The following is a 230,686-nucleotide window of genomic DNA, read 5'->3' on the forward strand; positions in this document are numbered from 1 at the left end:
GGTCGGCGCACGACCCTGACTGGCGTCCTATGGAAGCGTGCGGCGCTAGCGCTGCATCTGCATGATCTGGTCCATCGGCATCATGTTCTGATTGAGGTTCGCCATGATCCATAGCGAGCCGCCGATCACCAGGAAAACGATGAGCACGCCGAAGGCGAGCGCCATCACGTTATTCGTGTTGTCTGGTCCGGTCGTGATGTGAAGGAAGAAGACGAGATGCACGCCCATCTGGGCGATCGCCAGCACGATGATGGCGACAGGAATGCTCGGCTGCCAGACGAGGTCAGTGCCGGCAACAAAGAACGAGGTCGCCGTCAGCAGGAGCGCAAGGCCGAGGCCGGTGACATAGCCCAGTACGCGCAGGCCGACGCCGCCGTCGCCTTCGTCGCCCGGGGCGAGATCGATGCGGTGCTGTTCCGAAACCTGATCGCTCATGGCTTGCTCCCGAGCAGATACACCACCGAAAAAACCGCGACCCAGATGATGTCGAGCGCGTGCCAGAACAGCGCAAAGCACATGATCCGCCGCCCAATGTCGGCGCGAAAGCCCTTTGCAAACACCTGCGCCATCATCGTGAGCAGCCAGAGGATACCGGCGGAAACGTGCAGGCCGTGGCAGCCAACCAGGCTGAAGAAGGCGGTCAGAAATGCGCTGCGTGTCGGCCCCGCGCCGCGTGCGACCAGGTCCGCAAACTCGCGCCCCTCAAGGTACAGGAAAGCCAGGCCGAGAACGCAAGTCGCTGCCATGCCCACCTGGAACCAGAGCTTGTTTCGGACGTCGGCCGCGATGTTGGCGAGCCCGCAGGTGAAGCTCGACAGCAACAGGAAGACGGTCTCGATGGCGACCCTTCTGAGATCGAACAGTTCGGACCCCTTCGGTCCCCCTGCGGTCTGGTCAAGCAGGACCGCATAGGCCGCGAAGAAGCACGAGAACATGACGATGTCGCTGAGGAGGAATATCCAGAAGCCGAAACCGGTGACGATCCGCTTCGGCGCCGGCCCCTCATGCGCGACTGCGGCATGCGGGATGCCGCGCAGACGATGCGGATCGGCATGGGCATATGCCATCGTGGTGTCCGCCATGGCTTACGCCCCCGCCAGGCTGGTCAGGGCGCGCCGCTCTTCGATATTGGCGCGATCGATGCGCGCTACCTCCTTCGCCGGGATGACGTATTCGTCATGGTCACGCCATGCGAATGCGACGAAGGTGGCAAAGGCGCCGATCGCGCCGGCCGCGACCATCCACCAGATGTGCCAGATCAGCGCAAAGCCCATGATGGTCGCGAAGAAGGCGCACACGAAGCCGGTCGGCGAATTGCGCGGCATCTCGATGTCCCTGTAGTCCGGCTCGCGCTTCTCGAGGTCCTGCCGCTTGGCATGCGCCTTCAGCGACCAGTAGGCATCCTCCCCGGTCACGTCAGGTGGAATCGCGAAGTTGAACACCGGCGGCGGCGACGCGGTTGCCCATTCCAGCGAGCGACCGTCCCAGGGATCACCAGTGCGGTCGCGCAGCTCCTCGCGATGCCGAACGCTGACGACGAGCTGCATGATCTGGAAGATGATTCCGATCAGGATGATGACGGCGCCGGCCGCCGCGATCAGGAGCCATGGGCGCCATTCCGGGACGTCGTAATGTTGCATTCGCCGCGTCATGCCGAGAAAGCCGACCGCATAGAGCGGCATGAAGGCGACGTAGAACCCGATCAGCCAGCACCAGAACGCCGCCTTGCCGAGGCCCTCATGCAGGCGGAAGCCGAACGCCTTCGGAAACCAGTAGGCATAGCCGGCGAAAGCGCCGAACAGCACACCGCCGATGATCACATTGTGAAAGTGCGCGACCAGGAACAGGCTGTTGTGAAGCAGGAAGTCCGCCGGCGGCACGGCGACCAGCACGCCAGTGAGGCCACCGAGGATGAACGTCACCATGAAGCCGATCGCCCACAGCATCGGCGTGTTGAAGCGGACCCGCCCGCCATACATCGTGAACAGCCAATTGTAGATCTTCACACCGGTCGGCACCGCGATGATCATGCTGGCGATCCCGAAGATTGCGTTGACGTAGGGACCGGCGCCCATGGTGAAGAAATGGTGCAGCCACACCATGAAGGAGATGACGCAGATCGCCATGGTGGCGAGCACCATCGACCGATAGCCAAACAGCGGCTTGCCCGAAAACGTCGAGACCACTTCCGAGAAGATTCCGAACGCAGGCAACACGAGGATGTAGACCTCCGGATGCCCCCACGCCCAGATCAGGTTCATGAACATCATCACGTTGCCGCCGGCCTCATTGGTGAAGAAATGGAAGCCGAAATAGCGATCGAGGATCAGCATCGCCAGCGTTGCTGTCAGGATCGGAAACGCCGCCACGATCAGGAGATTTGAGGCTAGTGTGGTCCAGCAGAACATCGGCATGCGCAAATATGTCATGCCCCTGGTGCGCAGCTTCAGGACGGTGGTGACGAGATTGATGCCGGCAACCAATGTGCCCACGCCGGAGATCTGGAGCGACCAGAGATAATAGTCGACGCCGACACCCGGCGAATAAGTGAGTTCCGACAGCGGCGGATAAGGCAGCCACCCGGTGCGCGCGAACTCGCCGATTACGAGCGAGATGTTGACCAGCAGCGCCCCTGTTGCCGTGAGCCAGAAGCCCACGGAATTCAGGGTCGGAAACGCGACGTCGCGCACGCCGAGTTGCAGCGGCACCACCAGGTTCATCAACCCGATCACGAACGGCATAGCCACGAAGAAAATCATGATGGTGCCGTGCGCGGAGAAGATCTGGTTGTAGTGCTCCGGCGGCAGATAGCCTTGCGACTGGAAGGCAACCGCCTGCTGCGATCGCATCATCAGCGCATCGGAAAATCCACGCAGCAGCATGACCATGGCCAGCAAGGTGTACATGACACCGATCCGCTTGTGGTCGACGCTGGTGATCCATTCGCGCCATAGATATGGAAGATGGCCGGCAAGGACGACCCAGGCGAGGACGCCGAGGATGACGAGCGCGACCACGCCCGAGGCGACCATCGGAATCGGCTGATCGATCGGAATGGCGGACCAATTCAGCTTACCGAACATCTTGGCCTCCGATATACGACTGCGCGCTTTCTGACGTCAGCTTCGGCCCCGGGCCCGGGGGTATCTGCTGGGTCACGATGGCGTGGAACAGCCGCGGATCCTCGAGCCGATAGGTCGATGTCACGGTCTCGACCGATTGCTGGGCGAGCCTTCTATAGCTCTCCGCGTTCAAGATACGATCGGTCCGGGCCGTGCGCGCAACCCAATCAGGAAACTCGAGCTGCGGTACGACCTGGACATCGAACTTCATGTCGGGAAAGCCATCCCCGCTGAAATGAGATGACAGGCCCTGAAGGGTGCCCTGATTGTCGGCACGCAGCTTCAACCGCGTCACCATGCCGTTCATCGTGTAGATCATGCTGCCAAGCTGCGGGATAAAGAACGCATTCATCACGCTGCCGGAGGTCAATTCAAGATCAAGGGGAGAACCAACAGGCACCGTCAGCGTGTTGACCGTCGCGATCCCCTGGTCCGGATAGATGAAGAGCCACTTCCAATCGAGCGACACGACCTGGATGCGGACCGGCGCGCCAGTCCCATCAATCGGCCGGGCAGGATCCAGTTGATGCGATCCGATCCATGCGACGCCGCCGAGCAGGATGATCGTCAGCGTTGGGATCGACCACACGACGAGCTCGAGGCGACCGGAATACGCCCAATGAGGTTGATAGGTCGCCCGCGGATTGGACTCGCGAAACCAGAAGGCAAAGGCAAAGATTGCCGCGATCGTCGGCAGGACGATCGCCAGCATGATCCCGATCGAGTCGATCAGAATCGTCTTCTCGGCAGCAGCGATCGGACCTTGCGGATCGAGAATATTCATCGCGAAGCCGTGACGGTGTTGTTGCTACAGCGGGGGCGCGTTGGAACGATTCTTCAGGCGGACAAGGATCAGCTTGGCCGGAAACCGGGCAACGGCGCCGAGGTCCCGACAGAAAGGCTGTCACCTTAGAGGTTCATCCGGCGATTGTCCGATCAAATTTCACCCGCCTGGACGCGATCCGCAGGCTCGATCGTTCATTTTTGAAAAAAGCAGTCCGGTTTCTGATGGCGCAATATCCAGGCTCGTTCCGAGTCCGCTTTACCTTCGATCTCAATGAATGAAAATGCGAATGGTCCGGAACGAGCATCCCATGAACCCAATATGCTCCAGCTCCCTCACACCCGCTCGATGATGATCGCGGGCGCCATGCCGCCGGCGGCGCACATGGTCACGAGACCGCGCTTGAGATCACGCCGCTCCAGCTCGTCCAGCATCGTGCCGATCAGGATCGAGCCGGTCGCGCCGATAGGATGACCGAGCGCGATCGCGCCGCCATTGACGTTGACCTTCGCGCGATCGAGCTTGAGGTCACGGATGAATTTCTCCGCGACCACGGCAAAGGCTTCGTTGATCTCGAACAGGTCGATGTCGTCCAGCGTCAGCCCGGCCTTCGCCAGCACCTTGCGCGCCGCCGGCACCGGCGCGTTCAGCATCAGGGTCGGCGAGTCCCCCATATTGGCCATCGCGACCACGCGTGCCCGCGGCTTCAGGCCGTGCTTCCTGGCGTAGTCGGGCGAGGCTAGCAGGATCGCGGCGGAGCCGTCGACCACGCCGGACGAATTTCCCGCGTGATGGACAAAGTCGATGTCGAGATCGGGGTATTTTTCCAGGATCAGCTTGCGATAGGTCGTGCCCTTGTCATCGAGTGCGTAGTCGGCGATCGCGGGGAAGGCCGGCTTCAGCGCCGCAAGCCCCTCCAGCGTGGTCTGCGGCCGCGGATACTCCTCCTTGTCGAGCGCGAGCGTGCCATCCTCGCGATAGACCGGGACCAGGCTTTTGTCGAAATGGCCGCCCTTGATCGCGCCCGCCGCGCGCTTCTGGCTTTCCAGCCCAAGCGCATCGACATCCTGCCGCGTGATGCCCTCGAGCGTCGCCACCGCGTCGGCGCAAACGCCCTGGTGCGATTGCGGATGCCTTGCGCGCAGGCGGAGATTGCCGGCGTCCATCATGAATGGCCCCTCACCGCGCCGTCCTTCCATCGACATCACCTCGGTGCCGCCGGCGATCACGAGATCCTCGGAGCCCGACATGATCGAAGCCGCCGCCATGTTGACACTGGTGATGCCGGAACCGCAGAAGCGATCGAGCGTCACGCCGCTCGCCTTCACGTCATAGCCGGCATCCAGCGCCGACATTCGGCCGAGATCGCCGCTCTGCGGGCCGCGCTGGGAACTGGTGCCCCAGATGATGTCGTCGACATCTGCGGTATCGATGCCGGTGCGGTCGGCCAGCGCGCGCAGCACGGTGGCGCCGAGCTGCTGCGGATGAATGCCTGACAGCGCGCCCTTGCCCGCCTTGCCAATGCCTCGCGGCGTCCTGCATGCATCGATGATCAGCGCGTCAACCATGGTCTGTTCCTCACGATATTGGTTGGGCGCATTTGCAGCCGATCCATTCGCAAAGTCAATTCGCGCCCGCGCAAGCCGCGCTTTCCGGTTGTGGCGCTTTGCAGCCTCAGCTTGCGCGCCGTTCTTGACGATCAATTTCGTTTATGCGCAGCTACTTCCAACAACAACACGTCCCAGGGAGGAAATATGGTCGCGATCGGGCGGACCCTTGTCGGCTGCGCATTTTTGGCTGCGTCGACAGTGCTGACGCAAGCCGCCGAACCGCTTCACCTGCGGGTGGCGGATTCCTTTCCGAAGGGCCACTACCTCGTCAAGCTCGTCCTTGAGCCATGGATGGAGGAGGTCAAGAAGCGCACCAACAACGCCGTAACCTTCGACCACTATCCGGCGCAGCAGCTCGGCAAGGCCGCCGACATGCTGAAGCTGACGCAGACCGGTGTTGCCGATATCGGCTATGTCGCGCCCGCCTATGTCTCCGACAAGATGCCAGTGTCGGAGGTCGCGATGCTGCCGGGCGCCTTCGAGCATTCCTGCCAGGGGACGCTGGCCTATTGGAAGCTCGCGCGGAACGGCGTCATTGCGCAGCAGGATTATACCTCCAACAATATCCGCCTGCTGCTCGCGGTCAGCCTGCCGCAATATCGCATCTTCACCGTCAAGCAGCCGGTCAAGGATGTCGGCGATGTCGCCGGCCTGAAGCTGCGTTCCACTGGCGGCGCGCAGGATCTTACGCTGCGCGCCATCGGCGCAGTGCCGGTGCGCATGGCAGCGCCTGATGCCTATGAATCGCTGTCGCGCGGAACCATGGACGGGCTGTTGTTCCCGCTCGAAAGCGTGGTCGCCTATGGCGCCGACAAGCTCGTGAAATACTCGACCGACGGATTGGGCTTTGCCAGTTTCATCGTCGCCTATTCGATCAGCGATACCGCCTGGAAGAAGCTTTCGCCCGAGGTGCAGAAGGCGATGATCGATGTCGCCGAGGAGATCGTTCCCTCCGCCTGCCAGCAGGTCCAGAAATCGGACGACGAAACCAAGAAATCGATGGAAGCCACGGGCGTCAAGTTCGAGACGCTGTCGCCCGACGCCAGCGCGAAATTCAAGGACCTGATGAAGGGCGTCGCCAAGACCTGGTCGGAAGGTCTCGACGCGCGCGGCAAGCGCGGCGGCGAGGCGCTGAAGGAGTTTGACGCGGCGGTGGCGGCCATTCCGGTCAAGTAACTCGGGGGAGCTAATTTTGCTCGACGGAATATTGAAGGCGCTGGCGACGATCGAGAAGATCGCCTCCACCGTGGCGGCCGTATTCATGTTCGCGATCATGGTCATCGTGTTTAGCGATGTCATCATGCGCTACGCGTTCAACAAGCCCTTCTCCTGGGCCTATGACCTGATCTCGCTTTATCTGATGGCGGGCATCTTCTTCCTGGTGCTGTCGGAAGCCTATACCAGCCATGCCCATGTCAGCGTCGACATCCTGCAGCAAAAATTTTCGCCGGCGATGATCCGCGTCTCCGAGATCATCACCTGCATTGTCGGCATCATCGTGTTTTCGCTGATCGCCTATCTCGGCTTCCTGCGCGCGGTCGACAGTTTTCGCTCCGCCGACGTCATGGCGGGCGCCATCCCGTGGCCGATGTGGCCGTCGATTGCGCTCGTTCCCTTCGGCGCCGGGCTGATCACGTTGCGCCTGGCGCTGCATCTGATCGGTCACCTTCTCTCGCTGGTCACCGGCCGCGCCCTGATTGCGCTGCCGTCGTCGCACACCACGGGGGAGACCTTCGAATGATCTTGACGCTTGCGATGGTCGTGCTGTTCGTGCTGCTCGCGATCGGCACCCCGGTTGGCTTCGCCATGGCCGGCTCGGGCGTGCTCGGCCTGTATCTGATCGGCGGCATGCCGATGCTGTCGGGCATCCTGCAGACCGCGCCGCTGTCGGCGGTGACGTCCTACGAGCTCATCACCATCCCGATGTTCCTGCTGATGGCGGAGTTCGTGCTGGTCAGCGGCATCGCCGACGACCTGTTCAAGGCGACCGCGGCTTGGGTCGGACGCATCCCGGGCGGGCTCGGCATGGCGACCGCGCTCGCCGGCGCCGGCTTCGGCGCGATCTGCGGCACCAGCACAGCATCCGCCGCGACGCTGTCGGCGACGAGTTTGCCGGCCATGCTGAAGCAGGGATACGAGCCGAAGATGGCTGCCGGCGTGGTCGCGATCTCGGGCACACTCGCCATGCTGATCCCGCCATCGGTCGCGCTCGTGATCTACGGCCTGCTCGCGGAAGTGAATATCGGCGCGCTCCTGATCGGCGGCGTCATTCCGGGCATCCTCGTCACCTTCACCATCATGGCGACGGTGTGGTTCCTGGCCTGGCAGGATCCGTCGCGCGCACCGTCAGCGCCGTCGGTGTCGCGCGCGGAAAAATTCCGCGTGCTCCGGGTGGTCGGCCCCATGCTGCTCTTGTTCGGCATGGTAACCGGCGTGATCTATACCGGCGTCGCCACACCGACCGAAGCCTCCGCGCTCGGCGCCTTCGGCGCGTTCGTTCTCGCGCTCTGGAAGGGCAAGATCAACCGGAAGAGCCTGCGGGCCGCGCTGCTGCGTTCGGCGCACGGCACCTGCATGATCGCGATGATCCTGTTTGGCGCCTCGATCTTCGGCTACTTCTTCACGCTGACGCAGGTGACGCAGAGCCTGGTCGCCTGGGTCGGCGGCCTGCAGGTGCCGCCATGGCTGGTCCTCACCATCATCCTGTTCGGCTACATCGTGCTCGGCTCCTTCATGGACCAGATCGCGATCCTGGTGCTGACGGTGCCGATCGTGCTGCCGCTGATCAAGTCGCTCGGCTACGATCCGCTCTGGTTCGGCGTCATCAAGATCGTCACCGCCGAGGTCGGCATGATCACGCCGCCGGTGGGGCTGAACTGCTTCGTGGTGGCCCGCTATTCGGGACGCCCGGTCGGCGAGGTGTTTCACGGCGTCTTTCCGCATTTCATCGCCCATCTGATCGCGATCGCGATCCTGGTGATCTGGCCGATGATCATCCTGTGGCTGCCGATCAAGATGGGCTACTGACACAAAGAAAGGGAGAGGAAACAAAATGAACGTTTGTCTGCAGAGACGCTTCATCCTTGCTGCACTGACGATTGCCGCTGCGACGTCTCCAAGCGCCGCCCAAGAAAAAATCACGTTGCGCCTCGCCGACAGCCTGCCCAACGGCCACGTCATCCACGAGCTCGTCGGCAAACCGTTCTCCGAGCTCGTGACCAAGATGACCAACGGCCAGGTGACGTTCCAGCACTTCCCGGCCGAGCAGCTCGGCAAGGCCAAGGACATGGCGCAGCTCACCGTCGCCGGCGTCGCCGACGTGTCCTATGTGGTGCCGTCCTATTCATCGGACAAATACCCGCTGACCGCGGTCGCGGAACTGCCCGGCATCTTCGAGACGGAATGCCAGGGGTCGCTCGCGTTCTACAAGATCTCGCATAACGGCGGCATCCTCGAAACCAAGGAGTTCGCGCCGAACCAGCTCCGCCCGCTGGTGACGATTGCGCTGCCTGCCTATCAGATCCAGCTCGCCAACAGCCGCGAGATCAAGAATGCAAAGGACCTGGAAGGCCTGAAGATCCGCACCACCGGTGGCGCGATGGACCTGATGACACGCTCGATCGGCGCTGTGCCGGTGCGGATGGCGGCGCCCGAAATCTATGAATCGCTCACCCGCGGCACACTCGACGGCTTGATCTTCTCCTACCAGAGCTCGGTTTCCTACGATTTTGGCAAGATCCTGAAATCCGGCACCGAAGGGCTCAACTTCGGTACCGCGATCTTCACCTATTCGATGGGTGAAGCGAAGTTCCGCTCGTTGCCCGAGAACGTACGCAAGGCGCTGGTCGCGGCCGGCGAACAGACCACGCGCGAAGGCTGCAAGCGTTTCGAGGATGGCGAAAAGGCCGCAACCGAGAAGATCAAGTCGCAGGGGATGAAGGTCATCAATTTCAGCGCTGACGACAAGAAGCAGTTCGACACCGCCTTCAAGGCTGTCGCCGAGGACTGGGTGAAGGACATCAACAAGCGCGGCAAGCCGGGCACTGAGGTGTTCAAGGCCTTCACCGAAGCTTTGGCTGCAGGCCGTTGACCACGCACGCTCAAGACAATTCGCCGAAGCCGGCGGGGCCCCTCGCCGGCGTCAAGGTGATCGACGTCACCAGCGTCATGATGGGGCCATACGCGACCATGATCCTCGGCGACTATGGTGCCGACGTGATCAAGGTCGAGAGTCCCGACGGCGACGTCATGCGGTATGCCGCGCCGATGCGCCATCCCGGGATGGGCGCGATGTACCTGCAGGGCAACCGCAACAAGCGCTCCATCGTGCTCGATCTGAAGAAGGCGGGTGGCCGCGAGGCATTGTTGCGGCTCGCGTCCTCGGCCGACGTCTTCGTTCACAATGTCCGGCCGGCCGCGATGGCACGGCTCAAGCTCGGTGCCGATGACCTGCTCGCGATCAATCCGCGGCTGGTCTATGCAAGCCTGCATGGCTTCGGCGAGACTGGCCCTTATGCAGGGCGGCCGGCCTATGACGATCTGATCCAGGGATTGACGGCGCTGCCGGCGCTCACGGGCAAGATCACCGGCGAGCCGCGCTATTCACCGGCCACCATGGCCGACCGCATCGTCGGCCTCAATGCCACGCACGCAATTCTTGCCGCCTTGATCCATCGCGACCGCACCGGCGAGGGTCAGGCGATCGAAATCCCGATGTTCGAGACCATGGCGCAGTTCGTGCTCGGCGACCACATGGCCGGCCGCAGCTTCGAGCCGCCGATCGGCCCGCCCGGCTATTCGCGATTGCTGTCGCCGGACCGCCGTCCCTACCAGACCAGCGACGGCTATATCTGCGCGCTGGTCTATTCCGACAAGCAGTGGAACGCCTTCTTCCGCAAGATCGGCCTGGAGAACGAGGCCGACCGCGATCCCCGCCTGAACGGCATTTCGGCGCGCACACGCAACTATGATTTCGTCTACGACTGGTTTTCAGGGGTGATGAAGACCCGCAGCACCGCCGAATGGATGAACCTGTTCGAGGAGGCCGACATTCCGCACGCCCCGCTGCACGATCTCGACAGCCTGATCGACGATCCCCATCTCGCCGCGGTCGGACTCATCCAGTCCATCGAGCATCCGACCCAAGGAACGCTCCGTGTCGCCGGCCCCGCCGCGACCTGGAGCAAGACGCCACCTTCGATCCGCCACCATCCGCCGCAGCTCGGCGAGCACGGCGAGGAAATCCTGCGCGAAGCGGGATTTACGGAGGACGAGATAGCTCGGCTCGGCGCTGAGGGAGCGCTGATCAACCCAGATTTGTAGGGTGGGCAAAGCGAAGCGTGCCCACCATGTCTTGCACCGACCTCAAAATGGTGGGCACGCTTCGCTTTGCCCACCCTACGCTAGCTCCGCCGCAGCGCCAGAATCTTCTCTGCGGCGCGCAGGTGTGGTTTGTCCAGCATCTTGCCGTCCATCTTCACCACACCGGACGGATTTCCCGCGAACGCGGCGACGACACGCTCGGACCACGCGATCTCCTCGTCGGTCGGCATGAAGGCGGCATTGACGACGTCGACATGCTTTGGATGGATCACCGCCTTTGCCAGGAAACCATCCTGCCGCGCCGTGATGCATTCCTCCCGCAGCGCCTCGAGATCATTGATGTCGGTCGCGATCGTATCGATCGCCACAACACCGGCCGCAGCCGCGCTGATCAGGCAGAGATCGCGCGCCAGCCAGAACGGGCTGTGAAAACGATTACCGGTGCGGTTGCGTGACGCTCCAAGCGAGGCGGCGAGGTCTTCGGCGCCCCACATCATGCCCCATAGCCGCGGGCTCATATTCTCGAAGTCGAGCAGTTTCAGCACCGCCCGCGCCGTCTCGGTCGCAACCGTCACGATGCGCGTGGAATCTTGTGCGATGCCGGCTGCCGCCTCGAACGCATCGAGGTAAAGCGCGAGCTTGTTGACGTCGGCGGCTCCAGCACATTTCGGCAGGACGATGCCGTCGGGCTTCCCTGGCATGACAGCCGCGAGATCGCCCAGCGTCATGTCGGTGTCGAGCGCGTTGACGCGGACATACATCTTCTGATCCGGATTGCGCGAATTCAGCATCTCGCGCGTGATGCCTCGCGCCGCCACTTTTTGCTCCGGCGCAATGGAATCCTCCAGATCGAGGATCAGGGCATCCGCGGCTGTTTTCTTGGCGCTTTCGAATTTCCGGACGCTGTCGCCGGGAACGAACAGGAACGATCGCATCGCCTCAGGCCTTCGGTTTGCAGAGCATCAGTCCGGTACGGCGGCAGCTTGCCACCACCTCGCCGCGCTGGTTGGTCATGGTGTGCTCGAATTCCACGAGCCCTTGGGTCGGCCGCGACTTGCTCGGGCGCTTCGAGACGATCTTGGTATGCGCCCGCAACGTATCGCCGTGAAATACCGGCTTCGGAAACTTCACATCCGTCATGCCCAAATTGCCGACGGTGGTGCCGAGCGTCGTATCGTAGACGCTCATGCCGATCATGATGCCGAGCGTATAGAGGCTGTTGAACAGCCGCTGGCCATATTCGGTCTTCTCGGCGAAATGAGCATCGAGATGCAACGGCTGCGGGTTCATGGTCAACAGACTGAACATCGTATTGTCCATCTCGGTTACGGTCCGGCTGAATTCATGATGGAATTCTCGCCCGACCTCGAACTCCTCGAAATATAACCCTGCCATCGGCTTCTCCCCTCGTTTGGCGCGCTCGCGGCGACCAGCTCAATTTGAGCGGGACTGGCGAACCGCGCCCGCGTTGATCAATTCATCGATGGCCGCACGGTCGAAGCCAGCCTCTGTCAGGACCTCGACGCTGTCCTGTCCGATATCCGGCGCGGGGCGCAAATCGTCCTCTGAAAGGCTCGCTATCCCCGGTGTCCGCGGCGTGTAGACTGGACCGACGCCAGGCGTGTCCTGGCAAACCGCCGCTTTGGTTGCCTCGACGTGGGCATTCCTCAGCCATGCACCGGGATTGAGGATCCGCTCCGCGATGATATCGGCCGCATGCAGGCGCGTCAGCCACGCTTCGGCCGATTGGTTCAAAAAGACTTCCCGTAGCTGCGGGATCAGTGTGTCCGCCGAATCCGCACGCCTGGCGAAATCGGCAAAGCGCGGATCGGTGGCGAGATCTTCGCGCCCGATCGCCGTACACAGGCGCTTGTACTGCGCTTCGTTCACCAGCGTGACCATCATCCAGCCGTCCTTGGCCTGGTAGGTGCCGGCCGGCACGTTGAGCGCGCGCGGTGCACCGCCCTCGAGAATGAACTCCGCGACCTTGTGGCCCAGCAGCGCCGCCGTCGACTGGCAGAGATTGACGTCGATCCAGCGGCCCGTGCCCACGGTCGCACGCGCGAACAGCGTGGTGGCGATGGCCTGGAAGGCATAGACGCCGGTGACGACGTCGGAGAGTGTCGTACCGACCCGGTGTGGTACCCCATCGGCACCGGCATTGACCGAGACCAGACCCGAAAATGCCTGCGCCACGGAATCCGATCCGGGGCGCTTCGCATAAGGCCCGCTTTGTCCGAAGCCGCTGACCGAGAGATAGATCAGACCGCGATTGTCGCGCGACAGCGATTCATAGCCAAGCCCGAGCCGCGCGGCCACGCCGGGCCGGAAGCCTTCGATCAGGATGTCGGCCTCCCTCGCGAGACGCCGGGCAATCGCGATTCCATCCTTGTGCTTCAGGTCGAGGCACAGGCTGCGCTTGCCGCGGTTATAGACCGCCGACAGCGTGGTGTGATTGCCATAGGTCGTCCCGAGATAGCGCGACCAGTCGCCCTCGGGCGGCTCGACCTTGATGACATCGGCGCCGTAGACGCCGAGCAGCATCGCGCAATAGGGCGAGGCAATGCCCTGTCCGAAGTCGAGCACGCGAAGGCCGCGATAGGGCGCCTCGTGCGTTGGCGCCAGCCTGCTCTCAACCGCCATTTGTCCTCCCCATCGGCCGAAGGCTACAGCGCAAGATAGCGCTGCCGAATGTTGTCGTTGGCCTTCAGCTCTTCGATGGGGGATGTGTAGACGATTTGGCCCTTGTCGATAACCGTCGCGTGGCTCGCAAGGCCAAGGCAAAAATGCATGTTTTGCTCGGCGATCAGCACCGTGGCGCCGGTCGCGCGAAGCTGCCGCAACAGCTCGCCGATCCGCTGCACGATGATCGGCGCCAGCCCCTCGCTCGGCTCGTCCAAGAGCAGCAGGGCAGGATTGCCCATCAGCGTCCGCGCGATGGCCAGCATCTGCTGCTCGCCGCCGGACAGCCGTCCCGCGATCCGGTAACGCAACGGCTCCAGCAGCGGGAAGACGTCATAGATGCGCCGGATCGACCATTCGTCCTCGCCGTTCGGACCTTTCTTCTGGCCGATGACGAGATTGTCCTCCACGGTGTGCTCCGGAAAGATCTGGCGGTCCTCCGGGACAAAGCCGAGCCCGGCACGGGCGATGCGATGCGGCCTCATGCCCGAGACGGTCCTGCCGTTCAGCGTCACCCTGCCGCGGCGCGCCGGCGCGAGCCCCATGATCGCCTTCATGGTGGTGGACTTGCCGGCGCCATTGCGGCCAAGCAGCGCCATGGTCTCGCCCTGCCGCACCGACAAGCCGACGCCGAACAGGATCTGGCTGGTGCCGTAGTAGACGTCGAGGTCTTCGACCTGCACGACCGGCAAAGCGCTCATGTCACGGCCCCGGCATGTTCCTCGGTGCCGAGATAGGCCTCGATCACCGCTTCGTTTCGTCTGATGGCATCAGGCGTGCCAGTCGCAAGGATACGGCCGTAGCAGAGCACGACGATCCTGGGCGCGATCTTGAACACGATGTCCATGTCATGCTCGATGAAGACGACCGTGATCTTCTGCGTCTCCCAGAGCTCCCGGACCTTGTCGATCATCCGCCAGCGCTCTTCGGTGCCCATGCCGGCGGTCGGCTCGTCCAGCAGCAGCACCTTTGGGTCGAGCACCAGCGCGAGTGCGATATCCAGCAGTTTCTGGTCGCCATGCGATAGCGTCGCGGCGGTGCGGTGGCGCTTGTTGGCAAGGCCAAGCAATTCCATCGCCTGCTCGGCGCGGTCCCGAGTCTCTGCGAGCGGGAAACGCCGATGCAGCACGGTCGAGCGGCGCTGATCCGCACAGACGGCGGCGAGCATCGTCTCCTGCACGGTAAGCGACGGAAAGATGCTGGCGACCTGGAACGCGCGCCCGATGCCGTGCCGTACGATATCGGCTGGCGACTTGCCGGCGAGATCGACGCCATCGAGCAGGACCTGGCCGGAATCCGGCCTGAGCGCGCCGGTAATCAGGTTGAAGAACGTGCTCTTGCCGGCACCGTTCGGACCGATGACGGCCGTCAGCGAGCCATCGGCGAAATCCAGCGAAACGTTATCCGTCGCTTTCACGCCGCCGAACGACTTCGAGAGCCCGCGAATATCCAGCATGGCTAGCCGCGCCCCCCTGGCCCGTCGCGACGCTGCGCATGCCACTCGAGCACATAGTCCATCAGGCCTTTGCGAAGGCCGATGGCGAAGAACAGGATCACGACGCCGAGCACGATGCCATGATATTCCGTGAAGCGGGTGACGGTGTCGTTGAGGATCAGCAGCAGCACCGTGCCGACCATCGGTCCCAGGAACGTGGTGACGCCGCCAAGCATGTTGATGAAGATGCCCTCGCCCGAAATCGTCCAGTAGGCGAATTCGGGATAGGCGCCGGAGACGAACAGCGCCATGACCATGCCGCCGGTGGACGCAAACACCGCCGCCAGCACGAAGATCGTCAGCTTGGCGCGCCAGACGTCGATGCCGATAAAGCTCGCGCGCCGCGCATTGTCGCGTATCATGCGGAGCGTATAGCCGAACGGCGATTGCGCGATCTGGCGCATCAAGAGCAGGCCGAGCACGAGGAGCGCGCAGCTTGTGATGTAGAGATGCACATGATTGGCAAGATCGATGCCCAGGAACGGCGGGCGCGGTATGCCGCCGCGCAAGCCCTGATCGCCGCCGGTCAGCGACGCCCAGGTCAGGATCGTCGAGTGGATCAGCATCTGGAATGCCAGCGTGACGAACGCGAAATAGATCTCCTTCAGCCGGACGCAGATCGCTCCGATGACCGCAGCGACGACGGCGGTGATCGCGAGCGTCGCCACAAATGCCACCGGTATCGATACGCCGGTGCGCTGCATCAGCAGGCCGAGGCCATAGGCACCGAGCCCGAAGAACATGCCGTGCCCGAACGAGATCATCCCGGTGTAGCCGACGAGGAGGTTGAGCGAGGTCGCGAACAGACCGAACGCCGAGCAGCGGATCACGAAATCGAGCAGCGCCTTGCTGCCGAAGAACAGCGGCAGCGCTGCCAGTACCGCAAAGGCCACCAGCGCGATCAGAACGTCGAGAAAACGCGAGCGGAACGGGCGCGCTTCGATGCGCGGCGCGCTCAAGGTCTCCGACGCGCGCTCAGCCTGCAGCTCGGTCATGCGACCTCCTTGCCGAACAGGCCAGTCGGCCGCGACACCAGGACGATCACCATGAACAGGTACATCAGGCCTTCGGTGAACAGGGGAAAGCCGAGCGAGCCGAACGAGCGGATCAGGCCGATGAGTAGCGCCCCGATCAACGCACCCAGGATCGAGCCCATGCCGCCGATCACGGTGACGATGAAGGATTCGATCAGCACCGAAAATCCCATTCCCGGCGTCAGCGAGCGCACCGGCGCGGCAAGCGCCCCGGCAAGCCCGGCGAGCATGCCGCCGAGCGCGAACACGCCGCCATAGATCAGCCCGGTATTGATGCCGAGCGCCGATACCATGCCGGGATTATGGGCGGCCGCGCGGATCACCTTGCCGATCCGGGTGCGGGCCAGCCCAAGGCCGAGCACCATGGCGGCTGCCAACGCAACTCCGATCAGCAGCAGATAATAGGGCGGCACGACGCCACCGGCGATGAACAGCGGCGGCACCTGGAATGCCGACGGCATGCCCATCGACTTGAATTCGGGTCCCCAGACCATGCGCACCACGTCGTCGAAGATCAGCACGAAGGCGTAGCAGACCAGCAATTGCATCAGCACGTCGGCGCCATAGACGCGGCTCATGAACACGCGCTCGAAGATCAGGCCGAGCATCGCCGTGCCTGCCGCGCCGCACAGCATCGCAAGCGCAAAGCTGTCGGAAATCTGGTAGGCCGTCATCGCGAAATAGGCGCCGAACATATAGAAGGCGCCGTGGCTGAAATTGACGACCTTGAGCACGCCGAAGATCAGCGTCAGCCCGACGGCGACGAGAAACAGCAGCATGCCGATGATGAGGCCGCTGGTGGTTTGGGTCACCAGACAGGCCGGGCTGGCGAGGCAGCCAGCGAGCGCGTCTATATCCAATGCAGCATTTCCATCCCGGCGCGCCGAGACCGCCGGCGCGCAAACTCAGCGAAGCATGAGTGGAAGCGGCCCGTCCGCCTCCACTCAGACCGTCAGGTGTAGCCTTTGCTCTTCTTCCACTCGGCTTCGAGCTCGAAGATGGTCTTCCAATCGCCGGCCTTGACTTCCGGCACGTAGGGTTCCTGCGGGATCGTGGTGCCCCAGCCGATGGCGTAGCCAACCAGGGTGTTGTCCTCCGCGCGCATCGTCACGGTGCCGTCGGCGCCGAACGGGCACTTGATCGTCAGCCCGCGCAGCGCTTCCGCGACCTTCTTGCCGTCCGTGGAATTGGCCTTCTTCACCGCTTCGGTGAGCAGCATCACCGCAGTCGCATTCTGCCACGACCAGTTGGTGGGATACTCGTTGTACTTCGCCCGATAGGCATCGCCCCACGCGGCATTCTCCGGCGTCTTCGGGAACGTCTTGATGTAGCGGTTGCCGGAGTGAATGCCCTTCGGCAGGTTCTTCACCACCGTGAGCGCCGTGTAGTCAGCCATGTTGACGGCAAAGACCTCCATCTGCGTGAACAGCGCGTAGATGTTGGCCTGGTCGATATACGACGTCAGATCGCCACCCCAGAGGCAGGAATAGAGCGCCTGCGGCTTGGCCTGCAGGATCTTCGTCACCACCTCGGTGTAGTCAGGCTGGAACAGCTTTGGCCAGGACTCGCTGACGATCTCGACGTCGGGCGCAAAGCGCTTGAGGTAGAGCGCGAATTCGCCGGTGGTATCGCGGCCATAGGCATAGTCCGGCGAACAGGTCGCCCATTTCTTCAGGCTCTTGGCTTTCGCGACCGCAGCCGCGTAGCTGCCGCCGACGATGGAATCGTGGATGCCCTGCCGGACGCAGCGGAACGCGTTGGGAATATGCTGTTTCGGATCGGCGGTCAGCGACGAGGCTTCCGAGCAGGTATGGATGCAGAGCACGCCGAGGTCGCGCGCCACCTCGTGAACCGCGAACGATCCGGACGAGGCCTCGCCATCGAACAGCATCTCGCAGCCGTCGGTGTTGACGAGTTCGCGCGCGACGCGGGCTGCTTCCTGGGGCTGGCCCTTGGAGTCGCGGATCACCATCTCGATCTGCCGCCCGGCCAGGCCGCCCGCGGCGTTGACCTTCTCGACCTCCAGCAGCACGGCATTGCGCGAGGATGTGCCAAGCTGCGCAACGCGGCCCGATAAGATCGTCGGCATGCCGATCTTGATGGTCTTGGCCTGCGCGCGCGCCACCCAGGGCGCAGCAATCGTCACCGCACCGGCGCCCATCAGCGCCAGAGTTGCACGGCGGCTGATGCCCGGTTGACGGGTTCTCTTCATTTACCCCTCCCAGTCGGGTTGTCGTTCCCTATTCCCTTGCCGGAGATCATCTCGTCTCCGTGGACACGAGGATTTCAGAGCAAGGGGGGTGACGTCAAGCCAAAGATGAATTACGAGTCATAGTTCATCAGGGAAGGAAACGAGGCCGAAACGGCCCCTTTGAGCGGCAGATGATCAACCTTTCGAGCTTCATCGCCTTTCACGCCCGGCGGACGCCTGATCGGTGTGCGCTGAAATATCGCGGCGAGGACATTTCCTACGGCAGTTTCGACGGCCGCATCCGCCGCGTGGCCGGCTGGCTCGCCTCCCGCGGCATCGGTCCTGGCGACATCGTCGCGGTGCTGATGAAGAACAGCGCCGCCTTTCTCGAACTGGTCTTTGCGACCAGCCATATCGGCGCGGTGTTCCTGCCCATCAACTATCGGCTCTCCGCTGACGAGGTCGGCTACATCGTCGGCAATTCCGGCGCGCGCATCCTGATCGCGGACGAAGAACTCGCCGCGATCACGGCCGGCAGTGCGCCAATCGTGCTGCTCGATGAAGCCGCGCAATCGAGCGCCACGCAGCTCGCGCCCGATATCGCGCCTGCGCCGATGCATGCCCGCCGACCGCGGGACCTGATGCGGCTGATGTACACATCAGGCACGACCGATCGGCCCAAGGGCGTGATGCTGAGTTATGAGAACATGTACTGGAAGTCAGCCGACCAGACACTGGTGCTCGGCCTCAATGCGGATACGCGCCTCCTTGTCGTCGGCCCGCTCTATCACGTCGGCGCTCTTGATCTGCCTGGCATCGCGGTGCTCTGGCACGGCGGAATGCTCTCGGTCCATCGCGACTTCAGGCCCGACCGGGCGCTCGCTGCGATCGAGACTGAGAAGCTGAACGCAGCGTGGTTCGCCCCTGTGATGACCACGGCGATCCTCACCTGTCCCACCCGCGACCGCTACGATGTCTCCAGTCTGCAATGGGCGATCGGCGGCGGCGAGAAGACGCCGGAGCTACGCATCCGCGCCTTCTCCGACTATTTCAAGAATGCCCGCTACATCGACGCCTATGGTCTGACCGAGAGCGTCGGCGGTGACACCTTCATGGAGCCGGGCCGCGAGATCGAGAAGATCGGCTCGACCGGCCGTGCCATCGCCCATGTCGAGCTCGAGATCCGAGATGACCAAGGCAATCGGCTTCCGCCCGGCGAGAACGGCGAGATCTGCCTTCGCGGGCCGAAGGTCACGAAAGGATACTGGCGCGATCCCGAGAAGACCGCGGCCGCCTTCTTCGGCGACTGGTTCCGTACCGGCGATGTCGGTTATCTCGACGAGGAGGGCTTCCTTTATCTCACCGACCGCAAGAAGGACATGATCATCTCCGGCGGCGAGAACATCGCCTCCTCCGAGGTCGAGCGCGTCATCTACGAAATGCCTGAAGTTCGCGAGGTCGCCATCATCGGCCTGCGCGATGAACGCTGGGGCGAGAGGCCGGTCGCGATCGTCGTGCTGGCGGAAGGCGCCACGCTGGATCTGCCTGCACTGACCGACTACTGCCGCACGCGGCTCGCCACCTTCAAAGTGCCGAAACAACTGATCATCCGCGACAGCCTGCCGCGCAACCCTTCCGGCAAAGTGCTGAAACGTGTGCTGCGCGCTGAACTGGAGGCCACTGCATGACCCAAGCCGCTCCTGCCAAAGTCACCAAGCTGAACCGGGTCGAGCGCAACGCCTGGACCAAGCAAAAGATCTTCGATGCCGCGACCAAGATGGTCGGCAAATATGGCTACGCCGAAGCCTCCGTCGCTCGCATCACCGAGGAAGCCGGCGTCGCGCAGGGCACCTTCTACAATCATTTTGAGAATCGCCAGGAACTGCTGGAGCAGCTCTTGCCGAAGATTGGACTGGACATGGTGCGCTTCATCCACGCTCGCACCGGCACCGCACAAACGGCGCGAGAGGAGATCGAGCGCTTTTCCGCCTTCTTCGATTTCATCCTCGAAGTGCCGGAGTTCCTGCGCATCCTCAACGAGGCCGAATTCTTTGCGCCGATCGGCTACCAGAAGCATTTCGACAATATCTCGACCGCCTATGCGCGCATCCTCCGCCGCGCGCGGCAGGCCGGCGAGATCATTGATTTCAGCGACGAGGAGTTCGAGGCCATCGTGCAGATGCTGATGGGCGCGCGCGGCTATCTCAGCCGCCGCTATTCCTACGCCGGCGGCAAGGTCACCGCCCCGCCCGATCATGTGATCTCCGCTTATCGCAAGCTTGTGACCCGCGGGCTGTTCAACGCAATAGATGAGGATAACGGTCATGAGCGCTGACGGCCTCGTTCTCGTCACTGGCGGCAGTCGCGGCATCGGTGCAGCCACCGCTACCCTGCTCGCCGACCAGGGCCAGCGCGTCATCATCGTCGATATCGCGCCGGAGCCGCTGGTCGGGACAAATGCGATCCTCTGGCCCGCACCCTTCGATGTCGCGAGCGAAGCGACGGTCACCGCGGGCGTTGCCGACATCGAGGCCGCGCACGGGCCGATCACAGGCCTCGTCAATGCCGCCGGCGTGTTCGGCAAGATGCATCGGATCGAGCGCGTGCGGATGGAGCAATGGGACCGCGAGGTCAATATCGACCTGCGCGGCACCTTTCTGGTCGCGCGCAGCGTCGGCGTGCGGATGGCCGAGCGGCGAAACGGCGCCATCGTCAATGTCGCCTCGGTCGCCGGCATGACCTCCGGCCCGATCCATGCCTACACCGCCGCCAAGGCCGGCGTCATCCAGATCACGCAGACGCTAGCGGCCGAGTGGGGCCGGGTCGGCGTGCGGGTCAACGCGGTATCGCCGGGCTTTACCCGCACGGCGATGCTGGAAGCCGGCATCGCCTCAGGCGCGCTCGACAAGGAACTGCTGTCGCGGCCATCAGCCATGAACCGGCTGGTCGAGCCGTTCGAAGTGGCGCAGGCGATCGCCTGGCTGCTTTCGCCGAAAAGCAGCGGCGTCACCGGCATCAACCTGCCGGTCGATGCCGGCTTTATCGCGGGCTCTACATGGGCCGCCTATGGCGGACTGCCGGAAGCGTGAGGACAACAGCATGAACATCGAAATGCCGCGCAAGAAACTCGACTTGGCTTCCGCCATCGCCGAAGGTGATATCCGCGTGCTGCTGATGGTGCTGGTGCACATGACCGGCGACGAGCGCTGGCTGGAGCCACCGTACAAGCCCAAGCGCGACGTGCGCCTGATCCCCGATCCGGACGCCGGCGTGCCGAAGGAGATCCAGCACGAAATCCGCGCCGCGGTCCTGAAGCTCTACAAGGACGGCGAGCCCAGACCTGTCATCACGGATCCCGGCAACGAGCTGATGCTGAGGATGATGAGCGCGACGCTCGGCGAGAACGTCGCGCCGGAATATGCGCCACTGATGCGCGAGGAAATGGGTTTCATTCCGCGCGATGCGCGCTGGACCAAACGTCCATCGGACGAGAAGCTCGCCGAGCAGCACGTCCTGATCGTCGGCGCCGGCGTCTGCGCGATTGCGCTTGGCGTCGCGCTGGACCGGCTCGGAATCGCCTACACCATCGTCGAGAAAGAAGACGAGATCGGCGGCACCTGGTACGTCAACCGCTATCCCGGCTGCGGCGTCGATACGCCGAACCACTCCTATTCCTTCTCCTTCGGCGAGCGGAACCAGTGGACGCGTTATTTCGCGCCGCGCCAGGAACTGCTCGACTACCTCTTGAAAGTCGTGCGCGAACACGGCATCCGACGCCATGTCCGGCTCAATACCGAGCTGACCTCGTCACGCTGGGACGAGAACAAGCGGCTTTGGATTTCGACTCTCAAGACCGAGAACGGTGAAGAAACTTTCGAATCGACCGCGCTGGTCAGCGCCATCGGCCAGCTCAATGACCCCGCCCCGGCACACTTCAAAGGCGAGGAAGATTTCCAGGGCCTCGCCGTGCATTCGGCGCTGTGGTCCGAAGACATCAATTTCGACGGCAAGCGCGTCGCCGTGATCGGCACCGGCGCCACCGCAATGCAGCTCGTGCCCGCCATCGCTGACCGCGTGTCGTCCGTCACGGTCTATCAGCGCACGGCGCAATGGGCGCGGCCGGTCAAGGGCTACTCCGACCCGATCACCGAAGGCGCGCGATGGCTGCTCGCGCACCTGCCCTTCTATGTGCAGTGGTATCGCTTCAACATGTTCTGGCGCTATGGCGACGGCCTGCTGCCGTTCCTGCGCAAGGATCCGAACTGGCCGCATCCGGCGCGCGCCGTCAACAAGGGCAACGATCGGCACCGGCAGGAGCTGACGGATTTCATCCTGTCGGAGCTCAAGGATCGCCCCGACCTGATCGAAAAATGCGTGCCGACCTATCCGCCCTATGGCAAGCGCATCCTGCTCGACAACAATTGGTTCAAGACGCTGACCAAGTCGAATGTCGAGCTGGTCACCGAACCAATCGACCATTTTGCACGCCACGGCATCGTCACGGCGGATGGCAGGCAGCGTGCGCACGACATCATCGTCATCTCCACCGGTTTCAGGGTTTCGGAGATGGCGGCGCGGCTCAACATCACCGGGCGCGGCGGCAGGAATCTGCGCGACGTCTGGGCCAACGACAACCCGACCGCCTATCTCGGTTTGACCGTGCCAAACTTTCCAAACCTGTTCCTGATGCTGGGTCCGAACTCAGGACCTGCCCATGGCGGCAGCGTGATTTTCCAGTCCGAATGCCAGAGCCGGTACATCTCGGCTTGCCTCGTCGAGATGATCGAGAAAGGCATCGCCGCCATCGATGTCAGTCAGGAAGCGCATGATCAATATGTCCGCAAGGTCGACGCCGAACATGAGCACTTGATCTGGACCCACCCGGGCATGACGACCTATTACCGCAACAGCCAGGGCCGCGTGTTCTCGGCCATGCCCTGGCGTTTCGTCGACTATTGGGCGATGACCCACGATCCCGATCTGAGCCAGTATCGGCAAACGAAACATGCAGACGCCTGAGAGCCACCACGATCAGGGAAGAGGGATGGAAAGGCCGCGCGTACGCATCTACACCGATTACAAGAGCCCTTACGCTTTCGTCGCCAACAAGCGCCTGTTCGAGCTGGAAGAGCAGCACGGCATCGAGCTGGAGTGGCTGCCCTATACGCTGCGGGTCGCGGAATTCATGGGGACAGTGGAAGAGCGCACCCCGCATTTCTGGCGCAAGGTCCGTTACGCCTACATGGACGCGCGGCGTTTCGCCAACGCCCAGGGCCTGACGATGAAGGGACCGCGGCGGATTTACGACGCGTTCTATTCCAGCGCCGGCATGCTGTTCGCCCAACGCCACGGCCTGTTCCGGCCGTACCACGAGACGGTCTTTCGCCGCTTCTGGAACCATGATCTGGAGATCGACGAACTATCTAATATCGCTGGCGTGATCGCCTCGATCGGAGGCTCGGCGAAGGATTTCGAGGAATATGTTCATGGGCCTGCGCGAGCGGAACATGATCGGATCATCGAGGAAGCGGAAGCGCTCGGCGTGTTCGGCGTTCCGACGATGGTGTTCAACGGCGAGCTGTTCTGGGGCGGCGATCGCATCGACATCCTGATCGAACGCATCAAGGATCCCGCCTCCATCGCAGCAGCGCTTGGCAGCCGACATAGGAATTGATCCTGCGCCGCCATGGTTCCCTCGACTCGTCAGGGAACCGCGACTTCACTTGACAGTCTCCAATATCTGCCGCAGCATTTTGTGGACTGCACCTGTTGGGGTGCTGGAGCAATTGGCTCCCCGCCTTGCAGGAATTGCCGACCGATCATGTGGTCGGGCGGCAGGCAGAGGATACGGACGGATGTCCGTCGGGCCACTCTTGGAGAGGAGCATGACGCCACCGGGCCAGTCCAGTGACCTTGCTCAGCAAGGTCTCGGCGCGCGTTGAGGCGAACCGCAGCTGCTAGCCACGTTGCGCCGGCGACAAATCTGAACATACCCGTAGGATTGGAGCGCAAAGGCCACGCGCTTTTCGATCCGGAGTCATACTGGTGTCTACCAGAATCCTTCGCTAAAACGAAGATGCAGGGCCCCGCGATGCTCCAATGCACCGGGGCCCATCAATTTGCGGGGTGAGGCGTCGAGGCCTGCTATCCCGATCCGGAACCGAACTCCTCTTCGCGCGCTAACTTCTCTCGAACCGAGGGAGGTCACGAATGAAACGCTATCTCATTTGCCTCGGCCTGGTTGCGTCGCTTGCAGCTGTCTCCCATAGTGCTGCCCTCGCGCAGAGCACGAGAACGGGTCCGGCATTTTATGTCGTGCTGAACTCGCTGACCAAGAGTTGCTCGGTCGTCGACAAGACGCCCAAGACGGACACGCCGAACATCACCGTCGCAAGCGACACGGTTTACAAGAGCCGCGCGGAGGCGGAGGAAGCCATCAAGACGTTGCCATCCTGCTCGCGATAGGCGGGTTTGCCTATTGCAGCGAAGCGGATCAGTTGGCGGCGAGATGCACCCAGCACCCCGTGCGCTCGAGCAACGGTTGCAGGGCCGCGCGTTCTGCCGCATTCAGTGCTGCAAACTTCGCGCGTAGCTGTTGCAGGCACTTGACCTGGTATTTGAACGGCGCGAGCGCATAAGGCAGGCCCCAGACGGTGATCTCGAGCCGCTCCAACCCCTTCGCAAAGGCCTCCTCGTTGGCGACCAGGAACGGCAGATAGAGCTCGCCGGCGATTTTCAACAGCGCCTCGGCCCATCCATCCAGCGCCTGCTCGCGCGGATACCACGCGCCATCGACACCCGAGGCATCGTCGAGCCGCCGCACCCAGTGATCGGTGAACGGCGCCACAGCGCGCATGATGCGCATCGGCGTCGGATCGGTTGCCATTTCGCTGAGCTGACCAAACCAGGCGAGATCCGCCAACGACGGCCGGCTGCCGAACAGATATCTGGTCATCCCGACATGCGGCTCGAACGCCGCCAGGATGCGCCGATAGGTTTGTTCGAGCAGCGGCTTGTTTTCTGCGGTCGCGCCGAGGATTGCCATCCGCGAGAGCTGCCGCTGCCGAAACTCCTCGATCTCCTCTGCGCTGCCGGTCTCGGCGTGCGACGTCGACCATTCCTCTCCGGCCCAGCGCGAAACGTAGGCTTGATCTTCCACATCCCACCAGCGGTAGAGGAACAATGGCTTCACCGCCCATTCGTCGGCGAGGTCTTCCAGGAGATCGCAAATGAAAGCCACAGCCTTGTCCTTGGGGATCACCGACCGGCCGAGATGCCGCGTCTCGAGATCGTAGGCCAGCATCGTGGTCTCGCCACGATAGCTGCCGTCGGGATATTGCAGCACCGGGATCAGCATCGGCCGCAGATGCGCCGTCGCCTGCCGCAGTTCCTTGGTCATGATCACCCAGTCGTGCGGAATCCGGCGATAGCGCAGCAACGCGCGCAGCTTGAGAGCGTAAGGCGACGCGGTGGATCCGATCAGACGATAGCGTCCCTCGGTCATGACTCGCTCTCTCGCAATGGCCGGAAAAACTCGCGCACCTCGCGCACGAACAATTCGGGCTGCTCAAAGGCGGCGAAGTGACCGCCCTTTGGCATCTCGCTCCAATGGCGGATGTTGGTGTAGCTCACCTCCATCCACTTTCGAACCGGCGTGACGATCTCCTTGGGAAAGACGGTAACGCCGGTCGGCACGGTGACCTTGTGCGCGGATCGCCGCTTCGGTCCAAAACTTTCCCAATAGAGCCGCGCCGAGGAGGCTGCAGTGGCCGGCACCCAATACAGCATGACGTTGTCGAGCAGTTCGTCGCGGGACAGGACGTTCTCGGGATGCCCGTCGCAATCGGTCCAGGCCCAGAACTTCTCCAGGATCCATGCGGCCTGGCCGCTCGGCGAATCCGTGAGCCCATAGCCGAGCGTTTGCGGCCGGGTCGACTGCTGCTTGGAATAGCCGGAATCCCAGTCGGCGTAGTATTGAATGCCGTTCAGCGCCCGCGCCTCCTGCGGCGTCGGCTGTCCCTCGACATTGGGCCGCGTCGCCATCGCGAGCGTAACGTGAATGCCGGCGCAATGCGCAGCGTCCTGCGCGCCGAGCGCCGTCGTCACCGCCGAGCCCCAGTCACCGCCTTGCGCGCCGTATCGCGCATAGCCAAGGCGCTCCATCAGCACGGCCCAGGCCGAGGCGATACGATCGACGCCCCAGCCGGTTGTACGCGGCTTGGCGGAGAAGCCGAAGCCCGGCAATGACGGACAGACCACATGAAAGGCGTCGGCCGCACGGCCACCGTGAGCGGTCGGGTCAGTGAGCGGCTCAATCACCTTGTGGAATTCGACCACCGATCCCGGCCAGCCGTGGGTAACGATCAGCGGCAATGCGTTCGCATGCGGCGAACGAACGTGCAGGAAATGGATGCCAAGCCCGTCGATCTCGGTCGTGAACTGCGCAAAGCGATTGAGGCGCGCTTCGCGGCTACGCCAGTCATACTCCTCGGCCCAATAACGGCAGACCTCCTGAATCCACTTCAGCGGAGCGCCCTGGCTCCAGTCTTCGACCAGCTCGGCCTCGGGCCATCGCGTACGGCGCAACCTTGACTTGAGATCCTCCAGCACATCGTCACCGACCGAGATACGATAGGGATGTATCGCTGTGCTCATGGCCTGCTCCTCCAAACGACACGCTTAATATCGGAGAAAAAGCAGGTTATGCGCAAGTCGCTCGGACAGGCCGCAGCGCTTCCCCCTCGACGATTTGCGCAAATGTTACGCTTCGGGATCCGGGCAGGTGATCTCGACGCGGCATCCCGCGCCCGGATGGATCGTCAGCCGGAAGCCGTGCAGCTTGACGATCGCGGCTACCAGATTGAGGCCGAGGCCGACGCCCGGCGTGTTGCGCATCTTGTCGGACCGATAGAACCGCCGCAGTACCGCGTCGCGCTCCTCTTCCGTGATCCCGCTGCCGGTATCGATCACGCGGATCACCGTTTCATTCCGGTTGCGCTGCAGCTCGATGTCGACCTTGCCGCCCTCCGGAGTGAACTTGATGGCGTTGTCGACGATGTTGGTGACGGCTTCGATCAACAGGTCCCGGTCGCCGCGCACGTTCAGCGGATGCTCGGCGTGGACATTCAGCGCGATATTCTTGTTCTCCGCGATCGGCTCATAGATGTCGCAGACCTCCCGCAACATCTCGTGCAGCGGCACGATGCCGAAGCCGGCCGACCGCCGGCTGTTTTCGATCTCGGCAAGCCGCAACAACGCGGTGATGATCGTCAGCGACTGATCGATCCCGGTGATCGCCTTATCGGCGACCGTCTGAAGCTGCTCAAGCGACGTTGCATGGGTGCGGCCGCGCTCGAGCGCCAGTCTCGCGCGCGTCAGCGGCGTCCTGAGATCGTGCGCGATATCGTTGCCGACGCCGGCCAGCGCGTTGATCATCGTCTCCATCTCGTCGAGCATGCCGTTGACGATGACCGCAAGCTTCGAGAACGGCTCGCTGCCATCGCGATATGGCAGCCGTTCTCGCAGATCTCCCGCGATAATGCGCTGGACGCGCTGGTTGACCTCCTCGACCTGCCGCTGCGCCCGCACGCTCAGCCAGGCGCCGGCCAGAAGACAGATGATGAATGCCGGCAACAGTCCGAACGCGAGCGCTTCGCCGACGACATGAGAGATCTCCTTGGTCTCATCGACATTGCGTGCAATCACCAGGAGATTGCCGTTTGGCATGCGTTTGCCGATGGCCCGAACTGAGTGATCGTGATCCGGCTGGTCTACCCTCGCCGCGGTGACGCTCTGCGCTACGGCGTCGATCTTGAGACCGATCGGAAGACGCTCCATGTTGCCGGCCAGTCTCCGCCCGTCCGAACCAAACAGCCCTGCAAATTGAACGCCCCGCGAATCCTGCCGCAAATGATCTTCGATCGCATTGAGCTGGCGCTCCATCGGCAGCGTCGTCATGAAGGAGATCTGACGGGCGAGCATGCGGTCGGTCCGATCGATCAGATAATTGTCGATCTTCACGTAGATGAAGCCGAACAGCGCGATCATGAAGACGGCAAGGACGCCGGCCACCGCAAGTGCCCAGCGAAAGCTGTTCGACCGAATGAATTGCCACTGGCCCATCGAGTTCGGATGTCTCTGCATGACGTCGGCGGCCATCGATCGGAACCAGCGCAATATCTCAGGAGGCCGCACGAAGAATGAAGCCGGCACCGCGGACATTTTGGATCATCGGAGTCTCCCCCGGCCCGTCCACCTTGTGACGCAAGCGGCCCATATGCACATCAACCAGATTTGTCGCCGGGACGAATTTGTAGTTCCAGACTTCTTCAAGCAGCATGGCGCGCGTCAGCAACTGGTCGCTGCGCCGCATCATGTATTCGAGCAGGCGAAATTCGCGCGGCAGGAGATCGATCACCCGGTCGCCACGCCTGGCGCTGCGCTCGATCAGGTCGAGTTCGAGCTGCCCCACGCGCAGCAGGGTCTCGCGCGATTCCCACCGGCCGGCGCAGCAGCGCCTCTATCCGGGCGATCAGTTCCACGACGGCGAAAGGCTTGGTGAGATAGTCGTCACCGCCCATGCGCAGGCCCCGCACACGGTCGTCCACCGCGCCGAGCGCACTCAACACCAGCACCGGCGTGCGAACCTGCTCCTTCCGCAAGGTCTCGATCACGCTGAGCCCATCCATTCCGGGCAACAGGCGGTCGACGATCATGGCGTCAGGCTTCAGGCTGCGCGCCTTGTCCAGGCCCTCTCGACCATTGGCCGACCATTCGACCTCGAAGCCGCGTTCGGCGAGTTCGGCCGTAATCTCCTCGGCGGTCTCGCCGTCATCCTCGATCAAGAGCACCTTTGTCATCAACCCGTTCTCGACAACCATCATTCCGGAGGCCCAACTGCCACCGGGCCGCCAGGACCCACGGCGCCGCCAGCCTGCACTTCAGGTCAAGGATGCGCCCGCCTAACGGCCGCCTGGTCACCGCCTCGGGAGGGCAAGCGCGGTGAGGCCGCTCTTCAACCAAGATAGGCCCGGCAGCGGAACCACGCCATTAAATTGCATTTTAGGGAGGGATTTTACTGCCGATCCTGGCGAACCGGCGGAGAGGCATCAGGAAACGGCCTGGGTCCTCAAGGTCACACGGCTGCCGTCGGCGAGGTCGACAGACGGATTGAGGATCACCTTGTCGCCCGCCTTGACACCGCTATTGATCTCCACTTGCTGGCCGAGGTCACGCACGACGTTGACCTTGCGCAAGTGCACCACCCCGTTCTCGACCACGGCGACCTGCAGGCCGCCTTGATTGAAGATCATCGCATCCGCGGACACCTTGAAGCTCGGCGTCTTGCGTGGAATGCGCAGTTCAATCGTGCAGTAGATGCCTGGGGTAAGCGCGCCGTCCGGATTGGGGATATCGATCTCGGTCAACAGCGTTCGTGAGCCTGGCTGCAGCGCGTCGGCGATCCGCGTCACCTTGCCGGGGAAGGCGCGGTCGGGCAGTCGGTTCCGGAACATGCACGATGGCATCGATCCCCGGACGTACTCCGAACGCCGCATCCTGCGGAACAAACACCTGGGTGCGGATGACATTGCTCTGCATGATCGTGAACATGAACGTGCCGCTGGTTGCATCCGCCTGCACCAGGCTGCCGACGTCAATATTGCGCTGGGTGATCACGCCGTCAAAAGGCGCAACGACGTGCTGATAGATTTTCTGCTGATGCAACACTTGTAGCTGCGCTTCCTCGGCGACCACATTGGCCTGCGCGACCGAGACCGCGGCCTCCTGCGCCTTGAGCGTCTGGGAATCGATCGTTCCCTGCTGCGCGGTGAGCCAGCCCTTCTCCACCAGCGGCCTGTCGCGGTCCCAGGTCACCTTGGCCAGTTCCCTGTTGGCCTCCGCTTGCTGTAGGGCCGACCTGAGCTGACCGAGCGTCGCCTCGGCCTGCGCGATTTGGTGGTCGAGCTCCGGCGCAACAATCTCCGCCAGCAATTGCCCTTCCTTGACATGGTCACCGATATCAACCTCGCGCTTGGCGATATAGCCGCTGGCGCGCGCAAAGACGTTGGCCGCGGCAAAGGCGGAGGTGGTTGCCGGCAGATTCACGACGTCGATTCCGTCGCTGGGCTCGACAGTCGCCACACGAACATCCGGGACGAGATCGCGACGCTGCTCGGCGGTTGCCATGGTCTGGCGATATTGTGCGTAGTGGCTCCAGGCCCCAGACGCCAGCGCACCCGTTCCGATCAACCCCAGGGCAACGCCCGCAGTCCAGCCAATCCACCGCCTCGAACGGCCATGCCGCACCGGCGCCGGATCGCTCTTACGATCCTCGGGCGTCGGTTCGATCTTCAAAGGCCGATTGAAATTCATTCCAGCACCTCGTCGAATACCCCGTGATGTTTTTCGCCGTCGTTGCCCTTGCGCAGCATGGCAAACAGATAGGGCACCACCAGCAATGTCGTCGGCGTCGCAAACAGCAAGCCGCCGATCACCGCGCGCGCAAGCGCGGCATTCTGCTCTTCGCCGGCGGCCCCGATCGCCATTGGGATCATGCCCACGATCATTGCGGCTGCGGTCATCAGCACCGGACGGATCCTGGTGTGCCCCGCCTCGATCGCAGCTTCGAAGGCGGTCTTGCCGGCAAGCTGCTGCTCGCGGGCAAAAGTCACCAGCAGGATCGAGTTGGCCGATGCGACGCCCACCGCCATGATCGCTCCCATCAGCGACGGCACGTTAAGGGTCGTGCCGGTCACGAACAGCATGGTCAGGATGCCGCATAGCGTCGCAGGCAAGGCCAGGATGACGACGAATGGATCGCCGAAATTCTGATAGTTCACCACCATCAACATGTAGACAAAGACCGCGGCAAACAGCAGGCCGATGCCGAGATTGAGGAATGAGCTGTTCATGCTGTCGATCTGCCCGATCACCTGGATCGAGTTGCCTGGCTTGAGCTGCTTCTGCAGGTCAGCGACGCTATGGCTGATCTGGCTCGCGACGCCGCCGAGGTCACGGCCTTGGGTGCTGGCATAGATCTCGTAGACCGGCTGAATGTTGGCCTGGTTGGCGTTGGTCGGGACGCTGCCGCGCCTGAACGTGGCGACGTTGCTGAGCAGGCCGGGCACGGGCGTGTCTGTCATCGACGCCAGCGTCGTCGAAACCGGCGTATCGCCGAGATTGTTGACGGACGAAATCCTGCTCTCAGGCGTTTGCACCGCGATGTAATACGGAATGCCGGATTTGGGATCGGTCCAGAAATTCGGCTGCACCTGTTCGGACGAGCTCAGGCTGACATTGAGATTGGTGGCGATCGTGTTGGCGTTCAGGCCGAGCTGGGCCGCGCGGGTGCGGTCGATATCGACATAGAACGCGGGCGCGTTCACTTCCTGCTGCAGATGTGCATCCACCACGCCGGGAATCGCCGCGATGCGTTTCCGCAGTTCCTGTGCGACGCGCAGATTGTTGTCTTTGTCGTAGCCGACTGTTCGCACGTCGATCTGCGCCGGCAGCCCGAAATTGAGGATCTGCGTCACGATATCCGCCGCCTGGAAGTAGAACGTGTCCTCCGGGAAGGCCTTAGGCAGCTCCTCGCGCAGCTTGCGAACGTAGTTGGCGGTCGGTGCGTGACCTTCTTTGAGTGCCACCAGGATCACGCCGTCATTGACGCCGATGGTCGAGCCGTCGCTGAAGGCCAGATTATACGGCCGTGCCGGCAGTCCGATATTGTCGACGATCAGCTCGCGTTGATCGGCCGGGATGACTTCGCGGATCTTGTTCTCGACCTGCTGAAAGATACGCTCCGTCGCCTCGATCCTGGTCCCGGCCGGCGCGCGAACGTGAAGCTGGATCTGTCCGCCGTCGATCGCCGGGAAGAAGTCACGGCCGACCATCGGAAACATCACGCCACCCAGCAGCAGCACGAGCCCCATGCCGATCGGGATGATGAAGCGATGTCTCAGGAGTTCGGTGAGCCAGCGCGAATAGGCATGGCGTATGGCTTCAAAACCTCGTTCGAACGCCGCATGGAAACGGGCGAACAAGCCGGCCGCGGCGGCTCCCGGCGTGCCGTGATGCTCACCCTTGAGCAGAAGGCCGATCACGATCGGCGTCAGCGTTCGAGAGAGACCGTAGGAAGCCAGCATCGCAAACACGACGGCAAGGCCGAGCGGCGTGAACAGGTATTTTGCCGGTCCATCCAGGAACACCACGGAGGTGAAGACGCAGCTTATCGCGAGCGTCGAGACCAAGGTCGGCACGGCAATGCCGGCGGCGCCGTGCAGCGTCGCCTGCGGCAGCGGCATCCCCTCCTCGGTAAGCAGCCGATGAGTGTTCTCGATGGTGACCGTGGAGTCGTCGACGAGAATGCCGACCGCGAGCGCCAGCCCGCCGAGCGTCATCGTGTTCAACGTCTCGCCGAGGAAATAGAGCACGATCAGCGAAGCCAGGATCGAGAGCGGGATCGAGATCATGACCACCACCGTCGAGCGCCATGATCCCAGGAACAAGAGGATCATCAGCGCCGTCAGCGCCGCGGCGATCGCGCCCTCGCGCAACACGCCCGTGACCGAATCCTTCACGAACACCGACTGATCGAACAGTTCGTTGATCTGCATGCCCGGCGGCGCTGCAGCGCGCGCCGTCTGCAACGCCTGATGCACGGCATTGACCACGGAGAGCGTGGAAGCATTGCCGTTCTTGATGATGCTGAGCAGGACCGAGCGCCGGCCGTTCTGCCGCACGACATTCTGCTGCACCAGCCAGCCGTCATGCACCTGCCCGACATCCTTGACGAACACGGTCGCGCCGTTCACCACCTTGATCGGGATATTGTTGAGGTCGTCGATGCTCGGCGGCGTCGCATTGGTGCGGACGGCGTATTGCGTCTTGCCGAACTTCGCCGTGCCCGCGGGCAATGTCAGGTTTTGGGTATTGACGGCATTCACCACGTCGAGCGGCGTCAATCCCTTGGCGAGCAGCTTCTCCGGATCGATATCGACCATGATCTGGCGGTACTTGCCGCCCGCGGGCGTCGGCAGCGTGATGCCGGGGATCGGTGCCAGTTGCTGGCGGATCCGGTAGATGCCGTAGTCATAGAGCTGCTGCTCGCTCAACGTGTCGGAGCTCAAGCTGATCTGCAGCACCGGAACGCTTGAGGCATTGAATTGCACCACCACCGGCGGCTGGATCCCCGCCGGCATCAGCGCGCGGATCGAGTTGGTGGCGGAGACGATCTGGGCGATGGCGAGGTCGAGATTGACGTCAGGCTGGAAGTAGATCTTCTGCACCGAGAGCCCCGCCATCGTCTGGGCTTCGATGTTCCTGATGCCGTTGACGTTGGAGCTGATCGAATACTGGCTGTAGGTGGTGACACGCTGCTCCATCTCGGGCGTGCTGAGCCCGGTGTAGCTCCAGATCACCGTCACCACGGGGATGTTGATTTCCGGAAAGATGTCCGTCGGCATCTTGTAGCTGGCGACGGCACCCAGAAACAGGATCAGCGCGGCGACCACATAGAATGTATGTGGAAACCGCAGAGCGAAGCGAACGATACCCATAGTCAGTCCTTAACCGCGCGCCGCCCTGCTGGTCCTCACACAACCCGGCGGCGCGCCTATCTCAATTGCACCTGCACAACGTGGTCAGGATCGGATGTCGCCCCGGGGCGCCTGGCCCGCCCAGGCTGCACTCGCTCCGCCAAGGCGTGCGCCGGCGAGCAGCGCGAGAGCCGATAGCCTGATTGTTTCCGCCCCTATTGCATATGCATCGTATGATGAGACATCGCGTCCGGTGAATGTGGCCGCCGTCGCGAATGAGATCACGCGTTTGCGAGCGAAAGAACGTGAGAGCACAATCACACATGCCTCCAAGCAAAAACTGCCGCTGCGTGGAGCGATCCACGGCCCGACCTCTTCCGTTTCCGAATACCTGGTGGATGGTCCGCCCGAACAAGCCAAAAGACGTCGTGTCGCCGACGCCATCCTAGGTGGCGGTCGAACATCCCATTCTCAATTAAAAAACGATTTAAGCTTCGACGGTGCCGATTGAATGTCGGATCGATGTGTTTAGGCATCAACAAACTGCTACGGTCAGCCAACATTCGGTGATGACGCGGATCGCGGCGCTCAAGATCCGGTGAGCCGGCCAGGACTTTCTCCTCACGCGATGACACCGCGTCGAGAATCGCGCGGGCCGACTCTCAATCAAGCTATGCGCAGGAGGCCGATCTGTTCATTCGATTGTGACTGTGGACCTTCGCGCCTGTGATTGCGAGCGCCCGTCTTCCTATGCGGCAGAACAGGCTGGCCGGACGATCGCACATCGCAGCGCTTGTTGTTTTGGGCTATCCGTGGCCACAGATTGGTTGCGCTGATTTCAACGAGGTCAGAGAAAAGACGACGCCAGAGCCGGGCTCTCGGCGAGCGCGTGCGCGGTATATTCCAGCGCGCTCCTGACCTGCTGTCGACTGACGGGACCGCCGAGACATATTCTCACTGCCTCCGGCGGCGATCCGTTGACGACGAATGCATCGCTCGCGACGACACCGATGCCGGTCGATCGCATGTGCTCGACAAATGCCGTGCGCGTCCACGGCGCGGGCAGTGGGACCCAGATGTTGAAGCTGAGCGGATCCCCGCGATAGGAGCCCTTCGGCAATATCTCCGCCGCCAACCGCTGCCGCGCCGACGTCTCCGTGCGGATGAACCGCAAGATCGTGTCCGCGGTGCCGTCCTCGATCCAGCGCGTCACCAGCGACACCGTGAGCGGCGAGGCCATCACCGTTGCTGCACGAAGCGCGGAGGCGAACGGCCAGGCCGAACGCGTATCGGGGACCACGACATAGGCCGCGCGCAATCCGGCGCCGATACATTTCGCGAGGCCCGCGACATGCCAGGTGAGATCGGGCGCAATCGCAGCAAACGGCGCGTGGCCGTGACCATGTTCGGGGATGAAGCCATAGGCATCGTCCTCGACGATCGGCAACTTGTAGCGCCGTGCGATCGTCGTGACGATCTCGCGCCGCCGCGGATCGGGAATCGTCAGCGTCGTCGGATTTTGCAGCGTCGGATTGAGATAGATCGCCTTCGGCTTCAACTTTTTGCAAGCGTCGGTCAAGGCCTGCGGCTCGATGCCGTCATCGTCCATCGGCAGGCCCACCAGCGTGATGCCAAGCTGCGCGGCGATCGATCGTATGCCGGGATAGGTGATGGCTTCGCACAGCACGACCTCGCCCGGCTTCGCGAGGATGGAGAGGATGCCAAGCAGCGCCGGGTGCGCGCCAGGCGACACGAAGATGCGGCTCTGCGCCGGCACCAGCGCGCGCCGGCCGAGCCAGCTCGACGCCGCATCCTTGTCTGCCTGGGTGCCGCCGAATCCCTGGTAGCGCAACAGCGAGACGACATCGCGCATGATGTAGTCCGCCCCCGCCTGCATCCGCGCGATCAAGTCGGGGTCATCGGGCTCGGGCGGCAGATTCATCGAGAGGTCGACCGGCCGCGGCGGGAAGGCCTGCACTGAGCGTCGCGGCCGCGGCTTATCGCGCACGAAAGTTCCCTGCCCGACTTTGGATTCGATCAGCCCGCGTTTCTGCGCTTCAACATAGCCGCGCGCCACCGTCGTGAAGTCGATGTCGAGGCGTTTGGCCAGTTTGCGCTGCGGCGGCAATCGGTCGCCGATGACAAGTTTCCCGGCGGCGATATCATCGGCGATGGCGTCGGCAATCGCGAGATAGCGCGGCTTGTCACTATTGGAGAGGTCGGGTCGCCAGTCGGTCATTTGCGGGATCTAGCTAAGTGAACGCAAATTGACCGTACATTGTTGCATGGCGTCTCGCAATTAGGTTCGACGTACTGTCATTCTTTCTGCGACGCACGACGAAAGGGCCTGCATAACAATCGAGCGTGCTGCATAGCGCTGCGAGGCAGCTTTTTCTGAAGGCAGAGGAACAATCCCTACGGTCCCGTCGGATATCCAGTCAATATTGATTGGATATATGACTGCATATTGAATGCGCTGATGATTTATCGTGCAAAAGGCGTTTGGCACATTGATTGCAAATCCTGAAATCGAATCCGGGAGGCCGGACGAGAGCAGGAGGTGCACAAATGCCCGCAGTAACGATGCCCGCACGACAGAAAGGCGATTTTCTTGTCGATTATGAGGAGAAGGTTTTCGAGGACGTCAAAGCCAAGCCCGGCGAGAAGGCGCTGGTGACGTTCCACACCGTCGCGTTCGAGGGCTCGATCGGTCTCGTGAATATCCTTCAGGCGCTTCGGCTCAAGCGAAAGGGTTTTGACACCTCGATCCTGCTCTACGGTCCGGGCGTCACGCTCGGCGTCCAGCGCGGTTTCCCCAAGATCGGCGACGAGGCCTTCCCCGGCGCGCAGAACTTCAACAACCAACTCGCAAAATTCATGGACGAAGGCGGCAACGTCTACGCCTGTCGCTTCGCCCTGCAGGCGCTGTACGGTCATGGCGAGCCGTCGCTGATCCCCGGCATCCGGCCGATCAACCCGCTCGATGTGCTGGACCTGATCCTGATCCACCGCAACGACAACGCCTTCATGCTCCACACCTGGACGCTCTGAGTCAGCCCGAGCGAGCGGACGAGGGAGGAGACCGTGACAGCGAAACGCATCGTCAAGGCTGCGGCGATCCAGATCGCGCCTGATCTGGAGACGCCGAGTGGAACCGTCGATCGGATCCTGGCTGCCATCGCGGAAGCGGCCGGCAAGGGTGTCCAGTTCGCCGTGTTTCCGGAAACGCTGGTTCCCTGGTATCCGTATTTTTCCTTCGTCCGCGCGCCGGTCCTGAGCGGCGCCGAGCATATCCAGCTCTACAACAACGCCGTCGTGGTGCCGGGCCCTGTGACCGACGCCATCGCACAAGCCGCCAAGCGTCATGCCATGGTGATCGTGCTCGGCGTCAACGAGCGCGATCACGGCTCCCTCTATAATGCGCAACTGATATTCGACGCGAACGGCGCGATCGCGCTGAAGCGTCGCAAGATCACGCCGACCTTCCACGAGCGCATGATCTGGGGCCAGGGCGACGGCGCCGGATTGAAGGTGGTCGATACCGCCGTCGGCCGCGTCGGCGCGCTCGCCTGCTGGGAGCACTACAATCCCCTCGCCCGCTACGCGCTGATGGCGCAGCACGAGGAGATTCACGCGGCGCAATTTCCGGGCTCGCTGGTCGGGCAGATCTTTGCCGACCAGATCGAGGTGACGATCCGCCACCACGCGCTCGAAAGCGGATGCTTCGTCGTCAACGCCACCGGCTGGCTGAGCGAAGAGCAGATCGCGAAGATCTCGCCGGACGAAGGCCTGCGCAAGGGCCTGCGCGGCGGCTGCATGACCGCGATCATCTCGCCGGAAGGCAATCACCTCGTCCCGCCGCTCACCAGCGGCGAAGGAATCCTGATCGCCGATCTCGACATGGCTCTGATCACCAAGCGCAAGCGGATGATGGACTCGGTCGGCCACTACGCCAGGCCAGAACTGCTCTCGCTCGTGCTCAACGACCAGCCGGCGCGTCCGATGCACGGCCTTCACCCCAATCGCCTCATGCCCAATCCGGGAGATGTCTCCGATGACACAGCAGACGCCGCACGAACACCTCAAGGCGATGCCGACCGAGCAGCTGATCAACGAGTTGCAGTCCTTCGGAGTACGCCTCGCTGATCCCAGGAACGGCGGCGTCAGCCGCCGCGGCGGCGCCGGCCCGTCCGACCACACGCCGTTCACCATCGATGGCTCCACGGTGATGGTGCCGGTCCATAACGCGCCGGCCTTCGAGAGCCCCTATCTGGTCGAGCGGCCCGATGCCGCCGGCCGCAGCCGCATCGCGCGCGACGGCATCGTGCTGGCCGATGTCTCGTTCCCGCTGCGGCCGAAATTCTACGAGCTCTCTACCGCCGACGGCATTCCCTATTCCAAGATCGCGACGCTGCATGGGCGCGACGTGCTCGCCACCACAGTGCTGCAGACCTGCATCCGCTATCAGAGCCGCACCAAGACCTGCCAGTTCTGCGCGATCGGCCAGTCGCTCGCGGCCGGACGCACGGTCGAGCGCAAGACGCCGGCGCAGCTTGCCGAGGTCGCCAAGGCCGCTGTCGAACTCGACGGTATCAGCCACATGGTGATGACCACAGGCACGCCGCCTACCCCCGATCGCGGCGCCGCGATCCTTGCCGACAGCGCCACTGCGGTCAAAGCCGCGGTCGACCTGCCGATCCAGGCGCAGTGCGAACCGCCGGATGACTTCGCCTGGTTCGGCCGCATGAAGGATGCCGGCGTCGACGCGCTCGGCATGCATCTGGAAGTCATCGGCACCGACGTGCGGCAACGGATCATGCCAGGCAAAGCCCAGGTCTCCATCGACGACTATTTCGAAGCCTTTGCGGCGGCGGTGCCGGTGTTCGGCCGCGGCCAGGTCTCGACCTACATCCTCGCCGGCCTCGGCGACAGCCCGGCGGAGATTCTCGCCACCTCGCAGCGACTGATCGACATCGGCGTCTATCCCTTCGTTGTTCCGTTCGTGCCGATCGCCGGCACGCCGCTGGAGAGTCATCCAACCCCTCCTCCTTCTTTCATGCACGAGATCCTGCGGCCGCTGGCGGACATGCTGCGGGACGGGGGCTTGCGCGCTTCCGACATCAAGGCGGGCTGCGGCAAGTGCGGCGCCTGCTCGGCGCTCTCGACCTACGAGCGGAGGGCGATCGCATGATCTTCGAGTCCTTCAAGCCGTTCATTGCGCCGGAATTCCAGGTGAAGTTCGCCACCGAATCCTGGGAGAAGGTCGCCGCGGCATCGTTGCGCCGGAAGGTGTTTTGCGAGGAGCAGCACATCTTTACTGCTGACGATCGTGACGCGACCGACGACTTCGCCATTCCGCTGGTGGCGGTATCGCTGCTCGGCGTAGCGGAAGATGACGTTGTCGGCACCGTGCGTATTCACCCTGATGACCATGAGCCAGACGTCTGGTGGGGATCGCGGCTGGCGGTTGCGACGAGCTATCGCCGGCTGAGCGCGGTCGGCGCCGGCCTGATCCGGCTGGCGGTGTCGTCGGCGCACGCGCGCGGCTGCCGGCGCTTCCTCGCCAATGTGCAGAGCCAGAATGCGCTGCTGTTCCAGCACATGCACTGGCGCTCGCTCGGCGAGCTCGAATTGCACGGCCGGCCGCATCACCGCATGGAGGCCGACCTCGATCATTATCCGCCATTCCGGACTCCTGAGACAGGCTTCCTGTCGCTGGCGAAACTGGCGGCCTGATCATGCTCTCCGGCGTCGCCATCGATCAGCTTGCGGAACGGCTGCGGCAGAGCCGCGGCATCGCCGCCAAGGGCGACATCGCCGCGGTGGCCGCCGCGCTCGACCTGTCGTGCGATCAAATGATCCCGGTGGGCGACGACTGCGCGGCGATCCCCGATGGTGACGGCTACCTCCTGTTTGCCATCGAAGGCTTCATGAACGAGTTCGTCGCCGCCGATCCATGGTTCGCCGGCTGGTGCGGCGCGATGGTCAACATCTCCGATGTCGCGGCGATGGGCGGCCGGCCCACCGCTATCGTCAACGCGATCTGGTCCAACGGCGCGGATGCCGCCGCGCCGATCCTCGCCGGCTTGAAGGCGGCGGCGAAGGCGTTCGGCGTGCCCGTTATCGGCGGCCACACCAATGTCCGCAGCACCCAGAGCCAGTTCGCGGTCGCGATCCTCGGCCGCGCCAGGCGGCTGCTGACGAGCTTCGATGCGAGGCCGGGCGACAAGCTCGTAGCCGCGATCGATCTGCGCGGCCGCTACCGCGAGCCGTTCGCGAACTGGGAAGCCGCAACCGACGCGCCGCCAGGACGGTTGCGCGGCGACATCGAGATCCTGCCGTCGCTCGCCGAGTCCGGGCTTGCGTGCGCAGCCAAGGACATCAGCCAGGGCGGCATCGTCGGCACCGCCGCGATGCTCGCCGAGTGCTCGCAGGTGGCGCTCGCGCTCGATCTCGACACGATACCGATTCCGGACGGCGTTACGCTCGAACGCTGGCTGCAGACCTTTCCGAGCTTCGGCTATCTGCTGTCGGTCAAGCCCGAGCATGTCGACGAAACCCTGGCGCGCTTCCGCCGGCGCGGCATCGCCGCTGCGTCCGTCGGCGACGTGATGGCCGGGACCACGGTCGACATTCGTGCCGGCTCCGACCGCGCGACAGTGTGGGATTTCGCACAGCGGGCCTTGATCGGCTGCGGCCCCGCCCAGCGGAGCGTCGCATGACCGCTTCATCGCCACGCCTCCGCATCGCCATCCTGACCCACTCGACCAACGCGCGCGGCGGTGTCGTGCACGCACTCGAACTTGCCGACGCCTTGACGAGGCTCGGTCATGTCGCCGTCGTGCATGCGCCCGATCGCACCGGCAAGGGCTTCTTCCGTTCCAGCATCGCACCGACCGTATCGGTGCCGGCCTCGGCGGCCTCGGGCGACGTCACGTCGATGGTGGAAACGCGCATCGCGGACTATGTGCGGCATTTCGAGAATCCCGCGCATCGGCAGTTCGACGTCTACCATGCCCAGGACGGCATCTCCGGCAACGCGCTGGCGACGCTGAAGCAGCGCGGGCTGATCCAGAGTTACGTCCGCACCGTGCATCATGTCGACGATTTCAGCGACGCGCGGCTGCGGCAGCTCGACCAGCGCTCGATCGTTCTCGCCGATCAGCTCTTCGTCGTCAGCCGGATGTGGCAGGAGCGGCTGAGGATCGAACTCTCCTGCACGTCGACGCTGGTCGGCAACGGCGTCGACACCAGCCGCTATTCGCCGGTCGCCACTGCCGCCGACAGCACATTGCGCGCCCGTCTCGGGCTTCGCGAGGGGCCGGTGCTGCTTTCGATCGGAGGCGTCGAGCAGCGCAAGAACACCCACGCCATCCTCGATGCGTTCTGCCAGATTCACGCCGTCCACCGCTCCGCGCAGCTCGTGATCGCCGGCGGCGCCTCGCTGCTCGACCATGACGCTTATCAGCAGCAATTCCGGCTGCGACTTCAGGATGCCGGCCTGCCGACAGGCGCGGTGATCGAAACCGGGCCGCTTGCCGACGCCGAGATGCCATCGCTCTATCGGCTTTCGGACGCGCTGGTCTTTCCATCGCTGCGCGAAGGCTTTGGCCTCGTCGTGCTCGAAGCGATGGCGAGCGGCGTCCCCGTGATCGTCTCGCACATCCCGCCCTTCACCGAATATCTCGGCGATGACGACGTCGCCTGGTGCGATCCGCATCATGCCGGCTCGATCGCCAATGCCGTCATTAGCGCGCTGTCCGAACCGCTTCGCTCCCGCCTCGCCGCGAACGGACGCATGATCGCCGAACGCCACGATTGGAGCCGCACTGCAGAGGCGCACCTTCCGACCTATCACGGCATGAGCGAGGTGCATTATGCCTGAAATGCGCTTCCTTGTGCGCTGGCCGGATGAAAGCATCGAAGCCTGCTACTCGCCTTCGCTCGTGATCAAGGACCATCTCGCCGTCGGCGTGACCTACCCGCTCGCCGATTTCAAGGAACGCAGCCGCACCGCGCTGACGATTGCAGCGGAGCGGGTCCGCGAGAAATACGGCTTCCGCTGCACGCGCGCGCTCGGTCAGCTCGCCCGGATCGAGGAAACCGCTGGCCGGTTCGAAGCCACGCCAGGGGCCTCCGTCACCATTGTTTCGTTCGAAGAATAACAGGAGCTCATGATGTCTGATCTCGACTCTTACTACCCGGTCGTCGTGATCGGCGGCGGACAGGCCGGCCTTGCGATGAGCGCGCAGCTCAGCCGGCACGATATCAACCACGTTGTGCTGGAGAAGAACAGCATCGCCCATTCCTGGAAGACGCAGCGCTGGGACGCGTTCTGCCTGGTGACGCCGAACTGGCAGTGCCAGCTCCCCGGCTTTCCTTATGCCGGCAACGATCCACACGGCTTCATGCCGCGCGAGGAGATCGTCGCCTATATCGAGGACTATGCGAGGCACATCAAAGCTCCGGTCCGTGAAGGCGTTGCGGTCGTCAGGCTGAAACAGGCAGGCGGAAGGTTCCTGCTCGAGACGACCGCGGGCGAGATCGCTGCTGATAGCGTCGTGCTTGCGGTCAGCGGATATCACGTTCCGAGGATTCCCGAGTTTGCGGAGCGGCTGGACCCGGCCATCACGCAGATCCATTCGTCCGCCTATCGTAATCCGGCGCAGTTGCCGGCGGGCGAGATCTTCGTCGTCGGCAGCGGCCAATCCGGCTGCCAGATCGCCGAGGATCTGCATCTCGCCGGTCGCAAGGTTCATCTCGCGGTGGGAAGTGCGCCGCGCTGTCCCCGCTTCTATCGCGGACGCGACGCCGTCGACTGGCTGGATGATCTCGGGCAGTATGATCTGCCGGTCGATCAGCATCCGCTGCGGGAAAGGGTTCGCAGGAATGCCAACCACTATCTCACCGGTCGCGACGGCGGCCGCGACGTCGACCTGCGCAAGTTCGCGCTCGAAGGCATGAAGCTCTATGGGCGCCTGAAGGATGTGCGTGGCACCACCTTGGCTCTTGGTGATGATCTGCAGACCAATCTCGACAATGCCGATCGGGTCTACAACGGCATCTGCAGCCTGATCGACGATCACATCACCAGGAACAAGATCGATGCGCCGCTGACGCCGCACTACGCGCCCGTGTGGTCGCCCTCCACTATTCCGACGGAGCTCGACCTTGCGGCTGCCGGCATCACCGGCATCATCTGGACCACCGGCTTTCGTTCGGACTGGTCGTGGGTGGATTTGCCGATGTTCGACGGCGCGGGTTACCCCACGCACAAGCGCGGCATCACCTCGGTCGATGGCGCCTATGTGATCGGCCTGCCCTGGCTTTACACCTGGGGCTCCGGCCGGTTCGTCGGCATCGGACGCGACACGGAGTTCGTGGCGGATCACATCGTGGGGCGACGGAACGCGGTGCGGGAGAATGCGGTTCGCGAACGGGCGCATGCTTGCGCTTGACGCGGCGGGTTAGAGGAAGCCTGTTTTCTGCCGTCGTCATTGCGAGCGCAGCGAAGCAATCCACGATCCACAAGCGGCGCGATGGATTGCTTCGCTGCGCTCGCAATGACGTGGGGAGAGGTTCTGATTCAATTGTCAAACAGCTCTCCGCTGTCATCGTCCGCGAAAGCGGACGATCCAGTATTCCAGAGGCGGCAGTGCGTGAGCCGAGAGGCCGCCGGATACTGGATGCCCCGCCTGCGCGGGGCATGACGGTGTGGTGAGGAGATGTGAGCTCGCGTTCTCGCGGCGCGTTGCGCCCGAGCTTTGCGTCACTTTCCGCCCTCTCATCAATCAGAGGGCGCAGGGAAAGCCGGGTGCCGGTTGCACCCGTGGGCCCCGTGCAACAAAAAGCACGGGGGTAGGACCACAGGTCAACCGAAGCAACTCCGGCTTTCCCTGCGCGATGGTTTACGGCTTACTTCGTGCTCTTCCCGGTGACCGGGCTTTCTTGCCACCGTCATCTCTTGCGTGAATTTGTTCACGCAAAAAACTTAGCGCCAGCGTCGGGGCGCCAGAACCACACGACTTCGCCGTCCGCGAGTGCCACGCTCGTCAGTCGTGACACTCTCGTCCACCGCATCCCACCGCAACGTTCGTGACGATCGCGAGCCGCCCCTCATTCGGGTGAGACGCGCGGAGTTAAATCACTGATTTGCCCGACGACGGAAGCGGAATGTTTTTTGTGCGAGGGCTGGACAGACTTTTGGCTGATTTGCCCGTCGGGTTGAAATGTCGCACCCAAAGCAGCCACATCGTCGTTGCGAGCGCAGCGAAGCAATCCATCTCCCCGCTTGCTGCGGCATGGATTGCTTCGCTGCGCTCGCAATGACGGCGGGCTCGGACCGCCACACTCTCGGCAAAGGGGCTTTTCGACGACGATCATTCGTGTACTAATAAACAATCCGACTTGATCGAAGCGTCGAGCCGCGGGCACAATGCGCGGCGACGGCATTGAGCGAAAAGGACAGAGCATGGCCCACGATGCACCCCAGGCGACCGGACCGAGCAAGCTGGTGATCCGCAATATCGGGCTGTTGCTCTCGGGCGCGCTGGAGAGGCCGATCCTCGATGCCGACACCATCGTGGCCGAGAACGGCAAGATCACAGCCATCGGCCGCGCCAAGGATGTCGACACCGAAGGCGCCACCACCATCGTGGATGCCAACGGCACGACGGTGGCGCCCGGGCTGATCGACAGCCACGTCCACCCCGTGGCAGGCGACTGGACGCCGCGGCAGAACCAGATCAACTGGATCGACAGCTATCTGCATGGCGGCGTCACCACCATGATCTCCGCGGGCGAGGTGCACATGCCGGGCCGGCCGCGCGATGTCGTGGGCCTGAAGGCGATGGCGGTGTTCGCGCAGCGCGCATTCTGGACGCTCAGGCCCGGCGGCGTGAAGGTTCACGCCGGGGCGCCGGTGATCGAATGCGAGATGGTGGAAGAGGACTTCAAGGAGATGGCCGCCGCCGGCGTCAAGCTGCTCGGCGAGGTTGGCCTTGGCGGCGTGAAGGACGGCCCGACCGCTCGGAAGATGGTGGGATGGGCGCGCAAATACGGCATCCAGAGCACGATCCACACCGGCGGACCTTCAATTCCGGGTTCTGGACTGATCGACAAGGATGTCGTGCTGGAGGCCGACACCGACGTGGTCGGCCATATCAATGGCGGCCACACCGCCCTGCCCGACGACCAGATCCGCTGCATCTGCGAGGGCTGCAAGCGCGGCCTCGAACTGGTTCACAACGGCAATGAGCGCTCGGCGCTATACACGCTGCGCACCGCGCGCGAGATGGGCGATCTTCACCGCGTCATCCTCGGCACCGACGCGCCCGCCGGCTCCGGCGTACAGCCGCTCGGGATCCTGCGCATGGTCTCGATGCTGTCCTCGCTCGGCGAACTCCCGGCAGAGATCGCTTTCTGCCTCGCCACCGGCAATACGGCGCGGATGCGGGAGCTGGATTGCGGGCTCATCGAAGTCGGACGCGCGGCCGACTTCGTGCTGATGGACAAGGCGCAGCATTCGCCGGGCAAGAACATCCTGGAAAGCGTGCAGCTTGGCGATTTGCCGGGCGTCGGCATGACCATCATCGACGGCATCGTCCGCACCCAGCGCAGCCGGAATACGCCGCCGGCAGGCAAGGTGCCGGAGATCGTGGGACGGTAATCTATCGCCGTCATTGCGAGGAGCGAAGCGACGAAGCAATCCATGCCTCCGCACGAGTGGAGAGATGGATTGCTTCGCTTCGCTCGCAATGACGGGACAGATGGCCAGTGCCGTAGGGTGGGCAAAGCGGAGCGTGCCCACCATCACGAGTGGAACGCTGGATGGTGGGCACGGCGCTGCGCGCCTTTGCCCACCCTACGGGTTCGCTCGCACCATCAGTCGATCACCTGCACGATCTTCTGCTGCTGCGGATCGACCAGCACGATCTGGTCGCCGACGGCGAGATAGCGATAGTTGCCGAGATCGGGATTGTTGCGCACCATTTCCTCCGGCACGGGCTGCAGCGACAGGCAGTTCGACGCCGACATTCCGCCCGAGGGCGTCGTCGAGCCGACCGTGGTCGAAGAACCTCGCGCCAACGTCCTGAACCTCGTGCGCATGTCGTCGCTGATGACGATACGCTCGCGGCCATAGGCTGCGGCGCCACCATAGCCCGGCCCTTCGTCAAGGATGTCGACGACTTCGCGCCGCCGCGGATCAACGATGACGACCCGGTCGTCGACGAGCGTGTAATCGTAATCGCGATATTGCGGAGCGATCCGCACGATGTCGGCCGGCAGCCGGTGGGGCTGGATGCTCGGCGGCAGCCGCTGGCCGATATTGACGCTCACATTGGAGGTCCGGGTCGCCGTTCGCTCGCTCCGTAGCTGATTCACGATCTGCTTGCGCTGGTCGTCATTGATACCAGCGGCGCGCTGACCGGTCTGTCCGGGCGCCTGGCCGGTCTTGGTGCCCTGGTCCTGGGTGGTGTCGCTCGGCCGTGACGTCTGCTGCTGCGTGGACGTGCCAGGGGGCTGGGCCGCCTGATCGCGCTGATCCCTGCGGTCGCGGTCCATCTGCTGCTGACTCTGCTGTTTGGTATCGGCAGGCTGCCTGGTGTCCTGCGCGCGGTCGCGTCTGGTCCGGTCCTCGCGACCTCGCTGCTGTTCGGTGGCCTGATCGGAATCACGGCTGCGCTGCTCGTCCCTGCTCTGCTGCTTCGTGCTCGCCGCCGGACGATCGCGACGATCCTGATCCTGACTTTGCCGGGTGGGCTCCCTGCTCTCACGCCCTTGCGGCTCCTGCGCCTGCTTACTCCGTTCAGCCGGCGACGGACCCTCGCCGCGTTGCATGTCCTTGGCGCCGCCCTTCTGCTCGGATTGGGCGCGCCCCTTCGCGCGATCGGCCGCGCCGGGGCGCTCGGTCTCCCTGGACTGGGCGCCCGAACGATCCATGTCTTTCGACTGGGCCGCCGGCGTCTGTGCGCGCGGGCTCTCCTCGCGCTTCTGCGATTGATCGGGCGCCTGCGCGATGGCCGCTCCGGCACCGATCGTCAAGGCAATTGCCGTTGTGTAAAGCCAATTGATCCTCATTGGGGGAACTCCTGTTGGTTCCCCCTGCCCGCCTCTTGATTGTTGCAATGTGGGCCGCCGGGTTTTGTTCCGCCGACAATCAAGCGTGGCGCGGGACGGTTCAGCGCAGCTTGCTGAGCAGCGCGATCAATAGCTCCCGCTCCTTGCCATCGAGTGGCGCCAGCGTTTCCCTGGTGATCGCCAGCGCGTTCGGCGCGGCTTTTTCGACCGTCTGCTGGCCGGCGCGGGTCAGGCTGACGAGGAGGCGACGGCCGTCCTCGGGATCAGCACTGGTCTCGGTCAGGCCGCGCGCGGTGAGGCGGTCGATCACGCCCTTGATGGTGGCGACATCCATCGCCGTCAGCCGGCCGAGCTGGTTCTGCGAGCACGCCCCGGTCTCAGCGAGCTTCGACAGCGCCGCCCATTGCGGCGAAGTCAGGTCGACGCCGATCTCGCGGGCGAAGATGGTGGCGTGGCGCTGCCAGACCTGGCGCAGCAGGAAGCCGATCTGCTCGTCCAGAATGTAGGTCGTCTTCTGTGGCTTCGGATTGCGTTTTGCGACCCCATTTCTGGCCATTGCACTCCCCTCCCTGCCGCCGGTCACAGCGACAGATGCGCGTCGCCGATATCGGGCCGCGCATTGAGCTCGGCCATGGTGCCGCCGAAGCAGATGCGGCCGCGCTCGATGATATAGGCGCGATCCGAGATCAGGCGGGCGAAATGCAGGTTCTGCTCGGAGACGACGATGCTCACGCCTTCCTTCTTCATGGCAAGGATTGCATCGACCATCTGCTCGACGATCTTCGGCGACAGGCCCTCGGAGGGCTCATCGAGCAGCACCAGCGACGGATTGCCCATCAAGGTGCGCGCAATGGTCAGCATCTGCTGCTCACCGCCGCTCATGCGCCCGCCCGCACGTCCGCGCATCTCGCCGAGATTCGGAAACAGCGTGAACAGTTTTTCGCGCGTCCAGTATGGTGCGTTGTCGCGTTTCGGCTGGCGGCCGACTTCGAGATTCTCCTCGACCGTCAGGTCGGTGAAGATGCGCCGCTCCTCCGGCACATAGCCGAGCCCGCCGCGCACGATCGCGTGCGTCGGCTCGCGCGAAACATCCCTGCCCTCGAAGACGATGCGCCCCGAGCGGCTCTCGACCAGGCCGACGATGGAGCGGAAGGTCGTCGACTTGCCGGCGCCGTTGCGCCCTAAGAGCGCGACCACCTCGCCCTCGCCGACATCGAGCGCAATGTCGAACAGGATATGCGCCGGGCCATAGAAGCTGTTGAGATCCTTCACCTGCAGCTTCATGCGTGCGCTCCATCGCGGTGGCGCGCATCATAGACCAGGCCTTCGCCGAGATAGATGGCGCGGACCTGCGCATTGCCGCGGACTTCCTCGGGCGATCCCTCGGCAATCAGGCTGCCGCGGTTGAGCACCAGGATGCGATCGGCATGTTCGAACACGACATCCATGTCGTGCTCGGTGAAGAGCACGCCGATCGACTGCTCGCGCGCGATGGTGGCGGTGAGCCGCATCAAGTCGATGCGCTCACGCGGCGCCATGCCGGCGGTCGGCTCGTCCATCAAGAGCAGCTTCGGCTGGTTGGCGAGCGCCACCGCGAGCTCGAGCCGCTTGAGGTCGCCATAGGCGAGCTCGCCGCAGGGGCGCTCGGCATAGGCGCCCATGCCGACGAGATCAAGCAGCCGGCCGGCCTCCTCGCGCGCGAAATTTGGCGTCGAGCCCCAGAGATTGAAGAGCTGGTAGCGATGCGAGACCAGCGCGACCTGCACGTTCTCGCGCACGGTCATGGTCGGAAAGGTCGCGGTGATCTGGAAGGTGCGCCCCACCCCAAGCCGCCAGATCGCGCGCGGCTTCTTGCCGACGGTTTCCTCGCCCAGGATGGTGATGCGGCCGGAATCCGGGATGTTCTGGCCGTTGAGCATGTCGAAGCAGGTGCTCTTGCCCGCACCGTTGGGACCGATCAGCGCCAGGATCTCGCCGGCGCGCAGTTCGAAGGAGACCCCGCGCACGGCGTGCACGCCGCCATAGGACTTGGTCAGGCCTTCGACCGACAGCAATGTGGGGACCATGCTCATTCGGCGGTCTCGATGCGCGAGGTGAGAAGCGGCGAGTTCGACGATGGCGATTTGCGGCGGCGATTGAGAATCGACTCGAGCGTGCCGACGATGCCCTTCGGGAAGGCGACCACGATCAGCACGATGAAGGCGCCAAGCACCAGTTTCGACCAGTCGGTCTGGCTAACCAGCCAGATGTTCAGCGCCTTGTAGACGATGGCGCCGACCACTGCGCCGGATACCGTCTCGACGCCGCCCAGCAGCACCATGACCAGTGCATCGACCGAGAGCGAGATGCCCATGTTGTCGGGGAAGACGCTGCCCTTCAGATACGCGAACAGCGCGCCGGCAAGGCCGGCCACGGTCCCCGCGATCACGAACGCGGTCCACTGGATGCGCTTGCCGTTGATGCCGATCGCCTCGCTGCGCAGCGGTGAATCCCGCGTCGCGCGCAATGCGAAGCCGAAGGGCGAGAACACGATGATGCGGAGGATCAGAACCGCTAGTGCCGCGATGCCGAGCGAGAGCCAGTAGAAATGCGACGGGCTCGCCGCCCATTTCTCCGGCCAGACGCCGAGGATGCCGTTGTCGCCGCCGGTGACGGCAACCCATTGGAACGCGATCGACCACACGATCTGTGCAAACGCGAGCGTCAGCATCGCGAAATAGACGCCGGAGAGCTGCACGGCGAAGAAGCCGAACACGGCCGCGCCAAGCAATCCCAACAGCGGGCCGAGCGCGAGACACGCGATCATCGGCAGCCCCGCGAGCTTGGCGAGGAAGGCGACGCCATAGGCACCCAGGCCGAAATAGGCGGCATGGCCGAACGAGGCGAGCCCGCCGACCGACATCAGGAAATGCAGGCTGACGGCAAAGATCACGAAGATCGCGATCTCCGAGCCGACGGTGAGCGCGTAATTGCCGCCGAAGAACGGCAGCGCGGCGGCCACGATCAGCGCACCGACCGCGGCCAAGCGCTCGTTCGAAGTCCAGGGACGCCAGGGATTGACGGTGAGGCCCGGCGTGCGGCGCGCCGGCGCCTCCGGCTTGCCGAACAGGCCCCATGGCCGCACGATCAGGACCACCGCCATCACCAGGAAGACCAGGATGATGGAGATCTTCGGGAAGATCAGGATGCCGAAGGCGTTGAGCTCGGAGACCAGCACCGCGGCGACGAAGGCGCCGATGATGCTGCCGAGACCGCCGATCACGACGACGACGAAGACTTCGACGATGATGCGCAGATCCATCGCGTGATGGACGGCATCGCGCGGGATCTGCAGCGCGCCGCCGAGGGCTGCGAGGAAGACGCCGACCGCAAACACGCTGGTGAACAGCCATTTCTGGTTGACGCCGAGCGCTGCGACCATGTCGCGGTCCTGCGTCGCCGCACGCACCAGGATGCCCCAGCGCGTGCGCTGGAACAGCAGCCAGAGGATGCCGAGCACGACGGGACCGAGCACGATCAGGAACAGGTCATAGCTCGGGATGTTCTGGCCGAAGAAATCGACCGCGCCCTTGAAGCCCGGCGCGCGGCGGCCGACGAGGTCGCTCGGGCCCCAGATCAGCACGACGATATCCTGGACCATGAGCGTCAGGCCGAAGGTCGCGAGCAACTGGAACAGTTCGGGCGAATGGTAGATGCGCCGCAGCAGCACCATTTCGACGAGCACGCCGACCACGGCCACGATCAGCGCCGCGGCGACGATGCCGCCCCAGAAGCCGAGCGCGCCTTCGAGGCGCTCGGTCAGCGTGAAGGCGATATAAGCGCCGAGCATGTAGAAGGCGCCATGCGCGAAATTCACGATCCGCGTCACGCCAAAGATGATCGACAGCCCCGAGGCGACCAGGAACAGCGAGGCGGCGCTGGCAAGTCCGGTCAGGAACTGAACGACATAAAAGGCCATCGGTGGTCCGCGTTGGAGTGGTTAACAACTACGTTCTGAGTGCGTGGCCCATCCTTCGAGACGGCCGCTGCGCGGCCTCCTCAGGATGAGGGCTGAATTCCGGGCGGCCCCAGAGCCCCGGGGACGAGGTCCGAGACCCTCGCGAAGATCGGAGGTCCTGAGCTGCCAGACCCTCATGGTGAGGAGGCGCGAAGCGCCGTCTCGAACCATGAGGCCCCCGATTCAATCCGTTCATCAATCCTTCGGCCGGAGCTTTTCGACTTCCGCATCGCTGGGCAGATAGTCGGAGCCCTTCTTGTAGGAGGACTCCACCATCACCCCCTTGCCGTCCTTCAGCGCGGTCTTGCCGACGAAAGCACCCAGCGTCGACTGGTGGTCGATCTTGCGGAAGGTGATCTCGCCGAATGGCGAGGACACCGACAGGCCTTCGGTCGCCGCGATCAGCTTCTCCGGATCGGTCGAGTTTGCCTTGGTCAGGATCGCCGCCGCCGACTTGATGGTCTGGTAGCCGACGATCGAGCCGAGCCGCGGATAATCCTTGAACTTGGCCTGATAGGCTTTCAGGAACGCCTCATGCTCCGGCGTCTTGATCGCGTACCAGGGATAGCCGGTGACGATCCAGCCCTCCGGGGTCTCGTCCTTCAGCGGATCAAGATATTCCGGCTCGCCGGTGAGGAAGCTCACCACTGCGCGGTCCTTGAACAGGCCGCGGGTATTGCCTTCGCGCACGAGCTTGACCAGGTCGGCGCCGAAGGTGACGTTGAGGATGGCTTCCGGATTGGCGGCGGCAACCGCCTGCACCACCGGGCCGGCGTCGATCTTGCCCTGCGGCGGCCACTGCTCGTCGACCCACTGGATGTCAGGACGCTTCTCCGACATCAGCTTCTTGAACACGGCGACCGCCGACTGGCCGTATTCATAGTTCGGCGCGATCGTCGCCCAGCGCTTGGCCGGAAGCTTCGCCGCGGCTTCCACCAGCATCGCCGCCTGCATGTAATTCGAGGGACGCAGGCGGAAGGTATAGCGGTTGCCCTTCGACCAGGTGATGGCGTCGGTCAGGGGTTCTGCGGCGAGGAAGAATACCTTCTTCTGGTTGGCGAAGTCGCTGACGGCAAGGCCGATGTTGGAGAGGAAGGTGCCGGCGAGCATCGCGACATTCTCGCTGGAGACCAGCTCGTTTGCCGCGGTCTGCGCGTCCGCCGGCTTGCCGCCGTCATCCTTGGAGATGACAACCAGCTTCTTGCCGTTGATGCCGCCGGCCGCGTTGATCTCTTCCACCGCGAGCTGCCAGCCCTTGCGATAGGGCTCGGTGAAGGCGGGCAACAGCGAATAGCTGTTGATCTCGCCGATCTTGATCTCGCTCTGGGCGATGGCGGCATCAGCCATGCCCGCAACCAGGACTGCGAGCCCTGCCCCAATCAAATAATTCCGCATCCCTTACCCTCCGATATCAGACAAAATTATCTCAAACCGTCTTCGCCCTTGATCTCCGCGACCGTCAGCCCGCCGACCCGCGGCAACGGCCGGCCAGAATCGGTGACCGCGACCGCGACCATGATCTCGTTCGCCCGCGGCGCGTCGTTGATCTGCACCTCCATGCCATCGAAATGGCTGCGCACGAAAGCCGCATCCTTGTGCCCCAGCGGGATATCCAGCGTCGTGCCAGGACCAGAACGCTTTTTCGAGGACGGAATCAATGCGGCTCCTTTACCCAGGACCTTGCGGACGGGCGCTCCCATCTTGGGATGCAAGATCGCGGCCGCATGCTCGAGTTCGCCGTTTTCGCCGACGGCGGCGGCCTTTCCATAGGAATGCGCTTTCGAGCCCTCGATGCCGAGCGCGGCCACCGCCCGTTTCGACAGCAACTCGCCGAGTTCCTCGCCAATCGCAATCAGGGGCGAAAGGTCCTCGACATAGCGGCCGGCAAAGGGGTTCTCGATCACCGCGATCGCCGCCGCCCGCCGGGTCGGCGGGGCGATGGTCTTGCCCATCTCGATGTGGGTCTCCTCAACCACCGTGACGATCTTGCGAATGATGGCACTCATCGGTTTCCGCCCTGTTGTTTTCGGCCCTGTTTCTGATCAGGTCCGCGTAGTCTCTATCGCGCATTGATGAACGAGTTGCGATTCCGGCATCTTGAGCGCACGCGCCCTCACGATTGCCGTCTCGCCGAAAAGGCGCAGCGCCGCGCCCTCGATCAATCCTGCCCGGAGGCATTCTCGCGCGCAAACCGCGCCCGCTTCAAGGGCATCAGTGATCTCGCGAGCGGGTAATGTGCCGACCTCCCGTGTCACAAGGCGCGGGCCGAGGTCGCTGTCGGGCTGCAATTCATTTGCCGGGCGGCGGACAATCGCCGGATGTCCGGGCAGGTCGACGGCATTGGCGATGACGGTCGCGGCCGCATCGGCTTCGGAGGCGGTCCGCGCCAGCACGGTGACGGCATCGGCGATGCCGAAGGAGAAGCTGCGGCCGTGGCGGCCGCTGGTGGCGATGCCGCGGATGGGATCGTCGGCGTGGATCACCATGGTCTGCAGCAGGCCGCGATGATCGGGACGGTCGATCAGGCCGACGGTGAATTGCTCGTCGCCGGCAAGATGCAAGGCGATGTCGCCGCCATTGTTGACATAGGCGCGATCGAGCGATGCAGCCTCCAGCATCGCGCCGAGGATCTCTTGCGCCACGCTGCCCGCGACCGCAGCCATCGGCGTGATGAAGCGATCGGCGGCAAATGGTGCCACCGCCGCATGCATGCGCCGCGCGATCACGCCTTCAAGGGCGCAGTGCATCGGATGGGCCGCCTTGCGCAATTCGCCGAGCTCCATGCAGAGCCCATCCAGCAGGCCCGTGAAGCGGCACACCGCAGCATCATAGGCGGCTCGTATGTCGGGCTCGCTTCCCGTCGCCTCCACGATCAGATCGATCGGTCCGTCCTGCAAATGCAGCCGCTTGCCGTCGGGAAGAAGCGCGATTTGCGGACGTCTCGTCATGGTCGCCTCCCCGAAGTGAAGAGCATCGGCCGGATCTCGGCGCTGTCCCGCAGCAAGGACAGCGGTCGCACATAATCCATGTGGCCGCCGAGCGCCGCATAGTCGGAGAGCTTCATCGTGAATTCGATCGGCGCGACCAGCGCCGGGGTGGGCACGTAGCCGAACGCGCCTACCGGCATCTGCGTGACATCGACCATGAAGGTGATGCCGCCGCCCGGCCAGACATAAACAGGCGCGCCGCCGCTGGTGACGCGGGTCAGCGCGTCCTTCACCGAGCGCGTCAGCCGCACCGGATTGTCGGTGACGCCGGCGCGCAGCGAGCCGCCGGCGCCGGCCATGAACAGCACAGTGCACAGCGCCGGCTCGCAATTCTCCTGGATGCGCTCGACCGAGAATTTCAGGTCGGGCGGCATCTCCTGCTCGATCGGCAGCAGCGCCTCGTCGAGCACGTAATAGGCCGCGTGCTCGCCGGTGGTCGAGACCATCAGCATGGTCAGCCCCGGTCGCGCTTCCTTCGGATCGAACGGGCCGAGCACGGAGAGCGGATCGGAGATTCTAGTCCCGCCCCAGCCCGTGCCGGGCTCGGCAACCTGGAAATAGCGGCCGGGCGTCGAGCGGCGCCCTTTCATCTTGATGCCGGTGTCGGCGATATCCAAGAGCTTGCCGGCCTGGTGCTCCGAGAGCACGCCGGTGATGTGGTCGTCGACCACGACGACCTCGTCGACCTTGCCGTGCCACTGCTTGGCGAACATGCCGATGGTGGCCGAGCCGCAGCCGACGCGCATGCGCTCTTCCTGCACGTCGTTGACAACAGGCGCCCGGCCCGCCTGCACCACGACGGTGGCGCCGCCGTCGATCGCAAGCTCCACGGGCTTGCAGTTGGACAGATCCATCAGCGTGTCACAGGTGACGCGCCCCTCTTTCTTGGAGCCGCCGGTCAGATGATGCACGCCGCCGAGCGACAGCATCTGCGAGCCGTATTCGCTGGTGGTGACATGCCCGACCACCTCGCCCTGCGCGCGCACGGCGGCGGTCTCCGGGCCGAGATAGCGGTCGGTGTCGATCTTCACCTTGACGCCGCAATAGGAGAAGATGCCTTCGGTCACGACGGTGACCATGTCGACGCCGTCGATTTCCGACGACACGATGAAGGGTGCCGGCTTGTAGTCGGGATAGGTGGTGCCGGCACCGATCGCGGTGACGAAGATGTCGCCCTGCTGGACGATCTTGCCGTCCCAGTCGCCGCTCGCCTGGAACGGCACCACGCGCCCGCCATGCTCGAGCGCGCGTGACAGCACGATGTGCGGATCGACGCGCACCAGCTTTCCGTCCTGATTGGCGTAGCGGTCGCAGGCGCCCGCCGCGCCCGGCTTGATGTAGCACATCACCGGGCAGGCATCGCAGCGGATCTTGTCAGAAGCGGCAACGTCGGCCATCGCGAACAAGCCTGGTGTTGGGAGGCGGCGTCATCTCATCCCGGGTTCAATCGCCGGGCACATCATTCGTATACGAACGATCCTGCGCGCAGGTGGTAAGCCTGTCAAGCGGAAGCAATCGCGAAAAACCGCGGCTGCCGAATAAAACCTCATTTGCCTCCCCGCTTTGTCCAGAAAGCGGGCAGCGCAGTGCAGCAATAAGCGGCGGCTTGCACGTTTGTACACAAACGTTATCCTCCGATGCCATCGATCGCTGATTTTGCGATCGCCGTTTTTGCAACGCAATCATCGAAACTCTCAATCGAAGCCTTACTCTTAATCGAAGCCTTGGGGACCACAAGCACGATGCGCCTGACCGTCAACGGCAGGATTTTCGATGTCGACGCCGCTCCGGACACCGCACTGCTTTACGTGCTGCGCAACGATCTCGAACTGAACGGACCGAAATATGGTTGCGGACTCGGCGAATGCGGCGCCTGCGCGGTGCTGATCGACGGCGTCGCGGCGCGGTCCTGCGTGATCCCGATCGAGGGCTGCGTCGGGCGCGACATCGTGACGCTCGAAGGGCTCGGCACGCGCGAGCGTCCCGATGTCGTGCAGCAAGCCTTCATCGCCGAGCAGGCCGCGCAATGCGGCTATTGCCTCAACGGCATGATCATCACGACCAAGGCGCTGCTGACGCGTAATCCGCGCCCGACCGAGAACGAGGTGCTGGAAGCGCTGCGCTACAATCTCTGCCGCTGCGGCGCACATATCGAGATCATCCGCGCCGCAATGCGCGCAGCCGGCCAGGAACTCGAGGCGCGCGATTGATGGCGTCGCAGGAGAATCCCGGGCGAGCGCAAGGATCGCTATCCGTCGTTCGGCAATCGGATGCGAACGGCGCGTTCGAGACCTTCATCAAGATCACGGCGGATGGTTTTGTCACCGCCTATAACGGCCATGTCGATCTCGGCACCGGCATCCGCACCGCGCTCGGGCAGGTCGTCGCCGAGGAACTGGACGTATCCTTTGCGCGCGTCGTCGTGGTGCTCGGCGACACCTCGCGGACACCCAACCAGGGTCCGACGATCGCCAGCGAAACCATGCAGATATCGGCGGTGCCGCTCCGCAAGGCGGCGGCGCAGGCGCGGTACTTTTTGGTCGCGCGCGCGGCGGAACGGCTGGAGCTGTCACCCGAGGAACTCACGATCGAGGATGGCCTTGTCCGCGGCAAGGACAACCGCAGCATCACCTATGGCGAATTGATCGCGGACGAGACGATCCGGCTCGAACTCGCCGACGACGTGCCGGTGAAGACCGTTGACGCCTACTCAGTGGTCGGCCGGTCGGTGCCGCGTGTCGATCTGCCGGCCAAGGCGACCGGCGAACTGGTCTATGTCCACGATGTGCGCGTGCCCGGCATGCTGCATGGCCGCGTGGTGCGTCCCCCCTATGCCGGCGTCGATGCCGGGCCGTTCGTCGGCACCAGCCTGATTGCAGTCGACGAAAATTCGGTGCGCAACATTCCGGGCCTCGTCGCGGTGGTGCGGATCGGCGACTTCGTCGGCGTCATCGCCGAGCGCGAGGAGAATGCGATCAGGGCGGCGGCGCAGCTCAAGGTCACATGGAAGCCGGGACCGACGCTCACGGATCTCGAGAACGTCGAGCAGGCGCTGCGCGCCAATCCATCGACGCCGCGCACGCTGCTCGACAAAGGCGATGTCGACAATGCGATCAAGGCCGCCGCGAAGCCGATGCCGCGGACCTATCTGTGGCCGTATCAGATGCACGGCTCGATCGGGCCATCTTGCGCGGTGGCGGACTATCGAGACGGTGCGATCCGAGTCTGGTCAGGCACGCAGAACCCACACATCCTGCGCGGCGACCTCGCGCTCCTGATCGAGCGGCCGGAGGCCGAGATCGAGGTGATCAGGATGGAGGCGGCCGGCTGCTATGGCCGCAACTGCGCCGACGACGTCACGGCAGATGCATTGCTTCTCTCACGTGCCGTCGGCCGCCCCGTGCGCGTGCAATTGACCCGCGAGCAGGAACATGCCTGGGAGCCGAAGGGCACCGCGCAGTTGATGGACGTCAATGGCGGCCTCAACGCGGACGGCAGCGTCGCGGCCTACGACTTTGCCACCCGCTATCCCTCGAACGGCGCGCCGACGCTGGCGCTCCTGCTCACCGGCCGGATCGCGCCAAATCCTGCCGTGTTCGAGATGGGCGACCGCACTGCGATCCCGCCTTACGATTACGAGCATATGCGCGTGGTCGCCAACGACACGCCGCCGATCGTGCGCGCCTCCTGGTTTCGCGGCGTCTCGGCGCTGCCGAACACCTTTGCGCATGAATCCTATATCGACGAGCTCGCGACCGAGGCCGGCGTCGATCCGATCGAATACCGGCTGCGCTACCTGAAGGACAAGCGCGCCATCGATCTCGTCAACGCCGTCGCCGAACGCGCCGGCTGGAAGCCGCGGCCGGTGCGCGAGGAGAAGGTCGCGGAGGGCGACATCGTGCGCGGGCGTGGCTTCGCCTATGCGCTCTACGTCCACAGCAAGTTTCCGGGTTACGGCGCCGCATGGTCGGCATGGATCGCCGATGTCGCCGTCAACAAGGCGACCGGCGACGTCAGCGTGACGCGCGTGGTGGCGGGGCAGGATTCCGGCTTGATGATCAACCCGGACGGCGTGCGCCACCAGATCGAGGGCAACGTCATCCAGTCGACCAGCCGCTCGCTGATGGAGGAAGTGTCGTTCGAGCGCGGCGCGGTGACGGCGCGCGAATGGGGCGCCTACCCCATCATCAAATTCCCCGAGCTTCCCAAGATCGACGTGCTGATGCTGCCGCGGCAGGATCAGCCGCCGCTCGGCGTCGGCGAATCCGCGTCCGTGCCAAGCGCGGCCGCGATCGCGAACGCGATCTATGACGCGACCGGCGTTCGTTTTCGTGAGCTGCCGTTCACGCCGGAGCGCATCCTGAAGGGATTGCACGGTGAGCAACCGAGTGCTGCGCCCACGCTGGCGCCACCGCCGGCTGCTGCATCAGACAAATGGCAGAAGCCGTTCGCGAAACGCACCGGCGTGCTTGCCGGGATCGCCGCACTATGTGCGGCCGTCGTCGGCATCGGTGCAGCCGCGCTGCCGTGGCGGGCGATCGCGCCGATCGCGCGGCCCGACGCATCGGTCTATTCGGCCGCGACCATTGCCCGCGGCAAGGAGCTGGCGGCGCTCGGCGCCTGCGCCGTGTGCCATACCGAAGCGGGCGGAAAGTTCAACGCCGGTGGGCGACCACTGGAGACACCGTTCGGCATCATCTACTCAACCAACATCACGCCTGACGTCGAGACCGGCATCGGCGCGTGGTCGTATCCCGCCTTCGAGCGCGCGATGCGCGAAGGCATCCATCGCGACGGCCGGCATCTCTATCCGGCTTTCCCCTATACCCATTTTGCCAAGGCCGATGATGCCGACCTGCAGGCGCTCTATGCCTACCTGATGGCGCAGGCGCCGGTGCGCACCGCGACGCCGGAACACGAACTGAAGTTTCCGTTCAACCTGCGCCCGCTGATCGCCGGATGGAACGCGCTGTTCCACGATGCAAAATCATTCCAGCCCGATCCGACCAAGTCGGAGATGTGGAATCGCGGCGCCTATCTGGTCGAAGGTCTCGGCCATTGCAGCGCCTGCCATTCGCCGCGCAACGCGCTCGGCGCCGAACTCAAGAATGCCTATCTCGCCGGCGGCTTTGCCGAGGGCTGGGAAGCGCCGGCGCTGACGTCGCTGTCGAAAGCGCCGATCCCCTGGAGCGAGGACGAGCTTTACGCTTACTTGCGCACCGGCGAATCCCGCTTCCACGGCGTGGCGGCCGGGCCGATGGCGCCGGTCGTGAAGGAATTGGCCGCACTGTCCGACCAGGACATCCGTGCCATGGCCGTCTATCTCGGCTCCCTCAATGACACGGCCACCGACGGTCCGGCGCAGGAAGCGCTCGCCGTGAAGCTCGAACATGCGACGGCCACCAGCGCGGTTGTGCCGGCTTCCCTCGGCGCCCGCCTCTACCAGGGCGCCTGCGCGGTCTGTCACGAGGTCGGCGGTCCGCCTCTGTTCGGCAACCGGCCCTCATTGTCCCTCAACAGCAATCTGCACAGCGCGGTGCCGGACAATCTGATCCAGGTGATCCTCCACGGCATCCGCGAACCTGTGACCAGCGACCTCGGTTATATGCCCGGATTCAAGGACAGCATGACCGATGGCCAGGTCGCCGAGCTGGTTTCGTACCTCCGCCGACAGTTCGCCCCGGGCAAACCGGCCTGGACCGATGTGGAGACTGCCGTTGGCAGGATCAGACAGGGAACACGCTGAGCTGCCCTGCTTTGGCTCCCGGCAAATCCCACTGGTTGGGCAGCTTTTGGCAGGCTAAGGTTCCGCCATGACGTTTACGGATATTGCAACCCGGACCTACAACCATGGCTGGCGGCTCGACCCGATCGTGCGCAGCCTGCTCGACACCGATTTCTACTAAGCTGTTGATGCTGCAGATGATCCGGGAATTCTACCCGGACACGCGCACGACCTTTTCGGTGATCAACCGCACCAGCCGGGTCCGGCTTGCCGAGGTGATCGACGAGGGCGAGCTGCGCGCCCAGCTCGACCACGCCCGCACCATCCGCTTCAGCAAGAAGGAACTGATCTGGCTCGCCGGTAACACGTTCTATGGCAAGACCCAGATGTTCTCGCCGGATTTCATCAACTGGCTTTCGAATTTCCGCCTGCCCGAATATGAACTGCACAAGGTCGATGGCCAGTATGAACTCGATTTCCACGGGCCGTGGACCCACACCACCATGTGGGAGATCCCGGCGCTCGCGATCCTGAACGAATTGCGCTCGCGCGCGGCGATGAAGGGACAGGGTCGCTTCGCGCTCGACGTGCTCTATGCCCGCGCCAAGGCCAAGCTGTGGGCCAAGGTCGAGCGGCTCCGCAAACTCGACGGCTTGAAGCTTTCGGACTTCGGCACCCGCGCCGCCGGCATGGTTTCCTGTGGCAGCGCTGGTGCGTCGAGGCCGTGAAAGAAGGGCTCGGGCCATCCTTCACCGGCACCTCGAACGTGCTGCTGGCGATGGACAACGACCTCGAAGCGATCGGGACCAACGCCCATGAGCTGCCGATGGTGGCGGCGGCGCTCGCCAATTCGGACGAAGAGCTGCGCTGGGCGCCCTACGCCATCCTCGACCAGTGGCGCCATACCTATGGCGGAAACCTGCTGGTCGCCCTGCCCGACGCCTTCGGCACCAGGGTGTTCCTGCGCGACGCGCCGGATTGGGTCGCCGACTGGACCGGCTTTCGCCCGGACAGCGCGCCGCCGATCGCCGCTGGCGAAGAGATCATCAGATGGTGGAAGCAGAAGGGCCGCGAGCCCAGGGAGAAGCTGCTGGTCTTCTCCGACGCCATGGATGTCGATTCGATCGAGGAAACCTACAAGCATTTCGCCGGCCGCGTCCGCATCAGCTTCGGCTGGGGCACCAACCTCACCAATGATTTCGTCGGCTGCGCGCCTGATGGTTCCGCCGATCTCGACCCGATCTCGATCGTCTGCAAGGTGACCTCGGTCGATGGCAGGCCGGCGGTCAAACTCTCCGACAATCCGGAGAAGGCGACCGGCATCCCGTCCGAGGTCGAGCGTTACGTGCGCGTATTCGGCAACGCCGGCCGTGTGCGCGCCGCCGTGCACGTCTGATATAAACGCGCTCCATTCCAGCCCCACCTCGCGAGTTTCAGCATGCCCGCACCCAAGCCGCCTGCATTCGAAACCCTAAGCCTGCATGCCGGGCAGCGTCCCGATCCCGTGACGGGATCGCGCGCGGTGCCGATCTATCAGACGACATCCTACGTCTTCCAGGACGCCGACCATGCGGCGGCGCTGTTCAACCTGGAGCGCGCCGGCCACATCTACACGCGGATTTCCAATCCGACGACCGCGGTGCTGGAGGAACGGATCGCGGCGCTCGAAGGCGGCGTCGGCGCGATCTGCACCGCAAGCGGCATGGCCGCGATGCATCTGGCGATCGCCACGCTGCTCAATGCCGGCGACCACATCGTCGCCTCGGCTTCGCTCTATGGCGGTACCATCAATCTTTTGGCTCACACGCTGCCGCGCTTCGGCATCACGACGACCTTTGTGAAGCCGCGGGCGCTCGACGAATTCCGCGCCGCGATCAAGCCGAACACGCGCCTGGTGATCGCCGAGACCATCGGCAATCCCGGGCTTGAAGTGCTCGATATCCCCGCAGTGGCGCAGATTGCGCATGACGCAAGAATTCCGCTGTTGATCGACAACACCTTTGCGACGCCCTATCTCAGCCGGCCGATCGAGCTCGGCGCCGACATCGTGATGAACTCGGCGACGAAATGGCTCGGCGGGCATGGCATTGCGATCGGCGGCGTCATCGTCGATGGCGGCGGCTTCGACTGGCATGCGTCGGGCAAATTCCCGCAGCTCACCGAACCCTATGCCGGCTATCACGGCATCATCTTCGACGAGCAGTTCGGCAAGGCCGCGTTCATCATGCGCGCCCGCACCGAGGGCCTGCGCGACTTCGGCGCCTGCCTGTCGCCGACCAACGCGTTCCAGCTCCTGCAGGGCATCGAGACCCTCGGCGTGCGGATGGATCGCCACATGAGCAATACGCTTGCGGTGCTGGAATTCCTAACTGCGAACAAGGCGGTCGACTGGGTGCTGCATCCGGCGCTGGAACACCACCCGGATTACGAGCTGGCGAAGAAGCTGCTGCCGCGCGGCGCCGGCTCGATCGTCAGCTTCGGCATCAAGGGCGGACGCGCGGCGGGCAAGAAGTTCATTGAGTCTTTGAAGCTGATCAGCCACCTCGCCAATGTCGGCGATGCCAAGACGCTGGTGATTCATCCCGCCTCGACCACCCATCAGCAAATGGACGCCGACCAGCTCAAGGCTGCCGGCATCGGCGAAGAGCTGGTACGGCTGTCGGTCGGCATCGAGACCGCGCAGGACATCATCGACGATCTCGGCCAGGCGCTTCGCGCGTCGCAGAGGGTTTGAGCCATGCAGCTTTCGGTGAACGGGATTGAGACCTTCGTTGCGACCGGCGGCAAGCCGTTCGATCCGTCGCTGCCCGCGGTGGTGACGATCCACGGCGCGGGCTTTGACAGCTCCACCTGGGCGCTGCACAGCCGCTGGTTCGCGCATCACGGCTATTCGGTGCTGGCGCCCGACCTGCCCGGCCACGGCCGCTCGTCCGGCAAGCCGTTGCCGACGATTGCGGCCATGGCGGACTGGATCGCGGCGCTGTTGCAGGCGGCCGGTGCTTCGAAAGCGAAGCTGATCGGCCATTCCATGGGCTCGCTGATCGCGCTGGAGACCGCGGCGCGGCATCCGGAGAAGGTATCGGCACTGTGCCTGATCGGAACGGCGGCGACGATGACCGTTGGGCCTGATCTGTTGAAGGCGGCGGAGGCGAACGATCCGGCTGCGATCGACATGGTCTCGATCTGGGGCCTCGGCTTCAAGGCCGAGCTCGGCGGCTCGCTCGCGCCGGGATTGTGGATGCACCACGGGGCGCAGCGCGTGCTGCAGCGCGCGCGGCCGGGCGTGCTCTATAATGATTTGAACGCCTGCAATTCATATCAGAATGCGCTCGCCGCGGCGGCGCAGATCAAGGTGCCCACGACTTTCATCCTCGGCGAACGCGACCTGATGACCCCTGCGAAAGCCGGCAAGACGCTGGCGGCCGCAACGCCAAACGCGCGCACCGTCGTGCTCGCCGGCGCGGGGCACATGATGATGGTCGAGCAGCCCGACGAATTACTAGCCGCGCTGCGGGCGTAGCGTTGAAGCAGCCGGGCCTCATGGTTCGCGCTCCTCACCATGAGGCGAGAGAGCCCGTAGGGTGGGCAAAGCGCAGCGTGCCCACCATCGGCACTCCACACGTAATGGTGGGCACGCTTCGCTTTGCCCACCCTACGCCGCTGCTTCTCTGCAGCCAGCGCCGCTGTTTCCCCTCATCCTGAGGAGCCGCGAAGCGGCGTCTCGAAGGATGAGGCTACCGGCGGGAGCCGCTATTACCTCGCCGGCTTGCGCTCGATCGGGTGGATGTCGATCGCGCGCAGGCGGCCGAGGCGCAGCACATCCATAGCCAGCGTGCGGTCGATGCGGTCACGGTCGAGCGCGCGGATCAGGTCGTCGACGCCGTGGATGTCGACGCCGTCGAGCTTGATCACGACGTCGCCAGGCAGAAGCCCCGCCTTCGCCGCCGGGCTGTCCGACTCGATCTGTGCGAGCAGTGCGCCCATCTTGTTCTCGACGCCGGCGAGCACGGCATGGCGCCGCGGGATCGGCGCGGTCTGGCCGGCGACGCCGATGAAGGCACGGCGGACATAGCCGTGGCGGATGATCTCCGACAGCACGAACTGCGCCGTGTTGCTCGCGACCGCAAAGCAGATGCCCTGCGCGCCGTTGATGATCGCGGTGTTGATGCCGATCACCTGCGAATTCGACGACACCAGCGGGCCGCCGGAATTGCCGGGGTTGAGCGCGGCATCGGTCTGGATCACGTCCTCGATGGTGCGTCCGCTGACCGAGCGGATCGAGCGGCCCAGCGCCGACACCACGCCGGCGGTGACCGTGGATTCGAAGCCGAGCGGATTGCCGATCGCGACCACGAGCTGGCCGCGCCGGAGTTGCTTGGAGTCGCCGAGCGAGGCGTAGGGAAGATCGCGCGCGCCATCGGCCCTCAGCAATGCGAGGTCGGTGTCGGGATCGACGCCGAGCACATGGGCGTCGGTGACGAAGCCCTCGGTGTCGCGCAGGCGGATCTCTTTCGACGATCCGACCACGTGGCTGTTGGTCAGCACGAGGCCATCGGGCGAGATGACGATGCCGGAACCGAGCCCGCCGCGCTCGCGCGGCGTTCGCACTTTCGGTCCGGTCTCGACACGCACCACGGCGGGGCCGACGCGTTCGGTCACGTCGATCACGGCGTTGGAATAGGCGTCGAGCAGCGCCCGGTCATTGCCCGGGGCAGCTTCGGTCGTTCGCGGCGACAGCGCGTCACCGGCGTTATTTGAGGCAAAATCCAACATGGTGAGATTCCTTCGGCCCATTCAAATGGGGGCCGGGTTCCACCTGCGCAAGTGGTTCGTGTCGCGCGCAAACCTGGCCAAGTGGCTAGGGTCTCGCAGACTCATCACTCGCGAGGCGGCTTCACCTCTCCCGCTTGCGGGAGAGGTCGGCGCGTACGCGCCGGGTGAGGGCTCTCTCCCCACGGATGGTCCCATCGTGGAGACACCCTCACCCCAGCCCTCTCCCGCAAGCGGGAGAGGGGGCGCGGTGCCGCTCGTGGAGACGGCTCGATCCAATCTCGCCGACCGCTAGGCGCGCCGCAAGCTCCCTCCGCGCGTTTTCACCGGCTCTAACAGCGACCAGTCGCCCTGCTCCAGCGTGTGGCCCTTCGGGAAGGGCGCGCGCAGCTCGTGGCCGAGCGAACGCAGCACGCGGTCGTCGCGGTAGTAGCATTGCAGGATAACGCGGACGAGTGTGGCCGCGGCGGCTCCGCCGGTTGCACGGAATTCTCGTGCGACCTGCTCGCACTGCGCGGCGTCGAGCTCGGCGAGCGGCTTGCCGGCCAGACGCGCGAGATGGTCGAGCGCGGCGCGCACCGGCTCGGTGTCGCGGCCGAGCGTTGCGAGGATGTCGGCCTGGATGGCCCGATCGTCGGCGCCGGGCACCTTGTACTCGGCACTCTCGGGAATGATCATCGCTGCGATGGTTTTCAGGTCGTCGCGCTGGGTGTTGGTAAGCGTTTCGGCTGACATCGCATCCTCAGTCAAAGAGATTGGCAAGGCGCTGTTTCATCTGGTCGGCAACGTAGAGCGCGATCGCCTGGATGGTCGAGGTCGGGTTGACGCCGCCGGAGGTGACGAACACGCTGCCGTCGACGATGAAGAGGTTCTTCACGTCGTGCGACCGGCCCCACTCGTTGACCACGGAGCGCGCAGGGTCCGTGCCCATCCGTGCGGTGCCGAGCAGATGCCAGCCGCCCCAGGGGATCGGACTATTGGTGCAAATATCGGTCGCACCGGCGGCTTCGAGAATCTCGCGGCCGCGCGCCAGCCCATGCTCCATCATCTTCCGGCTGTTCTCGCTGATCGTGTAGTCGATCTTCGGGGCGGGAATGCCGTGGCTGTCCTTCAATACGGGATCGAGCGTGACGCGGTTGTGCTCCTCCGGGAGATCCTCGCAGATCGCAGAGACCGCGAGCCGATGGCCGTTGAGCCTGCGGAAAACGCGGTGATGATCCGCACCCCACGGCAGAATGCCCTTCTGCTCGCTGGCGACGGCCTCGAACACCCGCCCCGCGCCGCGTCCGAACTGGATGCCGTAGCCGCGGACGAAGCCGCGCGAGAGGTCGGTGTCGTAGAACTGCTTGCTCCACAGGCAGGTCGGCGGCGCGCGGTTGCTGTCGGTCGGCTCCTTCACGAAACCGTAGATCTGCGCATAGGGATGGAACATCAGGTTCTTGCCGACCAGGCCTGATGAATTGGCGAGGCCATTCGGAAAGCGGCCGGAGACCGAGTTCAGCAAGAGCCGCGGCGTGCCGACGCCGTTGCAGGCGATGATGACGACCTCGGCTGGCTGAAACTGCTCGATGCCGTCCTCGTCGTAATAGACGACACCGGAGGCCATGCCGTGCTCGTTGGTCAGGATCTCGCGCACGCGACAATGCGTCTTGAGTTCGACGCCGGCGCGGATCGCGTGCGGCCAATAGGTGATGTCGGTCGAGGCTTTGGCGCCCTGCGCGCAGGCCGGCGTGCAATGGCCGAGATTGATGCAGCGCGCCCTGCCCTCATAGTCGGTGGTGGCAACCGTGGTGTCCGACGGCCACCAGTGCCAGCCAAGCTTGTTCATGGCCTTGCCGATCAGCGGACCGGAGAGTCCGAGCGGCTGCGGCGGCATCGGCGGATGCGTCAGTGGCGAAAGCGGATCGCCTGACAAGCCCGATACGCCCATCATCCGGTCGTTCTCTTCGAAGAATGGGGTGAGAGTATCGTAGTCGATCGGCCAGTCGTCGGCGACGCCGTCGAGCGTCCTCACCTTGAAATCGGACGGATGCAATCGCGGCCAATGCGCCGTGTACATCACGGTCGAGCCGCCGACGGCGTTGAAGTTGACGACCTTGATCGGCGAGTTGTCGTCGTTAACAGGATAGTCTTCGGGGCGACCGCGGACGTTCGGGCTGGTCGACCAGTCGCCATAGAACTTGGCCTCCCAGTCCCGCCCGGTGCTCGGATATTCCGCCGGATTCATCCAGCCGCCCTGCTCCAGGCAGAGGATGTGCATTTTGGTTTCGGCCAGCGACCACGCCACCGCAGCGCCGGACGCGCCGGCGCCGATGATCAGGACGTCAACGGGATCCCGGTGCAAGAGTGCCTCCCCAATTCCATCGCCGCGCGAAGCGCGATCGTTGTTCTTGTCGGGAGACGATAGGGGAAAACCGGATGCGGAGTAAAGCGGCGGCAGCGACTACGGCCTGCGCGGAACGATCATGACGTCGAGGCCACGGATTTCGTCCGGCGTTGCGGCGCGCGTCATCGCGCCCGGCGCTTCTATCAGCACTTGCAGCCGCAGCCGCTTGTTGACCACGTTCCTCGATTGAACAGGAAAGGTCTCCGAACGGGTGTCGTTCGGACCTGGCATGCCATAAGAGGTAATCGAACCGATCACGTCGCCCTGCTCGGTCTTCACGACGAGGCGAGCACCGAACGGCAATGGACCGGTTACGACCTTGACCCGGACCGCCTCATTCGGGCCGGGATCGCGCGGCGCGATCAACTCGGTCATCTTCCGGCCCTGTGCCGAGGCCGTGCCGGCGACGGCGAGGCTTGCTAGAAGCAGGGTAATAACGAATCCATGTCGCATGTCGAGGCCTCGGCAGGATGACGGAAGCTCGGATTGTCATCCCACTCGGGCCTTTTGTTGGCGGCTCCTTGCTCACCACGCATCGATGCATGGGCGCTTGCGGTGGGTGCGCGGCGCGGGCTTCGGCACCGAACGCAGGCCTGACATGATCCAGTGGCGGGTTTGCGCGGGATCGATCACCTCGTCGATCTCGAGCACGGAAGCGATCGAGACCGCCTTGCCGTTGGCGTAGAGCTCGGCGACCTTGGCCTGGTAATATTTTTCGCGTTCGGCCGGATCCTCGATCGCTTCCATCTCCTTGCGGAAGCCGAGCCGCACATAGCCTTCCAGCCCCATGCCGCCGAACTCGCCGGTCGGCCACGCCACCGTGAAGAAGGAGGCATGGAAGCCGCCGCCGATCATCGATTGCGCTCCCAGGCCATAGCCCTTGCGCAGCACGATGCCGAACAGCGGCACGGTGAGGCTCGCGCCGGTGACGAACATGCGCGAGACGTGACGCACGATCGCGGTCTTCTCCGCTTCGGGTCCCACCATGAAGCCGGGGGTGTCGCAGAGCGAGATGATCGGGATGTCGAAGGCGTCACAGAGCTGCATGAAGCGCGCGGCCTTGTCGCCGGCGGGCGCATCGATCGCGCCGCCAAGATGTTTCGGATTGTTCGCGATCAGGCCGAACGGCTTGCCCTCGATGCGGATGAAGGCGGTGATCATGCCAACGCCGAAGTCGCGGCGGATTTCGAGCACCGAGCCCTCGTCGGCGAGGAGATCGATCACCTTGCGGATATCGTAGACGCGCAACCGATTCTCCGGGATCGCGCGGCGCAGCAGCCGCTGGTCCGGCGCTTTCCAGTCGCCGGTTGCGCCCTGGAAGTAGGACAGGTATTTTTGCGCGGCGACCGTCGCTTCAGCCTCATCTTCCACGAGGATGTCGACGACGCCGTTCGGTGCCTGGAACGACACAGGGCCGACTTCAGCCGGATGATAGACGCCGAGCCCGCCGCCTTCGATCATCGCGGGGCCGCCCATGCCGATGGACGCATTTCTGGTGGCGATGATGACGTCGCAGCAGCCGAGCATCGCGGCGTTGCCGGCAAAGCAATAGCCGGAGACGACGCCGATCACCGGCACGAGGCCGGAGAGCCGGGCGAACTGCACGAAGGACGGGCCGTCGAGCCCGGTCATGCCGAGCCGGTCGGTATCGCCCGGACGCCCGCCACCGCCTTCGGCGTAGAACACCAGCGGCAACCGCCACTGCTCGGTCAGCGTCAGCATGCGGTCGATCTTCTTGTGGTTCATATGGCCCTGCGTGCCCGCGAGCACGGTGTAGTCGTAGGCGATCACCATGCAGCGCGCGGCGTCCGCGCCGAACTTGTCGGCGTTCACGGTGGCGACGCCGGTGATCAGGCCGTCGGCCGGCGTGTTGCGGATGAGGTCGTCGAGCTTGCGCCGGCGGCGTTGGGCCGCGATCGCGAGCGAGCCGTATTCGATGAAGGAGCCTTCGTCGACGAGATGCGCGACGTTCTCGCGCGCGGTGCGCTGGTTAGTCTTGCGGCGGCGCTCGACGGAAGCCGGCCGGTTCTCATCGAGCGTGATGGCGTGGCGCGCGATCACTTCGGCGAGATCTGGACGGATGTAGTCGAGATCGATCGCAGCTTCCTCGGCGACATGATGACCATCGACCTCGGCGGGCTCGAGGAACAGGATCGCCTCGCCATGCATCAGCGTGACGCCGACGCCGCCCGCGATCTTCGTCACCCTGCCGCCATGCGGCGCGGTGACGAGATGCTCCATCTTCATGGATTCGAGCACCGCGATCTGCTGCCCTGGGCGAACGAGTTCGCCCTCGGGGACATCGATCGCGACAATGGTGCCCTGCAGCGGCGCCGGGACGGCGACAGAGCCTTCCGGGCCAGAGTCGCTCGTCGATGGTCCGGCGAGCGAACCGCCGCCGTTCACCTCGACCAGCACCGGTTCATCGGCTTCCTTCGCCGCGGCGACCAGCGAGCCGGCGTGCGCATCAATGAAATTGGTGCTGACGTGGTTGGCGGCAAACTCCGGATGCGCGAGGATCGCACCGAGGAACGGGATATTGGTTGCGACGCCGCCGATGCGAAACTCGCGTAGAGCGCGCGCGGCCTTCTGCACGACATCGGCCCAGTTCGCGCTTGGCGAATGCACGATGACTTTGGCGAGCAGGGAATCGAAGGCCGCGCTGGTCTTGTAGCCCGTGTAGCCGAAAGTATCGACCCGCACACCCGGGCCCGACGGCAGGTCGAACACCGACAGCGTCCCGCCGGTCGGCTTGGTCTCGCCCTTCTCGTTCATCACCTCCATGTTGACACGGAGCTGCATCGCGTAGCCACACGGCGAGGGAACCGCTGCCTGCGCCAGGCCGAGCGAGGCCAGCGTCGCGCCCGAGGCGACGGCGAGCTGCGCCTTCACGAGATCGATGCCGAGCACTTCCTCGGTGACGGTATGCTCGACCTGCAATCGCGGATTGGCCTCGATGAAGGCGAAAGCGCCCTCGCCTTCACGGGCTTCGTCGTCGACAAGGAATTCGAAGGTGCCGAGATTCTCGTAGCGCGCGGCGGCCGCGAGCTTTTTCGCGGCTTCGATGATGCGCGAGCGCTGGGCCTCGCTCAGCGACGGGCTTGGCGCCACCTCGATCAGTTTCTGGTTGCGCCGCTGGATCGTGCATTCGCGCTCCCACAAATGGCTGATCTGGCGAGTGTGGTCGCCGATGATCTGCACCTCGATATGACGCGCTTTTCGGATCAGTCGCTCGACATAGACGCCATCGTTGCCGAAGGCAGCTTTGGCCTCGGACTGGCAGCGCGCATAGGCCTGTTCCAGCTTGGCAGCGTCATCGACGATGCGCATGCCGCGCCCACCACCGCCCGCGATCGCCTTGACCATGACGGCTGCGCCGGCTCCGAGCGAGGCGAAGAATGCCTTGGCCTCCTCCAGGCTGGTCGGGCCGCTGGTGCCTGATATGATCGGCACGCCGCAGCTCTTCGCCAACGCCTTGGCCTTCGCCTTGTCGCCGAACAGGTCCAGCGCCTCCGGCGACGGGCCGACGAACGTGATCCCCACCTCCGCGCAGCGACGCGCCAGCGCCGCGTTCTCGCTGAGAAAGCCGTAGCCGGGATGCAGCGCGTCGCACCCCGTCGCCGTGGCTGCGCTGATGACGGCTCCGATATCGAGATAGGCACGCGCGCCGCGGCCCGGAATTTCGTGCGCTTCATCGGCCGCGCGAACGTGCCGCGACGTCGCATCATCGGCCGGATAGATCGCGACGGTGGCAAGCCCGCTTTCGCCTGCGGCGCGGGCGATACGGATGGCAATCTCGCCCCGATTGGCGATCAGCAATTTCTTGAAAGGCATGAACGTTTCCGTCGACAAAAGAACTAGCGATCCTTCATGGTCGGATCGAGCACGATGCGCAAGGACTCTCCGAGCGCGTTGAAGGCCAGGGAGACGACCAGAATGGCGAGCCCGGGCGCGTACATCTGCTCGGGCGCGATCTCCATATATTGGTAGGCGCGCGCCAGCATCGCGCCCCAGCTCGGGTTCGGCGGCTGGATGCCGAGGCCGAGGAAGCTGAGACTTGCTTCCGCCAGCAGCGCCGCGGCGAGCAGCAGCGTCACCTGCACGATGACCGGCTGCAGCGTGTTCGGCAGCACATGCCGCCACAGGATATGCCAGGCCGGTGCGCCAAAGCATCGGCTCGCATCCACATAAAGCTCCTGCCGCACCACCAGCGTCCGCGCGCGGACGATGCGGGCGAGCGCCGGAAACATCACGATGCCGACCGCGATCATGCCGTTGGTGAGCCCGATGCCGAGCGCGCCGGTCACAGCGATCGCCAATACGATCGCCGGGAACGACAGGAAGGTGTCGATGATGCGGCTGATGATGTCGTCAGTCCAGCCGCCAAAGAAGCCGGCGACCAGCCCGACCGGTAAGCCAATCGCAACTGCGACACACACAGCCAACAGACTGGCATAGACGGTTGCCGGCGCGCCGTAGATCAGGCGGCTGAAGATGTCGCGACCGAGATCGTCGGTTCCGAGCAGATGCGCCGGGCCCGGCGGCGCCAGCATGTTGTTGACGTCCTGCGCGGTCGGAGAATAGGGCGCGATCCAGGGCGCGCCGATGGCGACGACGACGAGCGCCAGCAGCACGAGGATCGCGAGCGCGGCACGGAGATCGCCGGCAAGCCAGCGGAGGAAGCGGCGCAGCCGTGTCGGCTTGGCAGGTAGTCGCGGAGAGGCCAGCGCGAGATCGGTCATTGCTCGATCCTCGGATCAACCGCGGCGCAGAGCAGATCGGTGATCAGGTTGACCAGGATCACCACGATCACCATCGTGAACACGACGCCCTGCACGATCGGGAAATCGCGCTGGATCGCGCCGCGCACGATCAGGCTGCCGAGGCCGGGAATGGCGAACACCGCCTCGATCACGACGGTCGCGGCCAGCATGCGGTTCACCAGCAGGCTGATGATGGTGAAGAGGTTGACGCTGACATTCTTCAGCCCGTGCTGCCAGAGGATGCGGCTCATCGACAATCCCTTGGCGTGCAGCGTCCGCACATATTGCGACGACAGCACTTCCAGAAGCGAGCCGCGGAGCTGGCGCGCCACCTCGGCCATGCCGTAGGCCGCGATGGCGATACCTGGCAACAACGCGTGCCTGACAGCCTCGATCGGAGAGGCGGCGAAGGACTTTGCGCCCGTCGCCGGCAGCCAGTTCAGCCTGAGCGAGATTTCGGCGACCAGAATCATCGCCAGCCAGAAGCCGGGAATCGCGACGCCGAGCGAGGCGATCATGCTGACGGCCTTGTCGATCCAGCCGTTTGGCTTGATCGCCGCGATCACGCCCATGGGGATGCCCGACAGCAGCGCGAGGATCAGCGCGATGACCACGATCAGAAGCGTGTTCGGAAAGGCGCGGCCGATCGAGGTCGCGACCTGCTCTCCAGTCAGGAGCGATTGCGAGAGATCGCCCTGGACGACCTTGCCGAGCCAGACGCCGTATTGCACCAGGAACGGCCGATCGAGCCCGTAGATGCTGCGGATCTCGGCGATGCGCGCGTCGGAGGCGTTGTCGCCGGCGAGCGTCACCGCGATGTCGCCCGGCACGAGCTTCAAAAGCGCGAACACCATGAAAGTCGCGAGCACGATCACGGGCAGCGCCTGCAACAGGCGGCTGCCGGCAACCTTGACCGGACTGCGTCGGGCCATGGTTCTTTATACCGTGATAGGATTTGATCGAGTCGGCTTGCGCGCGCGTTCACCTCTCCCGCTTGCGGGGAAGGTCGGCGCGTAAGCGCCGGGTGGGGGCTCTCTCCACTCAAAGAGTGTCAATCGCGGAGACACCCCCACCCCAGCCCTCCCCCGCAAGCGGGAGAGGGGGCGGAGCAGCCATCGCGGGTACATTTGACCTAGTCCCATCATGCTTCAGCTCTCCAGCCAGACGTCGTCGTATTTCGGCTTGCCGAGAAGGTTCGGCCGATAGCCCTGCACCTTCTTGTTCATCGCGACCAATTCGTACTGGAAGGCGAGCGGCGCCACGAAGGCGTTTTCCATCACCAGCCGCTGCACGGTCGCAAAGGCTTTGCGACGCAATTCGATATCTTCCGAAGCCCGCGAGTCCTTGATCGCGGCTTCCAGTTCCGGTGGCACCGGCGCGCGGCCGGCATTGAAATAGGCGTCCTTGGTGAACATCAGCGAGTAGGTCAGGCTCGGATCCGGGCGTCCGGTCCACGCTGCTAGCAGGCCCGAGCCGCGCTTCTCGCTGGCGAAGAAGGCGGCGGAAGCTTCCGCGATCGGTGCGTTGGCGAAGCGGACGTTCATGCCCGCTTTGCGGAGCTGTTCGATCAGGATTTCCTGGCGCTGCACCGAGTCCTGATCGGGATAACCAACGAGATCGATCGCAAGGCCATCCTTGAAACCGGCTTCCGCGAGCAGCTTGCGCGCCTTGTCGGGATCGTAAGGGTAAAGTCCTGCGACGGATTTGTCGTAGGCCCAATGCGCCTTCGGCAGGTTCATGTAGGCCGGCTCGGCGAGGCCAGCGAGCGCCGCCTTCACGAAGGCTTCGCGGTCGATCGCAAAGTTGAAGGCTTGGCGAACCTTTGGATTGTCGAAGGGCGGCTTGGCCCAGTTCAGGAAGATCTGGATGACATAAAGCGTCGGACCGTTGACGACCTTGACGCTGCTGACGCGATCGAGGATCGCCTTCTGGCGCGGCGGCAATTGATAGATGAGATCGTTCTGCCCGGCGGTGACCGAACGCGCGCCCGTGGTCAGTTCCGGGATGATTGCGAACTCGATACCATCTGGAAGCGGACGGTTCGGCTTCCAGTATTTCTCGTTGCGCTTGACGACGATGCGCTCGCCATCCGCCCAGCTAATGAACGCATAGGCGCCGGCGCCGACCGGCTTGCGCGCGACAGTACCGCCTTCGGCCGCTTTCAGCGCGGTGGGCGAAACCATCATGCCAGCGCGGTCTGACAGGATGAGCGGCAGCGCGGTGTCGGGTGTATTCAGCTTCAGCGTGACCTGCATCGGTCCGGAAACCTCAACCGAAGCCACCGACACCAGATCGGCCTTGATGTTGGACTTCTGGTCGGTCTTGTTGCGCTCAAGGTTGAACTTCACGGCTTCAGCATCGAGCGGCGTGCCATCATGGAAGGTGACGCCAGCACGGATGTTGAGCACCAAGGTGTTCGGATCGGTGAACTTCCAGCTCTCGGCAAGGCCGGGCTTCGGCGCCAGCGTCTCGAAATCCCATTCGATCAGCGTGTCGTACATCGTGAACAGGAAGGCGTGGTCTGAGCCAGCGCCGCCGGTGGCCGGATCGAGGCTCGACGGATTGGCGGGTGCCGAGATGCGCAAGATGCCACCGCGCTTCGGGCTGACATCCGCCCATGCCCGCCCGCCGAGCGTCACGCCGGCAATCGCGGCAGATGTCAGCGCGATGGCCTCGCGTCGCGTCATCTCTGTCATGTCATCTCCTCCCGGCAATTCTTGTCAGTTTGGTGCAAAGTTCGGATGTTCGGCGAAATGGCAGGCGACCCAATGGTCCGGTTGAAGCTCGCGCCAGTCCGGCGTCTTCTCGGCGCAGAGCGGCTGCGCGTAGGGGCAGCGGGTGCGGAAACGGCAGCCGGAGGGCGGATCGATCGGGCTCGGGATTTCGCCCTGCAGCGTGATGCGGCTGCCCTCACGCAAGTGTGACGGCAATGGCCGCGGCTCGGCCGACAGCAGCGCCCGGGTATAGGGATGCAGCGGATGCTCGGACACGCGCTCGGTCGGCCCAAGCTCGACGAAGCGGCCGAGATACATCACGGCGATGCGCTCGCTGATATGGGAAACCACGGCGAGGTCGTGGGTGATGAAGACATAGGTGAGGCCGAGCTCGCGCTGCAGATCGGCGAAGAGATTGAGCACGTCGCCGCGAATGGACATATCCAGCGCGGCCACCACCTCGTCGCAGACGATCAACTTCGGTTTGAGCGTCAGCGCGCGGGCGATCACCACGCGCTGCTTCTGCCCGCCGGAAAGCTGGTGCGGGTAGCGCTCGCCGACGTCCTGCGGCAGGCCGACGCGGTCGAGTGCTTCCCTCGCCTGCCGCTCCCGCTCGGCGCCGGTAGCGGCGCGCGCGAGCTCGAGCGGCTCCAGCACCGACGAGAGGATGGTCATGCGCGGATTGAGCGCCGCATTCGGATCCTGGAAGATGATCTGGTAATCGCGGCGATGGCTCTGAAATCGCTTCCGCGGCAGCGCCAGCGGATCGATCCCGTCATGCCGGATGGCGCCCGCGCTGGGTTTCAGCAAAAACACCAGCGCACGACCGATCGTGGTCTTGCCCGATCCGGATTCGCCAATGATGCCGAAGGTCTCGCCGCGGCGAACATCGAAATTGACGCCATCAACCGCCTTCACCGTGGCGCGGCGATCGCTGGTCTGAAAGCGCACTTCGAGGTCACGCACCGAGACGATGGTGTCCTGCGTGATATCGGGGGCAATTGGCATCATGGCGTCCCGGCCATCGCGGCGATCGGCGCGGATGCCGCGTGCTGCAGCGCGCCCGGCAGATCGAGCTCGCGGAAACGCCAGCAGCGCACCTTGCGGCCGCCTCCCGCATCGAGCAGTTCCTGCTCGGCCTCGCAGCCCTGAGCGGCATGGGCGCAGCGCGCGCGAAAGCGGCAGCCGTTTGGCATGTCGACGATCGAGGGCACCCGGCCCGGAATCGACGGCAGCCGGCCGTGGCGCGGGCTTAAGTGCGGCAGCGAACGCAAGAGCCCGGAGGTGTATGGATGCAGCGGCCGCACGAGCGCGTCGTCGACCGGAGCATCTTCGATCACCTCGCCCGCATACATCGTGATCATCCTCGTGCAGGTCTCGGCGACAACGCCGAGATCGTGGGTGATCAGCATCAGCGCCGTATTCGAGATCTCGCTGAGCTCTCGCAACAGTTCGAGGATCTGCGCCTGCACGGTGACGTCGAGCGCTGTCGTCGGCTCGTCCGCGATCAGAAGCTGCGGGCCGCAGATCAGGGCGGCCGCGATCATCACGCGCTGGCGCATGCCGCCGGAAAGCTGGTGCGGGTAGTCGTCGATCCGCCGCTCGGGAGAGGCGATCCCGACCCGGCGCAACATCTCGAGCGTCTTCGCCCTCGCCTCCTCCTTGCCGACGCCGGTATGCACGCGCAGCGTCTCGGAGATCTGATGGCCAACGGTGAAGACCGGATCGAGCGCGCTCATCGGTTCCTGGAAGATCATGGCAATCTGACGTCCGCGGATCGCGCGCATTGCCCGTGCGCTGCAGGAGACCAGATCCGTGCCATCGAACAGGATCGAGCCGTCGAGGCCGGCGAGATTGCCGGGCAAGAGCCGCAGGATCGAAAGGCCGGTGATGGTCTTGCCGCAGCCGCTCTCGCCGACGATGCCGACACGCTCGCCGGGCGCAATATCGAAATCGATCTTGCGCGTCGCCTGCCAGACGCCGAGCGAGGTCTTGAAGCGGATGCCGAGGCCGCGCACCGACATCAGCGGCGGCGCAGTGCCGGCCGCGGTCTCCGATCGGCATTTTTTTGGTGCAGCCGCCGGCATCAACCCGCCGCCTGCTTCTTCTTCACGAGTTCTTCTTCCATCAGCATCTCGGTTCCGATGATGCCGTCGCGGGCAAGTTGCTCGATCTCGGCGTCCGACAGGCCGAGCATGCCGGAGAGGATCTCGTAATTGTGCTCGCCGAGTGTCGGCGGTATCCGCCGGATCGGGAACGGGTGTGCGCTTTCACGGAACGGCATCGACGGCTGCGGATGCTTTCCGATGAAAGCGCGGTTGACTTCCTGGATGAAGCCGCGCGCCTGCAGTTGCGGATCGCGCAGGAGTTCGATCGGCAGCCGCGCGACACCGGCGGCAACGCCCTCCGCCTGCAGCAGATTCATCACCTGTTCCGCATCGCGCCCGGCGGCCCAGGCTGCGATCGCCGCTTCGATCTCGCTTTCGATCCGTCGCCGGCCGGCGGCGGTCTTCAGCGTCTCGTCACTGGCCCAGTCGGTTCGTCCGAGCAGGTTTGCGAGCTTCGGCCACATCGCGTCGCTCGACGCCGCGATCACGATCCAGTTGTCCTCGCCGGCGCAGCGGAAGCAGCCATGCGGGACGAAATCCGGATGGCGGTTGCCATACTTGGTCGGCGGTTTGCCATCGATCGACTGCGCAATGATCCAGGGCGCGGCGAACGGCACCATGCATTCGATCTGCGCGAGATCGATGAACTGACCCTTGCCGGTCAACTTCGCATGGATCAATGCGGTGAGCACGGCGGCGCAACCGTTGAGGCCGCCGACGGCGTCGCCAAAAGCGGTGTGACTCATGACCGGCGGTCCGCCGGCATCGCCGACGACGCTCGGCAGCCCCGAGCCTTGCTCCAGGGTCGAGCCATAGGCGCGGCAATCGCGATAGACGCTGTCCGCCCCGAAGGCCGACATCGACATCATCACGAGCTTCGGGTTCAGCTTGCTCAGCACGTCATAGCCGAGTCCGAGTTTCGGCAGCACCTCGACCGAATAATTGTCGACGACGAGATCGGCGTCCGCCAGCAGGCGCTTCGCAAGAACGAGCCCCAGCGGCCGCGTCAGGTCGAGCGTGATGGCGCGCTTGTTGCGGTTCATGATGCAATAGCGCACCGATTTCTCGTACATCTTCTCCAGCACATAGGCCGGCCGCCGGTCGACGCCGCGCCACCAGTCCGGATACTGGATCGCCTCGATCTTGATGACGTCGGCGCCGAGATCGGCGAGCGTGCGCGTGCAGATCGGGCCGGCCCAGCCCATCGAGAAATCGATCACGCGGATGCCTTCGAGCGGCAGGCGGCTCGATCCGCTCCGCTCCGGCAGCGGCGCACGCGGCGGCGTCTCAGCCTGCTGCTGCTCCCCGATGGCGGGAACCTTGCCGCCACGGCGTGCCGGCGTGCCGGTCAATCGCTGCATGCAGCCGGCGGAGAAGCCGCTCTCCTCGCCGATAGTCACGGGCACGATCGCACCGCGCGCCTGCTTCTCCTCATCGGCGATCAGCTCGGCGATTTCGGGCACCGGCACGATCGGGATCTTGCGCTTCAGCCCTTCGGCAAACCATTCCTGCGCGGTGCGCAGCTTCAGGCGCGGCAGGATTTTGGCTTCGATCGCCTCGACATGCTGCAGCCGGTCGACGCCAAGAAACAGCTTCGGATCGTCGCGCAGCTCGGGCAGTCCCAGCATCTCACAGAACGAGCGCCATTGCGCAGGCGTCACCGTGGTGACGCCGAGCCAGCCCCGCTTGGTCTCATAGATGCCCACGGGAAAGGTCGGCCAGAACCGGTTGACGCCGATCCGCCGCATGACGTCGCCGCGGGAGAACGACTCGAACATGATGTATTCGGTGACGGCGATGGTGGATTCGAAGATGCTCAGGCGGCTCGCGCGCCCGCGCCCATTCTGCATGCGGCCCAGCACCGAGGATGACGCAGCGATGAAGCCCCAGAGCCCGGCCAGAATGCCGGTCTGGAAATCCGGCGCGTGCATTGGTGGCCCCTCGATCGGGCCGACCAGCTTTATCAACCCAGTCAGCGCGCGAATGGTCGAGTCGGTTGCGGCAAAGCTGGCGTAAGGGCCGACATCGCCGAACCAGTCAGCCTCGAGATGGATCAGGCCGGGATGCTTCTCCTTGATGGCGGCGAGATCCAGGGGCGGACAATCCGCCGCATCGATGTCGCGGCCGTCGAGCAGGATGTCGCAACTCTCGATCAGTTCCGTCAGGCGGGCGGATGCGCTGGCATCCCAGCGATCGAGCGCAATGCTCGACTTGTTGAAGTTGAGGAACGCGAACCAGGCGCTCTCTCCTTTCGGCGTCAGCGGCGCAGCGCGGCGAAGCGGATCGCCCGCCGGCGGCTCGATCTTCCGCACGGTGGCGCCGAAATCGGCGAACAGACGCGCGCAATAGCTGATCGCCGCCGCGCTCCCGATCTCGACAATCCGCAGATGCGACAACGCGCCCATCACGTTTCCTTAAGACCCCGCGTGGCCAGCGCGAACGACGCACCGGCTCAGTTTTTTGTTGCGACCATGAAACCTTGCGCGCGCGATGATGCAAGCGGAAAATTCTCCCGCGTTGCGGAATTCGCTTTGATGTACTTGCGTTTAGCGACAGTCGAATTGCGCTTCGAACCAGTTTTCGAGCGAAGCCGAAAGCGGCTGCCATGCGCGCTGGAAATCCGAGAGTTTTGCAGCGCCGCTGCGATAGATCGCGCGCAACTCCTGCTCAATCGCGGGAAGATCGACGCCAATGACACGGCCTTCGCTGACGATCGTGCGTCCGTCGACCACCACATCCTTGACCAGCGACGCATTGCCGCGCGCGAACAAGAGATCGAGCGGATCAACCGGCAGGATCTGATCGCGATCGAGGCGATCGAGATCAAGCGTGACGAAATCGGCCGGCGCACCCGGCTCAAGCTCGCCGCTTCCCGGCGCGCCGGTCGCGCGGCGGCCGTTGCAGATGGCGAGCGCGAAGAACTCGGCCGGCGTCCAGGTTCGCTTGAAGCCAAGGCCGCCGTGCACCATCTGCACCAGCCGCATCTCACGCAGCACGTCGTCGTCCTCGTCGAGCGCGAGCCCATCCACGCCAACCGCAACAGCGCAGCCGCATTTGTGCGCGGCGGCGATCGGCGCCAGGCCGGAGCGGAGATGCATGTTGGAACTGAAATTGGTGACAATGCGCGCGCCGGTCGCGGCGATCATGTCCAGCTCGTCAGGTCGCGCATGGATGCAATGCGCCAGCGTCAGACGCTCGGAGAGCAAGCCGATGTCGCGGAGATAGCGGACGATGCCATCAGGAAAATTCTGGTCCGCCCAGGCGCGCTGGTAGATGGTTTCCAACAGATGCATGTGAACGCGGCGGCCGGTCAGCGCGGAATTCTCGGCGACGGCCTCCAGCAGCGGCCTGGTGCACCACTGCACGCCGGCCGGTCCAAGCTGCACGTCGATCTTCGGGCCGGCAATCGCCGCGGCGATCGCATCAGTCAGCTCGATGTAAGCTTTCGGCGACATCGGCGCGCGGACGAACAGTTCCTCGATCGTCTTGCGATCGTCGCCGGACAGATTTGAGAGCACCGGTTCGGCGTCGCCATAGACGACCGGATTCTGGTCACGTACGGCGATCGCAAAGGCGACGCGGATGCCGACGTCGGACGCTGCACGCGCGATCTCCTTTGCTTCCTCCACCAGCGGCATGGTTCCGCTCGGGCGGGTGTAGTGCACCATCATCGCGGCGCAGCCGGCGCGCACCGAGCGCGCCAGCGCGGAGGCCGCCGCGAGATAGGGATCGACCGGCGTGCCCAATGCGGAGCGGAGCAGCCAGCTCTCCAGAGGCATGCCGAGCGCGCCGAAGGACGACGCGGTCGGCCGCGCATGATCATGGGCGTTGACGAAGGCTGGAAGCACGAACGAGCGCTGCCCCGAAGGCTGCGCTCCCTCATCGATGGAGGTGATGACGCCGTTGTCGTGCCGGAGCACGACATCATCAAGCACGCCGCGGTCAGGACCGGCGAATAGGCTATATGCCGGGACTTCGTTCGCCATGACCGCAGATTACTTCAGTTCGTGATGTAGACCAACTCCCGCTCGGCCCGCGGCGGCAGGAACTCGCGGGTGAAGATTTCGGACGGCGTCGGCGTGCGGGTGAGCTGATAGCCTTCGACGATGATGCCGATGGCGCGGGCCATACGGTCATCCTTGATGTCGCCGACGCCGATCTCCTTCATCTCCGGCGAGACGATCAGCTTATCGAATGAATATTGCAGGCGGCGCTTCTCGACGTCGACATTGATCAGGTTGTCGAAATTCGTCGCCGCCTTCATGCCGGCGTTCTGGTCTTTTGCCACTGCGATCAAGCCCTTGTTGACGGCGCGAACCAGGCCGGCGACGGCCTTCGGATTGGACGCGAGCAATTTGCGCGAGACCATCACGCCATTGGAATAGAGATCCATGCCGTAGTCGCCGAACGAGAACCATTTGAAGTCCTTGTCGGGATCCTGGCGGTTGAGGACGAGGTTGAAGTAGCTGGTGATGTTGAAGACGAGCGCGGCGTCGATGTCGCCCTTGATCAGCATCGGCTCCTGCAGGTTCGGCGCCATGTTGGAGATCTTGATCTTCTCGCCATCGAGCCCGTTCTTGTGCACGAACACCGGCAGCAGCCGCGTGGTCGGCGTGCCCTGCGCGCCGCCGAGCGTGTGGCCCTCGAAATCCTTGATGGTCTTGATGCCGCTCGAATTCTTCGCGACGATGGCGAACGGCGGCTGGTTCCAGATCATGTAGACCATCACAGGCGCGTCCTGCGGCTTGGTCGCGGCATTCTGGATGATGGCGTTGACGTCGCCGAAGCCGGCGTCATAGGCGCCGGACATGATCCGCGTCACGGTCGCGCCAGAGCCTTCGCCCTGGTCGATGACCACGTTGAGGCCTTCCTCTTTGAAGAAGCCATGATCCTTGGCGTAGAAGAAGGCGGCATCCGAGCCCTGCGTTTTCCAGCCGAGCGTGAACTTGATCGTGGTTTCCTCGGCCGCCGCGGTCCCTGCGAACAGGGCCAATCCCAACAGCGCGACGCTCACTTTCTTCAGCATGACGACCTCATGAACGGTGGTTGATGAAACTTCTCAAGTGGCAATCACGTCGCTCTTGCGCGTGGCCCAGCCGGTGACCTGGCCTTCGATCAGCGAGAACACGACGTAGAGCGCGACGCCGAGGCCCGCGAGCACGAAAAGGCCGGCGAACACCAGCGGCACGTTGAAATTCGATGACGCGGTCATCATCACATTGCCGATGCCGCGGTTGGAGGCCACGGTCTCCGACAGCACCGCGCCGACAAAGGCGTAGGAGATCGCGACTTTCAGCGAGGCGAAGAAGAACGGCATGGTGCGGGGCAGACCGACGTTCCAGAGGATGTCGAACTTGCTGGCGCCCAGCGCCTTCAACACGTCCTCGAGCTCGGGCTCGGTGGTGGCAAGCCCGGTCGCGATGTTGACGACGATCGGGAAGAAGCAGATCGAGAGCGCGGTGAGAACCGCCGGCACCGTGCCGGAGCCAAACCACAGCACGAAGATCGGCACCACCGCGACCTTCGGGATTGAGGAGAAGCCGATCAACAGCGGATAGGCGGTGTCGTAAGCCGTCTTCGAGACGCCAATGAAAGCACCGAGCACAACGCCGAGCGCGACGCCGAGCACGAAGCCGAACATCGTGGTCGCGAGCGTCTGGATGATGTGCGGCCACAGCACCGGAAAACGCTCAACCAGCGTCACCAGGATCTGCGATGGGCGCGGCAGCACCAGGTCGGACATGCCGGTCATCAGGCAGAACAGTTCCCAGGCGACGAAGAACAGCACGATCAGCGCCGCCGACCACGCCTTCTGCCTGATATCGAGTGCGAACATGTCAAGCCGCTCCTTCCTGCGTCGCACTGCGCGCGTCGACGATCATCGCGCGCAGCTTCTGGTTCAACGCGACGAAATCAGGCTCGAAGGTCATCGCGACGGTGCGCGGGCGGGCAAAGCCGACATGGCTGTCGTCGAGGATGCGGCCGGGCCGCGCGCTCATCACGCAGATGCGGCTGGCGAGGAAGCCGGCCTCGCGCAGATCGTGGGTGACCAGCAGCACCGTCGGCTTGTGCGTCATCCAAAGCCCCTGCAGGATCGACCACAATTCCTCGCGCGTGAACTGGTCCAATGCGCCGAACGGCTCGTCGAGCAGCAGCAGGCGCGGCTCGTGGATCAGCGCACGGCAGAGATTGGCGCGCTGGAGCATGCCGCCGGAGAGCTGCCAGGGGAAGCGGCCGCCAAAGCCCTTGAGACCGACCTGCTCCAACAGCGCGTTGGCCTTGTCACGGAATTCGCTCTTGCGCAGTCTCCGGAACTGCGAGCGGAACGGCTCGACGATCTTGAGCGGCAGCATGATGTTCCGCTCGATCGTCATCCACGGCAGCATGGTCGGATTCTGGAACGCCATGCCGACTCGCATCGCCCGCGCCGCCACTTCGCGGCCGCCGACAATGACGACGCCCGTGGTCGGCTGCACCAGGCCGCTGACCAATCGCAGGATCGTCGACTTGCCACAGCCGGACGGACCGACCAGCGCCACGAACTCGCCCTCAGCGATCCGCAGCGTTGTCGTGGATAGCGCCGGCACCGCGCGGGCGCCGCGGCCGAACGTCACCGAGGCGTCGGATAGTTCAATGGCAATCGGCGCGCTGCCGGAGGGAACCGGTTCGCCCGAGAACTGGAAATTTGCTTGCATGCGCATCACGGCAGAAAGTGCATGCAAGCCAGATGCCAGCGCGAATTTTCTGCGAAATCAGAGCCCGTCGTGACGATGTCACCCGATCGAACGGCTTCAATTTAGGCAATCAGGCAGGAAAAGTGCATGCAATTCGTGCGCACAATTTTTGCGCGCCTGTGCTAACAATTCGCTTGCAAGCACTTCCTACGAGACTCGCCAATGGCGCCGCGCGCGGCCAGCAAGACTGCTGAATCGTCCGACAAGGTCAGCGTGATCTGCCGTGCGCTTCGCCGCGCCATCATCGAACAGGCGCTGGAGCCGGGTGCAAAGCTGCCGGAGGATTCGCTCGGCGAGCGGTTCGGCGTCAGCCGCACCATTGCGCGCCATGCGCTCGGGCAACTGGCGGCCGAGGGGCTGGTCGAACTGCGCCGCAATCGCATCGCGGTGGTGGCGACGCCGAGCTGGCAGGATGCGCGCGACGCCTTCGATGTCCGCATTCAGCTCGAGCGCCTCGTGGTGCGCCAGCTCGCCGGCAAGCTCACGAAAGCACAGGTCGCGGAATTGAATGCGCATGTCGATGCCGAGGACCGCGCCCGCGGCGGCTCGGACCCGGTCTCGATCCGGCTCGCGACCGAATTCCACATCCTGCTCGCGCACATGACGAACAGCCCGATCCTGATCCGTTATGTCAGCGAGATCGCCTATCGCTGCTGCCTGACGCTGTCGCTGTTCAGCCGGCCGCATTCCTCGGAATGCGCCATCAACGAGCACCGCGCGATCATCGCGGCGCTGGTCAGGGGCGACGAGGAGAAGGTGATGAGCCTGATGCACAGCCATCTGGACTCGGTGGCAGGCCGCGCGCTGGTCACTCCGGTTCCGCAGCGCGGCCGCGACCTGCTCGACATCCTCGCGCCCTATGCCGAAGAGGCGGAGGGTGGCCGCGTCGTGAAACTGCCGAAGGCTGTGCGCGGACGCTAGCGACGATGCGAACCGCCTTCGATCTCGTTTTCCGCAACGCGCGCACCCGAAATGCGAGCACACCGGTCGATATCGGCATCGCCGGCGGCCGAATCGCCGCGATCGAACCCCGTCTCGCCTGCGAGACGGCGGAAATCGACGTCGGCGGCAGACTGCTGCTACCGGGCTTCGTCGACACCCACATCCATCTCGACAAGGCCTGCCTGCTCGGCCGCTGCGCCCATGACCACGGCAGCGTCAGCGAAGCCATCCGCGCGGTGGCTGCGATGAAGCGCGACTTCACGCCTGAGGACATCCATGCCCGCGGCGCGCGCGTGATCGAGCGCGCGATCACGTTCGGCACAACGCGGATGCGTACGCATGTGGAGATCGATCCGCGCATCGGCCTGCGCGGCTTCGAGGCGATCAAGGCGCTGAAGCGCGATTATGCCTGGGCGATCGATATTTCCCCGTGCGTGTTCCCGCAGGAGGGGCTGACCAACGATCCCGGCGCGGACGAACTGCTGATCGCGGCGCTGCGCGACGGCGGCGAGGCGATCGGCGGCTGCCCTTATATGGACACTGACCCGAACGCGCATCTCGAGAGGATCTTCGATCTGGCGCAGGAGTTCGACGTCGACGTCGACCTGCATCTCGACTTCGACCTCGATCCGTCATGGTGGCACATGGAAGAAGTGTGCCGCCAGACCGAGCGCCGAAATTATCAGGGACGCGTAGCCATCGGCCATGCGACCAAACTGTCGGCGCTGCCGCCGGATCGGCTGAAGGCGGCAACCGAACGGCTGGCAGGGGCTGGCGTCGCGGTGACCGTGCTACCGGCGACCGACCTCTATCTGCTGGGGCGGGACGCGACGCATAACGCGCCGCGCGGGCTCACGGTGGCGCACAAGCTTGTCGAAGGCGGCGTGCTCTGCTCGGTCGCCACCAACAACGTGCAAAATCCGTTCACGCCGTTCGGCGATGCTTCGCTGCTGCGGATGGCCAATTTCTACGCCAACATCGCCCATGCCGCCGTCAACGAGTTCGACGCCTGCCTCGATCTGGTGACGGACCTCCCTGCCCGCCTGATGAAGCTGCGCGACTACGGCATCAGCGTCGGCAATCCCGCCGACATCGTCGTGCTCGATACCGACAGCGGCCGCGGCGCGATCGCGGAATTGCCCGACGTGCTCATGGGCTTCAAGAACGGGCGCCAGACCTTCGAGCGGCAGCGGCCGGTGCTGTTTCCACCAAAGAGCTAATCGCAACCTGCCGATCTGGATTGCCGCTGATACGATTGACGCGCCGGTCGTTCCATTGTTGTTATCGGGTCAACGAAACAACAGCCGGGCAGGAAACCATGGGCAAGTCGTCCAACATCAGAAACATTGAAACGCTCGCCTGCGATGCCGGCTGGCGGAATTATCACTTCGTCAAGGTGATGACCGAAGACGGCATCGTCGGCTGGAGCGAGTTCGATGAAGGTTTTGGCGCGCCCGGCGTCACCGCCGCGATCGAGCGGCTGGCCACGCGGATCATCGGCAAGAACGCGCTGCAGCATGAACGCATCTATGCCGAATTGTTCGCCGCGACCCGGCCTGCCGCCGGCGGCGTGGTGGCGCTGGCGCTCGGCGCGATCGAGAATGCGCTGCTCGACGTCAAGGCAAAGGCGCTCGGCGTGCCCTGCTATGAGCTGCTCGGCGGCAAGATCCGCGACCGCATCCGGGTCTACTGGTCGCATTGCGCGACCTGGCGCATCAACCATCCCGACTGGTACAAGCCCGCGATCACCGATCTCGATGGGGTGAAGGCGATCGGCCGCGAGGTGCGCGAGAAGCGCTTCACTGCGCTGAAGACCAACATATTTGTCTATACAGACGGCAAGCCGCAGGGCTGGCGGCCGGGCTTCGGCTCGCCGTTCGAGCCCGAGATCAATGTCGACCGCAAGGTGCTGCGCAATCTCTGCATGCACCTGGAGGCGATCCGCGACGGCGCGGGGCCTGATGTCGATCTCCTGCTTGACCTCAACTTCAATGCCAAGACCGAAGGCTATCTGAAGATCCTGCGCGCGATCGAGAAGATGGACATGTTCTGGGTCGAGATCGACACATTCAACCCGCAGGCGCTCGGCTACATACGTCGCCAGAGCCCGCATCCGATCTCGTCCTGCGAGACGCTACTCGGCCTGCGCGAATTCCTGCCCTACTTCACCGAACAGGCGATGGACGTCGCGATCATCGACACACCCTGGAACGGCGTCTGGCAATCGATGAAGATCGCGAACGCCGCCGAACATTTCGAGGTCAACGTCGCCCCGCACAATTTCTACGGCCATCTCTGCACGATGATGAACGCGCACTTCTCCGCGGCGGTGCCGAATTTGCGGATCATGGAAACCGACATCGACCGGCTCGCCTGGGACCATGAGTTGTTCACGCATGTCCCTGACATCGTCGATGGTCACCTCGTGATTCCGGATCGGCCGGGCTGGGGCACCGAGCCGAACGAGGAAGGCCTGCGGGCGCATCCGCCGAAGAGCAAGGGTGGGCTGCTGAATTATGGGCAGGCAAAAAAGTAGCTCTATCCCTGCGTCGTCCCGGGCTTGAGCCGGGACCCATAACCACAGGCGCTAGTAATGCGTTCGGCCGCAACCAATCGCTCGCGCCACAACAACTGCCTGTGGTTATGGGTCCCGGCTCAAGGCCGGGACGACAGTGAGTGCGCGGCCCCGCCCATCCACAATCACTTATCCCCCGGCGCGTTCACGAATGCGCTTTCGATCACATCGCCGATCGGTTGCCAGACATTGCCGTCGAACTGCACCAGACGCATCTGCTTGATCGGGCGGAAGTCGGCCGGGCCGGTGTTGATCGCGATGCCCGGCAGCACGACGGGATTCAGATAGTTCTTTAGCGACGCGGCCTGGCGCATGATGTTTTCGCGCGACAGATCGTCGCCGCACTGGGTCAGCACCTGGACCATGGTCTCGGCCGCCGCGTAGCCGAAGATGGCGTAGCCATCCTCCTTGTCGCCGTCAGGGTAATATTTGTCCATGAAGGCCGACCATGCCTTGATCGGCTCGTCATCCTTCCATGCGGCGTCGCCAGCGTCCTTGAGGAAGGATGTCGAGATCACGCCGAGCGCATTCTGCAGCCCCGCCGGCCGCAACGCGCTGGCGATCGACGCCGAGGCATTGTCGAGGATGAAGACCGGATGCCAATCCAGATCGGCGGCGATGCGGATGGCGCGGGCGGCGATCGCCGGCGCCCCGTTGAACACCAATATGTCGGCGCCGGAATCCTTCAATATCTCGATCTGCACCTCGATCGAGGTATCGGACGCATCAAAGGCGAGATCGGCGACGATCATGCCGGCGGTATCGCCGAGCCCTTCCTGCAATCCCCTGAACAGATCGCGCCCGAACTGATCGTTCTGCCAGAGCACGGCGATCTTGCTGTCCGGATAGGATGCCTGGATGTAGTTCGCATAGATCTGGCCCTCGGCGCGGAACGTCGGCTGCCAGCCCATGGTCCACGGATACTTCTTCGGCTGCGCCCACTCCTGGTCGCCGGAAGCGACGAATAATTGCGGGACCTTCTTGTCGTTGAGGTAGGCCCGGGTCGCGAGATTGCTCGGTGTGCCGAATGAGCCGAACATCAGCAGCACGTTCTCCTTCTCGACCAGTTCGCGCGTTTGCTGAAGCGCCGTCCGCGGATTGGAGCTGTCGTCGACAGAGATGAACTTGATCTTTCGTCCGTTGATGCCTCCGCGCTCGTTGACCATGTCGAAATAGGCGGCCTCGGCCCTGCCGATGGTCGCAAAGGCCGCCAGCGGCCCGGTATAGGGCATGACGTTGCCGATGCGGATCTCGTTGTCCGCAGCGCCGGCCTCGGATGCCTGCTGGGCGCTGGACGGCGTCCATGCGAGAAGCGCCGCGGCGACGAGGGAGAGCGACAGTCTTGCTTTTCTTCGTTGCGTCAACATCGCTTCAAACCTGCTCGAACAGCAGCTTGCTGGGTTTTCCCGGTCCACAACAATAGCGCGCAAATATGGGCAGAGAAATGAAATGTAGCGCTGCGACAATCAGGCGGCCATCGACGGTCAGCGCAATGTGATGTCCAGCCAGCCCAAGGCGTTGACGGACACGCGGTCGCCAGTGTCGACCAGCACCGTCGTGGTCTCGGCCTCGATGATCGCGGGACCGGTGAGCGACTGGCCGGGACGGAGATCGTCGAGTCCATAGACAGGCACCTCGCGCCATCCGCCGAACCAGGCCTGGCGTCGGCTCCGGGGCGAACATGGCTCGACAGAGACCGCGGCCTTCGGTCCCTCGCCGCGCTGCGCCACCTCGCCTATTGCCGCGACGCGGGCGTTGACGAACACGACCTCCTGACCGGGCGAGGCATAGGTGTAGAGCTCTTCATGGCGGCGATGAAAGCGCTGCTCGATCTGCTCGACGACGTCATTCGCGTCCAGATCGAGATTGCCGAGCGGCACGTCGATCTCGAACACCTGCTCGCCATAGCGCATCTCGGCGGAGCGCTCGATGCTGACGGGACCTTTGAACCAGGAGCGGAGCCGGCCGGCGGCCTGTTGCTCGAGTTGGGAATACAGCTCGCGCACCTCGCTGGCGGAGATGCGCGCACCCGCGCCATAATGCGTGCGGCTCACTTCATAACGAAGATCGCTGGTCAGCATGCCCCACGCGGACAACACCGACGCCACCGTCGGCACGATGATGCGCCTGATCTCGAGTTCGCGCGCGACTTCCGCAGCGTGCAGGCCGGCCGCTCCGCCAAAACTCAGCAGCGCAAATTTCCGCGGATCGACGCCGCGGCGCAGCGTCATCAGCCGGATGCCGTCCGCCATCTTCAGGTTGATCATCTTGTAGATGCCGGCCGCGGCCTCCAGCCGCGACAGTTCCAACGCCGCTGCGATCCGGTCGATCGCCGCTTCCGAGGCCGCGCGATCGAGCGGACGCTTGCCGCCCATGAAGGCGCTGGCATCGAGATAACCGAGCACGACATTGGCATCCGTGACGGTGGCCGCGGTGCCGCCATTGCCGTAACAGGCGGGCCCCGGCACCGAGCCGGCGCTTTCCGGCCCTACCCGCAAGGTGCGGCTGCCATCGACGCTCGCGATCGAGCCGCCGCCGGCAGCAATGCTTGCGATGTCGAGGCTGCGCAGCGCGATGCGCTGGCCGGCCAGCATGCCGTCGGCCGAGAGCGCAGCCTGCCCGCCCGAGATCAGCGAGATATCGGTGCTGGTGCCGCCCATGTCGAACGGCACCAGGTCGGGAATTCCCAGGAGGTCCGCGCAGCGCCGGCTGCCGGAAATGCCGCCGGCCGGCCCCGACAGCACGGTGCCCGCCGCAAGCCGCGAGGCTTCCTCGACCGGCGCCATGCCGCCGTGCGACAGCACCACGAACAGCGTGCCCCTAAAGCCGGCTTCGGTGAGCCGCTGCTCGAGATTGGTCAGATAGCGCCGCACGATCGGCTCGACATAGGCGTTCACGATCGTGGTCGAGACGCGCTCATATTCCTTGATCTGCGGCAGCACGTCGCTCGAGCGCGAGATATTGATCCCGGGCAATTCCTTACCGAGCCGCTCGACGGCGGCAAGCTCGTGCGCAGGGTTGAGATAGGAATGCAGGAAGCAGACCGCGACGGACGTCGCGCCTGAGTTCTTCACTGCGGCGATCGCGTTGCCGAGCGATCCGGCATCGAGCGGGATCAACGCGCTGCCATCCGCCTTCAACCGCTCACGCACACCGAGGCGGCGCTCGCGCGGGACCAGCGGCTCCGGCGGCGGCGTGCGCAAATCGTAGCGATCGGGCTTCAAGCCTTCGCGCATCTCGACGACGTCGCGATGGCCTTCGGTGGTGAGCAGCGCCACCTTGGCGCCCTTGCGCTCCAAGAGCGCGTTGGTCGCGACCGTCGTGCCGTGAACCAGGCGATCGGTATTCGCCAGCATGTCCGTGCGCGTGACGTTCAGGCGGCGCGCCAGCTCTTCCAGTCCGGCCATCACGCCGATCGATTGATCCGATGGCGTGGATGGCGACTTCGCAAACACCGTGCGCCCCGCTTCATCCGTGGCGACCAGGTCGGTGTAGGTGCCGCCGACGTCAACTCCGATCGTGAACATGGTTATAGCGTGACGTGACTTGGTTGGCCGGGATGCGAGTTGACTTCACCTCTCCCGCTTGCGGGAAAGGTCGGCGCGCAGCGCCGGGTGAGGGCTCTCTCCCCACGCTCGGACAAAGTGAATCGCGGAGATACTCCCACCCCGGCCCTCCCCCGCAAGCGGGAGAGGGAGCACAGCTTCATCTTGGTTGCCATGCGATCCAATTTCATCATGTGCTAGCTCCGCTGCTCCACGGGAACGTCGACCAGGCCCTGCTCGATATCGCGCCGGCGCGCTTCCGCCGATCGCTTTGCCGGCGGTCCCCAGCCGCCGCCACCGGAGGAGCGGATCTCCAGGCAATCGCCGGGACGAAGCTCGATACCGACCTCCTTGGTCTTGAGCACACGCGGTTCGCGGCCCTCGGACAGCAGGCGATAGAGATGCGGCTTGCCGTCCTCGCCGCCGAGCATCCCGCAGGGGCCGTGGCGCACGCCCTCTCCGGCGGTGTTGCCCTTTGCGGGCTTTTCGGTTTCCAGCACCATGTCCAGCGAAACGCCGAGGCCGCCGCGAAACTGGCCGTCGCCGGCCGAACCCGGGCGGAATTCGTGATGGCGGAAATGGAGCGGGAAGCGCACTTCTGCGACTTCGATACTGCCGAATTTGAGGCCGCCGACGGTGTGCCACTCGCCGATCGACGACCAGCCGTCGCCGCCGGACGAAGCGCCGCCACCCGGGCGCGCTTGAAACATGTGCCAGATGAAGTTGCGTCCATTGCGAGGGTCCTCGCCCTGGATCGCGATCCGGAAGCGGCGGCCCCAACCGGCCATCGCGCGCTCCGGACAGGAGGCCGACAGCGCCTTGATGATCGCCTCGACGATCTCGTTGGAGGGATGGCTGGTGCATAGCGTCACCGGCCGGCCCGGATCGGCCCAGACCACGGTGCCTTGCCTGGCGATCACCTTCAACGGTCGCAATGCGCCGGTGTTTTTCGGAATGTCGGCGTCGATCAGATAGGCAAAGGCCATCGCCACCGCGGCCTGCATATTGGCATGTGACGAGTTAACGAAGCTCGTCGACTGCGGATCGGAATCGGACAGGTCGACCTCGATGTCGCTGCCCTTCTTGGTCACCTTCGCCGCGATGCGGATGTCGCTGCGGCCGTGGCCATCATCGTCGAGGAACGCTTCGCCATGGAAAACGCCATCCTTCCAGGTGGCAACGACGGCGCGGGTCTGCTGCTCGGTGGCATCGAGGATCGCTTCGATTGCGGCTTCCACCACGGGCGCGCCGAATTCGCCGAACAGTCGCACGACGCGGCGCTCGCCGAGATGGGCGGCGCCCAGCATCGCCGCAAGGTCGCCGCGGAATTCCCTGGGGTTGCGGATGTTGAGGGCGAGCAGATCAAGCAGGTCCTCGCGCAGCTTGCCGGCTTCGCAGAGCTTGATCGGAGGGATACGCAACCCTTCCTGAAAGATCTCGGTGGCATCAGGATTGTATGCGCCATGAGTGGCGCCGCCGATGTCGCTCTGATGGGCGCGGACGATGGTCCAGAGCAGGCGCTTGCCGCCATCGAAGACCGGCACGAAGGCGGTGAGATCGGGCAGATGGCTGCCGCCATGATAGGGATCGTTCAGCAGGATGACGTCGCCCGGCTCGACGTCCTTGAAGCGCTCTTCCACCGCAAGCGTCGCCCAGGGCAACGCGCCGACATGAACCGGGATGTGATCGGCCTGCGCGATCAGCCGCCCGCGCGTGTCGCAGATCGCCAGCGAAAAATCACGGCTGGAATTGAGGATCTGTGAATAGGACGTGCGAAGCATGGCTTCGCCCATTTCCCTGACAATGGAACTCAGCCGATGCTGAACGACGGAACGGGTGATGGGATCGATCTTGGCGGACATGCCGCCTACTTTATCTCGGCAACCGACGACGTATAGATCAAAAACACCACCGTTCCGGCCAGCAGGGCGGCGGCCATGAACATCATCACGGCCGCCAATCCGTAGAGCGCCGCAACCGCGCCGGTTATGGACTGCATCAATGCCGCACCGAGGAAGAACGAAAGATTGATCGCCGAAAGCGCCTTGCCGGCGCTCTGGGCGTCAACGAGTTGCCTGGTCATGCCATAGAGCAGCGGCTGCGCCGAGACGGCCAAGCCGATCAGAACGAACAGGACGAGATCATATTGCGGCGGCATGACGGCGACGCCGAACAGGCCCGACACCGGGTAACCCGGAGCTCCCAGGGCCATCAGGAGCAGCAGCAGCGCCGATGCGAAATGCGTCGCCGCAACCACGGTGCGCCGGTGACCGAACCTGCGATCGACCATGCCGATGCAGACCGGGCCTATGATCAGCGCCAACGTGAACAGTCCGAGTTGGTTGCCGGCTTCGATGCGGGTGAGCCCCTTGACCTCCATCAGCCACGGCCCGCCCCACAAACCCCTTAGTACCAGCGACGCCGCCAAGGAGACCAGCGACAAGGCGACCAGGCCTCGGAGCGGGCGAGACAGGCCGAGGCGCAAGACTTCCATCATTTGCGAAAGCGGCGACGAATCGTCCTTGTGTTCGGCCGGCTGTTTCGGCACCAGCACGAACACCGCGAGCGCCACCGCGACGCCGCCAATCGCCGATATCCAGAACCCCGCCCGCCAGCCAAGACGGTCGACCACGAAGGCCAATGGGCTCGACGACAACAGCATGCCGATATTGCCGATCGACAGGATGGCGCCCGACCACAGGCCAAACTGCGCCGGAGCGAGCTGCTTGGCGGCGAGCGTCATCGGACACATCAGCATGCCCGATGTCGCGATCCCCAGCACGAGCTGGCCAATGAGGAAGCTCTCCGGTCCGGTCGCAAACGCGGATGCCATCGCACCGAAGATGGTTCCGACGAGCAGGCTGAGCGAGACCGGGCGGACGCCGAAACGGTCCATGGCGGCGCCGACGGGGACCTGCGATGCGGCAAACGCGAAATGGTAGATCGAGGTCAGGCTCGCGAGCGTCTGCGGCGGCGTCGCGAAATCGGCAGCCATCAGGTCGAGGCTGATGGCCGGGATCGTCCGCAGCAGGGTCGATAGCATATGGCCGCAAGCCAGGGCCAAGAGTGCAAAAATCAGCGTGCGGGTACTCGAGCCCGCATCATTTTTGGCAACGCCGTCCACGAATCATCTCGTTCCCGAGGAATTTCGGGACGGCGTATCACCAATGGGCTGCTAAAGCCAATCTGTGCCTAGGTATTGGGCAGGTCAGTGCTTGTGGAACACCAGCGTCCGCACTTCGATGCTCTCGCGAGGCTCGGCATCGGCCGGCGTCGTGGGATCGATGAAGGCGGTATGCGGCGCGAAGCGCGTGCGGCCGTCGGTTGCGGAATCGTAGCACTTGAGCAGCAGCGCCTCGTCCGGCGTCATCTCCGGGAAATAGAACCAGCGATGCTTCGCGTTGTATTTGACGGAATAGGTCTCGCCGCGACGATTCGGATAGATCAGGTCGGACGCGATCAGATCACCCGGCTCCACCGACTGGCCATCGCACATCGCCAGCGGGGCATCGCGCAGCGGACCACGGATCGGCCGCCAGAGGTTGATCACCTGAGCGCGACCTTTGAGCAGTTCGTTGGCTTCCTCGGGCAAATGTTCGAAAACGCGGTTGCGGCCCGACAGATCAGTCTGGTCGACATGGACCCGCGTCGCCGGCTGGCGTGGGGTGCCGTCACGCACATCAGGTGCGCCCTCGACGCGCTTGCGCACGGTGTGATCGAAGATGACGACACGATCGGCCTTCAACGTCGCCTTCAGGAAGGCTTCGACGGCGGGATAGTAGACGCGCCTGATCTCGTTATCGTCGTAATAGTTCTTCACCACGGTCGGATGCTTGACCAGAGCAAAGCCTTCGCGATCGAGCGAGAATTGATCGGCGATCAGGCGGCCGTCGAAGATCGGAATATCGTGGGGTTCGGGCAGCGCCGTCGACTTGGCTTCGCCGGCCGGCGGATCAAAGGCGTAGGTGCGGGGCTTGCCCGCTACCGGGGCAAGATAGTTGAGCTCGGCGGTGACGAAGGGAAGCGACTCGATCTTGGTTTCATGCAGGCCCATGGTGGTCTCCCGGACTCCCTATTGTTCGTTCTGTATCATTTTGGCCGGGTGAGCTGCCCCGGCAAGGGAGCGCAATAAATAGCAACGTTGACATTCTTGCGAGCGTGAAACGTGGAAAATCCTTTCGGCGCTTCCGACTCGCCAAGCGGATTATTTCTGCCGATCACGCCTCTGAGAGGTGCGCTCCCTCGCCCGCTTGCGGGAGAGGGTCGGGGTGAGGGTGCTTCCGCGCCGAACGCTGTTCGTGCGGAGAGAGCCCCCACCCGCTGCGCTGAAGCGCAGCGACCTCCCCCGCAAGCGGGAGAGGTGAACGAGTTCGCGGATTGATCCACTCAACCAAGTTGTACAGCACGGCCTCACAAGCCCGTGCCCTTGCCGATCGCAGTCGCAAACGAGCGGTCCACGATCTCGGCGGCATTGAGCTTCTCCTTGATCAAACCCCAGCGGTGATAGAGATCGATGGTCTTCTGCTCGTCGCTCACGACGCCGTCGTCGATCGGCGTGATCTGGATCTTGGCCCGCGCCAGCCAGTTCAGCGGCACCGCGGTCGGGATGTTCATCAGCTTGCCCCAGGTCTCGGCATAGCCGGCCACACATTGTTCTGCGACCACGTCCGCGCCGCGGCGAGACGGCGGACGAAATCCTGCAGTTGCTCGTGCTTGTCCTTGATCGCGTTGGGCGTTGCGACCTGAAAGCCGAGGCCGGGCGTGATGCCCTCCGCCGTGATCACGCGGCGCGACTTGAACAGCACCTCTTCCTGGCTGACATAGGGTTCCCAGGTCGACCAGGCCTCGACCGATCCTTGCGTGTAGGCGACCTTGGCATCCGACGGGGCGAGGAAGACGATCTGAACCTCGCTCGCCTGCCAGCCCCTGGATTCGAGCGCAGCCAGGATCAACTGGTGACCGATCGAGCCGCGACCGGTCGCGATCTTCTTGCCGCGCAAATCGTCAAAGCTTTTGATCGCGGATTTTTCGGGCACCACGATTGCGAGCCCTTCGCGCGACTGCCGCACGGCGGCGATCGCCTTCACCGGCACGCCCGCCGCAGCGGCAAAGGTGAACGGCGCATCGCCGACGAGCCCGGTGTCGATCGCGCCGGCGCTGAGCGCTTCCAACAGCGGCGCGGCCGCCGCGAACTCCTTCCACTCTATCTTGTAGGGCACGTCCTTGAGCACGCCGGCGGCTTCCATCACCGCCTGCGAATTGCCCTTCTGGTCGCCGACGCGCAGCGTCGTTTGTGCGGCGGCGGCGCCCACGCCGCCGAGTGCGAGAACAATCGCGAGAACGAACCGGATCATTCGGCGGCAATCCCACGCCTGGCGTCGCGCTCGGCAATCAGCCTGCGCGTCAGCGGGATCAGCTCACGGCCATAGTCGATCGCATCGATCAGGGGATCGAAGCCGCGGATCAGGAAGTGACTGACGCCGAGATCGTAGTAGTCGCCCAACACCTCGGCGACCTGCTCTGGCGTCCCGACCAGCGCAGTGGTGTTGCTGTTGGCGCCGGTCAGCTTGGCAATCTCGGTCCACAACCGCTTGTCGATGCGGGCGCCCTGGTCGGCAAGCGCGAGCAGCCGCCTCGCACCGGCGGTAGCATGGCCGTCCGCCGGCTTGCGATAGCCGGTCCGATCCTGCAATTCGGTGGCGCGCTCGAGGATCGCCTGCGCCTTGGCCCATGCCTTCTCCTCGGTATCGGCGAGGATCGGCCGCACCGAGAGGCTGAAGCGCGGCGCCGGGCGGCCGTGCCTGGCGGCAGCAGTGCGCACGCGCGCGGTGACGTCGCGCACCTGCGCATAAGATTCGCCCCACAGCGCGAAGGTGTCGGCGTGCTTGCCCGCGACCTCGATCGCGGCATCGGAGCCGCCGCCGACGAAGGTGTAGATGCCGCCCTTCTGATGTGGCTTGACCTGCGAAAAGCCGCGTTCGACCTGGTAATACTTGCCACGATAGTCGAACGGCTTTTCGCTGGTCCATTCCAGGCGAACGATGTCGAGAAATTCGCCGGTGCGCGCGTAGCGCTCGTCCTTGTCGTCGAGCGTGTTGCCGTCCTGGCGCAGCTCGGTGGCGTTGCCGCCGGTGATGACGTGCAGCGAGACCCGGTCGGGGTGGAACTGGTCGAGCGTGGCGAGTTGGCGCGCCAGCAGCGTCGGCGCGGTGAAGCCCGGCCGCTGCGCGATCATCACTTTCAACTTCCTGGTGATGCCGAGCACGTGCTGGGCGACCTGCAACGCATCCGGCGTCGTCGAATGAAATGCGAGCAGCGCACGATCGAAGCCGGCAAGCTCATGTGCCTTGGCCACCGTCTCGATATAGGGCGGATCGAGCACGGGACCGGAGCGGACAATGGTCTCCGAGGAATTGTTGTTGGTGATGAAACCGATGAACTCGACGGACATGGGGAAGCTCCGATCTTGTTGGCTGTTGTTCAGATGCCCAGCGCCAGGCGTCCGACGGCGATGCGGGTGGAGTCATCCTGCGGGGTGTGGACGCGGCCGCACAGCACGTCGCGAAAATGCCGTTCCAGCGGATTGTGTCGCGACAGGCCGTGATTGCTGGCAAGTGACAGCGCGTCCTCCACCACGGCGACGGCGTTGTTGGTCACCGTCAGCTTGACGATATTGGACTCGGTCGCACTGAGCACAAGGCCGGCATCGAACTCGCCGGCGAAACTGTCGATCAGCCGGGCATTGACCGCAAGCCGCGCCTCGATGCCGCCAAGAATTTCCTGGGCGCGCGGCAATGTCGCGAGCGGGGCACCGAGATTGGCCGGGACGCGTTCGCGCAGGAACTTGATCAGCCAGTCGCGCGCGGCGCGGGCGACTCCATCATAGATCGCAGCCACGAAGATGGCGTGGATCGTCGCCTGGGTGACGTCAGGCGCGGTCCATTCCTCCGGCTTGCGGACATCGACTTCGTAGTCGAGCGGGAATACGACGTCCTCGAAGATGACGTCGTGACTGCCGCTCGCACGCAGGCCGAGATGGTTCCAGCTCTCCTCGATCCTCATTCCGGGCAAACCCGCGGGGACCAGGAACTGGCCGACGCGTGTTTCCGGCTCGTCGGTCCTGGCCCACACCAGATACCATTTCAGGATCGGCGCGCCGGTCGAATAGATCTTGCGGCCGCTCAGCCGCCAGCCGGTCTCGGTGCGGCGCGCAATCGTCGCCGGCAGGCCGCCGCGCGCCGGCGATCCGAGTTCGGGCTCGACACGCAGCGCATTGATCAGCGCGACACCTTCGACTGTCTCCTTGGCGAGCTTGCGCGACAGGCGCGCGGGCCAGCGCGGGCTGCGCGCCATCACGAGATGATTGATGTAATGCATCGACAGCACGAGCGCGGTCGACGGATCGGCCTTGCCGATGATGGTAAGGATGCGCGTAGTGTCGCGCGCGCCCGCCCCTGCTCCGCCGAGTGCGGCGGGAACGGTCAGCGCGAGGAGATCGGCTTTCGCGAGGTCGTCGAAATTCTCAAAGGGAAAACTGGCGTCGCGGTCGTGTGCCGCGGCCCGCTCGGCGACGACCTCGGCGAGCTTTGATGCGCGCGCAACATGGTCCAGCGCTTCCCACGATAGCCGCTCCTTCGCCGCCGTCGTCACCATGTCGCGTCCAGCCCGAGCAGGCCGAGAATCTGCCGGCGCAGATCGGCGAGATAGGGATCGCCACGATGACGCGGATACGGCCGATCCACCTTGATATCGGCCTTGACGCGCGCCGGGCGGTCGCTGAGCACGATGACACGGTTGGCGAGGAACAGCGCCTCCTCCGCGTCGTGCGTGACGAGCAAGGTCGTAAAGCCCTTGCGCTGCCAGAGTGAGACGATCTCGGCCTGCATCGTGATCCGCGTCAGCGAATCCAATTTGCCGAGCGGCTCGTCGAGGACGAGCACCTTCGGATCGTTGACCAGCGCCCGCGCCAGTGCGACGCGCTGCGCCATGCCGCCGGAGAGCTGATGCGGATAGGCTTTCCTGAAGGCGGAGAGGCCGACCAGATCGATCGCCGCATCGACCCGCTGGCGTTGGCTTTTCAGGATGCCCTGCGCCTCCAGCCCGAGCGCGACATTGTCCCAGACAGAGCGCCAGGGAAACAGCGTCGGATCCTGGAACACGACCACGCGCGACGGGTGCGGTCCCGCGATGCGGATGTCGTCCTCGCGCAAGATGCCGCTGCGCGGTTTCTCCAGTCCCGCGACCAGCCGCAGCAGCGTGGACTTGCCGCAGCCGGACGGGCCAAGCAGCGCGACGAACTCGCCGGGCTCGATCGCGAGGGTGACGTCGTCCAGCACCGGCAGCACTGCGCCATCGATATCGAAGGCATGATTGACATGCTCAACATCGAGCGCGGCGCCGACCGCGGGAGTGGTGACGGCTTGGGCCAAGGCAGGCGCTACCATTTGACGACACCCTTCTGCCAGACCAGCAGGCGGTCGCGCGTCTTGAACAGCAGCGTGATCGCACCGGAGCAGAGCAGCGACATCACGATCAGCGCGGCATACATGTTGGCGTAGGCCGCCCAGCCTTGCGCCCACTGCAGGTACCAGCCAAGGCCGGCCTTGACGCCGATCATCTCGGCGACAACCAGCACGGCGAACGAGGCCCCGAGCCCCATAAAGAGGCCGACGAAGACATGCGGCAGCGCTGCGGGGATCGCCACCTTCAGCACCAGGAAGGACGGCTTTGCGCCCAGCGTGCGCGCGACGTCGTAATAGGCGTTCGGCACGCTCGCAACGCCGGACCAGGTCAGGACCGTCACCGGGAAACCGGTGGCAAGCGCGATCAGGAATGTGCTCGCGCTCCAGCTCGAGGGGAAGGTGAAGAAGGCGAAGGGCAGCCAGGCGGTCGCCGGCAATGGGCCGATGAAGCGCAGCACCGGATGTACCCAGTAGCCGACCTTCTGCGACCAGCCGATCGATACGCCGGTCAGAAAGCCGATGGCGGCGCCGATGATATAGCCACCGAGTTGCAGTTTCACGGACGCAATGATGCTGTCGAACAGCTTCGGCAGGTCGTCGGTATAGACCTCCAGGATCGCCTGCGGCGGCGGGAAGAACGGCAGCGGCAGCCAGCCGAACTTTGCGGTGGCGACTTCCCACAGCGTAAAGAAGGCCCCGAGCGCCAGCAGCCACGGCGCGCGCCGGCGCAGCGCAACCCCTGCGCCGCCGAGGAAGTCGGCGCCAAGCGTGCCGAGCACCGCAAAGGCCGCGATGACGAATGCGCCGATGCCGAGCGACTGAGTCCGCGACCAATCGCCGAGATCTTCCCAATAGAGGCAGGATGCACCGAATGCCAGCCACGCCAGCGTCGCGCCGATGCCGGCGCCATAGCCGCTGTCGCGGAACTTCCCAATCCAGCCCGGGCTGACACCCGCCGCAGACTGTCCGGCCGCTGCGATATCAGACACTGAATACGTCGACATAAATCCGTTCCGCGAATTTCGCCGTGTCGGTGCTCTGCTTGAACACGGACACGGTCTTCAGGTCATCGGCGTACCCCTTCAGCTCGCGCTTCAGGACTTCGCCGACGGGGTGATGGTGATGGGTGTGGTAGCGCGCCATCGCTTCGAGATCGGCCAGCGTCGCAGTCTTCGGCGCATAGGGCTGGAACGACTTCGCCGCCTTGTCCGGGTTCTGCGAGGTGAACATCGCCGCATCGAGCAGCGCCTGGGTGATCGCGCGCGCGACATGCGGCTCGTTACGCACGAGAGAGCCGCGGAGGCCGACGATACAGCAGGTCTTGTCGCGATATTCGTCGTCGAGATTGGAGGCGACTTCCTTGTATTGGCTATCCTTCAGCCAGAGATAGGCGAGCGGATCGGAGGCCAGGAACGCCTGCACCTCGCGCTTCTCGACCGCGACGTTGAGGAGGTTGCCGGGATAGGCGCGCCAGTCGACGTCCTTGTTCGGATCGATGCCCTGCTTGGCAAGCTGGATCGAGAAGAAGTTCTTGTCTGGCCCCGCGAGATCGCCGACCGCGACGATCTTGCCCTTGAGATCGGCGAGCTTGTCGACGCCGGAGCCAGCGCGCGTCAGCACGCGCATGCAGCCGCCATGGGTGCCGGCGGCGATCTTGACGTCAAAGCCCTGCTCCAGCGGCTTGAGCCAGCGCAAGGCCATGCCGAGCCCCGCGTCGCTCTTGCCAGTGGCGATCGCCTCCAGCAACTGGTCGGTCGAGCCGCTGTAGTTGACGAGCTCGATGTCGAGGTTCTGCTTCTGGAAGAAGCCGTAGTCGATCGCGACCGGCAGCGGCGCGAGGCACACCGCGCCTGCGTTCCACGACAGCTTCAATTTGCGCGGCGCACCGGTCAGCGGCGGCGCGTCGGATGCCGTTTTGCAGATGGGAAATTCGGAGAAGTCGATCGCTGGTATCGCACCGCGCGCCGAGAATGCCTGCGCGCCGAAGGCCCCGATCGGCGCGGCAAAGGCTGCAGCAGCACCGGCCCGTAACAGCGTGCGCCGATCCATCGACAATCTATTCTTCTCTTCAATCGACATGTTCACCCCTATGTTCGACATGGCTCCGCCATCCGCGCGAACGGCCCAGCCCGCGCACATCTCATTCAGAGCTATTGTTGTAAAAAGGCGGATTTCTCCGGCGCTGTTCGCACTCAAAGCAACGCACAAATGATGCGGTGCGATCGTATCATCGTCAATGAAATGGAATTTCGAATGTCGAGCGCACGAAAGGGATTATCTCCACGATCACAGCGGTGGACGATGAAACGATTTCGTCGTAGCGCGATCGTCGGCAGCTTACGTACTGCCGCCAATGGCGCAGGCATTTGACCGTCTCGTAACGCTGCACGTAGCGCCTTCTCCGCAGAGGATACCAACGAGACGTTCTTTGTCGCTCGCGTCGCGAATACAGATTTCCGTTTCGTTGACTGCGAGGGCTTCGCCCATAGACTTGATGGAGCGCCCTACATGCTCACGACACAATGGGCGCACCAAATCAGAAAAGAGATGGACATGCGCAGACTCACTCGCCTTCACGCCGTCACGCGCAAGCTGGCGACAGCATTCGTCGCAACCGCAATTGCCCTTTCCTCAGTCCTCGCAGCGCTTGCCGACGACACGATCGTGCTGCGCGTCGGCGACCAGAAGGGCGGCAACCGTTCGCTGCTCGACATCTCAGGTTTCGGAAGGGACCTGCCCTACAAGATCGAGTGGTCGGAATTTCCCGCCGCAGCACCAATCCTCGAAGCGTTGAACGCGGGCGCGCTCGACGTCGGCTATACCGGCGACCTCTCTTTTCTTTCGGTCTATGCGGCGGGCGCGCCGATCAAGGCGATCGGCGGCACGCGCTCCGACGCCAGGACGCAAGCCATCCTGGTGCGCCAGGATTCGCCGATCAAGACCGCGGCTGATCTCAGGGGCAAGCGCCTCGCCGGCACGCGTGGCGGCTGGGGGCAATTCCTGATCGACGCGACGCTAGAGAAGTCCGGCTACAAACTCGAGGACGCGACCTTCGCGCCGCTCGGACCCGTCGACGCCAAGATCGCGCTGCTCGCGGGTTCGATCGATGCCTGGGCGGTGTGGGAACCCTATATTTCGTTTGCGACGCTGAAGGACAAAGCGCGCATCGTTGCCGACGGCCAGGGCCTGACGCCGACCATCACCTTCATCGTCGCCTCAGACAGCGCCATCGCCACCAAGCGCGCCGCGGTCCGGGACCTGCTGCAGCGGCTGAACAAGGCACGGCTGTGGTCGCTCGATCATCTCGCCGAATATGCGAAGAACACCGCCGAGCTGACCAAACTTCCCGAAGACGTGCTGCTGAGCGCCTATACCGCGCAGAAGACCAGCCCGATCGCAATCGATGAGAACGTGGTCAAGGAAGTGCAGGCAGCCTCCGACCGCGCCACACGCTACGGCATCCTGTCGAAGACGCTCGACGTCAGCAAAGCTGTCGATCGCAGCTTCACAAGCGCGGCGAGTCTCAACTAGCTGTTTGGCGGCTGTGGACGAGCGGGCCTCATGGTTCGAGACGCGCCGCAAGCGGCGCTCCTCACCATGAGGGTCTAAGATTCTGCCGCGAAATCAGACCTCATCCTGAGGAGCGCGCTCGCGCGCGTCTCAAAGGATGGGCCGCGAAGAGACCGCCCACCAAGTTCTATTTCACATGTGATAGCCCTCCCCCTTTCAGGGGGAGGGAATTAAGCGAGGAGACATGCGGTGCCCGGTCCTCTTCATCTCGCGCTCATCGCCACGGGCCACTTGGCCTGCATGGCCTTGCTCGTGACGCTTTCGCTCTGATGGCTTGTTCGCGCGAGCGCTGACAGCCGCGCCCCGCGTGCGGAGGGATAGAGAGTCAAGCGTGACTCGGACGCCGGGCGCGTTTCACAGCAAAAAGGCCCCCGCTTCCGGAGGCCTCTTGCCTTAGACCGCGTCCTTGGCAGCCTTGACCGGGCGAGCCCGGACGACCTTGCGGGCCGGCTTGGCCTTGAACACCGTCTCTTCGCCGGTGAAGGGGTTGATGCCCTTGCGCGCCTTGGTCGCGGGCTTCTTGATCACCACGAACTTCGCGAAGCCGGGGACGAGGAACACGCCGTTCTTCTTCAGCTCCTTATGACCGACGTCCGTGAGGGTATCCATCACGTTCTTGACGTCGCGCTTGGAGAGTTCGGTGGTGGTCGCGATCTTCTCGATCAGTTGCGACTTCGACAATTGGGTAGCCATGGTTGCTCCATTGATTCTGGAAACGGCACGTTATGGCGGAAACTGGCTAAAAAAACAGGGTTTTCAGCATTCTTCACAGCTATATCGCCGCTGATACACCGAAATCCTGCGTTTTTCCCGGGTTTTTTCGCTGGTCGAGGCCTAGCCAGCCCTTCTATACGCCCTCGAACCAGCCATCCGACACCCCGTTGACCCCTATTTTTCCGCTGCAGATTCGCAATCGGTGATTCGCGAAAGCCCGTTTCATCCAACCGCAGCCAATATAGTGTCGGGCGCGAAGCCCGGAGAATGATCGTTCAGATTGTGCGCAATTAAAGAAAATGACCCGGGTTCCCCTCCCATCATAACATCGGCTAAAGACGGCCCGCGGCCCATGCCGCGCGCTGCCCGACGCTACCCGACGCGCCCTTTGGAGACCTTGTATGGATTTGACCCGCCTCGAGATCAACCGCCGCACCGCGCTTCTGACGTCCGCCGCCATCGCCGCCAACGTCATCAACCCGATGCGGGCATTTGCGCAGGAGACCCCGCGCAAGGGCGGCGTGTTCAACGTCCATTACGGCGCCGAGCAGCGCCAGCTCAATCCCAGCCTGCAGGCCTCGACCGGCGTCTACATCATCGGCGGCAAGATCCAGGAGAACCTGGTCGACCTCGACGCCGACGGCAAGCCGGTCGGCGTGCTTGCCGAGAGCTGGGAAGCCGCCCCCGACGGCAAGACCGTCACCTTCAAATTGCGCAAGGGCATCACCTGGCACGACGGCAAGCCGTTCACCTCCGATGACGTCGCGTTCACCGCGATGAACATGTGGAAGAAGATCCTGAACTACGGCTCGACGCTGCAGCTCTTCCTGACCGCCGTCGATACGCCGGATCCGCAGACCGCGATCTTCCGCTACGAGCGGCCGATGCCGCTCAACCTCCTGCTGCGCGCCCTGCCCGACCTCGGCTACGTCTCCGCCAAGCACCTCTACGAGAATGGCGACATCCGCCAGAACCCGACCAACCTGGCGCCGGTCGGCACCGGCCCGTTCAAGTTCGTCAAATATGAGCGTGGGCAATACATCATCGCCGACCGCAATCCCGACTACTGGCGGACGAACGCGCCCTATCTCGACCGCATCGTCTGGAAGGTGATCACCGATCGCGCCGCCGCGGCCGCGCAGATGGAAGCCGGCGAATTGCACTATAGCCCGTTCTCCGGACTCACGATCTCGGACATGGCGCGGCTTTCCAAGGACAAGCGCTTTGTGGTCTCCACAAAGGGCAACGAAGGCAACGCGCGCACCAATACGATCGAGTTCAACTTCCGCCGCAAGGAACTTTCCGACATCCGCGTCCGCCGCGCGATCGCGCATGCGATCAACGTGCCGTTCTTCATCGACAACTTCCTCGGCGACTTCGCCAAGCTCGGCACCGGCCCGATCCCCTCGACCTCGACCGACTTCTATTCGGGCGCCAACACGCCGCAATATCCTTACGACAAGGCCAAGGCGGTCGCGCTGCTCACTGAAGCCGGCTACAAGCCGGGCGCCGGCGGCACGCGCTTCTCGCTCCGGCTGCTGCCCGCGCCGTGGGGCGAGGACATCTCGCTGTGGTCGACCTTCGTCCAGCAATCGCTGCAGGAAGTCGGCATCCCCGTCGAGATCGTGCGCAATGACGGCGGCGGGTTCTTAAAGCAGGTCTACGACGAGCACGCCTTCGATCTCGCCACCGGCTGGCACCAGTACCGCAACGATCCCGCGGTCTCGACCACGGTCTGGTATCGTTCCGGCCAGCCCAAGGGCGCGCCCTGGACCAACCAATGGGGCTGGGAGGACAAGACCGTCGACAAGACCATCGACGATGCGGCCACCGAAGTCGATCCGGTCAAGCGCAAGGCGCTCTATGCCGAGTTCGTCAAGGAGGTGAACACGGAACTGCCGGTCTGGATGCCGATCGAGCAGATCTTCGTCACCGTCATCACGGCGAAAGCCCGCAACCACTCGAACACCCCACGCTGGGGCTCGACGAGCTGGCACGATCTTTGGCTTTCCGCCTGATCCCATATCGGTCAAGATGAGAGCATGCGCATCTTGAGCCTTGCGGGGCGGCGACTCGCCGCCTCGATCCCCACCCTGTTCCTGATTTTGATCGGCGTTTTCCTGCTGCTGCAGATGGCGCCGGGCGACACCGTTGACGCGCTGATGGCGCAGATGGGCGGCGGCGACGCCGCTACCGCGCGCGAATTGCGTCAGTTTTACGGGCTCGATGTGTCAGTCCCGATGCAGCTCGCCAACTATCTCTGGCGACTGGTGCGGCTCGATCTCGGCTTCTCCTCGATCTACGGCAAGCCGGTGGCTTCCGTGATCCTGGAGCGGCTGCCGCCGACCATCCTCCTGATGACGGCGTCGCTGTCCTTTGCGTTCTTCTTCGGGCTGGTGTTCGGCGTGATCGCCGCGCGCGGCGTCAACCGCTGGCCGGATACGCTGATCTCGACGCTCGGATTGATCTTCTATGCGACGCCGTCGTTCTGGTTCGGCCTGATGGCGATCGTGGTGTTCTCGGTCTATCTGCAATGGCTGCCGCCCGGCGGGTTCGAAGATATCGGCATCGTGCAGACCGGCATCTGGCGCGTGCTCGATATCGCTGGCCATCTGGTGCTGCCGACGCTGACGCTCGGGCTGATCTTCCTTGCCATTTACCTGCGCATCATGCGGGCCTCGATGCTGGAGGTGCTCAATCTCGATTTCGTCCGCACCGCACGCGCCAAGGGCCTGGACGAGACCCATGTCGTGACGCGGCATGTGCTGCGCAATGCGCTGCTGCCGATGGTGACGCTGATCGGGCTGCAGGCCGGCACCATGCTCGGCGGCTCGGTCGTGGTCGAAAGCGTGTTCTCGCTGCCGGGCCTCGGGCGGCTGGCCTACGAATCCGTGGTGCAGCGCGACCTCAACACGCTGCTCGGCATCGTGTTCGTCTCGGCCCTGCTCGTGATCGTGGTCAACTTCGTGGTCGATCTTCTCTATGCGCGGCTCGATCCGCGCATACAGGCGGATGGCTGACATGGACGCGCTGAAACGCTATTTCCGCAGCCCGGCCGCGGTGATCGGCCTGATCCTGCTGCTCGTCGTGATCGCGATGGCGATCAGCGCCGGCTGGCTCTATCCGCGCGATCCACTGTCGCTGGCAGGACGGCCGCTGATCTGGCCGTTCTCCAATCCGCGTTTCCTGCTGGGCACCGACAATTCCGGACGCGACATCGCCGCCCAGATCTTCTATGGCGCGCGGATTTCGCTGTTGATCGGCGGCGTCGCAACCGCAATCGCAATCCTGATCGGAATCCTGGTCGGCGCCTTCGCCGGCTATTATGGCGGCTGGGTCGACAATGTCCTGATGCGGATCACGGAGGCATTCCAGACCCTGCCGAATTTCGTGCTGCTGCTGGTGCTGGTCGCCGTCTTCGGCTCGACGCTCACCACCGTCACCATCGCGGTCGGCGTCGTCTCATGGCCGGCACCGGCGCGATTGACCCGCGCCGAGTTCCTCTCGCTGCGCAACCGCGAATTCGTCCAGGCCGGCAAGACGCTGGGGATGCGGGACATCAAGATCATCCTGGGCGAGATCCTGCCAAATGCGCTGCCGCCGGTGATCGTCTATGCCAGCGTGGTGATGGCGGTCGCGATCCTGCTGGAAAGCGCGCTCGCCTTCCTTAGGCTGTCTGATCCCAACGTCGCCTCCTGGGGCAATCTGATCGGGCTCGGCCGCGACGTGCTGCGGGTGCAATGGTACGTCTCGGCGATCCCCGGGATCGCCATTCTCGTCACCGTGCTTGCGGTATCGCTGGTCGGCCAAGGCCTCAACGACGCGCTCAATCCGAGGCTGAAGAGCCGATGAGCGACGCCATCCTTTCGCTCGAAAGCCTGAGCGTGCGCTTGCCGGAAGGCGCCGACCGACCCCATGCGCTATCGGACGTCTCGCTTTCGATCGCCTCGAACGAGATCCTCTGCGTGGTCGGCGAATCCGGTTCCGGCAAGTCGATGATGGCGAACGCCATCATGCGGCTGTTGCCGAACGAGGTCAAAATCGAGAACGGCCGGATGCTGTTCGAGGGTCGGGATCTCTGCGCTGCTGACATCGCCGAGATGCGGGAAGTCCGCGGCGCCGGCATCGCCATGATCTTCCAGGAGCCGATGACAGCGCTCAATCCGCTGCGCACCATCGGCGACCAGATTGGCGAGATGTTCTCGATCCACACGGAACTATCGAAAGCGGAGATCAACGCCCGCGTGCTGGCGCTGCTCGCCGACGTCCGCATTCCCGATCCCAAACTGGCCGCGAAGGCCTATCCGCATGAGCTCTCCGGCGGCCAGCGCCAGCGCGCCATGATCGCGATGGCGCTGGCGCTCGACCCGAAACTCCTGATCGCGGACGAGCCGACCACCGCACTCGACGTCACCACGCAGGCGCAGATCTTGAAGCTGATCCGTGACCTGCAGCAACGGAAGAAGACGGCGGTGCTGTTCATCACCCACGATTTCGGCGTCGTCGCCGAGATCGCCGATCGTGTCGTGGTGATGCAGCACGGCAGGATCGTCGAACACGGCACGGCTGACGAGGTGCTGAACCATCCGGCGCACCCTTACACCCGGCAGCTCATTGCCGCCGTGCCGCCGCTGAAAGCACCGCCGCCACGGCCGCTATCGGGGGAGAACATCCTGACGATTTCCAACGTCTCAAAGACCTATCGCACCGGCGGCTTCCTCGGACGTGGCGCGCGAGTAACGGCCGCGGTCAAGGAAGCCTCGCTTGATCTGCCGAAGGGCGCAACGCTCGGCATCGTCGGCGAATCCGGCTCGGGCAAGTCAACCTTGGCGCGCTGCATCGTGCGCCTGATCGATCCCGACTCCGGATCGATCGTGCTCGACGGCAGGGACTGGGCAAAACTGTCACGCGAGGAAGTCCGCCGCCAGACCCGACATATCCAGATGGTGTTCCAGGATCCGTTTGCCTCGCTCAACCCACGCCGCAAGGCCGCGGAGCTGGTGGCGCAAGGCCCCATCGTGCACGGCACGCCGCGCGCGACGGCAATTGCCGAAGCCAGGAAACTGTTCGAGCTGGTCGGCCTCGATCCGTCCGCCGGCGACCGCTATCCGCACGAATTCTCCGGCGGCCAGCGCCAGCGCATCGGGCTCGCGCGTGCACTGGCGCTGAAGCCGGACGTGTTGATCGCGGACGAGCCTGTGTCTGCGCTCGACGTGTCGGTGCAGGCGCAGGTGCTAAAACTGCTGGCCGGACTGCGGCAGCGGCTCGGCCTGTCCATCATCTTCATCACCCACGACCTGCGCGTCGCCGCGCAGATCTGCGACCTCGTCGCGGTCATGAAGGATGGTGCGGTCGTCGAGCACGGACCGGCCGCCGAGGTATTCGGCGATCCCAAACATCCCTATACCCAGGCGCTGCTGGACTCGATTCCCGGCGGCGAGTTTGCGCGCGAGCACGAAACAGTGAGCATGTAGCGTTCGATCTGGCCGCAATCCAGACAGGGCGGCTGAGGGACTCAGCCGCCCTTGTCTGCGACGCCAAGACGGCGGAACGCCCGACCGACTACAGCATGATGAGATCAGGTCGAACTGTATCCGCGACGGATGCTGCGCTCCCTCTCCCGCTTGCGGGAGAGGGCTGGGTTGAGGGCTTTCTCCGCGATTCAAACTGTTCGACCGTGAGGAGAGAGCCCCCACCCGGCGCTATGCGCCGACCTCGCCCGCAAGCGGGAGAGGTCAACCGAACCCGCCGCGCGATTTAACCAAATGCCATCACACTCTAGGCAGCCCGCCGTTCGATAGTTTGAGCCATGCGCTTTGCGGTATCGTCCGCCGCCTTGAGCGACATGTCGGCCATTCGTCGGCCGCTTTCCACGGCATTCTCCATGGTTTCTCGCACAAAGTCACTTTGGACGGCGACAACGTCCTGCGGAGTTCGGCACCGCCACAATTCGTTCATGTGGCTTATACTGCTCTCGATTTGGCGCCGGACGAACGCGAGGTACTCTTGCGACATCCCACTCATCCCTTTGGCAATTGCGGTTGTGGAATGAAGGACACTAGCGGCGCTGTGGGCCGACTTTTCGGCTGCACGTTGCGCTTCATCCGATAGTCCTAGTACACGACCGAGTTGATCGGTAGAGCGACCCATGGCTGCTGTCGTCATGTCCAGGCCGAACCGCAGGGCGCTTTGTGCCGCCTCGGCATTTTGCCGCAGCAGATCGGCGCCGGCCCGAGCCATCTCTTGACTAGCCTCGGCCGTCGTTTCCCCGATCCGTCTGGTCTGCTCAGCGGTTCTCTCGCTTACGCGCCGAACTGCATCTTCAGCAGCCTGAGTGGACTTATCCTCTGGGCGTGGATTTGCCATCTTTGTTGCCTCCTCGTTATTGATTATAGTTGGATGATTGTAGTCGGGATTCCCGTGCGACTAGCGCGCTAGACAGAGGTGGAATCCTTCGCAACCAAACGCAGTGCGTTTAGAACCGTTCCGGCATTTCTTGAGCTTTCGGGATGCTCTGCAGACGCCGGCTCCAAACTCCGATTTATGCGGCCTGGAACTTGGGGCAACAGCTTACCCGTCAAGCCGGTGGCAAGCCGCTTGAGACTTTCGACAGACCCTGCGCGACATTGGACCATATCCGGTCTAAGTCAGGGATACTCTCTTAACAGATATCGCGCCCGGCACCGCTTGGTAATCCTTGACGACTGATCTTTACTGAACCGATCTCCAATTTGCGCTGCGCGGCACTAGATCTCGCGCGCGTCGCGCTGCCGGTAGACCAATAGCATCAACGGCGCGAGCTTTCGCAGCAGTCCATGCGCAGCGATCGGCTGCGGTTCAGTGAATGGCAGCGCCAGTTCCTCCAGCGGGACGCCGCGCACCGCCTTTGCAAACTCGGCGCCGATCGCGATCGTCAGCGCAACAGCGCGGCCATTGCAGCCGGTCCAGCCATAGGCGTCGGGACCGAGCTGGTGAAAGCGCGGCAGAAAATCCGTGGTCATGCCGACATAGCCGTTCCAGACGTGGTCGAAGGAGAGTTCGCCGATCTGCGGCCAGAGCCGCTGCAGCCGCTCGGTCACCCTCTCCTTCAGCCGCGCGGCCTTGTCGCCCGGACCGATCACGGCGCCGCCGGTGACGAGCCGGTGGCGCGCGTCGTAGCGCGCGAAATAGAGCTCGCCATGGGTATCCGACATCGCCTGCCGTCCCGGGATGATGGACTTGCGCACATTGTCCGACAATGGCTGCGTCGCCATCTGCCAGGACAGCACCGGCATCACTTCGGTCGCAATCTCCGGCACCAACGACCTCACGATCTCCCCGCTATAGGCGTTGGTCGCCACCACCAGCGCGCGGCCGCTGATCTCGCCGCTTTCGGTCTTCACCACCCATTTGTCGTTGCGCCGTTCAAAGCGCACCACCGGCGAGCGCGCATAGATGCGGCCGTCTTGATGAAGCACTGCGCGCGCGAGCCCCCGTGCCAGCGCCAGCGGATTGACGTGGCCGCCGCTCCTGTTCCAGAAACCGCCGTACCACGCATCCGAGCCCAGCATGCCGCGGACCTGATCGCGCGACAGCAACTCGACAGGCGCGCCGAATTTCGACCATTGCCGCACCCGCCGCTCCGCGATCCTGATGCGGCCTTGCGAGTGCACCGGCTGCACCCACCCAGCCTGTTCCTGCTCGGCCTGGATATTGTAGCGCTGCGCGACGTCGAACAACGTCGCAGCGCTGTCGCGCAACAGACCAACGAACCGCTCGCCGGCGGCGCCATGCTTGGCGATGATGTCTTCGGGATCGGGTCGCGACAAGGTCGGAATCACCTGGCCGTTGTTGCGCCCCGAAGCGCCCCAGCCCGGCTCCATCGCCTCGACGATCGCAACATCGACGCGGGCTTCGCGCAAATGCAGTGCGGTCGACAGCCCAGTGAAACCGCCGCCGATCACGACCACGTCGGCCTGCTGGGCGCCGGTCAATTCAGGCAGGCCGGGACCGGGCGGGGTCACCGCCGCCCACAGCGAGTCGGGCCAGCGGACATCAGGTCTTTCCATCATCAATCTCTTCGCGATCGATTGCTGAGCGGCACCGCACGGATGTGAACTTGCGGGCACCGGATCGATCTGTTTAGTGTAGTACGCTACCTATCCATGCCGGGGAAACAACAGAGTGTCACTCAAGAACGTCATCGGACTAGATCACGCCGTGATCATGGTGAAGGACCTCGATAAAGCCGCGGAGAACTGGAACCGGCTGGGCTTCACGGTTTCGCCGCGCGGCACCCATAGCGCACATATGGGATCCGGCAACTACACCATCATGCTCGACCCCGACTATATCGAACTGCTGGGCGTGCTCACCCCAACGGAGCACAACGCGCCGGCGCGGGCATTCCTGGAGAAACGCGGCGAAGGCATCGAGCGCATCGCCTTCACCGCGGTCGATTCGGCTGCGGGCGCCGAGGAGATTCGCGCGCGTGGTTATGCGCCGATCGGCCCGACCGATTTCGAGCGGCCGGTGACCATGCCTGATGGCACGCTGTCGGCAGCGAAATTCCGTACCTTCCAATGGCCGACCGAGGAGGCGCCGGGCGGTGTGCGCATCTTCGCGTGCCAGCACAAGACGCGCGAGACGGTATGGATTCCCGAATTGATGACGCACGCCAACGGTGCGAAACGCCTGAGGCAGGTGCTGATCGTGACGCCCGAGCCGGCCAAGGATGCTGCGCATCTGTCCAAAATGATCGATGTCGCGGCAAGGAACGAAGCCGACGGCGCCGTGGCCGTGCCCTCCGGCTCGGACCGCGCCGACTTCGTATTCGCAACCACGGATCAACTCGGCAACCGCTATCCCGGCGTGTCGCTGGCCGCCCTGCCCGAGCGCGGCGGCGCCGGCCTGGTGATCGCAGCCGATCTTGCCGCCGCAGAGAAGGTGCTGGGATCGACCGGCGTGCACAGCGCCGGTGCGATCTGCGTACCGCCGGCGGCGGGCAACGGGACGTTGCTTGCCTTCGTCAAGGCATAAACGATCACCAGCACACGCGACAATTGTAGTGCATTGTCGCGCACATTAGGGCTAGGCAGAGGCCGCGCAGACGCTAGTATCTCTCCCAAACAAAAAGACCAGGGAGAGAAACATGACGGATCACCAGATCTCGCGCCGGCAGCTTTTGGCCGGCACGGCTGCAGCCGGTGCGCTCGGCCTCACCGGATTTCCGGCGCACGCCGACATTGACTGGAAGAAATATAACGGCACCAAGCTCGAGGTGATCCTCGCCAAGGGCCCGCGCGGCGACAACCTGCAAAAATACATCAAGGAATTCACAGCGCTCACCGGCATCCAGGTCGAGTCCGAGCAGATCCCCGAGCAGCAGCAACGCCAGAAATGCGTCATCGAGCTCGCCTCGGGCAAACCAAGCTTCGACGTCGTGCATCTGAGCTATCACGTTCAGAAGCGGCAGTTCGAGAAGGCCGGCTGGCTCGCCGATATCTCCGGCTATCTCAAGGACCCCCATCTCACCCCGACCGACCTGGTCGAAAGCGACTTCTCCGCCGCCGGACAGCAATACGCCAAGAACGACAAAGGCCAGATGCTGTCGCTGCCGTGGTCGGTCGACTACTTCATCCTCTATTACAACAAGGAGCTATTCCAGAAGAAAGGCGTCGAGGTGCCGAAGACGCTGGACGAGATGGTGGTGGCTGCCGAGAAGCTCACCGACCCCAAGGAAGGCATCTTCGGCTTTGTCGGCCGTGGCCTGCGCAACGCCAACATGGCGATGTGGACCAACTTCTATCTGAACTATGGCGGCGAATTCCTTGACAGCAAGGGCAACATCCTGACCGACGGGCCCGAGGCGATCGAAGCGACCAAGCTGTACCAGCGGCTCTTGACCAAATCGGCGCCCCCCGGCGTTGCCGGCTTCAACTGGATGGAGTCGATGGCCTCGTTCACGCAGGGCAGATCCGCAATGTGGATCGACGCCGACGGCTGGGCGCCGCCGCTGGAAGACCCGACCGCCTCGCGCGTCGTCGGCAAGGTCGGCTACACCCTCGTGCCCGCCGGCCCCAAGGGCGCGTTTTCCTCGACCTATGGCGACGGCGTCGGCATCGCCGCAGCCAGCAAGAACAAGGAAGCCGCTTATCTCCTGTGCCAATGGGTCGTCTCCCGGACGCAAGCCGCGCGATTGCTGCAGGCCGGCGGCGGCGTGCCATTCCGCAATTCGATCGTGAACGACCCCGAAGTCGCCAAGGGCGTGAAGACCCAGGAGTGGCTGAAGTCGGTCGTCGATTCCGCCAAGATCAGCAAGCTCGGACTGCCCGTCATCATTCCCGTCGCCGAATTCCGTGACATCGTCGGCGCGGCGCTCACAGCGACGCTTTCAGGCGCCGATCCCGCGACGGAGTTGAAGAAGGCGCACGAGCAGTTTCGACCCATCCTGGAACGCAGCGAAAAAGCGTGAGCACGATAGCGGAAACGACTCCGGCCGCGGCGGAGACCTCCGCCGCGCCGGAGCAACAATGGCATCGCCCCACCTATTGGCCTTTCGTGCTGCCGGCGCTGATCGTCGTGCTGGCCGTGATCGTGTTTCCCTGGCTGTTCACGATCTGGATGAGCTTCAACGAATGGAAGGTCGGCTCGCCCACCACCTTCGTCGGCCTTGCCAACTATCTGCGATTGCCGAACGACCCGCGTTTCGTCGAGGCTTTCGGACACACCATCTTCTATACGGCGCTGTCGGTGATATTGCCGCTGATCTTCGGCACGCTCGCGGCCGTCGTGTTCCACCAGCGCTTTGCCGGGCGGGGCTTTTTGCGCGGCGTCTTCATCATGCCGATGATGGCCACGCCCGTGGCGATCGCGCTGGTCTGGACCATGATGTTCCACCCACAGCTCGGCGTGCTCAACTATTTGCTGTCGCTGGTCGGCCTGCCGCCGCAGCTCTGGGTGTTCAATCCCGCGACCGTCATTCCGTCGCTGGTGCTGGTCGAGACCTGGCAATGGACGCCGCTGGTGATGCTGATCGTGCTTGGCGGTCTTGCCGCGATCCCGGCCGAACCTTACGAGAGCGCGGAGATCGATGGCGCCGGCTTCTGGCAGATGTTCCGCTACATCACGCTGCCGCTGATCATGCCGTTTCTGTTCATCGCCGGCATGATCCGCATGATCGATGCGGTGAAGAGTTTCGACATCATCTTCGCGATCACGCAAGGCGGCCCCGGCTCGGCCTCGGAGACCATCAACCTCTATCTCTACAGCGTCGCCTTCGTCTATTACGACCTGGGCTACGGCTCGGCGATCGCGGTCGTGTTCTTCCTCTTGATCGTGCTGCTTGCCGCGGTGCTGCTCTACTTGCGCAAGCGGATGCTGTGGACCGAGATTGGAGGCGGCGCATGAGCCCGCGTCAAATCCTGGGCCGGATCGGCCTCTGGTTCTCGGTGTTCATCATCGTCTCGCCGGCGATCCTGTTCTTCCTCTGGATGATCTCGCTGTCGCTGAAGTACGAGATCGACAACGCCGCCTATCCGCCGGTCTTCATCCCCGAGCAATTTGCGTGGAAGAACTACGCCGATGTGCTCGCTTCCAACCGCTTCCTGACCTATTTCGTCAACAGCCTGATCGTGACCGGCGGCGCGACCTTGCTCGCGATGCTGGTCGGCGTGCCCGCCGGCTACGGCATCGCGCGGATGGCGGCGCACAAATCCGCGATCGTGATCCTGATCGCGCGCATCACGCCGGGGCTGTCGTATTTGATTCCGCTGTTCCTCTTGTTCCAATGGCTGGGACTGCTCGGCACGCTGGTGCCGCAGATCATAATCCATCTCGTGGTCACCGTGCCGATCGTGATCTGGATCATGATCGGTTACTTCGAGACCACGCCGCTGGAATTGGAGGAAGCCGCACGGATCGACGGCGCCACGCGCTGGCAGGTGTTCCGTCACGTCGCGCTGCCGATCGCCCGTCCCGGGCTTGCGGTCGCCTTCATCCTCGCGGTGATCTTCTCCTGGAACAATTTCGTGTTCGGCATCGTGCTGGCGGGACGCGAGACACGCACCTTGCCGGTTGCCGTCTACAACATGATCTCGTTCGACCAGTTGAGCTGGGGGCCGCTGGCCGCCGCCGCGTTGCTCGTGACCTTCCCGGTGCTGCTGCTGACGGTATTCGCCCAGCGCCAGATCGTCGCCGGGCTTACTGCGGGTGCTGTGAAGGGCGGGTGACGTTGCCGCTGGCACAGTGCCAGTCCCTCATCCCGCGCTGCATCCCCTCATCCTGAGGAGCGCGAAGCGCGTCTCGAAGGATGAGGCCACGGACGGGGCCTCATGGTTCGAGACGGCGCTGCGCGCCTCCTCACCATGAGGGTCATTCAGCAGGCACCGCGGCCGGCATCTCCGGATGCGAGCTGTAGGCCACGCTGCCGACCGACTTGCTGAGCGCGAACAGCCCACCCGCCATCGCAACATAAGCCAGCGTCACGCCAGGCGTGACGCCAAGGCCGCCTCCGATGCCGACCGCTTCGCCATGCATGAAGCCAAAATAGGTCATGACGGCACCGGCCAGCGCGAACGCCGAGGCCTTCAGGAAACCGCGCTCGATGATGAAGACGGCGATCGCGCCGAGCACGAGGCCGGCGAGGATCGAGCCGCCGCCCATCACCTCAAGGCCGTGATAGATCACGCCCTGCTGCGGCAGAGCGGCGATTGCAGCGGTCTTGACCTCGCCGACCTTATCGGCTGCAAGCCCACCGACGCTTTGCGCTGCCGTCATCGTCGACGCCAGCATGGTGTCGATCTGCAACTTGGCCCAGGCGGCGAGATGCGGCGTGAACGCCAGCACGATCGCGGGCGCGTGCCTGGCCGGCGTGGTCTGGAACGCCTGCGCCCCGATCAGCATGCCGATATAGAGCAGGATCGGCGAGATCGCGACCACCGGCACCAGCGCCAGCAGCACCGAGATGATGCCGAACCAGGACAACAGCACCACCATGATGCCGGTTGCGGCCGAATAGCCGATCCGTCCGCCCATCGCCTTCCAGCCGGGATGGCCGATATAGACAGCGTTGATGAAAGGATTGCCCATCAGGCAGCCGACCAGGCTGACGACGCCGTCGGCGGTCAGCACGCGCGTCGTCGGATATTCGTCGCCGGCGGCCTCCGCGCTCTCGACGTTATCCATGGCCTCGACGAGATCGTAGATGCCGAAGGGAATCGCGGTGACCAGGATGATCCCCAGGAACTCGAAGCCGGAGAACACGTGGCCTATGGCCGGGATCGGCACCGAGAAGCCGAAATTCGCAAAGGCATCGCCGACGCCTTTCAGGCTCAACCCGCCAAGCCCGAGCCCGAACAGGTTCGAGCCCCATGCGATGATCATGCCGGCCGCAATCGCAACGAGGCCCGCGGGAATGCCGCGCGGATATTTCACGCCGCCGAACCAGCTCACCAGGATGATGGCGAAGCAGATGAGCCCGATCTGCGGCGTCATGTACATTTCGAGCGCCGGCCGCATCGCGATGAAGGTGACGGAAACACCGGCGAGCGTGCCAAGCAGCGCCGCGCGCGGCGTGATCTTCCGGATATACGGCGCAATGAAGCCGCCGATCATCAGGATGAAGCTCTGGAAGAACACCCAGACGAGGCCCGCAGACCAGCCCTTGATGGGATCGCCGGTCTTGAGCGTGATCGGCAGCATGATCACAAAGGTGACGATGAACATATGCGGGACGCTGACGCCGGACGGCAAGGCGCAGACATCGCTGCGGCCGGTCTTCTGCGCGAGCCGATAGGCGAGGAAGGCGTAGTAAAAAGTGGAGAGGCACATCATCAGGCCGAGCGCAGGCAGGATGCGACCGAAGACAAGTGAGTCCGGCATCTTCAGGACGAAGCGCAACAGGCCGGTGAGGACCAGCATGTTGACGAGGATGTTGGTGCCGAAGCCGAAAAACGCGTTCCAGTCGCCCGATGTCCACAGTGCCGGCTTGAACTCGGACCTGCCGGCCGTCCCCGTCATGCTGGTGCTCATGGTAATGTCCTTAAGCCAATGTTTTCGAAGTCGCCAACGCCTCCAGTACTGCGGCTGAGCTTGCGACCCAGCCGAAGATGCCGCCCTGGGCCTTGATCATCTTCAGGCCCATCTCATGAAATTCCGGAAAGTAGGATGCGCAGCCGTCGGAGATGACGACGCAGCGATAGCCGCGGTCATTGGCCTCGCGCACGGTGGTGTTGACGCACACTTCGGTGGTGACGCCGCACACCAGCAGATTCTCGATGCCGTATTTCTGCAGCACATCGCCCATCTCGGTCGCGTAGAATGCGCCCTTGCCGGGCTTGTCGATCACGATCTCGCTGTCGAGCGGATAGAGCTCGGGAATGATGTCGTGGCCGGCCTCGCCGCGGATGAGGATGCGGCCCATCGGACCGGGATCGCCGATGCGCAAGGATGGTGCGCCGCGCTCGACCTTGGCGGGCGGCGCGTCGGAAAGGTCGGGCAGATGTCCTTCGCGGGTATGGATCACCAGCATGCCGGCGTCGCGCGCCGCCGACAGCACCGAGCCGATCGGCTGCACGGCGCGCGCAAGCTGGCTGACGTCATTGCCGAGCGTTTCGCCGAAGCCGCCGGGCTCCATGAAATCGCGCTGCATGTCGATGATGACGAGCGCCGTCTTGGTCCAGTCGAGCTCGATCGGCTCCGGCTCCGCGACGATCTTCCCCACTGGATCGCTTGAGTTCGTCATGACGCGCGTGCCCCGAACGAGAGAACTCTTGAGCGGGGTTAAGCAAGCGCCGTGCCATTGTGTACAACTCGAAATCGCGCGCCGTCGGAAAGAAATCCGTTGCGATTTCAATTCACTGATCGTTCGGTGAAGCGCTGCTTATTCGCTGTGCGAAGCTTTTTCCGCGCGCATCTGCTCATTCATTGAGCGTACTTGTCTTTGCACTTGATTTGCGCAGCGTCACTCATCTGAAGAGATGGACGAGCCCGATGCTGATGGCGAGCAGCACGAGCAGCGACAGCGTAACCGCGGCCGTCACGCGTCCTCCGACGGTAGCGATGACGCGAATATCAACGCCGAGGCCGAGGGCCGCCATCGACAGCACGGTGAGCAGCACGGCCGCCTTTGTCACCAGGGGGACCACCGCATCCGGGACGAGCTGGAACGATCGCAGCGCGGCAAGGACCAGAAAGCCGATGATGAACCAGGGCACCAGCTTGAACGGACTGATCGCTGCCGCCTTCTCGTGCTTGCGCCGGCTGGCAACGAACAAAGAGAGGCCGATCACGATCGGCCCCAGCATCAGCACGCGCACCAGCTTGACCAGCGTCCCGATCTGCGTGCTGACGATGCCGGCGGGCACGGTGGCCGCAAGCACCTGGGGAACGGCATAGACCGTAAGTCCGGCCAGGATGCCGTATTGCGTCGCCGACAATCCAAGCAGCGGGATCAGCAAGGGCAATCCCAGCACCATCAGCACGCCGAGAATTGCCGTGAATGAGATCGACGAAGCGATGTCGTCGCTGTGGGCGTCGATGACGGGGGCGACGGCCGCGATCGCCGAATTTCCGCAGATCGAATTGCCGCAGGCGATCAGGATCGAGAGCTTGGTCGGCAGACCCAGCATGCGGCTGACCCCAAAACTGAGCACCAGCATGATCGCGACCGTACCTGCGATCGCGCCGATCAGCGCCAGGCCGGACGCCGCAATCGCGGCGAAGCTGATCGAGGCCCCCAGCAGCACGACGGCGACTTCGAGCAGTTGCTTGGCGCTGAAGGCGATGCCGGATCGCCATCGCTCGGATGGATTCCAGGCGGTGCGGATCGCCATCCCCAAGAGGATCGCGATCACCAGGGCTTCCACATAGGGATGGTCGAAGGCTCGCTCCTCGAGCTGCTGGACGCCGACCGCCAGAACCGTGATCGCGCCGCACAGCGCGATGCCAGGAAGAAGCGAAAACGTCCGGGTGACGGCGCTGGGGCGCCGCGCTGCCTCCTTGATGCTATCAATATTGTCCGCCACGGTGGCACTCCCTATCAGGGAATAATTTATGCGCCTACCGTGATGTTTTGGCTAATATATTCTCCGATTTCCCCAGTAACGAGAAGTTATGTTCTGGGAGATTTGTGATCGCCAACGGCGCGCGCGTCCGCTTCAAGCAGACCCATGGCGGGCACGCCCGCCGATTTCGGCTGGAACCATGTAAAAGAGAGGATTGGATCGACCGTCAGAGCGCCGCGAACAGGCCCTGCGCCCAGGCAACGACGCGGTCGAAATTGAAGACGCCGGCCTCAAAATAGGCGGCACGGGCGATCACGATGCCAGCGACGAGCAGCCAGAACGCGCTGGTGCCGGCACGAAGCAGCCACGACGACGTCCGCCCGGGCGCACGAACGCTCTGGGCCGCTATCGGCTCGCCAAACGCATCAAATCCTGGACTGCTCATGGCCGCTTCCGTTGAAACCGACACCAAATGTCGTCAATTGCGGCCAGGAAGCAATGGTAGCGAAATGTCTTTTGCGGCAGCGGCTTGGAAGCATGTTCCCCGACGCCCTCACGGGAAGGAATTTTTATCCCCGCCCCTCCAAAACGTCCGGAAATAGCCGCCGACGGTATCGAGGCAGTGCCAACGCGCAGCCGGCTTCAGGGACCTCAGACCGTGCCGACAATACCCTCGACCAGATAGTCGGTGGTCTCCAGCGAGGGATCATAGAGCCCGGTGTCCTTGGAGGTGATGACCTTGCCGGTATTGCTCTTGACGCCGGCGACGAAGATCGGTTTGCCGGCCTTCAGTTCGGCGATCGCGGCAGTGGCGGCATTGCGACCGGCCTCGCTGCAGCCGGCGCCGAACGGCGAACTCACCACCATCTCCTTATCGTAGCCGCCGATCACCATGTTCGGCAGCTTCTCGCCCTTGGCGATCATGCCGGCAAAGCTCTTGTAGACCGTCTCCCATTTCAACTCGGCGCCGCTGATGAAGCCCTTGGGCGCCAGATCCGCCTGGTTGGCGTTGTGGCCGCAACTCTTCACGCCGCGCTTCTCGGCGGTCTCGATCACCACCTTGGGGCTGTCGATATGGCAAGCGATGACGTCGCACCCCGCATCGACCAGCGCGTTGGCGGCTTCGGCCTCGCGCACCGGCAACGCCCAGTCGCCGGTGACGATGAGCTGCAGGGTGACATTGGGATTGACCTTGCGCGCGCCGAGCATGAACGAGTTGACGTTGCGTAACACGAGCGGGATCGGCTTCGCGGCGATGTATCCGATCTTGTTCGCCTTGGTGGATAGGCCCGCGGCGATGCCATTCACATAGTGGCCCTGATCGAGATAGCAGAAATAGCCGCCGGCATTGGCGGGGTGCTTGTCGGCCTGCCAGAGCGAGGTCGGATGGCGGAATTCGACCTTCGGATATTTCTTCGCCGCATCGATCATGAACGGATTGAAGTAGCCGAAGGACGTCGGGAACAGCAGCGTCGCGCCGTCTATGTTGATCATCGACTCCATGGTTTTCGCAACCGCCACGGTCTCCGGCACGTTCTCTTCTTCGACGACCTTCACGCCCGGCACATCCTTGAGCGCCTTCGCGGCGACCGCATGGGCCTGGTTCCAGCCATAGTCCTGGCGCGAGCCGACATAGATGATGCCGACGGTGAGATCGGCGGCGCGCGCCGGCTCCCCGAGGGCGGAAAGAACGAAGGGACTTGCGGCGGCGCCAGCGAGAAAGCTTCGGCGGGAAAGCGGATGCGTGGTCATTGATACTCTCCTTGGTCGCCGAACCATTGGCGCGGCTTGGGTCACACTGGTGATGAAGGCGCTGTCCCCGGTCATTTCGCGGCCCGTGCTTTTCGCCGCGCCAGCCGCGCGACCTTTGATCCGTTGCCGGTGTCCGCCGCCTCCGTGTAGCGGGACAGCACCGCGCCGAGATCGAACAGCGCATCGCGATCCTGATCGAGCAGCGCCCGGTGCTCGACCGCACCGAGGTGATGATCCATCAGCTCGATCGCGGCCTCGGCGTTGCGGCTGCGCAGCGCGGCCACGATCTCGCGGTGTTCGTTGACGGCGCAGTCGGCGGAATGCGGCCGGCCGTAAAGCGCCAGGATCAGCGAGCAGCGCGACACCACTTCGCCGAGATAGCGGCGAAGCAGATTGTTGCCTGCGAGTTCGCCGAGCTTGATATGGAATTCGCCGGCGAGACGGATGGAGACCCTCGCTTCGCCAGATTTGCGCGCGGCTTCTTCCTTGCGGACATGCCCCTCGAGCTCGGCTCCGAATTCCGGCCGCCAGCGCGCGATCACCAGCCGCACCACTTCGCGTTCGAGCGTGCGGCGGACCTCGAAGACTTCCCTCGCCTCTTCCAATGTCGGCCTGGCCGTGGTGGCGGTGCGGCGCGGTGGCGCATCGACCAGGCCTTCCGATTGAAGCTGCGCCAACGCTGCGCGCACCAGCGTGCGGCTCATGCGGAATTGGGCGCCGAGTTCGTCCTCGGGCAGCTTCGTGCCCGGCGGCAGCGCCTGCTCAATGATCGCCTGGCGCAGCGCCTGGCAGGCAACATCAACCCGGGTCGATTTCTTGCTCATCCGAAATCCGCATGCGCCGTCGGACGACAATGCGTCCGCAATCGCGCATACGATAGTTCGATATTTCGTACACAGGATGAGGTAATTTTGGTCGGCGCGCTTGAATAAGCGGCAGCACGCCGCTCAAAGTTTGCGCTTCGAATGCGCGATAAAACGCAGGATAACTGCAGCTCGACATCTCGTGGAGCGCAGTTCTGTATACAGGATATTACCTTCTCGGATCGCTGCAGAGGAAATGCCATGAATGATACGGTCATCAAACTGCGATTGAACCAGCAGCAGCTCGAGCTGATGGACCGCACCATCGCGCAAGGCGTCGCGCCCGATCGCGCGGCACTGGTCAGGATCGCTTTGCGCGAATACGCCGACGCCAGAAAAGCTGACCTCACCGGAAGCTCGCGATGACCACGCGCAAGATCATATCGGAATGGATCCTCGAGCCGGGGACTGGCAAGGCGATCGAATTGTTGAAGGGGCAGATTCTGCGGATCGAGCAGGTCGAGGGCGGCCAGTGCGCCGACTTCAACTGCTTCAATTTGCATGACTACAAGGAGTTCATGCATTGCGGCCGTACCCGCACCGTGCACGGATTCCACCCGACCAAGGGCACCTTCATGTGGTCGGCGCCGCCGCGCGAGCGTGCGATGCTCTATATCCTCGAAGACACGGTCGGCCGCAACGACGTGCTGTTCCCGCGCTGCAGCGCCTATGTCTATGAAGCGGCCTACGGCTTTTCCGTGCACACAAATTGCCACGACATCCAGGCGGAAGCACAGCGCGAATACGGGCTGACGCCCGACGACGTGCATGATTCCTTCAACCTGTTCATGTGCACCGGCGTCGACGCCGACGGCCATGCCTACATGACACGCCAGACCACCAAGGCCGGCGATTACGTCGACCTGCTCGCCTTGATGGACGTGTTGGCGGTGCCCAACGTCTGCGGCGCCGACGTGATGAAGACCAGCAACTTTGCCCTGAAGCCGCTGAAGCTCACAGTGTTCGAGGCGAGCGAGGCCGACCTCGCCAGCGTGCCGAAGACGCCGGTGCTCGCGAGCCAACGAACGCCGAAGGATTTCAAGAACCCGGTCATCAAGAGCGACCGCGCCTTACGACGCGATCCTAACTACAAGCCGGAGTTTCCGAACACACCAATCGTGCTCACGGAGCTTCCGGTTGCGCTGACCTCAGAGGAAATGGCGATGTTCGACGCGGTCAAGCTCACGGATATCTATGGCGATGATGATGCGGCGGCGCTGCGCGACATCCTGTTCTCCTGGTGGGAAGAGCGCTTCCTGCAGGCCCATGCCGGCGCGCCGGCAATCGAGACCTGAGCGATGGACGCGATTCCCGCCCAGGAATTAACTCAAGATGAAGTCACGTTCGACTTCCGCAAGTTGTCGGCGCGCGAGCGCTACAAATTGATGATCGGCACCGTGGTGCCACGGCCGATCGCGCTGGTGACGACGGTCGATCTGCAAGGGCGCATCAATGCCGCCCCGTTCAGCTTCTTCAACTGTCTCTCCGCGGACCCGCCGATCCTCGCGCTCGGGGTCGAAAACCATCCCGACATGTCGTTCAAGGACACCGCGCTCAATATCCGCCTGACCGAAGTCTTCACCGTCAACATCGTCTCGCATGCGATTGCGGAAGCGATGCATGTCTGCGCGGTACCATTTGCAGCCGGCCGCGATGAACTCGAGGCCGCCGGCTTGACCGCCATGCCCGGGACCGAGGTGGCCTCGCCCTGGATCAAGGAGGCGCCCGCCGCCTTCGAGTGCCGCCGTCACGTCACGCTGGAACTCGGCAAGTCCCGCCAGATCATTCTCGGCGAGATCGTCTTTGCGCATTATCGGCGCGAAGTGGTCGATGCCGAGCGCCTGCGGATCGATCCGACCAAGCTCGATGCCATCGCACGTCTCGGCGGCAACACCTGCGCCACCATCCGCGACCGCTTCGAGATGCTGACGCCGACGCTTGGGGAATTCGAGGCGATTGCAGCGCCTGAAAAATAGTCTTTTTATATAGGCAGAAATCGGATTTGCTCTGCGCAAATCCGCAAGACGCAAGGAACAGGGAGTTCGACATGAACGGACTTGGCGGCCTCAACAAATCACCCAACGGCGTCGTGATCGGGCTCGTTCAATTGCAATTGCCCGCGGTGGTGACCAAGGCCGATCTCGCGAAACAGACCGATAAGATCGTCTGGATGGTCGGCAAGGCGCGGCGCAATCTGTCCACGATGGACCTCGTCGTGTTTCCGGAATATTCGCTGCACGGCCTGTCGATGGACACCAATCCGGAAATCATGTGCCGGCTCGATGGACCGGAAGTCGCCGCGTTCAAGCAGGCCTGCATCGACAACAATATCTGGGGCTGCTTCTCCATCATGGAGTACAATCCCGACGGCAACCCTTATAATTCAGGCCTGATCATCGACGACCACGGCGATATCAAGCTCTACTATCGCAAATTCCATCCCTGGATTCCGGTCGAGCCGTGGGAGCCCGGCGACATCGGCATTCCCGTCATCGAAGGACCGAAGGGCGCCAAGATCGCGCTGATCATCTGCCATGACGGCATGTTCCCGGAGATGGCGCGCGAATGCGCCTACAAGGGCGCCGAGATCATGATCCGCACCGCCGGCTACACCGCGCCGATCCGCGAGAGCTGGCGCTTCACCAATCAGGCCAACGCGTTCCAGAACCTGATGGTGACCGCGAATGTCTGCATGTGCGGCTCCGACGGCTCGTTCGATTCCATGGGGGAAGGCATGATCGTCAATTTCGACGGCACCATCATCGCCCACGGCACGACCGGCCGAGCGGACGAGATCATCACCGCCGAGGTGCGGCCCGATCTGGTGCGCGAAGCACGGATCAACTGGGGCGTCGAGAACAACATCTACCAGCTCTGGCACCGCGGCTATGTCGCGGTGAAGGGCGGCGCGATGGATTGTCCCTACACTTTCATGCAGGATATGGTGGCCGGCACTTTCCGCTTGCCCTGGGAGGATCAGGTCAAGATCACCGATGGGACCTCCTGCGGCTTCCCGGCACCGACGCGCATGTTCGGAAAAACAGCGAAAGCGGCGGAGTGATTTGTAGGGTGGGCAAAGCGAAGCGTGCCCACCATCTCTTGCACCGCTCGTGAATGGTGGGCACGCTTCGCTTTGCCCACCCTACGCTACGTCTTCGCGCGGCCGGAAATTCTCGATCAACCGCAGCAGCACGCGCGCGCCGGCATCGGCATCGGCAAGCTCAACATGCTCGTCGGGATGATGGCTGATGCCGCCGCGGCAGCGGACGAAGAGCATGGCGACGTCGGCGATGTCGATCATGGCCATGCCGTCATGCCCCGCCCCGCTCGGCAGCTCGAACACGGCAAAACCTTCGCCGGCGACCGCCTGCGCCACCTGCGCCTTCAGCCAGGGTGCGCAGGGCACTGTGCGGTTTTCGTGGGTGACGTCGAGTTGCAGCGCAAGCTCGCGGCGTTTTGCGATCATCTCGATCTGGCGAACGATGTCCGCAACCGCGCGCTTGCGATGCATGTCGGTAGGCGCGCGGATGTCGATCGTGAAGGAAACCTTTCCCGGAATAACGTTGGTTGCGCCCGGCATCGCATCGATATAGCCGACAGTGCCGACCAGGCCGCCGCCGTCGCTCTTGCAGAATTCCTCGATCGCCGTGATGCATTCGGCGGCGCCCGTCAGCGCGTCGCGCCGGAGCGCCATCGGCACGGTGCCGGCATGACCGGCCATGCCCGTGAGCTTTGCCGCAAGCCGCGTGGCGCCGGCGATCGCGGTCACGACGCCGACAGGCAGGCCTTTCTCTTCCAGCACCGGCCCCTGCTCGATATGCAGCTCGACATAGGCGAGCAGTTCACGGCGGGCGCGCGCGGCGGCGCCGACATGGTTGGGGTCAAGCCCGAAGGCGATCATCGCCTCGCGCATCGAGATGCCCGCGTGGTCGCGCGCGTTCAGCACGCTTTCATCGAAGGTACCGGCGACCGCGCGGCTGCCGAGCAGCGTCGAAGCAAAGCGCACCCCCTCCTCGTCGGCAAAGCCGGTCACCTCGATCGCGAACGGCAATCGGCGACCGCGCCGGTTGAGATCGGCGACACAGGAGATCGCGGTGATCAGGCCGAGCGGCCCATCCCATTTGCCGGCGTCACGCACCGTGTCGTAATGCGAGCCCAGCATCAGGCACGGCAGGCTGGGCGCTTCGCCCTCGTAGCGGCCGCAGACATTACCTATCGCGTCGAGATGCGCGCTCATCCCGGCCTCGCGCATCCAGGACAGAAGGAGATCGGCCGCCTTGCGGTGCTCGGGCGTCAGATAGATTCGCGCCAGATGCTCAGGCGTTTCGGATATCGTCGCAAGCTCATTGATGCGGGCAACGATCTCCTCGCCAAGCAAGGATGCCCTGGTCCCGGCTCCCGCCGTCTCTGTCTTGCTCATGCTTTTCCAGTGAAGCGCCGCTTCGATTCCCGCGCCCGGATCGATACAAGTTCAATGCCAGGGTGTTTTCGCATGATCAACGCCCCCACAATGCTTAACCGCCTTGCATACAATTATTCGACAACGCTCAACAATTAGGCTGACGCGCCGCGCTCAAAGTTTGAGCGGAATGTAGCATCGAATAATACTCATGCAATTTCAATAGATTGGTATTTTATGCCCGCCAAATAGGCTCTGGCACGAAGCTTGCGACATCCTGTCTGAGCTCCGCCGTTGGCGCGGATGCGAAACGACCGGCGGCTGGACCGCCCCAGGGGAGCAGGCAATGGATTTCAGCAGGATTTCACGACGGCATTTGTTGCAAGGCGGCGCCGCGCTGGCGCTGGGCGGCACGATCGGTGCCCGCACGGCGCAGGCGGCCGACACCACCATCGGCTTCATCTATGTCGGGTCGCGCGACGACTACGGCTACAACCAGGCGCATGCACAAGGCGCGGCGGCGCTGAAGAAACTCTCCGGCATCAAGGTGGTCGAGGAAGAGAAAGTGCCGGAGACGGACGCGGTCGAGAAGACCATGGAGTCGATGATCAATCTCGACGGCTCCACGCTGCTGTTCCCGACCTCGTTCGGATATTTCAATCCGCACATGATCAAGGTCGCGAACAAATATCCGAAGATCCGCTTCGAGCATTGCGGCGGCTTGTGGACCGACAAGGACCCGAAGAACGCCGGCAGCTATTTCGGCTATATCGACGAGGCGCAGTTCATCTCCGGCATCGTCGCGGGCTATTCGACCAAGAGCGGCAAGCTCGGCTTCGTCGCGGCCAAGCCGATCCCGCAGGTGCTGCGTAACATCAACGCGTTCACGCTGGGCGCCAAGCTCGCCAACCCGAAGGCAACGACGCAGGTGATCTTCACCGGCGACTGGTCGATGCCGGTGAAGGAAGCCGAAGCCACCAACAGCCTGATCGACCAGGGCGTCGATGTGCTGACGTGCCACGTCGATGGCCCGAAGACCATGGTCGAGAATGCCGCACGCCGCGGCGCTTTCGTCTGCGGCTATCACGTCAACCAGTCCCCGCTGGCGCCAAAGGCTTATCTCACCGGCGCCGAATGGAACTGGGAAGCGCTCTATCCGAAATTCGTGAAGATGGTCACGTCGGGCGAGTCGATCCCGAACTTCTATCGCGGCGGCCTGAAGGAGGAGATCGTCAAATGCTCGCCCTATGGCGAGGCGGTCTCGGCCGAAGCGCGCAAGCATGCCGACGAGATGAAGGCAAAGCTCGTCGCCGGCGAATACACCATCTTCAGGGGTCCGATCCTCGACAACAAGGGCAAGACGGTGATCGCATCCGGCGTCGACCGCGGCCAGAAGGATCCCGAGCTCGAGAAGATGGACTATCTGATCGAAGGAGTGATCGGAGCGACTTCGTGACGACAGACACGGCTGACGCGGCCGAGACCGTCGAGGCGGTCGGGGTCGCCCCGGCCGCCGATCCCGGTTTCCTCCAGCGCTACGGCGCCACCATCGAATACGTCCTGATCCCGGGCGCCGCCCTGATCGGCGCGCTCGCGACCTTCGGCGTGTTCGTCGCGCTTTACGGCAGGAACCCGCTCGATCTTTATTTCTACATGTACCAGGGCGCGTTCGGCACCTGGTTCTCCTGGCAGAACACGCTGACCCGCGCTGCACCCCTGATCCTCACCGCGCTCTGCACGGCGCTCCCTGCGCAGCTCGGCATGGTCATCATCGGCGGCGAAGGTGCGCTCCTGATCGGCGCGCTGGCCGCCACCAGCACCGCGCTCGCGATGCCGTGGGCGCCGCCACTGGTGGTGCAGGTCGCGATGGTCATTGCCGGCGTGATCGGCGGCGGACTGTGGATCACATTGTCGGGCGCGCTCCGGCAATATCGCGGCGTCAACGAGACGATCTCGAGCCTGCTGCTGGTCTATATCGCGCTCGCGATCCTCAACCATCTCGTCGAAGGCGTGATGCGCGATCCCGCCAGCCTCAACAAGCCGTCGACGCGGGAGATCGGTGCCGCCAACATGATCGGCACCATCCCCGGCACCGACGTGCATTGGGGCCTGGTGTTCGGCCTCACTTGCGCGATCGCCGCCTACATCCTGATCTATCACACCACGTTCGGCTTCGCCGCGCGGGTCGCCGGCGGCAACATCCGCGCGGCAAAGATTGTTGGCCTTGGAGTCGGCAAGCTGATTATGACGATTTGCTTTCTCGCAGGCGCCTGCGCGGGCCTTGCAGGCATGATCGAGGTCGCGGCTGTCCAGGGCCGCACCAACGCCAATCTCGCCGCGGGCTACGGCTTCACCGGCATCCTGGTCGCGTTCCTGTCGCGGCAGAATCCGCTCGCGGTGATTCCGGTCGCGATCCTGCTCGGCGGCATCAGCGCCAGCGGCGGCCTCCTGCAGCGGCGGCTCGGACTGCCTGACGCGTCCGTGCTGGTGCTGCAGGGCATCATCTTCGTGTTCGTGCTGGCGAGCGACGCGCTCTACGGACGCATCGGCTTCCTGAAGGGAAAGTCCTGACATGGCAGACGCATCGATCGGGCTGTGGACCGTCCCGCTCGCCGTGCTCGGCGGCGCCATCCGCGTGTCGACGCCGTTCCTGTTCGTCAGCTTGGGGGAATGCATCACCGAACGCAGCGGCCGCATCAATCTCGGCCTCGAGGGCACGCTGGTGATGGGCGCGATGAGCGCCTACGGCATCTCCTATCTCACCGGCTCGCCCTGGCTCGGCGTGCTCGCGGCCGGCGTCACCGGGTCGCTGCTCGGCGCGCTCCATGCCGGCATCTGCTCATTGCCGCGGGTCAACGACATCGCGGTCGGCATTGCGCTGATGCTGTTCGGCATCGGGCTCGCCTTCTTCCTCGGCAAGCCGCTGATCGAGCCGACCGCGCCGCGCCTGCCCGCGATCGACTTCGGCTGGTGGAGCGACATTCCACAGGTCCGCGCCGCCCTCCGCATCAATGTCCTGTTCCTGATCGGGGTTGCGATCGCGCCCATTCTCTATTGGGCATTCAAGACCACGCGCTGGGGCCTTTTGATCCGCACCGCCGGCGAGAGCTCGGATGCGGCGCGAGCGATGGGCTATTCGGTGCTGCTGATCCGGCTGCGCGCGACGATGGTCGGCGGCTTCCTCGCCGGGATCGGCGGCTCATTCCTGTCGCTGTTCTACCCCGGAAGCTGGAACGAAGGTCTCTCCAGCGGCCAGGGCATCACGGCGGTCGCGCTCGTGATCTTCGCGCGCTGGGATCCCCTGCTCTGCCTGTGGGCGTCGCTCGCCTTCGGCGGCGCCGCGGCGCTCGGACCGGCACTGCAATCGGTCGGCGTCACCTCGGGCTATCACCTGTTCAATGCCGCGCCGTACATCCTGACGCTTGCGATCATGGTCATCACCTGCTCACCGAAGCGCACGCTGACCGGCGCGCCGGCCGAACTTTCCATCACCCGATAACACGCGCAGGAACGAGGTCGTCCATGCCCGAGCGCTATATCAAGTCCGAGCCCTACGCCTGGCCTTACAACGGCGACCTGCGCCCGGAAAACACCGCGCTTATCATCATCGACATGCAGACCGATTTCTGCGGCGTCGGCGGCTATGTCGACAAGATGGGCTACGACCTGTCGCTGACGCGGGCGCCGATCGAGCCGATCAAGCGATTGCTCGCGCTGATGCGTAGCCAAGGCTATCACATCATCCACACGCGCGAGGGCCACCGCCCCGATCTCGCCGACCTTCCCGCCAACAAGCGCTGGCGCTCGCGCCAGATCGGCGCCGGCATTGGCGATCCCGGCCCCTGCGGTCGCATCCTGGTGCGCGGCGAGCCCGGCTGGGAGATCATCCCGGATCTTGCGCCGCTGCCGGGCGAGCCGATCATCGACAAGCCCGGCAAGGGCTCGTTCTGCGCGACCGACCTGGAACTGATGCTGCGCCTGCGCGGCATCGAGAACATCGTGCTGACCGGCATCACCACCGACGTCTGCGTCCACACCACGATGCGCGAGGCCAACGACCGCGGCTTCGAATGCGTGCTGATCGAGGATTGCTGCGGCGCGACCGACAAGGGCAATCACGATCATGCGCTGAAGATGATCAAGATGCAGGGTGGCGTTTTCGGCGCGGTGGCGAAATCCGCCGACCTGATCGGAGCGATCTCGTGATCATCGGCGAGACGCCCGCCCCCACCGGCGCCTTCGGCGTCGACGCCATCGCCATGACCATGCGCTTCGGCGATTTCCTGGCGCTCGACAATGTCGAATTGAAGGTGCGCCCCGGCTCCTTCCATGCGCTGCTCGGCGAGAACGGTGCGGGCAAGAGCACGCTGGTGAAGTGCATCATGGGCTATTATCACGCGACCGAAGGCGACATCCTGATCGGCGGGCGCGAGCAGAAGATCGGCAACCCGAAGGACGCGCACGCGCTCGGGCTCGGCATGGTCTACCAGCATTTCACCCTGGTGCCGGCAATGACGGTGGCGGAGAACCTGGTGCTGGCGCGCGACGACGTGCCGGCGGTGGTGGACTGGGGCAGAGAAAAGAGGGAGCTCGAGTTGTTCCTGGCGCGGATGCCGTTCAAGGTGCCGCTTAACGCCAAGGTCTCGGACATCTCCGCCGGCGAACGTCAGAAGTGCGAGATCCTCAAGCAGCTCTATCTGAAGCGGCGCTTCCTGATCCTGGACGAGCCGACCTCGGTGCTGACGCCGGGCGAGGCCGACGAAGTCTTGGGGATGCTGCGCACGATGGTCGTATCAGGAGAATTGACCATCCTGATGATCACGCACAAGTTCCGCGAGGTGATGGCCTTTGCCGATGAGGTGACGATCCTGCGGCGCGGAAAACTCGCCGGCCAGGGCCGCGTCGCCGACCTCACGCCGGACGACATGGCGCGCACCATGATCGGCGCTGAGCAATTGACGGTGCAGCCAGCCCGCGTCGGCGAAGTCGGCGAGGCGCGCCTCGAGCTCGACAGGCTCACCGCGCTGGACGATGCCGGCGCGGTCGCCGTCCGCAACGTCTCGCTCACGGTCCGCGGCGGCGAGATCGTCGGCATCGCCGGCGTCTCCGGCAACGGCCAGCGGCAGCTCGTGGAAGTCCTCGCCGGCCAGCGCGACGCCGACAGTGGCGAAATCCGCATCCGCGGCGAGCGCTATTCGGCGACGCGCGAAGAGATGCGCCGGCACAAGATGTCGCTATTGCCGGAGGAGCCGCTCAAGAACGCCTGCGTCGGCGGCATGAGCGTGGCCGACAATATCGCCTTCCGCGAATTCGACCGCGCGCCCTTCGCCAAGGGCGGCTGGTGGCTGAGCGGTGCGGCCTTTCGCAGGAACGCCGAACGCAAGATCGGCCTCTACAAGATCAAGACCCGCACGCCGGATACGCCGATCGCCGCGCTCTCGGGCGGCAACGTGCAGCGCGCGGTGCTGGCGCGCGAGCTCGGCGGCGAGGTCGAGGTGCTGATCGCGGCCAATCCCTGCTTCGGGCTCGATTTCGCGGCGGTGGCGCAAATACATGCCGAGATCATGGCGGCGCGCAACCGCGGCGCGGCGGTGCTTCTTGTCAGCGAAGACCTTGACGAACTGCTCGAACTTTCCGACCGTCTGGTCGTGATGTTCCACGGTGAGTTCGTCCACGAGGCCCGCGCCAGTGAAGCCGATCTCACCGAGATCGGTCGGCACATGGCAGGGCATTGATGACGGATATTTCTTCGCTCACCCAGGAAGAGGCGGACCTGCATTTCCTGCGGCGTTCCTTCGAGGTCGCCCGCCGCTCCGTCACCCACGGCAACCATCCGTTCGGCTCGGTTCTGGTCGACAAGAATCGCAACGTGCTGATGGAAGTGGAGAACGGCTATATGCCGTCCCACGACGGCACCGCGCATGCCGAGCGCCTGCTGGCAACCAAGGCCTGTACGACGCTGGCGCCTGAGGTCCTCAAACACGCGACGCTCTATTCGTCCGCAGAGCCCTGCGCGATGTGCTCGGGCGCGATCTACTGGGCCGGTATCGGGCGCCTGGTCTACGGCTTAAGCGAACATCGCCTGCGCGAGATCACCGGCAATCATCCGGAAAATCCGACGCTCGACCTGCCCTGCCGCGAAGTGTTCCGGACCGGACAACGACCGACCGACATCGTGGGACCGTTGATCGAGGACGAGGCTGCGGAGCTGCACGCGGACCTCTGGCAGAAATAGCGTGCGAAGGATTGTCGTCGCGACTCGCCTGCGTCTTGTCCACGCGTCTGAAAAAAATGGCGCCGCGAGGTTCGTCGCAGCGCCCAGTTCACCTGGAGAACGGGTAGGTGATTAGAACTTCACGGTGATACCGCCGTAGACCGTCGACTCGGTGCAGCTATTGGTGCTGACCGTCACGCCGGCCGCATTGGTGAGAGTGCAGACGCCAGGCGCTGCGTTGTGGTCGAGGCCGAACTTGTTCTGCCAGTAGCGATAGGCAACCCAGAGATCGACGAAGTGGGTGTACTTCGGTCCCCAAATCGCCTTGCTGGCGTCGAAGGTCAGACGGATCGGCTCGCTGTTGAACTCGACGGCAGTAGCGGTGCTGAACGGACCGGTACCGAAGCCAACCAGCGGATTGTTCTGGTCGCCCTTCTTGCCGTACCAGGCAGCACGGCCGCTGATCGAGAAGAACTGCATGTTCTCCGGCAGGAAGCCGAGGTCCATATAGTAGTTGGTTTCGACCGCCCAGGTCGGGTTGAAGCTGGTGTTGCCGTCCGGAAGACAGGTGGCGCCGGGAGCCGGGTACGGGATGCCAGGACCAAACAGTCCGCACTGGTTGAAGGCGTTGTGGTTGGAGAACTCCCAGGACGCCAACGGAGACACGTTGAAGTAGCCCTTATAGGGCAGAGCGAATTCGAACTGCAGACCGGCGACGACCTGCCGCTTGGCCGGGGCCAGGAAGTTGTTCTCGCTGTTGCCATCCATACCGACTTCGAACGAGACGTTGGTGAGCGGTCCGACGCTGAAGGCCTTGGTGTTGAAGATCTGGTTGAAGCCAAAGGTCGAGCGGAACAGGCCGTAGATTTCGGTGGCGCCGGCGCAATCGGCCGGCGCGCCGGTGATCAGCACGCCGGCGTTGGAGCATGGCGAAGCCGGATCGTTCTGACCCGACTTGAACATCGAGATCGTGAAGAAGTTGGTGCCATAGGTCCAGATGTCGAAGTGGGTGAAGGAGTAGACCTGCTTCGCCGTCGTGCCGTTGATCGAACCGTCCGGCCGAATGGAGTATGCGCCGGGATCGGTGCCCTTGGGCATCCAGGAGAAGGTCACGCGGTTATCGACCAGCAGGAAGAACGGCAAATCAGGCGCGGGCTTCGGCGCTTTGACCGCAAGGTCGGCCGCGCTGGCGAACCCGGCGGGCGCAAGCGTGGCAAGTGACAGTGCCGCGGCTGCCAGGTTTCGGCGAAGACTGAACATATTCGGATGTACCCCCAAGTTGACGTGCGAAAGTTCGAGGCCCTTCGCGACGACCCTTGCGCCGTTCCCCTGAAGTGAGAAGCCTCAACTTTTTCCACGGCGTGCTGCAAGTTTCGGCACGTAAAGACTGCAACGTCAGTGTTTTAGGGAGTGGCCGGCGGCGCGGCGCAAACACGCAAACAACCTCCGCGCGTGGCGCGCGTTTTCCGCTTTTGCCTATTTCTATTGGTTTTCTGCGGCGTTTCGGCGCAGCGCCTTGCGACGCGGTACGATCACCACGCGTGTGATCGTAGACAGCCGAAACTTGGTTGCTCAACTTTTTGTCAGCACTGCTTAGACGGTTTCGAATTGTCTCGATCGTCACAAAAATGCAACAGGCGAGCCGCGGTGGTGTTCTCGAAATGGAAACAGCAAGGCGCAATCAGCGAAACACTGTAGCGCCATATCGCGAGAGAGAAATCACGTCGGCAACCGATCTGCCGAAGAGTTGAGCAAGGACTGGCGCTTTTTCACTACTTACGTGCGCGTTCAAAGTAGCTCAGTATTGAGGCAGCCAATTCTTACATGCGATTTCGAGGGATGCTGGATACGACGTCCGCCGCGCGCCACACAGATGCCCCGCCACTGCTGCAAACGGTTGGTCTTACCAAACGCTACGGCAGTTTCCTCGCCAACGATGCCATCGACATCGATATCTGGCCCCGGCAGATCCATGCGTTGCTCGGCGAGAACGGGGCCGGCAAGTCCACCCTGGTCAAAGCCGTCTACGGATTGATCCAGCCGAGCGAAGGCGAAATGCGCTGGCAGGGCGAGAAGATGGTGCTGTCCGGCCCGTCGGAAGCGCGCGCCCGCGGCATCGGCATGGTGTTCCAGCATTTCTCGCTGTTCGACAATCTCACCGTGGCCGAGAACGTCGCGCTGGGGCTGGACGGCAGGGAATCGTTCAAGGACATCTCGGCGCGGCTCGAGCAAGTCTCCAATCTCTACGGGCTTCCGCTCGATCCCAAGCGCGAGGTCTGGCAACTCTCGGTCGGCGAGCGGCAACGAATCGAGATCGTCCGCGCACTGATGCAGAACCCGAAATTCCTGATCCTCGACGAACCCACCGCCGTGCTGACCCCGCAGGAGGCCGATCAGCTCTTCATCGTGCTGAACCGGCTGAAGGATGAAGGGCGCGCGATCCTCTATATCAGCCACAAGCTCGAGGAGGTGAAGCGGCTGTGCGACACCGCCACCATCCTGCGCGGCGGCAAGAAGGTCGCGACCTGCAACCCCAAGGCGGAGACCGCCGCCTCGCTGGCGCGCATGATGGTCGGCGGCGAGATCAAGGAAGTGAAGGCGGCTGCCAGCCGGCAGATCACCGTGCCGCGGCTCGTCGTCAACGATCTCAGCCTCGAGCCGGATGATCCGCATGGCGTGAGACTCCAGGACATCTCGTTCGAGCTCAGGGGTGGTGAAATCCTGGGCATCGCCGGCGTCGCCGGCAACGGCCAGGACGAATTGTTCGCTGCGCTCTCGGGCGAGCGGCTGTCGCAGGATCCCGGCACGGTCGTGATCGAAGGCATCGCCGCGGGCCATCTGTCGATCACCAAGCGCCGCAAGCTCGGCGCCGCCTTCGTGCCGGAAGAGCGGCTCGGCCACGGCACCGCGCCGCGGATGCGGCTTTCCGAGAACGCGCTCCTCACCGGCCACGCCGCCAGCGACATGGTCCAGCACGGCTTCGTCAACACCGCCGCGACCTTGAAGACGGTGGACCGCGCCACCGAAGCGTTCGACGTGCGCAAGGCCAAGCGCGACCCGGAAGCGGCAAGCCTCTCCGGCGGCAATCTGCAGAAATTCATCGTCGGCCGCGAGATCCTGCGCAACCCCGCCGTGCTCGTCGTCAGCCAGCCGACCTGGGGCGTCGATGCGGGCGCCGCCGCCGTGATCCGGCAGGCACTGCTCGATCTCGCCGCCGCCGGCGCCGCGGTGCTGGTGACAAGCCAGGACCTCGACGAGCTCGCGGAGATCACCGACCGCATTGCGGTGATGTTTCACGGCAAGCTCTCCGTGCCGATGCCGACGACGGAAGCCAGCCGCGAGAAGCTCGGCCTTCTGATGGGCGGCAGCAGTCTGGACCCGAAGGAGGCCGCCCATGCAGTTGGTGCTTGAGAAGCGCGCCGAACGCTCCAACACCATCGCGTTGATCTCGCCTTTGATCGCGATCGGTTTGACGATCGTGACGATGGTCATCCTGTTCGCGATCCTCGGCAAGAATCCGCTCGCAGCGCTCGTCGTCTACTTCATCGAGCCGCTCACCGACGGCTATACGCTACAGGAGATCGCGGTGAAGGCGGCGCCGCTGGTGATGATCGCGATCGGCCTGTCGCTCTGCTATCTCGCCAACGCCTGGAACATCGGCGCCGAAGGCCAATTCCTGATGGGCGCCGTGGCCGGAAGCTGGCTGGCGGTGAAGACGCAGGGCACCGAGGTCGGCCACTGGGTGTTCCCGGCGATGCTGCTGCTCGGCGCGATCGCCGGCGCGCTCTATGCCCTGATCCCGGCGATCTGCAAGGTCAGGTTCGGCGCGAGCGAGATCCTGACTTCGCTGATGCTGGTCTATGTCGCCGAGCTCTTCCTCGACTATCTCGTGCGCGGCCCGTGGCGCGACCCGAACGGCTTCAACTTCCCGACCACCGCCGAGTTCGACCCGGTCGCGACCGTGCCGCTCCTGGTCGAAGGCGGCCGGCTCCATCTCGGCACCATCATCGCGCTGGTCGTGGTCGCGGCCGGCGCGGTGCTGCTCGGCAAGACCATCAAGGGATTCGAGATCCGCGTGGTCGGCGCGGCCCCGCGCGCGGCACGGTTCGGCGGATTCAATTCCAACCAGCTCATCCTCCTGACGTTCGCCATCTCGGGCGCCCTGGCCGGCCTGGCTGGAATCGTCGAGGTCGCGGGTCCGGTCGGACACCTGCAGCCGAACATCTCGCCGGGCTACGGCTTCACTGCGATCATCGTCGCCTTCCTCGGACGGCTGAACCCGATTGGAATACTAATTGCAGGCCTTTTCCTCGCACTCACCTTCATCGGCGGCGAGCAGGCCCAGATCGCAATGAAAATCCCGTTGGACGTCACCAAGGTGTTCCAGGGCATTTTGCTGTTCTACGTGCTGGCCTGCGATTCCCTGATCCTGTACCGCTTCCGCCTGATCTCCTCCTCGCGACAGGTGGCCCGTGGAGCTCATTGAGGCCATCATCCTCTCGGTGCTGGCGGCATCGACGCCGCTGCTGCTGGCTGCCACTGGCGAACTCGTGACCGAGCGTTCCGGCGTGCTCAATCTTGGCGTCGAGGGCATGATGATCGTCGGCGCCGCCTGCGGCTTTGGCGGCGCGCTGCTGACCGGCTCCACGACCATTGGCGCCCTTTGCGGCATCGTTGCAGGGACCCTGATGTCGCTGATCTTTGCCGCGATGACGCTTGGCCTCGCGGTCAATCAGGTCGCCACCGGGCTTGCGCTCACCATTCTCGGCATCGGCCTGTCCGGCCTGATCGGGGCTGGCTTCGTCGGCGAGCGCATCGCCTCGGCGCCACATCTCTATATTCCGGGCCTGACGGATATTCCCGTCGTGGGGCGCATCCTGTTTGGCGAGGATGCCTTCGTCTATTTCTCTGTCGTGCTGATCATCGGCGTCTGGTGGTTCCTGTACCGGACGCGCGCGGGTCTGATCCTGCGAGCCTGCGGCGACAATCACGTTTCGGCTCATGCGTTGGGATATCCGGTATTGCGTATCCGCCTGTACGCGGTGATGTTCGGCGGCGCCTGCGCGGGACTCGCAGGCGCCTACCTGCCGCTTGCCTACACGCCGTTCTTCATTCCGGGCATGACCGCGGGCCGCGGCTGGATCGCGCTCGCGCTCGTCGTGTTCGCGTCCTGGCTGCCGGGCCGCCTCGTGATCGGCGCGTATCTGTTCGGCGCGGTGACCATTCTGCAACTTCATGCGCAGGGCGCGGGGATCGGCATTCCCTCGCAGTTCCTGTCGTCGCTGCCTTATCTCGCGACCGTCATCGTCCTCGTGCTGCTGTCGCGCGCCCGCACCGGCGGCTCGACCGCGCCCGCCGCGCTCGGCACCGTTTTCGTGCCGGACCGCTGATTTCCGTTTCCTGGCGTGCGCGATGGGGGCGCGCCGTCCGGACTATGGTTCACCCCGACTGTTTGGAGATTGAACGATGAGGAAAACATTGCTTGCGGCCGCCGCCGCGCTTCTGCTCGCCGGAAGCATTTCGAGCGGCGCCTTGGCCGCCGACAAGCTGAAGGTCGGCTTCATCTATCTTGGCCCGGTCGGCGACCTCGGCTGGACCTATCAGCACGAACAGGCCCGCCAGGCGATGGTGAAGGAATTCGGCGACAAGATCGAGACCACCTATCTCGAGAACGTGCCCGAAGGTCCCGACGCCGAGCGCGCCATCGAGCAGCTCGTCCGCGCCGGCAACAAGCTGATCTTCACCACCTCGTTCGGCTACATGGATCCGACGCTGAAGGTGGCGAAGAAATATCCCAACGTGCATTTCGAGCACTGCTCGGGCTATAAGCGCGACAAGAACATGTCGACCTATTCGGCGCGCTGGTACCAGGGCCGCTACATCCAGGGCCAGATCGCGGCCAAGATGTCGAAGGCCGGCGTGCTCGGCTATATCGGCTCATTCCCGATTCCAGAGGTCGTCTCCGGTATCAATGCGACGATGATCGGCGCGCAGTCGATCAATCCCAATATCAAGGTCAAGATCATCTGGGTGAACACCTGGTTCGATCCCGGCAAGGAAGCCGACGCCGCCAAGGCGCTGCTCGATCAGGGCGCCGACATCATCATGCAGCACACGGACTCGCCGGCGCCGATGCAGATCGCCAGCGAACGCGGCAAGCTCGCTTTCGGCCAGGACTCCGAGATGATCAAGTTCGGTCCGAAGGCCCAGCTCACCTCGATCCTCGACACCTGGGCGCCCTACTACATTTCGCGCGTGAAGGCCGAACTCGACGGCACCTGGAAGTCCGAAGACATCTGGGGCGGCCTCGACACCAAGATGTTCGAGATGGCGCCCTACACCAACATGCCTGACGACGTGAAGAAGCTGGCCGAGGACACGCAGGCCGCGATCACCTCCGGCAAGCTGCAGCCGTTCAAGTGCCCGGTCGTCGCGCAGGACGGCAAGGAAGTCGAGTGCAAGGGCGGCGACCATCTCGCCGACGGCCAGATCCTCGGCATGAACTTCTACGTCAAAGGCATCGACGACAAGATCCCCGGGAAGTAGCTGCGCAGGTTCACCACATTCTCGGTGTCGTCCACTGCGAAAGCAGGGACCCATAACCACAGGGAGTTGTTGTGGCGTGAGCAAGCGGTTGCGGCGGAGCGCATCACAACGGCCTGTGGTTATGGGTCCCGGCTCAAGGCCGGGACGACGTGGGGAGAGATCACGATTCGAATTTCAAACAGCAGTGAGGATGTGAGTCCGCATTCTCGCGGCATTCGTTGCCCGAGTTTTGCGTCTCGTTTCACCCTCTCATCGAACAGAGGGCGCAGGGAAAGCCGGGTGCCGGTTGCACCCGTGGGCCCCGTGCAACAAAAAGCACGGGGGTAGGACCACAGGTCAACCGAAGCAACTCCGGCTTTCCCTGCGCGATGGTTTTACGGCTTACTTCGTGCTCTCCCCGGTGACCGGGCTTTCTTGCCACCGTCACCTGCGGGATACTTCCCGCAAGCTTAGCGCCAGCGTCGGGGCGCCAGAACCACACGACTTCGCCGTCCGTGAGTGTCACGCTCGTCAGTCGCAACACCCGCGTCCACCGCATCTCACCGCAACGTTCGTGACGATCGCGAGCCACCCCTCATTCGGGTGAGACGCGCGGAGTTAAATCACTGATTTGCCCGACGACGGAAGCGGAATATTTTTCGCGTGAGGGGTGGACAGACTTTTGGGTGATTTGCCCGTCGGGTTGTTGTGTCGCACCCACGTGCCGATATCGTCCTTGCGCCCGTAGCGAAGCAGGCCATAGCTGAACTAGAGCCAATTGCTAACAGCGGATCCCAAGCCTATCCTCGGCCCATGGCCGATTGCTGCTGCACACCGCCGCCCCTGGATTTCGGTAGCCCCAAAGGCACCGCCGCCAAATATCGGCGGGCGTTATGGACTGTTCTCGCTATCAATGCTGCCATGTTTGTGGTCGAGGTCGCCGCCGGACTTGCGGCGGGATCGGCATCGCTCCAAGCCGACGCCCTTGATTTCCTTGGCGATGCGGCAAACTACGGCATCAGCCTTTTTGTCGTTGGAATGGCCTTGCGCTACCGATCATCGGCTGCGCTGGCCAAAAGTGCGACGATGGGGGCCTTTGGCCTGTGGGTTGTCGGCACCGTCGTTTGGCATACCGTACAAGGCACGTTACCAAGCGCCTTCACGATGGGCACCGTCGGGCTTGCAGCCTTGGCGGCGAATGCGGCATCGTTCGCATTGCTATGGGCCCACCGCCACGGCGATGCAAATATGCGGTCCGCCTGGATTTGTACGCGCAATGACGTGCTCGGCAACGCGGCCGTTCTATTCGCCGCGCTGGGTGTCTTCGGCACGGGTACCGGATGGCCCGATGTCATCGTCGCCGCGATCATGGCCGCGCTTGCGATGCAAGGCGCGGCGACGGTAGCGAAACGCGCGTTCGATGAATTGCGGCAGCCATTGAGCATCCCTGCTGAGTAGTGCTCCGGCTCTGTTGGCACCGATGTCCGCCTGACGTAGTCTTGGTCTCATCAAGGAAAAAGGCGTTCGTCTCGTAGCGCAGAGGAACGCGCACCGATAACCGGGTAGTGAAGCCCGGGCCGCCAGCTGCGTGGTAAGGTTCCGTGAAAAGCGAGGGGGGTCCGGCATGGAAAAATACGGAGCCGGGTTAATTGTCGTCTCCGACTATGATCCCAACTGGCCAGGCTTGTTTGAGCAGGAGCGCTCGAGGATCAAGAATGCTCTCGGCTCGTTCGGTTTGGCCATCGAGCACGTGGGAAGCACTGCGGTTCCAGGTCTGCCATCGAAGCCCATCATCGACCTATTGGTTGGTGTACCCTCGCTTGACGAGGCGAGGGAACGATGCGTCGAGCCGATCGAGGAACTCGGCTACAGATATGTATCGGAGTACACGTCATGGCTCCCCGGCGAATTGTTCTTCCGGAAGGGACCTCCGGGACCATGGACCCACCACGTGCACTTGATGGAGCCATCTCATCCTCGCTGGGAAGCGCTTCTGGTGTTTCGGGATTATCTTCGCGCACACCCTGCGGCAGCCCGCGCCTACGCCAACATCAAGCAAGCCCTTGCTGCGTCCTCGAGAGAAGACATAGAAGCCTATCGAAACGGAAAAACCAGTTTCGTCGAAGAGACAACCGCGAAAGCTCGGGCATGGCGCGCGGATACACGAGGTCGATAGCAGGCGAGTTTACATGCTTAAGCCCGCCTCATTCAGACCGGCCTTCTTCTCTCAGCGCAAAGCGTCCAAGTGTTTGGCTTCGGTACGTCCTATTCGTTCCTTGCCAGGCGACGGAGTGTGGGCGCCGGCGACATCAGCCCAACTGCATGGCGTGAGCGGCGGCGGTGTGGCGGCGGATCAGGTCGGCGACATCCAGCCCTGGGATCGCGCCGTCGATCACGACCCAGTTGCCCGCGACCATCACGCGGTCGGCGCGGTGCGCCCCGCACAGCACCAGCGCGGCGAGCGGATCGCCATGGCCGGAGAAGCGGAGCTCGTCGAGCTTGAACAGGGCGAGATCGGCGGCCTTGCCGACGGCGATCTCGCCGAGCTCGGGACGGCCGACGCAGGCAGCGGAGCCCTTGGTCGCCCAGCGCAGCGCATCCTTGTGGCTGACGCGGCCCACGCCGTAACGCGCCCGCTGCACCAGGAACGCGGCGCGTACCTCCTGCATCAGATTGGATTCGTCGTTGGAGGCAGAGCCGTCGACGCCAAGCCCGATGCCGACGCCGGCCTCCTCCATCTCGCAAACCGGGCAGCAGCCTGACGCAAGCACCTGGTTGCTGCAGGCGCAATGGCTGATGCTGGTCCCGGCCTTGCCGAGCCGCTTCATCTCGTCGGCGTTGAAATGGATGCCGTGCGCCAGCCAGGTGCGCCCATTCAGCCAGCCGCATTGTTCGAGATAGTCCAGCGGCCGGCAGCGATACTTCTCCTCGCAGAACCTGTTCTCGTCCTCGGTCTCGGCGAGATGGGTGTGCAGGCGGACATCGAGCTTGTCGGCGAGCTCGGCGGTCTTCCGCATCAACGATGATGTCACCGAGAACGGCGAGCATGGCGCGAGCGCGATCTGCACCATCGCATCCGCGCCGCGCTGGTGATGCTTCGCGACCACGCGCGCGCTGTCGGCCAGAATCGTATCCTCATCCTGCACGACGCTATCGGGCGGCAGACCGCCATCGCGCACGGACAGATTCATGGAGCCGCGCGTCAGCAGCACTCGCAAGCCGAGGCGCCTTGCGATGGCCACCTCGATATCGACGGCTTCCTCGAGCCCGGCGGGAAACACATAGTGGTGATCGGTCGTGGTAGTGCAGCCCGACAGCAGCAGTTCCGACATTGCGACGGTGACGCCGAGCTGGAGCGATTCCGGCGTCAGCCGCGCCCAAACCGGATAAAGCGCCTTGAGCCAGGGGAACAGCTCGCGGTCGAGCGCGGCCGGTAGCGCCCTCGTCAGGGTCTGGTAGAAGTGATGATGGGTATTGATCAATCCCGGCAGTACAACGTGTTCGCCTGCGTCGAACACCGTTACCGACGTAGCCGTTGGCTCCTTGCCGCGGCCGACCAGTTCGACGATCTTGCCACCCTGCACCACGACGCCGCGTTCGGCGCCCTCTGCCAGAATGGAAAGCGGATCCTTGATCCAGGTCGGCTGTGTTTGGTCCATGATCCCACCATCTATCGAGAAGCATCGGTGTTTGGTTCAATGCAAGGACCGTCCCAATTATGGCAAACAATTGGCGTCGGTCTTGCAAGACTTGTTAAGTGAGGATGCATTCAGTTGAAAGCGTTGCCGTACCCATGGACTTGAATACGATTACGGAGGTCGCCCATCCGAAATCCCGGGCGCAACTGCCTGTTTGGACGGCAGGCGATGCTTGGCTCGCGGGCGGCACCTGGCTGTTCTCGGAGCCGCAGGCGCATCTGAGGCGGCTGATCGATCTCACCGATCTGAAATGGCCGGCGCTGACGATCGGCGACAGCGACTTCACCATCGCCGCCACCTGCACGGTGGCGCAGCTCGACGGCTTTGCCTGCCCGCCGGACTGGATCGCCTCGCCGCTGATCAACCAATGCTGTCGCTCCTTCCTCGCCTCATTCAAGATCTGGAAGACCGCGACCGTCGGCGGCAATATCTGCATGTCGCTGCCGGCCGGACCGATGATCTCGCTGGCTAGCGCGCTCGACGGCGTCTGCACGATCTGGCAGGCCGATCGCGGCGAGCGCAAGATTCCAGTCATCGACTTCGTCACTGGCAATCAACGGAACGTGCTTCAACCCGGCGACCTGCTGCGGCAGATCGATATTCCGCTCGCGGCGCTGCAACGACGTTCGGCGTTTCGCCAGATCTCGCTGACGCCGGTCGGCCGTTCGGCGGCACTGTTGATCGGAAGCATCGACAGCCAGGGTGGTTTTGCGCTGACCGTGACGGCCTCGACGATAAGGCCGATCAAGCTCGCCTTTGCCACTATCCCGGAACAGGAAGAACTGCGCGAGACGATCCTGCAGCGCATCCCGGACGATCTCTATCATACCGACATCCACGGCAAACCGATCTGGCGCAAGCACATGACGCTGCGGCTCGCGGAGGAGATCCGCGCCGAACTCGGGGCGCAGCCATGACCTTCGACATCAACGGCAAGACATTCTCGGAAACGCCGCAGGCCGGACAATGCCTGCGCACCTTCCTGCGCGACCTCGGGCATTTCGGCGTCAAGAAAGGCTGCGACGCCGGCGATTGCGGCGCCTGCACCGTGCTGCTCGACGGCGAGCCGGTGCATAGCTGCCTGATCCCGGCGTTCCGCGCCGACGGGCATTCGGTCACCACCATCGAGGGATTTGCGCCTGACGGCGGCACCCATCCGCTGCAACAGGCCTTCCTCGATGCGCAGGGATTCCAGTGCGGGTTCTGTACCGCCGGCATGATCCTCACCTGTGCATCGCTGAACCAGGCGCAGCGGCAGGATCTCGGCGCCTCGCTGAAGGGCAATATCTGCCGCTGCACCGGTTACGGCTCGATCAAGGACGCGCTCGACGGCAAGAGCAATATCGAGGACGCCGGCGCCGGCACCGCCTTCGGCCGCAGCCTGCCGGCGCCGGCCGGGCCGCTCGTGGTGCGCGGAGCGGCGCTCTACACTTTCGATACCAAGCTGGAAGGCCTGCTGCACGTCAAGCTGCTGCGCTCGCCGCATCCGCACGCGAAGATCGTCAGGGTCGACAAGAGCACGGCGCTCGCGGTGCCGGGCGTGCATGCGGTGCTGACCCATGAAGACGCACCAAAACTCCTGTTCTCGACCGCACGGCATGAGAAGGACTGGATGGACCCAGAGGACACGCGCGTCCTCGACGACGTCGTCCGCTTCATCGGCCAGAAGGTTGCCGCCGTCGTGGCGGAGACCGAGGCCGCGGCGGAAGAAGGCTGCCGCCGCCTCAAGGTCGACTACCAGATATTGCCAGCGGTGTTCGACCCGGCGGAGGCGATCGCGCCGGGCGCGCCGGTCCTGCATGGCGACAAGACGGTCGAGCAGCGCATCACCGCCCCCGCGCGCAATCTTGTGGCGGAAACTCATGGCGAATATGGCGACGTCGCGAAGGGGCTGGCGGAGGCCGCCGTCACCTATGAGGGGACGTTCACGACCCAGCGGGTCCAGCATGCGGCGCTGGAAACCCATGGCGGGCTCGCCTGGATCGACACTGAGGGCGTCCTCAACGTCCGCTCCAGCACGCAGGTGCCGTTCCTGACCCGGCGCGGGCTGTCGCAGATCTTCGATCTGTCCCCTGACAGGATCAGGGTGTTCTGCGAACGGGTCGGCGGCGGCTTTGGCGGCAAGCAGGAGATGTTTGTCGAGGATATCCTTGCGTTGGCCGCGCTCAAGACCGGACGCCCGGTCAAGCTCGAATTCACCCGCGAGGAGCAGTTCATCGGCACCTCGACGCGGCATCCGATGCGCGTCACGGTGAAGGCCGGCGCCGACAGGGACGGCAGACTGACCGCGCTGCAGCTCGACGTGCTCTCCAACACCGGCGCCTACGGCAACCATGCCGGCCCGGTGCTGTTTCATGCGGTGGCGGAATCGCTCAGCGTCTACAACTGTCCGAACAAGAAGGTCGACGCCGTCGTCGCCTACACCAACACGCTGCCGGCCGGCGCCTTCCGCGGCTACGGCCTGCCGCAAGGCCTGTTCGCCGTGGAAGCGGCGATCGACGAGCTCGCAAATCAGCTCGGCATCAATCCGTTCGACTTCCGCCGGCGCAACGTCGTCAAGCCCGGCGATTCCATGCTATCGCCGCCGCCTTCCCAATATCACGACGTGCTCTATGGCTCTTATGGCCTGGACCAGTGCCTCGACCTGGTCGAGCGCGCGATGGCGGACGAAACGCCAAAGCACGGACTGTCGCCCGAGTGGCTGGTCGGAGATGGCATGGCGCTGACGATGATCGACACCGTCCCACCGGCCGGACATCTCTCCGATTCCAAAATCGCCCTGCGCGAGGATGGCGGCTTCGAGCTGACGGTCGGCACGGCCGAATTCGGCAACGGTACCAGCACGGTGCATCGCCAGATCGCGGCGAGCGCGCTGGCGACGACGGTCGACCGCATCGTCCTGAAGCAATCCGACACCGCGCATGGCGGCCACGACACCGGCGCCTATGGCAGCGCCGGCATTTTTGTGGCCGGGCGCGCGACGCAGCACGCGGCGGAGAATCTTGCCGCCGCGATCAAGGCGCTCGCGGCGGAGGCGACCGAAGTGAATGCCGAGCTATGCTTGCTGGATGACGAAACTGTTGTCTGCGGCAAGCAGCGTCTATCGTTCGCTGAGCTTGCGAAGGCCGCGAAGGCGCGGGGCAACACGCTCGAAGCCAGCGGCAGCGCGCATGGCACGCCGCGTTCGGTGGCCTTCAACGTGCAGGGCTTTCGCGTCGCCGTGAACAAAGGCACCGGCGAAATCAGGATATTGAAGAGCGTGCAGGCGGCCGACGCCGGCCGCGTCGCCAACCCCATGCAATGCCGCGGGCAGATCGAGGGCGGCGTCGCGCAATCGCTGGGGGCAGCACTCTACGAGGAGCTCGTCATCGACGATGGCGGCCGGGTGATCAATCCGAAGTTCCGCGACTATCACCTGCCCTCTTACGCCGATGTGCCGCGCACGGACGTCTTCTTCGCGGAGACGTCGGATGCGGTCGGGCCAATGGGCGCGAAGTCGATGAGCGAGAGTCCCTACAACCCGGTCGCCGCCGCGCTCGGCAACGCCATCGCCAACGCCACCGGCATCCGCTTCACCACAATGCCGTTCAAGCCGGACCGGTTGTTTCCGGCACTGCATGAGAAGTACCGCGGTGGCTAATGCGTAGGGTGGGCAAAGCGAAGCGTGCCCACCCTACACGGGCAGTGGTGGATAGATGGTGGGCACGCTGCGCTTTGCCCACCCTACAGGAGAGAGGCTTATCCCCTACCCACCGTGCACTCGATCTGGCCGTGCGGCTCGTCGGTCGGCAGGAACACCTGGTTGTTGTTGTCTAGGCCGAAGGCGGAGAGGTTCATCAGGATGAAATGCATGTTCGGACAGGCCATGCTGATCTCGGAGATCTCCGGCACCGCCGCGAGCGCCGCCTCGCCCATCCGATAGAGGCTGTCCTGCACGCTCCAGCTATAGGTGGTCGAGAACACTTCGAGCAGCGTGTCGAGGATCTTCGCGTTCGTCGCCGGATAGCTTGCGGGCGTGCCCGACCATTTCCATGACGCCACCATGCTGGTCGCGCAGATGCGGTCGTGAGTCTCGGCAAGCGTGGTGTAGGGGTCCTTGACGTAATTCTCCCAGCCCGACTGGGTCGACTTCATGAAGGCGAAGCCGTCGACGCCCGAGGCGAGCGCCATCGGTCCGCCTCTGCTCGCGACGAGTTCGACGGTCGGCTTGCCGTTGCCGTCGAGCACGAAGCTGTGCGGATGCGGCTTGCCGCCGAAGCTCAGCCTGTTCCACCTGGTCTCGTGCGAGGTGATCGACACCGATGACACCTGCGGATAGGTGTCGAAATACTTCTGCGCCAAGACCTGGCAGAAGTCTTCCGCCGAGAGGGCGGTGTTCTCGCGGGCGACGACGTTGACGACGTTCTTGATGGTGTCGGTCGACACCGTGTCGGAATTGTCCGCATTCGTATAGGTGCGGGCGAAATCGCCCTCGAGCATCGCCTTGATGTTGAGCTGGCTGACCTCGTGCCTGTCACCGTCGCGATGAATGCGCATCACGCGGACGCGGCCCTTGCCGTAGCGGTTCTTGATCAGCGGCACGTGAAAGCCTCCCGTTCAGTCGGTAAATTCAACCCGAGCGTTGCGCCCGACCCATCAATAATGAGCAACGTTTGTGCCATCGGGCAAGCTTCCGGCACGGCAAAGTGATCTATGAGGCATGCTCACCTGCCGCCCCTCATCCTGAGGAGCGCGGAACGCGCGTCTCGAAGGATGAGGCCACAGCGGGGGCCTCATGGTTCTCAAGGCGATGCGAAGCATCGTCCGGAGACGCGCTGCGCGCTCCTCACCATGAGGGGCTTTAGCTCCCGCGATAGGTCGCATAGCTCCAGGGCGTCACCAGCAGCGGCACGTGGAGGTGGCCTTCGGGCTCGCTCACGGCAAAGCGCAGCGGGATGCGGTCGAGGAAGGGCGGATCGGAGAGCGGCACCTGCCGGCTCGCAAAATACTCGCCGACGCTGAACAGGAGCTCGTACTTCCCTGATGGCACCGGGCGGCCGCCGATCAGCGGCTGATCGGTGCGGCCGTCGGCGTTGGTCACCCTGCGCGTCACCACGCGGCTCAAGCCGAGATCGGACAGCTCGATCAATTCGACCGCAATGCCGGCGGCAGGCTTGCCGCTATGGGTGTCCAGCACATGCGTGGAGAGGCGACCGTGCACCGGAAGGCGATCCTCAGCGGTCACAAGCTGATCGAGACGCAGCGCCGCGATGCGGCAGATCTCCTCGATCGATCTCTGCATCTCGGTCGGCACATCGTTCGGCAGCCGCCGCTCGAAATCGCGCAGGATCGAATCCCTGGTGTGGCGGCGCACGCAGACGATATAGGGGAAGCCGAATTTCGAGCGATAGTCGTTGTTGACGCGCTCGAACGCGTCGTATTCGGCATCCGACAATCGGTCGAGACCGACGCTGTGCTGCTCGGCATTGGATTCGGCGGTAAGGCCCGCGGCGCGCTGGGTCTTGTCGGCGAGATCGGGATGCGCCTTGATCAGCGCGAGGCGGAGTTCGGCCGGCGCGCGCTCGACCGCAGCTTTCATTGCCCTGAACAACACGTTGATGCCGGCGAACGGCCGCTGCGTCGCTACCTGCTCGGCGATCCACGGCGAGTGCTCGAATATATTGGCGAGCGCCGCAATGAACTCGTCACGGCTGGAACTGTTGAGATCGGCGATCGTTATCGACATCGCCCTATCCGATGTTGAAGGCCTGTTCGGCGAGCTGCTTGTGATGGACGTGCCAGTGCTCGGCGATCTGCAGCCGCGTCGGCACCCAGACGCGGTCGTGCTTTGCGATGTAGTCGAGGAAGCGCATCAACGCCGCGGCGCGGCCGGGACGGCCGACCAGACGGCAATGCAGGCCGACCGACATCATCTTCGGCGAGGTCTCGCCCTCGGCATAGAGCACATCGAAACTGTCCTTCAGATAGGTGAAGAACTGATCGCCACCGCCAAAGCCCTGCGGGTTGACGAAGCGCATGTCGTTGGCATCGAGCGTATAGGGGATGACCAGATGCGGCTCGACGCCGTCGGCCTTGATCCAGTACGGGAGATCGTCGGCATAGGAATCGCAGAGATATGCGAGACCGCCCGCTTCCATCAAAAGCCTGAGCGTATTGATGGAGGAGCGACCGGTGTACCAGCCGAGCGGCCGCGCGCCGGTCGCCTCGGTATGCACGCGGATCGCTTCCGCGATCTCGGCGCGCTCCTCGCTCTCCGACATGTCCTTGTGCTCGACCCATCTGAGACTGTGGCTCGCGATGTCCCAGCCCGCCTCCTTCATCGCGGCGACGATTTCGGGATTGCGCTTCAATGCCATTGCGACGCCGAACACGGTGGTCGGCAATTTGCGCTCGCCGAACAGGCGCCACAGCCGCCAGAAGCCGGCGCGCGAGCCGTATTCGAACATCGATTCGATATTGGCATGGCGCTGGCCGGGCCAGGGCTGCGCGCCGAGCACGTCCGACAGGAACGCTTCGGAGGCGCTGTCGCCATGCAGGACGTTGTTCTCGCCGCCCTCCTCGAAATTCACCACGAACTGCACGGCGATGCGGGCATTGCCCGGCCATTTCGGATCGGGCGGGTTGCGGCCGTAGCCGCGGAGATCGCGCGGATATCTCGCTTCTGCCACTACACTTCCTCGAAACGGATCTTCTGCGCGCCCTTCCAGAGCACGGTCTTGCCGAAGGTCACGAGGTTCTCGAGCCCCGACGTCAGCGTGATGAAATGGTTGCCGGCGAGCTGGCCCATCTTGCTCGCGAAATGCACGCCGCCATAGGCGAGCAGGATCTCGGTTTCGCTGATGCCGCCGGGGTAGAGGATGATCTGACCGGGCGCCGGATAGCTGGTGTGGTTCTCGTAGGAAACGCCGAAGTCGAGATCGCCGAGCGGCATCCAGACCCCCTCGCCGCTCCAGCGGACATGGATCGCCTGGCTCTCGAACGGCATCGCCTTGCGGAACGCCGCAACCGTCTTCGGCGCCAGCGCCTCTTCAAAGCGCGCATCGAATTTGAAGTCTCCGGCATGGACAATCAGTTTGCTCATCGATCTCTTCTCTTGTGGCTGGGAACGGTCGTTCGCTACCGCATTGCAGCGCGCAGTCGGAAGCAAGGACCATTCCAGAGGGGAATGTCGGCCTAGTTTCTCCGATCGTACGACCAGCCGAACAGTCCGCTGCGCTGCGTCTCGGGCTCGGGCGACGGCGCCTCCCTCACCTCGGCCTGCGGTGGCGGTGGAGGCGGCGCCGGCAGGTTCTCGCATTTCATCGCGTACACCAGTTCGCCTTTCGCAGTGCGGCCGATCGGGGCGCAATCGTCGGCCCGCGCGGCCGCGCCTTTTGTCGCACCCTTGGTGTCCTTTGGCACAAGCTGCGTCTGCGCCCAGACCGGCGAGGCGACCAACAGCAGAACTGGTAAAAACTTCTTCATCGGCTTCACTCGTTGAGAATACTTTGCCTTATTGAACCGGATGCGCACCGGCAAGCCCATGATACCGCGACCGCCCTGTAAAGCCTGCTGAATATTTAGCCGTGACCAAGAAATTTGCTCGCCGCTTCGTGATGGGCACAACCGTTATAACCGTCGGCGCACATCGCTATCTCCTCATTGCGCTGAGGTGCGAGCCGCGCAGGCCTCGCCGACAAAGCGTGATAAAGCCGGGAGAACCACATGAAGACCTTCATCACCATCCTTGGGTCAGCTTTGATTATTGCATCGTCCGTACAGTTCGCTGCGGCCGCGCAGCGGCATCACTACAAGAAGTCGGATCGTGTCGTGGTGCGCCAGCAGCCGCGTGATTACAATGCGTATGCGGCGTGGCGCGCCCCCGCGCCGGCGCCCGAGTTCTACGGCTACGCGCCGAGCTACTTCACCGGTGGCTATTCGGCGCCCGCCGGCCACTAAGCCGATCGAGGTTGAACGTAAAAGGCCGGCCGCCGATTGCGGTCGGCCTTTTTCGTGTAACGTGCCGTTGCGGCCTTCTGAATGGAGAGAATGATGACGACAGCGACATTGCGCGGCCATGTGGCGCTCGTGACCGGAGGTTCGCGCGGCATTGGCGCTGCGATCGTGCACGCGTTGGCGGACCAAGGCGCGGCCGTGGCGATCAACTATCGCGAGCGTGCGGGAGAGGCGGATGCGTTGGCAAAGGCGATCACGGCCTCGGGCGGAAAGGCGATCGCGATCGCCGCGGACGTTTCGCAAGGCCCGGCGGTTGCGCAACTCGTACAACGCGCCACGGCCGAACTCGGCCCGATCGACATCCTCGTCAACAATGCCGGCATCGCGATCACGCGCGGCGTCGACGATCTCACCGAAGCCGACTTCGATCAGACCATCACGGTGAACCTGAAATCGGTGTTCCTGTGCACGCAGGCGGTGCTGCCGGCGATGCGGGCGAAGCAATGGGGCCGCATCATCAACATCTCCTCGGGCGCCGCAAGGGGCGCCGGCGCGATCGGCCCGCACTACAACGCATCGAAGGCCGGCGTCGAGGGATTGACGCGCGGCTATGCCGCCCGCCTGGTCAAGGAAGGCATCACCGTCAACGCGGTCGCGCCCTCGCTGATCGAGACCGACATGATGAAGGGCCAGCCCGGTCTGGTCAGCCGGATCCCGCTCGGCCGTTTCGGCACCGCCGACGAAGTCGCGCAGGCTGTCATGATGCTGATCGGCAACGCCTACATGACCGGCCAAACGGTCGCGATGAGCGGCGGCATGGCCTTCAACTAGCGACGCGAATTCGGTAGCTCAGCGATCGGCTTGCCCCCGGCGCGATCTGCATCAGGCCGGGCTTGCCTGCGAACTCGCCGTCGAAATCCGCCGGGCTGGCAAAGCCGTGCCACGGCTCGATGCACAGGAACGGCGCGCCACCGGGCTTTGACCAGATGCCGAGTTCGCGGAAACCGTCCCAGGAAATTTCGATCGATGGCCCGCGATCGGCGGCATAGCGCACCGACGTGCTTGCGAGCCGGTCGAGGATCACAGCGTCATCGTCGAACAGCCGCTCGGAGAGTGCGAGCGTCCTGCCCTTGACCGGAGATGGCTGCGCATCCGGCCGCATTAGACCGCCTTCGAGCCGCCGGATCGGCGCGGGCTCGTCGTTCGAGAAGGTCAGCGCGTAGGCTTCCTTCGCAAGCCCCGGAAGCAGCGGCCAGCCAAACGCAGGATGTCCGCCGAGCGACGCCGGCAGCGTCTCATCACCGGGGTTGGCGATCTCGAACGTCACCTCCAGATCGGCGCCTCGTGCCGCATAGGTCACCTCCAGGCGGAAGGCGAAGGGATAGCGGGCGCGGGTCGCGTCATTGTCCGCCAGCACCAGCTTGCAGGACGCGTCCTCGCGCGCGACCCATTCAAACCGCTGATCGCGCGCGAAGCCGTGCTGCGTCATCGGGTAGATCTTCCCCTTGTGGCGCAGTCCATCATTCTTCAGCCGCCCCACGATCGGAAACAACAGCGGCGCATGCCGCGGCCATTCCGGCCCGGCCTGCCACAACAGCTCGAGCCCGTCCGCAGTCTTCAGCGAACAGAGCTCGGCGCCGGCGGCCTTGATCATCGCGGCAATACCGTCACTTCGGATGATGTGGGTGTCCGTGTTCACGTCTGACCTCGCGGGAAAGCGTACCAATCCCTGTATATTTTTTGGGCTGACGATGTCGAGACTTTCATCTTGCCGGGGCAATCGCGGTTATGTGAGCCTCCCCGGAAAGCCGCCGTTCGGAAGCGAATTGCGGCTGTTCCGATGCGAGAAAGTCAGGTCATGTTCAAACGGCTGTTGGTTGCCTTCCTCCTCACCACCGCAAGCGTTGGCACCGCGATGGCGCAAGAATCGCCAAAGATGGGAGGCGTGATCAACACAGTGATCCAGCCCGAACCGCCTGGCCTGATGCTGGCGATGATCCAGAACGGCCCCACGCAAATGGTGGCCGGCAATATCTTTGAAGGGCTGTTGCGCTACAGCCCGAAACTGGAGCCGCTTCCCGGCCTCGCGGAGAGCTGGACCGTCAGCCCAGACGCCAAGGTCTACACCTTCAAGCTCAAGCCGGGCGTGACCTGGCATGACGGCAAGCCGTTCACCTCGGCCGACGTGCTGTTCTCGATCGACATGCTCAAGCAGACACACGCGCGCGCCCGCAATAACCTGTTGCAGGTCGAGAAGGTCGAGGCACCCGACGACCTCACCGTGGTGTTCACGCTCAAGGAGCCGTTCGGTCCGTTCCTTGGCATTTTCGAGGTCGGCTCGATGCCGATGATCCCAAAGCACCTCTATGCGGGCACCGACTTCAAGACCAACCCCTACAACAATGCGCCCATCGGCACCGGTCCCTTCATGTTCAAGGAGTGGAAGAAGGGCTCGTTCATCCACCTCGTGAAGAACCCGAACTACCATGAGAAGGGCAAGCCCTATCTCGATGAGATCTATTGGCAAATCATTCCCGACGCCGCGGCGCGTTCGGTCGCGTATGAGACCGGGAAGGTCGACGTGCTGCCCGGCGGCTCCGTGGAAAATTTCGACGTGCCGCGCCTGTCGAAGCTCAAGGACACCTGCGTGACCGGTGCCGGCTGGGAGTTCTTCAGCCCGCTCGCCTGGCTGTGGCTCAACAACCGCCAGGGGCCGACCGCGAACAAGAAAGTGCGTCAGGCGATCATGTATGCGATCGACCGCAACTTCGCCAAGGACGTGATCTGGAACGGGCTCGGCAAGGTCGCCACCGGTCCCTCGTCCTCAGCCATCAAGTTCTATACCGACAACGTGCCGAAATACGACTTCAACCCGGCCAAGGCCAAAGCGCTGCTCAAGGAGGCCGGCTACAATGGCGAGAAGGTCCGCCTGCTGCCACTTGCCTATGGCGAGACCTGGCAACGCTGGGGCGAAGCCGTGAAGCAGAACCTGCAGGATGTCGGCATGAACATCGAGATGATCGCGACCGACGTGCCCGGCGGCAACCAGAAGATCAGCGATTGGGACTACGACATCGCCTTCACCTATCTCTATCAGTACGGCGATCCGGCGCTCGGCGTCGGCCGCAACTACGTCTCCACCGCCATCGCCAAAGGACAGATGTTCAACAATGTCGAGGGATACTCGAACCCCGAAATCGACAAGCTGTTCGCTGAAGGCGCGATCGCGACGCCCGACTCCAAGCGTAAGGAGATCTACGAGAAGGCGCAGAAGATCCTGGTCGAGGATGTCCCGGTCGCCTGGATGCTGGAATTGCAGTTTCCAACTATTACGCGCTGCAAGGTGAAGAACCTCATCACGACAGCGATCGGTGTCAATGACGGCTTTCGCGACGCCTGGATCGAGAAGTAACGATCTCGAATTAGATCATTCCAATCGCGTCCGCGATGGACGCTGCGCTCCCTCTCCCGCTTGCGGGGGAGGGCTGGGGTGGGGGTATCTCCACGATACGACTATCGGTGAGGAGAGAGCCCTCACCCGCTGCGCCGGAGGCGCAGCGACCTCTCCCGCAAGCGGGAGAGGTAAAGTGCGACGGATTGCTGCTTGATCTGGCGCAATGCCTATTTGACAGCCTGCCTCCAAAAACCGTTTGATCGAGGCAGGAACCGCCGGACGAGGACTCGCGGCTCCTAATCCGGGACGTGAGTCACTTATGAAGCGATCGAAAAGGTCTGCGAAGGAGCGTATTTCCCGCCCCAAGCGGACCCCTGCACGGCTGAGCGGCGAAATGCCCTGTGCGACTGTGTTTCGTCTTGTCGCTTCCGCCTGCCTCGAAGACGTCAAGGCTCACCATCGCGGCGCCCGTAACGGCGATACCGTTGCGGTGCATCAAACGCGGGTGGCGCTGACCCGCCTGCGCGCGGCGATCGCTTTCTTTGAGCCGATGGTGGAGGATCCCGAATGGACGCGCCTGAAGTCCGAGCTGAAATGGCTTAACGGATATCTTGGCGCCACGCGCGACCTCGATGTCGCGATCGGGAATGCTCCGCGCGAGCGGTTGTTCAGGACAGCCCGGGTCGAGAGCCAGCGGCAGCTCAGGCGGGCGCTGACGTCAGACCGCTATCGCCAGTGGTTCAAGGACATCGTCGATTGGGTCAACCACGGTCCATGGGTTGATATGAGCGACCGCCGCCTGGTGCGACTCCGGGCATCGCCTGCCTCCGAGTATCACGCGCGCCGGCTCGCCGGCTGGCATGAAAAGCTCGTCGAGAACAGCCGCGGTCTGAAGGGAATGGGCAAACGCAAGCAGCACCGGGTGCGCCTGGCCAGCAAACGGCTGCGCTATGCGATCGAGTTCTCCGAAGACGTGCTGTCGAAGGGCGATTTTGCGCCGTGGCGCGCGATCGTGAAACAGCTCCGCAAGGCACAGCAGATTCTCGGCGAACTGCACGACGCCGAGGCCGCGCGAGCGCTCGCGGCAGAGCTGCAACAGCGCGTCAAGACAACCCGCGCGGGCGGCCCGCGGAAACCGCTCGAGCTGCTGGATAAGAAGGAGAAAGGGCGGCTGCTCCGGCGCGCCGCGGCTGCATACCGCAAGATTGCATCCTAGGCGGGAAATTGCGGTCAACCCCGTATTTGTCCGGGCAGGTTTGTCGATCAGGCGCATTTCTTGCTGTGCACGATTCGGCTAACTACCAAGCAAGAAACTCCCGCCCTCTCTCACAAAAACCTCCCGCCCTCTCGGTTGACCGCATGTCCGACGGTTCTTCGACGGCCCACCTTTATCGCCCGAAACTGGTGACCACCCTGGGCGAAGGCTACAGCCTCGACAAACTCCGACAGGATGCCGTGGCGGGCCTCACCGTGGCGGTGGTCGCGCTGCCGCTCTCGATGGCAATCGCGGTAGCCTCCGGGGTGACGCCGGAACGCGGACTTTTCACCGCGATCGTCGGCGGTTTCCTGGTGTCGGCGCTTGGCGGAAGCCGGTTTCAGATCGGCGGACCGGCAGGCGCCTTCATCGTGCTGGTGGCGGCGACCGTCGCCCAGCTCGGCCTCGATGGTCTGTTGCTGACCGTGCTGGTGTCCGGGGTGATGCTGACCCTGATCGGCGCGACGGGTCTCGGATCGCTGATCCGTTACATGCCGCATCCCGTGACCGTCGGCTTCACCTGCGGAATTGCGGTGACCATCTTTGCGAGCCAGATCACTGACCTGTTCGGCCTGACGCTCGCCGGTCCCGAACCGGGCCCTCTGCTCGCCAAGCTGATCGTGCTCGGCCAGGCGCTTCCGACCCTGAACTGGTCCGCGCTCGGCATTGGCGCAGGCACGGCCGCGATGATCTTCGTGTTGCGGCAGTGGCGGCCGACCTGGCCGGGAATGCTGATCGCCATTGCGATCGCCTCGGTCGTCGCGCTGGTGCTACAACTGCCGGTTGAGACCATCGGTACCCGTTTCGGTGAAATCCCCCACAGCCTGCCGGCACCGCATGTGCCTGATATCTCCTATGATCTCCTGCTGAAGGTCTTGCCGGCGGCGTTCTCGTTCACGCTGCTCGGCGGTGTCGAAAGCCTGCTGTCGGCAAAGGTCGCCGACAGCATGACCGGCCGCAAGCACCGTTCCAACATGGAGCTGGTCGCGCAAGGCATTGCCAACATCGCCTCCGCCTTGTTCGGCGGCATCAGCGTCACCGGCACCATCGCGCGCACGGCAACCAATATCCGCGCCGGCGGCCGCAGCCCGCTCTCCGGCATGCTGCACTCCGTCTATCTGCTGCTATTCATGCTCGTTGCCGCACCCCTGGCGCGCTACATCCCGCTCGCGGCGCTCGCCGGCGTCCTGGTCGTGGTCTGCTGGTACATGGCGGAGAAGGAGGAATTCGTCCGCCTGGTGAAGGACTGGCGCAGCGGCGTGGTGCTGGTGCCGACCTTCGCGCTGACGATCTTCAAGGATCTGACCTTCGGCATCGTCGCAGGCTGCATCCTCGCCGTCATCTTCGCGCGGCTCGGCAATCCGCAAAAGCCGGAGGACGCTTAGAGCTTCGGTTTCTGATTGCCCCGTCATTGCGAGGAGCGAAGCGACGAAGCAATCCATGCCGCAGCAAGCGGAGAGATGGATTGCTTCGCTTCGCTCGCAATGACGGCCAATCAGAACCGAAGTATTAGATTATCGTCTTGACGCGTTTTCTGCACGCGAACCGGCATCCGCTTCGCTCCAAAGCGCTTTTGGGACCCAAGCGCATGCCAAAAAGGTGATCGGCCGGGCTTCGCATTGACAAGATGCCCGCCTATATCAACCCCTGCTTGTATTATGCCTGTCATTCAAAGCCAGGGGATCAATCATGGCGAGCCCATCCGTTCTCGAACCGACGGCCCCGCAAGGCAGCGTGCTGATCGCAGGCGTCGGCGCTTCCCAGGGGGTGGGCGCGGCCATCGCCCGCCGGTTCGCCGCGGGCGGATACCCGGTCGCAATCGCAGGCCGCAATGCCGAGAAGCTCGCAGTGACAGCCGCGGAGCTTGCGGCTGCGGGCGCCAAGGTCGCCCATGTCGTTGGCGATGCCTCCAAGCCGGCCGATGTCGCGCGCTTCGTCGAGGCGGCGCAACAGCTCGCGCCGCTTGCGATGGCGGTGCACAATGCCGGCTCGAACCGTTGGGCGCCGTTCCTGAAGGTAAGCGAGGAGCAGTTCGAGTCACATTGGCGCGAGCATGCACTCGGCGGGTTTCACGTGGCGCAGGCGGCAATCCCCGCACTGCTTGCGCGCGGCGGCGGCACGCTGGTGTTCACGGGCGCGAGCGGCTCGCTGCGCGGCAAGGCCAATTTCGCGCCATTTGCCGCCGCCAAGGCCGCGCTGCGCGCGCTGGCGCAGAGCATCGCGCGGGAATTCGGTCCCCAGGGCATCCATGTCGGCCATGTCGTGATCGACGGCGGCATCGAGGGCGATCGGCTGCTGACTTTTCGCCCCCAATTGAAGGAGGAGCGCGGACCCGACGGCCTCCTCAACATCGCCGCGATCGCGGAGGCCTATTGGGTGCTGCACCATCAGCACCGCAGCGCCTGGACCCACGAGCTCGACCTGCGTCCCTGGGCGGAGTCGTTTTAGAGGTGCGGCCCGGCCGCGAGTTTGCTTCACCTCCCCCGCTTGCGGGGGAGGTCGGAGCGCATCGCCAGATGCGATCCGGGTGAGGGAGCGCAGCGTCCATCGCGGATGGACTTCGGCGTGATCTTATCCAGTTCTACGTCATGCTGCCCGGGAGGAAGCAGCGGATCGTGATTCCCGTGCTGCCTTTCATCGGCCACACCATGGTCCGGCCGGCGCGGTTCGGCTCGGTGATTACGGCCTCATCCGGCACCATGATCCATTGTCCCTCCAGACGGACCCGGTAATGCCCATCCTTGGACTCCCAATCCGGATCGGCCACCGCGACGCCGTCGGCATCCGAGCAGCAGGGCCCGAGCTTGCTCTTGAGGCTGTCGAACCAGGGTTTGAGTGGCGAGTTGGAATAACGTCCATCATCGCGGGCCATCAGGGTTCCTGTTGGAACGACGAGGAGAATTGTCAGGACTGAAGTCCGAAGCAAATTTATGCGAGCCATGTCCGTGCCCTGACGAGACGCCCGTCCCCAATTTTGACAAACCGGGAACCCCGGACGAAGTTCCACGCATGGACCCGATTGGGACAGCTCTCCACAGGAATGGATAGAGCGGGATGATTTTTGCTTCCTGCTCTATCTTTTTGTTCGAGCATGATCTCCGCGCAAACGCTTCGCGTCTGTCGCGAGGGAGAACCGGTACCCGCTTTTCCGGATCATGCGCCCGTCAGCGCCGGACGGCGCATCCCTCCAGGAACAGGGTTGTACAGGCCTCGGCGCGGCGCTCGAGTTCGGCACGATCGGGCGGCGGCTGACGACCGAACACAACGGAGCGCTGCGGCTCGAAGACGAGCATGCCGAGCAGCATGCCGGCCGCCGCCTCCGGATCAATCTCCCGAAGCGTGATCAGGCCGCGCCCCTCCTGCGTGCGCAACCAGTTTGCCAGCGTGGCCACCGTTCGCCGCATCGCACTCCTGTAAAAAGTCTCGGCGATATCGGGAAATCGATCGCTGTCGGCGAGGATCAGACGCTGCAGTGCAATCACCTCGCCATCCAGGATCAGCTCGGCGCAGGCAAGGCAGGCCTCGCGTAGCGCGCCCTTGATGTTGCTGCCGTCGCAGGCGCGCAGCCGCACGCCCGAAACGAACCGGTCCATCCGGTCCGCGACCATGCCTTCAAACAGAGCCTGCTTGCCGGGAACGAGCCGGTAGAGCGTCTTGGTGGAGATGCCGGCGCGGCGCGCCACATCGTCCATGTTGGTCGCCGCAAAACCCCTGGCGGCAAATTCGCGCCGCGCCGCCTCGTAGATCATCGCGCGCGTCTCATCGTCGGAGCGTAGCGGCGGCCTGCCCCGGCTGCGACGCTCAGGCGCCGTACCGGCCTTGTCCGCTCTGCCCTGCTTTGTCGTGACCGTCATGCCACCCGAGCCATGCTTTAATATGACGCCTGTCATTCCATTGACAGACCCAATGTGGCGCCTATTTTGGAAAATATCAAGTTTCCTAATTGGCCCCACGCCTGAGAGATGGAAATTATCCAGTTTTAGCAAGGGGATAGAAAGTCTGGAGGGCCATCATGAACCAGCATTCCCCGACGCTAGAGGTCGAACGCCCGCTATCGGCCGCCGAGGTGCAGCGGCTGGCGCCGACGCCAGAGCCGGTCGTCCCCGCCCCAACTGCGTCGGCATCGATTAAAGGCAAGCTGCGGCGGATCGCTCTCGCCGGCGTCGCCATCGCCGCGCTGTCGGGCGCCGCCTGGTATGGCTGGGACTACTGGACCGTCGGCCGCTTCCTCGTCTCGACCGATGACGCCTATGTCAAAGCCGACAACACCACAATCGCGCCGAAAGTCTCCGGCTATCTCAGCGCGGTGCTGGTCGGCGACAATGAGCGCGTGAAGGCCGGCCAAGTGCTGGCGCGAATCGACGAGCGCGATTTCAAGGTGGCGCTGAACCAGGCCAGGGCCGACGTCGAAGCCGCCCGGGCTGCAGTTGCCAGCAAGCGTGCACAGCTCGATGTGCAGCAGGCGGTGATCGAGGCCGCGAAGGCGACGCTCGACGTCGACACCGCGACGCAGACCTTCGCCGCGCAGGAGAACAAGCGCTACACCGACCTCGCCACCACAGGCTATGGCAGCGTGCAGAACGCCCAACAGGCGCAATCGCGCTACGCCAGCGCGCAGGCCGCGGTGCAGCGCGACATCGCCAACCTCGCCTCCGCGCGCAAGCAGGTCGAGTTGCTGAAGGCGGAGATCTCGCAAGCGGTGGCGACGGTCGCCCGCGACGAGGCGATCGAGCAGCAGGCCGAGCTGAACCTCGGCTACACCACGATATCAGCGCCGATCGACGGCGTGGTCGGCAACCGCACGCTGCGCGTCGGTCAGTTCGTGCAGGCCGGCACGCAATTGATGTCGCTGGTGCCGGCGAGCGGCGCCTATGTGGTGGCGAACTTCAAGGAGACCCAGTTGACCTTCGTCCGCAAGGGACAGAAGGCGGACATCTCCGTCGACATGTTCCCGGGCCAGATCGTACATGGCCACGTCGATTCACTCGCGCCGGCCAGCGGCCAGGAATTCGCACTGCTGCCGCCTGACAACGCCACTGGCAATTTCACCAAGGTGGTGCAGCGCATCCCCGTGAAGATCGTGTTCGACGCGACGCCCGTCGAACTGCGCCCGGGTATGTCGGTGATCCCGACGATCGATACGCAGTCCCACGAAGATGCTGCGCAACATCCGGCCGCCGCGCCGAAGCCGGCCACTTCGATCGCCCAGAGGTGATGCCATGACGGACCTCACCCTCACAGCCACAGGACCCGCGCCTCGCGCGGTCCCCGCCAATCCGGACCGGGCCAGCGCCACAGTGTGGGTCTCCGTGCTCGCCGCGATGATCGGCGCCTTCATGGCGATCCTCAACATCCAGATCACCAACGCGTCGCTGCTCAATATCGAGGGCGGCATCGGCACCGGGGTCGACAACGGCTCCTGGATCTCGACGTCGTACCTGATCGGCGAGATCGTGGTGATCCCGCTCACCGACTATCTCAGCCGCGTGTTCTCGTTCCGCAACATCATGATCGGCCATGCGACACTGTTTGCGATCTTCTCCGTCGCCTGTGCCTTCACCCACGACCTGCCGTCGATGATCGCGATGCGCGCGTTGCAGGGCTTTTTCGGCGGCGTCCTGATCCCGATGGCGTTCACGCTGGTGTTCACCAAATTGCCCAAGGTGCAGCAGCCGATCGGCTTGGCGATGTTCTCGATCGCCGTGACCTTTGCGCCGGCGATCGGCCCGACCATCGGCGGCTATCTCACCGAGAATTACGGCTGGCAGACCATCTTCTTCGTCAACGTGGTGCCGACCGCGGTCATGGTGACCATGCTCTATTTCACGCTGGAGCGGCAGCCGATGCAGCTCGGCCTGCTGCGCGAGGGCGACTGGCTTGGCATCGCGACCATGGCGATCGGCCTCTCCGCGCTGCAGACGGTGCTGGAGGAAGGCAACAAGGACGACTGGTTCGGCTCGCCCTTCATCGTCAAGCTTGCCATCGTCGCCGCGGTCAGCCTGTCGCTGTTCGTGATCATCGAGCTCGTCGTCGAGAAGCCGCTGATCCGGCTGCGGCTGCTGACGCAGCGCAGCTTCGGCTTCGGCACGATATCGGCGGTGTTCGTCGGCTTTGCGCTGTTCGGTTCGGTCTATCTGTTGCCGGCCTATCTCGGCCAGGTGCAGCTCTACAACGCCGAGCAGATCGGCCAGGTGCTGGCCTGGACCGGATTGCCGCAGCTCATCTTGATCCCGCTGGTACCGAGACTCATGCAGCGCTTCGACGCCCGCTACATCGCCGCCGTCGGGATGGCGCTGTTCGCCGCAAGCTGCTTCATGAACACGCAGATGTCGCTCAACTATGCCGGCGACCAGCTCTTCGTTCCCAACATCATTCGCGCCATCGGGCAGGCCTTGATGCTGGCGCCGCTCAGCGCCGTGAGCCTCGGCAGCGTCGCGCCGCAGGACGCCGCGGCGGCCTCCGGCATCTCCAACATGATGCGCAATCTCGGCGGCGCGATCGGCACCGCGCTGCTTGCGACCATCGCCACCAAGCGCGAGCAGTTCCACTCCAACATCATCGGCCAGTCGGTCGACCTCGGCCGTGACGTGGTGCGCGAGCGCATCGCCGAGATGACCAACTACTTCACGGCCCACGGCATGGCCGACCCGGCCGCCGCGCGACATCAGGCCATCATCGCGCTCGGCAACACCGTCAAGCGCCAGGCGCTGGTGATGGGATATAGCGACACGTTCGCCGTGCTCGGCTTCGTGCTGGTGCTCGCCGGCATTGCGATCCTCCTGACCGGCAAGCCGAAGGGCGGCGCCGCCCCCGGCGGCGCGCACTGAAGGCGTTCTCCCTCTCCCGCTTGCGGGAGAGGGTGTCTCCGCGATCGACACTCCCCGTGTGGAGAGAGCCCTCACCCGCTGCGCAAAGAGCGCAGCGACCTCTCCCGCAAGCGGGAGAGGTGAAGGGAACGCGCGGAATCGTCCCTATCCACCAAACACGATGTCCGCCACCACGGGAAGATGATCCGAATAGGCTCTCGCCTCACGATCGGTCCAGGCTTTGAGGATGTCGCCGTCACGATCGACATAGATGCGATCGAGACGCAGAATCGGCAGGCGCGACGGAAAGGTTCGCAGGCGCGTCCGCACCGGACAACATCGGACCAGCACGCGCCGCACCGATTTCACCCAGAACCAATCGTTGAAATCGCCGAGCACGATGGTTCGCGGCGCCTTGGCAAGATCGGCCAACGCCAGCGCCTGGGCATGCCTCTCATGAATGCTCAATCCAAGATGCGTCGCAACGACCGACACGTGCCCGAGGGGCGTATCGACCATCGCAGAGATCGCGCGCCGCGGCTCGCGCTCCTGGTAGGACACGTCGGTGATGACGGGCGTGCCGATGAAGGGATAGCGGCTCAGCAGAACCTGGCCATAATCGCCATCCTCGGTGATGATCGAACGCGCTTCCACCCGGTGCGCGCCGACGACGCCGACGAGCCGCTGGAAGGGATCCTCGGTCGCACCACGCGAATCGATCTCCTGCAGGGCCACGATGTCGGGCGACCATTTTCGCAGGATCGAGCAGACGCCATCCAGGTCGAACCTGCTGTTGAGGTTGAACGTGCCGTGCACGTTCCACGTCATGACCCGGATCACGTCGGTCATCTGCGCCGCCCGGCAAACCAGGTGACGACGAACTGCGCTGCCAGGCAGAGCGGGAGCCAGATCGCGATGATCAATCCGAGCTGCAGCGCGCCCCACCAGGAGGCATGCCTTGCAAAGTCGGCGATCTGTGCACCGAGCGCGGCCATCGCGATGATCCCCGGCGCCATTCCGAGCGCGGTTCCGATCAGGAAATCGGTCAGCCTGAGACGGCTGGCGCCGGCCAGCATATTGACCACGGAAAATGGCGCCACCGGCACCATCCGGATCATCGCGATCGCGAGCACGCCTTTGCCAATGATCCGTTCCTGGACACGCAAGGCGCGGCGTCCCAGCATCGATTGCAGACGCTCTTGACCGAGAAAGCGCCCGATGAAGAACAGCAAGGTGGCGCTCGACAGCACGCCGACGGAAGCCGCGACAAACCCCTTTATAGGCCCAAGCGCGGCCGCGGTCGCGGCGATCAGGACGACAACGGGGAAGATCACGAGACCGCCGACGACGAACGCAAGAACGGCAGCCGGAGGGCCGAGCGGCGATTGCGCGTATTTTCCGATCAACCCCGCCACGTAACCGACATCCGTATAGCTGCTCAGGAACGTGTAGCGCCAGGCCAGCGTCAGCAGCGCAAGCGACGCGATGATCCCCAGGACAACCGCCATGGTCCTTGCCGTCCACGTCCGGTCCGCCGCGCGCTGCAGATCGAGCGGCTCCTTCGGATCGGCGATCGGCTGCAGGATCTCGGTGAAGGGACCAAAGCGGGCATCCTCCAGATCCACGGGAAGCAGCACCTTCTCGGAGCGAGATGCCGCATGAGCATCGAGGAATTCAAGCAGGCACTCTTCGTTGGCCTCGATCGTGCTTTCGCTCAGGCCGCAGTGATGCGCGAGCAGGCGATGGCGGACATTGCGAATGAACCGGCGATGCTCGTCATCGCCGGCCTCGAAACACAGGTCGCATTCGGTATCCGCCCCCATCGAGCGGTTGTTGATATTGGACGAGCCGATCCGCAGGAATTCGTCATCGACCGTCATCAGCTTGCTGTGAACCATGACGGGAACAGCATCGTCGCCGTCTCGTGACAACGGGTACAGCATGCGAACGCGCGAGGCGACTCCGGCGCGATGAAACGGACCGACAAAGTCGCCGCGACCGCCTTGCATGGTCCGCGACTCCAGCCATGACGCATGCCGCTTGGGGGTGACGATCAGGACGCGCAGGTCCGGTACCTCGCGCATCCGGCTTGCGAGCGCCTCGGCGATCTCGGCTGAGCTGGTGAACTGGTTTTCGATGTAGATCAGCTTCCTTGCCGCGGCGATCGATGCGTAGAACAGCCGCTCGACCTCGTGCACCGGCGGTGAGACGCTCGTTCCGAGCTCTGTTCGCGCAATGCCGAGCGGAATGTTTTCGGCTTGCGGCGCGACCGAGCCCGGCCATCGCTCCGCACCGCTGATCGTGCTCGGCATCGTGCCGCAGCCCGCAGCCTTCCACCGCTTGAACGCGAGTTCGCCGAGCGCTCTCGCCGCACCGCCATCCACCATGCACTGCACGTCGTGAAAGGGAGGATAGGCAACACCGGCCGGATCCCTGCGGAAGGAATGATGCAGCGCATGTTCGGATGTGTCCCAGCGCCGGATCGTGAGGTCGAGCCCGCCGACGAAAGCGAGCGAATTGTCGATCACGACGAATTTCTGGTGCTGCGCCGAGCCGAGCGGCAGGCTCGAATCCAGGCAGACTCGAATCCGGTTGGTGGGGCTGGCTAATTTCTTTGCCGAATGGCGCTCGCGCTCGCGCGCATAGAGGGCTGCGAAATCCCAGATCAGGATGTTGATGTCGAGAGCATCCCTCCGCTCGACCAGGGTCTTGAGGAATGGACCAAGCGTATCCGGCAAGCCATCATCGGCCATCGCGGATGGCCCGACAAGCGGCGTCTCGGAGTGGATATCCCACCCGATGATGAAGACCTGCCGCTCGGCGCGCAGCAGCGCCTCGCGCAAGGCGCCAAAATACTCCGCAGCGTCGTTCAGGACGGCGACACGACCAGCGTCGCACTTTCTCCAGATGGTGTCGCCCGGAACGAGCACGGATGAGCTGCGGGGCAGCAATATTGTCGCGGCCGATTGCACCTTTTCCATCCGAACGTTCATCGACTCCCACCGGTCGGTTGAAACGCCCCAGCGCAGGTCGGGTTCCTGCCCCCAGGCGGCGCCTCGGGCAGTGACGGTCAGGCAAAATGCAGGAAACCAAGCGTTTCGCGGCCTGGCCTTGCCAGATACTGCCCAGTCATTATGTCGCGGTGAAGCCAACTGACGCCTGCCCGTCCGGGCCGGCCCTCCCCCTTTCGTAGATTGGACGCTTTCGGCGCGCTGCGCTAAGCCGCGCCCAACCGGATATGACAAATGACCACATCGCTGGAATTCGGGCTCGATACCTTTGGCGACGTCACCCGTGACGGTGCCGGCGCGCCGCTGCCGCATGCGCAGGTGATCCGCAACGTCATTGACGAAGCGGTCCTGGCCGACGAGCTCGGGATCGATTTCATCGGCCTCGGCGAGCACCATCGCGCCGACTTCGCGATCTCCGCGCCCGAAGTGGTGCTGGCGGCGCTCGCGGCGCGCACCAGGCAGATCCGGCTCGGCTCCGCCGTGACGGTGCTGAGCTCGGACGATCCGATCCGCGTCTTCCAGCGCTTTGCGACCGTCGATGCGGCATCGAACGGCCGCGCCGAGGTGATCCTCGGCCGCGGCTCGTTCACCGAGTCCTTTCCGCTGTTCGGATTCGACCTCAGCCAGTACGAAGCGCTGTTCGAGGAGAAGCTCGACCTGTTCGTCGAATTGTTGAAGCAGGAGCCGGTGACCTGGCAGGGCAAGTTGCGCGCCCCGCTGAACAACCAGCGCGTGTTTCCGCCGATCGAGCACGGCCGGCTGAAAACCTGGATCGGCGTCGGCGGCAGCCCGGAGTCCGTGGTGCGCGCCGCGCGCTATGACCTGCCGCTGATGCTCGCCATCATCGGCGGCGATCCGAAGCGGTTCGCGCCCTATGTCGAACTCTACCACCGCGCCTTCAAGCAGCTCGGCCGCCCGGCCAAGCCGATCGGCGTGCATTCGCCGGGCTATGTCGCCGATAGCGACGAGCAGGCGCGCGAGGAGCTGTTCGCCGACTACAAGACCATGCGCGACCGCATTGGCGGGGAGCGCGGCTGGCCGCCGATGGGCCGCGACGAGTTCGTGCGCGAGGCCGAGCATGGTTCGCTCTATGTCGGTTCGCCGGAGACGGTCGCACGAAAGATCGCCGCCACCGTCAAGGCGCTCGGCATCGCGCGCTTCCAGCTCAAATACTCGGCGGGCCCACTACCGCACGACAGGCTGATGCGCAGCATCGAGCTCTACGGCCGCAAGGTGGTGCCGCTGGTCCGCGATATGCTGGAAGGCTAGGCCGTGTAGAGGACAGTTGCTTTCATTGTTGTTCTCCTTTTGCGGCACGGTCGCCGTACTGTTCGTCCGTTACCTTTTCCATCCACTCGACCGGGCTGCCATTGAGTGCCTTCCGAATCGCGATATGGGACATCGCCGTCTTCGGAGACGCGCCGCGCCAGTGCTTATCACGGCTCATGTCGATCTCCCGCGAAGACGCCGCCTCACGCAGCCGGGCTTGCTGGCACACAAGCTGCGCACTGCGAGTCGGCCTTCGCCTTGCGACGAAGCGCTCCGACCAAAATCACGAACGACGAGAGGGCGAGGATGACGGCGCTGAACAGAAAAGTGGCCCGATAGCCGCTGCTATCGAAAAGCACGCCGCCGCCCGCAGCACCCGTTGTGATAGCGAGCTGAACCACCGCGACCATCAGACCTCCGCCTGCTTCCGCGTCATCAGGCAAAGCCTTGCTGAGCCAAGTCCACCAGCCAACGGGTGCCGCCGTGCCGATGAAGCCCCACAGGAACATCAGCGCCGCCGTCGCGCTAAGTGAGGAACCAAATGCTGTCAGTGCGATGGCAATCGCGGCCATCGCGAACGGCATGAACACGAGGGAAGCGTAAAGGCGCGCGCGGATGACAAATCCGATCAGTGACGTGCCGACAAGACCCGCAACGCCCATCACAAGCAGAAGGGCCGAAATGGTCGTGACGTCGACGCGCGTCACCGTTTCGAAGAATGGCCGCAAATACGTGAAGAGTGCGAACTGCCCGAGGAAGAACAGCGCGGCTGCGAGCATGCCGTAGGGTACTTCGGAGCGGCGCAGGACTTTGAATGCCGCTGCCGCGCCAGCTCGCTCTTGGCTCGGCATCTTGGGCAGTGTGACGAACTGCCAAAGCAGGGTCAGCGCTGCAATCGGTACGACGCAAAAGAATGCGCCACGCCAGCCGATGTACTGACCAAGGAAGCTGCCAAGAGGCGCGGCAATCGTCGTCGCAAGGGCATTGCCGCCATTGAGAACCGCAAGTGCGCGCGGCACATCCTTGCCCGGCACGATGCGGATCATCGTTGCGGCGGACATCGACCAAAAACCTCCGATGGCCATGCCGACGAGCGCGCGTCCGACCATGAAGACCGTGTAAGTGGGCGCGACGGCAACAACGACGCCGGAGACCAGCATGAGGCCGGTCAGCCACAGCAAAATGGATCGCCGGTCGATACCGCGCGTCGCGGCTGAGATGAAAAGACTGGTCAGGATGGCGAAGATGCCGGACACGGAAATGGCTTGCCCAGCCTGTCCCTCCGTCAAATGCAGGCTATCCGCCATCGGCGTGAGCAGGCTCACAGGCATCCATTCGGATGCAACAAGCGTCGAGGCGCAAAGCGTGAGCGCGAAGACAGCGCTCCATGCGACCATTGGTTGCGTTGCCTTTTGATCGGTCGTGACTTCCATCGGGCACCCATATGTCGAGAAGCGCCAAGCAGGCGCTGTTCACGGCAAGACATAGAGCCCCGAGCGGCCTTCGATTAGCCGGCATAATTCGCTTGCATTAATCGACGCGGGCCATGAATACTGGCGGGCATGGCAAGCCAAGATTTCAATGACTTACTGGCCTTCGTGGCCGTCGCCCGCGAGCGCAGCTTTACCAAGGCCGCAGCGAAACTCGGCGTCGTGCAGTCAACGCTCAGCCATACGATCAAGCGCCTCGAATCGCATCTGGGCCTGCGGCTTCTCACGCGCACGACCCGCAGCGTCAGCCTGACCGAAGCGGGCGCGCGTCTTGAGCAATCGCTTGCGCCGCGCATCGAGGAAATCGAGCGCGACATCGCGGCGCTGATGTCCCTGCGCGACAAGCCATCTGGCACCATCCGGATTACGCTCTCGGACCATGCGCTGGAAAAGGCCGTCTGGCCGAAGCTGTCGCCAGTGCTAAAAAAATATCCCGACATCAAGGTCGAGTTCAATCTCGACACAGCGTTTCGCAACATCGTCGAAGACGGCTTCGACGCGGGCATCCGCCTCGGTGAGAGCGTGGAAAAAGACATGATCGCGGTGCGCATAGGCCCGGATTGGCGGCTTGTCGCGGTCGCTTCGCCCGCTTATCTGAAAGAGCATCCCAAACCCAAGCACCCGCAAGACCTCGTAAAACACGTCTGCATCAAGCGGCGTGAGGCGGCAGGCGGTCACTATGTGTGGGAATTCGCCAAGAATGGTCCTGACCTCCGCGTGCGCGTCGAGGGGCAAGTGACGTTCAACGACTCGCGCGCGATGATCGACGCCGCCGTGAAAGGTTTCGGCATCGCCTATCTCCCCGAAGACATGGTTGCACAGCACGTCCGGTCAGGAGAGCTGGTCATCGTGCTTGACGACTGGTCGCCGAAATTCCATGGCTACTATATCTATTACCCGACGTCCCGGCAGAACTCGGCTGCATTCAAAGTGATTGTCGAAGCGCTACGGCATCATGAAGCACGGCAAAGAAAACGCGGCTAAAGCGGGATCACGTTTCTTCGAGTCGTCATCCGCTTCAGCTCCTCGTTTGAGCATGATCTTTTCGGAAAGCCGCTTCACACTTTTCCGGATCATGCTCTAGGACTTGGCGTGGGGCTGCCGCCGCGAGCCGATCGGACGCCGCAGCCGCGACGACAGCGATGGCGAGCCAGCGATCGGGTCCGTGGGTTCGGCATGCGACGCGCGTAACGAGCGGACCTGCGGTTTTGCTTCCGGCTCCTTGCGTGCCGAGCAGTTGCTGAGCGCAGCCGCGATTTCCGACGTGACAAGCGGCCAATGCACGACGTCGCTGATGCCGGCGGTCACCAGAGTGTCGGCTCCGATTTCTTCGGTCGATCTCGCCGCCAACACGATCGGAAGATGCGGCGCGGCCGCGTGCAGCGCCGCCGCCGCTTCCACCGACGCGGCCGCCGATCCGAAATAACCGACGATCGCCGCATCGAACCGGTCGGGCTTGGCGCGGCAAGCGTCGCACGCCGCGGCGGCCGTACCGAATCCGACCGGCTCGTAGCCGATCGCCGCCAGCGTTTCCTCGTCTCGCAGCAATCGCGCCTGATCGCTGGTGACCATCAGCACGGTCTCGCCCCTTCCCACCGGCAGCATCGCCGGCTTGATGTCCGAGATCGGCGCCGCCATCGCCACGCAAGGCAGCCAAACCTCGAAGCGGCTGCCCTTGCCGGGCACGCTCTGCACGTTCATCGCCCCGCCATGCTCATGGACGATCTCGCGGACCGTCGCCAGCCCCAGGCCGTTTCCGGAGGAACGCGTGGTGAAAAACGGCTCGAAGATGCGCGCCAGTGTCGCCTCGTCCATGCCGCGGCCGGTATCGGTGACCACGATACAGACATAGCGGCCTGGTTGAAGCGTGTCGTGACTGAGCGAACGGACCTCGGTGATTTCACGGATATCCATCGCTATTTCGACACGGCCATGATCGCCGATCGCCTGCGCGGCATTATTGCAGAGGTTGAGGATCACCTGCTGCAACTGCGCAGGCTCGCCGGACACGATGGCGGTGGCCAGCGGCTCGCGAATCGCGAGATCGACGTTGGCCGGCAGCGAGACATTCAGCAGCGAAACCGCCTCCGTCACGAGGTTATGCGCGCTGAGCGGCCGGCGGCGCGTATCGCGGTGCCGTCCGAACAGGAGGATCTGCTCGACCAGGTCGCGCGCCCGCTCTGCGCCGCGGCGGATCGCACGGAGGTTCTGCGCGAAGCGGTTGTTTTGGCCGAGATGCTCCTCGATCACTTCGGAGTGGCCGAGGATCCCGCCCAGGATGTTGTTGAAGTTATGCGCGATGCCGCTGGTGAACGTGCCGATCCGCTCCATGCGGCGCGCCTGCTGCAGGCGCTCCTCAAGGCGCCATCGCTCCCGTTCCATCGCGTGCCGCCCAACCGCGTACATGATGATATCGAGCGCCATGCGCAGGAGACTGAGTTCGACGGCATCAGTGACCCGGCATGGGCGACCGATCGTGTCGAACCCCAGCGCAACGCTGGTGCCCTCCTGGTCGACGCCCGTCACGCAGGCCCATGCACCGAGGCCAACATCCGCCAGAGCTTTTCTGTCCTGGCCGATCGGCAACGAATTGACGTTTGGGATATGAACCACGCCATCCACGACCGGCGCGAACCGAGCCGCAAGTGCCGGCGCGCCTTCCGGCCAGCCGGGTGGAAAGTCCTTGCCCGCCCTCGACCAGCCGTACAGCCGGGGGGTCGCCCCGGACCACACCACATAGGTGCGGTCGCAGTTGGTGCACAGCATCAAATCGGCGAGCGCCCGTTCGATCTCGCCATCAAGGTTCTCCGGCAGCACGTCGATGAAGCGCATCGAAATGCCCGCGATCACGTGCTCAAACGTGGCGCGCCGTTCAAGTGCCTTGGCATGCGAACGCACGCGAAGGCCGAGGTGGACCAGGAACGCGACAAGGAGCAGTGATGTCACGTAGAGCAGCCAGCGAAACTCCCGGGCCATCGTTCTCGACTCGTTTTGCCGCACAAGGAGCAGGCTGCGGAGCTGTTCCTGCTCGAGCCTCGGCTGGATCGCCCGCATCTCCTTCAGCACGCCATCAACCGCGGGCAACAGGCCCTGCAGCAGCCGTCCATGCGCCAGCAATGGCCCGATGACATCGCCGTCGAACGGGCGCGCCTGATCGGCAAGTCTGTCCAGTCGCTCCTTGACCTCGCGCACTGCGCTGTCCGACGTGTCGAGGGTCAGTTGCAGCATCGCCGCCGCGGCGGCGCTGATCGAAGGCCCGAGATCGGCCGCCGTCGCGTGAAGGCTGAAGCGCTCGAAGAACGCCAGCGAATTGTGCAGGAGCGCATTGTCGCTCTTGAATCGTTCGACGAGCTCCTCCTGCCGCGCCAGCGACGCCTCGAGGCGGCCCACCGCCTCGCTCGTATCGGCGTCGATTGCCGCCGACTGCCGCAAGCGGTCGAGCGATTTGTGCAGCGCATTGATCTCGCGGACCAGCGGATCGTAGTTGCGCAGCGCGCCGGTGCGCGCGGTGAAGACGTCGCGATAGAGCGCGGCATCCAGCATCGCAAAACGATCGAGCTCGGCGAGCGCGCGATCGAACCTCTCGGCCTCCGGATTGATCGCGCGCAGCGACAGCCAGGTCAGCAGCAGGACGAGCGCGAATACGATCGTCAGGGCGCGAATCGGCGTCATGGCGACGCTCCCTTGACGGGCATGCCACGGTAGTTTCCGGTCAGCGTCTGCAGGAATGCGACAAGCGCGGAGACTTGGTCATCCGACAAGCTACGGTCGAGCTGCGCTGCCGCCATCCGGCGCACCGCTTCCTGGAGCGTGGCGGCGCTGCCGTCATGAAAATACGGCGCCGTCGTCGCCACATTGCGCAGGCTCGGCACGCGGACGACGTCGGGCTTCGCATGGACCAGCGGACGGAATATCCCCTGGCGCTGGAACAGATTGCCGCCGACATTGACTCCCTGGTGGCAGGAGATGCAGCCAAACGACTTGAATATCTCGTAACCGCGAAGCTCCGCGGACGATAATGCGGACGTGTCTCCGGCGAGCCAGCGATCAAAGCGGCTTCCCGGCGTGATCAGTGATTTTTCAAAGGTCGCCAGTGCGTCGAGGAGGCTCGACCGGTCCGGCGCGCGGCCGTAGGCGGCGCGAAACTGTCGCACGATCTCGGGATCGGCGTTCAGCCTGGCGACGACGTCTTCCACGCTGGTGGCCATGTTGGCCGGATTCTCCAGGGACGATTCGGCCTGCGCCTCGAGCGTGCGGTAATTGCCTTCCCAGTTCAGGCGGAAGCTGAGCGCCGAGTTGAAGATCGTCAGCGTATCAAATGGAGCATTTGAACCGTCATGTCGCACCATCGCGGCATCGCGGCTGGCGCCATTGGTATTAATGTCATGACAAGAGGAGCACGCCAGCTTCCCGTCTTTTGACAGGCGGGTGTCCGCAAACAGCCGTTCTCCGAGGGCAAGCTTGAACGGATCGGCCGCGGGAGGCTCCGGAATGGGCGTGATCGGTTCCTGATCGGCGATGGGAATTGGGCGCGAAGCTGGAGCGGTCGGAATGGTTTGCGTGGCTGCGCCGGTGGCAATCAAGAGGAGCACTGCGCAAGCCCATGGCGGCCAGCGGCGCGCGCGCAGCATTCCCGCCACGGCGGGCGCATGCGCAGCCGCAAGATTCGCTCGGCTCCAATATCCGGCCAGCGACCGTAACCGCATCATTGCCGACCATTCCCGCGGCTTTCCAGATATGCGATGTTGCTATTCTCGGCATCGCCGCGGCTTTCGAGGCTTCGCAATTCTAACGCGACAGGCGGATGGTGGCCGCGCGGCTCGTCGGGTTCCAGCACGTAAGGGTACATGCCTTGCGCATAGGCGGCGCAACCCTCGAGCACCTGCGCAACCGTCCAGGACATCACCGAGAGAATGACGCTGTGGAATGCGACGTCGCTGCAGACGGCGAAGGTTCCGACGACTTTCAGCATCAGCCTCGACGGCCACCACAATGCATCGTTCGCGGAGGGCCGCTCGCTGGCCGGAGTGGCCTGCATCATCAACGGGCGCATCGTGTATCGGCGGGCGGCGCTGGTGCGGCGGTCGGTCGGCCATCGGCTGGCCGGCAATTTTTTCCTGTCCAACTTCATTGACATCTCCCGAGGATTTTTCACCCTTGAGAGATTGCCGCCTGCATGTTGCGACAGCGTTCCAGCCCCGGAGTTAAGAGCTACGGTTGTAATGGAACCCGCCGCGCCTGCGGGCGCGAAACTCAGGTAGCTCGAACCAGCACTTGCGACCATCCGCCGCACGGCGCGGTTCGCCATCGTCAGAGCCGCTCGACCGACAGCGCGAACACATAGCCGACGCCGCGTTCGGTCAGGATCACCCTCGGCGTGCTCGGATCGCTTTCCAGCTTGCGACGCAGACGCAACACCTGCACGTCGATGCTGCGGTCGAAGACATCCTCGTGCACACGGGTGGCCTGCAGAAGCTGCTCGCGCGAGAGCGGCCGTTGCGGCGCATCGAGGAAGGCAACCAGCAGCGCGTATTCGCCCTTCGTCAACGCGACCTGCGTGCCGGCCGGATCGGAAAGACGCCGGCTACGGCGATCGAGTTGCCAGCCGCCGAATCGATAGCGGCCTTTCTCCGGATCGCGCGGCGCGGTCTGTCCGGTCTCCCGTCGCCGCAGCACCGCGCGGATCCGCGCCAAGAGCTCCCTCAGACCAAATGGCTTCGTGATGTAATCGTCAGCGCCAAGCTCCAGGCCGACCACGCGATCGATCTCGTCGCGGCGATGGCCGGTGGTGATGATCACCGGCACGTCCGAATGCGAACGGATTTCGCGCAGCAGATCGAGACCGTCTTCCTGGCCGAGCCGCAGGTCGAGGATGACGAGATTGGGTTCTCGCGTGACCAGCAGGCCAGTCACTTCGTCCCGCCCCGACGCAGACAGCGCACGGATGTCGTGCTCCTCGAGATAGTTCATCACGAGGTGCCGCATCGTGCGGTCGTCCTCGACCACGAGGCACGTCGGCTGGCCGCGTTCCGCACTCGGGTTTTGATCGGACCGTGCGGGCTGATCGGATCCGTTTCCGCCCACTCCGCCTCCTTCACTGCGTTCGGGCCGACCATTGCGGTTAGCCGCGGCAATTGCGGCGTTCAAATTCATTTGCGTCTCTCCCGACGCCCCCTGGCGGCGGGGTATAGAGCACAGTATTCCCCGCCACAGCACACATTTCAGCGAGCGCATCAGGCATCAAATATCGTTGAGCGCGACAGTGCCGGCGCAGCTCATCACAAAGTTGTGGTCGCGTTGAACCAGGACACGATTTCCGCGAGAGAAGCGCGATCTTTCCGGCGAGCTCACGCTTACGGTGTCTCCGGTCCGCTCCACTCCATGATCTTAGAATCGTTCAAAGCCGCCAAGCCCTGGTTGGGTTTGGTTGGCTCCCGTTGAGCGAAGTCATGATTCGCTGAAGCCCGGCCTTCCGCTGTCGCGACAACTCGAAGGGCGCGCCGGTGATTGCGGCGTTCGTCGACGAGCGTTTTGCTAAAATACTCTGTACGACATCACCGCTCGAATTTTTCAATGACTGTATTGACTGCATTGCAAGTGATGGCTGCGGCGCCGACGTCCGTCAGGCCTTCGTGAAGACCTCGCCGACGACGTATTCGTTACTTCTCACGATCCATACCAATGTATGACACCATCGTGAGGCAAAGCGGTCCATATTGATAGGCATCCGATAGTCGACGCCAGTCGAGCTTGAGATTTCAGGAGGCCAAATATGTCGTGCCATCCCGCCCAGTTCCTCAGAGAGCGATTGATGTCCGCAGCCGAACTCTTGGACAACCGCTCGACAACTGCAGTCCAGCAATCGCAAGAGCGTGCAGCGCGGCCGGATGCCCCGGTCATTGGCATCGATCTCAAGCATCTCGGCGTTTCTGTACGCGTTGTGCCGACCAACGGAAAACATACGGCGCCAGAGACCGAGCGCGCCCTTCATATCGTGGGAGCGGGAAGCGATGTGGAGGCGGCACTGAGCTTCGACAGCGTGAGCAAGGCAATCCGGGAGATGCCGAAAGCGCGAATGGAGCAGGATCCAGTGGTGCGCAGGCTCTCCGAAGCGCTGGCCGCGGCAGAGCGGGATCAGTCGGAGTTCGGAGGAATCTACGCGGACGCCATCAGGCTCGTCACTGTGGCCAGGATGATCAGCGCCGATACCAGACCGACGTCGCCTGTGCAGACCAATCGGGACGGCGGGTTGTCAAAGTGGCGGCTCAAGCGCGTCGTCGAGTACGTCGCCGAGCATCTCGATGAGAAAGTGACGTTGGCAGACATGGCCGGGGCAGCCCGGCTGAGCCGGATGCATTTTGCCGCACTGTTCTTCCGCGCAACGGGACTGACGCCGCATCAATATCTGCTGAAGCAGCGTGTCTCGGCTGCGCAGGACATGCTGCGAACGACCGACAAATCGATCGTCGACATCGCACTGAGTGTCGGGTTCAGCACCCAAGCGCACTTCACCACCGTCTTCAAGCGCATCGTGGGACAAACGCCCTTGAAGTGGAGGGAAAGCAGGCCCGCAGAGACGCTGCTGCCGTTGTACAGGAGATTTGGCGCTGACGAGCGAACCGTCGGGGAATTTCGGCCGCTCTGACGAGACCGTAGCGATGATGCCGACCCGTAGGGTGGGCAAAGCGAAGCGTGCCCACCATTCAGTGCTCTGCTCGTGGTGGTGGGCACGCTTCGCTTTGCCCACCCTACGCATCTGCCCTTTCATCGCGGCTCTCAAAGAGAATTAGCAAAGCTGCGGCGCCGGACACAAACCTTGGTGTTGACCGCGCACGCCGCGAGGACTGTGCGACTTAACCAACCAGTATAATCGACGATACCCCGCACCCTTCGTAAAACACAGCATCGAAGCATTGCAGTGACCCGGCGATCGGGAGCGTGGAAACCATGAACCGTCGATTGAAAAATTTCATTCTCAGACGCCTCGCGGTTCTCCTGGTCTCGTGGCTGCCGACGTCGTCGCACTCGTTTGGAATCGAGAACAGGGACGACGCTGCGCTACGCCACGTTCATCAAGCTCCCCTGAATTCGCTCGCAAGCCGAAGCAGTTTGGTTTCTCTCGATTCGGAGTGCGGCTCGAAGGCGGTCCTGCAACGGCAATACGATCGCGTTCTCAGAAGACTGGACGCAAATCAGGTTCGCATCAACATTTAGAGCAAAGACGGCTCGCGGATCGAAGACGGGCGCGCCTAATCATCGCGGGCAGGCTGCTGATTGGTCGGCGCCTGTCGAACGCCAAGCACATCGGCCATTCGCACGAGTTCGGCGAGCGATTTGGCCTGCATCTTGCGCATCATGTTGCCGCGATGAATTTTCACCGTGATTTCGCTCAGTGACAGGCGCCAGGCGACCTGCTTGTTCATCAGTCCTGCTGTGACAAGACCCATGACTTCCCGTTCCCGGGGCGTCAGAGATTCGTAGCGCAGCCGGACGCTTTCGTCCCGCCGCGCGTCCGCGCGCCGTCGCCGGTCGCGGGAGACGGCCTCTTCGACAGCCGCGAGAAGCGCCTCCTCTTCGAACGGCTTTGGAAGGAAATTGACCGCGCCGGCCTTCATGGCGCGGACGGTCATCGGGATGTCGCCGTATCCGCTGATCAGGATCACCGGAATGGAAGCATCGCTCTCAACCAGCTCCTCCTGGAATTCGAGCCCATCGGCCTCGCCCAACCGAATGTCCAGGATCAGGCAGGACGCGGAGTTGATGGCATCGGATGCCAGGAACTCGCCCGGCCCGGCGAACGTCTCGACCGAGTAGCCGACGGCGCGCAGCAGGCTGCTGAGCGAGTTGCGCACGTCGGTGTCGTCGTCGACGACGCAGATGAGGGCGGTGCTGATCGAGCTCTGTGATGCACTCATGCTGTCCAGGACCGGGTCATTGAAATGTCGGGGGAGGTCCTTGCGAAGAGTCGCCCAGGATTGCTTCCACGTCGTGGAGCAGAATCTCGGGATCGACGGGCTTGTCAACAAAAGCCGCGGCCCCGAGGCTCTTTGCCTCGGCGCGCGCCTCCGGCGTCGAATAGGCGGTCATGACGATCACGGGGACGCCTACGCCCCGGCGCCGCAGTTCCCTGTGCAGGCCGAGGCCATCCATGCCCGGCATGTGCAAGTCCGTGATGACGCAGTCGACATTCGCGACGGAGGACGACTCCAGGAAGTTTTCGGCCGCGCCAAAACTCTCCACGCGCAGGCCTACCGAGCGAAAGAAGCTCGATATGCTTTCCCGCACGTCGTCGTCATCGTCAACGATGCAGATCGTGGATCCCTGTGGCACTAGACAGCTCCTCCCGGGCAAATCGCCCGGTGTTTTGGTCGGTATGACCGGATTCTGTCCGTTTTCCCATCATATCAAGATATTAGGTTTCGACCAGCGCGCCTCCGCCGGGATGTTCAATGGCAGCGTGAAGCCCACGGTCGCTCCCCATCCGTGATTGTTGGACGCCGAAACGCGCCCTCCCTGCCCTTCTATGATCGTCCTGCAAATCGACAGTCCAAGACCCATTCCATCGGACTTGGTGGTAAAGAACGGTTCAAAGATGCGCTCGGGGTTGCCCTCGATCCCGGTACCGCTGTCCTCGACAGCCACTTTGATGAAATTCTCGGCACTGCCGTCGATCTTGACGCGAATCTCATGCGGGCGGTCGGGGATTCCCCTGGTCGCATGGAGCGCGTTCATCAACAGGTTCACGATGACCTGCTGCACCTGCACGCGGTCGCAAACGATGGGACCCCTGATATTGGCTTCCTCGACGCGGATGGTCGCCGCCGCAGCGCGCGCCTCCCGTGCCAGCAGGGAAACGGCATCCTGTACTAAGGCGCCCATATCGACCGAGCTCGCCTGCGGCGCGGTCTTCTTGGCGAGCGCGCGCACCCTTCCGACCACCTCCGCGGCCCGGTTGCCGTTCGAGACGACCTTGTCCAGACAGTCGGTCACTTCCGTGAGGTCGGGATCGGGCCGGGTAAGCCAGCGTTTGCCCGACTTGCCGTAGTTGATGATGGCCGCAAGCGGCTGGTTGACCTCGTGCACGATCGAACCCGCAAGCTGGCCCAGCAGGGCCACGCGCCCGGCGTGAGCGAGTTCGACGGAAGTCTGCTCGATCTTCGCGCGAGCTTCGTTTCGCTCGGTGACATCGAAGGCCATGAGCAGCACCCTGGACCAGTCCTGTCCGTCCGGCAGGACGGACACACGCAGCACCGCATCGATGATGCGCCCGTGCAGGGTGGCGCACCGCGTCTCGATCTCCGCGAAAGAAGAACCGGCGGCGAATGAAGCGAAGATATGCGCGATGGCCGGTTCGGAATCCGGCAATTGTCCGAGAACCACGTTGCCGTCGGTCAGATCAGCGACCGTATCGGCCTCGAACATTGCGAGCGCCGCGCTGTTGGCGTTGTAAATCCCGATCTGGTTTGCGGCTGCACGCAGGATCTGCGGATTCGACAATAGCCATGATTTGCAGTCCTGGCCCGGCCCTTTGCTGTCCAGAATCAGCCGCATGGCCTTGCTCAAGTCGCATTCCAAGGCGGCGAAACCCGCCGAGTTGAAGATGGTGCTGTAACGTTGCTCGGAGCTCCGTCTTTCGGCCAGGGCGCGGCGGCTCTCGGTCAGGTCGGCGCTGGTTTCGATGATGCCGACGGCCCGACCGTCCGGATCGCGTCGCTCGAGCCAGCGACTAGCGAGAATGAGCCGTGTGCCATCTCGCCGCGTTCGGATGATTTCTCCCGACCAGGTTCCATTCTGCGCAAGAGAGGCGCTGATTTCATCTGTCGGAACGATCGACTCGAGCAAGTCGCTGCAGCGCTTGCCCAGCGCCTCGCCGCGCGTCCAGCCGTAGAGCCTCTCGGCTCCTTCGTTCCAATACAGGATAATGTCCGATCGGTCCCGAACGACAACGGTGTCGTGCGAGAGCTCGAGGATCCTTGCCTGCTCGGCCAAGGTGGTTCTCGCCGACCTGTCCCTGAGCGACAGCAGTACGGTGATCGCGATCGCGACGAGACTTACGACGTAGCGCAGCAGGGCTCCTCCCAAGGGGTCGTCGGCGTGACCCGCAAGGAATGCGATTGTCGTGAGCACGGCCGCGATACAGCCGCTGGCAATCACGAACCTGCGGCCGAGCGGCGCAAGCGTCAGCACCACGCCCGTGTACAGCACCGCGACGGCGCCATCGATCGGGCTCAACGCATCCACCAGGAAAATCAGCACCGACGCAACGACGGCCGCCGCGAGCACGAATTGCCCTCTCCGGCTGCTGATTGTCTTCAAACCACCCTGCTTTGGACCACCGCTGGCCGCCATGTCATTCCTCATCAAGCCCCGTTCCGGGGCCGACTTTTATCGTTTCTGGTCGCGAGAATGATCATACCTAGGTTTGCATTCTCGTGCCCCCGTTTTGTCTGTACCGGGAAGCCTGAGCAGGAACCGCGAGCACCGTGCAAATTTGAAACGCTCATGCGAACCTCGGTAGACAGGATTTCAATTGGCCGCCCATCGTTCGATGGGGGCGTTGTCCGAGATCACGATGCGCGCGTTGGGAAAGCCGATTCATCATGTTGAAATCAGCAATCGTCGGAGTCGTGGATTTTTGTGCGCAGCGGCGCTGGTGGGTTCTCATCATTGGAATCCTGCTCGCAGTCGCGGCTCTCGCCTATGACGTCACGCGTTTCGCGATCACGACCGACACGCAGAAGCTGATCTCGGACAACCTTCCCTGGCGTCAGCGCCAGTCGGCGCTTTCCGAGGCGTTTCCGGACAAGGGAATCCTGGTCGTGGTCTCGGCACCGACACCGGAAAACGCCGAAGCGGCGACGAGCGCCCTGACGCAGGAGCTCGCCAAGCACTCGGATTTGTTCCACACGGTGGTTCAGCCGGACGGAGGCGAATTCTTTCAGCGTAACGGCCTCCTGTTCGAACCGCTGCCCAGCGTCAAGAAATCCATCACGGGATTGTCGAGCGCCGATTTTCTGATCGGCTCACTCGCGGCCGATCCAACCCTGCGTGGCGTGGCGAAGGCGCTCGGCTATGCGCTCGATGGTGTCGATGGAGGAGACATCAAGCTAGACCAGCTCGCCTGGCCGCTCTCGCTTGCCGACAAGACGTTGAGTGACGTGCTTGCCGGCAAGCCGGCGACATTTTCATGGCAGGCGCTGGTGCAGGGCTCGCAGCCGCAGCCGGCACAATTGCGCCACTTCATCGAAGTGGAGCCGATCCTGGATTTCTCCGCGCTGCAACCCGGCCGCAAGGCGACGGACGGCATCCGTCGTGCGGCTGCCGATTTGAAATTGGGCGAGAAGTTCGGCGCCAACGTACAGCTCACTGGCACGGTGCCCATGAACGACGACCAGTTCTCGGTCATCCGGCAAAGCGCGCTGCGCGACACGTTGATCGCCCTGTTCGGTACGCTGATCATATTATGGCTCGCGCTTCGTTCGTGGAAGATCGTCACCGCGGTCTTTTTCAGCGTGATCGTGGGCCTCGCCGTCACCGCCGCCCTTGGCATCGTGATGGTCGGGGCCTTCAACCTGATCTCGATCGCGTTCTTCGTCCTGTTTGTCGGGCTGGGCGTGGACTTTGGCATCCAGTTCAGCGTCCGCTACCGCTCCGAACGGCATGAGTGCAGCGACTTGCGGGAATCGCTGCGACGGGCCGCGCGCAAGGTAGGAGCCCCTCTCTCCCTGGCTGCCGCGGCCACGGCCGTAGCCTTCTTCTCGTTCCTGCCGACGAGTTACAGGGGCCTTTTCGAACTGGGTCTGATTGCCGGATGCGGAATGTTGATTGCGTTCCTCTGCAGCATCACCCTTGTCCCTGCGATGCTGGCTTTGCTGAAACCGCCGGGAGAACTGGCACCAGTCGGATTCAGCAGCCTCGCGCCGCTGGATGATTTCCTGCAGCGGCATCGCATCGCGGTGATCGCCGGCACCATCCTTGTCGTCCTCGCAGGAACGCCGCTGCTCTCCCGCCTTCCGTTCGATTTCAACCCGATCAACCTGCAGAACCCGCACGCCGCATCCGTCGTGACGTATCGCGAGCTGCAGGGCAATCCGCTGACCAGCGGCGACGATGCCGAAGTGCTGGCATCCTCGCTGAGCGAAGCCGACAGCATCGCAAAGCGGCTGGCTGCGCTGCCTGAGGTCTCGCGTACCATGACGCTCAACAGCTTTGTTCCTGATGATCAGGATCAGAAGATTGCCGTCATCAAGGCCGCCGCGCCACGCCTCCATGGTGCCCTCAATCCGCCGCGCGATCCGGCGCCGACGGATAAGGACACCGTGGATGCCATCCGCGCGACCGCGCAACATCTCTCGAAAGTCGCGGGCGCCGCGACCGGGCCTACTGGCGAAGCCGCGCGACACGTTTCCGACTTGCTGACGCGCCTGGCGGAAGCTGACGGCGCAACCCGCACAAGCGCCGAATCTGCCTTCGTTCCATCGTTGAACCACGATCTCAACCAGCTCCGCAGCAGCCTCGATCCGCAACCGGTGACCATCCAGAATCTTCCGGCCAATCTTGTTCGCGGCTGGCTGCTGCCCGACGGCCGGGCCCGTGTTGAGGCGCTGCCGAAAGGCGCCCCCCAGGATAACAGCGTGATGCAACGCTTCGCGACGGCAGTCACGGCCGCGGAGCCTTCGGCCACCGGCCCCGCGATCAGCCTGTATCAATCGGGCAGAACAGTCATCGACGCGTTCATTGAAGCAGGCGCGCTTGCGCTTGGTGCCATCGCGATCCTGCTCCTGATCGCATTGCGTCGCATCACGGACGTGCTGTTGACGCTGATCCCGTTGCTGTTGGCCGGCGCGGTCACGTTGGAGATCTGCACGCTGACCGGCACGGCGATGAACTTTGCAAACATCATCGCCTTGCCGCTGCTGCTTGGGGTCGGCGTCGCGTTCAAGATCTACTACATCATGGCCTGGCGCGAAGGGCAGACGGGGTTGCTGCAGTCCAGCCTGACCCGCGCGGTGATCTTCAGCGCCATGACCACCGGCGTGGCGTTCGGAAGCATGTGGTCATCGAACTATCCGGGCATGTCGAGCATGGGCAAGATGATGGCGCTCGCGCTGCTATGCACAATGGCCGCGGCCGTGCTGTTCCAGCCGGTCCTGATGGGACCGCCGCGCCAGGTCAGGGCGGCTCCGGCCCAGCGGTCGGGCGCTCCATTGCCTCGCGCGGCCGAATGAATCCTGAGCCGAAGTCCCCCGGTTTGTTTGCATTCTTGCGAACCGGTTCACATTCGACGTCGGCTCTGTCATGCTATGTTCATATATCGCAGCCGGACGGAGGACCGGGCGACTGCTGCTTCGAGGGGCGGAGCTGCATCTGGCCATCGTGACCGAGCGAAAATGGTGACGTGCTCGCCTGCAACATTGCTGGAGGTTGACCATGCATTCCGTTTCAGCCGAATGGCAATCCGCTTCGACAGCCCCCTCTGACGAAGATCTCGAAATCTGTACATTGAATTACGATGGCATGGTCCATGCGCTTCCCTTTCCCTGCCGCAGGGATGGATCCAACTGGGTCGATCGTTCGGGCGGAACGCACGCTGACATTCATCCGACCAATTGGCGCAAATGGACTGAACCAAACTAGTTTATCGTCCGAGCGAGCGCGGCCTGGCCTTGACTGCGCCACGGAAGTTGCGTGCTAGAGCGCGAGCCGACCAGGTTGAAGCGGCTGCGGATTGATTTCACCTCTCCCGCTTGCGGGAGAGGTCGGCGCGTCGCGCCGGCTGAGGGCTCTCTCCACTCGGGGAGTCCCAATGCGGAGACACCCTCACCCCAACCCTACCCCAACCCTCTCCCGCAAGCGGGAGAGGGAGCGCAGCCAAGCGAAGTCGGTTGTCGGATAGCGACATCGACCACAAGTTTGTCTCGCATGTACCAGCTACCTGCGGCATAGTCAGCCTCCCGTATGCCGCGGAACTCAAGGCTCATGAACCGAAGTCCGGTGCTCATAGACCTGGCGCTCCAGGGCGGAGGCTCGCATGGCGCGTTCACCTGGGGTGTCCTCGACCGGCTTCTTGAAGAGCCGTGGTTTCAAATTGCGGGCATATCCGGGACGTCGGCCGGGGCGATGAATGCCGCGGTGCTGGCGGACGGCTGGACCGAGGGCGGCGCTGCCGGGGCTCGCGACGCCTTGGACAAATACTGGCGGAGCGTCTCGCGCGCCGCTGCATTCAGCCCGCTGCAACGGTCGCCACTCGACCGCCTGATGGGACGATGGTCGCTGGACACCTCTCCCGCCTATCTCTTTACCGATTTGATGTCGCGGGTGCTGTCGCCCTACGACCTCAATCCGCTCGGCTTCAATCCGCTGCGGGAGATACTGGCCAAGGCCATCGATTTCGAGCGTCTCGCCCGCGCGCCGATCAAGCTCTTCGTCACCGCCACGCGGGTGCGGACGGGTCGCGGACGGATCTTCCGCAACGCCGAGATCAATGCGGATGTCCTGCTGGCGTCCGCCTGCCTGCCGACGATGTTCCGCGCCATCGAGATCGACGGCGAGCCCTACTGGGACGGCGGTTACGCAGGCAATCCCACGATCACGCCGCTTGTTCGCGAGACGGATGCGCACGACACCATCATCGTGCAGATCAACCCGACCGAGCGGCCGGAGCAGCCACGCACCGCCGCTGACATCCTCAACCGCCTCAACGAGATTTCATTCAATTCGCCGCTGGCGAAGGAACTGCGGATGATCGCGCTTCTTCGTCAGGTCGCCGACCCCGGTACTGGCGAGGGCGCCCGGTGGGCACAGATGAAGACGCACCGGATCAAGAGCGACATGCTGGCGACGTTCGGCGCGTCATCCAAGCTCAACGCCGAATGGGCGTTCGTCTCCAAGCTGCGCGAGGAAGGGCGGCGAGCCGCCAATGAGTTCCTCGACACGCACGGCGCCGATCTCGGCCTGCGTTCGACCGCCGATCTCGACATCCTGCTGGCGGAGTGCTGAGGGCATGGGACTTCTCGGCATTCTTGTCGGGCTTGGTCTGCTGATCTGGCTCGCTTTCCGCGGCTGGAGCGTGCTGTTGCTCGCGCCGGTCGCCGCGCTGATCGCCGCCGCCTTCGATCGTCAGCCGCTGCTCGCCAACTGGACGCAGACGTTCATGGGCAGCGCGGCGGAATTCCTCGCGCAGTTCTTTCCTATCTTTCTGCTTGGCGCCATCTTCGGGAAGCTCATGGACGACAGCGGTGCGGTCGTGGCGGTCGCAAACTTCATTACCCGCAGTCTGGGTGAACGCCGGGTCATCCTTGCCGTCGTGCTCGCCGGTGCATTGGTCACCTATGGCGGCGTCAGCCTCTTCGTCGCATTCTTCGTGATCGTTCCGATGGCCCAGTCGCTTTTCCGCAAAGCGGCGATTCCGCATCGCGTCGTGCCTGCGGCGGTCATTCTCGGCACCTCGACTTTCACCATGTCGGCGATGCCCGGCACGCCGTCGATTCAGAACGCCATACCGATGCCCTTCTTCGGTACGACGCCCTTTGCCGCGCCGGGCCTCGGCCTCATTGCGTCGATGATCATGCTGGGCGTCGGGCTATGGTGGCTTCTTCGCGCCGAGAAAGCCGCGCGGCGCGCAAACGAGGGCTACGGCGACGCGCCACCGACAACTCCCGAACATGCAGCCGACGACGAATTGGTGCGCGAACGGGCGACAACCGCGCGGGAATTCGATCCGGCGGAAATCCGCCACGGGCACCACAGCGAAGCAGCGGCCCCGGTTCTCAACGCCATCCTTCCCTTGATCGTCGTTGTCGCCGTCAATCTCGTGATGTCGCTCCTCGTCTTGCCGCGGCTCGACTTTTCATTCCTGGCCGAACAGCGTTGGGGAAACACGTCGCTATCGGCCGTTTCCGGTGTCTGGTCGGTTATCCTCGCATTGGCGGCAGCAATTGCGACGGTCATCCTCTGCAACTGGACGCGACTGCCCGCGCTGCGGCGAACCATGGATGCCGGTGCCAATGCGTCCGTGCTGCCCGCCCTGAGTGTCGCGAGTCTCGTCGGCTTCGGCGCTGTTGTTGCCTCCCTCCCCGCCTTCGGCATGGTGCGGGACTGGGTGTTGGGGATTGAGGGCGGCCCGCTGGTGTCGCTTGCCGTCGCTACAAATATGCTTGCGGCGTTGACGGGGTCAGCTTCCGGCGGCCTGACGATCGCGCTCGATGCGCTGGGTCAGACCTACATGGAGATTGCCGCGCAGGCGGGGATCGATCCCGGGATCTTGCATCGCGTGGCCGTGATCGGCGCGGGAACTCTGGACATCCTGCCTCACAACGGCGCCGTCGTGAGCTTGCTCGCGATCTGCGGCCTGACGCATCGCGAAAGCTACCTCGACATTGTGATGGTCGGAATCGTGAGCTCCGTTATCGCTCTTTCCGCTGTGATCGCGATCGGCGGCGTGTTCGGGTCGTTTTGATACCGCGCGACGAGGCTATCCGGCCAAAGCGAGATACCCGCTCACGGTCAGAACCGATGCGGCAGTGGAAGCAAGGATGACGCTGGACGTGATATCCGCCTCGCGCTGATAGAACTCCGCCAGCATGAAGGGTCCTGTCCCGGTCGGGAGAGCTGCCAGCAGAACGGCAACATGCGTGAGCAACGGTGAGAGGCCGAACACGGCGGTCGCCATGACCCAGGTGACGGCCGGCTGCAGGACCAGCTTGAAGCCGACGAGCAGAGCCGTCGATCCGATGTCCTGCTCCGTGGTCTCCCGCTTCGCTGCGAGGAATAGTCCGAGCGCGATCAGCGCGCAGGGCGAGGCCGCGCCGCCCAATAATCTCAGGAAACTTTCTGCCGGGCCGGGAACACTGAGCCCGGCGAGCGGAAAGATCGCGCCCAGGACAGGGGCGACCAGCAGGGGATTGCGAAGCAGCGAACCGCCCACCTTGATGAAAAGATGCTTGCGTCGTTTTTCGGCTTGCAGGCCGGTTTCAATCAGCACGATGGCGATCGCAAACAGGATGCAGACCGTGATGATCGTGGCAATCAGCGTCGGCGCCAATGCTTCGCGGCCAAGCGCCACCAGCGCCAGCGGAAAACCGACAAAGCCAACATTCGCGTAGCCCGCATTCAGGGCATCGATCGCGGCATCGGCCAGGTGCCGCGGGCGACGCAGACGAACGGCAATTGTCAGGCCGAAGACCAGCGCCGCGCCGATGCCGAACGCCGCGATAAAACCCGGCTGCCAGACATCGGTCCATTGTGCGTGGGCGACGACGTCGAAAAGCAAGGCCGGGAGCGCAAGGTACACCACGAAGCGGTTCAGTTCCGCGGACGCGTGGGGGCCGAGGACGCTGATCCGGCGAGTGAGCCAACCAGCGAAGATGAGCGCGAAAATGGGGAGAACGGTGGTGAGGGTCGAGAGCATCGAGAGCCTGGCTTCAAAATTGCCGGTTAGCTCTATCCAGCGGCTGTGATATCATCCAATACCGATTGGCATCCCTATCCATACCTTATCGGTATCATGATCGACATCAGGCAAATGCGCTATTTCGTGGCCTTGGCCGAGACGCTCCACTTCGGGCGCGCGGCCGAGCGCCTTCACATCAGCCAACCGCCGCTGAGCCGCCAGATCGCAGCGCTGGAAAAGGAACTCGGCGCCCGCCTGTTCGAACGTCATTCGCGGCGTGCGACGCTGACCCATGCCGGTCGACGCTTTCTGGAAGACGCACGTGCGGTGCTGATCAGCTTCGACCAGGCCTGTCGCAACGCGCGTCTGGCTGAGCGCGGTGAGTTGGGCGAGCTTTCCATCGGCTTCATGATGCACGCGGCCTATACCGTCCTGCCGGGCCTGGCGCGGCGCTACATGGCCAAGCATCCCGGAGTGCGCGTCGAATTGCGGGAGGTCGTTCCCGCCACCCTGGCAGATGCTGTGCTGGCTGGGCGGTTCGATGCGGCCATCATGTTCAACCCCGGCCCCGTTCGCGGATTGGAGACGCATACCATCCATCGCGAGCGGTTGTGCCTGGCAGTGCACGCCAGCCACCCTCTCGCGGACCATGCGGTGATCCGCGCCAAACAGCTCAATGGCGAGCCCCTGATCGCTACCCCCACCGACGTGGCACCGATGCTGCGCGAGGCGATTGTCGGCTACTGTCGTTCCGGCGGGTTCGAGCCGACCTTCAGGCTCGAAGTTGCGCTTCAGCAGACGATCGTGAACCTCGTCGCGGAGAACCTCGGCGTTGCCCTGGTGCCGCAATCGATGGGGCAGCTAGGCATTGCGAATCTGGTCCACCGTAAGCTCGAAAAAGCCCCTACCATCGAGCACGTGGTTGTCTGGCGGCCGGGCAATCTCAATCCGGCACTCCAGCCATTCCTTGCAGAAGCGCGGGCCGTTGCTCTGTAGCAGGTGCGTGCGTTCACTTCTCCCGTTTGACTAGAATCTAATTTGTATTGTCTGAGAGCGCAGCATTTTGCTGCCTGCCAAGCTCACGAAATCGCCCTGCCCGCTTCCAGCGGCGCGTTGCAGTCGGGCAACAGTTCCAAGAAAAGATCACAACCTGCGATTTCCGCCATTGCGCGTCCACATCTTGGTCCAAAAAATCAGCACTGTCGCTTGGCTGGGCAGCTTGGCTCAAGTGGAGCCCTTTGGAGGCTACGGGACATGAACCCGCGGCAATTTGCGACGGTGGCGCCGGCGCTATGCGGAACGGTCGTTCTCGCAGGTTGGGTCGTCGCATCGCTTGGTGGCTTAGGTTCGGCCAGTATCGAGAATGCCGGAGCGGTGGCGATCGAGGACCACCGCGCACCATCATCTCCTACCGCCAACGCCGAACCGGCTGACGCGCCGCGGACGACCGCAACAGGCGGCGTCGCTGTCGCGGCCGCCGATGTGGCGGCGGCGGTGGAGGCGGTGAAGGGAACGATCACCGATCCGACGCCGGCCTCGGATGAGCCGGAACCCATCGTCGAAGCCGCGCTGCCCGATGCGTCGCAGACGTTGGCGCCCGATAGCGCGCCCATGGAGGCGGTGCCAGCGAACACGCCCGACCCGATACCAAACGACGCCGGGGCGACCGCGAGCCGCATCGAAATTCTCGACGAGTGCCTGGTGGTGGACATCTGCGTCGACCGATACCTGTGGGCGCTCTACCAACGGACGCCCAAGGAAGACACCAACAAGGTGTATGAGAAGAGGAAAGTGACAGTCAGGAAGAGGGGCAAGACGGTGACTGTCACCAGAACCTTTACCAGGCTCGTCGATGCGGACTTTACGTGGAAGGATCCGAAGGCGGCGGAAAGGGCCGGCATGCCGATGATGGACTACGTGATCGGAGGCATGGATCGGCGCTTCAAGCTGAAGCTGTTCCATACGCTTCACGCGGCGGAGCAAGCCGGGCTGTCGCCTGGCATCACCAGCGCGTTCCGCGATGACTATCGTCAAGCGATCGCAAGCGGCCTGAAGGCGGCAAGCAACAGGTCGTACCATGGCGGAAGCCTCCGCGGCGGCTATGGCCACGGGCTTGCGGCCGATATCGTGAGCGTCAAAGGCACGACAAGGGCGCAGCGATGGATTGCCAGTGAGACCCTCTGGAAATGGGTCGATGTACACGGGAAGGAGTTCGGCATCGGGCGGCCGTATCTCGATCGAGATCCCCCGCATGTGGCGCCGATCGACGGCAAGGAATATACCGCTCGCCGCGGAACGAACGTTCGCCACGCGGAAGCAGATATGAAAAAGCGCGCCAAACTGGTCATGCGCGTCGATCGCAGCGTGGCGAAACGCACAAAAAACGCAAAAGCGTCGAAGGGGAGAACGATCTAACCCTATTCAAGCATGCGCTCTAACGACGCGGGCAGGCTCTGCCGAATTCCTCAATTGTGCCGCTCGAATGTCCCAAGGACCATATGAGTTCGCGCCGAGCAGGCTGGTGCGGCAGATGGAATGCGCATGATTCCTCGTCTTGTGAAACAGAGGCGCAACCAGGGATGGCGGCGGCCAGCGTATCTTGTCATCGCCGCTCTCGCCGCGCTGATCGCACCTGGGGATGACGCGGACGCCAGGGGCGGCCGGAGTGAACGCCGGGTCGAATCCGTCGAGTCGCGCATCGCCGGCGAACCGATCATGGCGATCGTTTCGCTTCAGGACCAGCGGATCACCGTTTATGACGCCAATGGCTGGATCCTGCGCGCGCCGGTGTCGAGCGGCCAGAGAGGACGCGAAACGCCTGCCGGGATATTCACCGTCATCCAAAAGGAAGCGGAGCACTACTCGAACCTGTATGACGATGCCTACATGCCGCACATGCAACGCATCACCTGGTCGGGTATCGCACTGCATGGCGGTCCCCTGCCCGGCTATCCCGCGTCCCATGGCTGCGTGCGGATGCCGTTCGATTTCGCAGAGCGTCTGTTCGGGGACACAAGGATAGGCCTGCGTGTGATCGTGGCACCGGCCGATGTGGCGCCGATCGAGATTGCCCATCCGGCTCTGCTTAAGCCGAAGCCGGATGTCATCGCTTTGGCCGCTGCCCGTCGCGCAGAGGCCGACGAGGCGACCGGAAAGGCGGACCAGGCGAGGACCGCCGCCGCGAAGGCCTACCGGGAGTCCACACAGGCAACGATGCCGGTGCGCGTTGCGGAGAATCTGAAGCGCAGAGCCGAGACGCAACTGGCCGCCGCCGAGGCTGCGCTTGGCTCCGCCACCTCAGCCGAATCGAAAGAACAGGCTGAGCGCACCAAGGCGCAGGCAGTCACCAGAGTGGCCGAGTTGCAGGAGCAATGGACTGCGGCAAAGGCGGAGCTGCAACCAAAGCTCGATGCCGTCACGGCTGCGCGTGAGGCCGCCCTCGCCGCGGAGAACGCACGGATTGCGGCAGCCGAGGCAGCCCGCCAGGCGGCGCGCGAGCTCGAGCCGGTATCGGTGCTGATCAGCCGCAAGACCCAGCGGCTTTATGTTCGGCGAGCATTCGAGCCCATCCTGGAGAGTCCGGTCACCATCCAGGACGCCGACCGTCCGATTGGCACGCATATCTTCACCGCCATGGAGCAGGCCGGCGGCGGCACCGGCATTCGATGGAGTGTCGTTTCACTGGAAAGCAGCCGTCCGCCCGTCGGCACGGTCGAACCTCACGATCCGGCGCGCGGGCATAAAGGTCGCGAGGTTGAGCCAAAGAAGACGGAACCGGGCGGCGCAACGGCCGCGCTCGACCGGATTGTCATTCCACAGGACGTAGTGGATCGCATCGCCGGGGTAGCACCGCGCTCGTCCATCATTATCACCGACGAGGGGTTGAGTTCCGAAACCGGGAAAGGAACGGATTTCGTGGTCCTCATGAGCGGCGAGCCGCAAGGAGGAATCAAGATGCGACGACGCGCTCCGGCGAGCGAATTTCCCTATGCGCGCGCACGCGATCGCCGGCCATTTTGGAGCCCACCGTTCGCGGGTCCGTTTTCCACGTGGTGAGGCCGTGCTTTTCACACCAGATGTATCGGAACGAGATCTTGCGATGCGACGGCAAGCGGCGGCGCACTGGCCTTCTTGATACCCGCAGCGTATAATTTGGAGGCACTTGGCGGTAGCGCGGATGTTCGTTTTCTCAGTCAGATTAGGTCTCGCATTCGTATTGGCGGCGCTCTGTCTCGGCGGGCGAACGGCCCACGCGCAAGTTGCGCCCATGACATATTGGACTCCAGGCTGGCCCCTGGGGTTCGACAATGTGACGGCCGACCAGAGTTCGAACACTTACGGCAACTTTCCGAGCTTCGACGGCAGTGACGCTCGAGGCGGCGGCTTTTCCTATACGCGCTACAATTTTCCGAACGGCTGGTTCGTCGGCAGCGAACGCGGCGGCATGGGCTTCAGCGGCATCAACCAGAACGCAGCCTTTGGCAATTTCGGCTCGCTCTATACTGAAGGCGTGCAATTCGGCTACAGCTTCAAGAACGCGGGCGGGTTGCCTCTCACGGTCTATGCCGGTTTCGACACCTTGAAATATAACACCGGCATCGGCAGCCCCTTCGCCCCGTTCGACTCCGTGTCCGGCACGCTGCCCGGCTATAGCGCGCATGCGGGCATTGAAATCCAGCCGGCATCAAATCTCAGCCTGTCATTCGGCGTCGGCTACACCCAGCAGTCGGGGCGCATCGACAGCGACATCAATTCGTCCTTGCTGCCCGGCGCTTCTCCGTTTGCCTTCGGCGCTCGCCGCTAACGTACGTCCTTCAGCACACCACGAAAAACAAAAGGGAGGCAATCATGAGGACGCTCACAGCCGCGCTGTGCGCCTTGGCGCTGATCGTCACCGGCGCGCAGGCGCAAACCGTCAAGGACTTCATGGCGCAGGTCACCAAGAAATGGACCACGCCGTTCGAGCCGTTTCAACTGATCGGCAACATCTACTACGTCGGCACCGACGGCATCGCGGTCTACGTGATCAAGACGTCGCAGGGACTGATCCTCATGGACACGGCGCTTCCGCAGTCCACCGGCATGATCAAGGACAACATCGCCAAACTCGGGTTCAAGCTCGGCGACATCAAATACATCCTGAACACGCATGCGCATTTCGATCACACCGGCGGCTTTGCCGACATCAAGAAGGAGACCGGCGCCCAGCTCGTTGCAGGCGAACGCGACAAGCCCCTGCTGGAAGGAGGATATTATCCCGGTGACGAGAAAAACACCGACCTCGGCTTCCCCCCTGTGAAGGTGGACCGCGCCGTCAAGGAAGGCGACAAGGTCACGCTCGGCGACACGACGTTGACGGCGCACGCCACCGCCGGCCACTCGCCCGGCTGCACGAGCTGGGAAATGACCGTCAAGGACGGCAACCAGGACCGCGATGTGCTGTTCTTCTGCAGCGGGACGGTCGCGCTCAACAGACTGGTCGGCAATCCGACTTATCCCGGTATCGCCGACGATTACCGATCGACGTTCGCCAGGGCCAAGGCGATGAAGATCGACGTGCTGCTCGGCCCCCACCCGGAAGTCTACGGCATGCAGGCGAAGCGCGCGCAAATGAAGGACGGCGCGCCGAACCCGTTCGTCAAGCCTGGCGAGCTGGCAACCTACGTGACAGGGCTCGAACAGGATTTCGACAAACAGCTCGCCAAGCAGACGGCTGCACTCCAGAAGAGCAATTAAGCGCCGCAGACCAGTGGCCGTTTATAGCGCCGTGCCGCCGCCAAACTTGGACGGATCGTCGTAGCTCGGCGTGTCGTCATAGTGGACCGGCGGCCGGGGCGCTTCGTAGGCCCAACCCGGAACGGCGTAGAACGGGCCGGGCGGAACGATGACATGTCGCGGTTCGAAGTGGTGATGCACCATCGCCGCACTGGCCGATGCAGACAGGGTGATCAGCAGGACCAGGGCCAAGAAAGAACGCATCGCGTTTACTCCAATTGACCTGTCGCCCTCTTTCACCTGATGAAGTGCGTTCGGGTCGCCATCGTCCCAAGGGATCGCGGCTTCACGATCCGTCACATCGGCGACATCATCAGCGATGGCTTCTAGCCAGCCGTGGCTCGCAGGTCTGTGACCTCGAGCCTCAATAAGGCTGATCGCGGATGTGCAGCAAGTACAACACGCGGGAGATGAGCAGCTCCCCTACCAGAAAAATGCCGACACAGACGATGATGTCGACCCATGTCAGCGACAGCGCGTTCTGACAGACCGCCAAGGGCAGAAGCGATTCCGGAATCTGGTCCAGCCCGATCGCCTGGGCGCTGGACGGCAATTTGCGACGACGTTTGATGAAGCTGGAGATGATATCGCCAAGCATGGCAAGGCATGCCACCAGCGCGCCCGTGGCGGCGCTCACGCCAACTACCGGCGCGGCCCCCGCGGTGACGGCCACGGAAAGGACGACGCCTCTGATCGTCTTCGATTGACCCAGCAACGGGCGGCCGTCAACGAAATGCACTCCGGCATCCAGAGGGAAGGCCAATTGGGACCCAAATAGTCTCTTTGCGATGACAGGCGTACCGTTCGCGAAGGTCAGGAGCGCGAGCGATTGCAGGACTGGCCAAAGGTCCATCTCAGTATCCTGCGCCACCGCCGGGTTTGACCCGCATCAAGGAACACTACCACAGAGTGGCTAATCATCGATGGTCTCAGCCAGGAGGTCCGCCATGAGCAAAATCCCCCAACTTGCCATTTCCTCCGCGAAGGTCGCAGCGATCCTCGCGAAGGCGCGGCAGTTCGACGTCAAGGATGCGGTGACCGACCCGAAGCCCGGCTCCAACCCGAGCGACGATGCCATGCTTTCGGTTCTCGAGGATCATCGCGACGATCCCGTCCGTGGCGAACTGACGGCGGTGATCCGCGGCCTGAACGAGGACGAACAGATCGACCTGGTGGCGCTTGCGTGGCTCGGCCGCGGCGATGGCGATCTCGATGAGTGGGACGACCTTCGCGCGGAGGCCGCTCACGCGCACAACAGGCGCACGGCGGAATATCTTCTGGGAATGCCGTTGCTCGGCGACTATCTGGAAGAAGGCCTGTCGCAATTCGGGCATTCCGTGGAGGAATTTGAACAGCCGCTCTAGGCAGATGGCTCACATCGGTAACCACGCAACGGCAATGGAGGCGCCGCGCATCAGTGGCGGCGTTCAGTTGCGGCCGCCTTGCGCGGCGTCGCGGCATTGCCGTGTCGATTGTGATTGGGGCTGCGCCGGTCGTTCGCCGTCGCCGGCAACTCGATAGGCGTGTGCCGCTGCTCCTTGGCGTCGAACACGGTCACATGAAGCTTGGGATGTCGCTTCTTGATCTCAATCGCGGCCTTCTCGGCGGCCTCGTAGCTTTCGTGCTCGGACTTCAATTGCCGGTCGACGGCAACATGAAAAGGCTTGGTGAGCGATGGTTTGACGGATTTTCGAGCCGAACTTACGACGTCATTGCCGATCGGCGTCCTTACCGGCCCGATTCGGGTCGAGAAACCTGCTTTCCGTGAGGAACCGCGTTGCTTGCTCCTGGGCATCGGTCGACCTTCTCAAGAACATGCCGGCATCTGCAGATAGATAGCTTCATTCAGCGCATTTTGCGCTGTCGGGGCATTGAGCTCGGTCAATAACAACGCAAATCAGGGCCAGCGGTGCCTATCATCATCAGGCGGACGGAACGTTTCGTTCCAGATCCTCCAACCATGCTGCCGCGCTGGCGTCGGAAGGAGCGCGCCAATCGCCGCGGGGCGACAAGGAGCCTCCCGCCGAAACCTTGGGGCCGTTTGGCATCGCAGAACGCTTGAACTGGCTGAAGGCGAAAAACCGCCGCAGGAAGACCTCGAGCCAGCGCCTGATATCGGCAAGCTGATAGGCTTTGCGCCGGTCGGTCGGAAACGCAGCCGGCCATTCGCCCTTGGCGACGTCGTTCCAGGCATGCCAGGCGAGGAACGCGATCTTCGACGGCCGGAAGCCGAATCGAAGCGTATAGAAGAGATTGAAGTCCTGCAGCTCATATGGCCCCACGGCCGCTTCGGTGCTCTGCGGCGTTTCCCCGGCCTGAACAGGCACCAGCTCGGGCGAGATCTCTGACGCGAGAATGGCATTCAACGTCTTTGCGACTTCATCGTCGAATTGTGCCGTCGCGATGACCCAGCGGATCAGGTGCTGGATCAACGTCTTCGGCACGCCGGCGTTGACGTTATAGTGCGCCATCTGGTCGCCGACACCATAGGTGCACCATCCGAGCGCGAGCTCCGAGAGGTCGCCGGTGCCGATCACGATTCCGCCGCGATAATTGGCGAGGCGGAAGAGATAGTCGGTCCGCAACCCCGCCTGCACATTCTCGAAAGTGATGTCATAGACCGGCTCGCCGCGCCCCGCGGGATGATCGATGTCCCGGAGCATCTGCGTCGCGGCCGGGCGTATATCGAGTTCGCCGGCACTCACCTGCAGCGCCTGCATCAATGCCAAAGCATTGGCCTTGCTTTCGCTGCCGGTCGCAAAGCCCGGCAGCGTGTAGGCGAGAATGTTCGATCGCGGCAGTCCCAGAAGATCGATCGCCTTGGCGGCAACGATCAGGGCGTGGGTGGAATCGAGCCCGCCCGACACGCCGATCACCACGCGCTTGGTGCCGATGGCCCGCAGCCGCTGCACAAGACCTGCGACCTGAATGTTGTAGGCCTCGTAGCAGTCCTGATTGAGGCGGCTCTGATCGCTGGGCACGAACGGGAAACGTTCGACCTTCCTCGCAAATCCGATATCCGTCATCGGAGGCCGCAGCGAGTAACCGATCTTCCGATACGCGCCGGCACTCTTCTGCCTTCGATTGTCGTCGAAGGTGCTCATCAGGGAGCGTTCCTGACGCAGCAGATCCAGATCGATGTCGGCGATCGTGATCTGTCCGTCCTGCCGGAAGCGCTCACCCTCCGCCAACAGCACGCCATTCTCGAAAATGGAGGTCTGGCCATCCCAGGCCAGATCGGTGGTCGATTCCCCGATTCCCGCCGCAGCATAGACATAGGCGGCAAGGCAGCGCGCGGAGCAGGATCGCGACAAGAGATCACGCGAAAGCGCCCGGCCGATCGTGATCGGACTGCCGGAAAGATTGGCGAGCACGGTCGCCCCGGCCAACGCGAGTTCCGCCCCGGGCGTCACGGGGATCCACATGTCCTCGCAGATCTCCACGCCGATGGTCAGTCCCGGAACATCGTCCGCCTCAAACAGCAGATCGACGCCGAAGGGAGCGCCAAGGTCGCCAATCTTGATGTCCAGCCCGCGCAATCCCGCGCCGGAGGCAAAGTGACGGGTTTCGTAGAACTCCCGGTAGGTCGGCAGGTACGTCTTGGGCACGACGCCGAGAATGCGGCCACGATGAATGACGACCGCGCAATTGTAGATCCGAGCCCCATGACGTAGCGGTGCACCGACGATCAGGACCGTCATAAGTTCGGCCGATGCCGCCCGAATGCGCGCCAGCCCCCGCTCCACCGCGTCCAGCAGCGGATCCTGCATGACCAGATCTTCGATCGCATAGCCGCAGAGACACAGCTCGGGAAATACCGCTGCTGCCACCGACTCCCTGTGACAGGCGTTGGCGGTCTCGATGATCGCGGTCGCGTTGGCAGCCGGATCCGCGACGCGGGACACCGCGACGCAGGCGGCGACCCGGGCAAAGCCGTGGCGGTAGATCGAATGGAAACTCATATGGCTCGGCTCCGTCCCGCGCGATCCGGTTGCAAGACAACTGCCCAGACGATGCCGCGAGGTCATCTCGACTGGTCCAGTCTATTCAACCACAGCGCCGTGCCAAGCAAGTCTACCGACGGCCGAGAAACGCTGATTTGCCGTTGGGCGGTCAAGCCTCCCGGTAATCGAGCAGGATCAGCCCGACGAGGATGAATGCCACCGGCCAGATCCAGGAGGCGATCCGGCTTGCCTTGCCGTCGAGACGCAGCTCCAGCCAGCGTGCCCATCCGGCGAGGATGCCGCATAGCGCCAGCGGCGTGTGGCTCATCTCGATCAAGAGCTGGTCCTTGATGTTGGCGATGGCATGGGAGTGGGTGAGCAGCAGTGCGCCGCCGATCGCGGTGGTCAGCGGAAACACCAGGGCCGCCTTGCTGTTCCTGAGCCCGCCGACCTGCACGCGCCACTCGAACAGACCAAACATGACGATCAGCAGCACGAAGATACGATGCTGCGCGATCTCCGGATCGCGCAGCGATTCGAAAAAGCCGAACTGTCCGAGCGGCCACGCCGCTTCGTCGGCACGGAAAAACAGGAACATTGCCATGGCAAGAAAGAGCAACGGCCAGTGCCTCGCCCACCGGCCCCAACGAAAATGCTGGATCAGGGCGAGAAGGCCGATGAGGACGACAAAGATCCCGGCCCAATGGTGATTGAATTCGGACCAGGCGACATCCGCCGCGTTGCGAGGCAGGATCGTGCCCTCGCCCGGGACATAGGCCAGCGGCGCCGCTGTCCGTTGCGCATCAGCCGCGGCAATCTTCGCCTGCAATTCTGCGACGGTCAGCTTGTCGTAACTGGGGCTCGACAGGCGGATTGGGAATTGCGGCGTGAACCGCTCAACGATCTCGGACCAGCTCACCCGGTCCTGCGCCAGATCGACGCCCGGCGGCAATGACGTCAGCGAGGCGGCCGCAAAGATCACAGCCGCGCCGATCCCGATCTCCACCTCGGCGAACCGCTTCAGCCGTATGATCGGCGTTGAAGCGTCGCGCCGCAGCCGGTCGACGGTAAAAAAGTTGAAAGCACCCAGGCCGAGCAGCATCAACAACAGGCAGACCTTCGCGCCCATCATGACGCCATAGGCGGTGCCGTAGATCGCCTGGAAGGAGCCGACATAGCCGAACGCCATCACGACGCCGCCAACGATAATGGCGCCTACCGAAGCCATCGACATCACGGAATAGCGCCGTGCGATCAGCTTCCAGTCAACCGGATCGCGACAGAAGTTGAGCGCAATCAGGAAGCACGGCAGGCCTCCGATCCAGACTGCGGCACCGAGCATGTGCAGCCCGCCAGAGACGAGATAGGGCCATCGCAATTCGAGACGGCTCGCTGCGTGAGTGACCGAAAGCTGTGCGATCAAGATCAAGGCAGCGAGGCCAACAAGAAAGAGAAGTCGTGGTGTTTTCCACGACGTTCTTGCGAGAAGACCGATGAGGAAGGCGCAAGCGGCGATCATCAGGTCCGCTCGTACGAAACTGGCTCCGGCAGCCTCCATCCACGAAAGCTCGAGCGTGCCGACAAGTGCGACGGCATTGAGTACGAGCGAGCAAAGCGTGAAGACGCCCAGGAGGAAGGAGCTGATAAGGAGAAACGTCCGGCAACGGCCGTCAATCCTGGCGCTCTCGGCGGAAAGCCAGGAGTCCAGCGGTCGCAGCAGCACAAGCAGGAACGCAAGCGTGCCGAGCGTGAAAGTCTGGCTCGTGAGAATCAGACCGCGCAGAACGACGGACAGGAAGCCGAAAATGTCGAGAAACAGGGACAAGGCTATCGCACGGTGAACGGAATATCGCCGCGTGTGATGTGGCCGTCGACACTCAGCACCTGCCAGCGTAGACGCCAGGCGCCGGGGCTGAGACCTCTTGCCTCCGCATCCAGCGCGTCGGGCGCCGAGTCGGCCACCGGTGTGAGCCGCTGCGGCGCCCCGCTCGGGCCGACCAGCGTCACTTTTGAACGCTCATGATCAATCCGGCTGTTGAACTGCAGATGGATCGGCGCATTGCCAGCCGGCATGACCGCGTCGGCCGCGGGCGACGACTTGATCACGATTGCGTGCGCCGCGGCCTCTTGGAGAGAAAGCGAGAGAAGGAGCAGTGCCGAAAACGGCAATGGAATTCTGGGTCTCATGCACAGCGACCATTCGTGAGGAGAAGGCATGTAGTCATTCGGCGATTCTCATGAATTGGCTTAGTAACGGTGTGTGCGAACCGGCTCACAATGTCGCGACTGTTCGTTGAATGGGCGCCATCTATGTGGGCAAGGACCAGGACGGTGGCTGAAGATACGTTTTGCGTGGGAGTCTCGGCTCACCGCGACAAACCCGAGAAATGATACGATCGAGTTTTATTATGTCAAGCGCATTCCAGCCGGTCGCATCCAGCGGCCTTGCGGGCCGCTGGCCGTGACGTCGCCGGTGCCAAGCTGCACGTCGTTGCGGATGTGGTCGCTCAGTCCGCGCGCGTCATGATCCGGTAGCAGAGCTAGCCGACATTTTCGAAAGCACAGGGATCGACGAGCGGCGCACCGCAATGCCGACGGTGCGCCTCATGAAGAGCTCTATTTGAGATCGGACGATTTGAAAATATTTTGGTGATGAAAATTCCGATGATCAGCAAGAAGTGGCCCTGAACGGCTCGGCCATTCCTCTCTCGGGAATGATCCGAAAAATCCAAATGCCTGCGGGCGTTTACAGAATCGGTAGCGAGCTGTCTTCTCAATGCGCGCACGCTCTCGATTTGATGCGCAAGCGCCACCGTAACTCTGCGCCATTGCAGCCAAGCGGCCGCAGCCACTCACCCGCGGTTCGCGCGAACGCGCATGTCGCGCGGCGTCATGCCGTAGGAATTTCGGAACGCGCGATAAAATGTTGCGAGGCTATCGAAGCCGCAGGCATAGGCGATATCCGCGACCGGCCGTGACGGCGCCGCCATCAGCAGTTCGCCGGCCTTGCGCAGCCGCATCGCCGTCAGCGTTCGCGAGAACGAGAGCCCCGTCGGCTCGAACAGCACATGAACCTGCCGCAGCGATATTCCGAGCTCTTGCGCTACCGCCGCGGGCGACAAGCCCGGCTGATCCAGATCGCGCCCGAGAATGTCACGCGCGGCATAATAGAACCCGGAGCGCAGCGCCGCGCGACACTCGGGCATTCCAGGCAAAAGGCGGCCCCGCGCCAGCATCGCGAGCCGCGCTATATGCGTGATCTCGACCGAGGGATCGGCGACATCGCGCGGCTCCTGCGTCAACGCATGAAACAGCGCCGAGAGTGCCTTGAAGAAGGGACTCTTCTGCAACAGCGTCGCCGCGAAAAGGTCATGGGCCGGCGCGCCCAGCAGAACATCGCCACTCAGGGGGATCTTCAGCATCAGGAAGTCGAAACCGTCGGAGCGCTCCGGCGTCGCCTCGAAGGGGGTGTCGGAATGGTTGATGACGATGTCACCGTCGGCCACGCGATGCCCCCGCCCCCGGCCGACATCCATCCAGCCGGCCCCGCGCGCCTGCCACGCAATGCAGAGGCTGTCGGCCGGCATGCGCGCGATATCGCCGCTGGTCCGGCTGACCCGATAGGACGAGGCATGCATCCGCGAGACGATCGCACCTCCGATATCAACAGCGGAAAACCGCCCACGAAAATCCATGCGGCGCTCAGTCGGCAGCTCGATCGTGACACCGAACAGGCTCTTTCCGCGCACCTCGCGCCAATGATCGAAGCGATGCTCAGGGTCGATGTCATCGGTGGTAAAGCTGAGCACGGTCTCACCGTCCAAGAGGAATGAAAAGCGTCTTTGGCCCAAAACGGGGCGAGATCGGTGCGCCGGTACCCGGTGGCCCCGAGCCGATCCCATGCTTTTCGCAACACCGCCTCGCCCCGCCCCGCCCGCCGGCCCGCTGTCCGCAGAAGCCGAAAGGCGAGCCGCAACCGTCCCATGGAGGCGGCCTGGCGTCCTGAAGCGGCGCCCGTGGCGTTCTGAAGTTTTTCTGATATTTTCTGAACAGGCTGCCAAAAGACGGATTTTCCGATAGTTGCGGCGGTTTGGCGTAGTTTCTGGGGCCGGGGGCCGGGTGTTTCATTTTGCCGGATTTGAGCTCGATCGGGAGCGCGCCGAGCTGCGCGGTCCGGATGGCGAGGCGATCAGGCTCAGGCCGAAAGCGCTTGAGATGCTGCAGCTGTTCGCCGCCAATGCGGGCCGGGTGCTGAGCAAGGAAGAGCTGATGGAGGCGGTCTGGCCGAACGTTCACGTCGGCGAGGACAGCCTGTTCCAGTGCATCCGCGAAATTCGCACCGCGCTGGGCGATGACCGGCGCCAGACAATCAAGCTCGTGTCCGGCCGCGGCTACCTGTTCACAGCCGAGGTGTCGATCGAGCGGTCAGCCGCCGCCGTGCAGGCGAGCGCCGAGCCCATCGCGAGCGCCGAGCCCGTGGAGGTTACAACACCGCGGCGACTATTCGGCCTGCGCAGGCCGGTGGCTGCCGCCGCAGCGGCCGTCTGCGTGATCCTCGGATTTGCGGTGGCCGCTCCGACCTTTCGGCCCGATCTGATGTTCAAACAATCGCCGCCAACCGTTGCGGTGACGCCAATCGTCGATGCGAGCAACGACCCCACGGGCGCCGGCATGGCGGCGGCCGTCACGGACCGCCTGACCGATGGTCTGGCCAGGGTCGACAATATCCGCGTGGTCGCTCCGCGGCCGGTTGCGGCGACAACGGCGCCGACATCCACGCCTTCGGTCCAATCGGACTTCATCTTGAATGGCGAACTGGAGAAAGGCCCGCAATCGTGGATCTTGCGGGCGCGCATGATCCGGACCGCCACCGGCGAAGTCCAGTCCGTCGCCACCGTTTCGGTCGATGTAACCGAGCCGGACTTGCAATTGCAGCAATCGCGGCTTGCCGCGGGAGCAGGTCATGCGCTGGCACAGCGCCTTAACGCGCTTCTGGAATCCGGCGCTCATCCGGCCGCGGCCGGCGACGCCAAAGTTGCGATCGAGCAAGCGACAGCCTCGATCAATCGCACGACGCGCGAACGTTTTGCCACCGCGCAGACGATGCTGGAAAAAGCGCTCGCCGCCGAGCCCGACAATACCGAGCTGCACGTCGCGCTGGCCGCGCTTCAGCTCCGCGGGATTCAGATGGCGTGGTACGAGCCGGCCGAGCGCGCGGCGGCGGAGCGTAACGCCGGATCGTTGCTGGAGCGCGCGCGGCAGACCACGCCACGTTACATTCCGGTGCTGGAAGCCTATTGCCGCTTCCTGACCGCGACCAACCAGTTCGTTGAAAGCCTGGTGGCCTGCGCCAAGGCGTTGAGCTTTGATCCTTGGAACGGGCTCGTTCTCTATCATATCGGCCTGGCGCAACTTCAACTGGGGCGCTTCGAGGACGCGCTGGCAACGTTCGAGCAGGCCGATCGCTTCGACACGCCGGAGGTGTCGCGTTGGACCTGGCTGCTTGGGGCGGGATGGACCACCCTGCTCATGGGCCGCAACGAGGAAGCCGTATCCTGGCTACAACGGTCGATCGCCATCACGCCGGCGTCGGGACGGCCCTATATGCTGCTGGCCGTGGCCTATCAGCGCATGGGCCGGTCGGACGAGGCGAGGACGGCGATGGCCAAAGCCATGGCGCTGCGGCCCGGCTCGACGGCGCTCAACATCGGGCTGCCAACGCAGAATGCCAGCCCGACTTTTCTCGCGATGGCCAAGCAGACCATCCAGACGCTGCTCGAGCTCGGGTTGCCGGAACGCTGACGGGAACAAGCTCGAGCAAAGCGTTGTCGTCGGTGTCTCCACGCCTCCATCCATGAGACAATAGCTTCCCATACGGAGCTGCATCGGCGACGCCAAGCGCACCGAAAAGCGCGCGTGCTGGCAGCAACAGCAAGCGGCATGCGCACAGGCTGGCGAACGAAATGGCGACAGACGTTCAGAATGGGCGGCAGAAAAACGTTCGGAATGAAGGCCCTGAACCAAGTGCGATTGCTGAGTGATTTCAACTGGCTGGGGCCAAATAGACGGCAATCCTCCGTGGCGGATGGTGGCTACCGTCCACGCAAACTCTCGGCTACTGCCGAGAGCATATCGGCCAGTTGCCCCGCCATCTCCGGTGGCGGCAGCGGAACCCTGAGGGTTTGCGCGCCGGTGCGCGGATCACGCTCGATCCATGAACGCGCGACCGAGCCGGAGTCGTTCGCGGCCGCAATGGTGCCAATGAACTGTGCACCGATCTGCAGCAGCAATTGCCATGGATCAGGAGATGCGTCGCGCAACCGCTGTCCGGCTTCGCCAGCCAGCGCGACCGCCACGTCGTCAGCACCGGCAACTGGATCTGCATCGACCGCGCCGACCGATCGTCCGCTGGCGGCGCCATCGACCTCTCCCGTCTCCTCGGCAGGGGAGATGGCTTCGCCTGCGCCCATGGTTCCCGTGACACTTTCCACGTCCTTGAGGAAGCGGTTTAGTCGCGACCCGCCGAGCGAAATCTCGCCATTGCCACCGTCGAGGATTCCTTCCGACAACGAGCGTTTGAATGCCAGCACCGAAAGCATGCCCTCTTCGATCGAGCCCTTCGCAACGAAATTGATGACCTGAACCGGACGCGCCTGGCCGAGCCGATGGACGCGTGCGATGCGTTGTTCGAGCACGGCCGGATTCCATGGCAGGTCCATGTTCACCAGTGTCGAAGCGTGCTGCAAATTGAGACCCGTGCTGCCGGCATCGGTCGACAGGAACACGCGACAGGCGGGATCGTCGCGAAAGCGATGAATGAGCTCCGGCCGCTTTTCCGACGGCACGCCGCCATGGAAACTGACATAGCCGATCCCACGCGCCTCCAAGCGGCTGATGAGGATGTCGTGGGTCCGGGTCCATTGCGAAAAGACCACGGCCTTGGCCTCCGGCGTCACGAACAACTGCTCGAGCAGCGCGGCCAGTTCGTCGGCCTTGACGCCGTGGTCGGTCTGCTGATCCAGCAGATAGGTGCTGTTGCAGGACATGCGCATGTTCTGAAGGGCACAGGTCAGGCGCCGTTGATCCTTGTCCGAAAGAAATCTGGTCTTGCGCCAGCGTTGGACAATCCGGGCCACGATGTCCGCATTTTCCTGATGATAAAGCTTTTGCGGTTCAGTCATTGGTACCAGCACGTTCTGGTCCATCCGGCTCGGCAGTTGCTGCAACACTTCCGACTTCCGCCGGCGGATCATGATCGGCGCCAGGGTCTGGCCGATCTTCTCCAGCCCCCTGTAACCGGTGACGCGGCCGGCTTCGTCTTTGACTTGATGTTCGTGCAAGAGCTTCCAGGTTGGGCCCAGCCGGTGCTGATCGACGAATTGCACGATCGAGATCAATTCTTCCAGCTTGTTCTCCAGGGGCGTTCCGGTCAACACGATCGCATACGGACTGTCGATGCGCTTCAAGGCTCGCGCTGCAACCGTGTTCCAATTCTTTACCCGCTGAGCTTCGTCGACGATGACCAGCTCGGGCGCCCAGGCAGCGATCAGGTCGAGATCGGGCTGCAGCTTTTCATAGTTCGTAATCTTGCAGAAGTCGTCGAGCCCATAGTCGTTCTGCCGTTGCGCTCGCCCGCCAACCATGACGCGCGCCGCGTGTTTGCCTCGCCGCCCGGAAAAGCGAGCTATTTCGCTCTGCCATTGGTATTTGAGCGATGTCGGGCAAATCACCAGAACTCTCGATACGCCGAAGTGGCGGGCCAGTATTTCTGTTGCGGCGATTGCCTGTATCGTCTTGCCCAATCCCATATCGTCGCCGATCAACGCCCGACCGGCCCTAACCGCGAACAGCGCGCCCTCGGCCTGATAGGGATAAAGCGCCACCTTCAGGAGTCCTCGCAGCTTGGGGGCGTCGGCGCCGCGTGGGAACAATCGATCGAGCTTCGACGCTCGACGATCGGCGTCTTGCCTCCCAGCAATGAAATCGAGGGCATCGTCATAGGCGCGAAACTCGTGACCGCTCTTCGACACCAACGCCATGAAGCGCTGGACCTCGCCAAGTCGATCGTCCGCCAGGGCTCCATCGCGCTTCATATCGAACAAGCGATCGGCAGCCATCCTCACCGCCGGCGGACAATCCGTCCCGGCGCGGAAGTGCACGCGGCGTTGGCCTGCATTGCGCAAATAGAGCTCGGTAAAACGGCGGCTGGTAGCCGCGTGCGAACGCCGCTTTCGCGCCTCGCTTTTTCTCCAATTGGGCGAGCGCGAACTCGAGATGCTTGCAGGTCCCCAGCTCATTTGTTGCGTAGTCGGGGCAAGAGCAGAAGTTCCCTCCCGGTCCCAGGCCACGTACCGCCAGGCGGTAACTCGATTTCGAACCGGGATTGGTGACCCGAAACTCGGAGAAGAACGGCTCGCTGCCGAGATTTTCCAGCACGAAGGATTGCTCGCGGCCAAACTGGCGGCGCAAACCGCGCTGCCATTCGGCCGGCGATAGATCAACGGGTACGTGGGTGCGAGAAAGCTTGGCTTCTTTGTTCGATTTCACAGGAGGGTCCGCAGCTACGGTGCATCGATCTCATCGACGCACCTTCCGTTCAAGGTTCAACAGGAGTTGGGTCTCTCGACGATCTTGATGGCCGATCCTAGCTCCTGGCCAATCGCTAAACACCCCCACCGAGACCATAATCCACCGCGGATTGAACTCCCCCCCTAGAAGCCAACCCTTGGCTCGCTACACGAGCGCCGCTCTCGGAAAGCCAAGACTGTCTCGAATGCCTGTCTGCCAGGCCGCGAGAAGTTTTCCTCCAATCTCGCGATGAACCGAATTTGACCGCAATGCCTTGTATAAAACGCCTCTTTAAGTAGGCACCCTGCGGCGGGTGGGAAAATAGACTAGCCTATCGCGCAAGTTGCGGATCTCCATCGGAATATCGAGAAGACTGCCTATGCAAGCCGTAAGCGATCCGGCCGAACTTTTCAGGCACGTCAGCGCCGAGAAGGCCTACCTGGAGTAGCACCCTGACACCGCGCGGGTGTCCGGTCTCAGTGATTTCTACCGTGCTCGCTAGCTCTATCGGCTCTCGCAAGGCGGTGAAGCCGTAGAATCGGCGCTGGCGCTTTTCGTGCAGACCCTGGAGCGCCGTGCCACTTCAAAGCGTAGCCCTCGAAGACATCGCAAGCCGAGTGGTTGCGAGCGAGGGCACGATCGGCCATCCCGCAGCTTCTGGCCGCCATCGCGGCACTCAACGAACGACGGAGCGGCCGCAGCGATCGCTCGGCCGACACAGCAGCTTAAGCGCTGGCTGGGGCGGGAGGGATCGAACCTCCGAATGGCGGAATCAAAATCCGCTGCCTTACCGCTTGGCTACGCCCCAATTCCAGGTCCGGAAGGCGCGGACCATAGCCGCAGCCCTCTCGGTCTGGCAACGCCGGTCTACAGAGGGAGTCGGGCCATTTCAACTGTTTCTCCCCCCAAATTCAGTGATCCGGACGGTTGAGGGACGCATGGTTTCGTGGGAAGACGGCGCCAATGTTCCCTCGGGAGTAACGCCATGACCTACCGCGCGCCGATCGACGACATCCTGCTCGCCCTCAACCATGGTGCCGGACTGAAAGCCGCCCTTGCCGCCGGCCATTACGGCGATTTCGACGGCGACATCGCCCAGCCGGTGCTGGAGGAAGCCGGCAAGTTCGCAGGCGACGTGCTGGCGCCGCTCAATCGAGTCGGCGACCAGCACGGCATCAAGCTTGCCGACGGCAAGGTGACCACCGCGCCGGGCTGGCCCGACGCCTATCAGCGCTGGGCCGCCGCAGGGTGGAACGCGGTGTCGGGCCCGGAAGCGTTTGGCGGCCAGGGCCTGCCGCTCGCGATCAATGCCGCCTGTACGGAGATCTGGAGCGCGTCGAATTCGGCGTTCGGCCTCTGCCCGCTGCTCACGCTCTCCGCGATCGAGGCGCTGGATGCCCATGGCAGCGACGAGCTGAAGAAGATCTACCTTGCAAAGCTTGTCTCCGGCGAGTGGACCGGAACGATGCAGCTCACCGAGCCGCAGGCGGGCTCCGACGTCGGCGCGCTGCGCACCCGCGCCGAGCGCGCCGGCGACGGCACCTACCGCATCAAGGGCACCAAGATCTTCATCACCTATGGCGACCACGACATGACCGACAACATCGTGCATTTCGTGCTCGCCCGCCTGCCCGATGCGCCCGCGGGCACCAAGGGCATCTCGCTGTTCCTGATCCCGAAATTCCTGGTCAATCCGGACGGCTCGCTCGGCGCGCGCAACGACATCTATCCCTCCGGCGTCGAGCACAAGCTCGGCATGCACGCCTCCCCGACCTGCACCATGACCATGGGCGATCATGGCGGCGCCATCGGCTACCTGATCGGCGAAGAGAACCAGGGCATGCGATGCATGTTCACGATGATGAACCAGGCCCGCCTTGCAGTCGGCCTCGAAGGCGTCGGCCTTGCCGACCGCGCCTACCAGCAGGCCCTCGCCTACGCCCAGGAGCGCCGCCAGGGCCGCGCCGTCGGCAGCAAGGGCGAAGGCTCGGATCCGATCATCGCGCATCCCGACGTCAAGCGCACGCTGATGCAGATGCGCGCCATGACAGCAGCCGCGCGCGCGATCTGCTATGCGACTGCGGTCGCGCTCGACATCTCCACGCGCGCGAAGGATCCGACAGTGCGCGCCGACGCCGCGGCGCGCGGCGCGCTGCTGACGCCGATCGCGAAAGCCTTCTCCACCGACATCGGCAACGAGGTTGCCTATCTCGGCGTGCAGGTGCATGGCGGCATGGGTTTCATCGAGGAGACCGGCGCGGCCCAGCATTCTCGCGACGCGCGCATCACCGCGATCTATGAGGGCACCAACGGCATCCAGTCGATCGACCTGGTCACGCGCAAGCTCGCGGCCAATGGCGGCGCCTCGGTCTGGACGCTGCTCGACGAACTCTCTGCCATCGTCAAGCAGGTGGAAGCGTCCAACGATCCTGCCTTCGGCACCACCGGCACCAGACTGCGCGATGCGCTCGGCGCGCTCGAGCGCGCCAGCAAGTGGCTGCTCGAGCGCCTCGCCTCGGCGCCGAACGATGCGCTCGCCGGTGCCACGCCTTACCTGCGCCTGTTCGGCTCAACGCTCGGCGGCTGCATGCTCGCCGGCGAAGCGCTCGCCGTGAAGGGCGGTGGCGAGGCCGGCGACCCGCAGCGCTATATCGCGCTGGCACGATTCTTCGCCGAGAACATCGCGGTCCAGGCACCATCGCTGGAGAAGACGGTCACCGACAGCGCGGAGGCCGTGAACAGCGCAGACGCAGTGCTGTTGGGATAGGCGGCGTATCATCTTGTAGGGTGGGCAAAGGCGCTCTTGCGCCGTGCCCACCATCAAACACTCCACTCGTGATGGTGGGCACGCTTCGCTTTGCCCACCCCACGATTCCGCGATTTTTGCCCGGCCTGCGTGATCCGGACGCACCTCCGAATGACAAGAACGTGGGAAAAGCGCGGGGGACATTGGGAGCCGGGCGCAGATCAGGTAAGATGCCGGATGGTTCGCCGACGGCAGCGTCGCCGCCTGCTTTTCCCAAGGGACTGCTTGATGACCGGGCACCTCATCGTTACCGACGAAGCCGCAACGCGCGTGATCACGATGCGTCGGCCGGAGAAGAAGAACGCGATCACCGAAGAGATGTATCGCGCGATGAGCGATGCGATCGACACCGCGCAGAACAATCCGAACATCCGCTGCCTGATCATCACCGGCGGCTCCGGCGTGTTCACCGCAGGCAATGATGTCGAGGATTTCCTCAAGCACGGTACCGCCAACCCCGACGCGGTGCGCACCTCCGGCGCGGTCAAATTCCTCTACTCGCTGGCGCACAACGTCAAGCCGATCATCGCCGCCGTCGACGGGATCGCGATCGGCATCGGCACCACCATGCTGTTCCATTGCGACTATGTGCTCGCCAGCAGCACCGCGACCTTCTCGACGCCATTCATCCATCTGGGGCTGGTGCCCGAGGGCGCCTCAAGCCTGTTGATGCCGCGCACGATGGGGCACCAGCGCGCCTTCGAGATGCTGGTGATGGGCCGCACCATGGACGCCGACGACGCCCGCGTCGCCGGCTTCGTCAACGCGGTGGTGGCTCCGGGCCACACGGAAGCGGAAGCGCGGAAAGTGGCGCGCGAGATCTGCGCGCTGCCGACCGATGCGGTCGCGATCGCGCGCAAGCTGATAAAACTGCCGCCGGAGGACATGACCCGGCGCATCGACCAGGAAGCTCATCTGTTCAGCGAGCGGATGCGCTCCAAGGAAGCGATCTCCGCCTTCAAGGCGTTCTTTGCGCGCAAACAGAATTGACTTTACGCGCAAGCAGAATTGAACCGAACGTCGCAAAATCGTTGCCGCGCGTATCCATAGTCGCCCCATGAAAGTTCATCACATCCTTGCAGCCCTGGCCCTGCTGGCCGGATTTGTCCTTGCGCCTTGCCAGGCCCAAACCACTTCGCCCGTCGATCTGCGCATCCTCGCGATCAACGATTTCCACGGCTATCTGCGGCCGCCGCCGGGCGGCATCCGGATCAGCGATCCCGCCGACAAGAGTAAGAAGATCGTCGTGCCGGCCGGCGGCGCCGAGCACATGGCGACCTTGGTGCGGCAACTGCGCGAGGGACACAAGAACACGATTTTCGTCGCCGCCGGCGACCTGATCGGCGCGAGCCCGTTCCTGTCGGCGATGTTCCATGACGAGCCGACCATCGAGTCGATGTCGATGATGGGGCTCGAGGTCGCCTCCGTCGGCAACCACGAATTCGACGAGGGCATGGACGAATTGCGGCGGATGCAGAATGGCGGCTGCCATCCGGTCGACAAGTGCCAGGGTCCGCATCCCTTCCCCGGCGCCAAATTCCACTATCTCGCCGCGAGCACCTTCGAGAAGGCCACCGGCAGGACGGTGTTTCCGCCCTACGAGATCAGACAGTTCGAGGGCATCCCGGTCGCGTTCATCGGCCTGACGCTGAAGGGCACGCCGAACATCATCTCGCCCGCGAGCGCCGCCGGCCTCGAATTCCGCGACGAAGCCGAGACGGTGAATGCGCTCGTTCCGGAACTGAAGGCGCGCGGCGTCGAGGCGATCGTGGTGCTGATCCATGAAGGCGGCTTGCCGACCGGCGATTACAACGAATGCCCCGGTATCTCCGGCCCGATCGTCGACATCGTGAAGAAGTTCGATCGCGCAGTCGACGTCGTGATCTCCGGCCACACCCACCAGGCCTATGTCTGCGACATCGACGGCCGGCTCGTCACCTCCGGCGACAAATACGGCACGCTGGTCACCGCGATCGATCTCAAGCTCGATCCGAAGACCCGCGACATCGTCAGCGCCAAGGCCGAGAACACCATCGTCCGCAGCCAGACGCTCGCCAAGGACGCAAGCCAGACCGCGCTGATCGAGGCCTATGACCGGCTGGCTGCGCCGATCGCCAACCGCCCGGCGGGCTCGGTGACGGAAACGCTGTCGCGCGTGCCGAATGCGGCAGGCGAAAGCGCGCTCGGCGACGTCATCGCCGACGCCCAGCTTTCCGCGACGCGTTCGGCGGAAAAAGGCGGCGCGGTGATCGCCTTCACCAATCCGGGCGGCGTGCGCACCGATATTGCGCGGCGCGAGGACGGTGCCGTCACCTATGCCGACCTGTTCTCGAGCCAGCCGTTCCGCAACCAGCTCATCACGCTGACGCTCACCGGCAGGCAGATCAAGGACACGCTCGAGCAGCAATGGCTCGATCCGAAGCGACCGCGGATCCTGCAGGTATCAAAAGGGTTCGCCTATGCGTGGGATGCGAGCAAGGGCGACGGCGAGCGCATCATCGCCGAGCGGATGACGCTCAACGGTGTGCCGATCGACCCCGCCGCGACCTATCGGGTGACGGTCAACAATTTCCTGTCGCTCGGCGGCGATGGCTTTACGGTCCTGAAAGAAGGTCGGGCGCCGCTGACCGGCGTCTATGACGTCGATGCCCTCCAGGCCTATTTCCAGGCGAGCAGCCCGGTCGGGCCCGCGCCGGGCAATCGGATCCAGCGGATCAACTAGCGGGGCTTTCGCGCCGACCGCTGAGCGCCTAAATAGGGGCTTACTCGCAAGAACGCGCAGCGAATGCGCCGGAAACCTGCATGACCCTTCTTCTCTCGCATTCCGCCTGCCTCGACCACCTGACGCCATCAGGCCACCCCGAACGCCCCGACCGATTGCGCGCAGTCGCGGAGGTGCTCGGCGAAGAGCGGTTCGCGGCGCTATCGCGCGGCGAGGCGCCGGAAGGCAGCCTTGATTCCGTCATGCTCTGCCATGGCGAGCTTTATGTCGGCGAGCTCCGACACGTCGCTCCAAGCTCCGGCCTGGTTTACCTTGACGGCGACACCTCGATGTCGCCGGGCACCTGGGAAGCGGTGATGCGCGGCGTCGGCGGCGCTGTTGCAGCCGCAGACGCGGTGATGTCGGGCCAGCATCAGAATGCCTTTGTGGCGGTCCGGCCACCCGGCCACCATGCCGAAACCAGCCGGCCAATGGGCTTCTGCTTCTTCGACAATGCCGCGATCGCCGCGCGCCATGCCCAGCGCAAGTTCGGCATCGGCCGTGTCGCCGTGGTCGATTTCGACGTTCATCATGGCAACGGCACCCAGGATATCTTCTGGGCCGATCCGAGCGTGATGTATTGCTCGACGCATCAGATGCCGCTGTTTCCGGGCACCGGCGGCCGCGGCGAGCGCGGCGAGCACGACACCGTCGTCAATGCGCCGCTCGCGCCCGAAGATGGCGGCGTGCAATTCCGCTCGGCGTTCGACAACTTGATCCTGCCGCAGCTCGAAAAATTCGGTCCCGAACTCGTCATCATCTCCGCGGGCTTCGACGCGCATTACCGAGATCCGCTCGCCTCGCTCAACCTGAGGGCCGACGATTTCGGCTGGGTGACGCGCAAGCTTCTGGATCTCGCCGACCGGCACGCCGGCGGACGGGTGGTCTCCGTGCTCGAAGGCGGCTATGATCTGCAGGGATTGAAAGAGTCGGTGGCCGCGCATGTCACCGCATTGATGGGCGCATAAATCGGCGCCACAATACTTCCGCAGAAAATTGCTTCGATTCTGCGCCGGGAGCGGGGCGCAGCCTTCAGAACGCGAATCGGGAACGCGAGTAATGGCCGAAAACACGACCCAAGTCGAAAACAACAAGACCGACGTCAAGAAACTCTCTTTCGAACGCGCGATGGAGGAACTTGAATCGATCGTCAAACGGCTTGAGGATGGCAAGGTGCCACTTGAGGAATCGGTCGCCATTTATGAACGCGGCGAGGCGCTGAAGCGCCGCTGCGAGGAATTGCTGCGGCAGGCCGAGGCGCGCGTCGACAAGATCACGACCGACGCCAGCGGCCAACCCACCGGAACCGAGCCGCTCGACGTGCAATAGAGCATGATCCGGAAAAGTGGAAACCGGTTTTCCGGAAAGATCATGCTCAAACAAAGAGATGAGATCATGATCCGATCCCGCTTGATCGGATCATGATCTACCCGCGACGCGGCGTCGCAATCATACGCACATTCGGCGAATCTGCCGATCTTCCCCAGAACCGGGCGAAATAGCTCTTGGCGCATCGCGCCGCCTGCTATAGTCCCGATCTCATCTGGGGACAGTACGTGCGCGTTCAGCACCGCCATATCATTTATATCCAGGGGTACGATCCGCGCGGCCTGGCGCAGTATTACCGCATGTTCAGGACTGAACTGCGGAAATTCAGCCGTCTTTACCAGCTATCGGCCACAATGAGCCGGCCGAAGGTCGCCGATGACGATGAGATCGCGTCCTGGACCATCGAGACCAAGGCGGCCGACTGGCAGACCCGCACTTCCTACGATTTCCTGCGGTTCGAGGATTTCATCCAGCGCGACCTCGCCGCGCCGATCTGGCGCACCGTGTTTCATGCTGTCTGGATCTACTGGGGGCTGGTCTTCACCGGCACGATCGCGCGCTTCACGCGGGCGAACTGGCGCTTCACGGCGTTCATCAGCTATCCGCACTTCATACTGCTGCTGGAGGCCTTGTGCACTGCGGCAGTCGCCTTCGTGTTCGAAAAGGGCCTCAATGCGATCGGCATCCCCGATCTCTTCAGTGTTGCCGCGGCAACCGCGATCTTTGTGGCCGTGCTCGGCACGGTGCTGAAATACACCGAAAACAACACTTACGTGCTCTATCTGCTGTCGGACACGATCTGGACCTGGGAGTTCTCGCACCGACAGCGTCCGGAATGGGACGAGCGCATCGACCGTTTTGCGCAGCACCTTATAAGGGTCGCGCGCACGAGCGACGCCGATGAGATCGTGCTGGTCGGGCACAGCTCGGGATCGTTCTTAGGGACGGAAATCCTGGCGCGGGCGCTGAGGCTCGACCCGCTGCTCGGCCGTCACGGCCCCCGCGTGGTGCTGCTTACCATCGGCGGCAATCTCCCGATCGTGGGCTTCCACAAGCTATCGCAGGATTTTCGCGACCATTTGCGGCAACTGGCGCTGGAGCCTTCGATCGAGTGGATCGACTGCCAGGCCCGCAAGGACGTGATGAACTTCTACCAGTTCGATCCGATCTCGGGCCACGGCATCGAACTCGGCGACGAAAGACGCAACCCGACCATCGTGCCGGTCCGCTTCCGCGACATCGTCAAGCCCGAGCACTACAATACGTTCCGCTGGCAGTTCTTCCGGGTGCATTTTCAGTTCGTGATGGCCAATGAGCGCCCGCATCCTTACGATTTCTTCATGATCGTGTGCGGTCCGGTGCCGCTGAAGGAGCGGATGGTATTCCCGGAGGCGGCGCTTGAGGTTGCCACGGGTGATCCGGTCGCCCGCGAGCGGGCTTGGCGGCAGATCGAGATGTGCGGCGCAAACGCCACGGGTACCGGGAATTTGCTCGGGTTGGAACCTTCCGCCCGCCGCCATGGTTGAAAAACCCTAGATCTTTCAATTCTCTCGCCGCCTGGCCCCCGGGAACCCGGCCCCTGCGGTGGCTTGGCTTTGCCGTTGGCTTTGGTGTAAAGCTTGCCGTTCTATGGCTGTTTGGCGGCAGTCTGCCGCTGATTTGGCGGCGGCGACCGGCTCCGAAAGGCTAACGAAATGGACCGGGACGGGTGAAGTTACCACGGTGATGCATATCACATGGTTCGATCCGGAGTGCATCTAGGCTTTCAAATCAGGCACCGGCTTGCCAAGGCGGCAACTGGCGTCTGGACTCTCACGGCGCAATCGATGCGCCCCCATCTCCGGTCGGGCCGCTGGCCCTGACCTCAAGAACTGGAATATCGCTGTGACCACATACAGTAAGACGCCGCTTCTCGACACCATCCGCACGCCCGACGACCTGCGCCGGCTCAAGGTCGAGCAGTTGCAGCAGGTTGCCGACGAACTCCGCCAGGAGACCATCGACGCAGTTTCCGTGACCGGGGGTCACTTTGGCGCAGGTTTGGGCGTGGTCGAGCTGACGACCGCGATCCACTACACCTTCGACACGCCGCGCGACCGGCTGATCTGGGACGTCGGCCACCAGGCCTATCCGCACAAGATCCTGACCGGCCGGCGCGACCGCATCCGCACGCTCCGCACCGGCGGCGGCCTGTCCGGCTTCACCAAGCGCAGCGAGAGCGACTACGATCCGTTCGGCGCCGCGCATTCCTCGACCTCGATCTCCGCCGGCCTCGGCATGGCGGTGGCGCGCGACCTCTCCGGCGGCACCAACAACGTGATCGCCGTGATCGGCGACGGCGCGATGTCGGCGGGCATGGCCTATGAGGCCATGAACAATGCCGGCGCGATGAACTCGCGCCTGATCGTGATCCTGAACGACAACGACATGTCGATCGCCCCGCCGGTCGGTGCGATGAGCGCTTATCTGTCGAGGCTCTATTCCGGCAAGACCTACCGTTCGCTGCGCGAGGCGGCAAAGCAGATCAACAAGCATCTGCCGAAGGTGCTGGCCAACCGCGCCAACCGCGTCGAGGAATATTCCCGCGGCTTCATGATGGACGGCGGCACGCTGTTCGAGGAACTCGGCTTCTATTATGTCGGTCCGATCGACGGCCATAACCTCGACCATTTGCTGCCCGTCCTGAAGAACGTCCGCGACATGGATACCGGCCCGATCCTGGTCCACGTCGTGACGCAGAAGGGCAAGGGCTACGGCCCGGCGGAAGCTTCCGCCGACAAGTACCACGCCGTGGTCAAGTTCGACGTCGCCACCGGCACCCAGGCCAAGGCCAAGCCGAATGCGCCAGCCTACCAGAACGTGTTCGGCCAGAGCCTCGTCAAGGAAGCCCAGAAGGACGAGAAGGTCGTCGGCATCACCGCCGCGATGCCGTCCGGCACCGGCATCGACATCTTCAACAAGGCGTTCCCGACCCGCACCTTCGACGTCGGCATCGCCGAGCAGCATGCCGTGACCTTCGCGGCCGGGCTTGCCGCCGAGGGCTACAAGCCGTTCTGCGCGATCTACTCGACCTTCCTGCAGCGCGGTTACGACCAGGTGGTCCATGACGTCGCGATCCAGAGCCTGCCGGTCCGCTTCGCGATCGACCGCGCCGGTCTGGTGGGCGCCGACGGCGCGACCCATGCCGGCTCGTTCGACAACGCCTATCTTGGTTGTCTGCCGAATTTCGTCATCATGGCGGCCGCCGACGAGGCCGAGCTCGTCCACATGGTCGCAACACAGGTGGCGATCAACGACCGCCCGAGCGCGTTGCGCTATCCGCGCGGCGAGGGCCGCGGCGTCGATATGCCCGACGTCGGCGTTCCCCTCGAGATAGGCAAGGGCCGCATCATCCGCGAGGGCAAGAAGGTCGCCCTGCTCTCGTTCGGCACCCGCCTCGCCGAATGCGAGAAGGCCGCCGACGAGCTGGCGGCGCACGGCCTCTCCGCCACCATCGCGGATGCGCGCTTCATGAAGCCGCTCGACACCGAGCTGATCCTGAAGCTGGCGCGCGACCACGAGATCCTGATCACCATCGAGGAAGGCTCGATCGGCGGCTTCGGCTCGCATGTGATGCAGCTCCTCGCCGAGAACGGCATGCTCGACGGCGGCCTGCGCATGCGCGCGATGGTGCTGCCCGACGTGTTCCTCGATCACGACACGCCGGCGGCGATGTATGCCCGCGCAGGCCTCGACGCCAAGAGCATCGTCGCCAAGGTGTTCGAGACCCTCGGCAAGGACTTCAAGACCGAGACCGTCAAGCTCGCCTGATCTCAGGCTTCCCGCGGATTCCGCGATGAAGATCTATCTGGCAGGTCCTGACGTGTTCCTGCCGGATGCGATCGAGATCGGACGGCGCAAGGCCGAGCTTTGCGCGCGCTACGGCCTGAGCGGGCTCTATCCGCTCGACAACGCGGTCGATCGGTCGGCGTCCGACGCCTCTCTCGTCATCTTCAAGGGCAACGAAGCGATGATGGAGGCATCCGACGCCATCATCGCCAATTTGACGCCGTTTCGCGGCCCCAGTGCCGACGCAGGCACGGTCTATGAGCTCGGCTACATGGCGGGGCGCGGCAAATTGTGCCTCGGCTATTCCAACGACCCCGCGTCATATGCAACTCGCGTGGCGCGCCTATATGAAGTGACGACGTTGCCCGACGGCGACCTGGCCGACGGAAACGGCCTCACTGTGGAAGAGTTTGGCTTGCCCGACAATCTGATGATGATGCACGCGCTCGACCTGCACGGCTGCCCGCTGGTGACGCCGAGGACGGCACCAGCGGATATCTGGCACGATCTCACCTGCTTCGAGGCTTGCGTCCGCCTTGCGGCGGACCACGGGCGAAAGACGGGCCGGAGCCGATGAAGAAGAGCGAAAGCGGAGAGGCCCCGCGCAAGCGCGCGGATGTGCTGCTGGTCGAGCGTGGCCTGTTCGAGAGCCGGGCGCGGGCGCGCGCTGCGATCGAAGCCGGGCTCGTGATCGCCGACGGCAAGCAGGTCGCCAAACCCTCCGACACGCTTGCGCCCGATGCAACGCTGTCGGCGGAGCCCGCGCATCCCTATGTCTCGCGCGGCGGCGTGAAGCTTGCCGGCGCGCTGGAGCAATATCCGATCGATATCGAAGGTCATGTCTGCCTCGATGTCGGCGCCTCGACCGGCGGCTTCACCGAGGTGCTGCTCGCGAACGGCGCGAGCCTGGTGTTTGCCATCGATGTCGGGCACGGCCAGTTGCATCCGTCGCTGCGCGGCCATCCCAGGGTCGTGTCGATGGAGGAGACCGATATCCGCTCCTTCGAGGGCAAGCGGCTGCCGGCGCGGCCGGATGTCGTCGTCATCGATGTCAGCTTCATCTCGCTGAAGCTGGTGTTGCCGGTGGCGCTGTCGCTGGCGGCGGCGCCGATGCATATGCTTGCGCTGATCAAGCCGCAATTCGAGGCGCAGCGGAAGCATTCGCGCCGCGGCATCATCCGCAACGCCATGGTGCATCAGGAAATCTGCGACGACATCGCAGCCTTCGCGGCCGCCCAGGGCTGCACCGACATCCAGGTCTTCCCGTCCCCGATCACCGGCGGCGACGGCAATATCGAATTCTTCCTCGGCGCGCGCCGTGGCTGAACGGCTCGTGATCGACCATGTCGGCCATCGCGGCGACGGCGTCGCAATCGAAGGCGGCCAAGCGATCTACGTTCCTTATGCGCTCGCCGGCGAGGCGGTCGAGGTTGCCGCCGTTCCCGGCCATCCCGACCGGCGTCGCCTGCTCCAGGTCGAGCGCGTCAGTCCCGAGCGCATCGCGCCGTTCTGCCCCCATTTCGGGCTTTGCGGCGGCTGCGCGATCCAGCATTGGGACAATGAACGCTACCAGGCCTGGAAACGCGACCTCGTCGTCGAGGCGCTCGCGCAGGCCAAGGTTGCGGCCGAGGTCGCCCCGCTGATCGACGCCCACGGCCTCGGGCGCCGCCGCATCACGCTTCACGCGCGGATGGGCACGCATGAAGTGCTCAAGGTCGGCTTCGCCGCGGCAAGCTCGCACGACATCATTCCGGTCGATCGTTGTCCGATCCTCGATCCCGGCCTCGGCGGCGCGCTCGATGCCGCCTGGGCGGTCGCGGAGCCGTTGATAGCGATGGGCAAGCCGCTCGACATCCAGGTGACATCGACCCTCAACGGCCTCGATGTCGACGTCCGCGGCTCGGGCGCCCTGCCCTCGACGCTGATCGCTGCACTGTCGCGCATCGCCGAGCAGCATCGCCTGGCGCGGCTGACACGGCATCGCGAACTGGTGCTGATGCGCGCCTCTCCCGCCGTGATGATCGGTACGGCCCAGGTGATCCTGCCGCCGGGCTCGTTCCTGCAAGCGACCGTCGCCGGCGAGGAGACGCTGGCGCGGCTCGTCAGCGATCACTGCCAGCGCGCCAAGCATATCGCCGACCTGTTCTGCGGTGTCGGCCCCTTCGCCCTGCGCCTGGCGACGAAATCGCGGGTCGCCGCCTTCGACAGCGACGCCGGCGCGGTCGCGAGCCTGCAGAAAGCCGCGACCTCGACAGCGGGCCTGAAGCCGGTCAAGGCCGAGCCGCGCGACCTGTTCCGCCGTCCGCTGGTGCCGCAGGAATTGCGCGACTTTGACGCGGTCGTGTTCGATCCGCCGCGCCAGGGCGCGCAGGCGCAGGCGACGCAGCTCGCCGCAAGCAAGGTGCCCACCGTGATCGCGGTGTCCTGCAACGCCGCGACCTTCGCGCGCGACGCAAAGATCCTGATCGACGGCGGCTACAGGATCGAAGGCGTCACGCCGGTCGACCAGTTCCGCCACACGCCGCACGTCGAGCTGGTGGCCAAGTTCAGGAGATAGACGGCGAGCTCTTGACCTCGATCAACGGCTTCGGCTTCCGGTGGGGCTAACTGCTTCCGTACAAAATTTGGTTGGAAGCGGGTCGATGCTCATCGACAGACGACAGATGCTTGGAACCGCGCTCGGTCTTGGCGCGGCGGCAATCATAGGCCCATCGTCACAGGCAGAGGCAGCAGCAATGACGTATGAGGAGGCCGCCAGCATCATCAGAGCGCCGTTGCGGTCTACGCCGAGAAACCGAGAACTCGCGCGCTTTGCGAGCCTGGCAGCCAACAGCCACAACACACAGCCCTGGGCCTTCACCGCGACTGCCAACAGAATCGTCATCGCGCCGGACTTCACGCGGAGATGCTCTGTGGTCGATCCGGATGACCACCACCTCTTCGTCAGCCTGGGCTGCGCCGCGGAAAATCTCGTGCTCGCCGCCTCAATGCTCGGGCTGAAGGCGAATGCAGTCGTCGAGGGCGACGAGATCATCATCGATCTGGAAGCCGCATCCCCTGCGAGATCGCCACTCGCGGAGGCGATCGCCGTTCGCCAAAGCACGCGCGCGACCTACGACGGCAAGCCCGTTTCATCAGAGACGTTGCGGTTGCTGGAGGGCGCATGTCGGGAGCCTGGCGTCTCGACCATCATGATAAGCGACCGTGCCAGGATCTCAGGCGTCGCCGACTACGTCGTTCAAGGCAACTCGGCCCAGATGCGCGACAAGGCGTTCATGGACGAACTGCAACGCTGGATGCGGTTCAGCGAAGCGGATGCCATGGCGGCGATGGATGGACTGTTCTCGCGCTGCTCGGGAAATCCCGCGCTTCCCGCCTGGATTGCTCGGCCGCTGCTCGGCCTCTTCTTCACCGAGAAAGGGGAGAACAAGAAGTATCGCGAGCAGATCGAGAGCTCGGCTGGCGTTGTCGTCCTCGTGGCTGATGCCAGCGACAAGGCCCATTGGATCGCAATCGGCCGCGCCTGCCAGCGCTTCGGACTGCAGGCGACTGCGCTCGGACTCAAATATGCGTTCATCAATCAGCCGGTCGAGGTGGCGGCGGTCCGATCCCAATTCGCCTCGTTCCTGGACCTTGGCGAGCGGCGCCCCGACATCATCATGCGGTTCGGCACAGGCCCCGATCTGCCAAACTCCCTGCGTCGGCCATCGGAACAGGTGCTGCGCGAGATGTCGTAGAATCGTAGGGTGGGCAAAGCGAAGCGTGCCCACCAATTCAGACGTGTTGCGGATAGATGGTGGGCACGCTTCGCTTTGCCCGCCCTACGGACGAAAATCTACCTTCCCCACCTGTCCTGCCAGATCTTTTCCCCGATCATGCAGCTAACACGCGACTCCTTCTCGGCGATCGGGACGACCTTGGGCGTGCGGCCGGCGACTTCCATCAGCAGCTTGGTGCGGATCGCTTCCTTGAATTTGTCGCGCTCCTTGATCGTCACCACGAACGAGCCGGGACCGCCGATCACGCAGTCCTCGTAATACTGGTCGAGGTTGTCGATATCCATGGTCGAATAAGACGGCTCCTTCACCATGATCGGCAGGCCGTTGATGACGATGCCCTTCTCCAGCGCCGCGTCGCGCGCGGTCGTGACCGGCGCGCCGTTGTTGTTGGGGCCGTCGCCGGAAATGTCGATCACGCGCCGCAGGCCGCGATACGGGTCGTCGTCGAACAGCGGCACTGCGAAGTTGATCGCGCCCGAGATCGAGGTCCGCGACGCCCGGCGGATCGGCGTCTTCATGATCTCGGCGGCAACAGCATCCGCGGTTTCCGGACCGTCGATCAGCCGCCAGGGAATGATGATTTTCTGGTCAGAGGACGCAGCCCATTCGAAATAGGTCACCGCGATCTTGCCGTTCGGTCCGGCCTTCAATGCCTGCAGGAATTCCTTCGATACGATCGCCTGGGCATAGCCCTCGCGCTGGATCGCGAGTTCGTCCATGTCCATGGAATAGGAGACGTCGACCGCAAGTATCAGTTCGACATCGACGGTGGGGTTCGCGTCCTTCTCCGCCACCTGCCGGGCGCCCTGGTTGCCCGGGCCCGGCGCGGCGATGCCGGCCCGATCGCCGCCGGCGAGCCAGCCTGCGACAAGCACAACCCCGATCGAGACATACCAGCGCATGAGCTGCCCTCCCGTCGAATGTCAACGATGGTGACACGCAAACTGCGCCGCGCAAAGGGCGAACATCATTTGTCCTTCACATTCAGGTTAGCCTTCCGTCTAGATTTGAAGTCCGGCCTTGTGCTCGCCCCGATTTTGGCGAGGTTTTGTCGTCCAGCCGCGATCGTCCCGCTCCTGCAAGGAGCCTGTGCAAAAACCGCCGGTTCCAGGAGCGCCGGGAAGGCGATATTCTGCCGCGTTCGCAGAGCAGCAGGAAGTGCCGCGCCATGAGCGACACCGTCACCACCCCGAAAACCAGGGTCAAGACCAAGGTCGAGCGGCCGCGCCTGCACAAGGTCATCCTCGTCAACGACGACTACACGCCGCGCGAATTCGTCGTCACCGTGCTGAAGGCGGAATTCCGCATGACCGAGGACCAGGCCTACAAGGTGATGCTCACCGCGCACCAGCGCGGCGTCTGCGTGGTCGCGGTGTTCACCAAGGACGTCGCCGAGACAAAGGCAACGCGCGCCACCGATGCCGGTCGCGCCAAGGGCTATCCGCTGTTGTTTACGACCGAACCGGAAGAATAGGCCGCGGCTAACCGCGAGTTGGCTTCACCTCTCCCGCTTGCGGGGGAGGCGTAGGCCGCCTTCGGCGGCCGTTCTTAAAGAACGCCGAAGCGAAGCTTCGGCTATGGCGTAGCGCCGGGTGGGGGCTCTCTCCACACGGAAAGTCCCATCGCGGGGACCCCCTCACCCCGGCCCTCTCCCGCAAGCGGGAGAGGGAGTGCAGCTCCCGATCCCGTCAGGCTCAAGCCAGAGGTGCCTCGTCCATCAGGCCGTAGACGCGCTGGGCCTTTGAGAAGCCTGCGATCGGAAATTCGCCGAGATCATCCCAGCCGCCGCTGCAGATGCCGGCAAAGCCTTCGGAGGCCACGACGGTGCGGCCAAGCCGGCCGGCGATCTTCTCCAGTCGCGCGGCAAGATTCACGGCGCGCCCGATACAAGTGAAATCGAGCCGGTTGCCACCGCCGACATTGCCGTAGAGAATCGTTCCGACATGCAGCGCAACGCCGAAACGGAAACGCTCGACGACGTCGCCGACCGGATATTGCAGCGCCTCGATGCTGGCGCGGGTGTCCTGCGCGGCTTCCAATACGTGCGAACAGACCTGTTGCGCGTCCCCGACATACTCATCGATCGGGAAAACCGCGAGCAGTCCATCGCCCATATATTTCAGCACCTCGCCATTATGGGCGCGGATCGAGGCGACCTGGCAGTCGAAATAGCGGTTGAGCATGTCGACGACGGTTTCGGCGGGGAGCCGATCCGATAGCGCCGTGAAGCCGCGCAAGTCCGACAGCCATATCGCCGCGTGCATGGTCTCGCCGTGCCCGCGCCGGATCTGACCGTCGAGAATGCGCGTGCCCGCGCGGTTGCCGACATAGGTGTCGAGCAAGGTCGCGGCGACGCGGCGAAGGCCGATCACCTCGATCAGACGCGTCAGCGCCGGCAGGACCGATCGCAGTGCGGAGAGCTGGTCGTCGGTGAAACCGCCCGCCTGCTTGGTGGTCCAGCTCGAGGCATGCGTGCGACCATCGATGAATTGCAGCGGGATCGCCACATAGTCGGTCACGCCTTCCGCGCGCATGTCGTCGAGGAAGGGAAATCGCCGGCTCTCGGGATCGTCGATGCGGCACCGCACCTCCTTGCGCTCGCCAAAGACGATCGCAAGCGGGCTCGCGATGAACTCCGGCGTTTGCTGAATGTCGAAATCGACCGAGCCGACGACGACGGCCTCGCCGGGCTTCCAGATGAAATTGCGCCCATAGATTTCGGGGTGCAGCGTCCGGATGAAGAATCCGACCCGCCACAGCGGGATGCCGGCCGCGACCAGGCGCCCGCACAATTCCGAGATCATGTCGGTGACAACCGGCGTCGACCTTGCGCCGTCGATCAACCAGTCCGCGATCCCCCTGATGTCGATCTGCATCGCGGCCTTGCCCTTGTCAGGTTCTATCCGACCTGTCCCCGGTGCCGCAGGAAATGATCGGCGAGCACGCAGGCCATCATCGCCTCGCCCACCGGCACGGCACGAATGCCGACGCAGGGGTCGTGGCGGCCCTTGGTCATGATATCGGTCTCGGCGCCGCTGCGGTCCACGGTCTGCCGCGGCGACAGGATCGAGGAGGTCGGCTTCACCGCAAAACGCACCACCACCGGCTGGCCGGTGGAGATGCCGCCCAGGATGCCGCCGGCGTTGTTGGACAGGAAACGCACGCCGTTATTGCCGGTCCGCATTTCGTCGGCGTTCTCCTCGCCCGACAATTCGGCCGCGCCGAACCCGGCGCCGACCTCGACGCCCTTCACCGCATTGATGCTCATCATCGCGGCCGCCAGCTCGCTATCGAGCTTGGCGTAGATCGGCGCGCCGAGCCCGGGCGGCACGCCTTCGGCCACGACCTCGATCACCGCGCCGATCGAGGAGCCCTTCTTCCTGATGCCATCGAGATAGTCTTCGAAGAACACCGCCTTGTCCTTGTCCGGACAGAAGAACGGGTTGCGGCCAATCTCGTCCCAATCCCATTTGTCGCGATCGATCTTGTGGGGGCCCATCTGCACCAGCGCGCCGCGGACCCTGATGTCCGGCAGGATCTTTCGCGCGATCGCGCCGGCGGCCACACGAGTGGCGGTCTCGCGCGCCGAGGAGCGGCCGCCGCCGCGATAATCGCGCAGGCCATATTTGGCTTCATAGGTGAAGTCGGCATGGCCAGGGCGGAACTTGTCCTTGATCTCGGAATAGTCCTTCGAGCGCTGGTCGGTGTTCTCGATCAGGAGCGCGATCGGCGTCCCCGTCGTCACCTGCACACCGGTCTCCGGGTGGGCCATCACGCCGGACAGGATCTTCACCGCATCCGGCTCCTGGCGCTGGGTGGTGAAGCGGGACTGGCCCGGCCGACGGCGGTCGAGATCGTGCTGGATGTCCTCGACTGCCAGCGGGATCAGCGGCGGACAGCCGTCGACCACGCAGCCGATCGCGACCCCATGGCTCTCGCCGAAGGTCGTGACCCGGAACAAATGGCCGAAGGTGTTGTGGGACATTGTCGATTGGTGCTCGTTGTAAACTTACTGCCACGGCGTCAGCTATTGCTACGTGGTAACGCGCGCAGTCGGCAGCGTCAAACTCCGGCCGTCATGCCCGGGCCTGTCCCGGGCATCCACGCCCTTCGTTCCGCGCCGCCAACACGTGGATGGCCGGGACAGGCCCGGCCATGACGGCGGAGCGCGCTGCGCTCCGTTGGCCTACTGTTTCCCGCTGCCGCTTCCTTTGCTTCGCTTCACCCATCGCACGGCTCACCACGAACTAGCTGAAGGCCGCGACTACGGTTTCGATAGGCAGGAACAGAGTGCGGCTGTCTTCCGGATATTCAATGAACTCGGCGCTTCTCATGTAGAAGCGCTTCGCTGCCTCATCCTTCGCATGCACCAGCACCGCCCCAATGCCGATGCTTTGCGAGGCGACTGCAATACGGCGAAGCGCGTCCGATAGGACGTCCGCGCCGAGCCCCTTGCCCGCGTGGTCGCGGCTAACTGCCAATCGCCCAATGACCGATACCGGAATCGTGTCGGGCGCATTGCGCCGCACCCTACCCGGAGCCGCCGCGCGCTCTACCGCCCCGGCCGAGATACAGAAATAGGCGACCACCCGATCGCCTTCGCAGACAACGTAGGTGCGCGAAAAGCGGCTTTCGTTTTTCAAGGCTCGATGCCGCAGCCAGTCGTTCAATGCAGGTTCGCCGCAGTCGAAGTCTGAAAGATCATGCTGGGCACTCAAGGGAACAGGGGCGGATAATCTGGGTGCGGAGCGTTCCGATGCGTCCTCTACTTCTGCCATACCGGCGCTCGGCGTAGCAGCGACCGCAGTTTCGGACCCGGCGCGGGAGGATTGTCGAGCGCGTGCAGGAAGGCATCGTAGCGTTTGGAATCAAGTACGAACAAACGCTGGTCGAGCAACACGTCAATTGCTTGCTGCCGGGCGGTCTCGATCATGAACTCCGTACGCGTCTTGCCGAGGATCGCTGCTGCGTCATCGATAAGCCGTCGGGTATTGGCCTCGATGCGCAGGTTGATGCTGCCCTTCGTATCTGCACCGGACGAGCGCTCGGCAACAGCAACGGTCGCATCTCCCAAGCTTTCCGAGGATGACGAACGGTTCTTTGGCATTGACAAAATATGGGCCTTCGTATCTACGATGTCAATACGACGGCGCGCCGTGCTTTCGCGGTCGGATCAGCTATATTTTCGCAAGTATCCGTCGCGAAACACGTAGACGGCGCCCTGCTCGATGTAGAGGTCTGCGGCGCTATCGGGGGTTTCGATCCCGAGCGACACCATCAGGGCGCGGCAGGTGCCGCCATGGGCCACAGTGACGGTGTCGACCAGGAGGGAGTCGTACCAGTCGCGCATCCGGAGCTGCACCGAGGCGTAGGTCTCCCCGCCCTCCGGCGCCATCGTCCATTTTGCGGTCTGGCGCCTGGCGTAGAGTTCGGGATCGGCGAGTTGCATCTCCGCCAGCGTCGATCCTTCCCAGACGCCGTAACCGATCTCGCGCAACCGGTTGTCGAGCGAATAATCCCCAGGCGGCAATTCCAGCACGCCGCGCGCCAGCTCCATGGTCTGGCGCGCCCGTCCAAGCGGACTCGAGACGAAGGGCAGCGACGACCTGTCATGCCCGTCGCGCGCGAGAAGGTCGGCGAGCACATGGCCGGCGTGGGAGGCCTGCGCGCGGCCGCGATCGTTCAGCGGAATATCCAGGGTGCCCTGCAGCCTGCCTTCCGCGTTCCATGCCGTCTCGCCATGGCGGATGTAGTAGATTGTCGGCATCGGTATCGAGGCAGCAATTATTCCTTGGCGAGCGAAATGTCAGGCGCATCGGGACGCTTCATGCCGACAATGTGATAGCCGGAATCGACGTGATGCACCTCGCCGGTGACGCCGCGCGCCAGATCGGACAACAGATAAAGTGCGCTGTCGCCGACCTCCTCGATCGTGACCGTGCGCCGCATCGGGGCGTTGTATTCGTTCCACTTCAGAATGTAGCGGAAATCGCCGATGCCGGAGGCCGCGAGCGTCTTGATGGGACCCGCTGAGATCGCGTTGACGCGGATGTTCTTCTCGCCGAGATCGGCGGCCAGATAGCGCACGCTCGCTTCCAGCGCCGCCTTCGCGACGCCCATCACGTTGTAATGCGGCATCCACTTCTCGGCGCCGTAGTAAGTGAGCGTGATGATCGAGCCGCCGCCGGTCATCAGCTGCTCGGCGCGCTGCGCGATCGCGGTGAGCGAGTAGCAGCTAATCAGCATGGACTTGGAGAAATTCTCCGCCGTGGTCTCGATGTAGCGGCCGTCGAGCTGATCCTTGTCCGAGAAGGCGATCGCATGCACGACGAAATCGATCTTGCCCCACGTCTCGCGGGCAACATCGAACACCGCGTCGATGGTCGCAGCATCAGTGACGTCGCAATGGCCGAGCAGGAGCGCGTTCAAATCCTTTGCCAGCGGCTCGACCCGCTTCTTCAGCGCATCGCCCTGCCAGGTGAGCGCAATCTCGGCGCCGGCGTCGTGGCATGCTTTGGCGATGCCCCAGGCGATCGAGCGGTTGTTGGCGACGCCAAGGATCACGCCGCGCTTGCCCTGCATCAGACCCGATTTCTGTGCCATCCGCTGTCCATTCTCGCGTTGGATTTGGTATTCGGAGGTACACCAGCGCTCCACCGCGGTACAGTCAAATCCGCTTCCAGCCAACGCTGATTTGGCCAAGTCGTGATCGACGGAATAGTCGTGTCATTTAGGTGTTATGTTGGGTAAGGCGTCCGAGCCGAGCAGGGATGAAGATTCCGGTGTCATGACCGCGTTCCGGCAGAGTGTTGAAGCCATGATCCCGGCGCTGCGCCGCTACGCGCGGGCGCTCGCGCGCGATGCCGATATCGCCGATGACCTGGTACAGGACACCTTGGTGCGAGCGCTGCGCTCGGAGCGGCTGTTCCTCGGCGGCGACGTCAGGAGCTGGCTCTATACGATCCTGACCAACCTCAACAAGAACCGCCGCCGCTCGCTGGCACGGCGGCCGCAATTCATGCCGCTGCTGGACAACAATCCGGACGCCAGCGGCACCGAGGCCGAAGGCCGCGACATCGCCCGCGCGCTGGCGACGCTGGTGGAGGAGCAGCGTGCGGCGCTGCTTCTGGTGATGCTGGAAGGACTGAGTTACCGCGAGGTCGCCGACATCCAGGGCGTGCCGATCGGCACCGTGATGTCCCGGCTTGCGCGCGCCCGCGCCCACGTTAAAGCCTTCCTCGAGGGCGAACGCACGACGGCGCTGAGGCGGGTGAAATGATGGCAGGCGTGGTGCATGGCCATGACATCAGGTTCAGGCGATTTTTGATTGTTGAGGATTAGACAGAGACCACTGCGATGAGCAACCCCAGGATTCCCGTCACCGAGGACGAGCTGCACGCTTACGTCGACAACGAATTGCCGGCGGAGCGCCGCGGCGATGTCGAGGCGTGGCTGGCAGCGCACCCGGATGACGCCGAGCGGGTGCGGTCGTGGCTCGCCATGGCCGACGTGCTGCACGCGCGCTACGATTCGGTCGCCGACGAGGCGGTGCCGAGGCGGCTCGAGATCGAGCAGCTCGTGCGTCAGCCGCGCAAGCTGGTCTATGGCGCCATCGCCGCGACGCTGGTGGCGTTCATCGCCGGCGGCGGCATCGGCTGGATCGCGCATGGCGCAGCAGCCTCGCCTTCGCCGCTGCAGAGCTTCACGCTCGATGCGATGGACGCGCACCGGCTCTATGTCGTCGAGGTCCGCCATCCCGTCGAGGTGCCCGGCGATGAACGCGCCCATCTGCAGGCCTGGCTGACCAAGCGCTGCGGCTGGGAGGTGCGCGCGCCGGATATGTCGGCGGCGGGATTGAAGCTGGTCGGCGGCCGGCTGCTGCCCGGCCCGACCGGGCGGCCGGCCTCCTTCCTGATGTATGAGAGCGCCTCCGGCGAACGCTTCACGGTCTACGCCTCCAAGGCGCAGGCCGAGACCACGCAGATGCGTTACGCCACGCAGGGCAATGAAGGCGCGCTGTTCTGGGCCGACCGCGGCGTCGGCTATGTCGTCTCTGGCGGCAGCGACCGCAACCGCCTGACCCAGATCGCGCAGGCCGTCTACGACCAGATGGAAAAGAACGGCGGCTGAGCCGGTACAATCGTCGCCGACTACCGGCGAGAAAAAAGGGCCACCTGCTTAAGCAAGCGGCCCAAGTCTAGGGAGGAAACGCCCAAGGAGGGCTGCGACGGCGCCACGCGCCATCGCACAGCGTTATGTAGTTCGCGTACGGTGATTCGAAAGACCGGGCGATCCCGGGTTTTGCGAAAACGCCCGCATTTCGCGGAGTTTCGTGATCTAACGGCCACACTTCCCCGATGTCCCAATTCCGTCATCGAAAATCTGGAATAAGGACATCGGCGCGTCTCAGAATCGCACCGGATGTTCCCGCGTTATCGCGCAGCGCTCGATCCGCCGATCGGCGCTCGCGGCCTCGATTGGGGTTTGGTACAGCGCTGGTCCCCCTCTCGAGGCCGCAACCCTCAGCCAAGATCGCTGCGGGGATTGTAAGGATGCTGGTCGCGCCACTTCTGCATCAATGCTTCCAGCTCGGCATCGTTCCCATCAGGCAGGATGATGCGCGTGGTGACGTAGAGGTCGCCCGCGCCGCCCGACTTCGGCAGGCCCTTGCCCTTCAGCCGAAACGTCCGCCCGCTTGAAGTGTTCTTGGGGATCGACAATTCGACCGCGCCACTGAGCGTCGGCACGCGGACCTTGCCGCCCAGCACCGCCTCGTACAGCGTAATCGGCAGCTCGACCCGGAGATCGGTGCCATCGACCTTGAAGAAGGGATGCGGCGCGATCGTCACGGTGATCAGGAGGTCGCCGGGACGATAGCCGGGCGCTGTCTCGCCCTGCCCCTTCAGCCGGATCTGCTGGCCGGAGCTGACGCCGGCGGGAATCTTGACGTTGAGTTCCTTGCCGGTCGGAAGGCGGACGCGCTTCTCCGCGCCCTTCACCGCTTCCTCCAGCGACACCGTCATGGCGACGCTGAGGTCGAGGTCGAGGCCGACACCGCCAGTATCGAACTCAAACTGGGTACCGCCGCCCCTGCGCGCACGCCCACCGGCGCCGAACATGCTGTTGAGGATGTCCTCGAAGCCGCCCGCGCCACCTTCCATGCCGCCAGGGCCGCTGCGGAACGTATAGGTTTCGAACCCGCCCGGACCGGCATGGCCGCGCGGGTCACCACCCCCAAAGCCTCCGCCGGAGAAGCCCTGGAAGCGCGGCTTGCCCTCGGCATCGATCTCGCCGCGGTCAAACTGCTTGCGCTTGTCCTCGTCGCCGACGATCTCGTTGGCCGAGTTGATCTCGGCGAAACGCGCGGCCGCCTTCGGGTCGTTCTTGTTGTTGTCGGGATGATGCTTCTTGGCGAGCTTGCGATAGGCGCTCTTGATCGCGGCAGCGCTGGCGCCCCGCGGCACCCCCAAGACCTCATAGGGGTCGCGCATCCGTCACGTCTCCTTCACGGGAAATCAGACCTGAAATTTTCGGGCTTGTCGCCCACTTTGGTGTCATTTGGGGACGCAGTGGCATTTTTGCAACTGCTTTTCGGTGGATCAGGACCGCCAGGGTCAGGATCGCCAAGGTTTCAGCGTATGGATCTCCCACCGTCCGCGCCCGGTCCGGCAGCCGGCGCCCTGCAGCCAGCTTTCGGTCCGGCCGTTGACATAGCTCGCCAGGAAATCCCGGCAGGTCCGTCCGTCCTCGGCGGCGTATGCCTGCGATAGCGGCGTCACCGAGCCGCGCGCGCCGGTCTCGGGATTTTCCCAGCCCTGGCTGGAATCCTTGTCGCCCCTGGTCAGCACGTCGGAGGCGGCATTGCGGGCAAAGGCGAGGTCGCTGTCGGTCGGCGCCGATGCCTTTACCTGGCTCGAGCCGAGCGCACCCGTCAAGTCCCTGTGGTCCAGCCGGGCGAAACTGTCGCCGCGCGACAGGGCGCAGCCGCCGGCCCCTAGGCCGATTAGAACCAATGTCATCACCGTCCCCGCCGGGCGGATCGCCGATAGGCCAACGCGTCCCCATGCCCTATATAAGGACGTCCTATATAGGGCGAGTAACGCGCGCTCTGACGCCGACGGACGCAACGCTGGACTCCTGACATGACAGACACGACCTCCATCAAACACCCGACACCGTTAACATCGGGTGATTTTACCGCCGCGGAGGAACCGTTTGCGCTGTTCGCCGAATGGTTTGCCGAAGCCTGCAAATCCGAGCCGAACGATCCCAACGCGATGGCGCTCGCGACCGTCGATGCTGAGGGGCTGCCGGACGTGCGGATGGTGCTGATGAAAGGCTATGACGCGGATGGTTTCGTGTTCTACAGCCACATTGCCAGCGCCAAGGGCCGCGAACTCGCCGCAAATCCTAAGGCCGCTTTACTATTCCACTGGAAATCGCTGCGCCGGCAGGTGCGCATCCGCGGCAACGTGTCGCCGGTGAGCGACGCCGAGGCCGACGCCTATTTCGCGACGCGCCCGAAGCAGGCGCAGCTCGGCGCCTGGGCCAGCAAGCAGTCGCAGCCATTGGAGAGCCGTTTCGCCTTCGAGCAGGCGATCGCGAAGGTCGCCGCGAAATACATGATCGGCGAAGTGCCGCGCCCGCAAGGATGGAGCGGCTGGCGCATCGTGCCTGTCAGCATCGAGTTCTGGCACGATCGTCCCTATCGCCTGCACGACCGCATCGAATTCCGCCGCGAAGGCCCGGGCCAAGCCTGGTCCAAAGTAAGGCTTTATCCGTAAGACTCAGACCGTCATGGCCGGGCTTGTCCCGGCCATCCACGTCTCAGTTTCGAGCCAGTCCGACGACGTGGATGCCCGGCACAAGGCCGGGCATGACGAAGAACGAGAGAACCGTCCAATGCCGAACCCATCGAACGCGCCGCGGCGCACGCTGCTCCTGACCGGCGCCAGCCGCGGCATTGGCCATGCCACCGCGATCCGCTTCTCCTCGGCCGGCTGGCGCGTCATCACCTGCTCGCGGCACGCCTTTCCGGAAGTCTGTCCGTGGGGCGCGGGACCGGAGGATCACATCGAGGTCGACTTCGGCGACCATGACGACACCGTGCGCGCGATCTCGGAGATCCGCAGGCGGCTGGAGAACGACGAGCTGCACGCGCTGGTCAACAATGCCGCGATCTCGCCGAAGGGGCCGGGCGGAGCGCGGCTCGGCACCATGGACACCGATATCGACACCTGGCTGCATGTCTTCCGCGTCAACTTCTTCGCGCCGATCATGCTGGCGCGCGGGCTGATCAACGAGCTGAAGACCGCCAAGGGCGCGGTGGTGAACGTCACCTCGATCGCGGGCTCCCGCGTGCACCCGTTCGCGGGCGCGGCCTATGCCACATCGAAAGCGGCGCTCGCGGCGCTGACGCGCGAAATGGCTTCCGATTTCGGCCGCGTCGGCGTCCGCGTCAACTCGATCGCGCCGGGCGAGATCGACACCTCGATCCTGTCACCGGGCACCGAGAAGATCGTCGAGCAGCAGATCCCGATGCATCGCCTGGGCACGCCGGACGAAGTCGCCAAGATCATCTATGTCCTGTGTACGGAAACCAGTTCCTACGTGAACGGCGCCGAGATCCACATCAATGGTGGCCAGCACGTCTAGGACCGGCGATCGCCGGGAACAGACGAGAGCACCAAGCAATCCAGACCGTTTCCGCCATCGACTTCTGGATTGCTTTGCTTGCACTCGCCAAACGGCCGTCCTGGCCGTCAATCCGCGTAGAACTTCCGCGGCTTCTCAACCGCTCGCAACGCGCTGGTGTTGAACGCGCTGGAGCACTCGTCTTCGTTTTCGCCATCGAGCAGGGCAGCGCCGCAGTGACGGCAGATGCGCGGCGATATCGCCTGCATCTTTCCGACCATGCGGTCCTGCTGATAGCGCGCGAAGTCGATGATGTTACGCCGTGGCGTTATGATCTTCTCAACCATTGCTGTCCTCCGGCTTGAGGCCGGGGGTTATCGCAGCAAAGTTTCGCTCAAACGTTCAGCGCAACACTCAAATTTTAGCGGA

Annotated in this window: 195 protein-coding genes, 1 tRNA gene and 6 pseudogenes (1 of these 202 only partly in view); 95 read left to right on the forward strand and 107 right to left on the reverse strand. The window is 63.8% G+C overall.

What is annotated here, in order from left to right; all coding sequences use genetic code 11:
- Positions 1–19 carry the end of an OpgC domain-containing protein gene (locus ACVJGD_RS13875; RefSeq protein ID WP_456634861.1) on the forward strand. 1,136 nt of this gene lie to the left of the window's left edge, so 19 of the gene's 1,155 nt are visible here — the last part of the coding sequence; its start codon lies off the left edge, out of view; the stop codon is at positions 17–19.
- A 26-nt stretch (positions 20–45) separates the two neighbouring features.
- Here ACVJGD_RS13875 and cyoD read toward each other — a convergent pair whose 3' ends face one another.
- The 5 genes from cyoD to ACVJGD_RS13900 form a co-directional block, all read right to left on the reverse strand.
- Positions 46–435, reverse strand: a complete 390-nt coding sequence (gene cyoD, locus ACVJGD_RS13880; RefSeq protein ID WP_456634862.1) for a cytochrome o ubiquinol oxidase subunit IV — start codon at positions 433–435, stop codon at positions 46–48.
- On the reverse strand, positions 432–1,082 hold the full coding sequence (locus tag ACVJGD_RS13885) for a cytochrome (ubi)quinol oxidase subunit III (RefSeq protein WP_456634863.1): 651 nt from the start codon (positions 1,080–1,082) through the stop codon (positions 432–434). Before ACVJGD_RS13885 ends, cyoD begins: the two co-directional genes overlap by 4 nt.
- Before the next feature lie 3 nt (positions 1,083–1,085).
- The gene (gene cyoB / locus ACVJGD_RS13890; protein WP_456634864.1) at positions 1,086–3,083 is read right to left on the reverse strand and encodes a cytochrome o ubiquinol oxidase subunit I; all 1,998 of its coding nucleotides are present in this window, start codon (positions 3,081–3,083) and stop codon (positions 1,086–1,088) included.
- Positions 3,073–3,906: a ubiquinol oxidase subunit II gene (cyoA, locus tag ACVJGD_RS13895; protein WP_456634865.1), complete on the reverse strand. Its 834-nt coding sequence runs from the start codon at positions 3,904–3,906 to the stop codon at positions 3,073–3,075. Before cyoA ends, cyoB begins: the two co-directional genes overlap by 11 nt.
- Positions 3,907–4,241: 335 nt before the next feature.
- On the reverse strand, positions 4,242–5,474 hold the full coding sequence (locus ACVJGD_RS13900) for an acetyl-CoA C-acetyltransferase (protein ID WP_456634866.1): 1,233 nt from the start codon (positions 5,472–5,474) through the stop codon (positions 4,242–4,244).
- 186 nt (positions 5,475–5,660) lie between these two features.
- Here ACVJGD_RS13900 and ACVJGD_RS13905 point away from each other — a divergent pair, with 186 nt between their 5' ends.
- From ACVJGD_RS13905 to ACVJGD_RS13925, 5 genes are read left to right on the forward strand one after another with little or no spacing between them, the layout of a single operon-like run.
- Positions 5,661–6,692 (forward strand): TRAP transporter substrate-binding protein, encoded by a 1,032-nt coding sequence (locus ACVJGD_RS13905; RefSeq protein WP_456634867.1) that lies wholly within the window; start codon positions 5,661–5,663, stop codon positions 6,690–6,692.
- Positions 6,693–6,708: 16 nt separating this feature from the next.
- Positions 6,709–7,257, forward strand: coding sequence for a TRAP transporter small permease (locus ACVJGD_RS13910; protein ID WP_456634868.1), 549 nt, complete (start codon positions 6,709–6,711; stop codon positions 7,255–7,257).
- Positions 7,254–8,543, forward strand: a complete 1,290-nt coding sequence (locus tag ACVJGD_RS13915) for a TRAP transporter large permease (protein ID WP_456634869.1) — start codon at positions 7,254–7,256, stop codon at positions 8,541–8,543. The genes ACVJGD_RS13910 and ACVJGD_RS13915 overlap by 4 nt, the downstream gene beginning before the upstream one ends.
- A 25-nt stretch (positions 8,544–8,568) precedes the next feature.
- Complete coding sequence (locus tag ACVJGD_RS13920; protein WP_456634870.1) at positions 8,569–9,606, forward strand: TRAP transporter substrate-binding protein; 1,038 nt, start codon at positions 8,569–8,571, stop codon at positions 9,604–9,606.
- Positions 9,603–10,838: a CaiB/BaiF CoA transferase family protein gene (locus tag ACVJGD_RS13925; protein ID WP_456634871.1), complete on the forward strand. Its 1,236-nt coding sequence runs from the start codon at positions 9,603–9,605 to the stop codon at positions 10,836–10,838. Before ACVJGD_RS13920 ends, ACVJGD_RS13925 begins: the two co-directional genes overlap by 4 nt.
- An 80-nt stretch (positions 10,839–10,918) precedes the next feature.
- On the opposite strand, the gene ACVJGD_RS13930 is transcribed toward ACVJGD_RS13925, so the two are convergent.
- The 8 genes and pseudogenes from ACVJGD_RS13930 to ACVJGD_RS13965 form a co-directional block, all read right to left on the reverse strand.
- Positions 10,919–11,773, reverse strand: a complete 855-nt coding sequence (locus tag ACVJGD_RS13930) for an HpcH/HpaI aldolase/citrate lyase family protein (protein WP_456634872.1) — start codon at positions 11,771–11,773, stop codon at positions 10,919–10,921.
- Between the two features lie 4 nt (positions 11,774–11,777).
- Positions 11,778–12,236, reverse strand: a pseudogene (locus ACVJGD_RS13935) (MaoC family dehydratase); the annotation flags it as partial.
- A 36-nt stretch (positions 12,237–12,272) separates the two neighbouring features.
- Positions 12,273–13,481, reverse strand: a complete 1,209-nt coding sequence (locus tag ACVJGD_RS13940; protein WP_456634873.1) for a CaiB/BaiF CoA transferase family protein — start codon at positions 13,479–13,481, stop codon at positions 12,273–12,275.
- A 23-nt stretch (positions 13,482–13,504) separates the two neighbouring features.
- A complete protein-coding gene (locus ACVJGD_RS13945) occupies positions 13,505–14,221 on the reverse strand; it encodes an ABC transporter ATP-binding protein (RefSeq protein WP_027579527.1) in 717 nt (238 codons plus the stop codon).
- Positions 14,218–14,976 (reverse strand): ABC transporter ATP-binding protein, encoded by a 759-nt coding sequence (locus ACVJGD_RS13950; RefSeq protein ID WP_456634874.1) that lies wholly within the window; start codon positions 14,974–14,976, stop codon positions 14,218–14,220. The genes ACVJGD_RS13945 and ACVJGD_RS13950 overlap by 4 nt, the downstream gene beginning before the upstream one ends.
- A gap of 2 nt (positions 14,977–14,978) precedes the next feature.
- On the reverse strand, positions 14,979–16,010 hold the full coding sequence (locus ACVJGD_RS13955; protein ID WP_456634875.1) for a branched-chain amino acid ABC transporter permease: 1,032 nt from the start codon (positions 16,008–16,010) through the stop codon (positions 14,979–14,981).
- On the reverse strand, positions 16,007–16,909 hold the full coding sequence (locus ACVJGD_RS13960; RefSeq protein ID WP_456634876.1) for a branched-chain amino acid ABC transporter permease: 903 nt from the start codon (positions 16,907–16,909) through the stop codon (positions 16,007–16,009). Before ACVJGD_RS13960 ends, ACVJGD_RS13955 begins: the two co-directional genes overlap by 4 nt.
- A 92-nt stretch (positions 16,910–17,001) precedes the next feature.
- The gene (locus ACVJGD_RS13965) at positions 17,002–18,261 is read right to left on the reverse strand and encodes an ABC transporter substrate-binding protein (protein WP_456634877.1); all 1,260 of its coding nucleotides are present in this window, start codon (positions 18,259–18,261) and stop codon (positions 17,002–17,004) included.
- 170 nt (positions 18,262–18,431) lie between these two features.
- On the opposite strand from ACVJGD_RS13965, the gene ACVJGD_RS13970 reads away from it, so the two are divergent.
- From ACVJGD_RS13970 to ACVJGD_RS13995, 6 genes are all read left to right on the forward strand, one after another.
- Complete coding sequence (locus tag ACVJGD_RS13970; RefSeq protein WP_456634878.1) at positions 18,432–19,928, forward strand: AMP-binding protein; 1,497 nt, start codon at positions 18,432–18,434, stop codon at positions 19,926–19,928.
- Positions 19,925–20,575 carry a TetR/AcrR family transcriptional regulator gene (locus ACVJGD_RS13975; RefSeq protein ID WP_456634879.1) on the forward strand — a complete coding sequence of 217 codons (651 nt, stop codon included), beginning with the start codon at positions 19,925–19,927 and terminating at the stop codon, positions 20,573–20,575. The genes ACVJGD_RS13970 and ACVJGD_RS13975 overlap by 4 nt, the downstream gene beginning before the upstream one ends.
- The gene (locus ACVJGD_RS13980; protein ID WP_456634880.1) at positions 20,565–21,329 is read left to right on the forward strand and encodes an SDR family NAD(P)-dependent oxidoreductase; all 765 of its coding nucleotides are present in this window, start codon (positions 20,565–20,567) and stop codon (positions 21,327–21,329) included. Before ACVJGD_RS13975 ends, ACVJGD_RS13980 begins: the two co-directional genes overlap by 11 nt.
- 10 nt (positions 21,330–21,339) lie before the next feature.
- On the forward strand, positions 21,340–23,259 hold the full coding sequence (locus ACVJGD_RS13985; protein WP_456634881.1) for a flavin-containing monooxygenase: 1,920 nt from the start codon (positions 21,340–21,342) through the stop codon (positions 23,257–23,259).
- A 25-nt stretch (positions 23,260–23,284) separates the two neighbouring features.
- On the forward strand, positions 23,285–23,914 hold the full coding sequence (locus ACVJGD_RS13990; RefSeq protein ID WP_456634882.1) for a DsbA family protein: 630 nt from the start codon (positions 23,285–23,287) through the stop codon (positions 23,912–23,914).
- A gap of 536 nt (positions 23,915–24,450) precedes the next feature.
- Positions 24,451–24,705 (forward strand): hypothetical protein, encoded by a 255-nt coding sequence (locus ACVJGD_RS13995; RefSeq protein WP_456634883.1) that lies wholly within the window; start codon positions 24,451–24,453, stop codon positions 24,703–24,705.
- A 28-nt stretch (positions 24,706–24,733) separates the two neighbouring features.
- Here ACVJGD_RS13995 and ACVJGD_RS14000 read toward each other — a convergent pair whose 3' ends face one another.
- The 7 genes and pseudogenes from ACVJGD_RS14000 to ACVJGD_RS14030 form a co-directional block, all read right to left on the reverse strand.
- Positions 24,734–25,744, reverse strand: coding sequence for a glutathione S-transferase N-terminal domain-containing protein (locus ACVJGD_RS14000; RefSeq protein ID WP_456634884.1), 1,011 nt, complete (start codon positions 25,742–25,744; stop codon positions 24,734–24,736).
- Positions 25,741–26,895: an epoxide hydrolase family protein gene (locus ACVJGD_RS14005; protein WP_456634885.1), complete on the reverse strand. Its 1,155-nt coding sequence runs from the start codon at positions 26,893–26,895 to the stop codon at positions 25,741–25,743. The genes ACVJGD_RS14000 and ACVJGD_RS14005 overlap by 4 nt, the downstream gene beginning before the upstream one ends.
- A 105-nt stretch (positions 26,896–27,000) precedes the next feature.
- The gene (locus tag ACVJGD_RS14010; RefSeq protein ID WP_456634886.1) at positions 27,001–28,398 is read right to left on the reverse strand and encodes an ATP-binding protein; all 1,398 of its coding nucleotides are present in this window, start codon (positions 28,396–28,398) and stop codon (positions 27,001–27,003) included.
- 22 nt (positions 28,399–28,420) lie between these two features.
- Positions 28,421–29,099: pseudogene (locus tag ACVJGD_RS14015) on the reverse strand (response regulator transcription factor).
- 249 nt (positions 29,100–29,348) lie between these two features.
- Complete coding sequence (locus tag ACVJGD_RS14020) at positions 29,349–29,666, reverse strand: efflux RND transporter periplasmic adaptor subunit (protein ID WP_456634887.1); 318 nt, start codon at positions 29,664–29,666, stop codon at positions 29,349–29,351.
- Positions 29,602–30,594: an efflux RND transporter periplasmic adaptor subunit gene (locus ACVJGD_RS14025; protein ID WP_456634888.1), complete on the reverse strand. Its 993-nt coding sequence runs from the start codon at positions 30,592–30,594 to the stop codon at positions 29,602–29,604. Before ACVJGD_RS14025 ends, ACVJGD_RS14020 begins: the two co-directional genes overlap by 65 nt.
- Positions 30,595–30,608: 14 nt before the next feature.
- The gene (locus ACVJGD_RS14030) at positions 30,609–33,797 is read right to left on the reverse strand and encodes an efflux RND transporter permease subunit (RefSeq protein WP_456634889.1); all 3,189 of its coding nucleotides are present in this window, start codon (positions 33,795–33,797) and stop codon (positions 30,609–30,611) included.
- 232 nt (positions 33,798–34,029) lie between these two features.
- Here ACVJGD_RS14030 and ACVJGD_RS14035 point away from each other — a divergent pair, with 232 nt between their 5' ends.
- Positions 34,030–34,287 carry a hypothetical protein gene (locus ACVJGD_RS14035; RefSeq protein ID WP_456634890.1) on the forward strand — a complete coding sequence of 86 codons (258 nt, stop codon included), beginning with the start codon at positions 34,030–34,032 and terminating at the stop codon, positions 34,285–34,287.
- A gap of 336 nt (positions 34,288–34,623) precedes the next feature.
- On the opposite strand, the gene ACVJGD_RS14040 is transcribed toward ACVJGD_RS14035, so the two are convergent.
- A complete protein-coding gene (locus tag ACVJGD_RS14040) occupies positions 34,624–36,015 on the reverse strand; it encodes an aminotransferase-like domain-containing protein (protein ID WP_456634891.1) in 1,392 nt (463 codons plus the stop codon).
- 329 nt (positions 36,016–36,344) lie between these two features.
- On the opposite strand from ACVJGD_RS14040, the gene ACVJGD_RS14045 reads away from it, so the two are divergent.
- From ACVJGD_RS14045 to ACVJGD_RS14085, 9 genes are all read left to right on the forward strand, one after another.
- A complete protein-coding gene (locus ACVJGD_RS14045) occupies positions 36,345–36,827 on the forward strand; it encodes an MSMEG_0572/Sll0783 family nitrogen starvation response protein (protein WP_130582573.1) in 483 nt (160 codons plus the stop codon).
- Positions 36,828–36,860: 33 nt separating this feature from the next.
- Entirely contained in the window at positions 36,861–37,922 is a 1,062-nt protein-coding gene (locus tag ACVJGD_RS14050; RefSeq protein WP_456634892.1) for a Nit6803 family nitrilase, read from the forward strand.
- Positions 37,831–38,967, forward strand: coding sequence for an MSMEG_0568 family radical SAM protein (locus ACVJGD_RS14055; RefSeq protein ID WP_456634893.1), 1,137 nt, complete (start codon positions 37,831–37,833; stop codon positions 38,965–38,967). Before ACVJGD_RS14050 ends, ACVJGD_RS14055 begins: the two co-directional genes overlap by 92 nt.
- Positions 38,964–39,512: an MSMEG_0567/Sll0786 family nitrogen starvation N-acetyltransferase gene (locus ACVJGD_RS14060; protein ID WP_456634894.1), complete on the forward strand. Its 549-nt coding sequence runs from the start codon at positions 38,964–38,966 to the stop codon at positions 39,510–39,512. The genes ACVJGD_RS14055 and ACVJGD_RS14060 overlap by 4 nt, the downstream gene beginning before the upstream one ends.
- A 2-nt stretch (positions 39,513–39,514) precedes the next feature.
- The gene (locus ACVJGD_RS14065) at positions 39,515–40,498 is read left to right on the forward strand and encodes a sll0787 family AIR synthase-like protein (RefSeq protein ID WP_456634895.1); all 984 of its coding nucleotides are present in this window, start codon (positions 39,515–39,517) and stop codon (positions 40,496–40,498) included.
- Positions 40,495–41,661 carry an MSMEG_0565 family glycosyltransferase gene (locus ACVJGD_RS14070; RefSeq protein WP_456634896.1) on the forward strand — a complete coding sequence of 389 codons (1,167 nt, stop codon included), beginning with the start codon at positions 40,495–40,497 and terminating at the stop codon, positions 41,659–41,661. Before ACVJGD_RS14065 ends, ACVJGD_RS14070 begins: the two co-directional genes overlap by 4 nt.
- Positions 41,654–41,941 (forward strand): MSMEG_0570 family nitrogen starvation response protein, encoded by a 288-nt coding sequence (locus ACVJGD_RS14075; RefSeq protein WP_456634897.1) that lies wholly within the window; start codon positions 41,654–41,656, stop codon positions 41,939–41,941. Before ACVJGD_RS14070 ends, ACVJGD_RS14075 begins: the two co-directional genes overlap by 8 nt.
- Positions 41,942–41,950: 9 nt before the next feature.
- Positions 41,951–43,234, forward strand: coding sequence for an MSMEG_0569 family flavin-dependent oxidoreductase (locus ACVJGD_RS14080; RefSeq protein ID WP_456634898.1), 1,284 nt, complete (start codon positions 41,951–41,953; stop codon positions 43,232–43,234).
- A 1,013-nt stretch (positions 43,235–44,247) separates the two neighbouring features.
- Entirely contained in the window at positions 44,248–45,444 is a 1,197-nt protein-coding gene (locus ACVJGD_RS14085) for an amidohydrolase family protein (RefSeq protein ID WP_456634899.1), read from the forward strand.
- 215 nt (positions 45,445–45,659) lie between these two features.
- On the opposite strand, the gene ACVJGD_RS14090 is transcribed toward ACVJGD_RS14085, so the two are convergent.
- From ACVJGD_RS14090 to ACVJGD_RS14130, 9 genes are all read right to left on the reverse strand, one after another.
- Positions 45,660–46,856 (reverse strand): DUF1236 domain-containing protein, encoded by a 1,197-nt coding sequence (locus tag ACVJGD_RS14090; RefSeq protein ID WP_456634900.1) that lies wholly within the window; start codon positions 46,854–46,856, stop codon positions 45,660–45,662.
- Between the two features lie 100 nt (positions 46,857–46,956).
- Complete coding sequence (locus ACVJGD_RS14095) at positions 46,957–47,412, reverse strand: MarR family winged helix-turn-helix transcriptional regulator (RefSeq protein ID WP_456634901.1); 456 nt, start codon at positions 47,410–47,412, stop codon at positions 46,957–46,959.
- Positions 47,413–47,435: 23 nt separating this feature from the next.
- The gene (locus ACVJGD_RS14100; protein WP_456634902.1) at positions 47,436–48,140 is read right to left on the reverse strand and encodes an ABC transporter ATP-binding protein; all 705 of its coding nucleotides are present in this window, start codon (positions 48,138–48,140) and stop codon (positions 47,436–47,438) included.
- A complete protein-coding gene (locus ACVJGD_RS14105) occupies positions 48,137–48,928 on the reverse strand; it encodes an ABC transporter ATP-binding protein (RefSeq protein ID WP_456634903.1) in 792 nt (263 codons plus the stop codon). Before ACVJGD_RS14105 ends, ACVJGD_RS14100 begins: the two co-directional genes overlap by 4 nt.
- On the reverse strand, positions 48,925–50,814 hold the full coding sequence (locus ACVJGD_RS14110) for an ABC transporter permease (protein ID WP_456634904.1): 1,890 nt from the start codon (positions 50,812–50,814) through the stop codon (positions 48,925–48,927). The genes ACVJGD_RS14105 and ACVJGD_RS14110 overlap by 4 nt, the downstream gene beginning before the upstream one ends.
- A 234-nt stretch (positions 50,815–51,048) precedes the next feature.
- Positions 51,049–52,248, reverse strand: a complete 1,200-nt coding sequence (locus tag ACVJGD_RS14115) for an ABC transporter substrate-binding protein (protein ID WP_456634905.1) — start codon at positions 52,246–52,248, stop codon at positions 51,049–51,051.
- A 26-nt stretch (positions 52,249–52,274) separates the two neighbouring features.
- Positions 52,275–52,859 (reverse strand): amino acid synthesis family protein, encoded by a 585-nt coding sequence (locus ACVJGD_RS14120; RefSeq protein WP_454620204.1) that lies wholly within the window; start codon positions 52,857–52,859, stop codon positions 52,275–52,277.
- Positions 52,860–52,895: 36 nt separating this feature from the next.
- Positions 52,896–53,801 (reverse strand): UPF0280 family protein, encoded by a 906-nt coding sequence (locus ACVJGD_RS14125; RefSeq protein WP_456634906.1) that lies wholly within the window; start codon positions 53,799–53,801, stop codon positions 52,896–52,898.
- Positions 53,798–55,237 carry a 6-hydroxynicotinate reductase gene (locus ACVJGD_RS14130; RefSeq protein ID WP_456634907.1) on the reverse strand — a complete coding sequence of 480 codons (1,440 nt, stop codon included), beginning with the start codon at positions 55,235–55,237 and terminating at the stop codon, positions 53,798–53,800. The genes ACVJGD_RS14125 and ACVJGD_RS14130 overlap by 4 nt, the downstream gene beginning before the upstream one ends.
- 345 nt (positions 55,238–55,582) lie before the next feature.
- Between ACVJGD_RS14130 and ACVJGD_RS14135 the strand changes: the two genes are divergently transcribed.
- The 5 genes and pseudogenes from ACVJGD_RS14135 (at position 55,583) to ACVJGD_RS14155 (ending at position 63,085) form a co-directional block, all read left to right on the forward strand.
- Positions 55,583–56,050 (forward strand): (2Fe-2S)-binding protein, encoded by a 468-nt coding sequence (locus tag ACVJGD_RS14135; protein ID WP_456634908.1) that lies wholly within the window; start codon positions 55,583–55,585, stop codon positions 56,048–56,050.
- Positions 56,050–59,586 carry a molybdopterin cofactor-binding domain-containing protein gene (locus ACVJGD_RS14140; protein WP_456634909.1) on the forward strand — a complete coding sequence of 1,179 codons (3,537 nt, stop codon included), beginning with the start codon at positions 56,050–56,052 and terminating at the stop codon, positions 59,584–59,586. Before ACVJGD_RS14135 ends, ACVJGD_RS14140 begins: the two co-directional genes overlap by 1 nt.
- A gap of 67 nt (positions 59,587–59,653) precedes the next feature.
- Positions 59,654–60,961, forward strand: a pseudogene (gene pncB, locus ACVJGD_RS14145) (nicotinate phosphoribosyltransferase).
- A 42-nt stretch (positions 60,962–61,003) separates the two neighbouring features.
- Entirely contained in the window at positions 61,004–62,299 is a 1,296-nt protein-coding gene (locus tag ACVJGD_RS14150; RefSeq protein WP_456634910.1) for an O-acetylhomoserine aminocarboxypropyltransferase, read from the forward strand.
- Between the two features lie 3 nt (positions 62,300–62,302).
- Complete coding sequence (locus ACVJGD_RS14155) at positions 62,303–63,085, forward strand: alpha/beta fold hydrolase (protein WP_456634911.1); 783 nt, start codon at positions 62,303–62,305, stop codon at positions 63,083–63,085.
- Between the two features lie 233 nt (positions 63,086–63,318).
- Here the strand turns inward: ACVJGD_RS14155 and ACVJGD_RS14160 are convergent, their stop codons facing one another.
- The 15 genes from ACVJGD_RS14160 to ACVJGD_RS14230 form a co-directional block, all read right to left on the reverse strand.
- Entirely contained in the window at positions 63,319–64,338 is a 1,020-nt protein-coding gene (locus ACVJGD_RS14160; RefSeq protein WP_456634912.1) for a S1C family serine protease, read from the reverse strand.
- Positions 64,339–64,626: 288 nt separating this feature from the next.
- Entirely contained in the window at positions 64,627–65,070 is a 444-nt protein-coding gene (locus ACVJGD_RS14165) for a hypothetical protein (protein WP_456634913.1), read from the reverse strand.
- A gap of 7 nt (positions 65,071–65,077) precedes the next feature.
- Positions 65,078–66,679, reverse strand: a complete 1,602-nt coding sequence (locus tag ACVJGD_RS14170; RefSeq protein WP_456634914.1) for a GMC family oxidoreductase — start codon at positions 66,677–66,679, stop codon at positions 65,078–65,080.
- A 99-nt stretch (positions 66,680–66,778) separates the two neighbouring features.
- Complete coding sequence (locus tag ACVJGD_RS14175) at positions 66,779–67,174, reverse strand: hypothetical protein (RefSeq protein ID WP_456634915.1); 396 nt, start codon at positions 67,172–67,174, stop codon at positions 66,779–66,781.
- A 72-nt stretch (positions 67,175–67,246) separates the two neighbouring features.
- On the reverse strand, positions 67,247–70,555 hold the full coding sequence (locus tag ACVJGD_RS14180; protein ID WP_456634916.1) for a carboxyl transferase domain-containing protein: 3,309 nt from the start codon (positions 70,553–70,555) through the stop codon (positions 67,247–67,249).
- A gap of 23 nt (positions 70,556–70,578) precedes the next feature.
- Positions 70,579–71,463: an ABC transporter permease gene (locus ACVJGD_RS14185; RefSeq protein ID WP_456634917.1), complete on the reverse strand. Its 885-nt coding sequence runs from the start codon at positions 71,461–71,463 to the stop codon at positions 70,579–70,581.
- Positions 71,460–72,416, reverse strand: coding sequence for an ABC transporter permease (locus ACVJGD_RS14190; RefSeq protein ID WP_456634918.1), 957 nt, complete (start codon positions 72,414–72,416; stop codon positions 71,460–71,462). The genes ACVJGD_RS14185 and ACVJGD_RS14190 overlap by 4 nt, the downstream gene beginning before the upstream one ends.
- 216 nt (positions 72,417–72,632) lie before the next feature.
- Positions 72,633–74,180, reverse strand: coding sequence for an ABC transporter substrate-binding protein (locus ACVJGD_RS14195; RefSeq protein ID WP_456634919.1), 1,548 nt, complete (start codon positions 74,178–74,180; stop codon positions 72,633–72,635).
- 24 nt (positions 74,181–74,204) lie between these two features.
- A complete protein-coding gene (locus ACVJGD_RS14200; RefSeq protein ID WP_456634920.1) occupies positions 74,205–75,209 on the reverse strand; it encodes an ABC transporter ATP-binding protein in 1,005 nt (334 codons plus the stop codon).
- A complete protein-coding gene (locus ACVJGD_RS14205; protein WP_456634921.1) occupies positions 75,206–76,285 on the reverse strand; it encodes an ABC transporter ATP-binding protein in 1,080 nt (359 codons plus the stop codon). The genes ACVJGD_RS14200 and ACVJGD_RS14205 overlap by 4 nt, the downstream gene beginning before the upstream one ends.
- On the reverse strand, positions 76,285–78,711 hold the full coding sequence (locus ACVJGD_RS14210) for a CaiB/BaiF CoA transferase family protein (RefSeq protein ID WP_456634922.1): 2,427 nt from the start codon (positions 78,709–78,711) through the stop codon (positions 76,285–76,287). The genes ACVJGD_RS14205 and ACVJGD_RS14210 overlap by 1 nt, the downstream gene beginning before the upstream one ends.
- Positions 78,712–78,852: 141 nt before the next feature.
- Entirely contained in the window at positions 78,853–80,292 is a 1,440-nt protein-coding gene (locus ACVJGD_RS14215; RefSeq protein ID WP_456634923.1) for an amidohydrolase family protein, read from the reverse strand.
- Positions 80,293–80,306: 14 nt separating this feature from the next.
- On the reverse strand, positions 80,307–81,332 hold the full coding sequence (locus ACVJGD_RS14220; protein ID WP_456634924.1) for an ABC transporter substrate-binding protein: 1,026 nt from the start codon (positions 81,330–81,332) through the stop codon (positions 80,307–80,309).
- Positions 81,333–81,365: 33 nt separating this feature from the next.
- Positions 81,366–82,142 (reverse strand): ABC transporter permease, encoded by a 777-nt coding sequence (locus ACVJGD_RS14225; protein ID WP_456634925.1) that lies wholly within the window; start codon positions 82,140–82,142, stop codon positions 81,366–81,368.
- Between the two features lies 1 nt (position 82,143).
- On the reverse strand, positions 82,144–83,001 hold the full coding sequence (locus tag ACVJGD_RS14230) for an ABC transporter ATP-binding protein (protein ID WP_456634926.1): 858 nt from the start codon (positions 82,999–83,001) through the stop codon (positions 82,144–82,146).
- Between the two features lie 201 nt (positions 83,002–83,202).
- On the opposite strand from ACVJGD_RS14230, the gene ACVJGD_RS14235 reads away from it, so the two are divergent.
- The 3 genes from ACVJGD_RS14235 to ACVJGD_RS14245 all read left to right on the forward strand — a co-directional run bounded on the left by ACVJGD_RS14235 (position 83,203) and on the right by ACVJGD_RS14245 (position 86,518).
- The gene (locus ACVJGD_RS14235; protein ID WP_456634927.1) at positions 83,203–83,961 is read left to right on the forward strand and encodes a GntR family transcriptional regulator; all 759 of its coding nucleotides are present in this window, start codon (positions 83,203–83,205) and stop codon (positions 83,959–83,961) included.
- 5 nt (positions 83,962–83,966) lie between these two features.
- Positions 83,967–85,202 carry an amidohydrolase family protein gene (locus ACVJGD_RS14240; RefSeq protein WP_456634928.1) on the forward strand — a complete coding sequence of 412 codons (1,236 nt, stop codon included), beginning with the start codon at positions 83,967–83,969 and terminating at the stop codon, positions 85,200–85,202.
- Between the two features lie 98 nt (positions 85,203–85,300).
- Positions 85,301–86,518 carry a mandelate racemase/muconate lactonizing enzyme family protein gene (locus tag ACVJGD_RS14245; RefSeq protein ID WP_456634929.1) on the forward strand — a complete coding sequence of 406 codons (1,218 nt, stop codon included), beginning with the start codon at positions 85,301–85,303 and terminating at the stop codon, positions 86,516–86,518.
- Positions 86,519–86,682: 164 nt separating this feature from the next.
- On the opposite strand, the gene ACVJGD_RS14250 is transcribed toward ACVJGD_RS14245, so the two are convergent.
- The 11 genes and pseudogenes from ACVJGD_RS14250 to ACVJGD_RS14300 form a co-directional block, all read right to left on the reverse strand.
- Positions 86,683–87,924 carry an ABC transporter substrate-binding protein gene (locus ACVJGD_RS14250; protein ID WP_456634930.1) on the reverse strand — a complete coding sequence of 414 codons (1,242 nt, stop codon included), beginning with the start codon at positions 87,922–87,924 and terminating at the stop codon, positions 86,683–86,685.
- A gap of 117 nt (positions 87,925–88,041) precedes the next feature.
- Positions 88,042–90,084: a hydantoinase/oxoprolinase family protein gene (locus ACVJGD_RS14255; RefSeq protein WP_456634931.1), complete on the reverse strand. Its 2,043-nt coding sequence runs from the start codon at positions 90,082–90,084 to the stop codon at positions 88,042–88,044.
- A 215-nt stretch (positions 90,085–90,299) separates the two neighbouring features.
- On the reverse strand, positions 90,300–91,964 hold the full coding sequence (locus ACVJGD_RS14260; RefSeq protein WP_456634932.1) for a hydantoinase B/oxoprolinase family protein: 1,665 nt from the start codon (positions 91,962–91,964) through the stop codon (positions 90,300–90,302).
- A gap of 5 nt (positions 91,965–91,969) precedes the next feature.
- Positions 91,970–93,226 carry an MFS transporter gene (locus ACVJGD_RS14265; protein ID WP_456634933.1) on the reverse strand — a complete coding sequence of 419 codons (1,257 nt, stop codon included), beginning with the start codon at positions 93,224–93,226 and terminating at the stop codon, positions 91,970–91,972.
- A gap of 84 nt (positions 93,227–93,310) precedes the next feature.
- Positions 93,311–94,156, reverse strand: coding sequence for a CmcJ/NvfI family oxidoreductase (locus ACVJGD_RS14270; protein WP_456634934.1), 846 nt, complete (start codon positions 94,154–94,156; stop codon positions 93,311–93,313).
- Positions 94,157–94,512: 356 nt separating this feature from the next.
- A pseudogene (locus tag ACVJGD_RS14275) lies at positions 94,513–95,456 on the reverse strand (ABC transporter substrate-binding protein).
- Positions 95,453–96,553 (reverse strand): LLM class flavin-dependent oxidoreductase, encoded by a 1,101-nt coding sequence (locus tag ACVJGD_RS14280; RefSeq protein ID WP_456634935.1) that lies wholly within the window; start codon positions 96,551–96,553, stop codon positions 95,453–95,455. Before ACVJGD_RS14280 ends, ACVJGD_RS14275 begins: the two are co-directional and overlap by 4 nt.
- A gap of 29 nt (positions 96,554–96,582) precedes the next feature.
- Positions 96,583–97,755, reverse strand: a complete 1,173-nt coding sequence (locus tag ACVJGD_RS14285; protein WP_456634936.1) for an acyl-CoA dehydrogenase family protein — start codon at positions 97,753–97,755, stop codon at positions 96,583–96,585.
- A complete protein-coding gene (locus tag ACVJGD_RS14290; protein ID WP_456634937.1) occupies positions 97,749–98,546 on the reverse strand; it encodes an ABC transporter ATP-binding protein in 798 nt (265 codons plus the stop codon). Before ACVJGD_RS14290 ends, ACVJGD_RS14285 begins: the two co-directional genes overlap by 7 nt.
- Complete coding sequence (locus ACVJGD_RS14295) at positions 98,540–99,568, reverse strand: ABC transporter permease (RefSeq protein WP_456634938.1); 1,029 nt, start codon at positions 99,566–99,568, stop codon at positions 98,540–98,542. The genes ACVJGD_RS14290 and ACVJGD_RS14295 overlap by 7 nt, the downstream gene beginning before the upstream one ends.
- Positions 99,546–100,664, reverse strand: coding sequence for an ABC transporter substrate-binding protein (locus ACVJGD_RS14300; RefSeq protein ID WP_456634939.1), 1,119 nt, complete (start codon positions 100,662–100,664; stop codon positions 99,546–99,548). The genes ACVJGD_RS14295 and ACVJGD_RS14300 overlap by 23 nt, the downstream gene beginning before the upstream one ends.
- A gap of 453 nt (positions 100,665–101,117) precedes the next feature.
- Here ACVJGD_RS14300 and ACVJGD_RS14305 point away from each other — a divergent pair, with 453 nt between their 5' ends.
- On the forward strand, positions 101,118–102,095 hold the full coding sequence (locus ACVJGD_RS14305) for an ABC transporter substrate-binding protein (RefSeq protein ID WP_456634940.1): 978 nt from the start codon (positions 101,118–101,120) through the stop codon (positions 102,093–102,095).
- 432 nt (positions 102,096–102,527) lie between these two features.
- Here ACVJGD_RS14305 and ACVJGD_RS14310 read toward each other — a convergent pair whose 3' ends face one another.
- Entirely contained in the window at positions 102,528–102,827 is a 300-nt protein-coding gene (locus ACVJGD_RS14310) for an HU family DNA-binding protein (protein ID WP_028164358.1), read from the reverse strand.
- A 422-nt stretch (positions 102,828–103,249) separates the two neighbouring features.
- On the opposite strand from ACVJGD_RS14310, the gene ACVJGD_RS14315 reads away from it, so the two are divergent.
- From ACVJGD_RS14315 to ACVJGD_RS14330, 4 genes are read left to right on the forward strand one after another with little or no spacing between them, the layout of a single operon-like run.
- Complete coding sequence (locus ACVJGD_RS14315; protein WP_456634941.1) at positions 103,250–104,866, forward strand: ABC transporter substrate-binding protein; 1,617 nt, start codon at positions 103,250–103,252, stop codon at positions 104,864–104,866.
- A 24-nt stretch (positions 104,867–104,890) separates the two neighbouring features.
- Entirely contained in the window at positions 104,891–105,868 is a 978-nt protein-coding gene (locus ACVJGD_RS14320; protein ID WP_456634942.1) for an ABC transporter permease, read from the forward strand.
- Position 105,869: 1 nt separating this feature from the next.
- Positions 105,870–106,700, forward strand: a complete 831-nt coding sequence (locus ACVJGD_RS14325; protein ID WP_456634943.1) for an ABC transporter permease — start codon at positions 105,870–105,872, stop codon at positions 106,698–106,700.
- Positions 106,697–108,322, forward strand: a complete 1,626-nt coding sequence (locus ACVJGD_RS14330) for an ABC transporter ATP-binding protein (RefSeq protein WP_456634944.1) — start codon at positions 106,697–106,699, stop codon at positions 108,320–108,322. Before ACVJGD_RS14325 ends, ACVJGD_RS14330 begins: the two co-directional genes overlap by 4 nt.
- Before the next feature lie 304 nt (positions 108,323–108,626).
- Here the strand turns inward: ACVJGD_RS14330 and ACVJGD_RS14335 are convergent, their stop codons facing one another.
- Both ACVJGD_RS14335 and ACVJGD_RS14340 read right to left on the reverse strand, forming a co-directional pair.
- Complete coding sequence (locus tag ACVJGD_RS14335) at positions 108,627–109,214, reverse strand: phasin family protein (protein WP_456634945.1); 588 nt, start codon at positions 109,212–109,214, stop codon at positions 108,627–108,629.
- A 380-nt stretch (positions 109,215–109,594) separates the two neighbouring features.
- Positions 109,595–110,896: an NAD(P)/FAD-dependent oxidoreductase gene (locus tag ACVJGD_RS14340; protein ID WP_456640253.1), complete on the reverse strand. Its 1,302-nt coding sequence runs from the start codon at positions 110,894–110,896 to the stop codon at positions 109,595–109,597.
- Positions 110,897–111,011: 115 nt separating this feature from the next.
- On the opposite strand from ACVJGD_RS14340, the gene ACVJGD_RS14345 reads away from it, so the two are divergent.
- The 4 genes from ACVJGD_RS14345 (at position 111,012) to ACVJGD_RS14360 (ending at position 115,057) form a co-directional block, all read left to right on the forward strand.
- On the forward strand, positions 111,012–111,866 hold the full coding sequence (locus tag ACVJGD_RS14345) for a VOC family protein (protein WP_456634946.1): 855 nt from the start codon (positions 111,012–111,014) through the stop codon (positions 111,864–111,866).
- A gap of 112 nt (positions 111,867–111,978) precedes the next feature.
- Positions 111,979–113,301 carry an ABC transporter substrate-binding protein gene (locus ACVJGD_RS14350; protein WP_456634947.1) on the forward strand — a complete coding sequence of 441 codons (1,323 nt, stop codon included), beginning with the start codon at positions 111,979–111,981 and terminating at the stop codon, positions 113,299–113,301.
- Positions 113,298–114,236: a carbohydrate ABC transporter permease gene (locus tag ACVJGD_RS14355; RefSeq protein WP_456634948.1), complete on the forward strand. Its 939-nt coding sequence runs from the start codon at positions 113,298–113,300 to the stop codon at positions 114,234–114,236. The genes ACVJGD_RS14350 and ACVJGD_RS14355 overlap by 4 nt, the downstream gene beginning before the upstream one ends.
- A complete protein-coding gene (locus tag ACVJGD_RS14360; protein WP_456634949.1) occupies positions 114,233–115,057 on the forward strand; it encodes a carbohydrate ABC transporter permease in 825 nt (274 codons plus the stop codon). Before ACVJGD_RS14355 ends, ACVJGD_RS14360 begins: the two co-directional genes overlap by 4 nt.
- Positions 115,058–115,199: 142 nt before the next feature.
- Here ACVJGD_RS14360 and ACVJGD_RS14365 read toward each other — a convergent pair whose 3' ends face one another.
- The 6 genes from ACVJGD_RS14365 to ACVJGD_RS14390 form a co-directional block, all read right to left on the reverse strand.
- Entirely contained in the window at positions 115,200–116,858 is a 1,659-nt protein-coding gene (locus ACVJGD_RS14365; protein ID WP_456634950.1) for a regulator, read from the reverse strand.
- 10 nt (positions 116,859–116,868) lie between these two features.
- Complete coding sequence (locus ACVJGD_RS14370) at positions 116,869–117,570, reverse strand: cysteine hydrolase family protein (protein ID WP_456634951.1); 702 nt, start codon at positions 117,568–117,570, stop codon at positions 116,869–116,871.
- A gap of 223 nt (positions 117,571–117,793) precedes the next feature.
- Complete coding sequence (locus tag ACVJGD_RS14375) at positions 117,794–118,852, reverse strand: YeiH family protein (protein ID WP_456634952.1); 1,059 nt, start codon at positions 118,850–118,852, stop codon at positions 117,794–117,796.
- Between the two features lie 205 nt (positions 118,853–119,057).
- Positions 119,058–119,276: a hypothetical protein gene (locus ACVJGD_RS14380; RefSeq protein ID WP_456634953.1), complete on the reverse strand. Its 219-nt coding sequence runs from the start codon at positions 119,274–119,276 to the stop codon at positions 119,058–119,060.
- A 206-nt stretch (positions 119,277–119,482) separates the two neighbouring features.
- The gene (locus tag ACVJGD_RS14385; protein ID WP_456634954.1) at positions 119,483–120,583 is read right to left on the reverse strand and encodes a BMP family ABC transporter substrate-binding protein; all 1,101 of its coding nucleotides are present in this window, start codon (positions 120,581–120,583) and stop codon (positions 119,483–119,485) included.
- Positions 120,584–120,654: 71 nt separating this feature from the next.
- Positions 120,655–121,407: a GntR family transcriptional regulator gene (locus ACVJGD_RS14390; protein ID WP_456634955.1), complete on the reverse strand. Its 753-nt coding sequence runs from the start codon at positions 121,405–121,407 to the stop codon at positions 120,655–120,657.
- Positions 121,408–121,647: 240 nt separating this feature from the next.
- Between ACVJGD_RS14390 and ACVJGD_RS14395 the strand changes: the two genes are divergently transcribed.
- From ACVJGD_RS14395 to ACVJGD_RS14410, 4 genes are all read left to right on the forward strand, one after another.
- Positions 121,648–121,812 carry a hypothetical protein gene (locus ACVJGD_RS14395; RefSeq protein ID WP_456634956.1) on the forward strand — a complete coding sequence of 55 codons (165 nt, stop codon included), beginning with the start codon at positions 121,648–121,650 and terminating at the stop codon, positions 121,810–121,812.
- Entirely contained in the window at positions 121,809–122,741 is a 933-nt protein-coding gene (locus tag ACVJGD_RS14400; protein ID WP_456634957.1) for a DUF1989 domain-containing protein, read from the forward strand. The genes ACVJGD_RS14395 and ACVJGD_RS14400 overlap by 4 nt, the downstream gene beginning before the upstream one ends.
- Before the next feature lie 3 nt (positions 122,742–122,744).
- A complete protein-coding gene (locus ACVJGD_RS14405) occupies positions 122,745–123,422 on the forward strand; it encodes a flavin reductase family protein (RefSeq protein WP_456634958.1) in 678 nt (225 codons plus the stop codon).
- Between the two features lie 71 nt (positions 123,423–123,493).
- Entirely contained in the window at positions 123,494–124,507 is a 1,014-nt protein-coding gene (locus tag ACVJGD_RS14410) for a formamidase (RefSeq protein WP_456634959.1), read from the forward strand.
- A gap of 81 nt (positions 124,508–124,588) precedes the next feature.
- On the opposite strand, the gene ACVJGD_RS14415 is transcribed toward ACVJGD_RS14410, so the two are convergent.
- Entirely contained in the window at positions 124,589–125,866 is a 1,278-nt protein-coding gene (locus ACVJGD_RS14415; protein ID WP_456634960.1) for an allantoate amidohydrolase, read from the reverse strand.
- 325 nt (positions 125,867–126,191) lie between these two features.
- Here ACVJGD_RS14415 and ACVJGD_RS14420 point away from each other — a divergent pair, with 325 nt between their 5' ends.
- Genes ACVJGD_RS14420 through ACVJGD_RS14445 form a run of 6 tightly spaced genes read left to right on the forward strand, consistent with a single transcriptional unit; the run spans position 126,192 to position 132,080 of the window.
- Positions 126,192–127,301, forward strand: coding sequence for a BMP family ABC transporter substrate-binding protein (locus ACVJGD_RS14420; RefSeq protein WP_456634961.1), 1,110 nt, complete (start codon positions 126,192–126,194; stop codon positions 127,299–127,301).
- On the forward strand, positions 127,298–128,416 hold the full coding sequence (locus tag ACVJGD_RS14425; RefSeq protein WP_456634962.1) for an ABC transporter permease: 1,119 nt from the start codon (positions 127,298–127,300) through the stop codon (positions 128,414–128,416). The genes ACVJGD_RS14420 and ACVJGD_RS14425 overlap by 4 nt, the downstream gene beginning before the upstream one ends.
- Position 128,417: 1 nt before the next feature.
- Complete coding sequence (locus tag ACVJGD_RS14430; protein WP_456634963.1) at positions 128,418–129,344, forward strand: ABC transporter permease; 927 nt, start codon at positions 128,418–128,420, stop codon at positions 129,342–129,344.
- Between the two features lie 23 nt (positions 129,345–129,367).
- Positions 129,368–130,051, forward strand: coding sequence for a biuret amidohydrolase (biuH, locus tag ACVJGD_RS14435; protein WP_456634964.1), 684 nt, complete (start codon positions 129,368–129,370; stop codon positions 130,049–130,051).
- Entirely contained in the window at positions 130,048–131,580 is a 1,533-nt protein-coding gene (locus ACVJGD_RS14440; RefSeq protein WP_456634965.1) for an ABC transporter ATP-binding protein, read from the forward strand. The genes biuH and ACVJGD_RS14440 overlap by 4 nt, the downstream gene beginning before the upstream one ends.
- A complete protein-coding gene (locus tag ACVJGD_RS14445; RefSeq protein WP_456634966.1) occupies positions 131,580–132,080 on the forward strand; it encodes a nucleoside deaminase in 501 nt (166 codons plus the stop codon). The genes ACVJGD_RS14440 and ACVJGD_RS14445 overlap by 1 nt, the downstream gene beginning before the upstream one ends.
- 111 nt (positions 132,081–132,191) lie before the next feature.
- Here the strand turns inward: ACVJGD_RS14445 and ACVJGD_RS14450 are convergent, their stop codons facing one another.
- Positions 132,192–133,319, reverse strand: coding sequence for a hypothetical protein (locus ACVJGD_RS14450; protein ID WP_456634967.1), 1,128 nt, complete (start codon positions 133,317–133,319; stop codon positions 132,192–132,194).
- 579 nt (positions 133,320–133,898) lie between these two features.
- Between ACVJGD_RS14450 and ACVJGD_RS14455 the strand changes: the two genes are divergently transcribed.
- The 6 genes from ACVJGD_RS14455 to ACVJGD_RS14480 all read left to right on the forward strand — a co-directional run bounded on the left by ACVJGD_RS14455 (position 133,899) and on the right by ACVJGD_RS14480 (position 140,760).
- Positions 133,899–135,470 (forward strand): ABC transporter ATP-binding protein, encoded by a 1,572-nt coding sequence (locus tag ACVJGD_RS14455; RefSeq protein WP_456634968.1) that lies wholly within the window; start codon positions 133,899–133,901, stop codon positions 135,468–135,470.
- Entirely contained in the window at positions 135,454–136,545 is a 1,092-nt protein-coding gene (locus ACVJGD_RS14460; RefSeq protein ID WP_456634969.1) for an ABC transporter permease, read from the forward strand. The genes ACVJGD_RS14455 and ACVJGD_RS14460 overlap by 17 nt, the downstream gene beginning before the upstream one ends.
- Entirely contained in the window at positions 136,532–137,449 is a 918-nt protein-coding gene (locus ACVJGD_RS14465) for an ABC transporter permease (protein ID WP_456634970.1), read from the forward strand. The genes ACVJGD_RS14460 and ACVJGD_RS14465 overlap by 14 nt, the downstream gene beginning before the upstream one ends.
- Before the next feature lie 76 nt (positions 137,450–137,525).
- Positions 137,526–138,605: a BMP family ABC transporter substrate-binding protein gene (locus ACVJGD_RS14470; RefSeq protein WP_456634971.1), complete on the forward strand. Its 1,080-nt coding sequence runs from the start codon at positions 137,526–137,528 to the stop codon at positions 138,603–138,605.
- Positions 138,606–139,397: 792 nt separating this feature from the next.
- Positions 139,398–140,042: a cation transporter gene (locus tag ACVJGD_RS14475; RefSeq protein WP_456634972.1), complete on the forward strand. Its 645-nt coding sequence runs from the start codon at positions 139,398–139,400 to the stop codon at positions 140,040–140,042.
- A gap of 166 nt (positions 140,043–140,208) precedes the next feature.
- Positions 140,209–140,760, forward strand: coding sequence for a GrpB family protein (locus ACVJGD_RS14480; protein WP_456634973.1), 552 nt, complete (start codon positions 140,209–140,211; stop codon positions 140,758–140,760).
- Between the two features lie 133 nt (positions 140,761–140,893).
- On the opposite strand, the gene ACVJGD_RS14485 is transcribed toward ACVJGD_RS14480, so the two are convergent.
- Positions 140,894–142,243, reverse strand: coding sequence for an 8-oxoguanine deaminase (locus ACVJGD_RS14485; protein ID WP_456634974.1), 1,350 nt, complete (start codon positions 142,241–142,243; stop codon positions 140,894–140,896).
- 134 nt (positions 142,244–142,377) lie between these two features.
- On the opposite strand from ACVJGD_RS14485, the gene ACVJGD_RS14490 reads away from it, so the two are divergent.
- Complete coding sequence (locus tag ACVJGD_RS14490) at positions 142,378–143,199, forward strand: FAD binding domain-containing protein (protein ID WP_456634975.1); 822 nt, start codon at positions 142,378–142,380, stop codon at positions 143,197–143,199.
- Positions 143,196–145,922, forward strand: a complete 2,727-nt coding sequence (locus ACVJGD_RS14495) for a molybdopterin-dependent oxidoreductase (RefSeq protein ID WP_456634976.1) — start codon at positions 143,196–143,198, stop codon at positions 145,920–145,922. Before ACVJGD_RS14490 ends, ACVJGD_RS14495 begins: the two co-directional genes overlap by 4 nt.
- Before the next feature lie 98 nt (positions 145,923–146,020).
- Here ACVJGD_RS14495 and pucL read toward each other — a convergent pair whose 3' ends face one another.
- From pucL to ACVJGD_RS14520, 5 genes are all read right to left on the reverse strand, one after another.
- Entirely contained in the window at positions 146,021–146,863 is an 843-nt protein-coding gene (gene pucL / locus ACVJGD_RS14500; RefSeq protein ID WP_456634977.1) for a factor-independent urate hydroxylase, read from the reverse strand.
- 259 nt (positions 146,864–147,122) lie between these two features.
- On the reverse strand, positions 147,123–148,007 hold the full coding sequence (uraD, locus tag ACVJGD_RS14505; protein ID WP_456634978.1) for a 2-oxo-4-hydroxy-4-carboxy-5-ureidoimidazoline decarboxylase: 885 nt from the start codon (positions 148,005–148,007) through the stop codon (positions 147,123–147,125).
- 4 nt (positions 148,008–148,011) lie between these two features.
- On the reverse strand, positions 148,012–148,950 hold the full coding sequence (gene puuE / locus ACVJGD_RS14510; protein ID WP_456634979.1) for an allantoinase PuuE: 939 nt from the start codon (positions 148,948–148,950) through the stop codon (positions 148,012–148,014).
- Complete coding sequence (locus tag ACVJGD_RS14515; protein ID WP_027579045.1) at positions 148,950–149,363, reverse strand: DUF3830 family protein; 414 nt, start codon at positions 149,361–149,363, stop codon at positions 148,950–148,952. Before ACVJGD_RS14515 ends, puuE begins: the two co-directional genes overlap by 1 nt.
- Positions 149,364–149,455: 92 nt before the next feature.
- Positions 149,456–149,746: a hypothetical protein gene (locus ACVJGD_RS14520; RefSeq protein WP_456634980.1), complete on the reverse strand. Its 291-nt coding sequence runs from the start codon at positions 149,744–149,746 to the stop codon at positions 149,456–149,458.
- A 240-nt stretch (positions 149,747–149,986) separates the two neighbouring features.
- On the opposite strand from ACVJGD_RS14520, the gene ACVJGD_RS14525 reads away from it, so the two are divergent.
- Together ACVJGD_RS14525 and ACVJGD_RS14530 are read left to right on the forward strand one after the other, a co-directional pair.
- Positions 149,987–150,220, forward strand: a complete 234-nt coding sequence (locus ACVJGD_RS14525) for a hypothetical protein (protein ID WP_456634981.1) — start codon at positions 149,987–149,989, stop codon at positions 150,218–150,220.
- 93 nt (positions 150,221–150,313) lie between these two features.
- Positions 150,314–151,048, forward strand: a complete 735-nt coding sequence (locus ACVJGD_RS14530) for an SDR family NAD(P)-dependent oxidoreductase (RefSeq protein ID WP_456640254.1) — start codon at positions 150,314–150,316, stop codon at positions 151,046–151,048.
- On the opposite strand, the gene ACVJGD_RS14535 is transcribed toward ACVJGD_RS14530, so the two are convergent.
- On the reverse strand, positions 151,041–151,916 hold the full coding sequence (locus ACVJGD_RS14535; protein WP_456634982.1) for an aldose 1-epimerase family protein: 876 nt from the start codon (positions 151,914–151,916) through the stop codon (positions 151,041–151,043). The genes ACVJGD_RS14530 and ACVJGD_RS14535 overlap by 8 nt on opposite strands.
- Before the next feature lie 159 nt (positions 151,917–152,075).
- Between ACVJGD_RS14535 and ACVJGD_RS14540 the strand changes: the two genes are divergently transcribed.
- From ACVJGD_RS14540 to ACVJGD_RS14555, 4 genes and pseudogenes are all read left to right on the forward strand, one after another.
- Positions 152,076–153,629, forward strand: a complete 1,554-nt coding sequence (locus tag ACVJGD_RS14540) for an ABC transporter substrate-binding protein (protein WP_456634983.1) — start codon at positions 152,076–152,078, stop codon at positions 153,627–153,629.
- A 376-nt stretch (positions 153,630–154,005) separates the two neighbouring features.
- Positions 154,006–154,827, forward strand: a complete 822-nt coding sequence (locus ACVJGD_RS14545) for a CHAD domain-containing protein (RefSeq protein ID WP_456634984.1) — start codon at positions 154,006–154,008, stop codon at positions 154,825–154,827.
- A 143-nt stretch (positions 154,828–154,970) separates the two neighbouring features.
- Positions 154,971–156,209 (forward strand): annotated as a pseudogene (locus ACVJGD_RS14550) (SulP family inorganic anion transporter); the annotation flags it as partial.
- A 346-nt stretch (positions 156,210–156,555) separates the two neighbouring features.
- Positions 156,556–157,314: an SDR family NAD(P)-dependent oxidoreductase gene (locus ACVJGD_RS14555; RefSeq protein ID WP_456634985.1), complete on the forward strand. Its 759-nt coding sequence runs from the start codon at positions 156,556–156,558 to the stop codon at positions 157,312–157,314.
- Between the two features lie 133 nt (positions 157,315–157,447).
- Here ACVJGD_RS14555 and ACVJGD_RS14560 read toward each other — a convergent pair whose 3' ends face one another.
- Entirely contained in the window at positions 157,448–157,807 is a 360-nt protein-coding gene (locus ACVJGD_RS14560) for a hypothetical protein (RefSeq protein ID WP_456634986.1), read from the reverse strand.
- 223 nt (positions 157,808–158,030) lie between these two features.
- A complete protein-coding gene (locus ACVJGD_RS14565) occupies positions 158,031–158,720 on the reverse strand; it encodes a TetR/AcrR family transcriptional regulator (protein WP_456634987.1) in 690 nt (229 codons plus the stop codon).
- Between the two features lie 158 nt (positions 158,721–158,878).
- On the opposite strand from ACVJGD_RS14565, the gene ACVJGD_RS14570 reads away from it, so the two are divergent.
- Positions 158,879–160,081 carry an HlyD family secretion protein gene (locus ACVJGD_RS14570; protein ID WP_456634988.1) on the forward strand — a complete coding sequence of 401 codons (1,203 nt, stop codon included), beginning with the start codon at positions 158,879–158,881 and terminating at the stop codon, positions 160,079–160,081.
- Between the two features lie 4 nt (positions 160,082–160,085).
- The gene (locus ACVJGD_RS14575; RefSeq protein ID WP_456634989.1) at positions 160,086–161,693 is read left to right on the forward strand and encodes a DHA2 family efflux MFS transporter permease subunit; all 1,608 of its coding nucleotides are present in this window, start codon (positions 160,086–160,088) and stop codon (positions 161,691–161,693) included.
- A gap of 144 nt (positions 161,694–161,837) precedes the next feature.
- Here the strand turns inward: ACVJGD_RS14575 and ACVJGD_RS14580 are convergent, their stop codons facing one another.
- Together ACVJGD_RS14580 and ACVJGD_RS14585 are read right to left on the reverse strand one after the other, a co-directional pair.
- Positions 161,838–162,521 carry an endonuclease/exonuclease/phosphatase family protein gene (locus ACVJGD_RS14580; RefSeq protein ID WP_456634990.1) on the reverse strand — a complete coding sequence of 228 codons (684 nt, stop codon included), beginning with the start codon at positions 162,519–162,521 and terminating at the stop codon, positions 161,838–161,840.
- Positions 162,518–164,665 carry a VTT domain-containing protein gene (locus ACVJGD_RS14585; protein ID WP_456634991.1) on the reverse strand — a complete coding sequence of 716 codons (2,148 nt, stop codon included), beginning with the start codon at positions 164,663–164,665 and terminating at the stop codon, positions 162,518–162,520. The genes ACVJGD_RS14580 and ACVJGD_RS14585 overlap by 4 nt, the downstream gene beginning before the upstream one ends.
- Positions 164,666–164,917: 252 nt before the next feature.
- On the opposite strand from ACVJGD_RS14585, the gene ACVJGD_RS14590 reads away from it, so the two are divergent.
- Positions 164,918–165,952, forward strand: a complete 1,035-nt coding sequence (locus ACVJGD_RS14590; RefSeq protein WP_456634992.1) for an LLM class flavin-dependent oxidoreductase — start codon at positions 164,918–164,920, stop codon at positions 165,950–165,952.
- Positions 165,953–165,974: 22 nt separating this feature from the next.
- On the opposite strand, the pseudogene ACVJGD_RS14595 reads toward ACVJGD_RS14590, so the two are convergent.
- Positions 165,975–166,121, reverse strand: a pseudogene (locus tag ACVJGD_RS14595) ((R)-mandelonitrile lyase); the annotation flags it as partial.
- A gap of 34 nt (positions 166,122–166,155) precedes the next feature.
- Entirely contained in the window at positions 166,156–167,385 is a 1,230-nt protein-coding gene (locus tag ACVJGD_RS14600) for an MFS transporter (protein WP_456634993.1), read from the reverse strand.
- A gap of 129 nt (positions 167,386–167,514) precedes the next feature.
- Here ACVJGD_RS14600 and ACVJGD_RS14605 point away from each other — a divergent pair, with 129 nt between their 5' ends.
- Positions 167,515–168,426 (forward strand): LysR family transcriptional regulator, encoded by a 912-nt coding sequence (locus ACVJGD_RS14605; protein WP_456634994.1) that lies wholly within the window; start codon positions 167,515–167,517, stop codon positions 168,424–168,426.
- Between the two features lie 96 nt (positions 168,427–168,522).
- Here ACVJGD_RS14605 and ACVJGD_RS14610 read toward each other — a convergent pair whose 3' ends face one another.
- From ACVJGD_RS14610 to ACVJGD_RS14625, 4 genes are read right to left on the reverse strand one after another with little or no spacing between them, the layout of a single operon-like run.
- Positions 168,523–171,114: a two-component system VirA-like sensor kinase gene (locus ACVJGD_RS14610; protein ID WP_456634995.1), complete on the reverse strand. Its 2,592-nt coding sequence runs from the start codon at positions 171,112–171,114 to the stop codon at positions 168,523–168,525.
- Positions 171,111–172,151 carry a cytochrome-c peroxidase gene (locus ACVJGD_RS14615; RefSeq protein ID WP_456634996.1) on the reverse strand — a complete coding sequence of 347 codons (1,041 nt, stop codon included), beginning with the start codon at positions 172,149–172,151 and terminating at the stop codon, positions 171,111–171,113. The genes ACVJGD_RS14610 and ACVJGD_RS14615 overlap by 4 nt, the downstream gene beginning before the upstream one ends.
- Positions 172,148–172,750: a hypothetical protein gene (locus ACVJGD_RS14620; protein WP_456634997.1), complete on the reverse strand. Its 603-nt coding sequence runs from the start codon at positions 172,748–172,750 to the stop codon at positions 172,148–172,150. The genes ACVJGD_RS14615 and ACVJGD_RS14620 overlap by 4 nt, the downstream gene beginning before the upstream one ends.
- Before the next feature lie 2 nt (positions 172,751–172,752).
- Positions 172,753–173,526: a response regulator gene (locus tag ACVJGD_RS14625; protein WP_456634998.1), complete on the reverse strand. Its 774-nt coding sequence runs from the start codon at positions 173,524–173,526 to the stop codon at positions 172,753–172,755.
- A 727-nt stretch (positions 173,527–174,253) separates the two neighbouring features.
- On the opposite strand from ACVJGD_RS14625, the gene ACVJGD_RS14630 reads away from it, so the two are divergent.
- Positions 174,254–175,087, forward strand: a complete 834-nt coding sequence (locus ACVJGD_RS14630; RefSeq protein WP_456634999.1) for a helix-turn-helix domain-containing protein — start codon at positions 174,254–174,256, stop codon at positions 175,085–175,087.
- 604 nt (positions 175,088–175,691) lie between these two features.
- On the opposite strand, the gene ACVJGD_RS14635 is transcribed toward ACVJGD_RS14630, so the two are convergent.
- The 3 genes from ACVJGD_RS14635 to ACVJGD_RS14645 all read right to left on the reverse strand — a co-directional run bounded on the left by ACVJGD_RS14635 (position 175,692) and on the right by ACVJGD_RS14645 (position 178,791).
- Positions 175,692–176,357 carry a response regulator transcription factor gene (locus tag ACVJGD_RS14635; RefSeq protein ID WP_456635000.1) on the reverse strand — a complete coding sequence of 222 codons (666 nt, stop codon included), beginning with the start codon at positions 176,355–176,357 and terminating at the stop codon, positions 175,692–175,694.
- A gap of 16 nt (positions 176,358–176,373) precedes the next feature.
- Entirely contained in the window at positions 176,374–176,772 is a 399-nt protein-coding gene (locus ACVJGD_RS14640; protein WP_027579025.1) for a response regulator transcription factor, read from the reverse strand.
- A gap of 69 nt (positions 176,773–176,841) precedes the next feature.
- Positions 176,842–178,791 carry a PAS domain-containing sensor histidine kinase gene (locus ACVJGD_RS14645; protein ID WP_456635001.1) on the reverse strand — a complete coding sequence of 650 codons (1,950 nt, stop codon included), beginning with the start codon at positions 178,789–178,791 and terminating at the stop codon, positions 176,842–176,844.
- Between the two features lie 251 nt (positions 178,792–179,042).
- On the opposite strand from ACVJGD_RS14645, the gene hpnN reads away from it, so the two are divergent.
- From hpnN to ACVJGD_RS14660, 3 genes are all read left to right on the forward strand, one after another.
- The gene (gene hpnN / locus ACVJGD_RS14650; RefSeq protein WP_456635002.1) at positions 179,043–181,670 is read left to right on the forward strand and encodes a hopanoid transporter HpnN; all 2,628 of its coding nucleotides are present in this window, start codon (positions 179,043–179,045) and stop codon (positions 181,668–181,670) included.
- A gap of 751 nt (positions 181,671–182,421) precedes the next feature.
- Positions 182,422–183,441 carry a patatin-like phospholipase family protein gene (locus ACVJGD_RS14655; protein ID WP_456635003.1) on the forward strand — a complete coding sequence of 340 codons (1,020 nt, stop codon included), beginning with the start codon at positions 182,422–182,424 and terminating at the stop codon, positions 183,439–183,441.
- 4 nt (positions 183,442–183,445) lie between these two features.
- The gene (locus tag ACVJGD_RS14660; protein WP_456635004.1) at positions 183,446–184,900 is read left to right on the forward strand and encodes a GntP family permease; all 1,455 of its coding nucleotides are present in this window, start codon (positions 183,446–183,448) and stop codon (positions 184,898–184,900) included.
- Positions 184,901–184,915: 15 nt separating this feature from the next.
- Here the strand turns inward: ACVJGD_RS14660 and ACVJGD_RS14665 are convergent, their stop codons facing one another.
- Positions 184,916–185,851, reverse strand: a complete 936-nt coding sequence (locus ACVJGD_RS14665) for an AEC family transporter (RefSeq protein ID WP_456635005.1) — start codon at positions 185,849–185,851, stop codon at positions 184,916–184,918.
- A gap of 96 nt (positions 185,852–185,947) precedes the next feature.
- Here ACVJGD_RS14665 and ACVJGD_RS14670 point away from each other — a divergent pair, with 96 nt between their 5' ends.
- The 5 genes from ACVJGD_RS14670 (at position 185,948) to blaBJP (ending at position 191,569) form a co-directional block, all read left to right on the forward strand.
- The gene (locus ACVJGD_RS14670) at positions 185,948–186,829 is read left to right on the forward strand and encodes a LysR substrate-binding domain-containing protein (RefSeq protein WP_456635006.1); all 882 of its coding nucleotides are present in this window, start codon (positions 185,948–185,950) and stop codon (positions 186,827–186,829) included.
- Between the two features lie 258 nt (positions 186,830–187,087).
- The gene (locus ACVJGD_RS14675; RefSeq protein ID WP_456635007.1) at positions 187,088–188,248 is read left to right on the forward strand and encodes a peptidase M15; all 1,161 of its coding nucleotides are present in this window, start codon (positions 187,088–187,090) and stop codon (positions 188,246–188,248) included.
- Between the two features lie 126 nt (positions 188,249–188,374).
- The gene (locus tag ACVJGD_RS14680; protein WP_456635008.1) at positions 188,375–189,889 is read left to right on the forward strand and encodes a L,D-transpeptidase family protein; all 1,515 of its coding nucleotides are present in this window, start codon (positions 188,375–188,377) and stop codon (positions 189,887–189,889) included.
- Positions 189,890–190,010: 121 nt separating this feature from the next.
- Positions 190,011–190,637 (forward strand): hypothetical protein, encoded by a 627-nt coding sequence (locus tag ACVJGD_RS14685; RefSeq protein WP_456635009.1) that lies wholly within the window; start codon positions 190,011–190,013, stop codon positions 190,635–190,637.
- A 44-nt stretch (positions 190,638–190,681) separates the two neighbouring features.
- Complete coding sequence (gene blaBJP, locus ACVJGD_RS14690) at positions 190,682–191,569, forward strand: BJP family subclass B3 metallo-beta-lactamase (protein WP_456635010.1); 888 nt, start codon at positions 190,682–190,684, stop codon at positions 191,567–191,569.
- 21 nt (positions 191,570–191,590) lie between these two features.
- On the opposite strand, the gene ACVJGD_RS14695 is transcribed toward blaBJP, so the two are convergent.
- A complete protein-coding gene (locus tag ACVJGD_RS14695; RefSeq protein ID WP_456635011.1) occupies positions 191,591–191,812 on the reverse strand; it encodes a hypothetical protein in 222 nt (73 codons plus the stop codon).
- A gap of 160 nt (positions 191,813–191,972) precedes the next feature.
- A complete protein-coding gene (locus tag ACVJGD_RS14700) occupies positions 191,973–192,461 on the reverse strand; it encodes a CDP-archaeol synthase (protein ID WP_456635012.1) in 489 nt (162 codons plus the stop codon).
- A 94-nt stretch (positions 192,462–192,555) separates the two neighbouring features.
- On the opposite strand from ACVJGD_RS14700, the gene ACVJGD_RS14705 reads away from it, so the two are divergent.
- The gene (locus ACVJGD_RS14705) at positions 192,556–192,972 is read left to right on the forward strand and encodes a DUF3775 domain-containing protein (RefSeq protein ID WP_456635013.1); all 417 of its coding nucleotides are present in this window, start codon (positions 192,556–192,558) and stop codon (positions 192,970–192,972) included.
- A gap of 50 nt (positions 192,973–193,022) precedes the next feature.
- Here ACVJGD_RS14705 and ACVJGD_RS14710 read toward each other — a convergent pair whose 3' ends face one another.
- The 5 genes from ACVJGD_RS14710 to ACVJGD_RS14730 all read right to left on the reverse strand — a co-directional run bounded on the left by ACVJGD_RS14710 (position 193,023) and on the right by ACVJGD_RS14730 (position 199,361).
- A complete protein-coding gene (locus ACVJGD_RS14710; protein WP_456635014.1) occupies positions 193,023–193,244 on the reverse strand; it encodes a hypothetical protein in 222 nt (73 codons plus the stop codon).
- A gap of 286 nt (positions 193,245–193,530) precedes the next feature.
- Positions 193,531–195,570, reverse strand: a complete 2,040-nt coding sequence (locus tag ACVJGD_RS14715) for an NAD(+) synthase (protein ID WP_456635015.1) — start codon at positions 195,568–195,570, stop codon at positions 193,531–193,533.
- Positions 195,571–195,721: 151 nt separating this feature from the next.
- Positions 195,722–197,377 carry a copper resistance D family protein gene (locus ACVJGD_RS14720; protein WP_456635016.1) on the reverse strand — a complete coding sequence of 552 codons (1,656 nt, stop codon included), beginning with the start codon at positions 197,375–197,377 and terminating at the stop codon, positions 195,722–195,724.
- A gap of 2 nt (positions 197,378–197,379) precedes the next feature.
- On the reverse strand, positions 197,380–197,721 hold the full coding sequence (locus ACVJGD_RS14725; RefSeq protein WP_456635017.1) for a copper resistance CopC family protein: 342 nt from the start codon (positions 197,719–197,721) through the stop codon (positions 197,380–197,382).
- A gap of 683 nt (positions 197,722–198,404) precedes the next feature.
- Entirely contained in the window at positions 198,405–199,361 is a 957-nt protein-coding gene (locus ACVJGD_RS14730; protein ID WP_456635018.1) for an AraC family transcriptional regulator, read from the reverse strand.
- Positions 199,362–199,671: 310 nt separating this feature from the next.
- Here ACVJGD_RS14730 and ACVJGD_RS14735 point away from each other — a divergent pair, with 310 nt between their 5' ends.
- Positions 199,672–201,354, forward strand: a complete 1,683-nt coding sequence (locus ACVJGD_RS14735) for a winged helix-turn-helix domain-containing protein (protein WP_456635019.1) — start codon at positions 199,672–199,674, stop codon at positions 201,352–201,354.
- Between the two features lie 290 nt (positions 201,355–201,644).
- Here the strand turns inward: ACVJGD_RS14735 and ACVJGD_RS14740 are convergent, their stop codons facing one another.
- Positions 201,645–203,669, reverse strand: coding sequence for a DEAD/DEAH box helicase (locus ACVJGD_RS14740; protein ID WP_456635020.1), 2,025 nt, complete (start codon positions 203,667–203,669; stop codon positions 201,645–201,647).
- 1,072 nt (positions 203,670–204,741) lie between these two features.
- Here ACVJGD_RS14740 and ACVJGD_RS14745 point away from each other — a divergent pair.
- Positions 204,742–204,849 (forward strand): hypothetical protein, encoded by a 108-nt coding sequence (locus tag ACVJGD_RS14745; protein WP_456635021.1) that lies wholly within the window; start codon positions 204,742–204,744, stop codon positions 204,847–204,849.
- Between the two features lie 4 nt (positions 204,850–204,853).
- Here ACVJGD_RS14745 and ACVJGD_RS14750 read toward each other — a convergent pair.
- Positions 204,854–204,928 (reverse strand) — tRNA-Gln (locus tag ACVJGD_RS14750).
- 177 nt (positions 204,929–205,105) lie between these two features.
- On the opposite strand from ACVJGD_RS14750, the gene ACVJGD_RS14755 reads away from it, so the two are divergent.
- The 11 genes from ACVJGD_RS14755 to ACVJGD_RS14805 all read left to right on the forward strand — a co-directional run bounded on the left by ACVJGD_RS14755 (position 205,106) and on the right by ACVJGD_RS14805 (position 218,581).
- Positions 205,106–206,887, forward strand: a complete 1,782-nt coding sequence (locus ACVJGD_RS14755; RefSeq protein WP_456635022.1) for an acyl-CoA dehydrogenase — start codon at positions 205,106–205,108, stop codon at positions 206,885–206,887.
- A 267-nt stretch (positions 206,888–207,154) separates the two neighbouring features.
- Positions 207,155–207,916: a crotonase/enoyl-CoA hydratase family protein gene (locus ACVJGD_RS14760; protein ID WP_456635023.1), complete on the forward strand. Its 762-nt coding sequence runs from the start codon at positions 207,155–207,157 to the stop codon at positions 207,914–207,916.
- 67 nt (positions 207,917–207,983) lie between these two features.
- Positions 207,984–209,648 carry a bifunctional metallophosphatase/5'-nucleotidase gene (locus ACVJGD_RS14765; protein WP_456635024.1) on the forward strand — a complete coding sequence of 555 codons (1,665 nt, stop codon included), beginning with the start codon at positions 207,984–207,986 and terminating at the stop codon, positions 209,646–209,648.
- A gap of 80 nt (positions 209,649–209,728) precedes the next feature.
- The gene (locus ACVJGD_RS14770) at positions 209,729–210,655 is read left to right on the forward strand and encodes a histone deacetylase family protein (RefSeq protein ID WP_456635025.1); all 927 of its coding nucleotides are present in this window, start codon (positions 209,729–209,731) and stop codon (positions 210,653–210,655) included.
- A gap of 91 nt (positions 210,656–210,746) precedes the next feature.
- Positions 210,747–211,016 (forward strand): exodeoxyribonuclease VII small subunit, encoded by a 270-nt coding sequence (locus ACVJGD_RS14775; RefSeq protein WP_027578943.1) that lies wholly within the window; start codon positions 210,747–210,749, stop codon positions 211,014–211,016.
- 176 nt (positions 211,017–211,192) lie between these two features.
- Positions 211,193–212,542: a hypothetical protein gene (locus ACVJGD_RS14780; RefSeq protein WP_456635026.1), complete on the forward strand. Its 1,350-nt coding sequence runs from the start codon at positions 211,193–211,195 to the stop codon at positions 212,540–212,542.
- A gap of 358 nt (positions 212,543–212,900) precedes the next feature.
- Positions 212,901–214,826, forward strand: a complete 1,926-nt coding sequence (gene dxs / locus ACVJGD_RS14785; protein ID WP_456635027.1) for a 1-deoxy-D-xylulose-5-phosphate synthase — start codon at positions 212,901–212,903, stop codon at positions 214,824–214,826.
- A 25-nt stretch (positions 214,827–214,851) separates the two neighbouring features.
- Positions 214,852–215,421 (forward strand): nucleoside 2-deoxyribosyltransferase, encoded by a 570-nt coding sequence (locus ACVJGD_RS14790; RefSeq protein ID WP_456635028.1) that lies wholly within the window; start codon positions 214,852–214,854, stop codon positions 215,419–215,421.
- Positions 215,418–216,170: a TlyA family RNA methyltransferase gene (locus tag ACVJGD_RS14795; RefSeq protein ID WP_456635029.1), complete on the forward strand. Its 753-nt coding sequence runs from the start codon at positions 215,418–215,420 to the stop codon at positions 216,168–216,170. Before ACVJGD_RS14790 ends, ACVJGD_RS14795 begins: the two co-directional genes overlap by 4 nt.
- Positions 216,163–217,401: a class I SAM-dependent RNA methyltransferase gene (locus ACVJGD_RS14800; RefSeq protein WP_456635030.1), complete on the forward strand. Its 1,239-nt coding sequence runs from the start codon at positions 216,163–216,165 to the stop codon at positions 217,399–217,401. The genes ACVJGD_RS14795 and ACVJGD_RS14800 overlap by 8 nt, the downstream gene beginning before the upstream one ends.
- Before the next feature lie 85 nt (positions 217,402–217,486).
- The gene (locus tag ACVJGD_RS14805; protein WP_456635031.1) at positions 217,487–218,581 is read left to right on the forward strand and encodes an Acg family FMN-binding oxidoreductase; all 1,095 of its coding nucleotides are present in this window, start codon (positions 217,487–217,489) and stop codon (positions 218,579–218,581) included.
- Between the two features lie 98 nt (positions 218,582–218,679).
- On the opposite strand, the gene ACVJGD_RS14810 is transcribed toward ACVJGD_RS14805, so the two are convergent.
- A complete protein-coding gene (locus tag ACVJGD_RS14810; RefSeq protein WP_456635032.1) occupies positions 218,680–219,525 on the reverse strand; it encodes a DUF1194 domain-containing protein in 846 nt (281 codons plus the stop codon).
- Between the two features lie 266 nt (positions 219,526–219,791).
- Between ACVJGD_RS14810 and clpS the strand changes: the two genes are divergently transcribed.
- On the forward strand, positions 219,792–220,097 hold the full coding sequence (gene clpS / locus ACVJGD_RS14815) for an ATP-dependent Clp protease adapter ClpS (protein WP_456635033.1): 306 nt from the start codon (positions 219,792–219,794) through the stop codon (positions 220,095–220,097).
- A gap of 220 nt (positions 220,098–220,317) precedes the next feature.
- Here the strand turns inward: clpS and ACVJGD_RS14820 are convergent, their stop codons facing one another.
- The 6 genes from ACVJGD_RS14820 to fabI form a co-directional block, all read right to left on the reverse strand.
- Positions 220,318–221,499 carry an adenylate/guanylate cyclase domain-containing protein gene (locus ACVJGD_RS14820; protein WP_456635034.1) on the reverse strand — a complete coding sequence of 394 codons (1,182 nt, stop codon included), beginning with the start codon at positions 221,497–221,499 and terminating at the stop codon, positions 220,318–220,320.
- 23 nt (positions 221,500–221,522) lie between these two features.
- Positions 221,523–222,608 carry a chorismate synthase gene (gene aroC / locus ACVJGD_RS14825; protein WP_456635035.1) on the reverse strand — a complete coding sequence of 362 codons (1,086 nt, stop codon included), beginning with the start codon at positions 222,606–222,608 and terminating at the stop codon, positions 221,523–221,525.
- A 262-nt stretch (positions 222,609–222,870) separates the two neighbouring features.
- Positions 222,871–223,401, reverse strand: a complete 531-nt coding sequence (locus ACVJGD_RS14830; RefSeq protein ID WP_456635036.1) for a GNAT family N-acetyltransferase — start codon at positions 223,399–223,401, stop codon at positions 222,871–222,873.
- The gene (locus tag ACVJGD_RS14835) at positions 223,389–223,730 is read right to left on the reverse strand and encodes a type II toxin-antitoxin system TacA family antitoxin (protein WP_456635037.1); all 342 of its coding nucleotides are present in this window, start codon (positions 223,728–223,730) and stop codon (positions 223,389–223,391) included. The genes ACVJGD_RS14830 and ACVJGD_RS14835 overlap by 13 nt, the downstream gene beginning before the upstream one ends.
- Before the next feature lie 66 nt (positions 223,731–223,796).
- Complete coding sequence (locus ACVJGD_RS14840) at positions 223,797–224,396, reverse strand: histidine phosphatase family protein (RefSeq protein ID WP_456640255.1); 600 nt, start codon at positions 224,394–224,396, stop codon at positions 223,797–223,799.
- Positions 224,397–224,407: 11 nt separating this feature from the next.
- The gene (gene fabI, locus ACVJGD_RS14845; RefSeq protein WP_456635038.1) at positions 224,408–225,226 is read right to left on the reverse strand and encodes an enoyl-ACP reductase FabI; all 819 of its coding nucleotides are present in this window, start codon (positions 225,224–225,226) and stop codon (positions 224,408–224,410) included.
- Positions 225,227–225,410: 184 nt separating this feature from the next.
- Between fabI and ACVJGD_RS14850 the strand changes: the two genes are divergently transcribed.
- Together ACVJGD_RS14850 and ACVJGD_RS14855 are read left to right on the forward strand one after the other, a co-directional pair.
- A complete protein-coding gene (locus ACVJGD_RS14850) occupies positions 225,411–225,902 on the forward strand; it encodes a sigma-70 family RNA polymerase sigma factor (RefSeq protein ID WP_454630775.1) in 492 nt (163 codons plus the stop codon).
- 77 nt (positions 225,903–225,979) lie between these two features.
- Positions 225,980–226,753: an anti-sigma factor family protein gene (locus ACVJGD_RS14855; RefSeq protein WP_456635039.1), complete on the forward strand. Its 774-nt coding sequence runs from the start codon at positions 225,980–225,982 to the stop codon at positions 226,751–226,753.
- A gap of 392 nt (positions 226,754–227,145) precedes the next feature.
- On the opposite strand, the gene ACVJGD_RS14860 is transcribed toward ACVJGD_RS14855, so the two are convergent.
- Both ACVJGD_RS14860 and ACVJGD_RS14865 read right to left on the reverse strand, forming a co-directional pair.
- The gene (locus ACVJGD_RS14860; RefSeq protein WP_456635040.1) at positions 227,146–228,114 is read right to left on the reverse strand and encodes a DnaJ C-terminal domain-containing protein; all 969 of its coding nucleotides are present in this window, start codon (positions 228,112–228,114) and stop codon (positions 227,146–227,148) included.
- Between the two features lie 123 nt (positions 228,115–228,237).
- Complete coding sequence (locus ACVJGD_RS14865; protein ID WP_456635041.1) at positions 228,238–228,642, reverse strand: RT0821/Lpp0805 family surface protein; 405 nt, start codon at positions 228,640–228,642, stop codon at positions 228,238–228,240.
- Positions 228,643–228,765: 123 nt separating this feature from the next.
- On the opposite strand from ACVJGD_RS14865, the gene pdxH reads away from it, so the two are divergent.
- Positions 228,766–229,407, forward strand: a complete 642-nt coding sequence (gene pdxH, locus ACVJGD_RS14870) for a pyridoxamine 5'-phosphate oxidase (protein WP_456635042.1) — start codon at positions 228,766–228,768, stop codon at positions 229,405–229,407.
- A 118-nt stretch (positions 229,408–229,525) separates the two neighbouring features.
- On the forward strand, positions 229,526–230,278 hold the full coding sequence (locus tag ACVJGD_RS14875) for an SDR family NAD(P)-dependent oxidoreductase (RefSeq protein ID WP_456635043.1): 753 nt from the start codon (positions 229,526–229,528) through the stop codon (positions 230,276–230,278).
- Between the two features lie 107 nt (positions 230,279–230,385).
- Here ACVJGD_RS14875 and ACVJGD_RS14880 read toward each other — a convergent pair whose 3' ends face one another.
- Complete coding sequence (locus tag ACVJGD_RS14880; RefSeq protein ID WP_225708647.1) at positions 230,386–230,604, reverse strand: hypothetical protein; 219 nt, start codon at positions 230,602–230,604, stop codon at positions 230,386–230,388.
- Positions 230,605–230,686 lie beyond the last annotated feature (82 nt).

The organism is Bradyrhizobium sp. USDA 10063, from assembly GCF_054063735.1.

Coding starts and splice junctions, on each gene's coding strand:
- cyoD (WP_456634862.1), bottom strand. CDS start 435: ATGAGCGATCAGGTTTCGGAACAGCACCGCATCGATCTCGCCCCGGGC.
- ACVJGD_RS13885 (WP_456634863.1), bottom strand. CDS start 1,082: ATGGCGGACACCACGATGGCATATGCCCATGCCGATCCGCATCGTCTG.
- cyoB (WP_456634864.1), bottom strand. CDS start 3,083: ATGTTCGGTAAGCTGAATTGGTCCGCCATTCCGATCGATCAGCCGATT.
- cyoA (WP_456634865.1), bottom strand. CDS start 3,906: ATGAATATTCTCGATCCGCAAGGTCCGATCGCTGCTGCCGAGAAGACG.
- ACVJGD_RS13900 (WP_456634866.1), bottom strand. CDS start 5,474: ATGGTTGACGCGCTGATCATCGATGCATGCAGGACGCCGCGAGGCATT.
- ACVJGD_RS13905 (WP_456634867.1), top strand. CDS start 5,661: ATGGTCGCGATCGGGCGGACCCTTGTCGGCTGCGCATTTTTGGCTGCG.
- ACVJGD_RS13915 (WP_456634869.1), top strand. CDS start 7,254: ATGATCTTGACGCTTGCGATGGTCGTGCTGTTCGTGCTGCTCGCGATC.
- ACVJGD_RS13920 (WP_456634870.1), top strand. CDS start 8,569: ATGAACGTTTGTCTGCAGAGACGCTTCATCCTTGCTGCACTGACGATT.
- ACVJGD_RS13930 (WP_456634872.1), bottom strand. CDS start 11,773: ATGCGATCGTTCCTGTTCGTTCCCGGCGACAGCGTCCGGAAATTCGAA.
- ACVJGD_RS13940 (WP_456634873.1), bottom strand. CDS start 13,481: ATGGCGGTTGAGAGCAGGCTGGCGCCAACGCACGAGGCGCCCTATCGC.
- ACVJGD_RS13945 (WP_027579527.1), bottom strand. CDS start 14,221: ATGAGCGCTTTGCCGGTCGTGCAGGTCGAAGACCTCGACGTCTACTAC.
- ACVJGD_RS13950 (WP_456634874.1), bottom strand. CDS start 14,976: ATGCTGGATATTCGCGGGCTCTCGAAGTCGTTCGGCGGCGTGAAAGCG.
- ACVJGD_RS13955 (WP_456634875.1), bottom strand. CDS start 16,010: ATGACCGAGCTGCAGGCTGAGCGCGCGTCGGAGACCTTGAGCGCGCCG.
- ACVJGD_RS13965 (WP_456634877.1), bottom strand. CDS start 18,261: ATGAAGAGAACCCGTCAACCGGGCATCAGCCGCCGTGCAACTCTGGCG.
- ACVJGD_RS13970 (WP_456634878.1), top strand. CDS start 18,432: ATGATCAACCTTTCGAGCTTCATCGCCTTTCACGCCCGGCGGACGCCT.
- ACVJGD_RS13975 (WP_456634879.1), top strand. CDS start 19,925: ATGACCCAAGCCGCTCCTGCCAAAGTCACCAAGCTGAACCGGGTCGAG.
- ACVJGD_RS13980 (WP_456634880.1), top strand. CDS start 20,565: ATGAGCGCTGACGGCCTCGTTCTCGTCACTGGCGGCAGTCGCGGCATC.
- ACVJGD_RS13985 (WP_456634881.1), top strand. CDS start 21,340: ATGAACATCGAAATGCCGCGCAAGAAACTCGACTTGGCTTCCGCCATC.
- ACVJGD_RS13990 (WP_456634882.1), top strand. CDS start 23,285: ATGGAAAGGCCGCGCGTACGCATCTACACCGATTACAAGAGCCCTTAC.
- ACVJGD_RS13995 (WP_456634883.1), top strand. CDS start 24,451: ATGAAACGCTATCTCATTTGCCTCGGCCTGGTTGCGTCGCTTGCAGCT.
- ACVJGD_RS14000 (WP_456634884.1), bottom strand. CDS start 25,744: ATGACCGAGGGACGCTATCGTCTGATCGGATCCACCGCGTCGCCTTAC.
- ACVJGD_RS14005 (WP_456634885.1), bottom strand. CDS start 26,895: ATGAGCACAGCGATACATCCCTATCGTATCTCGGTCGGTGACGATGTG.
- ACVJGD_RS14010 (WP_456634886.1), bottom strand. CDS start 28,398: ATGGCCGCCGACGTCATGCAGAGACATCCGAACTCGATGGGCCAGTGG.
- ACVJGD_RS14030 (WP_456634889.1), bottom strand. CDS start 33,797: ATGGGTATCGTTCGCTTCGCTCTGCGGTTTCCACATACATTCTATGTG.
- ACVJGD_RS14040 (WP_456634891.1), bottom strand. CDS start 36,015: ATGACCGACTGGCGACCCGACCTCTCCAATAGTGACAAGCCGCGCTAT.
- ACVJGD_RS14045 (WP_130582573.1), top strand. CDS start 36,345: ATGCCCGCAGTAACGATGCCCGCACGACAGAAAGGCGATTTTCTTGTC.
- ACVJGD_RS14055 (WP_456634893.1), top strand. CDS start 37,831: ATGACACAGCAGACGCCGCACGAACACCTCAAGGCGATGCCGACCGAG.
- ACVJGD_RS14060 (WP_456634894.1), top strand. CDS start 38,964: ATGATCTTCGAGTCCTTCAAGCCGTTCATTGCGCCGGAATTCCAGGTG.
- ACVJGD_RS14065 (WP_456634895.1), top strand. CDS start 39,515: ATGCTCTCCGGCGTCGCCATCGATCAGCTTGCGGAACGGCTGCGGCAG.
- ACVJGD_RS14070 (WP_456634896.1), top strand. CDS start 40,495: ATGACCGCTTCATCGCCACGCCTCCGCATCGCCATCCTGACCCACTCG.
- ACVJGD_RS14075 (WP_456634897.1), top strand. CDS start 41,654: ATGCCTGAAATGCGCTTCCTTGTGCGCTGGCCGGATGAAAGCATCGAA.
- ACVJGD_RS14080 (WP_456634898.1), top strand. CDS start 41,951: ATGATGTCTGATCTCGACTCTTACTACCCGGTCGTCGTGATCGGCGGC.
- ACVJGD_RS14085 (WP_456634899.1), top strand. CDS start 44,248: ATGGCCCACGATGCACCCCAGGCGACCGGACCGAGCAAGCTGGTGATC.
- ACVJGD_RS14090 (WP_456634900.1), bottom strand. CDS start 46,856: ATGAGGATCAATTGGCTTTACACAACGGCAATTGCCTTGACGATCGGT.
- ACVJGD_RS14095 (WP_456634901.1), bottom strand. CDS start 47,412: ATGGCCAGAAATGGGGTCGCAAAACGCAATCCGAAGCCACAGAAGACG.
- ACVJGD_RS14100 (WP_456634902.1), bottom strand. CDS start 48,140: ATGAAGCTGCAGGTGAAGGATCTCAACAGCTTCTATGGCCCGGCGCAT.
- ACVJGD_RS14105 (WP_456634903.1), bottom strand. CDS start 48,928: ATGAGCATGGTCCCCACATTGCTGTCGGTCGAAGGCCTGACCAAGTCC.
- ACVJGD_RS14110 (WP_456634904.1), bottom strand. CDS start 50,814: ATGGCCTTTTATGTCGTTCAGTTCCTGACCGGACTTGCCAGCGCCGCC.
- ACVJGD_RS14115 (WP_456634905.1), bottom strand. CDS start 52,248: ATGCGGAATTATTTGATTGGGGCAGGGCTCGCAGTCCTGGTTGCGGGC.
- ACVJGD_RS14120 (WP_454620204.1), bottom strand. CDS start 52,859: ATGAGTGCCATCATTCGCAAGATCGTCACGGTGGTTGAGGAGACCCAC.
- ACVJGD_RS14125 (WP_456634906.1), bottom strand. CDS start 53,801: ATGACGAGACGTCCGCAAATCGCGCTTCTTCCCGACGGCAAGCGGCTG.
- ACVJGD_RS14130 (WP_456634907.1), bottom strand. CDS start 55,237: ATGGCCGACGTTGCCGCTTCTGACAAGATCCGCTGCGATGCCTGCCCG.
- ACVJGD_RS14135 (WP_456634908.1), top strand. CDS start 55,583: ATGCGCCTGACCGTCAACGGCAGGATTTTCGATGTCGACGCCGCTCCG.
- ACVJGD_RS14140 (WP_456634909.1), top strand. CDS start 56,050: ATGGCGTCGCAGGAGAATCCCGGGCGAGCGCAAGGATCGCTATCCGTC.
- ACVJGD_RS14150 (WP_456634910.1), top strand. CDS start 61,004: ATGCCCGCACCCAAGCCGCCTGCATTCGAAACCCTAAGCCTGCATGCC.
- ACVJGD_RS14155 (WP_456634911.1), top strand. CDS start 62,303: ATGCAGCTTTCGGTGAACGGGATTGAGACCTTCGTTGCGACCGGCGGC.
- ACVJGD_RS14160 (WP_456634912.1), bottom strand. CDS start 64,338: ATGTTGGATTTTGCCTCAAATAACGCCGGTGACGCGCTGTCGCCGCGA.
- ACVJGD_RS14165 (WP_456634913.1), bottom strand. CDS start 65,070: ATGTCAGCCGAAACGCTTACCAACACCCAGCGCGACGACCTGAAAACC.
- ACVJGD_RS14175 (WP_456634915.1), bottom strand. CDS start 67,174: ATGCGACATGGATTCGTTATTACCCTGCTTCTAGCAAGCCTCGCCGTC.
- ACVJGD_RS14180 (WP_456634916.1), bottom strand. CDS start 70,555: ATGCCTTTCAAGAAATTGCTGATCGCCAATCGGGGCGAGATTGCCATC.
- ACVJGD_RS14185 (WP_456634917.1), bottom strand. CDS start 71,463: ATGACCGATCTCGCGCTGGCCTCTCCGCGACTACCTGCCAAGCCGACA.
- ACVJGD_RS14190 (WP_456634918.1), bottom strand. CDS start 72,416: ATGGCCCGACGCAGTCCGGTCAAGGTTGCCGGCAGCCGCCTGTTGCAG.
- ACVJGD_RS14195 (WP_456634919.1), bottom strand. CDS start 74,180: ATGACAGAGATGACGCGACGCGAGGCCATCGCGCTGACATCTGCCGCG.
- ACVJGD_RS14200 (WP_456634920.1), bottom strand. CDS start 75,209: ATGATGCCAATTGCCCCCGATATCACGCAGGACACCATCGTCTCGGTG.
- ACVJGD_RS14205 (WP_456634921.1), bottom strand. CDS start 76,285: ATGCCGGCGGCTGCACCAAAAAAATGCCGATCGGAGACCGCGGCCGGC.
- ACVJGD_RS14210 (WP_456634922.1), bottom strand. CDS start 78,711: ATGGGCGCGTTGTCGCATCTGCGGATTGTCGAGATCGGGAGCGCGGCG.
- ACVJGD_RS14215 (WP_456634923.1), bottom strand. CDS start 80,292: ATGGCGAACGAAGTCCCGGCATATAGCCTATTCGCCGGTCCTGACCGC.
- ACVJGD_RS14220 (WP_456634924.1), bottom strand. CDS start 81,332: ATGCTGAAGAAAGTGAGCGTCGCGCTGTTGGGATTGGCCCTGTTCGCA.
- ACVJGD_RS14225 (WP_456634925.1), bottom strand. CDS start 82,142: ATGTTCGCACTCGATATCAGGCAGAAGGCGTGGTCGGCGGCGCTGATC.
- ACVJGD_RS14230 (WP_456634926.1), bottom strand. CDS start 83,001: ATGCAAGCAAATTTCCAGTTCTCGGGCGAACCGGTTCCCTCCGGCAGC.
- ACVJGD_RS14235 (WP_456634927.1), top strand. CDS start 83,203: ATGGCGCCGCGCGCGGCCAGCAAGACTGCTGAATCGTCCGACAAGGTC.
- ACVJGD_RS14240 (WP_456634928.1), top strand. CDS start 83,967: ATGCGAACCGCCTTCGATCTCGTTTTCCGCAACGCGCGCACCCGAAAT.
- ACVJGD_RS14245 (WP_456634929.1), top strand. CDS start 85,301: ATGGGCAAGTCGTCCAACATCAGAAACATTGAAACGCTCGCCTGCGAT.
- ACVJGD_RS14250 (WP_456634930.1), bottom strand. CDS start 87,924: ATGTTGACGCAACGAAGAAAAGCAAGACTGTCGCTCTCCCTCGTCGCC.
- ACVJGD_RS14255 (WP_456634931.1), bottom strand. CDS start 90,084: ATGTTCACGATCGGAGTTGACGTCGGCGGCACCTACACCGACCTGGTC.
- ACVJGD_RS14260 (WP_456634932.1), bottom strand. CDS start 91,964: ATGTCCGCCAAGATCGATCCCATCACCCGTTCCGTCGTTCAGCATCGG.
- ACVJGD_RS14270 (WP_456634934.1), bottom strand. CDS start 94,156: ATGGGCCTGCATGAAACCAAGATCGAGTCGCTTCCCTTCGTCACCGCC.
- ACVJGD_RS14280 (WP_456634935.1), bottom strand. CDS start 96,553: ATGTCCGTCGAGTTCATCGGTTTCATCACCAACAACAATTCCTCGGAG.
- ACVJGD_RS14285 (WP_456634936.1), bottom strand. CDS start 97,755: ATGGTGACGACGGCGGCGAAGGAGCGGCTATCGTGGGAAGCGCTGGAC.
- ACVJGD_RS14290 (WP_456634937.1), bottom strand. CDS start 98,546: ATGGTAGCGCCTGCCTTGGCCCAAGCCGTCACCACTCCCGCGGTCGGC.
- ACVJGD_RS14295 (WP_456634938.1), bottom strand. CDS start 99,568: ATGTCGACGTATTCAGTGTCTGATATCGCAGCGGCCGGACAGTCTGCG.
- ACVJGD_RS14300 (WP_456634939.1), bottom strand. CDS start 100,664: ATGTCGAACATAGGGGTGAACATGTCGATTGAAGAGAAGAATAGATTG.
- ACVJGD_RS14305 (WP_456634940.1), top strand. CDS start 101,118: ATGCGCAGACTCACTCGCCTTCACGCCGTCACGCGCAAGCTGGCGACA.
- ACVJGD_RS14310 (WP_028164358.1), bottom strand. CDS start 102,827: ATGGCTACCCAATTGTCGAAGTCGCAACTGATCGAGAAGATCGCGACC.
- ACVJGD_RS14315 (WP_456634941.1), top strand. CDS start 103,250: ATGGATTTGACCCGCCTCGAGATCAACCGCCGCACCGCGCTTCTGACG.
- ACVJGD_RS14320 (WP_456634942.1), top strand. CDS start 104,891: ATGCGCATCTTGAGCCTTGCGGGGCGGCGACTCGCCGCCTCGATCCCC.
- ACVJGD_RS14325 (WP_456634943.1), top strand. CDS start 105,870: ATGGACGCGCTGAAACGCTATTTCCGCAGCCCGGCCGCGGTGATCGGC.
- ACVJGD_RS14330 (WP_456634944.1), top strand. CDS start 106,697: ATGAGCGACGCCATCCTTTCGCTCGAAAGCCTGAGCGTGCGCTTGCCG.
- ACVJGD_RS14335 (WP_456634945.1), bottom strand. CDS start 109,214: ATGGCAAATCCACGCCCAGAGGATAAGTCCACTCAGGCTGCTGAAGAT.
- ACVJGD_RS14340 (WP_456640253.1), bottom strand. CDS start 110,896: ATGGAAAGACCTGATGTCCGCTGGCCCGACTCGCTGTGGGCGGCGGTG.
- ACVJGD_RS14350 (WP_456634947.1), top strand. CDS start 111,979: ATGACGGATCACCAGATCTCGCGCCGGCAGCTTTTGGCCGGCACGGCT.
- ACVJGD_RS14360 (WP_456634949.1), top strand. CDS start 114,233: ATGAGCCCGCGTCAAATCCTGGGCCGGATCGGCCTCTGGTTCTCGGTG.
- ACVJGD_RS14365 (WP_456634950.1), bottom strand. CDS start 116,858: ATGAGCACCAGCATGACGGGGACGGCCGGCAGGTCCGAGTTCAAGCCG.
- ACVJGD_RS14370 (WP_456634951.1), bottom strand. CDS start 117,570: ATGACGAACTCAAGCGATCCAGTGGGGAAGATCGTCGCGGAGCCGGAG.
- ACVJGD_RS14380 (WP_456634953.1), bottom strand. CDS start 119,276: ATGAGCAGTCCAGGATTTGATGCGTTTGGCGAGCCGATAGCGGCCCAG.
- ACVJGD_RS14385 (WP_456634954.1), bottom strand. CDS start 120,583: ATGACCACGCATCCGCTTTCCCGCCGAAGCTTTCTCGCTGGCGCCGCC.
- ACVJGD_RS14390 (WP_456634955.1), bottom strand. CDS start 121,407: ATGAGCAAGAAATCGACCCGGGTTGATGTTGCCTGCCAGGCGCTGCGC.
- ACVJGD_RS14395 (WP_456634956.1), top strand. CDS start 121,648: ATGAATGATACGGTCATCAAACTGCGATTGAACCAGCAGCAGCTCGAG.
- ACVJGD_RS14400 (WP_456634957.1), top strand. CDS start 121,809: ATGACCACGCGCAAGATCATATCGGAATGGATCCTCGAGCCGGGGACT.
- ACVJGD_RS14405 (WP_456634958.1), top strand. CDS start 122,745: ATGGACGCGATTCCCGCCCAGGAATTAACTCAAGATGAAGTCACGTTC.
- ACVJGD_RS14410 (WP_456634959.1), top strand. CDS start 123,494: ATGAACGGACTTGGCGGCCTCAACAAATCACCCAACGGCGTCGTGATC.
- ACVJGD_RS14415 (WP_456634960.1), bottom strand. CDS start 125,866: ATGAGCAAGACAGAGACGGCGGGAGCCGGGACCAGGGCATCCTTGCTT.
- ACVJGD_RS14420 (WP_456634961.1), top strand. CDS start 126,192: ATGGATTTCAGCAGGATTTCACGACGGCATTTGTTGCAAGGCGGCGCC.
- ACVJGD_RS14430 (WP_456634963.1), top strand. CDS start 128,418: ATGGCAGACGCATCGATCGGGCTGTGGACCGTCCCGCTCGCCGTGCTC.
- biuH (WP_456634964.1), top strand. CDS start 129,368: ATGCCCGAGCGCTATATCAAGTCCGAGCCCTACGCCTGGCCTTACAAC.
- ACVJGD_RS14445 (WP_456634966.1), top strand. CDS start 131,580: ATGACGGATATTTCTTCGCTCACCCAGGAAGAGGCGGACCTGCATTTC.
- ACVJGD_RS14450 (WP_456634967.1), bottom strand. CDS start 133,319: ATGTTCAGTCTTCGCCGAAACCTGGCAGCCGCGGCACTGTCACTTGCC.
- ACVJGD_RS14455 (WP_456634968.1), top strand. CDS start 133,899: ATGCTGGATACGACGTCCGCCGCGCGCCACACAGATGCCCCGCCACTG.
- ACVJGD_RS14460 (WP_456634969.1), top strand. CDS start 135,454: ATGCAGTTGGTGCTTGAGAAGCGCGCCGAACGCTCCAACACCATCGCG.
- ACVJGD_RS14470 (WP_456634971.1), top strand. CDS start 137,526: ATGAGGAAAACATTGCTTGCGGCCGCCGCCGCGCTTCTGCTCGCCGGA.
- ACVJGD_RS14475 (WP_456634972.1), top strand. CDS start 139,398: ATGGCCGATTGCTGCTGCACACCGCCGCCCCTGGATTTCGGTAGCCCC.
- ACVJGD_RS14480 (WP_456634973.1), top strand. CDS start 140,209: ATGGAAAAATACGGAGCCGGGTTAATTGTCGTCTCCGACTATGATCCC.
- ACVJGD_RS14485 (WP_456634974.1), bottom strand. CDS start 142,243: ATGGACCAAACACAGCCGACCTGGATCAAGGATCCGCTTTCCATTCTG.
- ACVJGD_RS14490 (WP_456634975.1), top strand. CDS start 142,378: ATGGACTTGAATACGATTACGGAGGTCGCCCATCCGAAATCCCGGGCG.
- ACVJGD_RS14495 (WP_456634976.1), top strand. CDS start 143,196: ATGACCTTCGACATCAACGGCAAGACATTCTCGGAAACGCCGCAGGCC.
- uraD (WP_456634978.1), bottom strand. CDS start 148,007: ATGTCGATAACGATCGCCGATCTCAACAGTTCCAGCCGTGACGAGTTC.
- ACVJGD_RS14515 (WP_027579045.1), bottom strand. CDS start 149,363: ATGAGCAAACTGATTGTCCATGCCGGAGACTTCAAATTCGATGCGCGC.
- ACVJGD_RS14520 (WP_456634980.1), bottom strand. CDS start 149,746: ATGAAGAAGTTTTTACCAGTTCTGCTGTTGGTCGCCTCGCCGGTCTGG.
- ACVJGD_RS14525 (WP_456634981.1), top strand. CDS start 149,987: ATGAAGACCTTCATCACCATCCTTGGGTCAGCTTTGATTATTGCATCG.
- ACVJGD_RS14530 (WP_456640254.1), top strand. CDS start 150,314: ATGACGACAGCGACATTGCGCGGCCATGTGGCGCTCGTGACCGGAGGT.
- ACVJGD_RS14540 (WP_456634983.1), top strand. CDS start 152,076: ATGTTCAAACGGCTGTTGGTTGCCTTCCTCCTCACCACCGCAAGCGTT.
- ACVJGD_RS14545 (WP_456634984.1), top strand. CDS start 154,006: ATGCCCTGTGCGACTGTGTTTCGTCTTGTCGCTTCCGCCTGCCTCGAA.
- ACVJGD_RS14555 (WP_456634985.1), top strand. CDS start 156,556: ATGGCGAGCCCATCCGTTCTCGAACCGACGGCCCCGCAAGGCAGCGTG.
- ACVJGD_RS14560 (WP_456634986.1), bottom strand. CDS start 157,807: ATGGCTCGCATAAATTTGCTTCGGACTTCAGTCCTGACAATTCTCCTC.
- ACVJGD_RS14565 (WP_456634987.1), bottom strand. CDS start 158,720: ATGACGGTCACGACAAAGCAGGGCAGAGCGGACAAGGCCGGTACGGCG.
- ACVJGD_RS14570 (WP_456634988.1), top strand. CDS start 158,879: ATGAACCAGCATTCCCCGACGCTAGAGGTCGAACGCCCGCTATCGGCC.
- ACVJGD_RS14575 (WP_456634989.1), top strand. CDS start 160,086: ATGACGGACCTCACCCTCACAGCCACAGGACCCGCGCCTCGCGCGGTC.
- ACVJGD_RS14580 (WP_456634990.1), bottom strand. CDS start 162,521: ATGACCGACGTGATCCGGGTCATGACGTGGAACGTGCACGGCACGTTC.
- ACVJGD_RS14585 (WP_456634991.1), bottom strand. CDS start 164,665: ATGAACGTTCGGATGGAAAAGGTGCAATCGGCCGCGACAATATTGCTG.
- ACVJGD_RS14590 (WP_456634992.1), top strand. CDS start 164,918: ATGACCACATCGCTGGAATTCGGGCTCGATACCTTTGGCGACGTCACC.
- ACVJGD_RS14600 (WP_456634993.1), bottom strand. CDS start 167,385: ATGGAAGTCACGACCGATCAAAAGGCAACGCAACCAATGGTCGCATGG.
- ACVJGD_RS14605 (WP_456634994.1), top strand. CDS start 167,515: ATGGCAAGCCAAGATTTCAATGACTTACTGGCCTTCGTGGCCGTCGCC.
- ACVJGD_RS14610 (WP_456634995.1), bottom strand. CDS start 171,114: ATGACGCCGATTCGCGCCCTGACGATCGTATTCGCGCTCGTCCTGCTG.
- ACVJGD_RS14615 (WP_456634996.1), bottom strand. CDS start 172,151: ATGATGCGGTTACGGTCGCTGGCCGGATATTGGAGCCGAGCGAATCTT.
- ACVJGD_RS14620 (WP_456634997.1), bottom strand. CDS start 172,750: ATGGCGAACCGCGCCGTGCGGCGGATGGTCGCAAGTGCTGGTTCGAGC.
- ACVJGD_RS14630 (WP_456634999.1), top strand. CDS start 174,254: ATGTCCGCAGCCGAACTCTTGGACAACCGCTCGACAACTGCAGTCCAG.
- ACVJGD_RS14635 (WP_456635000.1), bottom strand. CDS start 176,357: ATGAGTGCATCACAGAGCTCGATCAGCACCGCCCTCATCTGCGTCGTC.
- ACVJGD_RS14645 (WP_456635001.1), bottom strand. CDS start 178,791: ATGGCGGCCAGCGGTGGTCCAAAGCAGGGTGGTTTGAAGACAATCAGC.
- hpnN (WP_456635002.1), top strand. CDS start 179,043: ATGTTGAAATCAGCAATCGTCGGAGTCGTGGATTTTTGTGCGCAGCGG.
- ACVJGD_RS14655 (WP_456635003.1), top strand. CDS start 182,422: ATGAACCGAAGTCCGGTGCTCATAGACCTGGCGCTCCAGGGCGGAGGC.
- ACVJGD_RS14660 (WP_456635004.1), top strand. CDS start 183,446: ATGGGACTTCTCGGCATTCTTGTCGGGCTTGGTCTGCTGATCTGGCTC.
- ACVJGD_RS14665 (WP_456635005.1), bottom strand. CDS start 185,851: ATGCTCTCGACCCTCACCACCGTTCTCCCCATTTTCGCGCTCATCTTC.
- ACVJGD_RS14670 (WP_456635006.1), top strand. CDS start 185,948: ATGATCGACATCAGGCAAATGCGCTATTTCGTGGCCTTGGCCGAGACG.
- ACVJGD_RS14675 (WP_456635007.1), top strand. CDS start 187,088: ATGAACCCGCGGCAATTTGCGACGGTGGCGCCGGCGCTATGCGGAACG.
- ACVJGD_RS14680 (WP_456635008.1), top strand. CDS start 188,375: ATGATTCCTCGTCTTGTGAAACAGAGGCGCAACCAGGGATGGCGGCGG.
- ACVJGD_RS14685 (WP_456635009.1), top strand. CDS start 190,011: ATGTTCGTTTTCTCAGTCAGATTAGGTCTCGCATTCGTATTGGCGGCG.
- blaBJP (WP_456635010.1), top strand. CDS start 190,682: ATGAGGACGCTCACAGCCGCGCTGTGCGCCTTGGCGCTGATCGTCACC.
- ACVJGD_RS14695 (WP_456635011.1), bottom strand. CDS start 191,812: ATGCGTTCTTTCTTGGCCCTGGTCCTGCTGATCACCCTGTCTGCATCG.
- ACVJGD_RS14700 (WP_456635012.1), bottom strand. CDS start 192,461: ATGGACCTTTGGCCAGTCCTGCAATCGCTCGCGCTCCTGACCTTCGCG.
- ACVJGD_RS14705 (WP_456635013.1), top strand. CDS start 192,556: ATGAGCAAAATCCCCCAACTTGCCATTTCCTCCGCGAAGGTCGCAGCG.
- ACVJGD_RS14715 (WP_456635015.1), bottom strand. CDS start 195,570: ATGAGTTTCCATTCGATCTACCGCCACGGCTTTGCCCGGGTCGCCGCC.
- ACVJGD_RS14740 (WP_456635020.1), bottom strand. CDS start 203,669: ATGGCTGCCGATCGCTTGTTCGATATGAAGCGCGATGGAGCCCTGGCG.
- ACVJGD_RS14755 (WP_456635022.1), top strand. CDS start 205,106: ATGACCTACCGCGCGCCGATCGACGACATCCTGCTCGCCCTCAACCAT.
- ACVJGD_RS14760 (WP_456635023.1), top strand. CDS start 207,155: ATGACCGGGCACCTCATCGTTACCGACGAAGCCGCAACGCGCGTGATC.
- ACVJGD_RS14765 (WP_456635024.1), top strand. CDS start 207,984: ATGAAAGTTCATCACATCCTTGCAGCCCTGGCCCTGCTGGCCGGATTT.
- ACVJGD_RS14770 (WP_456635025.1), top strand. CDS start 209,729: ATGACCCTTCTTCTCTCGCATTCCGCCTGCCTCGACCACCTGACGCCA.
- ACVJGD_RS14775 (WP_027578943.1), top strand. CDS start 210,747: ATGGCCGAAAACACGACCCAAGTCGAAAACAACAAGACCGACGTCAAG.
- ACVJGD_RS14790 (WP_456635028.1), top strand. CDS start 214,852: ATGAAGATCTATCTGGCAGGTCCTGACGTGTTCCTGCCGGATGCGATC.
- ACVJGD_RS14795 (WP_456635029.1), top strand. CDS start 215,418: ATGAAGAAGAGCGAAAGCGGAGAGGCCCCGCGCAAGCGCGCGGATGTG.
- ACVJGD_RS14805 (WP_456635031.1), top strand. CDS start 217,487: ATGCTCATCGACAGACGACAGATGCTTGGAACCGCGCTCGGTCTTGGC.
- ACVJGD_RS14810 (WP_456635032.1), bottom strand. CDS start 219,525: ATGCGCTGGTATGTCTCGATCGGGGTTGTGCTTGTCGCAGGCTGGCTC.
- clpS (WP_456635033.1), top strand. CDS start 219,792: ATGAGCGACACCGTCACCACCCCGAAAACCAGGGTCAAGACCAAGGTC.
- ACVJGD_RS14820 (WP_456635034.1), bottom strand. CDS start 221,499: ATGCAGATCGACATCAGGGGGATCGCGGACTGGTTGATCGACGGCGCA.
- aroC (WP_456635035.1), bottom strand. CDS start 222,608: ATGTCCCACAACACCTTCGGCCATTTGTTCCGGGTCACGACCTTCGGC.
- ACVJGD_RS14830 (WP_456635036.1), bottom strand. CDS start 223,401: ATGGCAGAAGTAGAGGACGCATCGGAACGCTCCGCACCCAGATTATCC.
- ACVJGD_RS14835 (WP_456635037.1), bottom strand. CDS start 223,730: ATGCCAAAGAACCGTTCGTCATCCTCGGAAAGCTTGGGAGATGCGACC.
- fabI (WP_456635038.1), bottom strand. CDS start 225,226: ATGGCACAGAAATCGGGTCTGATGCAGGGCAAGCGCGGCGTGATCCTT.
- ACVJGD_RS14850 (WP_454630775.1), top strand. CDS start 225,411: ATGACCGCGTTCCGGCAGAGTGTTGAAGCCATGATCCCGGCGCTGCGC.
- ACVJGD_RS14855 (WP_456635039.1), top strand. CDS start 225,980: ATGAGCAACCCCAGGATTCCCGTCACCGAGGACGAGCTGCACGCTTAC.
- ACVJGD_RS14860 (WP_456635040.1), bottom strand. CDS start 228,114: ATGCGCGACCCCTATGAGGTCTTGGGGGTGCCGCGGGGCGCCAGCGCT.
- ACVJGD_RS14865 (WP_456635041.1), bottom strand. CDS start 228,642: ATGACATTGGTTCTAATCGGCCTAGGGGCCGGCGGCTGCGCCCTGTCG.
- pdxH (WP_456635042.1), top strand. CDS start 228,766: ATGACAGACACGACCTCCATCAAACACCCGACACCGTTAACATCGGGT.
- ACVJGD_RS14875 (WP_456635043.1), top strand. CDS start 229,526: ATGCCGAACCCATCGAACGCGCCGCGGCGCACGCTGCTCCTGACCGGC.
- ACVJGD_RS14880 (WP_225708647.1), bottom strand. CDS start 230,604: ATGGTTGAGAAGATCATAACGCCACGGCGTAACATCATCGACTTCGCG.